The sequence below is a fragment of the Halobaculum roseum genome, from assembly GCF_019880245.1.
Taxonomy (GTDB): Archaea; Halobacteriota; Halobacteria; order Halobacteriales; family Haloferacaceae; genus Halobaculum; species Halobaculum roseum.
The window spans coordinates 1,287,233-1,505,452 of sequence record NZ_CP082286.1 but is presented as its reverse complement, the minus strand read 5'-3'; the positions used below and the strand labels follow the sequence as shown (position 1 = coordinate 1,505,452).

The 218,220-nt window shown below is 70.0% G+C and carries 230 protein-coding genes, 4 tRNA genes and 2 pseudogenes (2 of these 236 only partly in view); 137 read left to right on the top strand and 99 right to left on the bottom strand.

Annotated features, from left to right (window positions below; translation table 11 throughout):
* Both K6T36_RS07645 and K6T36_RS07640 read left to right on the top strand, forming a co-directional pair.
* Positions 1-40: the 3' end of a non-canonical purine NTP pyrophosphatase gene (locus tag K6T36_RS07645; protein WP_222920749.1), read on the top strand. It extends 590 nt beyond the left edge of the window; only the last 40 of its 630 coding nucleotides appear in the window; its start codon lies off the left edge, out of view; its stop codon occupies positions 38-40.
* A 96-nt stretch (positions 41-136) separates the two neighbouring features.
* Positions 137-895, top strand: a complete 759-nt coding sequence (locus tag K6T36_RS07640) for an Nmad3 family putative nucleotide modification protein (RefSeq protein WP_222920748.1) — start codon at positions 137-139, stop codon at positions 893-895.
* On the opposite strand, the gene K6T36_RS07635 is transcribed toward K6T36_RS07640, so the two are convergent.
* Positions 896-1,156, bottom strand: coding sequence for a hypothetical protein (locus tag K6T36_RS07635; RefSeq protein ID WP_222920747.1), 261 nt, complete (start codon positions 1,154-1,156; stop codon positions 896-898).
* Between the two features lie 57 nt (positions 1,157-1,213).
* Positions 1,214-1,582 carry a DsrE family protein gene (locus K6T36_RS07630; RefSeq protein ID WP_222920746.1) on the bottom strand — a complete coding sequence of 123 codons (369 nt, stop codon included), beginning with the start codon at positions 1,580-1,582 and terminating at the stop codon, positions 1,214-1,216.
* A gap of 258 nt (positions 1,583-1,840) precedes the next feature.
* Here K6T36_RS07630 and K6T36_RS07625 point away from each other — a divergent pair, with 258 nt between their 5' ends.
* Positions 1,841-3,151, top strand: coding sequence for a tyrosine-type recombinase/integrase (locus tag K6T36_RS07625; protein ID WP_222920745.1), 1,311 nt, complete (start codon positions 1,841-1,843; stop codon positions 3,149-3,151).
* A gap of 1,466 nt (positions 3,152-4,617) precedes the next feature.
* Here K6T36_RS07625 and K6T36_RS19170 read toward each other — a convergent pair.
* A complete protein-coding gene (locus K6T36_RS19170) occupies positions 4,618-4,917 on the bottom strand; it encodes a DUF7692 domain-containing protein (RefSeq protein ID WP_425601459.1) in 300 nt (99 codons plus the stop codon).
* Positions 4,918-5,143: 226 nt separating this feature from the next.
* A tRNA-Gly gene (locus K6T36_RS07620) sits at positions 5,144-5,214 on the bottom strand.
* 292 nt (positions 5,215-5,506) lie between these two features.
* On the opposite strand from K6T36_RS07620, the gene K6T36_RS07615 reads away from it, so the two are divergent.
* Positions 5,507-6,340 (top strand): NAD+ synthase, encoded by an 834-nt coding sequence (locus tag K6T36_RS07615; protein ID WP_222920744.1) that lies wholly within the window; start codon positions 5,507-5,509, stop codon positions 6,338-6,340.
* A gap of 63 nt (positions 6,341-6,403) precedes the next feature.
* Here K6T36_RS07615 and K6T36_RS07610 read toward each other — a convergent pair whose 3' ends face one another.
* Positions 6,404-6,985 carry a thioredoxin-like domain-containing protein gene (locus K6T36_RS07610; protein ID WP_222920743.1) on the bottom strand — a complete coding sequence of 194 codons (582 nt, stop codon included), beginning with the start codon at positions 6,983-6,985 and terminating at the stop codon, positions 6,404-6,406.
* Between the two features lie 87 nt (positions 6,986-7,072).
* The gene (locus K6T36_RS07605; RefSeq protein ID WP_225935073.1) at positions 7,073-7,753 is read right to left on the bottom strand and encodes an enoyl-CoA hydratase/isomerase family protein; all 681 of its coding nucleotides are present in this window, start codon (positions 7,751-7,753) and stop codon (positions 7,073-7,075) included.
* Positions 7,754-7,813: 60 nt separating this feature from the next.
* Here K6T36_RS07605 and K6T36_RS07600 point away from each other — a divergent pair, with 60 nt between their 5' ends.
* Together K6T36_RS07600 and K6T36_RS07595 are read left to right on the top strand one after the other, a co-directional pair.
* Positions 7,814-8,479, top strand: coding sequence for a DUF7114 family protein (locus K6T36_RS07600; RefSeq protein ID WP_222920742.1), 666 nt, complete (start codon positions 7,814-7,816; stop codon positions 8,477-8,479).
* A 127-nt stretch (positions 8,480-8,606) separates the two neighbouring features.
* Positions 8,607-8,678 (top strand) — tRNA-Thr (locus K6T36_RS07595).
* A gap of 56 nt (positions 8,679-8,734) precedes the next feature.
* Here K6T36_RS07595 and K6T36_RS07590 read toward each other — a convergent pair.
* From K6T36_RS07590 to K6T36_RS07570, 5 genes and pseudogenes are all read right to left on the bottom strand, one after another.
* Positions 8,735-10,429 carry a histidine kinase N-terminal 7TM domain-containing protein gene (locus tag K6T36_RS07590; RefSeq protein WP_222920741.1) on the bottom strand — a complete coding sequence of 565 codons (1,695 nt, stop codon included), beginning with the start codon at positions 10,427-10,429 and terminating at the stop codon, positions 8,735-8,737.
* Positions 10,430-10,513: 84 nt separating this feature from the next.
* Positions 10,514-11,449: a UbiA family prenyltransferase gene (locus K6T36_RS07585; protein ID WP_222920740.1), complete on the bottom strand. Its 936-nt coding sequence runs from the start codon at positions 11,447-11,449 to the stop codon at positions 10,514-10,516.
* A gap of 256 nt (positions 11,450-11,705) precedes the next feature.
* Positions 11,706-12,359, bottom strand: coding sequence for a VOC family protein (locus K6T36_RS07580; protein ID WP_222920739.1), 654 nt, complete (start codon positions 12,357-12,359; stop codon positions 11,706-11,708).
* 189 nt (positions 12,360-12,548) lie between these two features.
* A pseudogene (locus tag K6T36_RS18885) lies at positions 12,549-12,920 on the bottom strand (cupin domain-containing protein); the annotation flags it as partial.
* Between the two features lie 95 nt (positions 12,921-13,015).
* On the bottom strand, positions 13,016-13,624 hold the full coding sequence (locus K6T36_RS07570; RefSeq protein ID WP_222920737.1) for a metal-dependent hydrolase: 609 nt from the start codon (positions 13,622-13,624) through the stop codon (positions 13,016-13,018).
* Positions 13,625-13,747: 123 nt separating this feature from the next.
* On the opposite strand from K6T36_RS07570, the gene K6T36_RS07565 reads away from it, so the two are divergent.
* Together K6T36_RS07565 and K6T36_RS07560 are read left to right on the top strand one after the other, a co-directional pair.
* Positions 13,748-14,404 (top strand): potassium channel family protein, encoded by a 657-nt coding sequence (locus K6T36_RS07565; RefSeq protein WP_222920736.1) that lies wholly within the window; start codon positions 13,748-13,750, stop codon positions 14,402-14,404.
* A gap of 325 nt (positions 14,405-14,729) precedes the next feature.
* Complete coding sequence (locus tag K6T36_RS07560; RefSeq protein ID WP_222923309.1) at positions 14,730-15,611, top strand: dihydrodipicolinate synthase family protein; 882 nt, start codon at positions 14,730-14,732, stop codon at positions 15,609-15,611.
* Between the two features lie 50 nt (positions 15,612-15,661).
* On the opposite strand, the gene K6T36_RS07555 is transcribed toward K6T36_RS07560, so the two are convergent.
* Positions 15,662-16,447, bottom strand: coding sequence for a TOBE domain-containing protein (locus K6T36_RS07555; RefSeq protein WP_222923308.1), 786 nt, complete (start codon positions 16,445-16,447; stop codon positions 15,662-15,664).
* A gap of 169 nt (positions 16,448-16,616) precedes the next feature.
* On the opposite strand from K6T36_RS07555, the gene K6T36_RS07550 reads away from it, so the two are divergent.
* From K6T36_RS07550 to K6T36_RS07530, 5 genes are all read left to right on the top strand, one after another.
* Entirely contained in the window at positions 16,617-17,573 is a 957-nt protein-coding gene (locus K6T36_RS07550) for an ABC transporter substrate-binding protein (protein ID WP_222923307.1), read from the top strand.
* A gap of 2 nt (positions 17,574-17,575) precedes the next feature.
* The gene (locus K6T36_RS07545; protein ID WP_222923306.1) at positions 17,576-18,295 is read left to right on the top strand and encodes an ABC transporter permease; all 720 of its coding nucleotides are present in this window, start codon (positions 17,576-17,578) and stop codon (positions 18,293-18,295) included.
* A complete protein-coding gene (locus K6T36_RS07540) occupies positions 18,292-19,056 on the top strand; it encodes an amino acid ABC transporter ATP-binding protein (RefSeq protein ID WP_222923305.1) in 765 nt (254 codons plus the stop codon). The genes K6T36_RS07545 and K6T36_RS07540 overlap by 4 nt, the downstream gene beginning before the upstream one ends.
* A gap of 108 nt (positions 19,057-19,164) precedes the next feature.
* Positions 19,165-20,265: a putative sulfate/molybdate transporter gene (locus K6T36_RS07535; RefSeq protein ID WP_225935203.1), complete on the top strand. Its 1,101-nt coding sequence runs from the start codon at positions 19,165-19,167 to the stop codon at positions 20,263-20,265.
* Between the two features lie 55 nt (positions 20,266-20,320).
* The gene (locus K6T36_RS07530; protein WP_222923304.1) at positions 20,321-20,959 is read left to right on the top strand and encodes a DUF7384 family protein; all 639 of its coding nucleotides are present in this window, start codon (positions 20,321-20,323) and stop codon (positions 20,957-20,959) included.
* A gap of 47 nt (positions 20,960-21,006) precedes the next feature.
* On the opposite strand, the gene K6T36_RS07525 is transcribed toward K6T36_RS07530, so the two are convergent.
* Positions 21,007-21,930 carry an acyltransferase gene (locus K6T36_RS07525; RefSeq protein ID WP_222923303.1) on the bottom strand — a complete coding sequence of 308 codons (924 nt, stop codon included), beginning with the start codon at positions 21,928-21,930 and terminating at the stop codon, positions 21,007-21,009.
* Between the two features lie 135 nt (positions 21,931-22,065).
* Here K6T36_RS07525 and K6T36_RS07520 point away from each other — a divergent pair, with 135 nt between their 5' ends.
* Positions 22,066-23,454: a glycoside hydrolase family 68 protein gene (locus tag K6T36_RS07520; protein ID WP_222923302.1), complete on the top strand. Its 1,389-nt coding sequence runs from the start codon at positions 22,066-22,068 to the stop codon at positions 23,452-23,454.
* A 43-nt stretch (positions 23,455-23,497) separates the two neighbouring features.
* Here K6T36_RS07520 and K6T36_RS07515 read toward each other — a convergent pair whose 3' ends face one another.
* Positions 23,498-25,936 carry a GH32 C-terminal domain-containing protein gene (locus K6T36_RS07515; RefSeq protein ID WP_222923301.1) on the bottom strand — a complete coding sequence of 813 codons (2,439 nt, stop codon included), beginning with the start codon at positions 25,934-25,936 and terminating at the stop codon, positions 23,498-23,500.
* Positions 25,937-26,063: 127 nt separating this feature from the next.
* Between K6T36_RS07515 and K6T36_RS07510 the strand changes: the two genes are divergently transcribed.
* Positions 26,064-27,128 carry an aldo/keto reductase gene (locus K6T36_RS07510; RefSeq protein ID WP_222923300.1) on the top strand — a complete coding sequence of 355 codons (1,065 nt, stop codon included), beginning with the start codon at positions 26,064-26,066 and terminating at the stop codon, positions 27,126-27,128.
* A gap of 10 nt (positions 27,129-27,138) precedes the next feature.
* Positions 27,139-27,333, top strand: coding sequence for a hypothetical protein (locus K6T36_RS07505; RefSeq protein ID WP_222923299.1), 195 nt, complete (start codon positions 27,139-27,141; stop codon positions 27,331-27,333).
* A 173-nt stretch (positions 27,334-27,506) separates the two neighbouring features.
* Here K6T36_RS07505 and K6T36_RS07500 read toward each other — a convergent pair whose 3' ends face one another.
* Both K6T36_RS07500 and K6T36_RS07495 read right to left on the bottom strand, forming a co-directional pair.
* Positions 27,507-29,108 carry an ATP-binding protein gene (locus K6T36_RS07500; RefSeq protein WP_222923298.1) on the bottom strand — a complete coding sequence of 534 codons (1,602 nt, stop codon included), beginning with the start codon at positions 29,106-29,108 and terminating at the stop codon, positions 27,507-27,509.
* A 120-nt stretch (positions 29,109-29,228) separates the two neighbouring features.
* Positions 29,229-30,785: a heme-binding protein gene (locus K6T36_RS07495; RefSeq protein WP_222923297.1), complete on the bottom strand. Its 1,557-nt coding sequence runs from the start codon at positions 30,783-30,785 to the stop codon at positions 29,229-29,231.
* A 183-nt stretch (positions 30,786-30,968) separates the two neighbouring features.
* Between K6T36_RS07495 and K6T36_RS07490 the strand changes: the two genes are divergently transcribed.
* Positions 30,969-32,759 (top strand): site-2 protease family protein, encoded by a 1,791-nt coding sequence (locus K6T36_RS07490; RefSeq protein WP_222923296.1) that lies wholly within the window; start codon positions 30,969-30,971, stop codon positions 32,757-32,759.
* 28 nt (positions 32,760-32,787) lie between these two features.
* On the opposite strand, the gene K6T36_RS07485 is transcribed toward K6T36_RS07490, so the two are convergent.
* The 3 genes from K6T36_RS07485 to pyrH form a co-directional block, all read right to left on the bottom strand.
* Positions 32,788-33,399 (bottom strand): PadR family transcriptional regulator, encoded by a 612-nt coding sequence (locus tag K6T36_RS07485; protein WP_222923295.1) that lies wholly within the window; start codon positions 33,397-33,399, stop codon positions 32,788-32,790.
* Between the two features lie 164 nt (positions 33,400-33,563).
* Positions 33,564-35,291, bottom strand: coding sequence for a lysine--tRNA ligase (gene lysS / locus K6T36_RS07480; protein WP_222923294.1), 1,728 nt, complete (start codon positions 35,289-35,291; stop codon positions 33,564-33,566).
* The gene (gene pyrH, locus K6T36_RS07475; RefSeq protein WP_222923293.1) at positions 35,288-36,004 is read right to left on the bottom strand and encodes a UMP kinase; all 717 of its coding nucleotides are present in this window, start codon (positions 36,002-36,004) and stop codon (positions 35,288-35,290) included. The genes lysS and pyrH overlap by 4 nt, the downstream gene beginning before the upstream one ends.
* A 135-nt stretch (positions 36,005-36,139) precedes the next feature.
* Here pyrH and K6T36_RS07470 point away from each other — a divergent pair, with 135 nt between their 5' ends.
* Positions 36,140-37,012 carry a molybdopterin synthase gene (locus K6T36_RS07470; protein WP_222923292.1) on the top strand — a complete coding sequence of 291 codons (873 nt, stop codon included), beginning with the start codon at positions 36,140-36,142 and terminating at the stop codon, positions 37,010-37,012.
* 26 nt (positions 37,013-37,038) lie between these two features.
* Here K6T36_RS07470 and K6T36_RS07465 read toward each other — a convergent pair whose 3' ends face one another.
* Positions 37,039-37,242, bottom strand: coding sequence for a hypothetical protein (locus K6T36_RS07465; RefSeq protein WP_222923291.1), 204 nt, complete (start codon positions 37,240-37,242; stop codon positions 37,039-37,041).
* A 174-nt stretch (positions 37,243-37,416) separates the two neighbouring features.
* On the opposite strand from K6T36_RS07465, the gene K6T36_RS07460 reads away from it, so the two are divergent.
* Both K6T36_RS07460 and K6T36_RS07455 read left to right on the top strand, forming a co-directional pair.
* Positions 37,417-37,683: a DUF7123 family protein gene (locus K6T36_RS07460; protein ID WP_222606048.1), complete on the top strand. Its 267-nt coding sequence runs from the start codon at positions 37,417-37,419 to the stop codon at positions 37,681-37,683.
* 211 nt (positions 37,684-37,894) lie between these two features.
* Positions 37,895-39,031 carry a site-2 protease family protein gene (locus K6T36_RS07455; RefSeq protein WP_222923290.1) on the top strand — a complete coding sequence of 379 codons (1,137 nt, stop codon included), beginning with the start codon at positions 37,895-37,897 and terminating at the stop codon, positions 39,029-39,031.
* A gap of 58 nt (positions 39,032-39,089) precedes the next feature.
* On the opposite strand, the gene thiL is transcribed toward K6T36_RS07455, so the two are convergent.
* Positions 39,090-39,977: a thiamine-phosphate kinase gene (gene thiL, locus K6T36_RS07450; protein ID WP_222923289.1), complete on the bottom strand. Its 888-nt coding sequence runs from the start codon at positions 39,975-39,977 to the stop codon at positions 39,090-39,092.
* A gap of 155 nt (positions 39,978-40,132) precedes the next feature.
* Here thiL and K6T36_RS07445 point away from each other — a divergent pair, with 155 nt between their 5' ends.
* The 7 genes from K6T36_RS07445 to truA all read left to right on the top strand — a co-directional run bounded on the left by K6T36_RS07445 (position 40,133) and on the right by truA (position 46,123).
* A complete protein-coding gene (locus K6T36_RS07445; protein ID WP_222923288.1) occupies positions 40,133-41,161 on the top strand; it encodes a lysylphosphatidylglycerol synthase transmembrane domain-containing protein in 1,029 nt (342 codons plus the stop codon).
* Positions 41,162-41,267: 106 nt separating this feature from the next.
* Positions 41,268-41,723, top strand: a complete 456-nt coding sequence (locus K6T36_RS07440) for a 30S ribosomal protein S19e (RefSeq protein WP_222923287.1) — start codon at positions 41,268-41,270, stop codon at positions 41,721-41,723.
* A gap of 195 nt (positions 41,724-41,918) precedes the next feature.
* The gene (locus tag K6T36_RS07435) at positions 41,919-42,275 is read left to right on the top strand and encodes a DNA-binding protein (RefSeq protein ID WP_222606042.1); all 357 of its coding nucleotides are present in this window, start codon (positions 41,919-41,921) and stop codon (positions 42,273-42,275) included.
* Positions 42,276-42,282: 7 nt separating this feature from the next.
* The gene (locus tag K6T36_RS07430; RefSeq protein ID WP_222923286.1) at positions 42,283-42,873 is read left to right on the top strand and encodes a DUF7411 family protein; all 591 of its coding nucleotides are present in this window, start codon (positions 42,283-42,285) and stop codon (positions 42,871-42,873) included.
* A 135-nt stretch (positions 42,874-43,008) separates the two neighbouring features.
* Positions 43,009-43,902, top strand: coding sequence for an EamA family transporter (locus tag K6T36_RS07425; protein ID WP_222923285.1), 894 nt, complete (start codon positions 43,009-43,011; stop codon positions 43,900-43,902).
* A gap of 80 nt (positions 43,903-43,982) precedes the next feature.
* A complete protein-coding gene (gene hisS, locus K6T36_RS07420; protein ID WP_222923284.1) occupies positions 43,983-45,299 on the top strand; it encodes a histidine--tRNA ligase in 1,317 nt (438 codons plus the stop codon).
* Positions 45,299-46,123, top strand: a complete 825-nt coding sequence (gene truA / locus K6T36_RS07415; protein WP_222923283.1) for a tRNA pseudouridine(38-40) synthase TruA — start codon at positions 45,299-45,301, stop codon at positions 46,121-46,123. The genes hisS and truA overlap by 1 nt, the downstream gene beginning before the upstream one ends.
* A gap of 7 nt (positions 46,124-46,130) precedes the next feature.
* Here truA and K6T36_RS07410 read toward each other — a convergent pair whose 3' ends face one another.
* Positions 46,131-47,459, bottom strand: a complete 1,329-nt coding sequence (locus K6T36_RS07410; RefSeq protein WP_222923282.1) for a M28 family metallopeptidase — start codon at positions 47,457-47,459, stop codon at positions 46,131-46,133.
* 200 nt (positions 47,460-47,659) lie between these two features.
* Here K6T36_RS07410 and K6T36_RS07405 point away from each other — a divergent pair, with 200 nt between their 5' ends.
* From K6T36_RS07405 to K6T36_RS07385, 5 genes are all read left to right on the top strand, one after another.
* Positions 47,660-48,778, top strand: a complete 1,119-nt coding sequence (locus tag K6T36_RS07405; protein WP_222923281.1) for a methyltransferase — start codon at positions 47,660-47,662, stop codon at positions 48,776-48,778.
* Positions 48,779-49,013: 235 nt separating this feature from the next.
* The gene (gene pepF, locus K6T36_RS07400) at positions 49,014-50,816 is read left to right on the top strand and encodes an oligoendopeptidase F (protein ID WP_222923280.1); all 1,803 of its coding nucleotides are present in this window, start codon (positions 49,014-49,016) and stop codon (positions 50,814-50,816) included.
* A gap of 142 nt (positions 50,817-50,958) precedes the next feature.
* Positions 50,959-52,194, top strand: a complete 1,236-nt coding sequence (gene pan2 / locus K6T36_RS07395) for a proteasome-activating nucleotidase Pan2 (RefSeq protein ID WP_222923279.1) — start codon at positions 50,959-50,961, stop codon at positions 52,192-52,194.
* 271 nt (positions 52,195-52,465) lie between these two features.
* Positions 52,466-52,948 carry a pyruvoyl-dependent arginine decarboxylase gene (locus K6T36_RS07390; protein WP_222923278.1) on the top strand — a complete coding sequence of 161 codons (483 nt, stop codon included), beginning with the start codon at positions 52,466-52,468 and terminating at the stop codon, positions 52,946-52,948.
* Positions 52,949-53,066: 118 nt separating this feature from the next.
* Complete coding sequence (locus tag K6T36_RS07385) at positions 53,067-53,447, top strand: DUF5811 family protein (RefSeq protein WP_222606032.1); 381 nt, start codon at positions 53,067-53,069, stop codon at positions 53,445-53,447.
* Positions 53,448-53,663: 216 nt separating this feature from the next.
* Here the strand turns inward: K6T36_RS07385 and K6T36_RS07380 are convergent, their stop codons facing one another.
* On the bottom strand, positions 53,664-53,909 hold the full coding sequence (locus K6T36_RS07380) for a DUF8015 family protein (RefSeq protein WP_222923277.1): 246 nt from the start codon (positions 53,907-53,909) through the stop codon (positions 53,664-53,666).
* Positions 53,910-54,096: 187 nt separating this feature from the next.
* A complete protein-coding gene (gene infB / locus K6T36_RS07375; protein ID WP_222923276.1) occupies positions 54,097-55,926 on the bottom strand; it encodes a translation initiation factor IF-2 in 1,830 nt (609 codons plus the stop codon).
* A gap of 231 nt (positions 55,927-56,157) precedes the next feature.
* On the opposite strand from infB, the gene K6T36_RS07370 reads away from it, so the two are divergent.
* Positions 56,158-56,403, top strand: coding sequence for a PRC-barrel domain-containing protein (locus K6T36_RS07370; RefSeq protein ID WP_073307159.1), 246 nt, complete (start codon positions 56,158-56,160; stop codon positions 56,401-56,403).
* A complete protein-coding gene (locus tag K6T36_RS07365) occupies positions 56,403-56,861 on the top strand; it encodes an NOB1 family endonuclease (protein WP_222923275.1) in 459 nt (152 codons plus the stop codon). The genes K6T36_RS07370 and K6T36_RS07365 overlap by 1 nt, the downstream gene beginning before the upstream one ends.
* A gap of 30 nt (positions 56,862-56,891) precedes the next feature.
* On the opposite strand, the gene K6T36_RS07360 is transcribed toward K6T36_RS07365, so the two are convergent.
* Both K6T36_RS07360 and K6T36_RS07355 read right to left on the bottom strand, forming a co-directional pair.
* Entirely contained in the window at positions 56,892-57,632 is a 741-nt protein-coding gene (locus K6T36_RS07360; protein WP_222923274.1) for a CPBP family intramembrane glutamic endopeptidase, read from the bottom strand.
* A 1-nt stretch (position 57,633) separates the two neighbouring features.
* Positions 57,634-58,917, bottom strand: coding sequence for a glucose-6-phosphate isomerase (locus K6T36_RS07355; protein ID WP_222923273.1), 1,284 nt, complete (start codon positions 58,915-58,917; stop codon positions 57,634-57,636).
* A 165-nt stretch (positions 58,918-59,082) separates the two neighbouring features.
* Here K6T36_RS07355 and K6T36_RS07350 point away from each other — a divergent pair, with 165 nt between their 5' ends.
* Positions 59,083-59,541 (top strand): DUF8056 family protein, encoded by a 459-nt coding sequence (locus K6T36_RS07350; protein ID WP_222606026.1) that lies wholly within the window; start codon positions 59,083-59,085, stop codon positions 59,539-59,541.
* A gap of 82 nt (positions 59,542-59,623) precedes the next feature.
* A complete protein-coding gene (locus tag K6T36_RS07345) occupies positions 59,624-60,190 on the top strand; it encodes a DUF5812 family protein (RefSeq protein WP_222923272.1) in 567 nt (188 codons plus the stop codon).
* Positions 60,191-60,411: 221 nt separating this feature from the next.
* Here K6T36_RS07345 and K6T36_RS07340 read toward each other — a convergent pair whose 3' ends face one another.
* Entirely contained in the window at positions 60,412-60,723 is a 312-nt protein-coding gene (locus K6T36_RS07340) for a DUF7968 family protein (protein ID WP_222923271.1), read from the bottom strand.
* A gap of 308 nt (positions 60,724-61,031) precedes the next feature.
* On the opposite strand from K6T36_RS07340, the gene secF reads away from it, so the two are divergent.
* From secF to K6T36_RS07315, 5 genes are all read left to right on the top strand, one after another.
* Positions 61,032-61,928, top strand: coding sequence for a protein translocase subunit SecF (gene secF, locus K6T36_RS07335; RefSeq protein WP_222923270.1), 897 nt, complete (start codon positions 61,032-61,034; stop codon positions 61,926-61,928).
* Complete coding sequence (locus K6T36_RS07330; RefSeq protein WP_222923269.1) at positions 61,925-63,490, top strand: preprotein translocase subunit SecD; 1,566 nt, start codon at positions 61,925-61,927, stop codon at positions 63,488-63,490. Before secF ends, K6T36_RS07330 begins: the two co-directional genes overlap by 4 nt.
* A gap of 77 nt (positions 63,491-63,567) precedes the next feature.
* On the top strand, positions 63,568-63,906 hold the full coding sequence (locus K6T36_RS07325; protein WP_222923268.1) for a hypothetical protein: 339 nt from the start codon (positions 63,568-63,570) through the stop codon (positions 63,904-63,906).
* A gap of 75 nt (positions 63,907-63,981) precedes the next feature.
* The gene (locus K6T36_RS07320) at positions 63,982-64,215 is read left to right on the top strand and encodes an antitoxin VapB family protein (RefSeq protein WP_222923267.1); all 234 of its coding nucleotides are present in this window, start codon (positions 63,982-63,984) and stop codon (positions 64,213-64,215) included.
* The gene (locus tag K6T36_RS07315) at positions 64,212-64,604 is read left to right on the top strand and encodes a type II toxin-antitoxin system VapC family toxin (RefSeq protein WP_222923266.1); all 393 of its coding nucleotides are present in this window, start codon (positions 64,212-64,214) and stop codon (positions 64,602-64,604) included. Before K6T36_RS07320 ends, K6T36_RS07315 begins: the two co-directional genes overlap by 4 nt.
* A gap of 30 nt (positions 64,605-64,634) precedes the next feature.
* Here the strand turns inward: K6T36_RS07315 and rnhB are convergent, their stop codons facing one another.
* The 4 genes from rnhB to K6T36_RS07295 form a co-directional block, all read right to left on the bottom strand.
* On the bottom strand, positions 64,635-65,330 hold the full coding sequence (rnhB, locus tag K6T36_RS07310; RefSeq protein ID WP_222923265.1) for a ribonuclease HII: 696 nt from the start codon (positions 65,328-65,330) through the stop codon (positions 64,635-64,637).
* 60 nt (positions 65,331-65,390) lie between these two features.
* Positions 65,391-66,878 carry a tRNA pseudouridine(54/55) synthase Pus10 gene (locus K6T36_RS07305; protein WP_222923264.1) on the bottom strand — a complete coding sequence of 496 codons (1,488 nt, stop codon included), beginning with the start codon at positions 66,876-66,878 and terminating at the stop codon, positions 65,391-65,393.
* A gap of 68 nt (positions 66,879-66,946) precedes the next feature.
* Entirely contained in the window at positions 66,947-67,249 is a 303-nt protein-coding gene (locus K6T36_RS07300; RefSeq protein ID WP_225935202.1) for a hypothetical protein, read from the bottom strand.
* Positions 67,250-67,435: 186 nt separating this feature from the next.
* Complete coding sequence (locus tag K6T36_RS07295) at positions 67,436-67,639, bottom strand: hypothetical protein (protein ID WP_222923263.1); 204 nt, start codon at positions 67,637-67,639, stop codon at positions 67,436-67,438.
* Positions 67,640-67,914: 275 nt separating this feature from the next.
* Here K6T36_RS07295 and K6T36_RS07290 point away from each other — a divergent pair, with 275 nt between their 5' ends.
* From K6T36_RS07290 to K6T36_RS07270, 5 genes are all read left to right on the top strand, one after another.
* Positions 67,915-68,868, top strand: coding sequence for a transcription initiation factor IIB (locus K6T36_RS07290; protein WP_225935201.1), 954 nt, complete (start codon positions 67,915-67,917; stop codon positions 68,866-68,868).
* A gap of 73 nt (positions 68,869-68,941) precedes the next feature.
* Positions 68,942-69,733, top strand: a complete 792-nt coding sequence (locus K6T36_RS07285; protein WP_222923262.1) for a histidine kinase — start codon at positions 68,942-68,944, stop codon at positions 69,731-69,733.
* A gap of 65 nt (positions 69,734-69,798) precedes the next feature.
* The gene (locus K6T36_RS07280; protein ID WP_222923261.1) at positions 69,799-71,010 is read left to right on the top strand and encodes an amidohydrolase family protein; all 1,212 of its coding nucleotides are present in this window, start codon (positions 69,799-69,801) and stop codon (positions 71,008-71,010) included.
* 193 nt (positions 71,011-71,203) lie between these two features.
* Positions 71,204-72,487, top strand: a complete 1,284-nt coding sequence (locus K6T36_RS07275) for an MFS transporter (RefSeq protein ID WP_225935200.1) — start codon at positions 71,204-71,206, stop codon at positions 72,485-72,487.
* Between the two features lie 146 nt (positions 72,488-72,633).
* Positions 72,634-73,284, top strand: coding sequence for a pyroglutamyl-peptidase I (locus tag K6T36_RS07270; protein ID WP_222923260.1), 651 nt, complete (start codon positions 72,634-72,636; stop codon positions 73,282-73,284).
* A 101-nt stretch (positions 73,285-73,385) separates the two neighbouring features.
* Here the strand turns inward: K6T36_RS07270 and K6T36_RS07265 are convergent, their stop codons facing one another.
* Complete coding sequence (locus tag K6T36_RS07265) at positions 73,386-73,694, bottom strand: hypothetical protein (RefSeq protein ID WP_222923259.1); 309 nt, start codon at positions 73,692-73,694, stop codon at positions 73,386-73,388.
* A 122-nt stretch (positions 73,695-73,816) separates the two neighbouring features.
* On the opposite strand from K6T36_RS07265, the gene K6T36_RS07260 reads away from it, so the two are divergent.
* Positions 73,817-75,166 (top strand): M28 family peptidase, encoded by a 1,350-nt coding sequence (locus K6T36_RS07260; protein ID WP_222923258.1) that lies wholly within the window; start codon positions 73,817-73,819, stop codon positions 75,164-75,166.
* Positions 75,167-75,176: 10 nt separating this feature from the next.
* Here the strand turns inward: K6T36_RS07260 and K6T36_RS07255 are convergent, their stop codons facing one another.
* A complete protein-coding gene (locus tag K6T36_RS07255) occupies positions 75,177-75,941 on the bottom strand; it encodes a helix-turn-helix domain-containing protein (protein ID WP_225935199.1) in 765 nt (254 codons plus the stop codon).
* A gap of 253 nt (positions 75,942-76,194) precedes the next feature.
* On the opposite strand from K6T36_RS07255, the gene K6T36_RS07250 reads away from it, so the two are divergent.
* Complete coding sequence (locus K6T36_RS07250; protein WP_222923257.1) at positions 76,195-77,832, top strand: gamma-glutamyltransferase family protein; 1,638 nt, start codon at positions 76,195-76,197, stop codon at positions 77,830-77,832.
* Positions 77,833-77,905: 73 nt separating this feature from the next.
* Positions 77,906-78,397: a DUF7974 family protein gene (locus K6T36_RS07245; protein WP_222923256.1), complete on the top strand. Its 492-nt coding sequence runs from the start codon at positions 77,906-77,908 to the stop codon at positions 78,395-78,397.
* A gap of 111 nt (positions 78,398-78,508) precedes the next feature.
* Here the strand turns inward: K6T36_RS07245 and K6T36_RS07240 are convergent, their stop codons facing one another.
* The 5 genes from K6T36_RS07240 to K6T36_RS07220 form a co-directional block, all read right to left on the bottom strand.
* Positions 78,509-79,804, bottom strand: coding sequence for an ABC transporter ATP-binding protein (locus K6T36_RS07240; protein WP_222923255.1), 1,296 nt, complete (start codon positions 79,802-79,804; stop codon positions 78,509-78,511).
* Positions 79,791-80,945 carry an ABC transporter ATP-binding protein gene (locus tag K6T36_RS07235; protein WP_222923254.1) on the bottom strand — a complete coding sequence of 385 codons (1,155 nt, stop codon included), beginning with the start codon at positions 80,943-80,945 and terminating at the stop codon, positions 79,791-79,793. Before K6T36_RS07235 ends, K6T36_RS07240 begins: the two co-directional genes overlap by 14 nt.
* On the bottom strand, positions 80,945-81,985 hold the full coding sequence (locus tag K6T36_RS07230; protein WP_222923253.1) for an ABC transporter permease: 1,041 nt from the start codon (positions 81,983-81,985) through the stop codon (positions 80,945-80,947). The genes K6T36_RS07235 and K6T36_RS07230 overlap by 1 nt, the downstream gene beginning before the upstream one ends.
* Positions 81,986-81,991: 6 nt before the next feature.
* The gene (locus K6T36_RS07225) at positions 81,992-82,990 is read right to left on the bottom strand and encodes an ABC transporter permease (RefSeq protein ID WP_222923252.1); all 999 of its coding nucleotides are present in this window, start codon (positions 82,988-82,990) and stop codon (positions 81,992-81,994) included.
* A gap of 82 nt (positions 82,991-83,072) precedes the next feature.
* Positions 83,073-84,773, bottom strand: a complete 1,701-nt coding sequence (locus K6T36_RS07220; protein ID WP_222923251.1) for an ABC transporter substrate-binding protein — start codon at positions 84,771-84,773, stop codon at positions 83,073-83,075.
* 235 nt (positions 84,774-85,008) lie between these two features.
* Between K6T36_RS07220 and trmY the strand changes: the two genes are divergently transcribed.
* From trmY to K6T36_RS07180, 8 genes are all read left to right on the top strand, one after another.
* Positions 85,009-85,599 carry a tRNA (pseudouridine(54)-N(1))-methyltransferase TrmY gene (gene trmY, locus K6T36_RS07215; RefSeq protein WP_222923250.1) on the top strand — a complete coding sequence of 197 codons (591 nt, stop codon included), beginning with the start codon at positions 85,009-85,011 and terminating at the stop codon, positions 85,597-85,599.
* Positions 85,600-85,688: 89 nt separating this feature from the next.
* Positions 85,689-85,761, top strand: a tRNA-Pro gene (locus K6T36_RS07210).
* A gap of 223 nt (positions 85,762-85,984) precedes the next feature.
* Complete coding sequence (locus K6T36_RS07205) at positions 85,985-86,218, top strand: antitoxin VapB family protein (RefSeq protein ID WP_222923249.1); 234 nt, start codon at positions 85,985-85,987, stop codon at positions 86,216-86,218.
* Complete coding sequence (locus K6T36_RS07200; protein ID WP_222923248.1) at positions 86,215-86,601, top strand: PIN domain-containing protein; 387 nt, start codon at positions 86,215-86,217, stop codon at positions 86,599-86,601. Before K6T36_RS07205 ends, K6T36_RS07200 begins: the two co-directional genes overlap by 4 nt.
* Positions 86,598-87,053: a site-specific integrase gene (locus tag K6T36_RS07195; protein ID WP_225935218.1), complete on the top strand. Its 456-nt coding sequence runs from the start codon at positions 86,598-86,600 to the stop codon at positions 87,051-87,053. The genes K6T36_RS07200 and K6T36_RS07195 overlap by 4 nt, the downstream gene beginning before the upstream one ends.
* Positions 87,054-87,244: 191 nt before the next feature.
* Complete coding sequence (locus K6T36_RS07190; protein ID WP_222923247.1) at positions 87,245-87,955, top strand: hypothetical protein; 711 nt, start codon at positions 87,245-87,247, stop codon at positions 87,953-87,955.
* Positions 87,948-88,844, top strand: a complete 897-nt coding sequence (locus K6T36_RS07185; RefSeq protein WP_222923246.1) for a PD-(D/E)XK nuclease domain-containing protein — start codon at positions 87,948-87,950, stop codon at positions 88,842-88,844. Before K6T36_RS07190 ends, K6T36_RS07185 begins: the two co-directional genes overlap by 8 nt.
* Positions 88,844-89,992: a hypothetical protein gene (locus K6T36_RS07180; protein ID WP_222923245.1), complete on the top strand. Its 1,149-nt coding sequence runs from the start codon at positions 88,844-88,846 to the stop codon at positions 89,990-89,992. Before K6T36_RS07185 ends, K6T36_RS07180 begins: the two co-directional genes overlap by 1 nt.
* 1 nt (position 89,993) lies before the next feature.
* Here K6T36_RS07180 and K6T36_RS07175 read toward each other — a convergent pair whose 3' ends face one another.
* From K6T36_RS07175 to K6T36_RS07160, 4 genes are all read right to left on the bottom strand, one after another.
* Positions 89,994-90,314, bottom strand: coding sequence for a repressor phrH2 (locus K6T36_RS07175; RefSeq protein WP_222923244.1), 321 nt, complete (start codon positions 90,312-90,314; stop codon positions 89,994-89,996).
* Between the two features lie 98 nt (positions 90,315-90,412).
* On the bottom strand, positions 90,413-90,607 hold the full coding sequence (locus K6T36_RS07170; RefSeq protein ID WP_222923243.1) for a hypothetical protein: 195 nt from the start codon (positions 90,605-90,607) through the stop codon (positions 90,413-90,415).
* A gap of 26 nt (positions 90,608-90,633) precedes the next feature.
* The gene (locus K6T36_RS07165; RefSeq protein WP_222923242.1) at positions 90,634-91,857 is read right to left on the bottom strand and encodes a hypothetical protein; all 1,224 of its coding nucleotides are present in this window, start codon (positions 91,855-91,857) and stop codon (positions 90,634-90,636) included.
* A 177-nt stretch (positions 91,858-92,034) separates the two neighbouring features.
* Positions 92,035-92,640, bottom strand: a complete 606-nt coding sequence (locus K6T36_RS07160; RefSeq protein WP_222923241.1) for an archaellin/type IV pilin N-terminal domain-containing protein — start codon at positions 92,638-92,640, stop codon at positions 92,035-92,037.
* Between the two features lie 182 nt (positions 92,641-92,822).
* Here K6T36_RS07160 and K6T36_RS07155 point away from each other — a divergent pair, with 182 nt between their 5' ends.
* From K6T36_RS07155 to yqeC, 12 genes are all read left to right on the top strand, one after another.
* A complete protein-coding gene (locus K6T36_RS07155; RefSeq protein ID WP_222923240.1) occupies positions 92,823-93,320 on the top strand; it encodes a P-loop nucleotide/nucleoside kinase family protein in 498 nt (165 codons plus the stop codon).
* Positions 93,321-93,437: 117 nt separating this feature from the next.
* Positions 93,438-94,823: an aryl-sulfate sulfotransferase gene (locus K6T36_RS07150; RefSeq protein ID WP_222923239.1), complete on the top strand. Its 1,386-nt coding sequence runs from the start codon at positions 93,438-93,440 to the stop codon at positions 94,821-94,823.
* A 55-nt stretch (positions 94,824-94,878) separates the two neighbouring features.
* Positions 94,879-95,535, top strand: coding sequence for an NUDIX hydrolase (locus tag K6T36_RS07145; protein ID WP_222923238.1), 657 nt, complete (start codon positions 94,879-94,881; stop codon positions 95,533-95,535).
* Between the two features lie 86 nt (positions 95,536-95,621).
* Positions 95,622-96,455: a CPBP family intramembrane glutamic endopeptidase gene (locus tag K6T36_RS07140; protein WP_222923237.1), complete on the top strand. Its 834-nt coding sequence runs from the start codon at positions 95,622-95,624 to the stop codon at positions 96,453-96,455.
* A gap of 292 nt (positions 96,456-96,747) precedes the next feature.
* On the top strand, positions 96,748-98,283 hold the full coding sequence (tgtA, locus tag K6T36_RS07135; protein WP_222923236.1) for a tRNA guanosine(15) transglycosylase TgtA: 1,536 nt from the start codon (positions 96,748-96,750) through the stop codon (positions 98,281-98,283).
* Positions 98,284-98,307: 24 nt separating this feature from the next.
* Complete coding sequence (gene arcS / locus K6T36_RS07130; protein WP_222923235.1) at positions 98,308-100,086, top strand: archaeosine synthase subunit alpha; 1,779 nt, start codon at positions 98,308-98,310, stop codon at positions 100,084-100,086.
* A gap of 48 nt (positions 100,087-100,134) precedes the next feature.
* Positions 100,135-100,626 (top strand): SHOCT domain-containing protein, encoded by a 492-nt coding sequence (locus tag K6T36_RS07125; protein ID WP_225935198.1) that lies wholly within the window; start codon positions 100,135-100,137, stop codon positions 100,624-100,626.
* A gap of 88 nt (positions 100,627-100,714) precedes the next feature.
* Positions 100,715-102,778 carry a hydantoinase/oxoprolinase family protein gene (locus K6T36_RS07120; RefSeq protein WP_222923234.1) on the top strand — a complete coding sequence of 688 codons (2,064 nt, stop codon included), beginning with the start codon at positions 100,715-100,717 and terminating at the stop codon, positions 102,776-102,778.
* Positions 102,775-104,586 (top strand): hydantoinase B/oxoprolinase family protein, encoded by a 1,812-nt coding sequence (locus tag K6T36_RS07115; protein WP_222923233.1) that lies wholly within the window; start codon positions 102,775-102,777, stop codon positions 104,584-104,586. The genes K6T36_RS07120 and K6T36_RS07115 overlap by 4 nt, the downstream gene beginning before the upstream one ends.
* Before the next feature lie 200 nt (positions 104,587-104,786).
* Positions 104,787-105,359 (top strand): redoxin domain-containing protein, encoded by a 573-nt coding sequence (locus K6T36_RS07110; RefSeq protein WP_222923232.1) that lies wholly within the window; start codon positions 104,787-104,789, stop codon positions 105,357-105,359.
* 134 nt (positions 105,360-105,493) lie between these two features.
* Positions 105,494-105,985, top strand: coding sequence for a hypothetical protein (locus K6T36_RS07105; protein WP_222923231.1), 492 nt, complete (start codon positions 105,494-105,496; stop codon positions 105,983-105,985).
* On the top strand, positions 105,982-106,740 hold the full coding sequence (gene yqeC / locus K6T36_RS07100; RefSeq protein ID WP_222923230.1) for a selenium cofactor biosynthesis protein YqeC: 759 nt from the start codon (positions 105,982-105,984) through the stop codon (positions 106,738-106,740). The genes K6T36_RS07105 and yqeC overlap by 4 nt, the downstream gene beginning before the upstream one ends.
* A gap of 24 nt (positions 106,741-106,764) precedes the next feature.
* Here the strand turns inward: yqeC and mobA are convergent, their stop codons facing one another.
* A complete protein-coding gene (gene mobA, locus K6T36_RS07095; protein ID WP_222923229.1) occupies positions 106,765-107,397 on the bottom strand; it encodes a molybdenum cofactor guanylyltransferase in 633 nt (210 codons plus the stop codon).
* A gap of 128 nt (positions 107,398-107,525) precedes the next feature.
* On the opposite strand from mobA, the gene K6T36_RS07090 reads away from it, so the two are divergent.
* The 6 genes from K6T36_RS07090 to K6T36_RS07065 all read left to right on the top strand — a co-directional run bounded on the left by K6T36_RS07090 (position 107,526) and on the right by K6T36_RS07065 (position 111,425).
* Entirely contained in the window at positions 107,526-109,289 is a 1,764-nt protein-coding gene (locus K6T36_RS07090) for an aldehyde ferredoxin oxidoreductase family protein (protein ID WP_222923228.1), read from the top strand.
* Positions 109,290-109,300: 11 nt separating this feature from the next.
* Positions 109,301-110,245: a DUF7124 domain-containing protein gene (locus K6T36_RS07085; RefSeq protein WP_222923227.1), complete on the top strand. Its 945-nt coding sequence runs from the start codon at positions 109,301-109,303 to the stop codon at positions 110,243-110,245.
* Positions 110,246-110,318: 73 nt separating this feature from the next.
* The gene (locus K6T36_RS07080; RefSeq protein ID WP_222608733.1) at positions 110,319-110,585 is read left to right on the top strand and encodes a hypothetical protein; all 267 of its coding nucleotides are present in this window, start codon (positions 110,319-110,321) and stop codon (positions 110,583-110,585) included.
* Between the two features lie 99 nt (positions 110,586-110,684).
* Positions 110,685-110,822, top strand: coding sequence for a hypothetical protein (locus tag K6T36_RS07075; protein ID WP_222608732.1), 138 nt, complete (start codon positions 110,685-110,687; stop codon positions 110,820-110,822).
* Positions 110,822-111,169, top strand: coding sequence for a hypothetical protein (locus K6T36_RS07070; RefSeq protein ID WP_222608731.1), 348 nt, complete (start codon positions 110,822-110,824; stop codon positions 111,167-111,169). Before K6T36_RS07075 ends, K6T36_RS07070 begins: the two co-directional genes overlap by 1 nt.
* A gap of 97 nt (positions 111,170-111,266) precedes the next feature.
* A complete protein-coding gene (locus K6T36_RS07065) occupies positions 111,267-111,425 on the top strand; it encodes a hypothetical protein (protein ID WP_222923226.1) in 159 nt (52 codons plus the stop codon).
* A 23-nt stretch (positions 111,426-111,448) separates the two neighbouring features.
* Here the strand turns inward: K6T36_RS07065 and K6T36_RS07060 are convergent, their stop codons facing one another.
* Positions 111,449-112,642 (bottom strand): DUF7405 family protein, encoded by a 1,194-nt coding sequence (locus tag K6T36_RS07060; RefSeq protein WP_222923225.1) that lies wholly within the window; start codon positions 112,640-112,642, stop codon positions 111,449-111,451.
* Between the two features lie 181 nt (positions 112,643-112,823).
* Here K6T36_RS07060 and K6T36_RS07055 point away from each other — a divergent pair, with 181 nt between their 5' ends.
* The 3 genes from K6T36_RS07055 to K6T36_RS07045 are packed head-to-tail and all read left to right on the top strand — an operon-like array spanning position 112,824 to position 113,635.
* Positions 112,824-113,027: a hypothetical protein gene (locus tag K6T36_RS07055; RefSeq protein WP_222608728.1), complete on the top strand. Its 204-nt coding sequence runs from the start codon at positions 112,824-112,826 to the stop codon at positions 113,025-113,027.
* Positions 113,020-113,340 carry a hypothetical protein gene (locus K6T36_RS07050; RefSeq protein ID WP_222923224.1) on the top strand — a complete coding sequence of 107 codons (321 nt, stop codon included), beginning with the start codon at positions 113,020-113,022 and terminating at the stop codon, positions 113,338-113,340. Before K6T36_RS07055 ends, K6T36_RS07050 begins: the two co-directional genes overlap by 8 nt.
* The gene (locus K6T36_RS07045; RefSeq protein ID WP_222923223.1) at positions 113,333-113,635 is read left to right on the top strand and encodes a hypothetical protein; all 303 of its coding nucleotides are present in this window, start codon (positions 113,333-113,335) and stop codon (positions 113,633-113,635) included. The genes K6T36_RS07050 and K6T36_RS07045 overlap by 8 nt, the downstream gene beginning before the upstream one ends.
* 64 nt (positions 113,636-113,699) lie before the next feature.
* Here the strand turns inward: K6T36_RS07045 and K6T36_RS07040 are convergent, their stop codons facing one another.
* Entirely contained in the window at positions 113,700-114,332 is a 633-nt protein-coding gene (locus K6T36_RS07040) for a TorD/DmsD family molecular chaperone (protein ID WP_222923222.1), read from the bottom strand.
* Between the two features lie 32 nt (positions 114,333-114,364).
* On the bottom strand, positions 114,365-116,533 hold the full coding sequence (locus K6T36_RS07035; RefSeq protein WP_222923221.1) for a hydrogenase iron-sulfur subunit: 2,169 nt from the start codon (positions 116,531-116,533) through the stop codon (positions 114,365-114,367).
* A 195-nt stretch (positions 116,534-116,728) separates the two neighbouring features.
* Here K6T36_RS07035 and K6T36_RS07030 point away from each other — a divergent pair, with 195 nt between their 5' ends.
* The 5 genes from K6T36_RS07030 to K6T36_RS07010 all read left to right on the top strand — a co-directional run bounded on the left by K6T36_RS07030 (position 116,729) and on the right by K6T36_RS07010 (position 122,943).
* Complete coding sequence (locus K6T36_RS07030; RefSeq protein WP_222923220.1) at positions 116,729-119,998, top strand: molybdopterin-dependent oxidoreductase; 3,270 nt, start codon at positions 116,729-116,731, stop codon at positions 119,996-119,998.
* Between the two features lie 6 nt (positions 119,999-120,004).
* The gene (locus tag K6T36_RS07025) at positions 120,005-120,697 is read left to right on the top strand and encodes a 4Fe-4S dicluster domain-containing protein (protein WP_222923219.1); all 693 of its coding nucleotides are present in this window, start codon (positions 120,005-120,007) and stop codon (positions 120,695-120,697) included.
* The gene (locus K6T36_RS07020; RefSeq protein ID WP_222923218.1) at positions 120,694-121,161 is read left to right on the top strand and encodes a hypothetical protein; all 468 of its coding nucleotides are present in this window, start codon (positions 120,694-120,696) and stop codon (positions 121,159-121,161) included. Before K6T36_RS07025 ends, K6T36_RS07020 begins: the two co-directional genes overlap by 4 nt.
* The gene (locus tag K6T36_RS07015) at positions 121,158-122,165 is read left to right on the top strand and encodes a cytochrome b/b6 domain-containing protein (RefSeq protein ID WP_222923217.1); all 1,008 of its coding nucleotides are present in this window, start codon (positions 121,158-121,160) and stop codon (positions 122,163-122,165) included. The genes K6T36_RS07020 and K6T36_RS07015 overlap by 4 nt, the downstream gene beginning before the upstream one ends.
* A 349-nt stretch (positions 122,166-122,514) precedes the next feature.
* On the top strand, positions 122,515-122,943 hold the full coding sequence (locus K6T36_RS07010; protein WP_222923216.1) for a hypothetical protein: 429 nt from the start codon (positions 122,515-122,517) through the stop codon (positions 122,941-122,943).
* 57 nt (positions 122,944-123,000) lie between these two features.
* Here K6T36_RS07010 and K6T36_RS07005 read toward each other — a convergent pair whose 3' ends face one another.
* Positions 123,001-123,405 (bottom strand): hypothetical protein, encoded by a 405-nt coding sequence (locus K6T36_RS07005; protein ID WP_222608718.1) that lies wholly within the window; start codon positions 123,403-123,405, stop codon positions 123,001-123,003.
* A 167-nt stretch (positions 123,406-123,572) separates the two neighbouring features.
* Between K6T36_RS07005 and K6T36_RS07000 the strand changes: the two genes are divergently transcribed.
* From K6T36_RS07000 to K6T36_RS06990, 3 genes are all read left to right on the top strand, one after another.
* Complete coding sequence (locus tag K6T36_RS07000) at positions 123,573-123,758, top strand: hypothetical protein (RefSeq protein ID WP_222923215.1); 186 nt, start codon at positions 123,573-123,575, stop codon at positions 123,756-123,758.
* 53 nt (positions 123,759-123,811) lie between these two features.
* Positions 123,812-123,970 (top strand): hypothetical protein, encoded by a 159-nt coding sequence (locus K6T36_RS06995; protein ID WP_222608716.1) that lies wholly within the window; start codon positions 123,812-123,814, stop codon positions 123,968-123,970.
* Between the two features lie 76 nt (positions 123,971-124,046).
* Complete coding sequence (locus K6T36_RS06990) at positions 124,047-124,436, top strand: DUF7971 family protein (protein WP_222923214.1); 390 nt, start codon at positions 124,047-124,049, stop codon at positions 124,434-124,436.
* A 370-nt stretch (positions 124,437-124,806) separates the two neighbouring features.
* Here the strand turns inward: K6T36_RS06990 and cofH are convergent, their stop codons facing one another.
* Together cofH and K6T36_RS19065 are read right to left on the bottom strand one after the other, a co-directional pair.
* Entirely contained in the window at positions 124,807-126,213 is a 1,407-nt protein-coding gene (cofH, locus tag K6T36_RS06985; protein ID WP_222923213.1) for a 7,8-didemethyl-8-hydroxy-5-deazariboflavin synthase subunit CofH, read from the bottom strand.
* 56 nt (positions 126,214-126,269) lie between these two features.
* Positions 126,270-126,398 carry a hypothetical protein gene (locus K6T36_RS19065; protein WP_264084014.1) on the bottom strand — a complete coding sequence of 43 codons (129 nt, stop codon included), beginning with the start codon at positions 126,396-126,398 and terminating at the stop codon, positions 126,270-126,272.
* On the opposite strand from K6T36_RS19065, the gene K6T36_RS06980 reads away from it, so the two are divergent.
* Entirely contained in the window at positions 126,392-127,813 is a 1,422-nt protein-coding gene (locus K6T36_RS06980) for an FAD-binding oxidoreductase (protein ID WP_222923212.1), read from the top strand. The genes K6T36_RS19065 and K6T36_RS06980 overlap by 7 nt on opposite strands.
* A gap of 115 nt (positions 127,814-127,928) precedes the next feature.
* Positions 127,929-128,948, top strand: a complete 1,020-nt coding sequence (locus K6T36_RS06975; RefSeq protein ID WP_222923211.1) for a phosphoribosylaminoimidazolesuccinocarboxamide synthase — start codon at positions 127,929-127,931, stop codon at positions 128,946-128,948.
* A gap of 181 nt (positions 128,949-129,129) precedes the next feature.
* Here the strand turns inward: K6T36_RS06975 and K6T36_RS06970 are convergent, their stop codons facing one another.
* Complete coding sequence (locus K6T36_RS06970; RefSeq protein ID WP_222923210.1) at positions 129,130-130,056, bottom strand: formyltetrahydrofolate deformylase; 927 nt, start codon at positions 130,054-130,056, stop codon at positions 129,130-129,132.
* Positions 130,057-130,177: 121 nt separating this feature from the next.
* Between K6T36_RS06970 and purS the strand changes: the two genes are divergently transcribed.
* From purS to K6T36_RS06955, 3 genes are all read left to right on the top strand, one after another.
* Positions 130,178-130,432 carry a phosphoribosylformylglycinamidine synthase subunit PurS gene (gene purS, locus K6T36_RS06965; protein ID WP_159662529.1) on the top strand — a complete coding sequence of 85 codons (255 nt, stop codon included), beginning with the start codon at positions 130,178-130,180 and terminating at the stop codon, positions 130,430-130,432.
* Positions 130,429-131,106 (top strand): phosphoribosylformylglycinamidine synthase I, encoded by a 678-nt coding sequence (gene purQ, locus K6T36_RS06960; protein ID WP_222923209.1) that lies wholly within the window; start codon positions 130,429-130,431, stop codon positions 131,104-131,106. Before purS ends, purQ begins: the two co-directional genes overlap by 4 nt.
* A 67-nt stretch (positions 131,107-131,173) precedes the next feature.
* Positions 131,174-131,395, top strand: coding sequence for a hypothetical protein (locus K6T36_RS06955; protein WP_222923208.1), 222 nt, complete (start codon positions 131,174-131,176; stop codon positions 131,393-131,395).
* 125 nt (positions 131,396-131,520) lie between these two features.
* Here the strand turns inward: K6T36_RS06955 and K6T36_RS06950 are convergent, their stop codons facing one another.
* From K6T36_RS06950 to K6T36_RS06940, 3 genes are all read right to left on the bottom strand, one after another.
* Positions 131,521-131,700, bottom strand: coding sequence for a hypothetical protein (locus tag K6T36_RS06950; RefSeq protein ID WP_222923207.1), 180 nt, complete (start codon positions 131,698-131,700; stop codon positions 131,521-131,523).
* Between the two features lie 159 nt (positions 131,701-131,859).
* Complete coding sequence (locus tag K6T36_RS06945) at positions 131,860-132,936, bottom strand: archaeosine biosynthesis radical SAM protein RaSEA (RefSeq protein WP_222923206.1); 1,077 nt, start codon at positions 132,934-132,936, stop codon at positions 131,860-131,862.
* A 103-nt stretch (positions 132,937-133,039) separates the two neighbouring features.
* Positions 133,040-133,447, bottom strand: coding sequence for a VanZ family protein (locus K6T36_RS06940; protein WP_222923205.1), 408 nt, complete (start codon positions 133,445-133,447; stop codon positions 133,040-133,042).
* Between the two features lie 140 nt (positions 133,448-133,587).
* On the opposite strand from K6T36_RS06940, the gene K6T36_RS06935 reads away from it, so the two are divergent.
* Positions 133,588-135,516, top strand: coding sequence for an aldehyde ferredoxin oxidoreductase family protein (locus K6T36_RS06935; RefSeq protein ID WP_222923204.1), 1,929 nt, complete (start codon positions 133,588-133,590; stop codon positions 135,514-135,516).
* A gap of 233 nt (positions 135,517-135,749) precedes the next feature.
* On the top strand, positions 135,750-136,097 hold the full coding sequence (locus K6T36_RS06930) for a DUF8066 domain-containing protein (RefSeq protein ID WP_222923203.1): 348 nt from the start codon (positions 135,750-135,752) through the stop codon (positions 136,095-136,097).
* Here K6T36_RS06930 and K6T36_RS06925 read toward each other — a convergent pair.
* The 6 genes and pseudogenes from K6T36_RS06925 to K6T36_RS19055 form a co-directional block, all read right to left on the bottom strand.
* Entirely contained in the window at positions 136,041-137,336 is a 1,296-nt protein-coding gene (locus K6T36_RS06925; RefSeq protein ID WP_222923202.1) for an MFS transporter, read from the bottom strand. The genes K6T36_RS06930 and K6T36_RS06925 overlap by 57 nt on opposite strands.
* Before the next feature lie 127 nt (positions 137,337-137,463).
* Positions 137,464-137,799, bottom strand: coding sequence for an AzlD domain-containing protein (locus K6T36_RS06920; protein WP_222923201.1), 336 nt, complete (start codon positions 137,797-137,799; stop codon positions 137,464-137,466).
* Entirely contained in the window at positions 137,799-138,575 is a 777-nt protein-coding gene (locus tag K6T36_RS06915; protein ID WP_222923200.1) for an AzlC family ABC transporter permease, read from the bottom strand. The genes K6T36_RS06920 and K6T36_RS06915 overlap by 1 nt, the downstream gene beginning before the upstream one ends.
* Positions 138,576-138,649: 74 nt before the next feature.
* The gene (locus K6T36_RS06910) at positions 138,650-139,153 is read right to left on the bottom strand and encodes a DUF8048 family protein (RefSeq protein ID WP_225935197.1); all 504 of its coding nucleotides are present in this window, start codon (positions 139,151-139,153) and stop codon (positions 138,650-138,652) included.
* Positions 139,153-139,437, bottom strand: a complete 285-nt coding sequence (locus K6T36_RS19245) for a MoaD-like domain-containing protein (RefSeq protein WP_264084015.1) — start codon at positions 139,435-139,437, stop codon at positions 139,153-139,155. The genes K6T36_RS06910 and K6T36_RS19245 overlap by 1 nt, the downstream gene beginning before the upstream one ends.
* Positions 139,438-139,512: 75 nt before the next feature.
* A pseudogene (locus K6T36_RS19055) lies at positions 139,513-139,788 on the bottom strand (ubiquitin-like small modifier protein 1); the annotation flags it as partial.
* Between the two features lie 255 nt (positions 139,789-140,043).
* Between K6T36_RS19055 and K6T36_RS06900 the strand changes: the two are divergent.
* Positions 140,044-140,442 (top strand): DUF5778 family protein, encoded by a 399-nt coding sequence (locus tag K6T36_RS06900; protein WP_222923198.1) that lies wholly within the window; start codon positions 140,044-140,046, stop codon positions 140,440-140,442.
* A gap of 37 nt (positions 140,443-140,479) precedes the next feature.
* On the opposite strand, the gene K6T36_RS06895 is transcribed toward K6T36_RS06900, so the two are convergent.
* A complete protein-coding gene (locus K6T36_RS06895; RefSeq protein WP_222923197.1) occupies positions 140,480-141,826 on the bottom strand; it encodes a right-handed parallel beta-helix repeat-containing protein in 1,347 nt (448 codons plus the stop codon).
* Between the two features lie 201 nt (positions 141,827-142,027).
* On the opposite strand from K6T36_RS06895, the gene ahbB (K6T36_RS06890) reads away from it, so the two are divergent.
* The 7 genes from ahbB (K6T36_RS06890) (at position 142,028) to K6T36_RS06860 (ending at position 148,166) form a co-directional block, all read left to right on the top strand.
* Positions 142,028-143,122, top strand: a complete 1,095-nt coding sequence (gene ahbB, locus K6T36_RS06890) for a siroheme decarboxylase subunit beta (RefSeq protein WP_222923196.1) — start codon at positions 142,028-142,030, stop codon at positions 143,120-143,122.
* Positions 143,123-143,372: 250 nt separating this feature from the next.
* A complete protein-coding gene (locus K6T36_RS06885; protein WP_222923195.1) occupies positions 143,373-144,011 on the top strand; it encodes a precorrin-2 dehydrogenase/sirohydrochlorin ferrochelatase family protein in 639 nt (212 codons plus the stop codon).
* Positions 144,004-145,335: a glutamyl-tRNA reductase gene (gene hemA / locus K6T36_RS06880; protein WP_222923194.1), complete on the top strand. Its 1,332-nt coding sequence runs from the start codon at positions 144,004-144,006 to the stop codon at positions 145,333-145,335. The genes K6T36_RS06885 and hemA overlap by 8 nt, the downstream gene beginning before the upstream one ends.
* A 99-nt stretch (positions 145,336-145,434) precedes the next feature.
* Positions 145,435-146,355 (top strand): DUF7260 family protein, encoded by a 921-nt coding sequence (locus K6T36_RS06875; protein ID WP_222923193.1) that lies wholly within the window; start codon positions 145,435-145,437, stop codon positions 146,353-146,355.
* Between the two features lie 155 nt (positions 146,356-146,510).
* A complete protein-coding gene (locus tag K6T36_RS06870; protein ID WP_222923192.1) occupies positions 146,511-146,795 on the top strand; it encodes a 4a-hydroxytetrahydrobiopterin dehydratase in 285 nt (94 codons plus the stop codon).
* 14 nt (positions 146,796-146,809) lie between these two features.
* Complete coding sequence (lwrS, locus tag K6T36_RS06865; RefSeq protein WP_222923191.1) at positions 146,810-147,280, top strand: LWR-salt protein; 471 nt, start codon at positions 146,810-146,812, stop codon at positions 147,278-147,280.
* Positions 147,281-147,410: 130 nt separating this feature from the next.
* Positions 147,411-148,166 (top strand): HAD family hydrolase, encoded by a 756-nt coding sequence (locus K6T36_RS06860; protein WP_222923190.1) that lies wholly within the window; start codon positions 147,411-147,413, stop codon positions 148,164-148,166.
* Positions 148,167-148,254: 88 nt separating this feature from the next.
* Here K6T36_RS06860 and K6T36_RS06855 read toward each other — a convergent pair whose 3' ends face one another.
* Positions 148,255-150,066 carry a Rieske (2Fe-2S) protein gene (locus K6T36_RS06855; RefSeq protein WP_222923189.1) on the bottom strand — a complete coding sequence of 604 codons (1,812 nt, stop codon included), beginning with the start codon at positions 150,064-150,066 and terminating at the stop codon, positions 148,255-148,257.
* A gap of 78 nt (positions 150,067-150,144) precedes the next feature.
* Positions 150,145-151,212, bottom strand: coding sequence for a glutamine-hydrolyzing carbamoyl-phosphate synthase small subunit (gene carA, locus K6T36_RS06850; RefSeq protein ID WP_222608685.1), 1,068 nt, complete (start codon positions 151,210-151,212; stop codon positions 150,145-150,147).
* A 97-nt stretch (positions 151,213-151,309) separates the two neighbouring features.
* Between carA and K6T36_RS06845 the strand changes: the two genes are divergently transcribed.
* From K6T36_RS06845 to K6T36_RS06830, 4 genes are all read left to right on the top strand, one after another.
* Positions 151,310-151,723: an Lrp/AsnC family transcriptional regulator gene (locus tag K6T36_RS06845; RefSeq protein WP_222923188.1), complete on the top strand. Its 414-nt coding sequence runs from the start codon at positions 151,310-151,312 to the stop codon at positions 151,721-151,723.
* 190 nt (positions 151,724-151,913) lie between these two features.
* Positions 151,914-152,507 carry an NUDIX hydrolase gene (locus tag K6T36_RS06840; RefSeq protein ID WP_222923187.1) on the top strand — a complete coding sequence of 198 codons (594 nt, stop codon included), beginning with the start codon at positions 151,914-151,916 and terminating at the stop codon, positions 152,505-152,507.
* Positions 152,508-152,526: 19 nt separating this feature from the next.
* The gene (locus K6T36_RS06835; protein ID WP_222923186.1) at positions 152,527-152,973 is read left to right on the top strand and encodes a desampylase; all 447 of its coding nucleotides are present in this window, start codon (positions 152,527-152,529) and stop codon (positions 152,971-152,973) included.
* 23 nt (positions 152,974-152,996) lie between these two features.
* Positions 152,997-153,728, top strand: coding sequence for an SDR family NAD(P)-dependent oxidoreductase (locus K6T36_RS06830; protein ID WP_222923185.1), 732 nt, complete (start codon positions 152,997-152,999; stop codon positions 153,726-153,728).
* A gap of 97 nt (positions 153,729-153,825) precedes the next feature.
* Here K6T36_RS06830 and K6T36_RS06825 read toward each other — a convergent pair whose 3' ends face one another.
* The gene (locus tag K6T36_RS06825) at positions 153,826-154,233 is read right to left on the bottom strand and encodes a hypothetical protein (RefSeq protein WP_222923184.1); all 408 of its coding nucleotides are present in this window, start codon (positions 154,231-154,233) and stop codon (positions 153,826-153,828) included.
* Positions 154,234-154,362: 129 nt separating this feature from the next.
* Here K6T36_RS06825 and K6T36_RS06820 point away from each other — a divergent pair, with 129 nt between their 5' ends.
* The 4 genes from K6T36_RS06820 to K6T36_RS06805 all read left to right on the top strand — a co-directional run bounded on the left by K6T36_RS06820 (position 154,363) and on the right by K6T36_RS06805 (position 157,554).
* Positions 154,363-154,740, top strand: coding sequence for a translation initiation factor IF-5A (locus K6T36_RS06820; RefSeq protein ID WP_222608679.1), 378 nt, complete (start codon positions 154,363-154,365; stop codon positions 154,738-154,740).
* Between the two features lie 3 nt (positions 154,741-154,743).
* Positions 154,744-155,598 carry an agmatinase gene (gene speB / locus K6T36_RS06815; RefSeq protein WP_222923183.1) on the top strand — a complete coding sequence of 285 codons (855 nt, stop codon included), beginning with the start codon at positions 154,744-154,746 and terminating at the stop codon, positions 155,596-155,598.
* A 76-nt stretch (positions 155,599-155,674) separates the two neighbouring features.
* Positions 155,675-156,442 carry a Nif3-like dinuclear metal center hexameric protein gene (locus K6T36_RS06810; RefSeq protein ID WP_222923182.1) on the top strand — a complete coding sequence of 256 codons (768 nt, stop codon included), beginning with the start codon at positions 155,675-155,677 and terminating at the stop codon, positions 156,440-156,442.
* A 62-nt stretch (positions 156,443-156,504) separates the two neighbouring features.
* On the top strand, positions 156,505-157,554 hold the full coding sequence (locus tag K6T36_RS06805) for a deoxyhypusine synthase (RefSeq protein ID WP_222923181.1): 1,050 nt from the start codon (positions 156,505-156,507) through the stop codon (positions 157,552-157,554).
* Positions 157,555-157,864: 310 nt separating this feature from the next.
* Here K6T36_RS06805 and K6T36_RS06800 read toward each other — a convergent pair whose 3' ends face one another.
* The 3 genes from K6T36_RS06800 to K6T36_RS06790 all read right to left on the bottom strand — a co-directional run bounded on the left by K6T36_RS06800 (position 157,865) and on the right by K6T36_RS06790 (position 162,357).
* The gene (locus K6T36_RS06800; RefSeq protein WP_222923180.1) at positions 157,865-159,124 is read right to left on the bottom strand and encodes a carboxylate--amine ligase; all 1,260 of its coding nucleotides are present in this window, start codon (positions 159,122-159,124) and stop codon (positions 157,865-157,867) included.
* A gap of 148 nt (positions 159,125-159,272) precedes the next feature.
* The gene (locus K6T36_RS06795) at positions 159,273-160,979 is read right to left on the bottom strand and encodes a spermidine synthase (protein ID WP_222923179.1); all 1,707 of its coding nucleotides are present in this window, start codon (positions 160,977-160,979) and stop codon (positions 159,273-159,275) included.
* A gap of 376 nt (positions 160,980-161,355) precedes the next feature.
* A complete protein-coding gene (locus K6T36_RS06790) occupies positions 161,356-162,357 on the bottom strand; it encodes a DUF7972 family membrane protein (protein ID WP_222923178.1) in 1,002 nt (333 codons plus the stop codon).
* 417 nt (positions 162,358-162,774) lie between these two features.
* Between K6T36_RS06790 and K6T36_RS06785 the strand changes: the two genes are divergently transcribed.
* Positions 162,775-162,969, top strand: coding sequence for a cold-shock protein (locus K6T36_RS06785; protein ID WP_222923177.1), 195 nt, complete (start codon positions 162,775-162,777; stop codon positions 162,967-162,969).
* A 210-nt stretch (positions 162,970-163,179) separates the two neighbouring features.
* Here K6T36_RS06785 and K6T36_RS06780 read toward each other — a convergent pair whose 3' ends face one another.
* From K6T36_RS06780 to K6T36_RS06770, 3 genes are all read right to left on the bottom strand, one after another.
* Positions 163,180-164,103, bottom strand: coding sequence for a DUF4397 domain-containing protein (locus K6T36_RS06780; protein WP_222923176.1), 924 nt, complete (start codon positions 164,101-164,103; stop codon positions 163,180-163,182).
* A 226-nt stretch (positions 164,104-164,329) separates the two neighbouring features.
* The gene (locus K6T36_RS06775; RefSeq protein ID WP_222923175.1) at positions 164,330-165,496 is read right to left on the bottom strand and encodes a DUF4397 domain-containing protein; all 1,167 of its coding nucleotides are present in this window, start codon (positions 165,494-165,496) and stop codon (positions 164,330-164,332) included.
* 255 nt (positions 165,497-165,751) lie between these two features.
* Positions 165,752-166,951 carry a redox-regulated ATPase YchF gene (locus tag K6T36_RS06770; RefSeq protein ID WP_222923174.1) on the bottom strand — a complete coding sequence of 400 codons (1,200 nt, stop codon included), beginning with the start codon at positions 166,949-166,951 and terminating at the stop codon, positions 165,752-165,754.
* Between the two features lie 227 nt (positions 166,952-167,178).
* On the opposite strand from K6T36_RS06770, the gene K6T36_RS06765 reads away from it, so the two are divergent.
* Entirely contained in the window at positions 167,179-167,790 is a 612-nt protein-coding gene (locus K6T36_RS06765) for a translation initiation factor IF-2 subunit beta (RefSeq protein WP_222923173.1), read from the top strand.
* A 90-nt stretch (positions 167,791-167,880) separates the two neighbouring features.
* Positions 167,881-168,126, top strand: a complete 246-nt coding sequence (locus tag K6T36_RS06760; RefSeq protein ID WP_222923172.1) for a DUF7385 family protein — start codon at positions 167,881-167,883, stop codon at positions 168,124-168,126.
* A gap of 39 nt (positions 168,127-168,165) precedes the next feature.
* Here the strand turns inward: K6T36_RS06760 and K6T36_RS06755 are convergent, their stop codons facing one another.
* From K6T36_RS06755 to K6T36_RS06740, 4 genes are all read right to left on the bottom strand, one after another.
* The gene (locus K6T36_RS06755; RefSeq protein ID WP_222923171.1) at positions 168,166-169,137 is read right to left on the bottom strand and encodes a D-2-hydroxyacid dehydrogenase; all 972 of its coding nucleotides are present in this window, start codon (positions 169,135-169,137) and stop codon (positions 168,166-168,168) included.
* Positions 169,138-169,202: 65 nt separating this feature from the next.
* Positions 169,203-169,622 (bottom strand): peptide-methionine (R)-S-oxide reductase MsrB, encoded by a 420-nt coding sequence (gene msrB, locus K6T36_RS06750; RefSeq protein ID WP_222923170.1) that lies wholly within the window; start codon positions 169,620-169,622, stop codon positions 169,203-169,205.
* Between the two features lie 86 nt (positions 169,623-169,708).
* Positions 169,709-170,506, bottom strand: coding sequence for an aldo/keto reductase (locus K6T36_RS06745; RefSeq protein WP_222923169.1), 798 nt, complete (start codon positions 170,504-170,506; stop codon positions 169,709-169,711).
* Between the two features lie 111 nt (positions 170,507-170,617).
* On the bottom strand, positions 170,618-171,271 hold the full coding sequence (locus K6T36_RS06740) for an HAD family hydrolase (protein ID WP_222923168.1): 654 nt from the start codon (positions 171,269-171,271) through the stop codon (positions 170,618-170,620).
* A gap of 107 nt (positions 171,272-171,378) precedes the next feature.
* Here K6T36_RS06740 and K6T36_RS06735 point away from each other — a divergent pair, with 107 nt between their 5' ends.
* The 7 genes from K6T36_RS06735 to K6T36_RS06705 all read left to right on the top strand — a co-directional run bounded on the left by K6T36_RS06735 (position 171,379) and on the right by K6T36_RS06705 (position 177,335).
* Positions 171,379-172,494, top strand: coding sequence for an NAD(P)/FAD-dependent oxidoreductase (locus tag K6T36_RS06735; RefSeq protein ID WP_390182319.1), 1,116 nt, complete (start codon positions 171,379-171,381; stop codon positions 172,492-172,494).
* A 162-nt stretch (positions 172,495-172,656) separates the two neighbouring features.
* Positions 172,657-173,685, top strand: coding sequence for a beta-ribofuranosylaminobenzene 5'-phosphate synthase family protein (locus K6T36_RS06730; RefSeq protein ID WP_222923166.1), 1,029 nt, complete (start codon positions 172,657-172,659; stop codon positions 173,683-173,685).
* A gap of 262 nt (positions 173,686-173,947) precedes the next feature.
* Positions 173,948-174,784 (top strand): RAD55 family ATPase, encoded by an 837-nt coding sequence (locus K6T36_RS06725; protein ID WP_222923165.1) that lies wholly within the window; start codon positions 173,948-173,950, stop codon positions 174,782-174,784.
* A 188-nt stretch (positions 174,785-174,972) separates the two neighbouring features.
* Positions 174,973-175,785, top strand: coding sequence for a CopG family transcriptional regulator (locus tag K6T36_RS06720; protein ID WP_222923164.1), 813 nt, complete (start codon positions 174,973-174,975; stop codon positions 175,783-175,785).
* Entirely contained in the window at positions 175,786-176,523 is a 738-nt protein-coding gene (locus K6T36_RS06715) for a DUF8135 domain-containing protein (RefSeq protein ID WP_222923163.1), read from the top strand.
* Positions 176,524-176,555: 32 nt separating this feature from the next.
* Positions 176,556-176,879 (top strand): transcription factor S, encoded by a 324-nt coding sequence (locus K6T36_RS06710; protein WP_222608659.1) that lies wholly within the window; start codon positions 176,556-176,558, stop codon positions 176,877-176,879.
* Positions 176,880-176,915: 36 nt separating this feature from the next.
* Positions 176,916-177,335 (top strand): hypothetical protein, encoded by a 420-nt coding sequence (locus K6T36_RS06705; RefSeq protein WP_222923162.1) that lies wholly within the window; start codon positions 176,916-176,918, stop codon positions 177,333-177,335.
* On the opposite strand, the gene K6T36_RS06700 is transcribed toward K6T36_RS06705, so the two are convergent.
* Positions 177,318-177,944, bottom strand: coding sequence for a dienelactone hydrolase family protein (locus K6T36_RS06700; RefSeq protein ID WP_222923161.1), 627 nt, complete (start codon positions 177,942-177,944; stop codon positions 177,318-177,320). The two genes, K6T36_RS06705 and K6T36_RS06700, sit on opposite strands and share 18 nt — an antisense overlap.
* Positions 177,945-178,037: 93 nt before the next feature.
* Between K6T36_RS06700 and K6T36_RS06695 the strand changes: the two genes are divergently transcribed.
* Positions 178,038-178,889 carry a PspA/IM30 family protein gene (locus K6T36_RS06695; RefSeq protein ID WP_222923160.1) on the top strand — a complete coding sequence of 284 codons (852 nt, stop codon included), beginning with the start codon at positions 178,038-178,040 and terminating at the stop codon, positions 178,887-178,889.
* A gap of 97 nt (positions 178,890-178,986) precedes the next feature.
* On the opposite strand, the gene K6T36_RS06690 is transcribed toward K6T36_RS06695, so the two are convergent.
* Positions 178,987-179,991 carry a DUF7972 family membrane protein gene (locus K6T36_RS06690; RefSeq protein WP_390182320.1) on the bottom strand — a complete coding sequence of 335 codons (1,005 nt, stop codon included), beginning with the start codon at positions 179,989-179,991 and terminating at the stop codon, positions 178,987-178,989.
* 190 nt (positions 179,992-180,181) lie between these two features.
* On the opposite strand from K6T36_RS06690, the gene K6T36_RS06685 reads away from it, so the two are divergent.
* Complete coding sequence (locus K6T36_RS06685; protein WP_222608655.1) at positions 180,182-180,523, top strand: ferredoxin; 342 nt, start codon at positions 180,182-180,184, stop codon at positions 180,521-180,523.
* A 6-nt stretch (positions 180,524-180,529) separates the two neighbouring features.
* Here the strand turns inward: K6T36_RS06685 and K6T36_RS06680 are convergent, their stop codons facing one another.
* Positions 180,530-182,185, bottom strand: coding sequence for an ABC transporter substrate-binding protein (locus K6T36_RS06680; protein ID WP_222923159.1), 1,656 nt, complete (start codon positions 182,183-182,185; stop codon positions 180,530-180,532).
* 134 nt (positions 182,186-182,319) lie between these two features.
* Here K6T36_RS06680 and K6T36_RS06675 point away from each other — a divergent pair.
* Positions 182,320-182,404, top strand: a tRNA-Leu gene (locus K6T36_RS06675).
* Between the two features lie 323 nt (positions 182,405-182,727).
* Here K6T36_RS06675 and K6T36_RS06670 read toward each other — a convergent pair.
* Positions 182,728-183,240 carry a cytochrome b N-terminal domain-containing protein gene (locus K6T36_RS06670; protein ID WP_222923158.1) on the bottom strand — a complete coding sequence of 171 codons (513 nt, stop codon included), beginning with the start codon at positions 183,238-183,240 and terminating at the stop codon, positions 182,728-182,730.
* 65 nt (positions 183,241-183,305) lie between these two features.
* Positions 183,306-183,677, bottom strand: a complete 372-nt coding sequence (locus tag K6T36_RS06665) for a tautomerase family protein (protein WP_222923157.1) — start codon at positions 183,675-183,677, stop codon at positions 183,306-183,308.
* Between the two features lie 89 nt (positions 183,678-183,766).
* Here K6T36_RS06665 and K6T36_RS06660 point away from each other — a divergent pair, with 89 nt between their 5' ends.
* The gene (locus tag K6T36_RS06660) at positions 183,767-183,955 is read left to right on the top strand and encodes a DUF8015 family protein (RefSeq protein WP_222608651.1); all 189 of its coding nucleotides are present in this window, start codon (positions 183,767-183,769) and stop codon (positions 183,953-183,955) included.
* Positions 183,956-184,269: 314 nt separating this feature from the next.
* On the opposite strand, the gene K6T36_RS06655 is transcribed toward K6T36_RS06660, so the two are convergent.
* A complete protein-coding gene (locus K6T36_RS06655; RefSeq protein ID WP_222923156.1) occupies positions 184,270-185,622 on the bottom strand; it encodes an LLM class flavin-dependent oxidoreductase in 1,353 nt (450 codons plus the stop codon).
* A 697-nt stretch (positions 185,623-186,319) separates the two neighbouring features.
* Here K6T36_RS06655 and K6T36_RS06650 point away from each other — a divergent pair.
* From K6T36_RS06650 to K6T36_RS06640, 3 genes are all read left to right on the top strand, one after another.
* Complete coding sequence (locus tag K6T36_RS06650; RefSeq protein WP_222923155.1) at positions 186,320-187,342, top strand: N-acetyltransferase DgcN family protein; 1,023 nt, start codon at positions 186,320-186,322, stop codon at positions 187,340-187,342.
* Entirely contained in the window at positions 187,342-188,418 is a 1,077-nt protein-coding gene (locus tag K6T36_RS06645) for a dipeptide epimerase (protein ID WP_222923154.1), read from the top strand. The genes K6T36_RS06650 and K6T36_RS06645 overlap by 1 nt, the downstream gene beginning before the upstream one ends.
* Before the next feature lie 123 nt (positions 188,419-188,541).
* Positions 188,542-189,312: a class I SAM-dependent methyltransferase gene (locus K6T36_RS06640; RefSeq protein WP_222923153.1), complete on the top strand. Its 771-nt coding sequence runs from the start codon at positions 188,542-188,544 to the stop codon at positions 189,310-189,312.
* A 31-nt stretch (positions 189,313-189,343) separates the two neighbouring features.
* Here the strand turns inward: K6T36_RS06640 and ahbB (K6T36_RS06635) are convergent, their stop codons facing one another.
* Positions 189,344-190,414 carry a siroheme decarboxylase subunit beta gene (gene ahbB, locus K6T36_RS06635; protein WP_222923152.1) on the bottom strand — a complete coding sequence of 357 codons (1,071 nt, stop codon included), beginning with the start codon at positions 190,412-190,414 and terminating at the stop codon, positions 189,344-189,346.
* Positions 190,415-190,518: 104 nt separating this feature from the next.
* On the opposite strand from ahbB (K6T36_RS06635), the gene K6T36_RS06630 reads away from it, so the two are divergent.
* Together K6T36_RS06630 and K6T36_RS06625 are read left to right on the top strand one after the other, a co-directional pair.
* Entirely contained in the window at positions 190,519-191,628 is a 1,110-nt protein-coding gene (locus K6T36_RS06630; protein WP_222923151.1) for an anthranilate phosphoribosyltransferase, read from the top strand.
* Between the two features lie 155 nt (positions 191,629-191,783).
* Positions 191,784-192,308, top strand: coding sequence for a hypothetical protein (locus K6T36_RS06625; protein WP_222923150.1), 525 nt, complete (start codon positions 191,784-191,786; stop codon positions 192,306-192,308).
* On the opposite strand, the gene K6T36_RS06620 is transcribed toward K6T36_RS06625, so the two are convergent.
* Positions 192,309-192,974, bottom strand: a complete 666-nt coding sequence (locus K6T36_RS06620) for a fimbrial biogenesis chaperone (protein WP_222923149.1) — start codon at positions 192,972-192,974, stop codon at positions 192,309-192,311.
* Between the two features lie 76 nt (positions 192,975-193,050).
* On the bottom strand, positions 193,051-194,127 hold the full coding sequence (locus K6T36_RS06615) for a succinylglutamate desuccinylase/aspartoacylase family protein (RefSeq protein WP_222923148.1): 1,077 nt from the start codon (positions 194,125-194,127) through the stop codon (positions 193,051-193,053).
* Positions 194,128-194,271: 144 nt separating this feature from the next.
* Between K6T36_RS06615 and K6T36_RS06610 the strand changes: the two genes are divergently transcribed.
* Positions 194,272-194,823, top strand: a complete 552-nt coding sequence (locus K6T36_RS06610) for a peptidylprolyl isomerase (protein WP_222923147.1) — start codon at positions 194,272-194,274, stop codon at positions 194,821-194,823.
* A gap of 12 nt (positions 194,824-194,835) precedes the next feature.
* Here the strand turns inward: K6T36_RS06610 and K6T36_RS06605 are convergent, their stop codons facing one another.
* The 8 genes from K6T36_RS06605 to K6T36_RS06570 form a co-directional block, all read right to left on the bottom strand.
* The gene (locus tag K6T36_RS06605; RefSeq protein ID WP_222923146.1) at positions 194,836-196,233 is read right to left on the bottom strand and encodes an ATP-binding protein; all 1,398 of its coding nucleotides are present in this window, start codon (positions 196,231-196,233) and stop codon (positions 194,836-194,838) included.
* Positions 196,234-196,467: 234 nt separating this feature from the next.
* On the bottom strand, positions 196,468-197,760 hold the full coding sequence (locus K6T36_RS06600; protein ID WP_222923145.1) for a hypothetical protein: 1,293 nt from the start codon (positions 197,758-197,760) through the stop codon (positions 196,468-196,470).
* Between the two features lie 56 nt (positions 197,761-197,816).
* Positions 197,817-198,410: an anthranilate synthase component II gene (gene trpG / locus K6T36_RS06595; RefSeq protein ID WP_222923144.1), complete on the bottom strand. Its 594-nt coding sequence runs from the start codon at positions 198,408-198,410 to the stop codon at positions 197,817-197,819.
* Entirely contained in the window at positions 198,407-200,293 is a 1,887-nt protein-coding gene (gene trpE / locus K6T36_RS06590; protein ID WP_222923143.1) for an anthranilate synthase component I, read from the bottom strand. Before trpE ends, trpG begins: the two co-directional genes overlap by 4 nt.
* Complete coding sequence (locus K6T36_RS06585) at positions 200,290-200,949, bottom strand: phosphoribosylanthranilate isomerase (protein ID WP_222923142.1); 660 nt, start codon at positions 200,947-200,949, stop codon at positions 200,290-200,292. The genes trpE and K6T36_RS06585 overlap by 4 nt, the downstream gene beginning before the upstream one ends.
* Positions 200,949-201,947: an anthranilate phosphoribosyltransferase gene (trpD, locus tag K6T36_RS06580; protein WP_222923141.1), complete on the bottom strand. Its 999-nt coding sequence runs from the start codon at positions 201,945-201,947 to the stop codon at positions 200,949-200,951. Before trpD ends, K6T36_RS06585 begins: the two co-directional genes overlap by 1 nt.
* Positions 201,948-202,096: 149 nt before the next feature.
* Positions 202,097-202,516 (bottom strand): DUF8113 family protein, encoded by a 420-nt coding sequence (locus K6T36_RS06575; RefSeq protein WP_390182321.1) that lies wholly within the window; start codon positions 202,514-202,516, stop codon positions 202,097-202,099.
* 55 nt (positions 202,517-202,571) lie between these two features.
* Positions 202,572-203,462, bottom strand: a complete 891-nt coding sequence (locus K6T36_RS06570) for a Rieske (2Fe-2S) protein (protein WP_222923140.1) — start codon at positions 203,460-203,462, stop codon at positions 202,572-202,574.
* 427 nt (positions 203,463-203,889) lie between these two features.
* Between K6T36_RS06570 and ppc the strand changes: the two genes are divergently transcribed.
* Entirely contained in the window at positions 203,890-206,592 is a 2,703-nt protein-coding gene (gene ppc / locus K6T36_RS06565; protein WP_222923139.1) for a phosphoenolpyruvate carboxylase, read from the top strand.
* 41 nt (positions 206,593-206,633) lie between these two features.
* Here the strand turns inward: ppc and K6T36_RS06560 are convergent, their stop codons facing one another.
* Together K6T36_RS06560 and K6T36_RS06555 are read right to left on the bottom strand one after the other, a co-directional pair.
* Entirely contained in the window at positions 206,634-206,873 is a 240-nt protein-coding gene (locus tag K6T36_RS06560) for a hypothetical protein (protein WP_222923138.1), read from the bottom strand.
* A gap of 135 nt (positions 206,874-207,008) precedes the next feature.
* On the bottom strand, positions 207,009-207,815 hold the full coding sequence (locus K6T36_RS06555) for an aldo/keto reductase (protein ID WP_222923137.1): 807 nt from the start codon (positions 207,813-207,815) through the stop codon (positions 207,009-207,011).
* Positions 207,816-208,012: 197 nt separating this feature from the next.
* Between K6T36_RS06555 and K6T36_RS06550 the strand changes: the two genes are divergently transcribed.
* From K6T36_RS06550 to K6T36_RS06540, 3 genes are all read left to right on the top strand, one after another.
* Positions 208,013-208,387 carry a DUF5802 family protein gene (locus K6T36_RS06550; RefSeq protein WP_222923136.1) on the top strand — a complete coding sequence of 125 codons (375 nt, stop codon included), beginning with the start codon at positions 208,013-208,015 and terminating at the stop codon, positions 208,385-208,387.
* Positions 208,388-208,510: 123 nt separating this feature from the next.
* Positions 208,511-209,422, top strand: a complete 912-nt coding sequence (locus K6T36_RS06545) for a Vms1/Ankzf1 family peptidyl-tRNA hydrolase (protein ID WP_222923135.1) — start codon at positions 208,511-208,513, stop codon at positions 209,420-209,422.
* A 194-nt stretch (positions 209,423-209,616) separates the two neighbouring features.
* On the top strand, positions 209,617-209,889 hold the full coding sequence (locus K6T36_RS06540) for a HalOD1 output domain-containing protein (protein WP_225935196.1): 273 nt from the start codon (positions 209,617-209,619) through the stop codon (positions 209,887-209,889).
* Positions 209,890-210,098: 209 nt separating this feature from the next.
* On the opposite strand, the gene K6T36_RS06535 is transcribed toward K6T36_RS06540, so the two are convergent.
* On the bottom strand, positions 210,099-211,352 hold the full coding sequence (locus K6T36_RS06535; RefSeq protein ID WP_222923133.1) for a carboxylate--amine ligase: 1,254 nt from the start codon (positions 211,350-211,352) through the stop codon (positions 210,099-210,101).
* A gap of 192 nt (positions 211,353-211,544) precedes the next feature.
* On the opposite strand from K6T36_RS06535, the gene K6T36_RS06530 reads away from it, so the two are divergent.
* The gene (locus K6T36_RS06530) at positions 211,545-212,129 is read left to right on the top strand and encodes a DUF5813 family protein (protein ID WP_222608630.1); all 585 of its coding nucleotides are present in this window, start codon (positions 211,545-211,547) and stop codon (positions 212,127-212,129) included.
* Between the two features lie 78 nt (positions 212,130-212,207).
* Here K6T36_RS06530 and K6T36_RS06525 read toward each other — a convergent pair whose 3' ends face one another.
* Positions 212,208-212,438, bottom strand: coding sequence for an Lrp/AsnC family transcriptional regulator (locus K6T36_RS06525; RefSeq protein ID WP_222923132.1), 231 nt, complete (start codon positions 212,436-212,438; stop codon positions 212,208-212,210).
* Entirely contained in the window at positions 212,439-213,143 is a 705-nt protein-coding gene (locus tag K6T36_RS06520; RefSeq protein WP_222923131.1) for a potassium channel family protein, read from the bottom strand.
* Between the two features lie 82 nt (positions 213,144-213,225).
* Here K6T36_RS06520 and K6T36_RS06515 point away from each other — a divergent pair, with 82 nt between their 5' ends.
* On the top strand, positions 213,226-213,462 hold the full coding sequence (locus K6T36_RS06515) for an Lrp/AsnC family transcriptional regulator (protein ID WP_222608627.1): 237 nt from the start codon (positions 213,226-213,228) through the stop codon (positions 213,460-213,462).
* Positions 213,463-213,502: 40 nt separating this feature from the next.
* Here K6T36_RS06515 and K6T36_RS06510 read toward each other — a convergent pair whose 3' ends face one another.
* Complete coding sequence (locus tag K6T36_RS06510; protein ID WP_390182322.1) at positions 213,503-214,564, bottom strand: thiamine pyrophosphate-dependent enzyme; 1,062 nt, start codon at positions 214,562-214,564, stop codon at positions 213,503-213,505.
* Between the two features lie 116 nt (positions 214,565-214,680).
* Here K6T36_RS06510 and K6T36_RS06505 point away from each other — a divergent pair, with 116 nt between their 5' ends.
* Positions 214,681-214,995, top strand: coding sequence for a DUF7991 family protein (locus K6T36_RS06505; RefSeq protein WP_222923130.1), 315 nt, complete (start codon positions 214,681-214,683; stop codon positions 214,993-214,995).
* 3 nt (positions 214,996-214,998) lie between these two features.
* Here the strand turns inward: K6T36_RS06505 and K6T36_RS06500 are convergent, their stop codons facing one another.
* From K6T36_RS06500 to K6T36_RS06490, 3 genes are all read right to left on the bottom strand, one after another.
* Positions 214,999-215,898 (bottom strand): hypothetical protein, encoded by a 900-nt coding sequence (locus tag K6T36_RS06500; RefSeq protein ID WP_222923129.1) that lies wholly within the window; start codon positions 215,896-215,898, stop codon positions 214,999-215,001.
* Positions 215,899-216,010: 112 nt separating this feature from the next.
* Positions 216,011-216,610, bottom strand: coding sequence for a dTMP kinase (tmk, locus tag K6T36_RS06495; RefSeq protein ID WP_222923128.1), 600 nt, complete (start codon positions 216,608-216,610; stop codon positions 216,011-216,013).
* 128 nt (positions 216,611-216,738) lie between these two features.
* The gene (locus K6T36_RS06490; RefSeq protein WP_222923127.1) at positions 216,739-216,957 is read right to left on the bottom strand and encodes a DUF8029 family protein; all 219 of its coding nucleotides are present in this window, start codon (positions 216,955-216,957) and stop codon (positions 216,739-216,741) included.
* Between the two features lie 437 nt (positions 216,958-217,394).
* Here K6T36_RS06490 and K6T36_RS06485 point away from each other — a divergent pair, with 437 nt between their 5' ends.
* A protein-coding gene (locus tag K6T36_RS06485) for an adenosylcobalamin-dependent ribonucleoside-diphosphate reductase (protein WP_222923126.1) crosses the window boundary here: on the top strand, positions 217,395-218,220 show its start. Its footprint extends 2,318 nt past the window's final position; the window shows 826 of its 3,144 coding nt (coding positions 1-826); its start codon is at positions 217,395-217,397; the stop codon falls past the right edge of the window.

The following is a 218,220-nucleotide window of genomic DNA, read 5'->3' as shown; positions in this document are numbered from 1 at the left end:
GGCGTTGGAGAAGTTCGGGGTGTGGTTCGCTGAGCGATAGCGAAGCGAACCACGGCTGACGGTCGTGCGAGGCGAACGGCGGCCGACACGCGCCGCGGTCGCCGACGCTAAGCCGTGGCCGCCGCAACGCGATCGCATGCCCCGCGCGGTCGCCATCAACGTCGCCGCCAACACGAACCTCCCGGGTCGCCGCGGGCCGGTGTACCCGGACGGCTCGTTCGTCTACGTCCCGATCCCCGAGCGCGAGCCGACCGCCGAGCCGGTCCCCACCTACGCCGACCTCGACCTCGCCGCGTACGTCCCCGACGACGCGGTCGACCGCCCGGTCCACCTCGATCCGGAGTTCGCTGACGCGCTCGGTCGCGAGGCGTACACCTACGGCGATCCCCACGGCGTCAAGGCCCGACCGATCTCCGCGCTGGAGCCCGGCGACTCCCTCCTGTTTTACGCGACGTTGACCGTCCGCGAGGGGGACGCCGACCGCTCCAACCGTGCAGACCACCCCGCCCGAGCTGATCGCGTCGACTGGCTGCCGCAGGAGTGGGGCTGTTTCCTGATCGGCGAGTTCCGCGTCGCGGAGGTGCTCGCCGGCGACGGGTACCGCGAGGCCGACGCGGCGACCCGGGCGCGGTTCGCCTCGAACGCCCACGCCCGCCGCGAGTCGTTCGACGCCGCGGTGCTCGTCCGCGGCGACCCCGACGGCTCGCGGCTGTTCGACCGCGCGGTCCCCCTGTCGACGCCCGCCGGCGGCGCCGACGCGAACCGGCTGGTCACCGATCTCTCGGCCGATTCGGGGAAGGGCCCGTGGTGGCGGCGCGTCCTCCGGTACGACGCCGACGCGACCGCGACGTTGCGCGAGCGGATCGACGCGGACCCGGCCGACTGGCCGGCGTGATCACCCGATAACGCGGTGGTGGTACGCCCACCCCCACACGAACGTGAGGACGACGAGGAGCCCGGCGGCGGCCACGCCCGCCACCGTGTCGGTCGCGGCCGCCGCGCCGACACGGTCGACCAGATGGACGCCCGCCGCGTTGGCGTACGCGACGAGTTCGGGCGCGCTCACGAGGTGTTTCAGGACGTCCTTCAGATACGAGGCCGACACCATCGCCGCCAACGCGGCGACGGCGTGCGAGATACCGGTTCGGTGGGGCATACGTCGCTGTCGTCGCGTCGGGGTGATATATGTTGGCGCCGGTGAACGTACGCGAGCCTACGGGCGGATGTACGCCCAGCCGTCGCCCTGGAGCCGGGTGAGTTCGCCGACGCCGGAGGACGCCGACTCGACGCCCGCGGGGAGGTCGTCGAGCGTCGCCGTCGCGCCCCGCAGGGCGTTCGAGCAGACGCGGAACGCGGTGTCCGCGTCCTCGCCGGCGGCGCCGTCCTCGCTCTCGCCCGCGGCGAGGACGGCCTCGACGCGCTCGCGACCCTCATCCTCGGCGGCCGCGTCGATGACCGCGGGGCTGTCGACGACGACCGCGACGGACGTGACCGACACCGTGTCGTCGCCGAGAAGGTTCCGGACCTTCGCGTCGACGTACGAGAGTTGATCGACGGTGGAGACGTGGAAGACGGTGCGCATACCCGACGACGCGGTCGGCGGCGCCGTGGCTGTTTCGTTCGAGTTCGCCGGAAGTGCGCCGTCCGGGAATTGAACCACGCTCGGACGTGCTCGCGCCGCTGCGCGCGTCCGATCTACTTCAATTCCCGTCGGCGATGTCTCTCACCGGCGTTCGAGACATGCGCCGTCCGGGAATTGAACCCGGGCTATTAGCTTGGGAAGCTAGCGGGTGAGTAGAACAGTTAGCTTGATGCTAGCACCACGCGGCTACTCAACCGGATGGCCGAAGCAACCGACCCCTCGGGCTCCGTCAAGAAGAAGAACCGCGCCGAGAAAAACCTACGTGAGTCCGACGGGGTGGACGAACGGGACCGCAAAGCGATCCTCGCACTATACGGCATGAGGGAAGCGTCGGGGGATTTTGAGCCTTCGACGCAGGCGAATCTACTAACCAACCTTCGTCGTGCTTGTGAGCTAGCCGAGAAACCGGTCGTTGACTGGGAACACTCCGAATATGGTTCCGACCATACTGATTTCGTCCTTGGGTTGCAGAACGGGACACTCGACGGTGCGCCCGCGGGCGGATATTCCGAAAGCTACGTCGGTAATATCAAACGGTGTCTTTCGATCTACCTCAACCACTTAGGCAAAGAATGGAATGAGGATATTAGGGTCGGTCAACCCTCGGACGGCAAAATCACCGAAGCGGATTGTTTCACGGCTTCGGAAACCTCCCGGCTGATTGGCGTCTCAAATACCCGCGATTCCGCCATGTGGGCTATGTGGCTCGCCACCGGACAGAGGCGATCCGCTATGGGTTCCGTCTTATGTAAAGACGTGAAAATCGAGGGAAACAGCGGCGGATTCCACTTAAATCCCGAAGCTATCGGACTAAAAGGCGCGGAGGGCTACCGTCCGCTTCTATGGGCGACGCCCTACGTCGCTCGGTGGATTAACGAACATCCCACATGGCCCGAGGATCCAGAGGCGGCGCTATTTGTCTGTCAACGGTCCGGAAACGGCTACGACCTTGGTGATGCTCTTGGCGTATCTGGTATCACTAAGGCGCTAAAGCGGGCGGGCGACCGTGCCGGGATTGACAAACACAAACAAAAGACGCACCGGCTACGACACACCGCGATTCGCCGGATGATTCGGGATGGACTTTCCGATCAGTGGATTAAATACATGGTCGGGTGGGGAGAGGATTCGCCACAGCTAGCGCGCTACGGGAGTCTTTCGGACGAATCGAAAGCTAGGGACATTGAGCTACACTATGGTATAGAAGAAGAAGCGGATGAGGAGAAACACCTATTCGAGAATTGCCCGGCCTGTGATACTCCGATCTCCGATCTAACCGGGGCGTCTTTCTGTCCGTCGTGTGGCCTCGCATTGAAACACGATTCGGACCAAATGGAGCGGGTCGCGGAGTCGCGGTTATGGGATAGTCGCGGGGAAGGTTCTCCGTCTGAGGACAAAGGGGTGAATGTCGCTAAGGAAGTTCTCGAAAACCCCGGTGCGAAGGAGGCGGTCCTTAGCGAATTAAAAGATGAGTTGATGGCCGACGTTAAGGAGGAATTGGATCTATGACTGGCAAAGATCGATTCGGGTGAAAACTGAACTGATTCCGACCACAGCAACTAACGGACAGTCGCCTGGAATCAGTCCGTTAGATACAGGGCACGTAATTAACACTACTCTCGATTGACCGATACGGAGAAAGCATTTACCTAAGACGGCATCTGCGTAATTTATGAATCGCCGACAGTTCTGTCTTGGAGTAACTGCTGTTCTTACAGCTGTTTCGGGCTGCTCAGGCAGAGATACAGGTTCGACTCCGAGAGCAGTGGCTGAATCTGGCCCTGAGTCCTACCTGCCAGATTCAACCGATTCGTGGGAGTTTCACGGCACTCAGGAACACGAACCGGCTTGGTCACCATTGGGAGCGACTGACGGTGCTATCGGTCAGTACCAAGGGCCAGACGGGTATTCCTACGAGTTCGTGGTGATGGATTCGGAGGAAGGATTCTCAGAAGGTAACGCGCGGAGTTTGGCTTGTGCGGGTTGGCAGATAGCGATCGCCATTGATAGGTACGCAATTGCGGCAAGTACAGGCACAGAACAGCGAACATTCACACCAGAAGCACCACCCACGATGACTCAGTCAGCAGCTCCCGAGACGGAGGACAGTGTGAGAGAATTATTGTCGCTCTCTCCTCGCCTTAGCGAAGCAGACCTTGACGAACACAGAATTAACTGTTGACTACAGAGAAAGCACTTACCAATTAGATAGCTATCAGACATATGGTCCAATCTCGACGTTCGGCTCTCCGATTGGTTGGGGGAGCAGTGGTCTGTACACTTGCCGGGTGCGCTACTACGCCGACAGAGAACGGTTCATCTGATGAATTGACCGATACTCAAAGTCCGACTACTAGCGAACAGAAGACCGGTGGGACGGTTCAATCGCCTCACTCCAGAGTGACGGATGCAACTAGAAAGGAGGGCGGTTCTCGCGAGTGGGAAGTACCATTAGAGGTAAAGTCAACAAAAGGACCCTTCGTCACGTTTCGCGTTGGAGATCGGGAGGACCTCCCAAGCGAGATTCGCCCGCACTACGTTGTGGTCGAGAATCAGCAAAATAGTGGGCGACAGATTGCACTCCGAGTCCAAGACGAGAAAGCTTCCCAACCTGCTATCGACACTGAACTACAGTTCCCATCTCAGGGGATCGCCCAAATCGGGATTATGGCACCTTCAGCGTATGAGACCTCTATTACTGTCTCAGATGAAACAACTGGACTCACCGTACCGCAATCGGCATTCGATTGTAACGATTCTGCAACCGGTGTGTATGTACAGCCCGATGAAGGAGTTGAACATTCGTTCGTTTCAACAGCGATGGGATGTAGTACCGAAACTGAATACTGAAGGGTCTCGTCACACTACCGCTGTGAAATACGCAGTCCCTTTCTATCGGCCATTTCACCTCAATACTGTTGAAAATAGGGTTGCAACATAGCCGTCTATCTTTATGCTGATAGTGTAGCATTCAGTCACTTGTTTGGTTGGATATCTGCTTGTTCCCGTGTGATCTCTTTCCCGTTGGGGAGAATCACCGAATATTCAGACCGGGTCGTTCTGGTCAATTCGATGATCGGGTTAGATAACACTTCACGCAAGTCGTCGGTCATGTCCGGGTGACTATTCGCTTCCGCCAGCGCCGGGATTAGTTGACTAGAAAACCGACATGACTTGTCAATCGCATCCGCTCGGGTCGCTACTCCCCACGATCTAGCCGCTCGGTCGTATAGCCGGGTTCGATACGATTTGTTACCGTCGGTGCGGATTCGCACGACTAGGAATTGCACACACTGGCCAAATCCATATCGTAGCCGACTATCTCAAACGGCGGATTCCTGCTTCTCTTTATATATGAGGGCTAGTTAATTACAAAACGGTAACAGTAATTGCGAGTTAGATTTACGCGGCGGGTGAGAAATTGCACACATCAATTCCCGTTTACCTGCCGCTCCATTGGCTCGGGAGATTCTGGTATGGGCCGACCGAGTGAAAGAGTAGTGCGCCGTCCGGGAATTGAACCCGGGCTAAAGCCTTGGGAAGGCTTTGTCCTACCACTGGACCAACGGCGCTCACTCGCTTTGCTCGTTCGCCCCGAGCGTTACGTCGCTTCACTCCGTAACGCAACGGCGCGCTCACTCACTTCGTTCGCTCGCGCCCCGAGGCTCGCGATTCCTCCGGAATCGCTCACCAACGGCGCTCGCTCGCCGTCCCACGGGCGACGTGGCGCTCGCGTGTACATCCACGTTCCCCATCGCAACACTTCAACTAATCGGTCGCCGGCGTCGCCACGGAACTGGACGCACGTCCACGATCCGCGGACACGAGGGAGCTATTAGTTCGGCGCCGACCTACCCGTGTCCGATGAGCGAATCCGTCCTGTTGGACGAGGAATCGACCCCGTTGGACCTGCGCCTGTCCGACGCCGAACTCGACCGGGTACACGCGCACCTCACCGACTTCATCGCCGACCAGGTCGACGCCGCCGGCGCCGACGGGGCGGTGCTCGGGCTGTCGGGCGGGATCGACTCGACGACGGTCGCGTACCTCGCGGTCGACGCCCTCGGCGCCGACAGCGTTCGGGGCTTGGTGATGCCCGGGTCGGTGAACACCGCAGAGAACATGAGCGACGCCGAGCGCGTCGCCGAGGACCTCGGGATCGCCTACGACGTGATCGAGATCGAGCCCATCGCCGAGGCGTTCTACGACGCGCTCCCGGAGGCGGCCGACGAGAAAATGGCCGAGAGCAACGTCCGCGTTCGCGTGCGAGCCGTCTGCAACTACTTCGCCGCCAACGCCGACGACCGCCTCGTCCTCGGGACGGGCAACCGCAGCGAGGCGCTCACGGGCTACTTCACGAAGTACGGCGACGGCGCTGTCGACTGCAACCCGCTCGGGAACCTCTACAAACAGCAGGTCCGCCAGCTCGCGGCCCACGCCGGCGTCCCGCACGACCTGGTGATGAAGACGCCCTCGGCGGAGATGTGGACCGGCCAGACCGACGAGGAGGAGATGGGGCTCGACTACGACACCCTCGATGCAGTGCTCGCGCTCCACGTCGACGGCCCGCTGTCGACGGCCGCGACCGTCCGCGCGCTCGACGTGACCGCCGAGGAGATCGCCCGCGTCGAGGAGCTGTACGAGTCCTCGAAACACAAGCGCGCGATGCCGCCGGCGCCCGCCGAGTTGTCGCTGTAGCGCCTGCCTGGACGCGAACCGGATCGGTGACCGGGTCGGCGACCGGCTCGGAGACCCGTTCCGCTATCGGACCGGATTCTCGGGACCGCGGCCGATGTACTCGGCGGCGAACGCCCGCACGACGTCCTCGTCGTACTCGTCCATCCGGAGGAGGTGTCGCCACGCGGTGAGCGTGTACGGCGCCTGCGGGTCGTCGTAGGGGTTCGGGACGGCGACGAAGCTCTGCCACGTGCCGGTGTGGCTGTTCGCCCACGTCTCCAGCGACGACCGCGCCTCGTCAGTCAGGGCGTCGGGAACGTAGTAGGCGACGACTGCGCCGTGTTCGAGCGTGTGGACGAGATCGCCCATCGTCTGCGGTTCCTCGTAGAACCCCGCCTCGACGACGCCCGAGTAGTGGGGCCCCGAGGTGGGCGGTTGCGTGTCGTAGTCGACCTCGGTGCCGCGCTCGACGTGCTCGACGCCCTCGCTGGGGAACGACTCCACGTCATCGAGGAGTTCGGGGTCGCCGTTCTCCGGCAGCGAGGTGTCGCCGCCACCGCCGCCGAGACAGCCGGCGAGCGCGGCGACCGCGCCGGCGCCGACGACACCGAGGGTCCGGCGTCGGGAAAGCGAGGAACGATCCGCGAGGTCGTGTCCGTCGGTCATACCCGAGGTACGCGGCCGCGAGGATTCAACTGTTGTGGTGTCGTGCTCGCTCCTCGGTCGGTCGTTCTCACTCCCGGCCGGCCGTCCTCACTCCCCGAACCGCTCGTCGTGCAGGCGCGCGAACGCCGCCCGCTCGTCGGCCGCGGTCTCCGCGCCGCGGGCGCCGGCGCGAACGAGCCGCTTCACGGCCGAAAGCGCCCCGGGGTCGTTGTCGGCCACCTCCCGCGCGACGGTCGTCGGGTCCGGGACGACGCGGGAGACGAGCCCCATCTCCCGCGCCTCCTCGGCGTCGACGACCCGCGCCGAGCAGGCGATGTCGAGGGCGACGCCCTCGCCGACGATCCGGGGGAGCCGGGCGGTGCCGCCCCACGCGCCGAACAGCCCGAAGGAGACGCCCGTCTCCGCGAACGTCGCCGCCGGCGTCGCGACCCGGATGTCACACGCGAGCGCCAGCTCGACGCCGCCGCCGCGGGCCGCGCCGTCGACGCCGGCGATCACGACCGCGTCGGCCGATTCGATCGCGTCGGCGACCCGCTGGCCGTGTTCCGCGAACGCGGCGGGGTCCGCCAGCGACTCGACCACGTCGAGGTCGGCGCCGGCGCAGAAGGCGGAGCCGGCGCCCCGGAGCAGCACGACCGGCTCGTCGGCCTCGACGACGGCCGCCTCCAGCGCGTCGAGGGCGTCGGGGGTGAGCGCGTTCCGGGCCTCGGGGCGGTCGATCGTCACGGTCCGGTACTCCCCGTCGGCGGCCCGTTCGGCGCGTATCACGGGACGGGATAGCCCCCCGTTTCCAAAGGTCTTTGCGTGTGCCCGGCCTATCGCGTGTCGATGGATGACGCCGCGCGGACTCGGGCCGCCGCGGAGCGGTCGGTCGGCGACGTCGAGCCGGCGGCGCTCCGGAGCGCGCTGACCGACCGCTTCGACGACGCGGAGATGACGCCCGGAGCGCTCACGTTGCTGTCGGCCCGCGCGCTCGACCCCGACGTGGACCTGGCGGGCGTCGAGGACCACGCCGCCGGCGTCCAGCTCATTTACGAGGGCCTGCGGCTCACCCGGGAACTCTCCCAGACGGAGCCGTGGGCGGCCGCGGACCTCGACGTCGACGGCGACATCGACGCCGACCTCGACGTGCTCGCGGCGGACGTGTCCGTCTCGCGCGGCTTCTACCTGCTCGCCCGGACGGCGGCCGCCGGGAAGGCCGTCGAGACGGTCCGGGCGTTCGGCCGGGATCAGACGCTCCGGCGCGACACGGGCCCCGAGGAGGCGGCGGCGCTGGACCGAAACCTGGAGGCCGACGTGTTCGAGCTCGCGGTCGTCGCCGGCACCGCCGCCGTCGGCGCCAGCGCGCCCGCCGACCTGCTGTCGTACGCCGCCGAGCTGGCCGCCGGCGACGACGACCGCATGCCCGCCGTGGGCGCGCTTCCCGACTCGACGGGGGACCGCATCGCCTCCCTCGCCGACGAGGACCGCGTGGCCTCGTCCGCCGACTCTTGACTCGGTCGCGGGCAGCGGCCGACGTGCCGGCTGCCGCTTCGACCCGGTCGTCGTCCCGTGATACTGCGTGTCCCTCGTGGCGTCTGATCGTAACGCCTAAAGACGACTCCCGGCTATCCCTATTCGCGCCTGGGTAGCTTAGCGGTAAAGCGCGTCCTTGGTAAGGACGAGAGCGCGGGTTCAAATCCCGCCCTAGGCTTTTCCCGTTCTCACACCGCCAGCGGCGGTTCCGTCCTCACACCGCCGGCGACGCCGTCACTCCTCCGCCGCCGCGAGCCGGGGAACACGCACCGTCACCACGGTGCCGCCGTCCTCCCGGTCGTCGATCTCGAGGTCGCCGTCGGCCATCTCGGTGCCCCAGGCGATGAGCCACAGGCCGAGGCCGCTGCCGTGGTCCAGCGGCGTCTCGTTGCCCCGTTCGAGGGCGGTCCGTTCGTGGTCGTTGATCCCGGGGCCGTTGTCCGCGACGCGGATCTCGACCGTGTCGTCGGCGCAGGTCGCCCGCACGCGAACCCACGGGTCGTCGTCGTTGTGTTCGGCGGCGTTCTCGACGACGTTGCGCACGACCGACGTGAGCACCGGCGACACCGCGACGTCCGAGCCGTCACCGCAGCCGCCGTCCGGGGCCACCTCGAGGTCGACCGCGACCGACGGATACTCCTCGCGGACCTCCTCGACGCACTCGTCGAGTACGGTCGACAGCGTCAGCGCCCGGCCGGGCTGGCGGCCCCGCTCGAAGATGTCGATCACGTCGCGCGCCTTGTCGCTGATCGCCTCGATGCGCATCGCGCCCTCCTTCACCGCCTCCACGTGGGCGCCCTCGGCGTCCATGAGGTCCGCGTTGCCGTAGATGAGGTTCGTCTCCGTGCGGATGTTGTGCCGGAGCACGCGGTTGAGCACCTCCAGTCGCTGTTGGCGCCGGAGGTGGTCGCTCACGTCGTGAAAGGAGATGACGCCGCCCAGCGAGCGGCCGTGGAAGTCCGCGACCGCGGTCACCGTCGCGTCGTACTGGCGGCTCTGGAGCCCCTCGCCGAGCGTGAGGTGTCGGGAGGCGCGCCCCTCCTCGGGCAGGTGCTCGTATCGGGGGATCACCTCGGCGGCCGGGTCGCCCAGCACGTCCCGCGGGTCGACGTCGAGGATCTCGGCCGCCTGCTCGTTCATGTCGACGACGTAGTCGTGTCTGTCGACGACGACCGCGCCCTCGCGCATGCGCTCGAACACCAGCCGCCGCGCGCGGTGGTTCGCCGACGGGCTCGTCCCGAGCAGCCGAAAGCGGGTGATAGCGCCGAGGTACGCGACGCCCGACACCGCGAAGAACACCGGCGTCGGGTCGAGGCTCGGGACCGGGACCGCGCCGGCCAGGAACAACACGTTGCTCGCCCACGGCGCGAGCGTCCCGACGAGCAGCCCGAGGCTCTGGCCGCGGAACGGGAGCGAGTCGCTGCGGACCAGCCCCAGCAGGGGGATCGATCCGAGCAACCCGAGCAGGTATGTGTAGCCCGTGACGACCCAGTACCAGGGGCCGCCCGTTCGGTGGAGCACCTGCCTCCCGGCCTCGGTGACGAGGTCCGTGTCGAGATACAGCAGGTCGTGATACGCGTTCGTCGCCGCGAGCACGACCGTGACGACCGGAACGACCGACAGAAGCGCCACGTACCGCGGCCGGACGTAGCGATCGCGGCCCGTGTACTCCAGCGCGAACAGGAGCCACGCGACCGGGATCACCACCACTCCCACCCACTGGACGTCCGAGTAGAACACCTTCCCCGCGAGGGTCCCGGCGCGGTACTCGAAGACGAAGAACACCGACCACCACACCTGTCCGGCCAGCATAGCCGTCAGCGGAACCGCGCCGGGTTCCTGTCGCTCGCGCCACGCGAGGAGCGCGGCGGTCGTCCCCACGACGACGGTGAGCAACATCACCGCCGTCAGCGTTCCGGGCGGGAGCACGTACCCTCCTGCTCGGGGGAGCACCGTAATAAATTCCGCCGTCGCGCGCGGCGCGACGATCTGACAGATCGACCGACGGCCCGCCTACGCGAGAAGCAGCGGCCCGATCAGCGCGGCCGCGACGACGAGGTAGCCGGACTCCGCAGCCAGCGCCAGCGTGTCGCTGTCGACGCGCCCGAGCAGCCCCGTGACGACCAGCGAGTACGCCAGGCCCGCGCCGAGCGCGAGCGCGGGGCCCGCCCCGAGAACTCCGACCGTCGCCGCGGCGGCCACGATCCCGGCCGTGAGCAGATCGACGCCGTAGAGGATCCGACGCGTCGTCGGCACGCCGAACGCGACCGGCAGCGTCGACACGTCGATCGCGCGGTCGGCCTCGACGTCGCCGACGTTCGGGATCTCGGTGTCGACGAACGACCGGAGCAGGAAGTACGCGAACACGACCGCGGTCGCCGGGGTGACCGCCGCGTCGGTGAACGCGACCGGGAGCGCGGTCAGCGTCGTCGCCCACGCGAGCGCGACGACGAGGGAGTTGACGACGAGCACCTCCTTCAGGCGGCGGAGCCTCGGAGCGAGGCTCGGCACCCAGTCGGCGGCGTACGCCACCCAGAACACGCCGGGGAGCAGCGTCACGGCCAACGCGACGGGACCGCCGAGCACGGCGACCGCGACCGCGAGCCCGTACGACATCGACGCCAACACGTACAGGCTGTCGCGGTGGCGCCGGACGAACGCCGCACGGTCGGGGTCGGAGACGGCGTCGGTGTCCACGTCGGCGACCCGGTCGTTCGTGTACACCGCGAACGTCACCAGCCCGACGACCACCGGCGCCGGGTTCGGGGGCAACGACAGCAGCACCATCGCGATCGCCACCTCGGCCATCGCGATCGCCGCCAGATACGCGGAACTGTACACGAGCGCGTTGCCGGCGCGCTCGCCGTACGTGGTCAGCAGCTCGACGATCCGACCCGATCTCCCGGTCGCGTCGTGTCCGTCCGACGCGTAGTTTGATTCGTGGGACATGTGTGTTCGACGGAGCGGCCGGCGGATGGACGCCGGCGGACCCTTGGGGGTACCACCACCTCACTATCATAAAAATTCTGGTGTATATGACACTGAATTGAGTCCGGGTACGACCGTATAGAAATCGCTGGCGATAGCTGAGGTATTTAAGCGTTCGCCGGGGCGGCGAACCGGGGACGACTCGGAGCAGCAGAGCGGTCAGTCGCTCGGGCAGAAGTCGGGAACGGGGTCGACGGGCGGCGGGTCGGCGTCGACCTCAGTCGTCGAATCCGGTGCCCGTCGCGGCGTCGGGAACCTCGTTTCGCACCACGTCGAGGCCGAGTTCCTCGATGGCGGCTTCCATGTGCTCGTCGTCGACGTAGTTGGCGCCGGCGGCGACCCGCTTCGACTGCGCGAGCGCCATCACCTCGCCGCGGCGGTCGTCGGGGAGCTCGTACTTGTCGACGACGAGCTCGATGGTGAGCCCGTTGTGATCGCGGGTGTACAGCGAGTGGAACGCGCCGCGGTCGAACTCGCTGTACCGGTGGCCGTGCTCGGAGAGCGCCTCCTTGATCTCGGGCAGCTCCTCGGCCTCGATGGAGAACGCGAGGTGGTGGACGGCGCCGACGCCGGGGCGCTGGCCGGGGGCGTTATCCCGGCTCTCCTCGACGAAGAACGTGATGATGCGGCCGTCGCCGCTGTCGAAGAACAGGTGCGTCACCTCCGGCGCGTCGAGGTTCGGCTGGCGCATCACCAGCGGCATCCCGAGCACGTCGCGGTAGAACGCCACCGTCGCCTCCTCGTTGCTCCCGATGAGCGTGATGTGGTCGGTGCCGGTCGTCCGCAGCACGCTGTCCTCGGGGCGCTCGGCGGTCACGGGGACGTCCGACTGGTCGGCGGGAACCTCGCCGTCGATGTCGTCTCTGGCCATACTCCCGGTACGTCCTCGGGCCACTTAGCCGCTCGCTGACATCGGTGTCACCCGCTACTCCCGACGCCCCTCGCCGCCGGTCCCGCGCTCGTCGTCGCGGTCGTCGCCGTCCGTCGACTCGTCCGCGCCACCGCCGTCAGTGGTCCCGCCCGCGTCGTCGACGCCGACGCGGCCGCGGCTCACGCCCGTCTCCAGCTCCCGCACGGCGTTCGTCCGCTCGTCGCCCGTGTCGCCGGCGTCGCCGGTGTTCTCGGTGCCCGCGGGCTCGAACAGCGCGACCTTCGTCTCCTCGTGTGCGACCGGGCGGTGCTCGACGCCCGCAGGGACCACCAGTAGTTCGCCGGCCGACAGGGTCGCCGTCGGCTCCTCGCGGAACTCGATGTCCAGCGGGCCGCCCTCGATCACCCAGAACAGCTCGTCCGCGTCGGGGTGGCTGTGCCAGACGAACTCGCCGTCGAGGCGGGCGAGCTTCACCGCCTGTCCGTTCAACTCCGCCGCCAGCCGCGGCGACCACGGCTCCTCGACGGAGTCGAAGCCGTCCGCGAGCGATACCTTCTCCATGCCGGACCCTGAGTACCGCCCGGAGAAAAGCCGTCGCCCTGTCGTCGGTTCGTCACCCCGCCGTCGGTTCGTCGGCCCGTCGGCGATCCATTGGCCTACCGCAGGTCCTCGATCAGCGTCTCCGGAACCGCCGCGAGCACGGGATCGGGCGCGGCAGCGACGATGCGCTCCCCCGCGTCCACGAGCGTCCGGCGAGTGAGGGCGTAACCCGCGGAGACGACGACGAGCCCCGCGACTGCCCAGCGCGCCGGCCCGTCGAGCGCCGCCAGCGCCGGGAGCGCGAGCGCGACCCCGATCAGGAAGTCCTCCGGGGCGCCGTCGTACCGCACCCACCGGCGGGGGGCGTGCCACCGGCCGCGCATGTGCTCGTACACCGCCCGGTCGCCGGTCGCCTCCCACGGTCGGAGGGTGAGGTCGCCGCCGCCGATGTCCGAGACGGCGTGCAGCGCCGCCGCGACGAGGAAGGTCGCGAGCGACAGCGTCGCCGGCGACGGGGCGACCGCCGCCGCCGCGACCGCGACCGCGGCCGCGACGGTGCCGTACGCGGGGAAGTGGAGGTCCTTCCGGTGGTCGCCGAGCAGGTCGAGGTCGGGCGCCAGTCCGCCCACTGCCCCCGCGAGGACGGCCGGTCCGGCCTCCGGCGCGAGCGCGAGCGTCCCGAGCCCGACGGCCACGCCCGCGAGGACGTGGGTCGTCGCCATCATGGCCGATCCGAGGCGACGGGGCCGGAAAAGCCGGCCGTGATCCGTGCTACCGTCCCGCCTCCGCGACCGCGGCGGCGCCGAATCGGCGATAGCGCTTTGTGGTATGCCGTGGCATACCACTGTATGAAGATCGTCATCGTGGGGTACGGTCGGGTCGGGTCCCGGACCGCCCGGGTCCTCGACGAGGAGGGACACGACGTGGTCGTCGTCGACAACGACCACACGAAAGTCGAGCGCGCGCGAGAGCGCGGCTTCCGGGTCATCGAGGGCGACGGGTCGAACCCGTCGGTGCTCGCCGACGCGGGCGTCGCCCACAGCGACGCCGTCGGCGCGATCACGGGCGACCCGAAGCTGAACTTCGACATCTGCATGGAGGCGAAGGAGCTGGGCGACTGCCGAACGGTGATGCGCGTCTCCGAGGACTTCCACGAGGAGATCTACGACGAGTTCGAGCGCGCCGTCGACGAGATCATCTACCCCGAGCGGCTCGGCGCCGCGGGCGCGAAGACCGCCATGCTCGGCGGGGATTTCAACGCGATCGGCGACCTCACCGAGCGGCTCCAGCTCGTGACGGTCGCGGTCGACGACGACGCCCCCGTGATCGGCGGCCACGTCAACGAGCTCTCGGTCGACGGCGCCCGGGTGTACGCCCACGGCCGCGCCAGGGAGCCGCTGACGATCCCGTTGCCCGGCACCACCGTCCGGTCCGGCGACCGGATCGCCGTGCTCGCGGAGACCGACCGCGTCGGCGACGTGCGCGCGGCGCTCCTGGGCGACTGACGAGCGCGTGGGGAAAGAGGCAGGGCGATGCCCTGGCAGGCGTGGTCGGGGGGCCGCGAGCCTGCGACGCGGATACCGGGCCGAGCGTGTGCGGCGCGCGAGGCCGGCCCGCCGCCGTCGGCGTCCCGCGGTCGACGGTCGCAGCGGTGTACGGTCCCGCGCCCGTTCGACGGGTCCGACCGCCCCAGTATAAAGCCGCGTCAGACGTGAGCGGTCCGTCAGACGCCCGTACGACCCGATTTCGACGGATGCACCTCGTTCGCGCCCCGCGCCGCCTCGCCGATCGACGGGAACGCTCTTGACGCGGGCTGTCGACCCATCCGCCATGCACGGAACCGGACCGCCGCTCGTCACGCCGTTCGACGCCGACGGAGATCTGGACGAGGCCGCCCTGCGCGACCTCGTCGGCTGGGTCGAAGATCGCGGGGTCGACTTCCTCGTCCCCTGCGGGTCGAACAGCGAGGCAGAGCTCATGACCGCCGAGGAGCGCGCCCGGACGATCGAGGTCGTCGCCGAGGAGGCCTCGGTGCCGGTGCTCGCGGGCACGGGCAGCCCCGGGAAACGCGAGACGCTGGCGGCGACCGACGCAGCCGCCGACGCGGGCGCCGACGCGGCGCTCGTGGTCACGCCGTTCTACTACGGCCACGACCAGGCGACGCTTTCGGCGTACTACCGCGAGGTCGCCGACGAGTCGCCGATCCCGGTGTACCTCTACTCGGTGCCGGTGTTCACCGACGTGACGCTGGAGCCGGAGACGGTCGGCCGCCTCGCCGACCACCCGAACGTCGCGGGCATGAAGGACTCCTCGGGGGACATCGGGGCGTTCCAGCGCACGCTCGACCGGACCGCCGACGCCGACTTCGATCTCGTGGTCGGCGCGGGCGGCGTCCTCGGGCAGGCGCTCGCGGCCGGCGGAACCGGCGGCGTGCTCGCGCTCGCCAACCTCGCGCCGGAGGCGACGACCGCGATCTACGAGGCACACGCGGCCGGCGACGACGACTGCGCCCGCGAACTCACCGCCGCCTGCGTCGAGTTGAACCACGCGATCACCGCCGAGTACGGCATCCCCGGGCTGAAGTACGCGATGCGCCGGCGCGGGGCGCCCGCGGGACACGCTCGCTCGCCCCACCGCCCGGTCGACGCGGAGGCGAAGGCGGCGCTCGACGACCTCCTCGACGACTTCGAGGACCTGCGCGGCGGCCTCTGAGGCGGCGCCGGTCGAACCTCCCTGCCTACTCCTCCCCGCTACACCTCCCGCTACTCCTTCCGGTCGTCCCCGTCGCCGGCGGCGTTCGTGCGGGTCGCCCGCGTCGCCGTCGCCTTGAACGAGGCGACCACCTCGCTCCCCTCGTGCAGGCCCAGCCGGTCCGCGCTGTCGACCGTGATCAGCGCCGAAAGCGGTTCGCCGGCCCCCACGTCGATCCGCACCTCGACGACCGCGTCGCCGCGGTCGACCGCCGCGGCGACGCCCGGGAACCGGTTCCTGGCGCTCGTCGCGTCGGGCGAGGGCGTCCCGCTCGGCTCGTGCAGCGTCACGGCGTCGGCCCGGACGCTCACCTGCACCGCGTCGCCGTCGGCCGGCTCCGGGTCGCCCACGGCGAGCGCCCGCAGCGGCCCGGCGTCGGTGTCGACGACCGCGAGCTCGCCCTCGCGCCCCGTCACGCCCCCGTCGAACACCGACTCCGCGGCGCCGGCGGTGCCCGCCAGCGCGGCCGTCAGCCGCTCGAAGCGCGCCAGCAGCGACTCGGCGTTCGCGGTCAGGCTGCTCCCGCCGCCGTCGGCGCCGCCGCGGCGCCGGTCGACCAGGTCGCCGAAGGCCGACTCCAGCGCCTCCAATCGCGAGAGCGCCCGCGCCCGCGACCGGCCCAGGTCGCTCGCGGCGCCGCTGACCGACCCCGCGGCCGCGATGGCGCGCAACAACGCGGCGTCATGTCCCTCGAACGTCGCCTCGCCGGCGGTGAGACTCGCCTCGAACCCCGCGGTCCCCTCGTCGCCGTTCGGCCCCGCCGCCCCGTTCGACCCCGTCGCGCCGTTCGATCCCATCGGCCTCGGGTTCGGCGACCCGCCGGAAAACCGTTGCGCGCGCCGTCCGGTAGCCGTTCGCGGGTGCGCGCTCCGACACGAAACGGTTCCCCGTTTCGAATCAGCGGTATCTGCCTTCGAGGTAACTGGTTCCCATAGCTATATGTGTCCGTGACCGATCGTTGTTCCTATGTCGAAACAACGGAACGACGGGCACGACGGAACGGCCAGCAGGCGGGCGTTCCTGGCGGCGGCGGCGACGGGCGTCACCGGCGCGCTCGCGGGCTGTGCGGGCATCGGCGGGGGACAGGAGGAGTCGGCCGGCGTTTCCGGCGAGACGCTGACGCTCACGACGACGACGAGCACGTACGACACGGGGCTGCTCGACGCGATCCACCCGGACTTCGAGGAGATGTACGGCGTGTCCGTCGACGCGGTCGCGCAGGGGACGGGCGCGGCCCTCGAGTCGGCGCGCAACGGCGACTCGGACGTGGTGATGGTCCACGCCCGCGGGCTCGAGGACGAGTTCCTGCGCAACGGCTACGGGGTCAACCGCCGCGACCTCATGTTCAACGACTTCGTGATCGTCGGCCCCGAGAGCGACCCCGCCGGGATCCGGGGCATGGACTCGGCGACCGAGGCGCTGACCGCCATCGCCGATGCGGAGGCGACGTTCGTCTCCCGCGGGGACAACTCCGGGACCCACACGAAGGAGCTCAACCTCTGGGAGGCCGCCGGCACCGAGCCGGGCGGCGACTGGTACCAGGAGACCGGCACGGGGATGGGCGAGGCGCTGAACGTCGCCAACCAGCAGGACGGGTACACGCTCTCGGACCGCGGGACGTTCATCTCTCAGCGCTCGGAGCTCGACCTCGTGATCCTGGTGCAGGGTCCCATCGAGGACGGCCCGGAGATCCTCGCGAACCCGTACGGGATCATGGCGGTCAACCCCGGCGTCCACGACAACGCCAACTACGACCTCTCGATGGCGTACATCGGCTGGATCACCAGCCCCGAGACGCAGCAGGCCATCTCGGAGTATCAGGTCAACGGGGAGCAGCTGTTCTTCCCCAGGGCGGTCTCCGAGGACCCCGACTTCCAGCAGTACGTTCCGGAAGGCTGGAGTAGCAACTCGACCGACGGGTGAGCATGCCGCTCGATCCGGTCGTACAGCTGCTTCCGGCGGTCGCCGGGCTCCCGTTCGAGGAGGGATACGTCTCGAGCGTCATCTTCGTCTCGCTGTACGTGAGTCTCATCGCGGTGACGCTGAGCACGCTGTTCAGCATCCCGGTCGCGCTGGTGATGGGGTTCACCGACTTCCCCGGCCAGCAGTTCGTGAAGTCTGTGATCAACACGGGGATGGGGTTCCCCAGCGTCGTCGTCGGCCTGCTGGTGCTGTTCGCGGTCTCCAACCAGGGGCCGCTCGGAACGTTCGACCTCATCTTCACCAAGGAGGCGATGATCATGTCGCAGTTCGTGCTCGCGACGCCGCCGATCACGGCGATCAGCCTCGCCGCCATCTCCGGCGTGAGCGACAACGTCCGCGACGCCGCACACGCCCTCGGCGGCACCCGGATCGACGTTGCGCTGGTGGTGATCAAGGAGGCGCGATACGGGATCGCGACGGCGGTCCTCGCCGGCTTCGGCCGCGCGATCAGCGAGGTCGGCTCCGTCCTCATCGTCGGCGGGAACATCACGAGCGCCGACGGGATCTCGAAGACCCGGACGCTGACGACCGCCATCCAACTCGAGGCTCGACAGGGGCAGTACGGTACCGCGATGATCCTCGGGGCGGTCCTGGTGGCGCTCGTGCTGCTGGTCAACGCGGTCGTCGTCCGGCTCGGTTCCGACGGGGTGACGAGGCAGTGATCCGGCTCTCGAACGTCTCGAAGGCCTACGGCGACGAGACCGTCGTCGACGACGCGTCGCTGTCGGTCGAACCGGGGGAGGTCGTCGCGATCATCGGCCCGTCGGGCGTCGGGAAGACGACCCTGTTGCGGGTCCTCGCGCTGTTCCTCCGCCCGGACGAGGGAACCGTCGAGCTCGACGGAACCTCGGTCTGGGAGGCCGACGATGACACCCGCCTGGAGCTCCGTCGACGGGTCGGCATGGTGTTTCAGGAAGCCAGCCTGTTCGACGCCTCCGTCGCCCGGAACGTCGAGTACGGGCTGCGGGTCCGCCGGGGGTGGGACGACCGGCTCCGCGACGGGCTCCGGTCGATCCTGGGGTCGAACGGGACGCCCGAGGCCGTCGAGGGGGCGCTCGACGTGGTCGGGCTCGACGACAAGCTCGGCCAGGAGGCCGACTCGCTGTCGGGCGGCGAGGCCCAGCGGGTCTCGTTCGCGCGGTCGCTCGCGTACGACCCGACGTACCTGCTGCTCGACGAGCCCACCTCCGACCTCGACCCGCGCAACACCGGACTGATCGAGGAGGCGATCCTCGAGGCCCGCGACCGCGGCCTCGGCGTCGTCGTCGCGACCCACGACATGCACCAGGCCGAACGGATCGCAGACCGCGTCGGCGTCCTGCTCGGGGACGGGTTCACCGAGGTCGGCCCCACCGAGACGATCTTCGAGGACCCGAGCGACGAGCGCACCCGCAAGTTCATCTCCGGGGAGCTGGTGTACTGACACCGATCGACTTCGATCGGTGTAATCGAATTCAATTACCGAACACGTTCGGTGTTGATCGATCCGGTTTCCGGACAGCCTCAAGTACGCCGCTAGCAACACTCGATCGTGGCGATCTCGGAGCGATTGGCGACCGACTACGGGGTCCGATTCGACGCCGGCGAGTGGACCGGCGCGTTGGGGGATTCGGTTACGGTTCTCCCGATAGTCGTCGGGCTGGCGGCGCTGACGCCCGTCTCGCTGGCGCACGCCCTGCTGTTCTTCGGCGTCTTCCAGGTCGTGTGGGGGCTCGTCTACGGGCTTCCCCTCTCGGTGGAGCCGATGAAGGCGCTCGCGGGGTTGGCGCTGGCGGGCACGGTCTCCGCCGGCGAGTACGTCGCCGCGGGCCTGCTTGCGGGCGCCGTCCTCCTCCTCGCGGCGGCGACGGGGGCGCTCGGGCGACTCCAGCGGTACGTGAGCGAGCCGGTGATCCGCGGCATCCAGCTTGCGGTCGCGCTGGTGCTCGTCCGCTCGGGGCTCGATCTGGGGCTGGCGAACCCGACGCTCGCGGTCGTCGCCGCCGGCGTCGCGGGCGTCGTCGCGCTGGCGGGGTTCCGCCGGGGCGCGTCGCTGGCGGTACTGGGCGTCGGCCTCGCGCTCGCGGTCGCGGACGCCGGAGTTCCAGCCGCCGACCTACCCGCGCTCGCGGTCTTCCCGGCGGCCGCGCCCGCGGTCACGACGAACGCGCTGTCGGCGACGACGGGGCAACTCGCGATGACCGTCGGCAACGCAGCCGTCGCGACGAGCCTCCTCCTGTCGGATCTGTTCGACGCCGACGTCTCGGCCGACCGGCTCTCGGGAAGCATGGGCGCGATGTGTCTCTCGGCGGTCCCGCTGGGCGGGATCCCGATGTGTCACGGCTCGGGCGGCCTCGCGGGCAAGCACGCCTTCGGCGCCCGCACCGGCGGCGCGAACCTCGTGCTCGGGGGGCTGTACCTCGCGGCCGTCCCGTTCGCGGGCGTCGTCGCCGCGTTCCCGATGGCCGTGCTCGGCGTCCTGCTCGTCGTGGTCGCGGTCCACCTCGGTCGCCGCGCGGTCGACGTGGACGGCCGCCGCGCGCTCGCGCTGGTCGCGCTCGTCGGCTGCGTCGGCCTCCTGTGGAACGTCGGCGCGGCGTTCCTCGTCGGTCTCGTCGCCGACGCGGCCCGCAAGCGGCTCGCGGCGGCGTGAGCGCGACCCGCGCCGAACGACCCGGCTTTTTGCGATGCGGCATCCCGGATAGCGTATGGAGACGTGGACCGCGCTGTTCGAGCGGGCGGAGGCGTTCGTCGTCGACGAGGCGGAGATCCGGTCGGCGCTCGCGGCACGCAGGGAGGGGACCCGCGCCGGCGACGGCACGGGCGACGATGCCGACACCGGCGACCGCGACGACGATCCGTCGCCGGACCCGCCGAGCGACGACCCCTCGCCCGCCCGCGTCGTCGCCGACGCGGACGTGCTCGCGGCGGATCTGCTGGTCGGCGGCGACGCTCGCGACGCACTCGACGGGCTCCGAAGCCACTCGTGGACGACGCTCGTCGCCAGCGACGATCTCGTCGCCGACGCGGAGGCGGTGATCGCCGATCTCGCGGACCCCGATATCGCGGCCGACTGGCGCGAGCGAGTGGAGGCGTGGCGCGATCCCGTGACTCAGCCGCCGGGCGATCACCCGGCGCTGGCGTCGGCCTACCGCGGCGGCGCGATGCACGTGCTGTCGTTCGACGAGCGGCTCACCGCCCCCGGCGCGGGCGCGGGACTCACCGATCGGTTCCCGGTGAGCGTGCGCGAGCCGCGGGCGTTCGCGACGCTGTTCGACGCGGAGAAGCTGTATCCGGCGGTCGCGGCGGGGGAGTATCCGGGACCGGACCGCGATCCGCGGGCGTGATCGTCGTCCGTGAGTGAGAAGGCGACCGAGGACGGAGCGAGCGCGGACTACTCGGCTCCGGGCGCGTCGACGCCGTCCGGCGGCGTGAGGTCGCGCTGGAACTCGTCGAAGACGTCGAGGTCGTCGGGCAGGTCGAACTCGATCGCGCGCTCGTCGGCGCGGTTCGTCAGCTTGTCCTCGACGGGGTCGGCGACGGACTCCCAGCCGGGCTTCACGCGGATGCTGCGGGCGGGCGACCCGACCGCGATGTGGTGGTCCGGTACGTCGCCCTGGACGGTGGCTTTCGCGCCGACGACGGCGTTCTTCCCGACGCGACAGCCGGCGGAGACCATCGAGTCGTAGGTGACGCGCGCGTCGTCGTCGACGATGGTGTGGTAGTTGTCGACGTGCGTCTGGTCGACGATGTCGTGGTCGTGGCTGTACAGGTGCGCAGAATCCGAGATGGAGACGCGGTCGCCGATCGTGAGCTTCCCGCGGTCGTCGAGGTGCACGTCGTCGTGGACGACGGTGTTGTCGCCGATCTCGATGTTGTGGCCGTAGGTGAACGTGATCCCCTTGAACAGCCGGAGGTCGTCCCCGGCGTCGGCGAACAGGTGGTTCGCGAGCATCTGCCGGAAACGCAGCGCGAACGCGATGTTGTCGGCCATCGGCGTCGCGTCGAACTGGCGCCACAGCCACTGGAGGTGCTTCGAGCGGGTGTACGTCTCCTCGTCCTTCTCGGCGTAGTACTCCGACTCCAGCGTCGCGTTACACGGATCGTACCCCTGGAGTCGGACGCGCTCGGCGGGCGTCACGTCGCCGCCGGCCTGCCACCGCTCGTAGGCGTCGCGGTCGCCGAACAGGTCCACGAGCGTGTCGCGGACGACCTCGCAGGTGTCCTCGTCCGACGATAGCCGGTCGTCCACCTGCTCGATGAAGGCCGTGACCCCCTCGTCCGCCTCCGCCGGGAGGGACACGTGGCGCTTGGTCATACCGCCTCGATTCGCCGTGACGAGTCATAGGAGTTCGGATATGCGAAGTCGGCGCCAACCCGCCGAGAACGAACACCCTGCCGCCGCGCACGCGGAAGCGACAGCGGTTAGGCCCCGCCTTCCCTGCGACCGACAATGACCGACCCCGAGGGCACGTCCAACGCCGGCGCGGACGCCGACGCGGAGTCGATCCGGTCGCGAACGCCCGCGTGGACCCGCGAGCAGGCGGGCGGACTCGCCCGCGTCGACGACGCCGTGAAGCCGGTGATCTACCCCCCGAGCGACCCCGTCAGCGACGAGGTGTACCTGTGGGACACCTGGCTGTTGCGCGAGCGCGACGGCGCCATCGCCGACGTGGGCGGCTACCGCGTCGCCTTCGCGCTCACCGCGCCGCGGGACCTCCTCCCCGGCAAGCGCCACGACGTGGCGACCATCCGCTGTTTCTACTCCGCCGACGGCGAGTCGTGGGCGTCGGCCGGGCCCGTCTTCGAGGGAAGCGAGCCGCTCGGCTCGCGCCAGTGGGCCGGCTGCGCGCTGTGGGACCCCGACGGCGAGGGGCCCTCTGACCTGTACTGCTACTACACCGCCGCCGGCGAGGCAGACGAGGAGGACCTGAGCTACAGCCAGCACCTCGCGCTCGCCACCGGCGGCACCCTCGTCGCCGACGGCGAGTCGCGGAGCGACTCGAACGGAGGCGGTGAAACCGCCGGAGACGGCCTCCGCGTCGAGGGCACCTTCACCCACGAGTCCCTGCTGCACCCGGACGGCGTCCGCTACGAGACCGAGGAGCAGTCCCGGGGGATGATCTACACCTTCCGCGACCCGTGGTTCTTCGAGGACCCCGCGACCGGCGACACCCATCTCCTCTTCGAGGCGAACGTCCCCGTCCCCGAGGACAGCGACGCCTGCGACGGCGACGCCGTCGGCCAGGAGTTCAACGGCGCCGTCGGGATCGCCGACTCGCCGACCGGCGACCCGACCGAGTGGGAGCTTCGCGACCCCCTCCTGCACTCCACGTGCGTCAACCAGGAGCTCGAACGCCCGCACGTCGTCGTCCGCGACGGTCGCTACTACCTGTTCGTTTCCAGCCACGAGCACACCTTCGCGCCGGGGATCGACGGGTTCGACGCGCTGTACGGCTTCGTCGCCGACGAACTGCACGGCGAGTACCGCCCGCTCAACGACACCGGACTCGTGCTCACGAACCCCGGGAACGCGCCGTTCCAGACGTACTCCTGGCTCGCGTTCCCTCACGAGGAGGAGCTGCTCGTCACCTCCTTCTTCAACTACTACGACCTTGAGGGCCGGACGCTGGATCAGGTCGCAGAGTTGCCGCCCGAGGAGCAGTTCCGCCGCTTCGGCGGCACGCTCTCGCCGACGATCCGGATCGACCTCGACGGCGACCGAACCCGGGTGCTCGGGAAGCTCGCACACGGGCACATCCCGCTCCCCTCCGAGGAGCTGCCCGAACTCGTCACCCGCGACGTGGACGCCGGCCGCGGCGGCTACGGCGGCTCGCAGTAACGGCGGTCGGACCGAATCCGTCCCCCACGCACCCTCGCCCCGCCTACCGCCCGGTCGACGTGGGCCACGTGCCGGCCATCGTCCACGCGTCGATCTCGACCTCCGCGTCGCCGCCGACCGCGAACGCCGACACGCGGTCGGCGTCCGCCCGCGTCGGGTACACCCGGGTCGTGAGACAGCGGCGTTCGTTCGCGAACAGCTCTAGCGTCGACCCGTCGACGAAGACGCGAAGCGAGACGGACCGCTCGGAATCGTCCCCGCCGTCGACTGGCATCCCGCGGGGCGCGCGGTTCACGCGCTCGTCGCCGCCGCTCTCGCTTCGATCGACGGTCACGGTCTCGCCGTCGTAGCGGATCACGGTGCGCTCGGTCGCCGCGGGCGACTCGAGCACCGAGAGGCCGACCGCCTCGGCGTCGCCGAGGCGGAGCGTGCAGTCGAGTTCGAGCGCGGCGCCGCGGGCGTCGAGCGGCCGTTCCTCCCCGTCGAGCGCGAGCGCCGCCGACAGCGCGTGGTCCTCGCGGGCCTCAGTCACCTCCGGCGCCGGGCGCTGTCGCAGGCGACCGTCCCCGTCGGTGTCGATCACCCGCGGGAGCGACATCGTTCCGGACCAACCGGCGTCCCACTGGGCGCTCCCGTCGCGCGTCTCGGGGAGCCATCCCCACGTGAGGTAGCGGTCGTGTTCCTCGTCCCACAGCGACTGCGGCGCGTAGAAGTCGCCGTGGTCGAGCAGGCCGGCCTCGCGCACGTGGAACTCCGGCGCTGCGGCGTCGCTCCCGGCGGGCGCCGACTGCTCACGGGTCGCTACGCTCCCCGTTCGCTCCGAGGGCTCACTCCGCTCGCCCTCGCTCCCGAGGTCCGCGTCGCCGAGGTAGTACGCCACCCGGTCGTCGTCGGAGACGTGTAGCAGCCGTGCGTCCTCGAACGTCAGGAGTTCGGGGCACTCCCAGACGGGGGCGCCGCGGGGCCCCTCGCCCGCGTGGAACACGCCGACGTACTCCCACTCGTCGAGCGTCTCGCCGCGGTACAACAGCGCCGCCCCGTCGCCCTCGTGGGCGTCGTCGATCCCGACCGGCCCGTCCGGCCCCCCCGAACCGGCGTCGTCCGAGCCGTCGACCACGGCTTCGCCGTCGCCGCCGTCGCCGCCGTCGGCGGCGGCGCGTCGGTCCGCCGTCTCGGTGACGCCGGAGCCGATCAGGTGGTACCAGACGCCGTTCTCGCGCCAGACGTTGTGGTCGCGGAACTCGGCGGCCCAGTCGGCCGTCTCGTACACGTTCAGCCCCTCGGGCGCCGACTCGATCACGGGGTTGCCGGCGTGTTTCTCCCACGAGTCGAGGCCGGGGTCGTCGGTCGTCGCGAGACACGGGAGCTGGTCGCGGCCGCGGCCGCCGGTGTACAGCAGCGTAGGGGTCCCGTCCGTGTCGATCACGGTGCAGCCGGACCAGCAGCCGTCGCGGTCGGGGCCGTCGGGGTCGGGCGCCAGCGCGACGGGTCGATCCTCCCAGTGAACGAGGTCGTCGCTGACGGCGTGGCCCCAGTGGATCGCGTTGTGGAACGGCCCGCCCGGGTTGTACTGGTAGAAGACGTGGTACTCGCCCTCGTACTCGATCAGCCCGTTCGGGTCGTTGAGCCAGTTCGCCGGCGGCGAGAGGTGGTAGGCGGGCCGGTGGTGGTCGTCCGCGAGGCGCTCGCGCAGCGCGACGAACCCCTCGGGCGTCGTCGGGCGTCCGGTGAACGCCGGCAGCGTCCCGCGCCCGAGCGTCGCGAACGCGTTCCGCAGCAGGCGCTCGCGCTCGTACCCGTGTCCGTCGTCCGGGCCGTCGAACCGGAGCGTGCCGCCGAGACCGAGGACGGCGCCGCCGGCGGCGCCAGGTCTGTCACCGTCCCCGCCGTCCGCGTCGCCGCCGACGCGCCACTCGATCACGGCCTTCTCAGGGTGGATGTCGTGGCCGCCGTGGGTCGCACACGCGAGCACGTCGCCGTTCGCCGGCAGGAGGTCGTCGTACCGTGCGTACGCCGCCTCGCCGCCGGGGCCGACGACGGAGATCCGCGGCGGCCCGCCGGCGTCCGGGTCGCCGAACCCCTCGAACAGCGGGTGGTCGCGGTGGATCTCGCGGACGCGGTAGCCGGCAACGTCGTCCGAGTGGGTCGCGCCGGTCGCGTCCGGCGCGACCGAGTCGATCCCGAGGGGCACGACCGCCGGGAGCGCCCGCGCGCTGAGGACGAGTCCGCCGCCCGCGTCGAGATACGCGCGGATCGCGGGGCCGGCGTCGGCGACGGGCGCGTCGCAGTCGTCGAACGGGGCGTCGCGGTGCCACCAGAGCGCGTCGAACGCGTCGAGGTCGACCTCGCCGGCGGCGACGGCCGACAGCGACACCGACTCGACCGACGCGGCGACCCGCTCGGCGACCGACCGCGCGGAGCGTCGTTCCGCGCTGTGCTCGTCGGCCGCGAGCACCCCAACGTGAACCGGGGCCGTGTGCATGGTTCGACGAAATAACTCGCGAGCGAAAAAGCGTTCGCGTCGCGGGCGCCGGGTGCCGGCGACGCGGCAACCGGTCTGCCACGCGACAACCGGGCCCGATAAGTGGCGTCCGCACCAACGCGAGCGCATGCAGTACCGAGAACTCGGCAACTCGGGCGTCGAAGTGAGCGAGGTCGCCTTCGGTGCGTGGGTCGTCGGCACCGATTGGTGGGGCGACCGCTCCGACGAGGACGCCGTCGACATGGTTCAGCACGCGCTGGACGAGGGCGTCACGTTCTTCGACACCGGCGACGTGTACGGCCACGGGCGCTCCGAGGAGCTCATCGGGGAGGCGCTCGGCGAGTACCGCGACGAGGTAACCGTCGGCACGAAGGTCGGCTACGACTTCTACAACAACGCGCAGGCCGGCCACGGCGAGATCCCGAAGGACATCTCGCCGGAGTACCTCCGGAACGCCGTCGAGCAGAGCCTCGACCGACTCGACATGGAATACCTCGACGTGCTGTTCCTCCACAACGCGAACGTCGACGAGGTGACCGACGAGGCGCTGGAGGAGCTGTACACGATGCGCGAGGAGGGACTGTACGACGCGCTCGGGTGGGCGCTGGGCCCCTCGATCGGCTGGCTCGCGGAGGGCGACCGCGCGATCGAACTCGACTTCGACGCGGTCCAGACCGTCTACAACCTCTTCGAGCAGACGCCCGGCCGCCACTTCCTCGACACGATCCGCGAGGAGGGCGCCGACACGAGCCTCATCGCGCGCGTTCCCCACTCCTCGGGCCTGCTCAACAAGCAGGTCACCCCGGACACCGAGTTGGGGAAGGGCGACCACCGTGCCCACCGCCCGGACGCGTGGTTCGAGACGGGCTGGGAGAAGATCGAGACCATCGAGTTCCTCGAACGGGACGGCGAGCGCACGATGGGCCAGGCGTCGATCCAGTACCTCCTCGACGACGAGGAGGTCGCCAGCGTCGTCCCCACGTTCCGTTCGCTCGACGACATCGACGAGTGGGCCGCCGCGCCCGACACGCCCCGCCTCAGCGACGAGGAGCGCCGCCGCGTCGACGAGCTGTACGCCGAGAACTTCGGGATCGACCGCGACGACGGCATGAGCCCGGAGAACTTCCGGACGTCCGTCGGCGGCGAGGACCTCCGCAGCGCCGGCGTGCTCCCGCCGGAGCCCGCCGACTGAGGGGGCTCCCGTGACCGACGACCGAACCCGGAGGTACGCCCGCCGGCTCGCCCGCCTCGCCGGCGCCACCGCCGCCGTCCACGTCGCGCTCGCGTGGTTCGTCTACCGCGACGCCGCCGACCGCGACGTGTCCGGGGCGCTGTGGGCCGCGATCACCCTTGTCGGCGGGCTCTTCGGCCTCGCCGGGTACCTCCGTCGCCGGTGACGATCCCACCATCGCAGTCCGTCGGCAACTGCCGGTCGTCGCCGGCGCACCGCTGACCGCTCGGTTGTCGTCGGACAGCCCGTTCGACGCCACGAGCGCGCTCGATTCTCGACCCCCTCGCTTCAGCTCGAAACCCGGGTACGGTGCGGGGGTCCCCCGTGAACTGTTCACATTCACTCCGCGGTATCGGCGACGACGACCTCGAACCGCGCGCCGCCGGCGTCCGCGTCGGTCGCGCGGACCGACCAGCCGTGGGCGCCGGCGATCTCCGCGACGATCGCGAGGCCGAAGCCGGTGCCGTCGTCGGCGGTCGTGTGTCCCCGTTCGAACACGGTCTCGCGGCGGTCCGGGGGGATCCCCGGCCCGTCGTCGGCGACGTAGAAGCCCGAACGGCCGACCCCGTCGATCCGGCCGACCGTCACGGTCACGTCGTCGCCGGCGTGGTCGACGGCGTTGCGGACGAGGTTCTCCAACAGCTCCCGCAGCCGGGAGGCGTCGGCGTCGACGTACCCCACGTCGTCGGCGACCGACAGCGACCCGCCGCCGTCGACCGTGTTCCACACGTCGAGGACGGTCCGCTCCAGCGACACCGGCTCGGTGTCGCCGACGGATCGCCCGGTGCGCGCGAGCGCCAGCAGGTCGTCGATGAGCGCGCCCATCCGCTCGTGGGCGGTCTCCATCCGGGCGATGTGCGGGCTGTCGCAGTCGTCGGCGAGCAGTTCGAGGCGGCCCTGGGCGACGTTGAGCGGGTTGCGGAGGTCGTGTGAGACGACGCTCGCGAACTCGTCGAGCCGTTCGTTCTGTCGGGTGAGTTCGCCCTCGCGCCGTCTGACGAGCGCCTCTCGTTCGGCCCGATCGAGGGCGGCCTCGACCGTGTCGGCGAACAGCTGCGTCAGCGCCACGTCGCCGTCGTCGAACCGTCCGGGGCGCTCGCTTCCCGCGAGAAAGACGCCGTGGTCGCCCAGCGGCATCACGAGCAGGCTGCGGATCGCCGACGCCGGATCGTCGACGTCCGGCGACCGCCGGACGTCCGGAAGCACTCGCTGCTCGCCGGCGTCGTACACCGTCCAGCCGACGCTCCCGGGCGTGATGTCGGGCACGTCGCCGTACAGTTCCCGCGTCTCGCTCGTCACGCTCACCGGGACGAGCCGCTCGCCGTCGCTCGCCCTGAGGTACACGGCGTTCAGCCGGAGATCGAGCACCTCGTGGGCGGTGTTCGTCGCCGACGCGGCGACGGCGGCGCTGTCGCGCGCTTCCATCAGCTCCCGCGTCGTCTCGTGGAGGCCGTTCAGCCGCGACTCACGCTCGAGGCCGTCGAGCGCGACGGCGGCGTGTTCGCCCAACGTCTCGACGAAGTCGAGACGGGCGTCGTCCGGCTCCTCCGGCGGCTCGGTCCCCGCGATCAACACGCCGTGATCCGGGATGGGAACCACGATCCCGCGGTGGGCCGCCGACCGTCGGTCGGCCACGGCGCCCAGGCGAAGCGGCTCCTCGCGTTCGTACACCTCGTACACGTCGTCGCCGGGGGCGTACGTCGGCGGCTCCCCCTCAAAGCGCTCGCGGACCGGCGCCGGGTACGCCATCGGGACGAGCCCGTGTCCGTCGTCCCCCTGGAGGTGAACGCCGGTCAGCGGGTAGCCGAGCACGCGCTCGCTCACGTCCACGACGACGCGACACAGCTCCGCACGGGTCGTCGCGCTCATGAGTTCCCGCGTCGCCGCGTACAGCGACCGGAGCCGGTCGTCGGCGGGGCCCGCGGCCTCGTCGGCCGTCATTACCGATCCGTCTCACAACCGCCGACATAAACCCCTGTCCGCAAGCATCAACTCGGATATTCGGAGGGGGCGATCGAGGCTACGCAGTCGTGCGGTTCCCGGCGGGAACCGGCGCCAGTATCACGCCAGGAACACGTGGCGCGGCCGGTCGGCGAGCACGTCACGGCCCCACGAGACGGTGTCGCGGAAGGCGTCCGAGCGGAAGAAGTCCATCGCGTCCTCGCGGGAGGCCCACTGGCTGGCGATGAACATGTCGTTCTCGTCCTCGCGGTTCACCATCAGGTCCGTCTCGTAGTGGCCGTCCAGGTCCTCGAGGGTGTCGCCGACGACGCCGAACTTCTCGACGAAGTCTCCCCGGTGCTCAGGCTTGACCGTGTAGAACATCCCCATCGTCCCGAAGCCGGACTCCTCGCCGGCGCGCTCGACGATCCCCGGCAGCTCCGAGAGGAACCCGGCGGCCGTTTCGGCCGCGCTGGCGGTCTCCCAGATGCTCACGACCGCCGCGCGGTCGGTCTCGTTGCCCTCGTACACCGCCGTCTTCACGTGGGTGCCGTAGTGGTCGAAGTTCTTCCGCAGCCCGTCGACCTCCTCGAAGAGTTCGTCGGCGTCCGCCTCGGAGTAGAGGACCGTCGCGAACACGTCCTCGCCGTGGGGCTTGCCGGCGTAGATGTCGAGGTCCTCCAGCTCCGCCCGGATGCTCTCCTCTTCGGCGGCGTCGCCGCTCCCGTCGTCCGCGTCGCCGCCGTGATGGCCGCCGTCGCCGTCGCCGCTGTGGTGCCCACCCTCGCCGCCGCCGTGATGGCTGCCGTCGCCGTCGCCGTGACCGCCGTGGTGGTGTCCGCCCTCGCCGTGGGCGTCCGCGTCGCCGTGGCGGTGGCCGCCGGACTCGTGCTCGCCCGTCGGCACCTGCTCGCCGTCGAGATACGCGCTCAGGTCCGTCGGCGGGAAGCGCCGGCCGACGTAGAACGGGCCGAACTCGCCGTACTCGGCGGAGGCCTCGTCGAAGCGCATCTCGTAGACGATGTCCTTGATGTCGGCGGGGTCGCCGCCGAACAGGGTGACGCCCCACTCGTAGTCGTCGAGGCCGACCGACGAGGCGATCACCTGCTTGATCTTGCCGGCGTACTCGCGGCCGATCTCGCCGTGGGCCGACAGGAGGTCCGAGCGCTCCTCGTACTCGAGGGTGTACCAGTTCTGCTCGGCCTCCCGCTTGCGGCTCATCGGGTAGAAGGAGACGTACTCCGTGTCCGGGATGTCCGGCTTCAGCTTCCCCTCGATGTACCGACGGATGCCCTCGTCGGTCTCCTCCTCGCCGTCGTCGAAGTAGCTGTCCGAGACGTAGTCGGAGACCTCCGTCACCGAGACGTACGAGGTCGGCTGGTCGGTGAACTCCGCCAGCGCCGTCGACTCGAAGCGGCGCTCGGCCGCCGACAGCGCGTCCAGCGTCGGCCGGAAGTGGACGATCATGAGGTCGGCCTTGTGGCCGAGCACCGAGAACACGGCCGAGGCGCCCTCCTCGGCGTCGACGACGCGTTCGTGTTCCTCGAGATATGCGACCCCCTCCTCGACGGCCGCCTCGCGCTCGCGCTCCGGGGCCGCACGCCACGCGTCCCAGTCGACGGTTCGGAAGTCGTGCAGCGCGTACCAACCCTCTTCGGTGCGTGGGGGCTTCGCCATGCGCGCAGTTCGAACGGAAGGGGCTTGTGGCTTGCGTCACCGAGCCGCGGCCCGCGGTCGCCGCCGGCGGCGGCGCCGCCGTCGTCGCCGTCGACCCGACTGCGCGTGCCGTCGTGTCCCCGCGCCGCCGCCGCCCGTTGCGAGACCCGAACCCCTTTGGCCGCTCGCCGACTTCCACCGGTAATGAACACGCTCCTGTGGGTCCTCGTGGGAGCCCTCGCGTACTCCGTCGTCCTCATGGCGCTGTACACGCGCGGGTATCTCCCGGACGCCGTTCGCGTCCAGGGACCGCTGACGACGATCCACACCAAGCGCGGTCGCGCGTTCCTCAACTGGCTCGCGGGCCCCCGGCGGTTCTGGCGGGCCTGGAGCAACCTCGGCGTCGGCATCGCCGTCGTCGTCATGGTCGCGATGTTCGCGTTCCTCGTGTGGTCGGCGCTCGCAACCCTCCAACGCCCCGTCCAGACGCAGGCGAACCAGCCCTCGAACTTCCTCATCATCCCCGGCGTCAACGACTTCCTCCCGCTGGCGGTCGCGCCGGAGATCGTCCTCGGGCTGCTGATCGCCCTCGTCGTCCACGAGGGCGGTCACGGCCTGCTGTGTCGCGTCGAGGACATCGACATCGACTCGCTCGGACTCGTCCTCCTCACGGTCATCCCCGTCGGCGCGTTCGTCGAACCCGACGAGGAGAGCCAGTCGAACGCCGACCGCGGCGCGCGCAGCCGGATGTTCGCCGCCGGCGTCACGAACAACTTCGCCGTCACCGCCGTCGCGTTCGCGCTGCTGTTCGGCCCGGTCATCGCCTCGATCACCCCCGCCGCGGGGCTCGCGGTCGGCGGCGCGTACGCGGGCGCGCCGGCGTCCGACGCCGGCATCGAGGGCGGGGACCGGATCACCGCCGTCGGCGGGACGGAGGTCGCGGACCCCGCGGCCTTCGAGTCGGCGCTGTCGGCGACCGAGGACCCGTCCGTCGAGATGACCGTCAACGGCGAGGAGACGGTCACCGTCGACAGGCGCGTCACCGTCGTCGGCGCCGTCGAGGGGAACCCACTCGGACTCTCGGTCGATCCAGAGGGCGACGCCCCGCAGATCACTGCCGTCAACGGGACCGAAGTCCGCACCGCCGCGGCGTTCCGTGAGGTCGCCAGCGAACACGAGCTCGCGCGCGTGTCCACCTCCGAGGGCGAGGTCACCGCGCCGCTTGGCGCGTACGTCACGAACGTCTCCGCCGACGGGCCCCTCGGCTCCCAGACCGACCTCTCGGGCACGCTCACCGTCACTCGGATCGACGGGGAACGGATCCTCGCGTACGACGACCTCGACCGCACCCTCTCGGGCGACGAGTACGACCCCGGCGACACGGTGACGCTGCGGGTGTACGCCGACGGGCAGTTCCGCGAGGTCGACGTCGAGCTCGGCGGCACGGACGACGATCCGCGGGTGGGCGTCGTCGTGACGCAAGGGGTCTCCGGCGTCGTCGTCGACGACCTCGGGATCCAGCGGTACCCCGCCGAGGCGTACCTCGCGCTGCTCGGCGGCGATTCCGGCGGCGCGCCGCCCGGACTGGGCGGGCTCGCGGGGACGCCGCTCGGGCTCGTGTACGCCGCGCTGTTGCTCCCGCTCGCCAGCGCCGTCTCCGCGGCGCTGCCGTACAACTTCGCGGGCTTCTACGGCGAGTTCGCGGGCTTTTACGACGTGACCGGCCCGCTCGCCGCGTTCGGGGAGTGGCCGGTGTTCCTGCTCGCGAACGTGCTGTTCTGGACCGGCTGGATCAACATCCAGCTGGGGATCTTCAACTGCATCCCCGGCTACCCGCTCGACGGCGGCCGCATCCTCCGCATGGGCGCCGAGGGGCTCGTCTCCCGGCTCCCGGTGTCGAACCGCGACCGGCTGGTCACGACGCTCACCACCTCCGTCGGGCTCACGATGCTGACGGCGCTGCTGGTCGTCGTGTTCGCGCCGCAGTTCCTCTGAGCCGGGTACTGTGACCGGTCCGGACCGGTCAGGCGTTCGTCCCGCCGTCGGCGGCCGCCTCCTCCGAGCGATTGCCGTCGCCGTCCCCGCTCGCGTCCGCGTTCTCGCCAGTGTCGCCCTCGGGCGCGTCGGCGTCGCCCTGCCGGGCGTGGAACTCCTCGGGCGTGTCCCCGATGCGCTCGAACTCGCCGAAGTCCCGCTCGTGGTGGCGGATCACCTGCTCGGCGATCCACCCGGAGTACTCGCCGTCGAAGTGCCAGTCGTCGTCCGACGGGTCCACGTCGAAGCGTTCGTCGGTCGCGAACGCGACGTACATGTGATAGAAGCCTAAGATTACGTCCGCGAAGTCGCGCGCCTTCCCGCCGACCTCGCGACGTTTCTCGGTCAGGTGGTCGCGGCCCTCGTCGGTCAGCGCGAAGTACTTCCGGTCGGGCTCGTCCTCGCGCTCGATCCGCTCGGCGTAGCCCTCGTCCTCGAACTTGTAGAGGATGGGGTAGACGGAGCCGTAGGACGGTTCCCAGTGGCCGCCGCTGATGTCGGTTATCTCCTTGAGGATCTCGTAGCCGTACCGCGGTTTCTCCTCGAGAAGCTCCAGCACGATGTACGAGATGAGGCCACGCGGCGGGCCGCTCTTCCGCATTACCCGAGGGTTTCGCCGTCGCTCACTAAGGGTTTCGGTCGCCGAAACCGTCACTGACTGTCCAGTCAGTTCGTCTCGCGGCCGATCCGGATCACGGGATTTCGAACGGGCGTACCCGTCGCCCGCGGCTGACGCCGGGAGCCGGCGTCCCGCGTCGCTTCCGGTTACGATTCCCGGCGCAACCGCGAAACGACGAACTCGCGCTCCAGCTCGCCGAGGAACTCGCCCAGCCGCGGCCCCTGCGTCTCGTCGAAGAACAGCCGGTAGCCGGCGGCGAAGAAGTCGCCGACCTCCACGTCGTGGCGCCGGGCGGTCTCGTAGATCTCGCCCTGGATCGCCTCGCCGTCGTTGCCCGCGGCGACGAAGTCGGCCAGGTCGTCGAGGGCGGCCTCGACGGCGGGTTCGAAGTCGTGTTCCGGCAGTTCGGACTGGAGGCGGTAGTTGTACTCGTTGTCGCAGCGCTCGGCCCACCGGCGGGCGCGCTCGACGCGTTCCAGGGCGTCCTCGATGGCCCACTCGGGCGTGTCGTCGGCGAAGTGTCCCTCGTCGCGCGCGAGTTGGATCCGGAACTCGCGGTCGTCGACCATGCCCAGCACCGCCGCGAAGGTGTACGGGAGCCGAACGCGCCCCTCCCGCACCTCGTCGACGACGAACGGGTACGCCCGCTCGGCGAACGCCGCGAAGCGCTCGTCGGGGTCCGCATCGCCGAAGTACGCGCGCTCGAAGCGGTCGAACTCGTTGACCAACTGGTCCAGGCGCTCGACGTCGAAGTCCTTCGCCTTCTTCGGGTTCCGGACGAAGAAGTAGCGAAGCACCTCCGGCTCGATGAGGTCGAGCACCTCCTGGACGGTGACGACGTGTCCCTCCGAGGAGGACAGCGACTCGCCGTTGAGCGTGAACCACTCGTACACCATCGGGACGGGCGGCTCGATGCCGAGGACGTTCCGGGCGATGTCGACGCCGCTGGGCCAGGAGCCCTCCGCGTGGTCCTTGCCGAACGGCTCGAAGTCGACCCCGAGCACCTCCCACTGGGCGGGCCACTCGAAGCGCCACGGGAGCTTCCCCTCGCGGAAGGTGGCGACGCCCTCGTGGCCGCATCCCTCCATGAACCGCTCGCCCGCCTCGATCCCCGAACAGCGGTAGTGGACCTCGCGGGCGTCGAGATCCACCTCGGTCACGTCCTGCGTCAGCATGCCGCACTCCGAGCACTGCGGCATGAACGGGACGTAGTCCTCGTCGACCTTGTCCTGGTACTTCCCCAGCGTCTCGCGGGCCGCGTCGGCGTTGCGCAGCACGCGTTCGACCACGTCGTCGAAGGCGCCGTCGGCGTACAGCTCCGTGTTCGACACCATCTCGACCGGGATGTCGAGGGCCTCGGCGTCGGCCGACAACAGCGCCGCGAAGTGGGCGGCGTAGGAATCGTGGCCGTCCTCGAACGGGTCCGGGATGTCCGTGTACGGCTTCCCGAGGTTCTGGCCGAGCGCGCCGGCGTTCACGTCGCCCAGCTCGACGATGTCGCCGTCGGTGTCCGCCAGCTTCCGGGGGAGCTTCCGGAGGGCGTCCTTGTCGTCGCTGGTGAACACCTGCCGGACCTCGTGGCCCCGCTCGCGAAGCACCGCCGCGACGAAGTAGCCCCGGATGATCTCGTTGAAGTTGCCGATGTGGGCGATGCCCGAGGGCGAGACGCCGCCCTTGATCACGATCGGCTCGTCGGGGTCGCGCGCCTCGATCTCGTCGGCGACCTCGTCGGCCCAGAAGGCGTGGTGTGCGTCGCCGTCCCCGTCGCCGCGGCCGCCGACCGCGTGCGGGTCGACGGCGGGATCGTCGTCCTCACGGGTCGCTGCGCTCCCCGTTCGGTCCGAGGACTCACTGCGTTCGTCCTCGCTACTCATCGTTGCGCCCAGTACGTCGGCTCGTCGCCGCCGGCGGGAACCACGTCGGTCCCGGTGTGTTCGCCGTACAGTACCGCGTTCTCGACGGCCTCGGGGTCGTGGCCGTCGAGGACGACCGTCCGCATCCCGGCGCGCTGGATGAGCTTCGCCGCCAGCAGGTCGACCGGCGCGGAGGCGCCGGCGTCGCGGCTCATCGGCACGATGACCTCGACCAGTTCCTCGGGCGTCATCTCCGCGAACTGCGTGGCCGACTCGTCGACGTTCGGGTCGGCGTCGTAGATGCCGTCCGCGCCCGTGGCGTACACGAGGAGGTCGGCGTCGACGTACTCCCCGAGGGCGGCCGCGACGGCGTCGGTGGTCTGTCCCGGCGTGACGCCGCCCATCACCGACACGTCGCCGCGGCGGATGGCGTCGGCCGCCTCGTCGTAGTCATGCGCGGGGGAGGGGTCGACCGACGGGCCCAGCGCGGTGATGAGCAGCCGGGCGTTCACCCGCGTCACGTCGATGCCCAGCTGGTCGAGCTGGACCTCGTTGGCGTCCAGATCTCGGGCCGCGCTGATGTAGTCGCGCGCGACGCCGCCGCCGCCGACGACGACCCCCAGCTCACAGCCCTCGTCGACCAACCGCTCGATGGCGTTCGCGTACGCCGCCACGCGTCCGGAGTCGAGTTCCGGCGCGAGGACGCTCCCGCCGAGCGACAGGACTACTCTCATTGCACTCGCCTACCCCCGTTTCGCTCTTAAGGCTCCCGGAGCGATCCCGGCTCGGTACCGACTGTCAGGCGCCGAGCCGCCCGAACCGTCCCCGCGGGCCGAAGGCCTAAGCCGGTCGCTCGCCCTCTCCCTGACATGCGCACGCTCTCGCTTGTCGGCCCCGGCGCGGCCGACCTCCTGGCCCCCCTGTCGGCGCGGCTCGACGGCCGCGTGGCGACCATCCGCCGCGACGACGGTGACGGCGGGACCGCCGCCGGATCGGCCGGTCGACCGGCCGACGCGGACGAACCGGCGGACGAATCGGCGGCCGGCTCGGCTGGCGGGCCCGGAGACACGGATCGCGGCCCCGGCGCCGCCTACCGCCTCGGCGACGACGGCGGGTGGACCGGCGCCGGCGCCGGCGAGACGTTCCCCGATCTGCTCGACCGGCTGGCCCCCGACTTCGACTACGCCCTCGTCGCGGGGTTCTCCCGGCTCCGCCTGCCGACGGTCGTCGTCGGCGACGAGGCCGTCCCGGGCGACGTTGTCGCTCGCGTCGGCGACGCGGACGAGCTGTCGGTCGAGGATCTCGTCGACCACATCGAGGACGCGGAGCCGCACGTCACCCTGGAGGCGCTCATCGACGAAGCGAAAGCCAGCGAGGGCGCCGACCGGTCGGGCGCCATCGCGACGTTCACCGGCCGCGTCCGCGCGAAGGACGCCCCGGACGACGACCGGACCGAGGCGCTGGAGTTCGAGAAGTACGAGGGCGTCGCCGCCGATCGGATGGCCCGCATCGAGCGCGAGCTCGAGGCGCGGGAGGGGGTCTTCGACGTGCGGATGCACCACCGCGTCGGCGTCGTCGCAGACGGCGAGGACATCGTCTTCGTCGTCGTGCTCGCGGGCCACCGGACCGAGGCGTTCCGGACCGTCGAGGACGGCATCAACCGGCTCAAGGACGAGGTCCCGATATTCAAGAAGGAGACGACCGAGAACGACGAGTTCTGGGTACACGAGCGGTCTCAGTAGCTCCGCGACCTACTTGCCGTGGGGACTCACTCCCTCGGCGACCGCGCGACGCCCACGGATCCGACGGCGTTGACGGCAATCTTCACCCCGTCGACCGACCTGTCGCGACCCACAACCGCGATCCCGCGTCGTCCGACGACGGCGCGCGCGACCGCGGCGGACGATATATTCCGCCTCTCGAAACCGGAATCAATCGCCGATGGACCTATCTGGACAGTACCCTGAAGCATCTATCAAACGACCTCAGAATCGGCGATAAACATTCTAAACGAATTCAAAAGAGTCGTGAACGGTCGGCGACACCACGTTTCACGGCAGAAATCCCCTGAACGGAGCCGAATCGCACTCAACGGACTCGACTTTATATCCCCCCGGCTGTCCGTAGGGTGAATCGAGGTGACACAATGAGCGCAACCGTGCAACCCTCCGACACCGACCGCGCCTCGACCGACACCCCCTCCAAGGAGGAGCGTCTCGCGACGTTCCTGCGTGAGAAGGCCGAGGACGGCGAGCTCTACTTCAAGAGCAAGTTCATCGCCGAGGAAGTCGGCCTCTCGCCGAAGGAGATCGGCGCCCTGATGGTGAAGCTCAAGGACTCCGCCTGCGGGCTCTCCATCGAGAAGTGGTCGTACACGTCCGCGACCACCTGGCGCATCGAGCCGGCGAACTGACGACGCAGACCCGACGGCCCCGAACCGGTCCCCGCGCACGGGTGGTCCCCGCGCCGATCCGGCGTCTCTCCCGTCGACTCGATTCTCCCGCCCCGATCCGTTCCAGTCCGAACCCGGAGCGCCGACGCCGGCTCCCGCCCGTCGGTCATGCCGTCGGCGACGACGCTCCCGTCGCCGAGGACTTATGCCCGTTCGCGGCGAACTGCCGTCGATGAGTGAGACGGCCGAAGCCGACTATCCCCGTCCCCCCGAACTGGACGCCGTCTTCCATTGTTCGGAGATCCGACGGGACGACGATCGGATCCTCTACTACGGGATCAGCGACGTGGGCGAGCGCGAGCTCGTCCGTCGCGTCTGGCCGGCGTTCCGGGAGGCCGGCTACGAGGTGCAGGTCGTCACCACCGACTCCGGGCTGGACGTGATCGTCGCCCGCCCGTACGCCGACGGCCTCGACGGCGTTCCCTGGCTCAACGTCGGGCTGTTCGTCGCCACGGTGGTGACGACGCTGCTCGTCGGTGCCACGGCGTGGTACTACGTCCCCTTCTCGACGATCCAGGAGAACCCCCTCTCCGTGTTACAGGCGTGGCCCTTCACCGCGGCCGTCCTCGGCGTGCTGTTGACGCACGAACTCGGCCACTACGCGCTCGGTCGTTACCACGGCGTCGACGTGTCGCTCCCGTACGTGATCCCCTTCATCCTCCCGTTCGGGACGATGGGCGCGATCATCCGAATGCGCGGGCAGATGCCCGACCGGGAGGCGCTGTTCGACATCGGCGTCGCCGGCCCGCTCGCGGGCCTGGCCGCCACGATCGTCGTCACGGTGGTCGGCCTCCTCCTCGGGCCGTTCACGGTCCCGCAGTCGGTGCTGGGCGGGGGCGGCCAGGTCATCGTGTTCAACAACCCGCCGCTGTTGGACCTGATCGCCGCCGCGTTGAACCAGCCGACCGGCTACACCGACCCGACGAAAACCGCTCACCCGGTGGTCATGGGCGCGTGGGTCGGGATGTTCTTCACGGTGCTCAACCTCCTCCCGGTCGGCCAGCTCGACGGCGGCCACATCGTCCGCGCGATGGTCGGCCGGCGTCAGGAGACGGTCGCGGCGTTCGTGCCCACCGCGCTGTTCGGCATCGCCGCGTACCTCTATTTCGTTCGCGGCCTCGGGCTCAACGAGTCCGTCGGGCTGTGGGCCTTCTGGGGGCTGTTCTCGGCGTTCATCGCCTACCGCGGCCCCGCGGAGCCGATCGACGACACCGCGCTCGGCCCGAAACGCATCGCCGTCGGCGTGTTCACGTTCGCCCTCGGCCTCCTGTGTTTCATGCTCGTGCCGATCCAGGTGACGACGATCTGATCGACCGGCCTGGGACGCGCGACCGCGGCGTCGTCAGCGACCGCCGCCGCCGTCGCGGTCACTCGCCCGCGTGCTCGTAGCCGCGGTCCGGGAGCGGCTCGCCGTCCATCCTGACGCCGTCCCAGGTCACGTTTCCGATCACCGAGATCGGCGTCGGCGAGGCCTCGCGGGCGTCGTCGACGGCGTCGCTCGGGAGCGTGAACACCAGCTCGAAGTCCTCGCCGAAGAACAGCGCCGCCTCCCGGCGCGCCTCGGCGTCGTCGAACACCTCCCGAACCGCGTCGTCGACGGGGACGTACGACTCGGTGATGTCCATCCCGAGGTCGCTCACGTCGCTCGCCTCGACGAGCTGGTGCAGCGAGCGCGCGAGCCCGTCGCTGGAGTCCATCATCGCCGTCGCGTACGGTCGGAGCGCGACGCCGGCGGCGACGCGCGGGGTGAAGCGGAACAGCTCGTTCCCGCGCTCGGCGTCGCCGTCCTCGAACGCGCGGACGGCGGCGGCGCTGCGGCCGAGCGCGCCCGTCACGCACACCGCGTCGCCGCGGTCGGCGCCGCCGCGACGGATCGGGTCGTCGGTCTCGCCGAGCGCGGTCGTCGCGACGGTGAACTCGTCGTGACGGTCGAGGTCGCCGCCCACGTACTCGGCGTCGACCGCCGCACAGACCTCGCGTGCGCCGCGCACGAAGTCGTCGACCTCGCCGGGGTCGAACTCCGGCGCCCCGTAGGCCGCGACGGCCGCCTCCGCGTCGGCGCCCATCGCGGCCACGTCCGACAGCGACGCGCCGACGGCCCGCCAGCCCGCGGTGTAGCGGTCGACGCCGGCGGGGAAGTCCGTCGTCTCGTGGAGCATGTCGGTCGTGAGCACCCGGTCGCCGACGACCGCGCAGTCGTCGCCCGCGCCCGGCAGGGTGTCGGCCAGTCGCGCGAGCGCCTCGCGTTCGTCCATCGCCGTCCGGTTTCGCCCCCGACACCTACGGTGTTTCCCTTCGCGGCGACGCGTCGAGCCGGGCCGGGCCGGGGCGGCCGCGGACGCGACGGCCGCCGCTCGTCAGTGCCCGCGGTTTCGGAGGCTTGAAGCGGACGCCCGGCGACCGTCCGGGCATGGATTCGGACCAGCTACGCGCCACCGTCGTCGGGTTTCTCGGCGCGTTCGCGGTCCTCGGCGCGTTGCTGTATCTCGTCGGCGTCGGCGACCTCCTCGACGTGCTCCGGGGAGCCTCGGCCGGGACGGTCGGGCTCGTCGTGCTCGTCACCCTCGGCTGGCTCGTCGCCTGGGCGGTCGCGCTCAGAACCGTGCTCGGGGTGCTGGGCATCCGACTCTCGGTCTTTCGGTCGTTTCTCGTGTTCAACGGCGCGATGTTCTCCAACAACGTCACGCCGTTCGGCCAGGCCGGGGGCGAACCCGTCACCGCCCTGCTCATCGCGACGGTCGCCGACACGGAGTACGAGCGCGGCCTCGCAGCCATCGCCAGCGTGGACACGCTCAACTTCGTCCCCTCGATCACGCTCGCGCTCGTCGGCGCGGCGTACTTCGCCACCGAGACGACGTTCGGAACCCGGCTCCAGCTTGCGACCGGCGTCGTCGTCGCGCTCGCGCTCGTCGTCCCCGGACTCGTCTACCTCGGGTGGCAGAACCGGTACGCGCTCGAAACGCGGGTCGTCGGGGCGTTCGTCCCGCTGATCCGCCGGGTCGCCGGGATCCTGCCGGTGTTCTCCGCGCCGACCGAGCAGTCGGTGGAGTCGCGGATCGGCCACTTCTTCGGCGCCATCGAGCGCGTCGCCACCGACCGAACCGGGATCGCCGTCTCGCTTGCGGCCTCGACGCTCGGCTGGATCCTCCAGATGGTCGCCCTCTATCTCGCGTTCCTTGCGATCGACCAGCCGGTCCCGTTCTCGGCGATGCTGTTCGTCGTTCCGATGGGCGCGATCGCGGGGGTCACGCCGTTGCCGGGCGGCGCGGGCGGCATCGAGGCGGTGCTCGTCGCCGTGCTCGCGGCGCTCCCGTCGGTCTCCGTCTCCGCGACGGCGGCGCTGGGCGCCGTCGTCATCTACCGCGGCGCGGTCTTCTGGGTGCCGGTGATCATCGGCGGGGTCGTCGTGAGCGTGATCGGCGCCGACAGCGTCGGGTGACGCCGGTCGCGGCTCCGAGGCGGAGCCGAGGAACCGACCGCGGGGACGCCTCACACGCGAGGGGTGATACGACGGCTTTAAACGGAACGACGGTGAAATCGCCCGTATGGTTACCCTCTACGACGTCCCGGCGGCGGACCTCAACGACGAGGTCGCCGCTCGACTGGAGGATCGCATCGAACAGCCGGAGTGGGTGCAGTTCGCCAAGTCCGGTCAGGACCGGGAGCTCCCGCCCCAGCAGGAGGACTTCTGGTTCCGCCGTGCGGCCTCGCTGCTGCGCAAGGTCGCCGACCGCGGCCCCGTCGGCGTCGAGCGCCTCGCCACCGAGTACGGCGGCGCCAAGAACGGCTCGAACCGCTACGTCGTCAGCCCGCCCGAGCACGAGGGCGGCTCGCGCAAGATCATTCGCGTCGCGCTCCAGCAGCTCGAGGAGGAGGGCTTCGTCGAGACGGCCCAGGGCGAGGGCCGCCGCGTCACCGACGAGGGTCGCTCGTTCCTGGACGAGGTCGCCGGCGACGTACTCGAGGAGCTCGACCGCCCCGAGCTCGAGCGCTACGCGTAAGCAGCCGTTCGCGCCGACGAGTTCTTCGATGTTCGCGTCGCCAGCGGCGGCGCCGTCGATGTCGGTTCGTTCGGGTAGTACCGGCGGCGGCGCCGTCGCTATCGCCGTCGTCGCCGCGGTTCCCGCCGGCCGGGCGCCGGCGTCGCTCGCGCACCCACAATCGTTTTGACCGCTCGCCGGCAACTTCGATCCGACATGAGCGAGACCCCCGACGACGAGCGATTGGAGGAGCTGCGCGAGCAGAAGATGCAGGAGCTCCAGGAGCAGGCACAGGGCCAGGGACAGGGCGACGCGGAGGCACAGCAGGCGGCCCAGGAGCAGGCCGAGCGTCAGCAGGAGGCGCTGCTCAAGCAGTACCTCACCGACGGCGCGCGCCAGCGGCTCAACGCCGTCGAGATGAGCAAACCCGACTTCGCCGCCCAGGTGAAACAGCAGGTCACGGCGCTGGCGAAGAGCGGCCGGGTGAACGGCCGCATCGACGAGGACCAGATGAAGGAGCTGCTGCGCGAGCTGCAGCCGGACCAGAAGAGCTTCGACATCCGCCGCCGCTGACGGACGCGTGGAGCTCGCACTGTGCTACAGCGGCGGGAAGGACTCATCGCTCGCCGCGCTCGTCCTCGACCGCTTCTACGACGTGACGCTCGTCACCGCCCACTTCGGCGTGACCGACGACCACGAGCACGCGCGCCGGGCCGCCGAGGCGCTCGGCTTCCCGTTCGAGACCCACGACCTCGACCCCGAGGTCGCCCGCGAGGCCGTCGAGGCGATGCGCGCCGACGGCTTCCCCCGCAACGGGATCCAGCGCGTCCACGAGCACGCCCTGGAGTCGGTCGCCGAACGCGACGTGGACGCCGTCGCCGACGGCACCCGCCGCGACGACCGCGTCCCATCCATCTCCCGGGCGTTCGCCCAGTCGCTGGAGGACCGCCACGGCGTCGACTACATCTCTCCCCTCTCGGGGTTCGGCCGCGGCGCCGTCGACCGCCTCGTCGACGAGACGCTCGACGTGGAGTCGGGCCCCTCCGAGGAGGTGCCGAAGGCCGACTACGAGGGCGAACTCCGCGCCCTCCTCCGCGAGGAGGCCGGCGACGACGCCGTCCGCGAGGTGTTCCCCGAGCACGAACAGACGTACGTGCGCGGGACACGCTGAGTCGCGGTCGGGTCCCTGAGTCGCGGGCGGCTCGCACCGCCGCGACCACCTCGCTATCGCTACCGTCGGCGACAACCGCCCGCCGCGTTCGCCGTCATCCACGCCGTTTTCACCCCCGACCGTCGACCCCGAAGCGTGTCCGCACTCGTCTCTCCCGGCATCGCCGTCGCCGTCGCCGCGGCGGTGCTGTGGGGCGTCTACCTCTTCGCGTTGAAGCGCTACGTCTCCGGCGTCCCCGCCACGGTGCTCACGGTCCTCGTCAACGTCTGCGCGCTGGCGTGGTACGCCCCCGTCGCCGTCACCCGGCTGTCGCCGTCGGCGCTCCCCGATCCCGCGACGCTCGGCGCGCCCGCCGTGCTCGCGCTCGTCGGGGCCGTCCTCGGCGTCGGCGTCGGCTTCGTCCTGTTCGTGAACGCGCTCGCGCTCGGCGAGGTGTCGTACGTCACGCCGATCAACAAGGTCGTCCCCGTGTTCGTCCTCCCGCTGGAGCTGCTCCTGCTGGGCGCCGACCTCCCGGCGCTGGCGTTCGTCGGCATCGCCGTCGTCACCGCCGCGGTGTACGTCGCGAACTACCGCGGCGGCGACCCGGTCGAACCCCTCCGCCGGGCCGTCACGGCCCGCCCCGCACAGCTCGCGCTGCTGTCGGCGGTCGCGTACGCCGTCGGCGACGTGGCGAAGCGCGCGGTGCTCGACCGCGTCGGCCTCCCGCCGGAGGCGCTCGTGATCGTCGTGCTCGGCGGCGTGTTGCTCGTGCTCCTCCCGCTCGCCGTTCGCGATTGGGAAGTCGACAGGTCGTGGGAGACGCCGGTTCCGACGTTCCTCGCGCTCGGGCTGGTCGTCGCGGTAGCCGAACACCTCACGAGCGTCGCGTTCGCCGCGCTCCCCGCGAGCATCGCCTCGCCGGTCGTCAACACGCAGGCGGTCGTCGCGGTGGTGCTCGGGGGCGTGATCCTCAAGGAGCGACGCCTGGGCGCCCGGCTCGTCGCCGCCGCGCTCGCGGTCGTCGGCGTCGGGTTCCTCGCGGTGTGAGCGCGAAGCGGCCGGGAGACCGCTCCGCCGGCGGCGACGAACCACGGGGTTAAACTCCCGGACGCGAGACCTAGCCGGTAATGCCCACCTACGACCGCCTGAAGGGGTTCCGCGACTTCTACCCCCCCGAGATGGCCGTCCGCCGGGAGGTGACCGACACGCTGGAGTCGGTCGCCCGGCGCTACGGCTTCCGCGAGATCGACACGCCCCGGCTGGAGCCGGCGGAGATGTGGACCGACAAGTCCGGCGACGACATCGTCGACGAGCTGTACGCCTTCGAGGACCACGGCGGCCGCCACGTCACGCTCTCGCCGGAGCTGACGCCGACCGTCGCGCGGATGTACGCCGCGAAGGCCCAGGAGCTGTCCAAGCCCGTCAAGTGGTTCTCGACGCGCCCCTTCTGGCGCTACGAGGCCGTCCAGCAGGGTCGCTTCCGCGAGTTCTACCAGACGAACATCGACGTCTTCGGTTCGGCCGAACCCGAGGCCGACGCCGAGGTGCTCGCGACCGCCGCCGACGCGCTGACCGACCTGGGGCTGTCGGCCGACGACTTCGAGTTCCGCGTCAGCCACCGCGACATCCTCGGGTCGCTGCTGCGCTCGTTCGACGCCGACGTGGACGTGCGCGCGGCGATCCGCGCGGTCGACAAATCGGAGAAGGTCGACGAGGCCGAGTACCTCGATCTGCTCCACGACGCCGGCCTCGAATTCGACCGGGCCCGCGAGTTCGACGACCTGCTGGGCGTCGACGACCCCGCCGACCTGGACGAACTCACCGACTTCGCGCCCAACAGCGAGGGGCTCGCTGACGCGGTCGGGAACCTCCGTGAGGTCCTCGCGGCGGCGGACGACTTCGGCGTCGGCGAGCACTGCGACCTCTCGCTTCGCACCGCCCGCGGGCTGGACTACTACACCGGCGCCGTCTTCGAGTGCTTCGACGCGACCGGCGAGATCGGTCGCTCCGTCTTCGGCGGCGGCCGCTACGACGACCTCATCGAGGAGTTCGGCGGCCAGCCCACCCCCGCCGTCGGCGTCGCCCCGGGGCACGCGCCCCTCGGCCTCCTGCTCGAACGCGCGGGCGTCGCCCCCGACGCGACGATCGAGACGGACTACTACGTGCTGCAGGTGGGCGACACCCGGCCGACGGCCGCCCGGATCGCCCGCGACCTCCGGGCGCGGGGACACGTCGTCGAGTCCGACGTCTCCGACCGCAGCTTCGGCGCGCAGCTCAACTACGCCGACTCGATCAACGCCGAGACGGTCGTCATCGTCGGCGAGCAGGACCTCGCGAACGACGAGGTGACGCTGAAGGACATGGCCTCCGGCGACCAGACGACCGCGCCCGTCGACGAGTTCCCGGGCGGGCTCGACCGGCCGACGTTCGACGACTTCGCGTAATGGCGACCCGCCGGGCGTACCGCGTCGCCTACGACGGCCGCCCCTTCTTCGGCTTCCAGCGCCAGCCGGACGTGCCGACCGTCGAGGACGCCCTGCTCGACGCGCTCCGGGCGCTCGACGTGTTCGGGCACGACGCGGACACTCCGCCCGGCTACGCCGCCGCCGGCCGCACCGACCGCGGCGTCTCGGCGGTCCGCCAGACCGTCGCCCTCGACGCGCCCGAGTGGCTCACGCCGCGGGCGTTCTCCAGCGAACTCCCGGCCGGCGTCCGCGTGTGGGCCGCCGCCGACGTGCCAGCCGACTTCCACGCGACCCACGACGCCGCCCGGCGGACGTACCGCTACCACCTCCACGCGCCCGGGGCCGACCGTGACCGCGCCCGCGACGCCGCCGCGGCGCTGTCCGGCGAGCACGACGTCCACAACCTCACCAGCGAGCCGCGCGGGCGGAAAACCCGACGCGACCTCTCGGTCTCGGTCGCCGCCGCCGGCGACGACTTCCTGACCCTCACCGTCGCCGCCGGCGGCTTCCCTCGCGAGTTCGTCCGGCGGGTCGCGACGGTCGTCCGCGGCGTCGCCGTCGGCGACACCGGCCTCGACCGGGTCGACGAGGTTCTCGGCGAGGAGCCGCTGTCGGGCGCCCGCGGCGTCGCGCCCGCCGCGCCCGACCCCCTCGTGCTCGCGGACGTGTCCTATCCGGGCGTCGTGTTCGAGCCCGATCCGGCGGCGGTCGAGTCGCTCCGGGACGTGTTCGCCGAGCGCCGCGTCGACGCGCTCGCCCGGGGCCGGGTGTTCGGCGACGTGCTCGACTCGATACCGGAGTGACCTCTCCTTACTCCCACTCCTCGGGCCACAGCCCGGCGGCCTTCATCCCCGGCTCGAAGTCGGCCTCGCGGAACGCCGCCTCCAGCTCGTAGGGGTCGAGCACCGGGACCTCGGTCCCCTCGTTCGCGAGTTCGCGGACCATGAGCGCCGCGAGGACGCCGTGCTCGCGGACGCAGCGGTCGTCGACCTTGTCGCGCGTGTCGGCGTGGGTGTGGCCCCACCCCCGCCCGCGCTCGCCGGAGTCCGAGTGCAGTTGGAGCGCCGCCGTCCCGCGCCGGACGAACGGCCACTGGTCGGAGAAGGGATGCGGCTCCTCGCGCACCTCGATCGGCTGGCGCGTCCGCTCGCCCACGCGCCGCGCGACCCGGGCGGTCGACTCGGAGGTGTGGGTCATCGCGACGAGGTCCCGGAACCGACCGGCTCCGTCGAGGTTCACGACGGCCTTCACCCCGTCCAGGTCCGTCGTCGCCGCGAGGTGCTCGGAACCGAGCAGCCCCGTCTCCTCGCAGCCGACGGCGGCGAACCGGACCCCGATGTCGAGGTCGGCGGCCGCGAGCACCCGCGCGGCCGCGAGCAGCGTCGCGACGCCGCAGCCGTTGTCCAGCGCGCCCTCCGCGATGTCGTGGCCGTCGTAGTGGGCGAGCACGAGCACCTCCTCGTCGGTCGCCGGGCCGGTGCGCGCGAGCACGTTCTGTGACTCGCTCGGAACCGTCTCGGCGTCGACCGACAGGTCGGCCTCCCCGCCCCCGCTCGCGTACTCGGTGAGCCACGCGCCCGTCTCCTTGCTCACGCCGACCGCCGGGATCGCGGCCTCCTCGCCGAAGGTGAGCGACCCCGTCGGCGGCAGCTGCCCGGGGACGTGGTTGACGAAGACGAACGCCTCCGCGCCCGCCTCCGCGGCGGCGCCGAACTTCTCCATCCGGTGGATGAACCGCGAGTCCCCGGGAGTCGTCGTCGAGGCGACGGCGATCCGTCCCTCCACGTCGACCTCGGCGATCTCCGCGGGCGTGCCGTACCCCACGTCGACGAGCTCGCCCGACGCCTCGCCCGCGGGGCTGTACGGCAGCGCGATGGCGTCGAACGCGCGATCGGCGGGCGCGGTGAGCCGCAACGTCGTGTCGCCGCGGCGCCACTCGGGCGCGTCGAACGGCTGTCTCCGGACGCGGTCGAGTCCGATCTCCTCGAACGCGTCGGCGACGACCTCCGCCGCGCGCGCCTCGCCCTCGCTCGCGCCCATTCGACCCCCCAGCGCCGTCAGCTCGGTGATGAACTCCCACGGCGCGGTGTCGGTCCAGGCGCGACCGACCGCCGCGGCGAGGGTGTCGTCGAGATCCATGCCGACGGGATCGGTCAGCGGCGGCAAAAACCCGCGGGTGCGCGTCCTCCGTGTCCGTCTGTCGAATCGCGCGAACTCCCGACCGCGTGCGAGATCGGCCATTTCATATCGCGTTATTTGATTCATGGAGCGTTCCCGGGTGGTTATCCCCGTCGGCGCCGACCCTCCGGTATGAACGTGCTGTCACCGGTGATCGGCTGATGCCGGTCGTTCCGGGGTTCCTCGAACGCCTCGCCTTCCGCGCGAACCTCGCGCCGTCGGCTATCCTCGACGTGCACGGCGCGGCCTCGCTGCACGCCGTCGCCCTCGCCGACGAGCTCGGCGTGCTCGCCGCCCTCGACGGGCCGCAGTCGGTGTCGAGCCTCGCGGCCGCGCTCGCGTGTGAGGAGGACGCGCTGCGCCGGTTGCTCGACGCGCTCGTCGCGGTCGGGTACGCCGACCGTTCGGGCGACGAGTACTGGCGGACGCGGACGACCGAGCGGTGGCTCACCGAGGGCGGCGACGCGAACCTCGCGCCGTTCGCGCGCTTCTGGGTCGAGGTCGTCCTCCCGTACTGGCGCGAGCACGCCGCACGCGCCGTCCGCGAGGGCGACCCCGGCGGGTCGCTGTACGAGTGGCTCGGCGACGACGAGGCGGCGTGGGCGACGACGCAGGCCGGCTTCCGCGCGGCGGCGTCGCTGCTGGTCGACCCGGTCGCCGACGCCCTCGGCGACGTGTCCGGCGCTCGCGTCCTCGACCTCGGCGGCGGCCACGGCGCCTACGCGGTCGAACTCGCGCGCCGCGGGGCGTCGGTGACGCTGGTCGACCGCCCGCCCGCGCTGGAGCCGGCGCGCGAGGCCGCCGCCGAGGCGGGCGTCGACGTGCGGTTCGTCGGCGGCGACTACCTCACCGACGACCTGTGGCGTCGACTCGTCGATCCGGATCTCGACTCGGACTTCGATCCCGACACCGGTCCCGACGGCGCCGACGACGCGGACGCGGGCTACGATCTCGTCCTCCTGTTCAACGTCCTCCACGGTCACTCCCCGGCGGAGGCGGCGACGCTGCTCGACCGCGCCGCGGCCGCCCTCGCGCACGGCGGGAAGCTCGCGATCCTCGACCAGTTCGGGCGCGGCGGGAGATCGTCGCTCGCCGATGTCGGCGTCGCGCTGATCGATCTCACGTACCTGATCACCCTCGGCGGCGGCACACTCGACGCCGACGCGGTGAACCGCCGGCTCGGCGACGCGGGGCTGTCCGCCGTCGAGACGAGGACCTTCCGACGGGCGCCCGGCGTCAAGTTACTCCGCGTCGAGGCACCGTATCCCGACCGGAACTGAGCCGCGAGAACCGGCCGACTCGTCGGCCGCGGCCGTCGGCTCTCTCGGTTCCGATCCGGTTTCGGTTCCAGTTCCGATCCGGTTGCGGTTCCGGTTCCGGTTCCGGCTCCCGAGTCCCGGCGGTACGCTCGTCGCGCCCGATGCCACGGCTAGTGCCGAGGACGTGGCCGTAGGCGGGCGATTCTGCCGGATCTGCTTGGCAAGACTTACCACCGCCCACGGGCGAGAACCGTGCATGAGTTCGGTTCCCGAGCGCTCGGAGATCGACGAGGAGTACAAGTGGAGCATCGACTCCATCTACGCGGACGACGAGGCGTGGGAGGAGGCGTACGCGGACGTCGAGGAGCGCCTCGACGACCTCCGCGCGTACGAGGGCCGCGCGACCGAGAGCGCGGCGACGCTTCGCGAACTGCTCGACACCTACGAGGCGGTGTTCCGCGAGGTGTCGAAGGTCACCTCCTACGCGCAGCTTCGCTCGAACGAGGACACCCGCGACCAGGGGTATCAGGCGATGTCCTCGAAGGCGCAGGCGCTGTCGGCGGAGGCGTCGAGCGCGTCCAGCTACCTCGAACCCGAGCTCCAGGAGCTCGACCGGAGCGACATCCGGGACATGATCGACGAGGAGCCCGCGCTCGCGGAGTACGAGCACTTCTTCGACGACGTGCTCCGGATGAAGCCGCACACGCGCTCGGCGGAGGTCGAGGAGCTGCTCGCGGACCTGAGCGAGGTCACCGGCGCCGCGAGCGAGGCGTACTCGATGCTGTCGAACGCGGACATGACGTTCCCGACCGTCGAGGACCCCGACGGCGACGAGGTCGAGATCTCCCAGGGCAACTTCACCACCCTCCTCCAGAAGCCGGACCGCGAGTTCCGACGACGCGTCCACGAGGAGTTCTACTCGGAGTGGGAGACCGTCCGCAACACCGTCGGCACGACGCTCGCCAAGAGCGTGAAGAAGGACGTGAAGATGGCCGAGGCCCGAAACTACGACACCGCCCGCGAGGCGGCGCTCGACGGGCCGAACGTCCCGGTCGAGGTGTACGACACGCTCGTCGACACCGTCCGCGACAACCTCGACTCGCTGGGTCGCCACGCCGACCTGAAGCGGCGCGCGCTCGACGTTGACACGCTGGAGATGTGGGACCTCTACATGTCGCTGACGGGCGACGAGGGCCCCGAGATCAGCTACGAGGAGGCGAAGGAACACGTGATCGAGGCGGTCGCGCCGCTCGGCGAGGAGTACCAACAGCGCATGGCCGAGGGGCTGGAGTCGCGCTGGGTCGACGTGTACGAGAACCGCGGGAAGCGCTCGGGCGCCTACTCGGCGGGCACGTACGACACCCAGCCGTTCATCATGATGAACTACCAGGACGACGTGTCCTCGATGTACACGCTGGCCCACGAACTGGGCCACTCCATGCACTCGGAGCTGGCGAAGGAGGCCCAGCCGTGGCAGTACGCCGACTACGAGATCTTCGTCGCCGAGGTCGCCTCCACCGTCAACGAGACGCTGCTGACGAGGCACCTGCTGGAGAACGCCGAGTCCGACGAGCTTCGGGTCCACGCGCTCGACCAGTACCTCGAACGCTTCCGCTCGACCCTCTTCCGTCAGACGATGTTCGCGGCGTTCGAGCAGGCGATCCACGAGCACGACGAGGCGGGCAAGCCGCTCACGCCCGACGTGTTCGACGAACTGTACGGCGACCTGAAGGCGGAGTTCTACGGTCACGTCGACGCGACCGTCGACGAGCACATCCGCCGCGAGTGGATGCGTATTCCTCATTTCTACTACAATTTCTACGTCTACCAGTACTCGACGGGCATCTCGGCGGCCGCGGCCATCGTCGACCGGATCGAGGACGAGGGCGAGGTCGCCGCCGAGGAGTACCGCGCGGCCCTGCGCGCCGGCGGCGCCGAGTACCCGATCGACGTGCTGGAGATCGCCGGCATCGACATGACCGAGTCCGACCCCATCGAGTCGGCCATCGGCGTGTACGACGACTACCTCGACGAGGCCGAGACGCTGCTGGACCTGTAAGGCGGCGCCGAAGTCGAGCCGCTGCCGGTGCCGTACCGCGATCGCGCCGCGATTCGGTCGCCGCGGCGCCGATCCCCGGCGGAGGCGAACGCTCCCGCCACCCAAAGCCCCTTTACGGGCGGTACCTAAGCACGGGCGAGAAATGTCTCGGAGTCCGTCCCTCCCCGACCGGCCCCGGCTCGATCTGGATCCCGACATGAACGAGGCCGAGCGGCTGGAGGCGCTTCGCAAACACTTCGAGCGGATCGTCCAGGTCAACGACGAGTTGGACGACCGCCTCGACGAGGCCCAGAGCCGCCGCGCGGACCTCCGCGAGGAGGTCGACGAGCTCAAGCGCCGCAACGAGGCGCTGAAGACCGCGTCGCTGTACATCGCGACCGTCGAGGAGCTCACCGAGGACGGCGCGGTGATCAAACAGCACGGCAACAACCAGGAGGTGCTCACCGACCTCTCGCCCCAGCTGGAGGACGAGTTGGAGGCGGGCGACCGCGTCGCCATCAACGACTCCTTCAGCGTCCAGACGGTGCTCGACGACGAGACCGACGCCCGCGCGCAGGCGATGGAGGTCGACGCCGACCCGGAGGTCACCTACGACGACATCGGCGGCATCGACGAGCAGGTCCGCGAGGTACGCGAGGCCGTCGAGGACCCCCTCATCAACGCCGACGCGTTCCGCGAGGTCGGCATCACGCCGCCCAGCGGCGTCCTCCTGCACGGCCCGCCCGGCACCGGGAAGACGATGCTCGCGAAGGCCGTCGCCAACGAGACCGACGCGACGTTCATCAAGATGGCCGGCTCGGAACTGGTTCGGAAGTTCATCGGCGAGGGCGCCCGCCTCGTGCGCGACCTGTTCGATCTGGCTGGCGAGCGCGAACCCGCCGTCATCTTCATCGACGAGATCGACGCCGTCGCCGCCAAGCGCACCGACTCGAAGACCTCCGGCGACGCCGAGGTCCAGCGCACGATGATGCAGCTCCTGAGCGAGATGGACGGCTTCGACGACCGCGGCGAGGTGCGGATCATCGCGGCGACGAACCGCTTCGACATGCTCGACGACGCGATCCTCCGCCCGGGCCGGTTCGACCGCCTCATCGAGGTCCCCAAGCCCGGCCCCGAGGGCCGCGAGCGCATCCTCGAGATCCACACGGCGGACATGGCCGTCGCCGACGACGTGGACTTCGCCGACCTCGCCGCGGACCTCGACGACTACTCCGGCGCCGACATCGCCGCGCTCACCACCGAGGCGGGGATGTTCGCCATCCGCGACGAGCGGACGACCGTCCGCCGCGCCGACTTCGAGGACGCCCGCGAGAAGATCGAGACGAGCAACGAGGGCCCGGTGTTCAACGACGGCGAGTTCGGTCGCTACCAGTACTGAATCGGGCTCCGATCCGCGGTTGCGTCTGGCGGTTTTCCTTCGTCACTCCGTGTTCGGTAGTGTCGCCGGTAGCGGGCTGAAGCGTTCGGTCGCTCGGGCCGCCGAGGCGTTCGGTCGTTCGCTTCGCTCACTCCCTCACGCCTCGCTATTTTCCGGGCGGTTCGCCCGCAAGCTCACCGCCGATTGCCGAAGGCGTTCGGTCGTTCGCTTCGCTCACTCCCTCACGCCTCGCTATCGACACCCACTTTTCCGAGCGTCCGCCACCCTCGACATGGACATCCACGTCGCCGACGGCGTCGGCCGGGGACCGACCGAGCTGGCCGCCTACGACGCCGCCCTCGCCGACGCCGGCGTCGGCGACTTCAACCTCGTCACCGTCTCGTCGGTCGTCCCCGCCGACGCCGAGGTGCGCGCCGTCGACACCGCGCCGGATCTCGGTCCCGCCGGCGACCGCCTCACCGTCGTGCAGGCGCACGCGGCCGCCTCCCCCGAGGACGCCCACGAGACCGAGACCGTCACCGCCTGCCTCGGGTGGGCGACCGGCCCCGGCCCGGGGCTGTTCTACGAGGCCGACGGCAGCGACGCCGACGCGGTCCGCGAGACGGTGGCGACCGGCCTCGACGCGGGTCGCGACCTGCGCGACTGGACGTTCGAGCGCGAGGAGACGCGTTGTGCGACCGTCGAGACCGACGACTCGGCGTACGTCGCCGCGGTCGTCGTCGCCGCCTACGGCGAGAGCGAGCCGATCGCCTGATCCCCTCGGCGTCGTTCCGTCACCGCCCGTGGGACGGTCGTAGCGCCGTGGGAGTGTATTCGTCCGACAGGTCGCCGACGCCTTTTTACGCGGACCGCGCATACCATCGCCGACCCTAATGAACGGCAACAACCCCTATGCGGGGGCCCCTGGCGTCGTCGAGGCGGGCCGTCCCGAGGAGGTCGACCTGACGGCCGACCAGAAGGACGCGCTCCGGCAGGCGGTCGCCACCATCGTCACGCGAACCGAATCGTATCTCCCCGACGGCTACGCCGTCGGCTCGGAACTCTCCTACGGCGCGAACGGGCCGCAGGCCACCGTCGCGGTCCAGCCGCCGATCGGTCACGCGGTCAGCGCGGGCTTCTCGCCGGACCTGGAGGACATCGAGGCCGGCCTCGACGACGAGGACCGCGAGGAGGTCGCCCGCGGGCTCGCCGCCAGCGCGGCCGTCCAGGTCATGTCCGCCGTCGGCGACGACCTCGAACCGACCGCGCGATAGTCGCACGCGCCGCCTCCGTTCTCCGGACCGCCAGCGGGAGTACCCGCCGGTCCGTGCGTTCATCGACCGGTCGAAAGTGGACCACCCGTATCTTCCGATCCAGTCTCCTGTCTAGCGATTTCTCTGTAGGATACGATATTTTCAAAACCACCCGACGAAACGGCGAACCGGAGGATCACCGCCCGCGGCGCCGCGCTCGGCGCGTCGCCCGCGCGGTCAGGCGTCGCGGCCGCCGACGGGCGGCTCGACGAACAGGCCGTAGCCGACGAGCAGCGCCGCGAACAGCGAGCCGAGTCCCGTCCCGACCGACACGGGCAGCGCCAACCGCGCGGCCGCGACCGTGCCGCCCAGCAGGAGGGCCGGCACGGCCGCGAGCAACAGGTCGTACTTCGACGGCGATACGAGGCCGGCGGGGCCGGCCCCGGAGGGAAGATCGTCGCTGGAAGGGTCTCGGACACTCATCGACTCTCACCGTCTTAGGGGTTCTCTATCGTCCGTAAAATCTGTTACGGATGAAATAATACGAGAATTATTTTCGTAGGTGACACGTGCGGTCCTTCGGGGTGTCAAGTGACCACGAAATCACGTCGATCGAGGGAATCGACGGCGTCGCGGACGACGAACGCTCGACGGGGACGGCGAGCGCGCGCTACTTCCCCCAGAACGGGTCCGTCTTCCGGCGCTTCTCCAGGTACGCCTTCAGCGCCTCGATCTCGTCGGCGCGGATCTCCGAGGCGAGCTCCTGTTCGAGGATCTTCGCGTGCTTCTCGGGCAGCTCGATCCACAGTTCGTCGCCCTCCTCGATCTGGCGGCCGACCGTCGGGCCGTCGATGGCGACGGAGACGCGCTCGCCCGCCTGCGCGGAGTCCACGTCGTCGCCCTGGTGTTGGATGCCCGAGAGGGTGCCGACGCGGTTCGGCTCGCTGCCCTCGAACTTCGCGACCGCCCGGTTGTTCTGGACCGTTCCCGAGAGGATCTCGACGCCGACGACGGCGGGGTCGTTCTGGCGGAAGGTGTGGTCCTGGAGGATGCGGAAGCGCGCGGGCTTGGTGATCTTGTCGAGCACCGTCTCCTGTTGGGCGCGCTCCAGCTCCTCGACGTACGCCTCGTACTCCTCGACGAGCTGGTAGATCACGTCGTCGTCGAACAGGCGCACGTCGGCGTGTTCGAGCGCCTCCTCGGCGTCCGGCAGCACGTCGACGTTGAACCCGAGGATCACCTTGTGGGTGTCCTCCTTGGCGGTCTGGGCGACGGTCACGTCCCGCGGGGCGATGTCGCCGACCTCCGCGCGGAGGATCGGGATCTCGGCCTCCTCCAGGGCGTTCGCCATCGCCTCCAGGCTCCCGAGCGTGTCGGCCTTGACGACGACGCCGTCCTCGGCGGTGTCGACCTCGATCCTCGCGAGCTCCTCGCGGACCTCCCGCTTGACCGCCTCCAGCGCCGCCTCGTCGTCGCCGCGGACGACGCGGACGGGCGCGCCCGACATCGCCTCGTCCAGGTCGGGCGCGGCGATCTTGACACCCGCGGCCGCGCGGACCTCCTCGACGCGCTCGAACTGCTTCTCGGCGCGGATCTCGGCGTTGGGACGCGGCTGCAACAGCGCGCGCACCTCCGTCACGATCGGCTCGTCGCGGCCGCCGACGACGACCGTGTCGCCCTCGCGGACGACGCCGTCGTACAGGACCACGTCCAGCGTCGCGCCGAACCCCTGCTCGTCTTTCACCTCCAGCACCGTCCCGACGCCGGGGCCGGCGACGTCGACGGACATCTCCTCCTTCATGTACCGCTGGGACAGGCCCATGAGGACGGTGAGCAGGTCGGGGATCCCCTCGCCGGTCATCGCCGAGAGGGGGACGACCCCGATGTTGGACTGGAAGTCCTGTACGCGCCAGTAGAAGTCCGCCGAGAAGCCCTTGCCCGAGAGGTCGCCGATGAGCTCGTAGAGGTTCTCGTTCAGGCGGGAGCTCGCGCGATCGGACTGCGTCTCCAGCGACTGCTGGATGGGCTGGCCCTCCTGCGGGTTCCAGCCGGGCGTCGTGTCGACCTTGTTGGCGGCGACGACGAACGGCGTGCCGGTGCGTTTGAGGATGTCGATCGCCTCCTCGGTCTGCGGCTGGAAGCCGTCGTTCACGTCGACGACCAGCACCGCGATGTCGGCTAGGGCGCCGCCGCGCGAGCGCAGCGTCGAGAAGGAGTGGTGGCCGGGCGTGTCGATGAACAGCAGGCCGGGCAGGTCGAAGTCGGTCGGGTCGACGAGCGCGCCGGCCATCTCCGAGATGGTCGACAGCGGAACGGCGGTCGCGCCGATGTGCTGGGTGATCGCGCCCGCCTCGCCCTCCTGGACGGCGGAGCCGCGGATGCGGTCGAGCAGCGTCGTCTTCCCGTGGTCGACGTGGCCGAGCACCGCGACGATGGGGGTGCGCAGCGAGCCGGCGTCGAACGTCTCCTCGGTGTCGGGGTCGGAATTCGTGTCTGACATGGGTGAGATCCTCCCTGCGGCGAAGAACGGGTCTTGTCTGTACTGGACGGTCGCGTGAAGTAAGGGCTTCGACTCCGTCTACGGCGCGCCCGCGACGGCGACATCGAGTGCTCCGATTCCCGCCGCAGTCTGCGGGTTTCTCTCGGCGGACGCCGTCCGTCGGTGCGGCGTGTCCGCCCCGCGTCCGACGCCAGCGTGGCGTTTATGCCCGTCGCGTCAGTGAGCGCAGGTATGGCAGATATCCTCGCCGAGAACCTCTCGGGGAAGGCCGTCATGGGCTCGGACGGCACCGAGCTGGGCATGCTGTACAACATCACGATGGACCTGAAGACGGGGTCGCTGTCGGACCTCCTCGTCACGCCGAACGAGGAGCTCTCGCCGGCGCAGGTGCCGTTCGACCGCGACGAGTCCGGGCGCTTCCACGTCCCGGTCGCGGACGTGCAGGCCGTGAAGGACTACATCGTCGTCCGCACGTAATGGAAGTCCTCGATTCGTCCGCGTTCATCCACGGCTACGACGGCGACGACGAGACCGCCTCGATCCCCGCGGTGCAGGCCGAGCTCACCGGCGAGACCGCTCTCCGGTTCGACGCCGAGGAGGGCGCCGGGATGCACATCCACGTCCCCGGCGAGGGGGCCATCGGGCGCGTCCGCAGCGCCGCCGAGGAGACCGGCGACCTCACGGAGCTGTCAGACACGGACCTGCGCCTGCTGGCGGCGGCGTTCGAGCTCGACGCGACGCTCGTCACCGACGACTACGCCATGCAGAACGTCGCCGAGCGCATGGACGTTCGCGTCCGCGTCATCGCCCGCGAGGGCATCTCGGAGGAGCGCGACTGGCAGTTCCAGTGTACCGGCTGCGGGCGCACGTTCGACGAGAACCGCGATCGCTGTCCGATCTGCGGGAGCGACCTCTCCCGGAAGAACCCGGCGTAGCCTCGGCTCCCGGTCGCTTCCGGATCGACCTCAGATCCCGATCGCCTCCACGTACTGGATCGCGAACTGCACGGCGTTGTACGCGCCGTGTACGAAGATCGGGACGACGATGGTGTCGGTGTACTCGTACAGCGCGCCCAACCCGATCGCGAGGGTCGCCGCGACGGCGACGTAGACGAGCTTCTCGGCCGGCGTCCCCGCCCCGGCGACGTAGTGGAGCAGCCCGAACAGCAGCGACGCGCCCGCGATGGCGCCCGCCGGGCCGAGCGCGCGCCGCAGCTCCCCCTGCACGACGCCCCGAAAGAGCAGTTCCTCGCCGACGGCGACCGTGAGAAACGACAGGGGGATCATCGCGAGGAAGTACGCCGGCGGGTTGGTGAGCGCCTCGTTCGTGCTCGGGGACAGTCCCGCGGCGGCGAACGCCAGGAGGATCCCGTAGCCGGCGACGATGAGCCCGACCGCGCCGGCGACGGCGACGGCGGCGTCGCGGGGCGTCGGCCGCCGGACGCGAAGCACGTCGAGGTCGCCGGCGTACAGCAGGAACAACAGCGCCGCGGCCGCGAAGCCGGCGGCGTTGCCGACGGTGGTGAACACGGCCGTCGCCGCCGAGTCGGCGCCGAACCCGAGCGTCAGGGCCGCCCACTCGAACGCCGGCACCACGGCGCCGGCGGCGATGACGCCCGCGAACACCGCGAGCAACGCCTGACCGCCCCGGATCGCGACCGCACGGGCCTCGATCGTCCCCCCGGGCGGGCCGAGGTCGACGTTCACGTCACTCCACCTCCAGGCGCCGCTTCTCCGTGACGGCGTCGGCCTCGGGGAACTCCCCGCCGCCGAGCAGCCCCCGCGCGGCGTTCTTCCCCCACTCGACGGCGGGCTGGGTGAACGTCGAGACGCCCGCGAGTTCGCCGTACAGCACGCACGCGGCCTCCATCGCGTACAGGAGTTCGCCGAGCCCGCGTGCGTCGACGCGGTCGATCTCGATACGGACGTTCTCGCGGCCGGCGGCCGCGAGGCTCGCCTCGGTCGCGCGGAACTCCGCGTCCAGCAGCTCCCCGAGGGACGACCCGCCGAGGTACGACAGCCCCTCCAGATCGGTCTCGGGGATGTCCACGTCGTCCGCCTCGCGCGGTCGCACGAGCGTGATGAGCTTGTCCGCCGGACCCGCACGGTACAACTGGAGCTGGCTGTGCTGGTCGGTCGCGCCGAGCGCCCGCGCGGGCGTCTGTCCGCGCCCGTCCTTCCCGAGCGACTCGGCCCACAGCTGGGCGAACCACTCGGCGAACCGCTCCAGCGACTCGGCGTACGGCATCACGGCGTTCGTCGCCGCGCCGCGCTCGGCCAGCGCGTACGTCGTCGCGCCGTAGGCGTACGCGGGCGACTCGAACAGCGACCCGGCGAGGCGCTCGGCCTCGTCGGCGGCGCCCGCGAGCAGGGCGTCGAGGTCGACGCCGGCGATCTCGGCGGCGAACAGCCCGACCGTCGACAGCGCCGAGAACCGCCCCGGGACGCCCTCGGGAACCTTCAGGGCGGGGAGGTCGTGCCGGTCGGCCATCGACCGGAGGTTGCCCGCCTCGCCGGTGGTGACGACCGTCCGATCGGTCCAGTCGACGCCGGCCGACTCCATCGCCTCGCGGACGACGAGGAAGTTCGAGAGCGTCTCGGCGGTCGTCCCCGACCGGGAGACGACGTTGACGACGGTCCCGGAGAGGTCCACGTCGTCGAGGATCGCCCGAACCCACGCGGGGTCGACGTTGTCGAGGTAGCGGCAGTCGACGCCCGACCCCAGCGCGTCGGTGAGCGTCGCCGCCCCGAGCGCGCTCCCGCCGATGCCGACGGTGAGGAGGTGGTCCGGGTCGAAGCCGTCGGCGGCCCGCCGGACCGCGTCGGGGTCGCACGTCTCGGGGAGGTTCAACGCGGCGTAGCCGTGCTCGGCCTCGGCGCGTCCGCGCTCGATCCGGTCGTGGGCGTCGGCGACGCGCTCGTCGAGCGCGTCGAGGTCGCCGCGCGTGAGCCCGAGATCGCCGTCGAGGGCGTTGCCGATGTCGACGTTCATGCGGGAACCGCCGTGCGCCGCCGGCAAAACCCTGCCGTCCACGTGCGAGCGCTCGCCGGGCCCGCCCGTCGGCGGCGGTCGACGGACAGCGAACGTCGAACGGCGATCCGTGAACGACGGACGGCGGACGGGGGGCTTAACCCCGGCGCGGTCCAACGACGGGCGATGACCGACGCCGACGCCGGCTATCGGGGGGTGTTCGGGGCGTTCCCGTACGCGTTCCGCGCGACCGACTCGCTGATCTGCAAGTCGTACGTCGCCCTCGGCGGACTCGCCGCCCTGTTGCTCACGGTCCTGTTCGGGCTGGCGCTCGTGGTGCTGTTCGGCGTGACCGCCGAGGCGCGGTTCTCCGTCGTCCGCGCGTTCTACGTGCTGGTCGGGCTCGGCGCCGTCGGCCCGACCATCGCGCCCGTGCTCCTCGTCGCCCGCTCGCGGCGCCGCGGGGAGGGACGTGCGGCCGGCTACGACGCCGGTCTCGCGCTCGCGGGCTACGCCTTCCTCGCCTCGCTGTACGCGGGCGCGGCCGTCGGCGCCGAAATCACGCCCCTCCCGCCGTCGCTGGGGCTGGCGTTTCCCGCCGTCGGCTGTCTGTTGATCGCCGCCGCGCACTACCTCCGACGATAGCCGGTTCGACCGGTTCTACTCCCCGTCGCCGCCGTATCCGCGGAGCGACACGGGCAAAAGTCTCGGCCGCCTACCCCGCTTCATGACCGATCGCGACCCCGAATCCGACGGATCCGAGTTGGACGCCGTCCGCGACGCGCTGGCGGCCGCCGCCGGCGACGCCGGCCCCGCCGACACCGACGACGGCGAGAAGGACGGCACGTTCCTCGTCACCCACGCCGACGACGGCTCGGCCGTGCTCCGCGACGTCGCCTCCGGCCAGGTACACACGCTCTCGTCGAATCCCGGCGTCGCCGAGGGCGAGGCCGTCGAGGGCGTCGTCGCCCCCGACCCGCCGATGAACGTCTCCTGGCAGCTCGTCGAGGTCGAGGAGCGCCGCCACATCCCTGTCGAGGAGAGCGAGGAGCCGCCGACCCAGCACTCGCTCGATCTCGCGGCCGACCAGCCCGTCGGCGACCTCACGCGAACCGAGCGCGCGGGCACCGGCGAGATCCACGTCATCTCCGTCCCCGAGGACGACACCGACCGGGCCGTCGCCGACGTGCGCGACGACGCCGACGCCAGCCGAACCCGCGCGGCCCGCCTCGGCGTGAACCGCGTGGAGATCCGGTCGGCCCCCGGCGTCGTCGTCGTGCGCTACATGCCCTAACGCCTCGAGATCGACACTTCTCGGCCCGTTCGGATCGATATCCTCCCCGGACCGTTCCCTCGCCGCATCAGCCGATAAATCTCATACCGCGATATTCAATGTCGGCTCGGGCGGATCAGCCGTCCGGCCGTATCCGCCGGTGCGGGCGTCGCTGGCGGGATAAATCGGTAGTTTGGCTCCGGATCCGCTCCCGGCTCGCTCTCAGGCTCTGCGCGCGCCGCTCACTCGGTCGGCCCGGCGGCCGACTGCACGCGCCAGCCGCCCTCCACGTCGCCGGCGCGCTCGACCAACTCGACGACCGTCCCGTCGCCGACGCGGGTCCCGTCCTCGACGGCCTCCACGCGGAAGGTGAGATCCAGCGAGTCGCCGCAGCAGCCGATATCGACGAACTCCTCGCGCTCGTCGCCGACGCGCGGCTCGTCGAGCATCCGCCGGAGGTAGTTGCGGTAGCGGTCCGTCCGGATCTGGTCGCGGCCCCACTCGCTCAGGCCGTCCGGGAACGAGAGCACCACGCGCGCCGCGTCGTCGCTCATACCCGCGGATACGGGCCGTCGGTACATCGACCTGTCGCCGGCGTGCCCGCGCGGCGTCGGACCGGAGCCCCCGCAGCCGAACTCCGGGGTCGTCCGGCGAACGCCGGATTCGATATCGCGTAATTCACTGTATGGCGTGGGTTCGCTGTCCGGCGTGTTCACCGCCGAGGGGAATCCGACCGGCGAGGATCGCGGGGGAGGCACACCCCCGGATCGCGCGGGTTCGGCACCGTGAACGGCGGATCCCGCTGAAACGGCGGTAGCCGTGAAGAAGAAGGCTTATTCGGGGCGCGGGGGGACCGGAACCCATGGCTCGATTCGAGGTACCGGAGGTCGATTACACCCGGTACTCCAACCGGCAACTCGCCGCGATCCCGCTCGTGGTGTTGACCGTGGCCCTCCTCGTCATCGGCGGCGCGTACGCGACGACGGGCGCGCCGGTCGACCCCGGGCTCGACTTCACCGGCGGGACGGAACTCCGGGTCGCCGTCGACGCTCCGAGCGACGCACAGGCACGCGAGGACATCCGTGCGGCGTTCACCGCGACGCCCGACAGCATCCAGCGGGTCGGAACCAGCGACGTGTACATCGTCACCTTCCAGACCGAGGGAACTGAGACCGCACAGAACGAGTTCACTCGACAGCTCGAATCCGAGGCCGGCGAGGCCGGCTTCGACGTGCGCTCGATCGAGGGTGTCGGGGCAGCGTTCGGGTCGGAGACCCAACAGCGCGCGCTGATCGGCGTCGTCGCCGCGTTCGCCGGGATGGCCGCGCTCGTGTTCGCGCTGTTCCGGACGTTCGTCCCCAGCATCGCCGTCGTGATCTCGGCGTTCTCGGACATCGTCATCCCGGTCGCGCTGATGAACGCCCTCGGGATCGAACTCACCCTCGGGACGGTCGCGGCGCTGTTGATGCTCATCGGGTACTCCGTCGACTCCGACATCCTGTTGAACAACAGCGTGCTCCGGCGCTCGGGCGACTTCTACGAGTCGACCTACCGGGCGATGCGCACCGGCGTCACGATGACGCTCACCTCGATCGCGGCGATGGCCGTGATGGCGATCGTCGCGTCGTTCTTCGGCATCGGGCTGCTCGCGAGCATCGGGACTATCCTCGTGTTCGGGCTCGTCGCCGACCTGATGAACACGTACCTGCTGAACGTGTCGCTGCTTCGCTGGTACAAGTACGAGGGGGTGGCACGATGAGCGCCTGGGAGACGGCCAAGGACAACTGGCGGGTCGTCCTGCTGGTGTTCATGCTCGTGCTCTCGTCGCTGTTCCTGTTCGCGCCGGCGTTCGAGCCGTCCGGGAACCAGGGGCCGGCCGCTCAAGAGAGCGCAACGAACCTCCAGTACGGGCTTGAGCTGTCGGGCGGGTCGCGGATCCGCGCGCCCCTCGTCGGCGTCACCGCCGAGGAGGTGCAGTTCGGAGGCGACGACACCGCCGAGGTCGAACGCGAGGTCGCCGCGGAGCTGGAAACCGGCGACAGCTCCGACGTGATCGCGCGGTTCTCGACGAACACCAGCGGCACCGTCGAGCTCGTCAGCGAGAACGCGACGCAGGCGGACCTCCGGAGCGCGCTCGATGCGGCCGGCTACGAGTACGAGACCGTCCGCGACGGCGTCACCGACGAGACCCGCCAGCAGACGATCGAGGTCCTCGAATCGAAGATCAACGCCGCCGGCCTCTCCGGGGGGACGGTCCGGACGATCGGCGACGGCGACTTCGTGCTCATCGAGGTCCCCAACGACGACCTGAGCGAGGTTCGCGACCTGGTGAACTCCCGCGGGACGGTCCAGATCGCGGCGTACCATGAGGTCGAACGGAACAACACGACCGAGTACGTGAACACGACCGTCATCCGGCAGGAGGACTTCCAGACGGTCGGCACCGCTCAACAGGGCGAGCAGGGTCCCGGGCCGCACGTCCCCGTGTCGGTTCAGCAAAGCGAGGCCGAGCGCGTCCAGGATCAGTTCGTCGAGACGGGCGTCGCCGGACAGGGCGGCACCGAGTGCACCTACAGCGACGACCCACAGTCGACCGAGCCGTGTATCCTGATCATCCGCGACGGGAGCGTCGTCTCCTCGTTCGGGATGGACCCCTCGCTCGCGCAGTCGATGCGCAACGGCGAGTGGGCTCAGGACCCGCAGTTCATCCTCGTCACCGGCTCGTTCGAGCGCGCCCAGCAGGTCTCGGTCGACCTCCGCGCCGGCGCGCTCCCGGCCGGACTCGCGCTCGACGAGGGGACCGCGACCGCCATCAGCGCCGCACAGGGTGAGGACTTCAAGCGCGACTCGCTGATAATCGGGCTGCTCGCGGTGTTCACGGTCGCCGGCGTGGTGTTCTTCCGCTACGGCGACCCGAAGGTCGCCGCGCCGATGGTCGTCACCGCGTTCTCCGAGGTGGTCGTCCTCCTCGGGTTCGCGGCGTTCATCCAGTACCCGCTCGATCTGTCGGTCATCGCCGGGTTCATCGCCGTCATCGGAACGGGGGTGGACGACCTCGTGATCATCGCCGACGAGGTGATGGCCGAGGGCGACGTGAACTCCCGGCGCGTGTTCCGGTCGCGCTTCCGGAAGGCGTTCTGGGTGGTCGGCGCCGCCGCGGCGACGACGATCGTCGCGATGTCGCCGCTGGCCTCGCCGTGGCTCTCGCTTGGCGACCTCCAGGGCTTCGCCATCTTCACGATCCTCGGCGTGCTCGTCGGCGTACTCATCACCCGTCCGGCGTACGGGGACATCCTCCGCGCGCTGCTGACCGACCGCTGAACCCGTCCCGGGCCGCCCCGACCTGACCAGCCCCGACGCGGCGAACGTTTTTCTCCCGTTCGTGTGACTCGGCGCGTATGCCCTCCGAGTCAGCCGACCGGCCTGAGTCCGCGGACCCTCCCGAGGACGGCGAGCGTTTCGAGGACGACGGGGAACCGCTCACCGAGGCCGACGTCGAGCGGATCGTCCGCCGCGTCGTCCGCGAGGAACTCGACGATCGCGACGACCGCTCCGGGTCCGTGTGGACGGTCCTCGCGGGAGTGATCGCCGGCCTGTTCGTGCTGATCCCGCTGTCGGGGGTCGTCCTCGGGACGCTGGCCGACGTGGGGGTTCCGATCCCGTTGCTCGCGATCGCGGCGCTGCTCGCCGCGGCCGCGCTCGTCGCCTACGGCTGGCGACTGCCGCCGTTTCGGTGACTCCGCTCCCTGCTCTCCGAACGACGGTCCAGCCCCGGCGAGAGTTTATAAATATACACAGTGTACTGTGTGCGCATGGGGACGAAAACGATCTCCCTCGACGACGAGGCGTACGAGCGGCTGAGAGCCCACAAGCGAGAGGGCGAGAGCTTCAGCACCGTCGTCAAGCGACTCGCCGGCGAACGATCGTGGCGAGAGGTCGCCGGGATCTGGGAGGGCGAGGCGGACGAACTCGAAGCGGCGATCGAGGAAGGGCGTGAACGATCCCGCGAGCGACGTGATCGGATCGCCGACGACCTGACGGAATGATTCAGGACACGAGCTTTCTGATCGACGTACTGAACGGGGATACTGACGCGCTGGATGCCCTCGATCTCCTCGAACGGGAGAACCGCCCCGAGAAGATCGCCTCGATCACTTCGCTGGAACTGTACGAAGGGATCCACCGTTCCGACAGACCCGAGGACGAAAAACGGGAGGTGCTTCGCGTGCTCGATTCCAAACACGTGATCCCGGCCGACCACGGCGTGATGAAGCGGGCTGGGGAACTGGGCGGTACGCTCATCGCTAACGGCGACCAGATAGATCGGGAGGACTGCATCATCGCGGCGACCGCGATCCGAGAGAACGAGCCGGTTCTGACCCGAAACGTATCCCATTTCGAGCGAATTCCGAATCTCGATGCAGAAACGTACTGAGGCGACAGTACTTCCGGTGATGGGTCTAGGTTAGAACTCACCGAGCGCCGACTGCTCGTTCGCCGCGAGCACGTCGTCGCAGGTGCTCCACGACGTGCGGGCGCACTCCGGCAGGTCGCCCTCGCGGGCGACGAACTCCCGCAGGAACTCGCGGGTGTTCGGGTCCGAGGGGTAGCCGCTGCCGATCCCGTCGTAGCCGCGGTCGCGGTAGGCGGCGTCCAACTCGGCGACGACCCGGTCGCGCTCCACCTTCGCGACGACGCTCGCGGCGGCGACGACGGGGTACGACTCGTCGGCGCCGTGTTCGGCCGTCACGTCGACGGCGAGGCCCGTGGCCCCGCCGGCGGTCGTGCCCGTGCCGCCTCCGCCGGCGGCGACCGCCTCGGCGACGCGGTCGGCGAACCGCGACTCGCTCACGTCGCCGGCGTCGACGACCGCGCGGTCGCCGTCGCGTGCGACCGCGGCGAGCGCCTCCGCCTGTCCGGCGACGGTGAGCGTGTTCATGTCCGTCTCGGGGTCGTCGATGCGGTCGACCGTGACGCGGGCGACCCCGACGGCGACGCGGTCGTCGTCGCGGAGGGCGGCGTCCAGTTCCTCGCGTCGCGCCGGGGGGAGGCGCTTGGAGTCGTCCACGTCGTCGGGGATCGCCGCGGGGTCGGCGCGAACCGCCGCGGCGACCATCGGCCCCAGGACGGGCCCTTTCCCCGCCTCGTCTGCGCCGAGCATGGCTCACGGTCCGCGAGCGACGGCAAAAGCGTGCGGTTCGCGGTCGGGGCGGTCGGCAGGCTACTGCTCGTCTCCGTTCCCGTCGTCGCTGTCGTCGTCGCCGCCGGTTTCGCCGCCGTCGCCGTCGGCGCGACCGTCCTTCAGGAAGAACCCGGAGTGCTCGAACGGCTCGTCGCGCCCCTCGACCGCGAGCACGTCCAGCGCCGTCACCTCGCTGTCGACCCCGAGCAGCCCCGCGAGGCTCGGTTCGGTCCGCCCCTCGTCGCCGCTGATCAGCTCCTTGATGTAGAGGCCCCCGGCGCCGTGGACCTCGACCGTCGCGTGGCGCGGGTCCTCCAGCTCGCCCGTGACCTCGTGGGCGACGCGGGTCCGCGTCTTCGCGGCGCGCCGGTGGTCGACCCGGTTCGGCGTGTACTGCTCGATTGTCGCGCCGTCGAGGTCCGCGAGCGCGTCCGCGAGGTCGTCGGCGCTCAGGTCGGCGCCGAACTCCACCTGCGCGCGGTAGCGCTTGGTGGCGTTCAGCTCCTTCACGCGCTCGACCATCGTGTGCTCACACAGGCGCAGGCCCTCGACCTCGACTTTCCCCTCGGCGAAGGCGTTGATGTCCGCCTCCAGTCGCTCGGCGTCGACGGCGCGGCGGCGGGGCTCGTCGACCTCGATCACGAACGGGCGGCCGGTGCCGAGCATCAGCGCGTCCACGTCCTCGCGGCCCGCGCCGTGGAAGGTGGAGTCGACGCCCTCCATCACGTCCTCGACGACGGGCGCGGTGAGCTGCTCGACGCTCTCGGGGTACAGGTAGCCCGAGCCGTCGCAGGTGTCGCACGGCTCGCGTCCCTGCCGGCCGGAGCCGCGGCAGTCCGAGCAGGGCCACTCCGTCTGGGGGATGTCGCGCTCCAGCTTCCGGTAGCGGCCGTACACGTGCGCGGAGTTGACCGTCGCCTCGACGCGGTCGGCGTCCACGTCGAGCAGGAACTGGACGTGCGGGCGCTCGAAGTCGACCTCGGCCCCGGTGACCTGCCCGACGCGCTTGCCGACCTCGCGGTTGAGCTCCTTGCGGAGCGGCTCGCCCGCGTCGGGGTCCATCCCGGCGTCCTCCCGGAGCAGGCGGTCGTTCTCCTCCGCGAGCGGCGGGACGCGCGTGCCGACCTGGTAGGTGGAGAACTCGTAGTCGGCGACCGCGTCGGCGGCGCGCTCGGCGAGCTCGTCGACGCGCTCGAAGACGCCCTCGCACACCCAGCAGTCGCCCGCGGCGCCGGGTTGGAAATCGTCGTCGTCCGCGAGCGCCACGGCGACACGGAGCCCGCGGCCGCGCTCGTGGTTGCCGAGCCCGAACGAGTGCTCGGCGAAGGGGCGGCCGAGGCAGTGGTCACAGAGCGGTCCCGTCGCCAGGAGGGCGCGGGCGGTGTCGAGCACGTCGGGGGCGGGGGTCGCGTCCGTCCCATCCGTGTCGCCGCCGGCGGGTTCGTCCGTGTCGGCGTCGGCGTCGACGGCTTCGTCCGCGTCCGCGTCGGCGACGGACGCGTCCGCGGGAGCGTCGGAGTCGGTCATACCGGCCTTCGTCGCGGCGGGCGGTAGGCCCTTTCGGTCGCAGGCGACGACCCCGCCGCTACTCGCCGCTACTCGCCGGCGACGGCGGCGCCGTCGGCGCTATCGGGCGGGACCGACCGGACGGCCGTCACCGACACGTCGTTCACGCCGAACGTCTCGGCGAGCGCGTCGGCGACGGCCTCGCGGTCCTCGCCCGCGTCGCTCGCGAGCGCGACCGTGGCGTCGGCCTCGACCGTGAGGTCGTTGAGGCCGGGCTGGAGGCCGCGGATGTCGAGCGACTCGACGGCGCCGACGGCGTCGGCGCGGGCGAGCTTCGTTTCGGCACCCTCGGCGAGGTCGCCGGGTGCGGCTCTGGACACTGCGATGGTCATGCTGGCGTCGGCCAGTCGATGTCGGTGGACCGACATAGACTCCCTGCGCGGCTCGAACGCGACTGCGGGCCTTCCCGGGGAGCGGGTCGGCCGCGCGAGCCGGCTGACGGAGTCACGGGATCGTGAACGGTAGGTGGAAAACGGCGTCCGCCTCCGCTCGGGTCGACCCCGAGACACGTCGCCGGATCACGCGGCGATGGAGACGGACGGTCCGTACGCGGAGGCGATATTCCCCGCGGCCGCACCCACGCCGGTCCCGGTCGCGTTCGCCTTCGGCGCGGCGAACGCGGCACGGACGGCGGCGGGAGCGGCGGGGGCGCCGGCGACCGACCACCCGTCCCCGTCGCTACCGAGCGGCGAGCGGGGTGTGAGGGCGGTGTGGTCGGTCATCGGGAGCCTCCGTGGTTCGTCGTATCTTCGCCGATGTGGGCGCAATTCTTAATTCTTCCTGATCAATGACACGCGTTGGCAAGGTCCGTCGGGGACCGCGATTCCGGCGGAACGTTTATGATTAACACTCCGTTGAAGGTAATCGGAATGCCGGCACGTACGCAGCGAGGGTTCGAGCGTTTTCGAACCCGGTCGCCCACCCCAACCCTCGGGGGTACAACACGGTCGAACACGGCTGCTTTGATCCCGGAGACGGGTGTGACGCGAGCGATTCAGTGACGACTACGAAGCGGGAACGCGAACGCGAGCGCTCGGCGGAACGCGACCTCGACACGATCGATCCCGACGAGGTGGACGAGGAGGAGCTCGTTCGCACGGACGACGGCGAGCTGATGCACGAGCCGACGGGACTGATCGTCGAGGAGGACACCGTCGACCGCGGCCCCGAGTGGCGGGCGTTCAACGCCGCCGAGCGCGACCGCAAGAGCCGCGTCGGCTCGCCGATGACCCGGACGATACACGACAAGGGCCTCACCACCAGCATCGACTGGCGCAACCGCGACGCGAGCGGTCGCCAGCTGTCGGCGGAGAAGCGCTCGCGGATGGAGCGACTCCGCACGTGGCAGGAGCGTATCCGCACGCAGGACGCCGGCGAGCGCAACCTCCAGTTCGCGCTCTCGGAGGTCGAGCGGATGTCCTCCGCGCAGGGCGTCCCGAAGTCGGTCCGGGAGATCGCCTCGATGATCTACCGCCGCGCGCTGCAGGAGGACCTCATCCGCGGGCGGTCGATCGAGGCGATGGCGACGGCGAGCCTCTATGCCGCCTGTCGCCAGGAGGGGATCCCCCGCTCGCTCGACAACTTCGTCGGCGTCGCGCGCGTCGAACGGCGCGAGATCGCGAGGGCCTACCGGTACATCTCCGGGGAACTCCGCCTCGCGCTGAAGCCGGTGGACCCCGCCGAGCACGTCCCGCGGTTCTGCTCGGAGCTGGGGCTGCCGGAGGAGGTGAAGCGCCGCGCCACGCGCATCGTCGACGAGACGACCGTGCAGGGACTGCACGCCGGGAAGTCGCCGACGGGCTTCGCCGCGGCGGCGATCTACCTCGCGTCGATGCTGTCGGACGAGAAGCGAACCCAGTCGGAGGTCGCGGACGTGGCCGACGTGACCGTCGTCACGGTCAGAAACCGGTACAAGGAGCAGATGAACGCCGTCGACCTCGGCGCGCTCTGACCTCGGGGTTTCAACCCTGATTCCCGGGCGGATCCGCTTTTCACACCGTGGCGTGTCGACTCGGGAGACACGAATGGTACTCGACGCGCAGTACGAAACGCTCGCGTCCGGCGGCTCGACGGACAGGCGACTCGCGGTGATCCGTCGCGACGGCGGGACGCCGCTCGATTCGATGCTCGGACGACTGTTCGAGGACCAGCCGGTATCGATCGCCACGAGCGACGGGAGCGGGCCGGCGGGAGCGACCGGCGAGGACGACGTGGCGGTGCTGGTCGAGGACGGCGAGGTGGTGGCGACCTCGCCGCTCGCGGCGCTGGAGCGGGCGATCCTCTTGGTGAACTCCGACCTCTACACGACGGGGACCATCGGTCTGGCCGACGCCGACCTCCCCGCGGTGTTGACCGGCCTGGCGGACGTGCCGTTTCGCCTCCGCGGCTACCCGCTGGCGCACAAGGAGAAGCTCCTGCTCATCGCCATCAGCAGACAGATCGAGCTACGGGCTCGTCGCGCCGACGGCGGGGAACTCCACTCGTCGTTCCAGCGGCTCTCCCGCATCGACGACGAGGTGGGAACCCGGCGCACCTACGAGCGGCTCGCAGACTCGGGCGTGGACGTGCACGTCTACGGCGAACCGGACTGGGATCCCGAGACCGAACTCGACGTGACGGCCCACGGCGGCTACGGCGACGGCTACAGCGACTCGTGGTTCGTGGTGTTCGACCCGCCCGCCGAGGCGACGGGGGCGCACTCGTCGCCGGCCGGCCTGCTCGCGCTGGAGGACGACCCCCGGATCTGGCGCGGGATCTGGACGTATCGGCCCGACGCCGTCGCCGAGCTCGCGGCCACCATCCGCCGGGAGCTGTAGCCGCCCGGCCGAACCCACCGTTTCGAACCGAAACGCTTTCCGAGCGGTTCGCCAACCGCGTGCCAATGACCGACGCAGACGCGGACGGGCTCGTCGTCCGGGGCGGGACCGTGCACACGCAGACCGACCGGGGAACGATCGAGGGCGATGTCCTCGTCGTCGACGGCGAGATCGCGGCCGTCGGCGACGTGGAGGCGCCGGCCGGGGCGACCGAGATCGACGCGACGGGGCTGGAGGTCACGCCCGGACTGATCGACGCCCACAGCCACGCGGGAATGGCCGAGTGGGGCGAACCGGAGGACGGCGACTTCAACGAGGGGACGAGCGCGACGACGCCGCACGTCAACGCGCTCGACGGCTTCCACCCGCGCGACGAGGAGCTGAAGGGGGCGTTCCAGAACGGCGTCACGACCGTCTCCGCCCGGATGGGCTCGGGCAACGTCATCGGCGGGATCATCTGCTCGATGAAGACGTACGGCACGGTCGCCGACCGGATGTTCATCAGGGAGGACGGCATGAAGGCCGCGATGGGCGAGAACCCCAAGCGCTTCCACGGAGAGCGCGAGGGCCGCCAGCCGTCGACGCGCCCGGGCGTCGCCGCCACCCTCCGCGAGGAGCTCATGGCGACCGAGGACTACGTCGAGGCCCGCGAGCACGCCCGCGAGAACGGCGAGCCGTTCGAACGCGACCTCGGCCGCGAGAACCTCGCTCGCGTGCTGGAGGGCGACCTGCCGCTGCGCGTCCACGCGCACCGCTCGGACGACATCATGACGGTGTTCCGCATCGCCGAGGAGTTCGGCATCGACGCGCTCTCGATCGAACACGCCACCGAGGGCCACGTCGTCGCCGAGGAGTTCGCCGAGCGCGACGTGCCCGCGATCGTCGGCCCGTCGCTGTATTCGGGCGCGAAGTACGAGCTCCGCAACATCACCTTCGAGACGCCCGGGATCCTCCACGAGGCGGGCGTCACCGTCGCGATCCAGACCGACGCGCCGGTGCTCCCCCAGCAGCACCTCGACGTGTGCGTCGGCCTCGCGGTCCGCGAGGGGTTCCCGGAGGAGGCGGCGCTGGACGCCGTGACGACGAACCCCGCCGACATCCTCGGGATCGGCGACCGCGTCGGCGACCTCGCCGAGGGAACCGACGCCGACTTGGTCGTGTGGGACGGCCCGTTCCACGAGATGGACACCCGCAGCCGGTACGTCGTCGTCGACGGCGAGGTCGTGTTCGACCGCGAGCGCGACGACGTGGACCCGCGCGAGGAGTACGCGTGGTGAGCGCGGTCGACCGACGGGAGCCCTCGTCACGCGACCACGTCGGCGCCGACAGCCGACCGCGGTAGCGACGGACGACCGACGCGAGCGCCCGGGGCCGTCCCGGTCCCGCTCGCTCCGTTCGTTCAGGATTGCGACCACGTACCGATCACCGACTGCCACGTTCACCCCCGAGTTCGACTGGAACCCGCCAGACGTGACCGACACGCAAGACACGACCGACGGCCCGGACGACGCGCCAGCATACTCCGAGCAGCAGGTGCGGACGGTCGTGCTCAGCCTCGTCGCCGGCGTCTTCTTCGGCGGGATGGGCGGCGGCGTCGCGTTCCCGACCATTCCGGCGCTGGGGTCGGTCCTCGGTATCACGCCGCTGCTCGTCGGCTTGATCCTCTCGATCAACCGGTTCACGCGGCTGGTGATGTCGACGCCGGCGGGGAGCATCCTCGACCGCATGGGAACGCGCCGGCCGATGATCGCGGGCTTTCTCGTGCAGGGGCTCGTCCCGTTCGGCTACCTCGTCGGGCTGAACCCGCCGTTCGGGCTGCCGTCGTCGGCCGTCTTCCTGGCGTCGCGTGCGGCGTGGGGGATCGGCTCGGCGTTCGTGTTCGTCGGCGCGTTCTCCACGGTGACGCACGTGACGACCTCGGCGAACCGGGGCCGCTGGGTCGGCTACATGCGCGGCGGGCAGAGCCTCGGCTTCCCGACGGGGCTAATCCTCGGCGGCGTCGTCACGGAGCTGTACGGCTACGGCGAGGCGTTCGCCGTCGCCGGCGTCGCGGGGCTGTTCGCGGCGGCGGTCGCCTACCGCGTGCTCCCGGACGTCTCGCCGGAGGTCGGCGAGAAGAGCCGCCTGCGCGACGTGCCGGCGCTCGTGCGCGCGGACCCGAGGATCGGCGCCGTCGGCGCGGTCAACTTCACGATCCGGTTCCTCTATGCGGGCGTCCTGCTCTCGACGGTCGTGTTGTACACCGAGGCCAACGACATCTCGCTGGGCGGGTTCGCCGGCGCCGGCACGAGCGGCCTCGTGATGGCGGTGTCGGTCGTCGCGCTGGCGGGGGCGAACCTCGCGGTCGGCCGCCTCTCCGACAGCATGGGCCGGCTCACGACCGTCGTCCCCGGGCTCGCCCTGTTCGGCTCGGGCTTCGCGCTCACGGCGCTGGTGCCGACCGCGCCGGGCGTGCTTGCGGGCGTCGGCCTCGTCGGCGCGGGCGCCGGGCTGACCGGCCCGCCGCTGCTCGCGTACCTCGGCGACATCGCCCCCGGAGGCGACGTGGGCAAGCTCGGCGGCGTCTACAACGTCTTCGGCGACCTGGGCTCGACGCTCGGCCCGCTGGTGGCGCTCCCGCTGGCGGCCGAGATCGGCCTCTCCGGCGAGTATCTCGCGTGCGTCGGGCTCGTCGTCGTCGCGGGGGTCATCGCCGCGACGACGCTGCGGGACGACTCGGCGACCGACGCGGCGGCGGTGCCGGGGGACGACTGAGGCGAGGTCGAGCGAGCGCGTCGCGCGAACGAGCCGCTTCGTCCGGCGTCCCATGACCCCGTCGGTCGGGGGCCGCACCGGCGATACCGTCGGGGACCCGCGCGGCCGACGCGAAGTCTTAGGCGCTGGCGACGCTGTGGACGAATATGACCGTACTCTGTACCGGCTACGAGCCGTTCGGCGACCACGAGGCGAACCCCTCCGGCGAGGTCGCCGAGGCGCTCGACGGCCGAACCGTCGCGGGCCACGAGGTCGTCGGCCGGGTGCTCCCGGTCGCGTTCGGTCCCGCCGAGGAGCGCATGGCCGACCTGATCGACGAGCACGACCCGGCCGCGGTCGTCGCCACCGGGCTGGCGGCGGGGCGGGAGGCGGTCGGGGTCGAGCGCGTCGCGATCAATGTCGCCGACACCGTCGGCGTCCCGGACAACGCGGGCAACGACCCGGTCGACGACCGGGTCGACCCGGACGGACCGGACGCCCGCCTCTCGACGCTGCCCGTCCGGGAGACGGTCGAGGCCTGTCTGGAGGCGGGCGTCCCGGCACGCGTCTCGAACACCGCGGGCACGCACCTCTGCAACGGCATCCTCTACCGGACGCTCGGGCTGCTCTCGGGGACGGACGTGCCGGCCGGCTTCCTCCACTTCCCGGCGACGCCCGAACAGGCCGCCACGGCCGCAAGGGCCGCGAACGACGGCGACGCGGCTCGCGGGGGAAGCGTCACCCCGAGCCTCCCGCGGGCGCTGGACGAGCGCGCGGTCGAGATCGCGTTCGAGGCGGCGCTCAGCGGCGACGAGTAGCGGGGGACGAATGCCGGGGAGGACGTACGTAGCGAGGGTCACGAGAACGACGATGGTGGCGAGAACGGCGACGACGAGAACGAGAGCGACCCCCGAGCGGCTCAGTCGGTGTCGACCGGCGACCCGCCGTCGGGGGCGGCGGCCTCACGTGTCGGGGTCGCGTCCGCGGCCGCCGCCGCGCCCGGTTTTCCCGCCAGCGCCCGTCGACCCCGCTCGGTGATCCGGAAGATCTGCTCGTCGGTCACCGCCTCCACGAACCCACGCTCCGAGAGCGTCGCCAACCGGCGCTCCACGAGCGGGATGTGGAGCCCCGTGTTGGCAGCGACGAGCGCGGGATAGTCCGCGCTCGACCCGTCAAGGTGGCGCAGCACTCGCTCGTCGGCGTCGGAGAGATCGCTGGGTTCGGGCATCTTTTGCGTCATTCGGTACCAATGCTCATGAATCTGTCGCCGGGGTCGAGCCGTCCGGGGGTCGATGGCGGCGGGTGGCCGGGATCCGGGAACTCAAGGCGGTCGCGTCGAACCCGGGTCGTATGCGACTGCCGAACGCGGCCGTGGGCGACGCACAGACGAGCGGCTTCGGATGGGACGTGCTGACCGACCTGGTCGACGTGGGGAGCCGGATGGCCGGCCAGGAGGGCGAACGACGGGGCGCCGAGGTCGTGTGCGACGCCTTCGAACGCGCGGGCGTTCGCGACGCGCGGATCGAGGAGTTCGAGATCCCCGGCTGGTGGCGCGGCGAGTCCTCGCTGTCGATCCGCGAGCCACACGAGCGCGTCCACGACGGCCGGCAGGACGTGCTCGCGCTCCCCGGCTGTCCGGCGGGGGAGGCGACCGGCCGCGTCGTCGACGTGGGCGACGGCACCTACGACGAGTTCGAGGAGAAGGCCGACGAGCTGGAGGGGGCCATCGCCATGGCGTCGTCGGCGACGCCGGAGGACGTGGACCGGTGGATCCACCGGATGGAGAAGTACGTCAACGCCGCGGACCACGGCGCCGTCGCGTTCGTCTTCCGCAACCACCTCGACGGCTCACTGCCGCCGACCGGCGAGGTCGGCTACCACGAGCGCCCGGGGCCGATCCCAGCCGTCGGCGTCTCCTGTGAGGTCGGCAAGCGCCTGGCGCGCTACGCCGAGGAGGGCTGTGAGGCGACCGTCTCCGTCGACTGCCGCAACGAGCCGACGACCTCCGTGAATGTCGAGGCCGAGGTCGGCCCCGACACCGACGAGCACGTGCTCGTCACCGCCCACGTCGACGCCCACGACATCGCCGACGGCGCCAACGACAACGGCGCCGGTTCGGCGCTCGTCGCCGAGGTCGGCCGGATCCTCGCCCGCGACGACGTGGAGCTGGACACCCGCGTGCGCCTCGTCACCTTCGGCTCCGAGGAGATCGGGCTGTGGGGCGCGTACCGCTGCGCGGAGACGACGGACCTGGACGACACGAAGTGCGTCGTCAACCTCGACGGCGCCTGTTCCTCGCGGAACCTCCGCGTGGGGACGAACGGCTTCGAGGAGATGGGGTCGGTGTTCGAGTCGGTGACCGACGACCTCGATGCGAGCCTCTCGACGGACGACACCATCTCCCCGCACGGCGACCAGTGGGCGTTCGTCCAGGAGGGCGTCCCGGCGGTGATGACCTCGACCACCTCCGATCAGTCCGGCCGCGGCTGGGGCCACACCCACGCCGACACGCTGGACAAGCTCGACTCGCGGGACCTGCGCGACGTGGCCGTGCAGGTCGCCGAGGCGGTCGCGCGCTTCGCGTCCGCGGACGTGGAGACGCCGGGGCTGACCCGCGCGGAGATGCGCGACGCCATCGACGAGGGGTACGAACAGGAGCTGCGGATGGGCGGGCGCTGGCCGTACGCGGACCTGGAGTGACGCCGTCGGCTCAGGCCGACCGTTCCTCGTCGGCGTCGCGGCCGTCCCCGTCGCGACCGAGGAACTCGCCGAGGTCGCTCATCACCTTGCCCTCGGCGCGGGCGAGGTGTTCCCAGGCGGTCGTCGTGCTGACGCCGAGTTCCGCGGCGACGTCCTCGACGCCGGCGTCCTTCTGGTGGCCGTAGTAGCCGGCGCCGATCGCGGCCGCGAGCGCCTCGCGTTGGCGCGGCGTCAGGTCGTGGAGGACGCCCGCGGTCTCGAAGCGCGGCGCGTGGTCCACCTCGTGCATCTCCAGTTGGCGAACCAGCTCGACCTCGTTGCCGCGGGCCTCGATCGCGTCGATCACCGCGCCGAGGTCGTCGTCGTGATCGAGATACAGCGTCCACCGCTCGTAGCCGCCGGTGATCACCGTTCCCATCCGGTAGTGAAGCCCCAGCTCCGCGAACAGCTCGGTGATACTGTCCCACGCCGGCACCTCGATCGTGACCGCGACGAAGACGGTCGGCTCCCCGATGGGAGTGATCGGCTCGGCCGTGATGACGGGGTCGCCGGCGGCGTACTCCGCGATGAATCCGGTCACGTCCTCGGGGTCGCCGGTCACCTCGACGATCCGCTTGCGCTCGCGCTCGCGTCCCGTCATCGACGACACCGACCGCATCGTCACGTCGGGATACCGCTCGGAGGCGGCCGTCTCGGGCTGTCCGACGTGTTTGATCTTGAGCGCCACCTCGCGCATCGGCCTGACGCCCGTGTCGTCGCGGGACTCCTCGTCCATACCGATCATGGTGGGTGCCGCACTATCAACCTTCCTCAGGTGGTACCACCGGCCGGACTCACGCGACGGCGCCGGCCGTCTACCGGGCGATCGGGTACTTGGTCGTTGGTCGGTCGGACAGCTGGCCGTTGATCGGTCGGACAGTTGGCCGTTCTCCGCGGGCGGGTGGACCGACCTCCGTCGAGGTGGTCGCGCAAGCAACCCGAAACTATTTGGGTTGGAGCTTTCGCCGCTTCGTCCGCCAAAATCCACCATGGACGACCCAGATGTCGATCGGTTCGCGTCGCGACGGTCGACGGTGTACGGCCAGCGCGGCGTCGTGGCGACCAGCCAGCCGCTCGCGTCGCAGGCCGGGATCTCCGTGCTCGAGGACGGCGGCAACGCGTTCGACGCCGCGGTCGCGACCGCCGCCGCGTTGAACGTCGTCGAGCCGACCTCGACGGGGCTGGGCGGCGACGTGTTCGCGCTGTACCGCACCGCCGACGGCGAGGTCGGCGCGATGCGCTCGTGCGGCCCGGCGCCCGCCGAGGCGACGATCGAGACCGTGCGCGAGGCCGTCGCCGACGAGGAGGGGATCGACCCGGCCGACGCCGAGATGCCCGACACCGGCGCCCACGCGGTGACGGTCCCCGGCACCGCACGCGGCTGGGAGGCCACCGCCGAGCGCTTCGGCAGCAAATCCCTCGACGAGCTGCTTCGCCCGGCGATCCGCTACGCGATCGACGGCTACCCAGTCTCGGAGGTCGTCTCCGCCCAGTGGCAGCACGGCGAGGAGCTGTTCGAGACCGACCACGCCCGCGAGGCGTACCTCTTCGACGGCGAGGCTCCCGACGTGGGCCAGCACGTCACCCTCCCGGAACTGGGCGAGTCGCTGCGGCGGATCGCCGAGGAGGGCGCCGACGTGGTGTACGAGGGCGAGATCGGCGAACAGATCGCCGCCGAGGTGCAAGAGCAGGGCGGCTTCCTCACCGTCGAGGACCTGGCCGAGTTCGAGCCGGAGTTCCCCGATCCCGTCTCGACCACCTACAACGGGACCGAGGTGTACGAGCTGCCGCCGAACAACCAGGGGCTCATCGCGCTGGAGGCGCTGAACATCGCGGAGGAACTCGGCGCCGGCGAGCACGACTACGACTCCCCCGAGCGTGTCCACTACTTCGCGGAGGCGCTGAAGCTGGCGTTCCACGACGGCCACCGCTACATCACCGACCCCGAGTTCGAGGAGCACCCGCCCCTGGCGAGCAAGGACTGGGCCGCGACGCGTGCACGGGAGGTCGGCGAGGAGTGCAACGACGACGTGACCTTCGGCGTTCCGGACGCGAACGCGGAGGACGCGGACACCGTGCTCCTGTGTGTCGCCGACGACGAGGGCAACGTCGTCTCGTTCATCAACTCCCGGTTCGCCGGCTTCGGCTCCGGGCTGGTCGCCGGCGACACCGGGATCGCGCTCCAGAACCGCGGGTCGTCGTTCTCGCTGGACCCGGACCACCCGAACGCGCTCGCGCCCGGCAAGCGACCGTTCCACACCCTGATCCCGGCGCTGGCGGACTTCGCCCCCGAGGACGACGGGACCGACGACTGGGCCGCCTTCGGCGTCATGGGCGGGTACATGCAGCCGCAGGGACACGTGCAACTGATCTCGAACATCGTCGACTACGACCAGCCGCTCCAGACGGCCCTCGACAGCGTCCGCTGGCGCTACCGGGAGGAGGGAAGCCTCGCGCTGGAGCCGCAGTTCGACGGCACCGTCGCCGCGAAACTCGTCCGCAAGGGACACGACGTGAGGACGCTCCCGCCGGCGCTGTTCGGCGGCGCCCAGATCGTCAGGAACGCCGACGGCGTGCTCTCGGCGGCGACCGAGCCGCGCAAAGACGGCAACGCACAGGGGTACTGAGTCCGCGGGGGAGCTCACGCGCCCCGCCAGGGGCACCGACAGACCGAAGCCCGTCGGTTTCCTTCCGTCATCCATGCCACAGCCGCGCAACCGGTCGGGGGAGACGGACCGGTACGGCTTCGACGACACGCGCGACCACCTCGGCGCGGCCGTCTCCCGGCTGCTGCCGGGTCGGCTGCTGCGCCGCGGGCTGTCCGTCTCGGTCGAGACCGACGGCGACGTGTACGCCCCGGGCGACCCGATCGGCGTCCGCGTCGAGCTCCGGAACGCGTACCCCGTGCCGGTCGAGGTGGCGACCGCGTCGCGTCGACGCTGGGGCTGGGAGATCGACGGGTTGCTGGAGGGAAGCGACGAGCCTCGGCGCGACCCGGGAGGCCGCGGCGCGCTCGCGTTCAGGGCCCGCGAGCGGAAGTCCTTCGCGTGGACGTGGGACGGCCGGGTGAAACAGGTCACCGACGATCGGGAGCGGTCGGTCCCGCTCGACCCCGGCGAACACGAGCTCCGCGCGTTCCTCGCCACGGCGAGCGAGCGGCCCGCCGCCACGACGACGTTTCGGATCGAGTGACTGGGCCGGTGGCGTCGCCAGATCGGCGCGCCGCTCGCGGGCGTCGGCGTCGGTAGCCCCGAAGGGATTAGGGAACGCGACGTTCGACGGGAACGACGCGCGTTCGACCGGTCAGTCGTCGGCGGACGCGGCGCCCGGTGCGCCCTCGGTTCCGTCCCGGGTCGCCGCCGCGTCGTCGCGATGGAGGTGGCAGGCGGCGAGGTGCTCGCCGGTGCCGTACTCCGACTCGACGGTGTAGCTCGGCTCCTCGCGGGCGCAGATACTCGGCTCCTCGAACGTCTCCGAGAGCCGCTCGGCGGCGGCGTCCCACTCGTCCGCGAGCACCTCGTCGAGGGCGCGGTCGACGACCTCGCCGACCTCGCCGTCGGGGGTGTCGCCCTCGAAGAACTCGCGGTTGACCGTCGTCCTATCGGGCGCCTCGAAGCTGCGGCGCTTCACCGCCCTGGTGAACGCCAGCACCTCGTCCCACGTGTCGCCGTCCATCGCGTACTCGTCCGGCTGGATGAGCTCCGGACAGCGCGTCCGGAACCGACACCCGGACGGCGGTTCGATCGGCGAGGGAACGTCGCCCTCGAGCACGCCGCGCTTGCCGCTCGCGCGCGGGTCGGGGACCGGGATCGAGTCGAGCAGCGCCTCGGTGTAGGGGTGTTGCGGGTTCTCGAACAGCTCCTCGGTCTCGGCGAGTTCGACGAGGTTGCCGAGGTACATCACGGCGACGCGGTCGGAGATGTGGCGGATGACCGAGAGGTCGTGCGCGATGAACAGATAGGTGAGCCCGAACTCGTCCTGCAGCTCCTGCATCGTGTTGAGCACCTGCGCCTGGATCGAGACGTCCAGCGCGGAGACGGGCTCGTCACAGACGATGAAGTCCGGGTTCACCGCCAGCGCGCGCGCCAGGTTGATGCGCTGGCGCTGCCCGCCGGAGAACTGGTGCGGGTAGCGGTTGTAGTGCTGGGGGTCGAGCCCCACCTTCTCGAGCAGCTCCCGGACGCGCTCCTCCCGTTCGCCCTTGTAGAGCCCGTGGGCCTTCATCGGCTCCTCGACGATCGGGCCGACCTTCATCCGCGGGTCGAGGCTCGACTGGGGGTCCTGGAAGATCATCTGCATGTCGCGGCGCTGCTCCCGGAGGTCGCTGCCGGAGAGTTCCGCCAGGTTGGCCCCGTTGAAGTACACCGCGCCGTCGGTCGGGTCGACCAGTCGCAACACGGTGCGCGCGAGCGTCGACTTGCCGCAGCCGGACTCGCCGACGAGCCCGAGCGTCTCCCCCTCGCGGATGTCGAAGGAGACGCCGTCGACCGCCCGTACCGGCGGGTTCGAGAGGAAGGTGTCGAGGATACCGCTCGACTGGCTGAAGTGTTTGGTGAGGTTCTCCACGCGCAACAGCGTGTCCGCGTCACTCACCGTCATCACCCCCTGCACGGAGCTCGCTGAGCCCGCCCGCGAACGCCTCGGTGGACTCGTTGTCCAGCGGCTCGCTGTGTTCGTAGTCGACGTTCTCGTACTTCACGCACGAGACGAGGTGCTCGGTCGCGCCCTCCGCTGCCTCCCGGTCGGTGACGCCCTCCTCGGGCGGCCCGTGCTTCGGATGCGCCTCCCGGCACACCTCCCGCGCCTCGGGACAGCGCGTGTGGAACCGGCAGCCGGACGGCGGGTTGATCGCCTCCGGCATCACCCCGCTGATGGGGTCGAGCGACTCCACCGTCCGGTCGGGTCGGGGGATCGACCGGAGCAGCGCCTCGGTGTACGGGTGCTTGGTGTCGTAGAACAGGTCCTCGACCTCGGCCTGCTCGATGACTTCGCCGAGGTACATCACGTTCACGCTGTCGCAGATCTCCGCGACGACGCCCATGTCGTGGGTGACCCAGACGAAGGCGGTGTTGTACTTCTCGCGGAGGTCCTCGACGAGGTCGAGGATCTGCCCCTCGACCGTGACGTCGAGGGCGGTCGTCGGCTCGTCGGCGATGATGAGGCTCGGCTCGCACGCCAGCGCCATGGCGATGAGCACGCGCTGGCGCATCCCGCCGGAGAACTGGTGCGGGTACTCGTCGTACCGCTTCTCCGGCTCGGGGATGCCCACCTCGCGGAGCATGTCCACGGCGATCTCCTCGGCCTCGGCGGAGCTCACGTCGCGGTTCAGCTCGATGAACTCCCGAAGCTGGCCGCCCACCTTGAAGACGGGGTTGAGCGACTCCATCGGGTCCTGGAAGATGATGGCGATCTCCTTCCCGCGGATGTCGCGGCGCATCTCCTGTTGGGTGAGCATCTCCTCCGACTCCTCGAGGGTGCCGTCGGACCGCTCCTCGATGTCGACGAGCTTGCGGCCCTTGTAGGTCACCGTCCCGTCGACGATGCGGCCCGGCTCCTCGACGAGCCGCATGATCGACTGTGCGGCGACCGACTTCCCGGCGCCGGACTCGCCGACGAGTCCGACGAGTTCGCCGTGCTGTACCTCGAAACTCACGCCGTCCACGGCACGGACGGTTCCCTCCTCGGTGAAGAACTGGGTCTTCAGGTTCTCGACTTTCAGTAGTGGCTCTTCGTGACTCATTAGTTGTTGATACGGGGGTCGAGTGCGTCGCGCAGGCCGTCGCCGACCAGGTTGAACCCGACCACGGTGATCAGGATGGCGAGGCCGGGCCAGACGCTGAACCACGGGTTCGGCAGCATGTAGTCCCTGGAGTTGTTGAGCATCTGCCCCCACGACGGCGTCGGGGGCTGGGCGCCGTAGCCGAGGAACGACAGGCCGGCGACGATGAGGATCGCGACGCCCACCTGGAGCGTGGCCTGGACGAGCACGGGCGCGAAGCTGTTCGGGATGACGTGGCGGAAGATGATGTTCCGGTCGCGGACGCCGGCCGCGCGTGCGGCCTCGACGTAGTCCTCCTCGCGGACCGACAGTACCCGCGAGCGGATGAGCCGGGCGAACGTGGGGATGGTCGCGATCCCGACGCCGATCATCGCGTAGGTGAGGCTCCGGTCGAACGCCACCATGAACACGATGACGAGCACCAGGAACGGGATGGCGTACAGCGTCTCGGCACCGCGCATGAGCGCGTCGTCGATCAGGCCGCCGTAGTAGCCGGCGACCGAGCCGACGATCATCCCGACGATCATCGCCACGCCGGTCGAGACGACGCCGACGGTGATGGCGATGCGCGTCCCGTAGAACAGCCGGACGAGCACGTCCCGCCCGCGGTGATCGGTCCCCAGCGGGTGTGCCAGCGTCCCCGGGTCGTTCGGGTACAGCTGGTTGACGATGTACATCGGCGGGCGGAGGATGGGCGCACCCGTCTCGGCGATGGGGCTCACCCACACCGCCTGAGCGATGGCGTACTGCTCGATGCCCATGCTCGCGAACAGCTGGTACTGGTTCAGGTACTCGAAGACGACGTCGTCGACGAAGGCGACGACGGCGACGGCCGTGGCGACGCTGATGATGGTCAGGCCGGCGAGCGCGGTCGGGTCGCGGCGCACCTGTGTGAGGGTGTACCGCCACCCGACGCGGGCTTCGGGCTGCTCGGCAGCGCCCGCCTCCTCGGGGTCGTGGCTGCGGGTCTGGTCCGTGTCTGTATCGGTGGTCGTAGCCATTGTCAGTCAGTCATTCTCGTCGAAGGTGACGCGCGGGTCGATATACGCGTACGAGAGGTCGGTGATGATCACGCCGACCACGAACACGAAGCCGAACACGAGCGTGGTGCCGGTGACCAGCGCGAAGTCCTGATTGTTGATCGCGGTAATGATGAGTCGCCCCATCCCGTTGATCGAGAACACGGTCTCGGTCAGCACGGCGCCGCCGATGGCGCTGGTGAGCTGAAGCCCGAGCAGCGTGATGAGCGGGAGCTGTGCGTTGCGGAAGGCGTGTTTCCTGAGGATGGTGAACTCGCTCACGCCGTAGGCGCGTGCGAGCTTCACGTAGTCCTCGCCGAGCACCTCGAGCATCGAGGAGCGCTCGATGCGGGTGAGCGCCGCCATCTGGAGCGTCCCGAGCGACAGCGTCGGCAACAGGAGGTGCTCGCCGGTCTCCACGAGCACGCCCAGTCGGCTGTTCGCGCCGTCGACTGCCGCGACGGGCGCCCACGGCAGGACGAGGTTCGTCGCCGGCAACACGTCGAGCCGGTAGGCGAAGACGATGATGAGCATCAGGCCGATCCAGAACGACGGGGTCGACACGCCGATCAGCGCGACGATCCGCGAGACGTGGTCGGTCGGCTTGTTGCGCCGCTTGGCAGAGATGATGCCGAGCGGGACGGCCGTGACGACGGCGAACGTGAAGCTCGAGAGCAGCAACAGCAGCGTCACGGGCAGTCGTTCCGCGATCTTCTGTGTAACCGGGACCTTGTAGTAGAGGCTCTGGCCGAGATCGAGTTGGATCGCGTCCCAGAGGTAGTTCAGGAACCGGAGCCATACGGGCTGGTCCAGCCCGTACTTCGCCCGGATGGCGGCGGCCTGCTGGGCGCTGGGTGACGGGCCGAGCATGATGCTCACGGGGTCGCCCGGCATCGCCTCCATCAGGAAATAGGTGATGGCGGCGACGCCCACGAGGACCGGAATCGCCTGAAGTATGCGTCGAATGGTGTACTGTGCGCGTCCCATTGTCTGAGTTGGTGTCGTTAGCGTGCGTTTGCCGGCTTCCGGTATAAACGAAACGGGAACGGCCGGAAGCGGCCGTCAGACGTTACTTGTCGACCGACACGTTGTTGCTCTCGGAGGCGAGGTGGAACGAGTCGACCGGGTGTGCCGCGAAGTTGTTGACGTACTCCTTCACGCCGAAGCTGTTCTTGAGGTTGTACGCGGGCAGGTGCGCGCGGTCCTCGAGGATCGTCGTGACCGCCTCGGTGTAGAGCTGCTTGCGCTCCTCACGGTCGGCGGACTCGCGGGCCGTGACGAGCTTCTCGGCGGCCTCCTTGCCGCGCTCGCTGTTGGCGCCGTAGTACGTGCCGTTCGTGACGCCGAGCGTGTCGTCGGTCCGGCCGAACATGTAGTAGGTGAACGCGTCGGGGTCGGGCGAGCCGGACCAGCCGAGCGTGTACATGTTGTAGTCGTCCTCGCTCCCCGTGACGTACTGCTCCAGGAACGCGCCCCAGTCGAGCCGCTGGACCGAGACGTTGCTGAAGCCGGCCTCCTTCAGGCCGTTCGAGACGGAGATGCCGATCTGTTCGCGCTTGTCGTCCGGCGGGACGATGATCCGCCACGAGTAGTCCATGTCGACGCCGGCCTCCTCGAACAGCGCCGTCGCCTCGTCGATGTTCTTGCCGTGGGGGATCTCCGACCACTGGTCGACCGGGAAGTCCCACTCGTCCGCGATGGACGCCGGGAACGGGCTGTACTGGCGGACGCCGGTCGGCTCGACGTAGTTCGCCACCGCGTCGTCCATCGAGAAGCAGTAGTCGATCGCCTCGCGGACCCGGGGGTCGGCCGTCGGCCCCTCGTTGCAGTTGAACGCGAGGTAGAAGTACCCGATGCCGGGCACCTCGTCGATGCTGGCGTCTTCGATGCTGCGGACCGTGGAGTAGAGCTTCGGCGGGATCTCCTCGATGACGTCGTTCTCGCCGTTGCGGAGCGTGGTGACGCGAGTCGTCGCCTCCTCGACGGGCGTGAAGTGGATCTCCGCGAGGTTCGGCACCGGCTCGCCCCAGTAGTCGTCGTTGCGGACGAGGTCGACGTAGTCGCCCTCCTGCCAGCTGTCGAACTCGAAGGGCCCGGAGCCGACCGGGTTCGACGTGTTGAACGCGTCCTTGTCCTCCTCGCGCACGGACATCGGTACGATGTCGCGGCCCGCGAGCACGGTCATGAACGCGCCGTAGGGGTACAGGAGGTCGAACTGGACCGTCTTCTCGTCGACGGCCGTGATCGAGTCGATCATGTTGACCTCGGAGGCGTTCTCCGTCTCCTCGTCGACGGGTGCCTCGAAGCTGTACTTCACGTCCTCGGCGGTCACCGGGTCGCCGTTCTGGAACGCGGCGTCCTCGTTGATCTCGACGACGTACCGCTGGCCGTCGTTGGTTATCTCCGGCTCGCCGGTCGCCATGCTCGGGCCGATGCCGGTGCCCTCGCCGTAGGCGTACAGTGAGTCGAAGATCAGCTGGGAGACCTGGTCGGACGGAACGTCGTTCAGGACGACCGGGTCGAACTCGATCGGGCTCTTCACCTGTGCGAGGTTGAGCGTCCCGCCGGTCGACTCCTCCGGCGTCGGCGTGCTGTCGTCGGTGTCGCCGCCGCCGTTGCCGCCGTCGTCTTCGGTAGTGTCATCGCCGCCGTCGTCGCCGCCGCCGCCGGCACAGCCGGCCAGCGCCGTGACGCCGGCCGCGCCGGTACCCGCGATGAACGACCGCCGGTTGATACGATCGAGGACGTACTGCTTTCCTTCGTTTGTCATGGTTGTGTCCCTCAACGATGGGATACTCTGTCATGGAAAATTGAGACATAAAAGCGTGCCGTTCGCTGTCGTCACGATATCACTCATCAACGCACGGTTCGTCACGATTTCACCCATCATCGCACGGTTGTGCATACGCATGTGGGGATCTGCGCGTGTGTTCCCACCGTACGTCTGCCGTCCCTTTTCGCCGTCGGACCAGAACGTACAGGTCGTCGCCGCCGGGACGAACGGTATGCGCCAGTTCGTCGTCTGCGGCCACGACGCCCCCACGACGCCCGACTTCAGCCTCGACGACCTCGCGGGCGGGGCCGGGCGCCTGGATCTGCTGTGTCGCTGTGTCAACGCCGGCCTGTTTCTCTCGCACGGCATCCGCGAGGACAGCCGCGTCCACCTCGTCCTCGGCGACGAGTACACCGTCCGGTTCTCGGGCGCCACCGCCCGCGGACTCCACCCCGACGAGCGCACGACCGCCGCTCGCGTCCGCGACGCGCTCGACTCCCGCGAGGACGCCATCGGCCACATGCCCGCGGAGGTGTCGCCCGGCGTCGAACTGTACCGGATGGGTCTGGAAACGACCCTCGACACGCTCGACGGCACCCTCGTCCAACTGCACGAGGACGGCGACCCAGTCGCCGAGATCGACCCGCCCGATGACCCGGTGTTCGTCCTCTCGGACCACTCGGACTTCACCGACGAGGAGGCGGCCCTCCTCGCCGACCGGGCGGACCGGCGGGTCAGGCTCGGGCCCGAGGCGATCCACGCGGACCACGCGATCGCGGTGGCGAACAACTACCTCGACACCGACGGTTACGCGCGCTACTGAGCCGCTGGTGTGTGCGGGACCGGGCCGCGAGCCGGCGATTGCCCGGGGTTCGGAAGCCTTAACAGAGCGGCTCGCCTCCCTCCGTGTGCGGGCCGGTGGGGTAGCTTGGTATCCTTCGGCCTTCGGGTGGCCGTAACCGCGATTCAAATTCGCGCCGGCCCACTTCTCCCGCATTTCGCGTTTCAGGAGCGTACCTGGTAGGTTCTCCAGCGTCGTATGGTTCAGGTACCGGCTGGTGTCTCGTCGGACGAGTTCGTCGTGAGTGGTAGACAAAGCGAACTGTAGCAGTCCGCCGGCTGAGTAGACGAACGGCCGGAGAGCTCCTCGAGCCGGGTCCCTCCGATCCGGCAGAAGATTCAAACGCGCTGTATACGAACGTATACGCATGAGTACGAAACCAGTTCGGCTGGATGAGGACGTGTACAACCGGATCAAGGCCCACAAACGGGACGACGAAACCTTTTCGGAGGCTATCGAGCGCCTGATCGGCGGGCCGTCGCTGCGGGACCTCGGGGGAATCCTCGATAGCGAGACGGTCGAGACGATGCGCGAGACCATCGAGGCGGCCGAGGACGACGACGCCGAGGAGGTCGAAGAAATCGCCGAGCGCTTCGAATGATCCTCGATACCGCGTTCGTGCTCGACCTGATGGCCGATCTCCCGGCGGCACACGAGAAACTGGACGAGTTGGAGGCGAACGGTGCCGTGTTGAAGCTCTCCACGATGACGGTGCTGGAGCTGTACATCGGCATCGAAGCGTACACCGGAGAAGAGGAAGCGCGCGAGATACGTCGAATTCTGGACGGCGTCCCACGGGTAGCGATGGACCCGCAGATCGCCGAGGAAGCGGGGCGGATGATCGGCCGCCTGGACCCCTCGACGTACAAGCGCAAGAAGGGTGACGCGGTGATCGCGGCAACCGCCGACGTGGAAGGCGAGGCGGTCGTTACGCGGAACGTCGACGACTTCGAACGCCACGGCGTGCCCGTCGAACCCTACTGAACTACCTCTACACGCTCGCACACAGCGGGATCGGTGCCGACGAGCTAGCGTACATGACCGACGACTGGATGGACTGGCAGAACGAGCTGCTGCGCGTGCCGGCCGTCGAGGGAGACTGGACGTCGAAGACCGAGCACGCCGCGCGGACGATCCCGGTGAAGCACCCCGGAACACTGCGGCGGCTCCGGGATTACTTCGGGTATCACGCCGAGTATGGGGCGACAAGGCAGACAGTGACGAATCGAGTGAAGCGCGTGGCGGCCGAGACGGACCTCCGGAAGAAGATCACGCCACACGTGCTCCGTCACACCTACGGGACGCTCATTGCCGCACGGGGTGCGACGCCGCAGTATATCCGGCAGACGATGGGGCACGCGGACCTGTCGAGTGCGAATGACTACTTGCAGTACGCCGGGACGCAGTTAGATGCGGAAGCAGAGGAATTGTGGTGACAGCTAGGCCTCCGTGAGGGCCTGGAACATCGAATACCGAGGTTAAATAAAAGCGAGACTACGGAAATAGACAATACATTCACTTGATGGCGTCACTAACCTGACCGATCTATTGTTCGACCATCGTCTGTATGTCAGATAATTAATTATTACTCGACAGATACTTGTATTGTAGCTCTATTTTCTATCCAATGCCTGACGGAGAAATAGCTGAAACACCTGCCACGATAAACGTGAGTAGGATTGAATGCCCCCCACAGGAAGCCTTAGTATCCAAACTTCGGAGTAATAGCTACTCTGAGAATTCGACGTTTGGATTCAGGCAAGTTCGGCGTAATGAGGGATCTGTCGAGGGAGTCCTCATATCGAATTCATATACCTCAATAACCAGAATAGACCCTGAGACTGGAGAGCCAACAGAGGATAACGTAACCACCGCGGATCGAGTTCCGTTTCGAATTGACTTACAGAATGGATTTCTTGAGGGTTACACAGACCGAGACGGGAATAGCGAGCTGCTAAACCGACTTGGCCAAGTTGTTCCTCAATTTGTTAGCCAAAGCCTCAATCTCGATATTGATCAAATACTTGAGGTATCACGGCGCTCCCCCCACGAGATCGATGTGAGTGCCCTCAGAATAAACAACATCTCACCCGAGCCCCAAACGAGTGGCAACTGCTATTTGGAAACTTATACCAATCAAGTTGCATCGGAACTGGTCTCAAGATACGAAGGAGACGTGTCATATATCTGTTTGAATATTAATTTGGCACCTGACGAAGAGGTTACAGTAGGAATTTACAGAAGTGGCTCAGTTAGACTGTTTTCCAACAGCTCTCGTGACTCTGAACTTCTACCGCTGATTCGTGATCTTCTTTCTGAGGTGGTTGCCGATGCCTGAAGATGCTAACCGAAAGGGTGACCGAGCCACTGAGAGAATAGTCAAACTATTCCAAGGACTTGGATGGACACTAAAAAGCAAGACTGACGTGGATGCTCAGGTCGATGACGAAGACCGGAAGCACGGGTATGGCCTGGACGCATATCTAACATATAAACATCCTTACACTCCACATATCCACGGAAACATAATCGAGTCCAAGTCGTGGAAATGGGATAGTGTGAGTAGATCGAAGGTGGAAGGTTTCTTTGAAACTCTGTTAGAAAAAGTCGATAAAGCTCCCAAATCAGAGTATTTCGAAGAAACACACAATATCTCTAATGAAGCAGATATAACTAATACAGGTATTGTTGCTCTCTGGGCGACTGATGGATTTGAACCTGATGAGTTCCACCAGTATGTTCAATCACTTGATGTGAAGAAAAATTGGGATCTGTCAAAGATCGTTATTTGGGGGAATGACCAATTACAACGAATTGCTGGTATAGAAGATCAATACCACAGACTGAGTAAGGATTACGACAATATACAATTCTATTACCCGGATTTGACTGACACAGATGGAGGTATGTATGATCTTGCGACAATGGACTATTTGCTATCTGATTTCATATTCCTCACAAGTGGTGAACGCTCGGATGTTGGCTTTGTATTCTACTTTGGTGAGATGGATTTTGACTCCTTACTCTTCATGTACAAATCATTAAGACATTATCAGCTACTGTCGAACCACGAGAGGATCGAGATCTTCGTCCCCGACCGTGGACATCACACAGAACCTGTCGAAGAAGAATTTGTTCGGACGTTCTCTGATGAAGACGCAAATACGGATATTGAATTCAAGACGCTCCAGACAATGGCAGACTTGAACCACCTTGACAACCGATAATGAGTCAGAATTCACAGTCAACAGTCGACAGTGATGCTATCGTGGACAAAAAAGACAAAATGGAGAAATTGCAGTATCCAGCCGATAGAGAATTTGAGAAAATAATTGATGATTATCTCTCACGAGAAGCAATCATCGAGCATCACAAGCGTAGAGCAGGTTTGTTGATGTGCAATCATAGCACATCTACAATCGCTGACGCATCACGGAGAATATTCTATGGATATGATAGCTTCAAATTCTTCCAGAGAGAGGCACTGGAATCGGATACAACCACTAAGTCGTCCGCATTCAGATGGCATTCTGAGTCATCTCAGCGGGAAGTGTTGTCAGACCTCAGAGAACAGAAGCGCAAAGCAACAGCTCATGGTGAAAAGAAGGTACACGTCAGAGATGTTTCTGAGGATGGAGACGATCTAGAGGTCAACTTGGAATTCACAGTTGAAAAAAGAGGCAAACTCCAGGGACTGGCACGTAGAAGAAAATCTACAAAATTCACGGTGAAAAATTTCGACTCGGATGGAACATCTACGGTTCTTCATGAATATGATAAAGTGAATCAGCAAACTGCAATTACTGAGTTTCTTGATGGTTGGAATGAACAACGCGAAGCCGCTGGTAAAGAGCCAGTGAGCACTGATCCTGTCTCGCTCACGGAGCTTGGTATCCGTAACAGAGTAGCATACGTCCGCGACTTGATGACGATGGAGACAGAAAATTGGACCCGTAAGAACGTGGAAGGGGTCCAGGTACAGAGAGATGAAACTGTTGGCGAAGATGAAGAGGATGAAGATCTAGATGCGGAGTTGGACGGTATCCGTAACGCTGCGCTGTCAGGGAATAATTTGGATAATAATGAATTTGTTCAAAAATGCGAGAAGAACGGTTTCTATCTGAGTCAGGTAGAGGTTCGGTACGAACACAAGGACGTTGCTAGACGAGTCGTGGTCGAGATTGACTTCAAGACCTCACGTAGAGTCACATTTGAGGTGAGTATTACTGAGACAAAGCTACAATCAGAATCAGGTTGGATCAAGAGTGATTTCAGCGCCACTAGGCGTCGTGACATCAGAGAAGAATTCCGTGAACAGGTCCTAAATCGGTATGATGAGTACCTCTCTGGGGAAACAACATTAGCGCTAGAATAGTTTAGCTGAAGCCCGTGTACCACCCGGGCCGAATCCGACCGCCCGGCCGCATCCCAGGCTCGGGGCGACGCAGCTCTGCATTCAACTCGCCTGCCAGATACAGCAGCCCCCAACTCGTGATATACCGCTCGTCGGCGAAGCCCTCACGCTCCTCACGTTCGATGAATTCAGCCTCCGCGAGCACCTTACACAGCCGCGCGACGCGAAGCCGCGGCTCGTCGATATCCGAGGCGATCATCCTCGCGGGAGCGTTTCCCTGCTCGGCGAGTCGCTCCAGCACGCGCTCATCGAGTCCCTGCATCCAGTCGCCGTGCCATCGCATGGACTACGCGGCGGCCTCCCCGTTGCTCTCCTCGCTCTCATCTACGAGGTCGCCGGCGTCGAGTTCGCCCGCGAGATACTGTTTCCCCTCCTCTGTGATCACGTAGGCGCCCCCAACACTCCGGGAAGTCCGTGACCACCAAGCTTCTTGAGCTTATAAGGAATCTGCGAGTTGCCGACTCTGAATAGCTCGTGGTCACCGACCTCACTGACTCTCTCGCCATCATTTCCGCCGATATATTCGAGGATTCTGTCACCCCAGATAGCTATCGCGCCGGCCCACTTCTCCCGCATTTCCAGTTTCGGAGAGGGTTCAGTGTTCAGTCGTCCTCCTCGTCATCGTCGTCACCGGGGGGACCGGCGTCATCCGGCGGTCCCCCGCCGTTGGGTGGACCTGCGTCGTCGGGTGGTCCAGCATCCTCGGGCGGTCCGGCATCCTCGGGTGGTCCTGCTCCGTCGGGCGGTCCGGCATCCTCGGGTGGTCCTGCTCCGTCGGGCGGCCCCGCGTCATCCGGTGGACCGGCGTCGTCGGGTGGTCCCGCATCGTCCGGCGGTCCAACGTCGTCTGCCTCTTCGTCCTCGTCATCGTCCTCATCCTCATCGTCGTCATCGCTGTCCTCATTGTCGCGTTCGCGGTCTTCGTCGTCGTCCGCTTCCTCTTCGTCGCCCTCGTCGTCATCGCCGTCATCGTCTCCGTCCTCACGTTCGCGATCTTCGTCATCGTCGGAGTCGTCGTCCGGCGTGTCCTCATCGCCGTCGGAATCATCGTCGTCCCCGTCGCCGCCCGTCCCGTCGGAGCCGCACGTGCCGACCCTCACACGGATCGGCTCGTCGAGGGCCAGCGACACGCGTTCGACGCCGTCGTCGGTCGCCGAGAGGAGTTGCCAGTCGGTCACGCGCCCTTCGTAGTAGACGCCGAACAGTTCCGCGGCCTCGTTGAACGCGGGGTCGATCGTCGCGTCGAGGTCGTCCCCGAGGGGGCGAAAGACGCCGCCGTCGGTGCGGCCGTCGGCCCAGGTCCAGTCGATACGCTGGGGCTCGCCGTCGACGTTCCACCGGTCGTAGTTCGAGTCGGCGTCGTACAGGTCGTCGGCGACGACCCACTCGCCGCCGGTCGGGAGCCCGTCGAAAGTGAACGTCGCCGACCCGCCGTCGGGGCTGTCCGGGCCGCCGTGGACGACGACCAGGCTCACGCCCTCCGGGCCGTCGTACAGCAAGAGGATGCTGGTGTCGGCGCGCTGGAGGTCGCGCGTTCCCGCCGAGTTGTATCGGTCCTCGTCGCCGACGACCGCGCCGTTCTCCTCGGAGACGTATCGCGACGGCAGCTGGTACTCGTAGAACTGCTCGGCGGTTTCCGACCCTTGAACGGGACGAACCGGGACGCAGGTCGACCCCTGCTCGACGACGTACGATGGCTCGGGATCGGACGCCGCGGCCGCCGTCGGTTCGCCCAGTGCCGCCGCGATGGCACCGGTCCCCAGCGCCGTCAGGACGCCTCGTCTACTCCACGATCCGTCGCCACCCCCGCCGTCGTCCTCGTTCATCTCCCGTTCACAGACGCCGGCGGGGAACTTGGTTATCCGGCGCTTGCGGCGCCCGCGGCGCCGTGCCCCCGGATGCGACCGCTTCGCCGTCGTCGGCCGCGAACGCCCTCCGGCCGGCCGCCCGGCGATCGTTGTGACTGCTCGTCGAAGCGAACCGAGAGAAGGGGGAGAGCCGACTTACAGCTCGACGGCTTCCTTGTTCCCGAGCGACTCGGGCACGGTGAAGCGGATCTCGGTGGTCGCGCCGGCCATCGTGTTGACCTTGATCGTCACCTCGTCGCCCTCGCCGAGGTTACTCCCGGCGAACTGGTCGACGTCGAAGATGTACTGCAGTCGGTCGTCGTTGTCGTTGAGGACGGGCGCGCTGCCGTCGCCGTCCTTGACGACGTCGTAGGTGAACGTCTCGCCGGTGGCTGCCGACGTGTTGTCGAAGTCGGCGGCGGCGATCAGCTGGTAGGTCCCGCTCGGACCGATCCAGGTCACCGTGGTGTTCTGCAGGTCGATCTCGCCGGCGCCGGCGGCCTGCGTCACCGTCACGTTGACGTAGTCGACCGCGTCGCCGGCACTGTTAACGTTCCCGACGGTGGCGACCTCCTGCACGCGGTCGCTGACCTGCTTACTGCTCTGTTGTCCCGTTTCCTGCGACTTGCTCTGGAGGAAGCCCGCGGTGTTGATCAGGACACCCGCGGCGATCGCCGCCACGAGTACCATCGCGATGAACACGATGAGCGTCCCGATACCAACTTGCCCGCGCTCTTCCTCGTCCGTGATGAATTCGAACATTCTGTGGTTGTCCACTCCCTGTTCTGGAGTGTTTCTCCGTTCCGGGATCTCCGTTTAATGCTTATCGCTGAATTTATCGAGTCTGATTTTCGCCGGACGAGGCGACGGGCACCCGTCGGGTCCCGGCGCGGGCGAACCGACGGATACTCGTTCCCGAGCGGAGACCGGACGAACGGAATCGGATGTCCGACACCACGCGCCTCGTCGTCGTCTGCGGGCTCCCCGGGGCGGGGAAGTCGACCGTCGCGTCGGCGGTCGCCGACCGCCTCGACGCCACGGTCCTCCGTACCGATGTGGTCCGCAAGGAGCTCTTCCCGGATCCGTCCTACACCGAGGAGGAGTCGCGGCGGACGTACGAGGCGCTGTTCGAGCGCGCGGACGACCGCCTCGCCGCCGGCGACCCGGTCGTCCTCGACGGGACGTTCCGTCGGGCGAACCGACGGCGGGAGGCGCGCTCGCTCGCCGAGCGTCGCGGCGTCGCGGCCCGGTTGGTCCGCGTCCGATGTGACGAGCGGACCGCGAAGGCCCGCATCCGGTCGCGGGAGGACGACCCCTCGGACGCCGACACCGATGTCTACGACCTGCTCCGCGAGGAGTTCGAGCCGGTCGAGGACCCGGTCGTCGTCGACAACTCCGGCGACCTCGACGCGACGCTCGCGCGGGTGCGGTCGCTGTTTTGATCGGGGGACCCCGTGCCGATTACCGGGGAGACCCCGTGCCGATTACCGGGGAGACCCCGTGTCCCGAGGGACCGCGAGACCGAAGGCTTTTGCTCGGCGCATGGCTCGCGTTCACCGATGAGCACACGTGCGGTCGAGTTGGTCCTCGCGGGCGTCCTCCTGTTCGGATTGACCGTCGCCGGGAGCGCGCTGGTCGCGCCGGACCGCTCGACGGCCGCCGTCGACGACGGCGCCGAGCGAGCGACGCTCGTCGGCTCGCAGGGCGGCGGTCCCGGCTGGCACGAACACGGAAGCGCCTACCTGCTCAACGGCACCGATGTCGAGTGGCGAGAGGACTCCGCGGACAGCTACTTCGACGTGCAGCGGCTCTCCGACGGGCGCGTGCTCGCGGGGTTCATGGACAGCGGCTACGAGGAGTGCGGCCCGTACGAGTCGCCGTGCGCCCACACCGGGATCCGACTGATCGACCCCGACGCCGACGGCGGCGCGACGGTCGTCGAGGAGTACAGCTTCCCGGTCCGCTCGCAGTCGAACAGCGAGATCCACGACGCCGAGCCGCTCCCGGACGGCGGCTTCGCCATGACGGACATGGACAACGAGCGGATCATGATCGTGGAGGACGGCGAGGTGACGTGGACGTGGAACGCCTCGGAGCTGTACGACGAGCCCGAGGACCCCACCCGCACCGACTGGCTCCACATCAACGACATCGACCGGATCGAGGAGGACGTGTTCCTCGTCTCCGTCCGCAACGCGAACCAACTCGTGATCGTCGAGCGCACCGACGACGGCGGGAGCGAGGTCGTGGAGGTGATCAACGCCGACGAGGAGGGCTCCTCCGACGACTCCTGCACCGGCAGCGGCCAACTGGCGGACACCGACGGCGACGGCGACGTGCGCTGCGGGAACCCCGAGGTGCTCGATCACCAGCACAACCCGCAGTGGGTCGCGGGGAGCATCGAGGGCGAGCCGGGCGACCGGACCGTCTCCGAGGACGCCGCGGTGCTCGTGGCCGACTCGGACAACGACCGCGTCGTCGAACTCCACCGGAACGACGACGGCGAGTGGGAGGCCGCCTGGACCGTGACGAGCGTCGACGGCCGCTCGCTACATTGGCCGCGTGACGCCGACCGCCTGGAGAACGGCCACACGCTGATCACGGACACCCTGAACAAGCGGGTCGTCGAGATCGACGAGAACGGAACCGCCGTCTGGGCGTACCCGACCGAGCGCATCCCCTACGAGGCCGACCGCGTCCCGCGGGAGTTCCAGGGGACCGAGCGCGACCTCCCGGTGGCGACGAGCGACGGCGTGAACCTCGACGACGGTGCGGCGAGCGGATCCGGGATCCCGGTGCTCTCGACGCTCGTCGTCGGCGTCCGCGCGGCCGCGCCGTGGGCGCCGGTGTGGTTCGGCGAGACGCAGGTCGGGCTCACCCTCGTGTCGCTGGCGCTCGTGCTCGCGGGCGGCGCCACCGCGGTTCGGACGCGATTGGGGAGCTGAGGCACGCAACCGACTTCTGTCACGCTTTTCCCGGCGGCCCACCGACCCGAACCCGATGAGCGACGACGACATCGACGACGGCGGCGGTGACATGGGCGACGGCGGTGACATCGACGGCAACGTCGCCGCCGCCGACCGCGGCGACAGCACCGACGCGGACGACCTCGCGTGGGAGACGCTCGACAGCGACATCGACTACTCGTGTCCCGGCTTCGACGTGCGCCGCGACGACGTTCGCCTGCCCGACGGCACCGAGACTGATTTCCACTACGTCGACGAGCCACGGACGGTCGTGATCCTGCCGTTGACCCCCGACGGCGACGTGGTGCTCGTCGAGGAGTGGCGCCAGGCCGTCGGGCGGGTGAACCGCGGGCTCCCCGCCGGCGGCGTCGAGGACGACGACGCGGATCTGGCCGCCGCCGCGCGGCGGGAACTCCGCGAGGAGACCGGATACGAGGCCGAGTCGATCGACCGGCTCCGGGCGATCGAACCCGCGAACGGCTTCGCGAACTCCGTGCATCACTACTTCCTCGCACGCGGGTGCACCCCGTCGGCGGACCTCGAACTCGATTTCAACGAGAGCATCCGTCCGGCGACCGCCGACTACGACCGCTTCCGCGATGCGGTGTTCGCGGGCGAGGTCCGCGACGGTCGCGCCGTCCTCGGCGTCTCGCTGTACGAAGGGGCCCACGACGGAAGCGACGCGGAGTAAGCGCCCCGGCTCCCGAAGGGCTCCCGGCGCTAGACTGGATGTCGTCGCTGGGTCAGGTCTTTCACGGAGGCACCCGGAGGTCGGGTATGGTCTCGTTCGCCCCGCTCCAGTCGCTGATCGCGTGGTTCCGGTCGCTGGACCCGCGGATACAGGCTCTCGTCGTCGCGCCCGCGATCGGCTTCTCGGGCATCCTGGCGGCGGGGATCATCGTCCTCGTCGTGTTGATCGCGCTCGGCATCGTCGGCTATCAGCCGTCACCGCTGGTGCTCATCGGCCTGTCGCTCGTGCTCGTGCAGGGGATCTCCTTCGGCGGCGTCGCCTCGATCTACCTGATCCGGACCGGTCGGTCGCCGCTGTCGCTGTTTCGGGTCCCGACGCTCCGGGATATCGCCGTCGCCGTCGGCGGCTTCTTCGGGTCGCTGGCGATCCTGATCGCGGCGAGCGCGGCGGTCCAGCAGGCCGGCGCGCCGACCGCCGAGAACGAGGTCGCACAGATCGGCGCGGAGAACCCGGAGGTGTTGCTGTTGCTCATCCCCGCGGCGTTCGTCTTCATCGGCCCGGGCGAGGAGATCCTGTTCCGCGGCGTCGTCCAGGACCGACTCCGCGAGGCGTTCTCGCCGTGGGTCGCGATCCCCCTCGCGAGCGTCATCTTCGGGGCGGTCCACTACGTCGCGCTCACCGGCGCCGCGCCCGGCCGGATCGTCACGATCGGCATCCTCTCGACGCTGACGCTCGTGTTCGGCGCGACCTACGAGTACACCGACAACCTCGTCGTCCCCTCGTTCATCCACGGCGCCTACGACGCCGTGCTGTTCGCGGGGCTGTACATCGTCGTCGTATACGGCCCCGAGGCGGGGTCGACGGAGCAGGCCGCGACCATGGCGTTCGCCGACCTGCTCGGGGCCGTCCCGCTCGTCTGATCCTACATCCGGTCGCCGGCAATCCGCCCATCGAACGTCCGAGGGTTCTTCACCGATGACGGGACCACCCCGTCGCACCCGTGCACTGACCCGCCGCGGGGCGTGCCGCGACGCGACGACACGCCCGCCCCGCGCGAGTCGGTCGGTGACCGCGTTCGGTTCTCGACCGGACACATCCCGTCGTCGGCGACGGTCCCGACCGATGCCGCCCCGCGTGTCGTCCGTTCGCCCCCACCCACAGCGACGGCGTCGGAGCGACACCCTTACTCGCGTTCCCGGGAACCTCGCCACAATGCGCGAGCACTTCGAGATCCGGGACCACGACGCCGCCGGTCGCATCGGGGAGTTGACCGTCCCCCGCGCCGGCGTCACCGTCGAGACGCCCGCGCTCCTCCCGGTGATCAACCCAAACATCGAGACGATCGATCCGGGCCGGCTCCGCTCGGAGTTCGGCGCGGACATGCTGATCACCAACTCCTACATCATCCGCACGACCGAGGACGTGCGCGAGCGGGCCTTGGAGGAGGGGCTCCACGACATGCTCGGCTTCGACGGCGCGATCATGACCGACTCGGGGAGCTTCCAGCTCGCGGAGTACGGCGAGATCGACACGACGACGACGGAGATTCTGGAGTTCCAGCACGACATCGGCAGCGACATCGGAACCCCGGTCGACATTCCCACCCCGCCGGACGCGAGCCGCGAGCGGGCCGAATCGGACCTGGAGGTCACCCGACAGGCGCTCGCCGACGCCGAGGCGGTCGACGTCGGCGACATGCTGGTCAACGCGCCCGTGCAGGGGAGCACCTACCCGGACCTACGCGAGCAGGCCGGCCGCGAGGCTGCCGCGACGGATCTCGACGTGTTCCCGGTCGGCGCGGTCGTCCCGATGATGAACAGCTACCGCTACGACGACATGGTCGACGCCGTCGCCGCCGCGAAACGCGGACTGAGCGAGGACTGTCCCGTTCACCTGTTCGGTGCGGGTCACCCCATGATGTTCGCGCTGGCGGTCGCGCTCGGCTGCGACCTGTTCGACTCGGCCGCCTACGCGCTGATGGCGCGCGACGGCCGCTACCTCACCGTCTCCGGCACCGAGCAACTGGACGATCTGGAGTACCTACCGTGCTCGTGTCCCATCTGCCACGAGCACACGCCCGAGGAGCTCCGGGCCGCACAGGGCGACGAGCGCGAGGCACTCCTCGCGGAGCACAACCTCCACGTCACCTTCGAGGAACTACGCCGGGTGAAGCAGGCCATCCGCGACGGCGACCTGCTCGAACTCGTCGAGCGGCGCGCCCGCGGCCACCCCGCGATGGCCGACGGCTACCGCGCCCTCCTCGATCACGCCGACCAACTGGAGCGCATCGACAGCGCCTCCAAGGGTACGTTCTTCGGGCTCTCCCACGAGTCGGCCGACCGCCCCGAGGTTCGGCGCCACCACGACCGCCTCGCGCGCTTGTCCGTTCCCGACTCCCTGCTGTGTTCGGAGTACGGCGAGCCTTCGGACCACGACTACGACGAGGTGTGGCGCGTCGTGCCGCCGTTCGGTCCGTTCCCCCGCGCCCTCTCGGAGACGTACCCGCTCACCGCGGAGGTGCCCGACCGCACCGACGCCGCCGCCGAGCGCGCCGCCGCCGAGGGGGTCCGGGCGCTCGTCGAGGCGAACCCCGACACGGACGTGACGCTCGCACACGAGGGGTGGAGCGCGGGCGCGCTCGGGGTCGTCCCCGAGTCGGTGACGCTGGAGGATCTGCACGCCGACGCACACGCTGACGCGGTCGACGACGCGGACGGATCCGCCGAATCCCGAAGCGAAAGCGAATAACGCCCGGGCCGCACACCTCGGGGCATGACCGACTACTTCGAGGTCCACGAGCGGGACGGGGCCGCCCGCCTCGGGGAGCTTCGCCTCGATTCGCCCCTCACGACCCCGGCGCTCGCCGACGACGTGGTCCGCGACGCCGGGTCGCTGTGGAACGCCGAGCGAGACGTGCCCGAGGGCGACGAGTCCGCCCTCACGGTCCTGCCCCACCGCGCGTACCCCGCGGGCACCCGCGAGGAGGTCGTCGACGCCTTCGCCCCCGACTACCCCGACTCGGCGGCCGCCGTCGACGGGCCGACCGCCGCGGTGATCACGAGCGACGCGCCGAACTCGGGCGGGGCCGCCGCCGCGCCCGTCGACGCGTACGTCCTCTCGAACGCGCAGGGCGTCGTCGGCCACGCCTCGGCGTTCGCGGAGGCCGTGATCGACGTGCGCGAGGCGGTTCCCGCCGACACCGCGCTCTATCTGTCGGGGGTCGCCACGCCGCTGAACGCCGCCACGCTCGTGTACGCCGGCGTCGACCTCGTCGACGCGAAACGCGCGCGGGTGAAGGGAAGCCAGGGGAAGTACCTCACCGACGAGGGCGAGCGCTTCCTGGAGGACCTCGAGGAACTGCCGTGCTCGTGCCCGGCGTGTCAGGTGCCCCGCGAGGAGTTCGACCGCGCCGCCTGCGAGGAGCACAACGTCAACGCGCTGGAAGCCGAACTGCGTCGCGTCCGTCGGCGGACCCGGGAGGGGCGTCTCCGCGACTACGTCGAGGGACAGGCCCGCCACGAGCAGTGGCTCACCGCCGCGTTCCGCGAGTTGGACCAGCAGTACGGCTACGTCGAGGAGCGCGCGCCCGTCGCCCGCAACAACGAACTCGCGGCCGCGACGAGCGACACGATCCGTCGCCCGGAGATCCAGCGCTTCGCCCAGCGCGTGTCCGAGCGCTACGTCAACCGCTTCCGCAACCCCCTCGTGCTGGTTCCCTGCTCGGCGAAGAAGCCGTACTCCGAGAGCCAGAGCCACGGGCAGTTCCACGACGCGATCCAGTTCCGCGCGCACCTCGCGTCGATGACCTCGCCCATCGGCGTCGTCCCGCAGGAACTCGAACTCACCTACCCCGCACAGCACTACGACACCGTGGTTACGGGGCGGTGGTCCGAGGACGAGAAGGGGTTCGTCGCCGAGGTCCTCCGGCGCTATCTGGAGCGCAACGAGTACCCCCGAGTCATCGCGCACGTCCCCGAGGACGGCTACCGCGACATCTGCGAACGCGTCGCGGAGCAGGTCGACGTGCCGTTCGAGTACACCGTCGAGGACCACCCGACGACGACCGAGTCCATCGGGAACCTCATGTCCACGCTCGACGGCGAACTGAAGTACACGAAGCGGGAGCGCGAGCACAACACCGTCCGCGCCATCGCCGACTACATGCTCGGCGACGGCGCCGGCGACGGCCTGTTCGACGAGCTGAACACGCGCTCGCGGTACCCGAAGCTCCAGGTCCGCGACGACGACGAGGAGCTGCTGGCGACGATGGTGCCGACCTACGGCGCCCTCGCCTTCACCCTCGCGGGCGCCCGACAGTGGGTCGACAGCGACGCGCCGACGAAGACCGTCGAGATCGACGCGTTCGTCCCGCAGGGGAGCGTCCTCGCCCCCGGCGTCGTCGACGCGGACGACGACATCCGCGTCGGCGACGAGGTCGTCGTCGAGGGACCGAAGGCGTTCGCGGTCGGTCGCGCGGAGATGCACGGCGCGGAGATGCGCTCGTCGACCCGCGGGATCGCGGTGGACGTGCGCCACTCCGAGGAGCTGTAGCCGGCCGCGTGGGCAACGGTTTTGCCTTCCGTCGTGGATCCCTCTGCCGTGACCAGCCCTCGCCATCGACTCGTCCGGGCGGCCCCGGCGCTGTTCGCCGTGACGACGCTCCCGGCGGTCGCGCTCGCGGCGATCCTCGTCGGCGGGCAGGCGGCCGCGGTCGTCGCGATCCTCGGCTGGTTCCTCCTCACGCCGCTGTCGGCGGTCCTCCTGAATGAGGTGTTCGAGGTCGACGACGGCGACGAAGACCTCGAACGCGCCCTCGACGCGTTGCGCGAGTGGCGGGCCGACGACGCCGGGAGCCGACCCGACGGCCCGAGCGACGCCACGACCGACGGCCCGACAGACGAGCGCGACCCGGTCGACAGGCTCCGCGAGCGGTACGCCGAGGGAGACATCGACGAGGTCGAGTTCGAGCGCCGCCTCGACCTCCTGCTCGAGACGGAGGACGCCGACGCCGAGACAGCCCGCGAGCGCGTCCGGAACCGCGGCGGCGACGCGACCGCCGATCGCGAGGTCGAGCGCGAACGCGAACGCTGATGCCCGCGTCGCCGCCGGCGCCCCGCCGTTCGGCAGCGACCTGCGCCGCGAAGCGAACGCATACAACCCAGCCCCCGTACCCTCGGGTATGACCGACGACCACGCGCCGGCGGGCACGCGCGTCGGCGTCGACGTGGGCGGCACGTTCACGGACCTCGTGACGGTCCGGGACGGCCGGATCCGCGTCGACAAGACGCCCTCGACCCCGGACGCGCCCGACGAGGGCGTCGTGACGGGCCTCCGGGAACTGGACGCGCCGCTCGCCGAGGTGGACTTTCTCGGCCACGGGACGACCGTCGCGACCAACGCCGTACTGGAGGGCGAGTGGGCCGACACCGCCCTCCTGACGACCGAGGGCTTTCGCGACGCCGTCGAGATCGGCCGCCAGACCCGCCCGGACATCTACGACTTCGACGCGACCAAGCCCGACCCGGTGGTCCCGCGCGACCGCCGGTTCGAGGTGCCCGAGCGCGTCGACGAGCGCGGCGCCGTCCTCCGCGACCTCGACGAGGCGACCGTCCGCGCCCGCGCCCGCGACCTCCGGGAGTCGGGGGTCGAGAGCGTCGCCGTCTCGCTGCTGTTCTCCTTCGAGCATCCGGCCCACGAGCGTCGCGTCCGCGAGATCCTCCGCGAGGAGGGCGTCGACGCCAGCGTCTCGCTCTCCTCGGATGTCCTCCCGGAGATCCGCGAGTACGAGCGCACCCTGACGACCGCGATGAACGCCGCGCTCAAGCCAGTGATGGACGCCTACCTCGGGTCGCTGGCCGCCGCCGCCGGCGACCTCGGCGTCGACGCCCCGCTTCGCGTGATGGGGTCGAACGGCGGGCTGATGGCGGCCGACGCCGCCCGCGAGCGCCCCGTCAACACCCTCCTCTCGGGCCCCGCGGCGGGCGTCCGCGGCGCCACCCACGTCGCGGGCCGCCGCGGCGTCGACGACCTGATCACGATGGACATGGGCGGCACCTCCTGCGACGTGAGCCTCGTGCGCGACGGCGACCCGCTCGTGACGACGGACACCGAGGTCGGCGAGTACCCCGTCTCCGTGCCCACGGTCGACATCCACACCGTCGGCGCCGGCGGCGGCTCGATCGGCTACGTGGACACGGGCGGCGCCCTGCGCGTCGGCCCGCGCTCGGCCGGCGCTCAGCCCGGGCCGGTCTGCTACAACCGCGGCGGGAGCGAGCCGACCGTCACCGACGCCCACCTCGTGCTCGGCCGCATCGACCCCTCGGGGTTCCTCCCGGACGCGCTCGGTCGCGACGCCGCGGCGGTGCGGGAGGCGTTCGTGCCCCTCGCCGAGACCGTCGCCGGCGACCCCGAGGCGACGGAGGCCGCCGCCCGGGGGCTGCTCGACGTGGCGAACGCGAACATGCGCCGCGCGCTGCGGGTCGTCAGCGTCGAGCGCGGCTACGACCCCCGCGAGTTCGCGCTCGTCGCCTTCGGCGGCGCCGGGCCCCTCCACGCGACCGCGCTCGCGGACGCCCTCGACATCCCCGAGGTGGTCGTCCCGCGGGCCGCCGGCGTGCTCTCGGCGCTCGGGCTGCTCATCAGCGACGTGGTGTACGACTACTCCACCTCGATGGTGCGCCGCCTGGACGACGTGGACCCGGCCGCCGTCCGCGACGCGTTCGCCGAGTTCGAGGCCGAGGGCCGGGCGGAACTGCGCGACGCCGGCCGCGCGGACGACGCGATGGCGTTCGAGCGCACGCTCGATCTCCGGTACGCTGGCCAGTCGTTCGACCTGTCGGTGTCCGTCGAGGGCGACCTCGACGGCGACGAACTCGACCGCGTCGAGGAGCGCTTCCACGCGGCCCACGAGCGCCGGTACGGGCACGCCTCGCCCGAGGAACCCGTGGAGCTGGTGACGGTCCGCCTGCGCGCCCGCGGGCTCGTCGAGCCGCCCGAACTCGCGGTCGAGGAGCGCGCCGGCGACCCCGACGACGCGATCACGGAGACCCGTCGGGTCGGCTTCGGCGACGGCGACCGCGACACGCCGGTGTACGACCGCGAGCGCCTGCCGACGGACGCGGCGTTCGACGGTCCCGCGGTCGTCGAGGGGAGCGAGAGCACCGTCGTCGTCCACCCCGGCCAGCGAGCGCGCGTCGACGGCGACGCGAACCTGGTCGTCGACACCGGGGGTGACGGCGAATGAGCGACGACGGAGCCGTCGGCGGCGCCGGCGGCGGGGACGCCCGCGGCGACGACACCGTCGACGGCGGCGTCGACTCGGTTACCCTCGAGGTGATCCGCAACGGCTGTGAGGCGGTCGCCGAGGAAATGAACGCGACGCTCGTGCGGACGGGTTACTCGCCGAACATCAAGGAGCGCCGCGACTGCTCGACGGCGCTGTTCGACGCCGCCGGCGAGATGATCGCGCAGGCGGAGACGATGCCGGTCCACCTCGGCGCGATGCCGTACTCCGTCGCCGCGGCGGTCGAGGCGTTCCCGCCGGAGACGTTGGATCCCGGCGACTCGGTCCTCCTGAACGACCCGTTCCGGGGCGGTGCACACCTCCCGGATCTCACGCTCGTGACGCCGATCCACGACGCCGACGGCGAGGACGTGATCGCGTTCGCCGCCAACCGCGCGCACCACGCCGACATCGGCGGATCCACGGCCGGCTCCGTGGCGGCCGACTCCACCGAGATCTACCAGGAGGGCCTGCGCATCCCGCCGGTGAAGTTCGAGGCGGGGACGGGCGCCGTCGCCGAGGACGGCGCGCCCGAGGGCGAGGTCCGCGAGGACGTGCTGTCGATGATCCTCGCGAACGTCAGGACCCCCGAGGAACGCCGCGGCGACCTCCGCGCACAGGTGGCTGCGAACGCGACCGGGCGACGTCGCTTCCGGGACCTCGCCGCCGAGCATGGCTCGGATCTCGCCCCCGCGCTGGAGGAGATCAAGGACTACTCCGAGCGCCGGATGCGCGCCGAACTCGCGGCGCTGCCGGACGGCACCTACGAGTTCGCGGACGCCCTCGACGACGACGGCCGGGGCAACGCAAACCTCGCGATCGAGGTGGCGCTCACCGTCGACGGCGACGAGGTGACCGTCGACTTCACCGGCACGGCAGACCAGACCGACGGGCCGATCAACGCGGTCCTCGCGGTGACCGCGTCGGCGACGTACTACGCCGTCCGCTGTGTGACGGACCCGGACATCCCGCCGAACCACGGCTGCTACCGCCCGATCGAGGTCGTCGCGCCGGAGGGGACCATCGTGAACCCGCGGCCGCCCGCAGCCGTGGTCGGCGGCAACCTGGAGACGAGCCAGCGCGTCACGGACGCGGTGCTGGGCGCGCTCGCGGAGGCGGCGCCCGAGGCCGTCGCCGCCGCGGGCCAGGGGACGATGAACAACGTCACGCTCGGGGGCAGGGACCCGCGGGGCGACGACCCGACGCCGTACGCCTTCTACGAGACGCAGGGCGGCGGCTTCGGCGGCCGCGCGAGCGGCGACGGCATGGACGGCGTCCACGTCCACATGAGCAACACGCTGAACACGCCCGCGGAGGTGCTGGAGACCGCCTACCCGCTCCGGATCGAGCGCTACGAACTCCGCCCCGACTCCGGCGGCGCGGGCGAACACCGCGGGGGACTCGGCCTCCGGCGCGATATCCGCGTCCGCGACCACACCGCGCGATTCAGCCTGCTCGCCGAGCGCCACGAGTCACACCCGTACGGCCTCGCCGGCGGCGTCGAGGGCGCCAACGGCGCCGCCTATCTGGTCGACGACGACGGCGACGAACTGGAGAAACTGCCCGCGAAGCACACCCGCGACCTCCCCGCCGGCTCCGTCGTCAGCGTCCGCACGCCGGGCGGCGGCGGCTACGGCGACCCCGCCGACCGCGACGTCGACGCCATCGAGCGCGACCTGCGACTCGGCAAGCTGACCCCCGAGGCGGCGCGCGAGGCGTACGGGTACGAGGCCGACGACGAAGGCGAGACCGCCGACGGCGACGACTGACCCACCGCCGCGGGTCGTGTTCGGGCGGGTCCGCCTGCGACGACACCCGTCCGACTGCGGGGCGGGAATGGAAGGGGCCGCGGGGGCTTCCGCGGTCGGCTACTCAACACAGTCAACAGCGACGATCACAACCACCTCGACCACGAATCGAACTACCGCGGCACGAAGGGTTTAGCCGCCGCCGCCATACCACGCCGACAATGCTCGACGCAGGCGACGACGCCCCCGAGGTAACCGCACCGATGGCGACTCCCGAGGCAGCGCGGGAAACCGACCGCGGAAGCTACACGAGCGGCGACGTGAGCGAGTTCTCGCTCGCGGACGCGCTCGACGAGGGCCCGGTCGTCCTCGCCTTCTACCCCGGCGTCTACTCCCGGACCTGCACGCAGGAGCTGTGTGAGCTTCGCGACTGGAAGGCCGACCTCGCGGAGGCGGACGCGCCGCTGTACGGCGTCAGCGCCGACACCCCGTGGTCGCTGTTGGCGTTCATCGACGAGTACGACCTGCAGTACCCGCTCGTGTCGGGGTTCAACAACTCGATCATCGCGGACTTCGGGGTTCGCCGCGGGGCGCGAAGCGCCCAGGAGGACGCGAGCGGGGAGGGAACCGACCCGCGAGAGCGCGAGGAGTCGATCGTGGCGGGCATCGCGAACCGCGCGGTGTTCGTGGTCGCCCCTGACGGCACCGTCTCCTACACGTGGCTGGCGACCGAGCCGCTGACGTTCCCCGACACCGACGAGGTGGAGGCGGCGGTCGCCGAGGCGACACGGTAGCGTCGGCGACGACACGGTAGCGTCGGCGGCGACGCCCAGGCGACGCCCAAGCGACGCCCCGGCACTCCCCGGCGCCGATCTGTCGATGTCGCACCGGCGGAAGTTTTGTCACCCGCGGCCGAGAGCCCCGGACGATGCCCTCCGCCACGAATGACGCCGGGAGCCTCGGCCGACAGATCGCGTTCGCGTTGGCTGCCGCGATCGTCGCCGCGGTCGCCGGCACCGCGCAGGGACTCGTCCCGACTCTGATCGACCTCTCGACCGAGACCGTCTGGCTGATCTCCGCCGCCGGCGCGCTGTCGTCGCTCGTCGCCGCGCTGGTCGCGGGTGCGGCCGGCTACGCCGCCGGACTGCGCGACGCCGAGGCGGGGACCGTCCTTCGGACCGTGATCGTGTTCGCGGGCGCCGCGGTCCTCGCGTACGCGGCGGCGGCGGTCGTGTTCGGGTTGCTCGCGCCGAACGCGGGCGTGACCCCGCCGCTCGCCGCGGCCGCGGGCGTCGCCGGGCGGACGGTCCCGTTCGTCGCCGGCGGCGTCGCCGGGGCGGCGCTCTCGCGTGCCCGGAACGCGACCGACGGGTCCCGCGACGCAAGCTACTCGGCGGCGCACACGAACAGCGAGGTATGACCAACGCGCCCGAGGAGGCCCTCCCGACCGAGGGTCTCGTCTGCGTCGTCGGCGCCGGCGGCAAGAAGACGACCCTCTACACGCTCGCGAACCGCCTCGACCGCGCGGTCGTCTCCGCGACGGTTCGCATCCCCATCTTCGACGACCACGTCGCGCGCGTCGTCGTCGACCGCGACGCGGTCGCCGCGCTGGAGCGCCACGCCGCGGACGCCGACATCGGCGTCGACTGGCCGCTCGGGCTCGTCCCGGAACAAGAACGGGACGACCGCTACCTCGGCTACGACCCGTCGGTCGTCGACGACCTCGCGGGCGCCCACGACGGCCCGGTGCTCGTGAAGGCCGACGGCGCGCGGATGCGCGAGTTCAAGGCGCCCGACGACCGGGAGCCGCAGATCCCCGACGGCGCCGACACGGTCGTACCGATCGCCTCCGCACACGTCGTCGGCGAACCCCTGACGGACGCGGTGGTCCACCGCCCCGAGCGCGTCGCCGCGATCGCGGGCATCGACGAGGGCGACGAGGTGACCGCCGAGGCGGTCGGTCGGGTGCTCGCGTCGCCCGACGGCGGGCTAAAGGACGTCCCCGCCGACGCCGAGGCGGTCGCGCTCGTGAACAAGGTCGACGACGCCGACGACGAGGCCGTCGCCCGCGAGATCGCTCGGGCGGCGCTCGACGCGGACGGGGCGGGACGGATCGACCGGGTGGTTCTGGCGGCGCTCGGGGAGGGTCGGGTCGTGGACGTGATCGACGCCTGACGCGACCGCGTCGTCCCCGTCCCCTCACTCGAACGCCTCCGCGGCCGCCTCGAACTCCTCGCGCGTGTTGAGGTTCTCGAAGGTCCGGTCGTCGACCCCGAGGGCGGTCAGTTCGTCGGCGCCGACGACCACGTGGTCCAGATCGAGCAGGGGCGCGACGATCTTTCGGTCGCCCCGTTCCAGGGCGGCCTCGCAGGCCTCCGCCATCGGGCCGGCACGGTACACCGCGTGGGTCGTCTGGAACCACTCGTCGTTGACGCGCGGGACGACCGCGTCGTGGCCGTCGAGCCGGTCGAACAGCGCCGCCACGAACCGCGGGTCGACGAACGGCATGTCGCAGGCGACGACGAACGCCGCCGCGTCGGCGTCGCCCCACCCCTCGACGCCGCGGAGGGCCGTGCGGATGCCCGCCATCGGCCCTTGGTCGGGCGTGGGGTCCTCGGCGTAGCGGACGGGGAGCGGGTAGCCGTCCAGCGCCGCCCCGATGGCCTCGCGCTGGTCGGGGCGACAGTTGACGACGAGGCGGTCGGCGATGTCCGAGAGCCGGTCGGCCACCCGCCGGACCATCGGGACGCCCGCGAGGTCGGCGACGGCCTTGTCGCGGTCTCCGAACCGTGTCGAGCGTCCGCCGGCGACGATCGCCGCGTACCGGGTCATGACCGGCGATCCGTCGCCCCGGGTAAAAACTCCCGCGCCCGGATCGGGTGCGGCGGCCGGGTCCCCGCGCGGAATGCGACTCGCCTCCTGGCAAACGCTTAACGGCGTCGACCGACTCGTCCGTACCGATGGAACGGACCCGGGTTCTCCGCGTCGACCTCTCGGCGGGGACCGTCGCGTTCGAGACGGTCCCCGAGCAGCGGCGCCGCCGCTACCTCGGCGGGAAGGGCCTCGGCGCCCGGTATCTGTACGACGAACTGGACGCGGGCGCGGACCCCCGCGGCCCCGAGAACCGCCTCGGGTTCATGCTCGGGCCGCTGTCGGGGGCGCTCCCGGGCGAGTCGCGCTACGCCGCGGTGACGAAGTCGCCGCTGACGGGCGCGTTCCTCGACTCCTACTCCGGCGGGACCTTTCCCGACCGGCTCGCGGGGTCGCTGCCCGACTGCCTCGGCGTGCTCGTGACGGGCGCGGCCGACGAGCCGACGGCGCTGGTCGTCGGCGACGGCGACCCGCGGCTGGAGCCCGCGGGCGACCTCTCGGGCGCGGACACGGTCGCCACCGCGGAGGCGTACCCGGACGCGGCGGTCGCGTGCGTCGGCCCCGCCGGCGAGCGCGAGGTCGCGTACGCGACGATCGCCTCCGACGCCGGCGACCACCACGCGGGCCGCGGCGGCGCCGGCGCGGTGATGGGATCGAAGAACCTGAAGGCGGTCGTCGCCCGCGGCGACCCGCCGGCGGTGCCCGACGATCTCGCCGACCTCCACGCGGAGTACGCCGACGCCTTCGCCGACGCCGACGCCGGCAAGTGGCAGACGGCGGGGGAGACGCTGGAGTCGATCGACTTCGCCGCCGAGGTGGGCGTGTTGCCCGCGAACGGCTGGCGCGACACCGCAAACGAGGTCGACGGCATCGGGATCGAGGCGGCCGAGGCCGCAGCGGCCGAGCGTGAGTACCCCGAGGACGACGTGCCCGGCGGCTTCCGGGTCGAGACCGACGACGGCGAGACGGTTCCCCGCGGCGCGGCGCCGATGACGCTCGGTGCCGGGCTGGGGATGGACGACTTCGACGCGGTCGCGGCGCTCGGGGAGGCCTGTGACCGCCTCGGCGTCGACGTGATCACCGCCGGCAACGCCGTCGCGTGGGCGGTCAGAGCCGACCAGGTCGACTTCGGTTTCGGCGACGAGGACGGCGCCCGGCGCCTGATCGAGCGGATCGCTCGACGAAGCGACGGCGACGACCTCGCGGACGCGCTCGCGGAGGGCGTCGACGCCGCCGCCGACCGCTACGGCGGCGACGACTACGTGCCGACGGTGAAGTCGATGGAGCTGCCCGCCTACGACCCCCGCGGCGCGCTCGGGATGGCGCTGGCGTACGCGACCGCCGACCGCGGCGGCTGCCACCGCCGCGCGCGCCCCATCGAGGAGGAGGTGTTCCGCGAGGACTGGGACACCGCCCGGCGCGTCGAGGCGGTCGTGGGCGCGCAGAACGCCCGCGCGACGCTGTGGAGCCTCGTCGTCGACGACTTCGCCGGCGAGACGCTGTGGGACGATCTGGGCGCCGAGTGGCTCGACGCGCTCGGCGTCCCGCACGACGACCTCCGGCGCGTCGGCGACCGGGTGTGGACGCTCGTGCGGCTGTTCAACGCCCGCGAGGGGTTCGACCGCGAGGCCGACACGCTCCCCCCGCAGTTCGGCGACCCGCTCCCGGAGGGCGACGCGCCCGCCGCCGGCCGCGCCGTCGACGGCGAGGCGTTCGAGCGCCTGCTCGACGCCTACTACGCCGCCCGCGGGTGGGACGACCGGGGGATCCCGACGGCCGAACGCTGTCGCGCGCTGGACCTCCCGACCGACGCCCCCGTCCGATCCGCCGACCGCACGCGAGCCGACGACTGACACCACCAGCGATGCCCGACAAGATTGATCTCGACGAACTCGACGTACAGCCCGACGACGACGAGCGACCCAACCGCGGCGACTGGTTCTGGGGGAACGACGCCGAGGACGCCGAGCCGACCGACGGCGACGAGGAGGCGGGCGACGGAGACGACGGGTCGGCCGGCGCGGACGACGGAGCCGGCAGCGACGACGACGCGTCGGCGCCAGCGACCGGTTCGGACGCCGACGGCACGGACGCGAGCGACGCCGACGGCGCCGACGGCTGGCGCTCGGGTGCCGCCCGGGCGGAGGAATTGGGCGCCGACGAGCCCGACCCCGTCGAGTACGACGACGACCTCGGCGCGGACTCGTCGTCGACGCCGCGGGTGCCGTACGCGGACGACGACAAGCCCGTCGGCATCCCCCGCGAGGGCGGGGGCGGGGGCGGCGTCTCGGCGGACGCGCGCGACGAGGAGACCCAGGAACAGCCCGAGGCGACGGGTCCCCACGGCGAGACGAAAAGCGAGATGACGATGGCGCTGTCGTACCGGGCGATGCGCTCGCTGTCGAACCTCCACGCCGCGCTCGCGGACGCCGAGACGTGGACCGACTACGTCGGGATCGTCGGCGACGTGGACGCCCACGTGATCAACAAGTTCCAGCGCGACAACCGGCTGGACCTCGACTTCTTCAACGGCACCGGGACCGGCCCGGGCGAGCGGCTGGAGGAGGTCGGCCCGAACTCGATGTTCTACGCCGACCGGATGGTGCTCGTCGGCGTCGAGTCGGCGGGCGAGCGCGCGTGGGCCGAGCGCGCCGGCTGGGAGTTCGTCCCGCTCTCGGAGGCCGCCGAGGCGTCGGGGTGGGAGGTCGATAGCGAGGAGGGAGAAGACGAGGACACCCAGAGCGATGCTGGTGACGACGGCGATGACGCCGAGGACGACGCCTCCGGCGACGCTGACGACGAGAACTGAGCGCGAGGTGCGGGCGTCGGACCGCCCGCGACCGGAGGTACACTTTTTGTGATTCCCGTGTCACTGTCTCCCTATGGGACTTCGAAACGCCGTCTCGCAAAGCTGGGTGCTGACCGCGATGGCGACTGGGATCGGGCTGTGGTGCGCCTACATCGCGGTACAGACGTTCGCCGCGAGCGAGAACCTCTGGGCGTTCTCCGGCTCGTACGTCGGAACGAACGCCGTCGGCGGGCTCGCCGGCGTCGCGGTGCTCGCGGGCATCGTCGCGCTGCTGTTCGTCTACATGGCCGAGCTCGGCGAGTCCGACCCCGCGCCGCGGGCGTGGCCGCCCGAGGAGTGAGGTCGCCCGAGGCGTACGCCGCGCCGGGACCGTCGCCGGCGTCGCCCGCGTCCCCCGACCGGGGACAAGGCTAACACGCCGGATCCCGTTCGTCCGTCCATGCAGTACGAGTGCGTCGACTGCGGCACGATGACGCGCGTCGGCTCGCCCGAGGGGGAGGTCCGCCGGGAGTGTCCGGTGTGTGAGACGGTGACCCTGTGGGAGCCGGCGTTCGAGGGCCAGGGGGTGTCGTTCTGATGGCGATCTCCTTCGAGCCGAGCGACCGCCTCCGCGAGGCCGCCGACGAGTGGGCCGACCAGCGCATGATGGAGGAGGAGCGCGCGCTGGAGGTGAAGCTCGAACAGGCGTTGCTGGAGATCGAACACCTCGTCTCCGGCGGCACGGAGGTCACCTTCGAGGTCGAGGACGGGGGCGAGCGGGTACGGTTCTCCCCCAGCGACGACCTCGCGACGTTCCTCGACCGGCAGGCGGAGGAGTCGGGGCTGTCGGCCGAGCGCCTGCTGCGCCTGCACGTCGACCTGTTCGCGAACGTGTTCCTCGAGGACGACGCCGAGCGCCCGCCGAACGCGCCGCCGACGGAGTAGCGCGGTCGCCGAACACGGCCGTCCCGAGACGCCGCTCGGCGCCGAGGCGAGCCGTCCCGGGACAACAGCTAAGTTCTCGGATCCTGATCACTGCCACATGGCAACGGAGGACACCGGCTGGCGACCGAAGGGCGGACTGGAGGAGTACAAGGGCCACGAGGTGTGGGAGTACGAGAGCGGTCCGCACGAGGAGAACCGTCGCGAGAGCGAGGGCGAGGTCGACCTCGGCGGCGTCACGGCCGAGGACGACGAGTAAGCGACGGGTCCGCCCGGCCGCGCTCAGGTGATCGTCAGGGGGAACGCACGCTTTTCTCGGGGCGGCACGACGAAGTTCGCCCGCGACTGCGTGGTGATGAACTCGAGGATGCCGTTGTTCTCGCGGTCGGTGATGTCCGGGTGGTCGTCGCGGAGGTACCAGCCGTTCATCGACTTGCGCGTCCGCCGGAAGTGCGCGAGCTCGCGCTGGTAGCTGAGGAAGTGAACCCCGGTCCGGCCGTCGTCGACGGTGTTGAAGTCCCGCCGGAGCACGATCGGCTCGCCGTCCCGGCGGACCCGCGCGACCTTCTCGTGGTGGCCGACGCTGCCGTGTTCCCGTGCGTGCTCGCGCACCGCGTCGGCGAACGGCACGTCCGTCCCGAGGTCGGCCACGTCCTCGGTCGAGAACCCCGGCGAGAACATCTTCTCGACCCGGCTCGCCTCGTCGAGGGAGAACCACTGCGGGAGGTCGAAGGTGATGTGCGAGAGGTGCGCGGTGGTGCCGCCGGCCAGCGGGCCGTCGTCGATGGCGACGCGGTCCTCGCTCGCCTGGCTCCCCTCGCGTCCGGAGAAGAACCCCGAGAACATCGGCGCGTCCGCCTCCAGCCCCTCCACGTCGACGTGCTCGGCGGGCAGCCCCTCGCCGAGGAAGCCCGTCCGGCGGTCGCGACGGCGGAACACGTCCGCCAGCGTGTGGTCGACCGGCTCCCCGTTCACCTCCTCGCGCGAGCCGAACAGCGCGCTCTCGGCGGCCGGGAGATGTGAGGGCACGTCCGACTCCAGCACGAGCATCGCGTCGAAACGCTGGAGTTCCTCGTCGTCGGTCCGGGTGAGAACCTCCGGGTGCTCGATGGGGACGCGTCCGAGCGCGCCGTTGTCGTCGAAGTACGTCGACCCCCACGCGAGGGCGTGAAACAGCCCGTCCGGCGCCCAGTCGTACGCGGCCTCCACCGTCCGGAGGGCGCGCTCGACGGTCTCGGCGGCCTCACGTGAGGGTTCGCGCTTCAGGTCCAACAGGAGGACGCGTCGGTGGCGCGCCTGCAGCGGGTTGCCGTCGGCGTCGCGCCGGAGCACGTCGCGCTGGGCGAACTGTCTGCTCGGCACCGAGTGCGGGTTGGAGTCGAGCGGGAGCCCGGGCGGCGCGCCGGTGGTGCAGCCGGCGACGCCGATCCCGGCCGCGACCGCGAGCCTCCCCAGCATGCTCCGGCGAGACGGCATTCTATGACGTTTCACGGTGTACGCGAGCAAAAGCGTTCGGTCGGGGTACCTCGGGCCGGAGCGGACAGGACCGGATCGGACCGGACCGGACCGGGCCGGACCGGTGCGGCCGAGGCGACGCGTCGGCGGTCGCTACCCCGACACAAACGCTTTGAGTCCACGGACCGAGTCATCCCGTATCATGGGCGGAACACACGCGAACCTCCCGCTCGCGCTCGGTCCCGCGTTCGTCGTGCTCGGCGTCGGGGTGCTCGTCCTCGCGCTGGCGACGTACGACGCGTACCGGTCGTACGACGCGACGGGGGGTGTCGACGGTTCGGCGGGGGGAGTCGCCGACGCGTCCGGTACCGGCGGCGACGCCTCGGGGGGTGGCGCCGATGAGTAGCCCGACCGCGCCCGCAGAGGACGGCGGACGCCGGGGGGAGGTCGCCGACTCTTCCGGCGGCGACCGCGGCCGGATCGCCGACGCGCTGTACTGGGTGCGGGTCGGCGCCTACTCGCTCGCGTCGCTGCTCGCGCTCTCGCTGCTCACCGTTGGAACCGTGGCGATCATCGCGGAGATCAAGGGGACCTGGCACTGGGCGATCCACCTCGAATCGACGATCAGCTACATGGGGATCCTCATGGGCGGCCTGCTCACGCTGTTGGTCCCCTTGCTCGCCGTCTCGCTGACCGCGCGGGTGGTGTTCGATGTCTGATCGGCGCGTCGGGGTCTCCGACCGACTCTCCGGCGCGTGGCTCGCGCGGGCGTTCGCGGCGCTGTCGGTGCTCGGACTGCTCGTGACGGTCGCGGGCGTCGCCGCGATGGCGATCGCCGCCGAGTCGATCGGCCGGAAGACGTGGGGCGCGTACTTCGCGATGGAGCAGGCGATGGCGATCGGCACGCCGGTCGCCGTCACCTTCGCGGGGCTGTCCGTGCTCGGCGGCTTCGCGGTCGTCTACACGGCGGCCGGGCCGGATCCGGAGTCGACGCGGCGGCCCGCCGACGACTGAGAAACGCGCGGTTCGGCCGGGTCGCGGCCGCGGCAGGGGACCGCCGCGGCGACGCCGACCGCGTTCACACCATCTGCGCGACGATCTCGTCCTCGAACTCGACGAGGCCCGCCAGGATCTCCGCGGCCGCCAGGAACAGGGGCTCGTCCGTCTCCTCGCGGATGTCGTCGGCGGCGTCGTCGACCCACGTCATGAGGTGGTTGTCGAGGAACACGCGCTCGTAGCCGAACGTCTCGTCCCTCCCCTCGCGCTGCTTGGTCACGAGCCACCGGAGGAACGCCAGCTCGACGGCGACGAAGTCGTTCTCCTCGGGATACTCCTCGGGGGGCGTCCAGCCGGCCGCGCCGTAGCTGGCCTCCACCTCCGCGAGCCCCTCGCCGATGAACTCCGTGTCGTCGCGGTAGTTCGTCTCGTGCAGCAGGACCGGCGGGCGCGGGCCGACGAACACCTCCGTGTACGTCCGCCGCAGGTCGCTGTGCAGCTCGGACACGTCGTCGCCCTCGTGGGCGTCGACGAACGCCCGGACGTGCTCGAACCCGGCGTCGAGGTGCTCGTTGACGCTGTCCTCCGGGGTGCGCATGTCGCCCGAGAGGAGATGCGAGAGGAACTCCTCGGTCGGGGCGTCGTGGAACACCTCGATGCAGAAGTCGATCAGCTCGATCCGGGCGTCGTAGACGGCGAGTTCGTCGGTGCTCATGGTGTCAGTGGGTGTGGCGGTCGTCCTGTCGCTTACCGGTTGTCGAACAGCAACTGCGCGCGGCAGTCGCCGCAGTACTCGAAGACGCTGTGGTCGGAATCGGGCGCGATCCCCTCGACGAGGTCGCCGACCTCCGACTGGATGTGCTCGGCGGAGGCCGCCGAGGTGAACGGGTCGCCACAGCGGACGCACTCCAGCATCTCGCCGTCGTGGACGGTCTCCCAGCGCGGGTCGTCGTCGGCGACGGCGCCCTCGCCGGCCGTTCGGTTCTCGGGCAGGCGCCCGAGGTCGAGCCCTTGTTCCATCGTGATCGCCGTCTCGGGGCAGCCCTCCTCACAGAGCCCGCAGTTGACGCAGTCCTCGTGGTTGAACTGGAGGTTGCCGTCCTCCGTCCGGCGGATCGCGTCGGTCGGACACAGCGTCGAACACGTCGGCGTGAGGTTGCAGGCGTCGTTCACGGACATCACGCCGAAGTCCTTCAGCCCGCGAACCGTCTCGCGCTCGGGCTCGGCGAACTCGAGGATACGGCGGACCGATTCGAGCGTCCAGTCGTGGCTATTGAACGCGGGATTGGGCTTGTCCTCGCGGACGACGCCCGTCGAGCGGTGCTCGCCCTCCGGCACGGGCGTCGGGTCCAGCGTCAGTTCCGTGAAGCTGCTCAGTTCCTCGACGAACTCGTCGGGCTCGCGGGGGTCGGGCGCGAAGAACGCGACGCGTTCGCCCAGGCCCAGATCCCGCGTCGCTCGGTTGAGCCGCTCGACGAGTTCCGCCTTCGGGTCCGGACCGGAGTGGAGGCAGTCGCCGCCGCAGCCCACGACCGCGACGCCGGCGGCGCCGGCCGCCAGCGCGTGCATGACGTGCCCCTCGCCGACGGTGTCGGTGCAGTTCACCTCGACGGGGAGCACCGGCGGGTAGGTGATGTCCTCGCCGGCGGCCGCGCGGCGGCCGTACTCGTCGAGCGCCGCGGCGGCGCGCTCGTCGCAGGTGAACGCGACGACGGGCGCCTCGATGCCGTCGTCGCCGCCGGTGAACGGCCAGATGCCGCCCTCGTCGGTCTCGCGGCTGAGCAGCGCCTCGACCTCGCGGGCGATCCGCTCGTTCGACGGCTCCCGCAGCGATGTCGCGCCCGTCGGGCACGACGAGGTGCACGCGCCGCAGTTCTCGCAGGCGGTCAGGTCGAACTCCACCTCGTCGACGGCGGGCCGATCGACGGCGTCGTGCGGGCAGGCGTCGACGCAGGCGGTACACCCCTGCTGGCCGGAGTCGCCCGCGGCGCACACGTCCATGTCGAGGTCCAGATATTTCGGTTTCGAGACGCCTCCCAGCAGCGACTCGACGGAGGCGATCGTGGCGGCGTCGACGGGGCCAGTGTAGTAGCCGATCCGGCCGCCGCGGGCGGTCGACGTGCCCGCGGGGTCGACGACCTGGTCGGCCTCGACGGTGCGCGTGACGCCCGACAGGTCGATCGCGTCGGTGGGGCAGCAGTCGGCCCACTCGCCGTCGGGCGCGTCCGGGTGAATGTCGACGGGGCGGCGCGTCACCATCCCGTCGGGGCCCTCCTTCACGCACTTCATACAGGAGATGCAGTCCTCGGTGACGCGGGCCTCGACCCGTACCTCGAACTCGCCGAACCCGCCCTCGACGCCGACGATCCGGCCGCGCTCGATGTCCACGTCCGAGAGATCCGCGTCGGAGTCGTCGTCGCGACGACCGTCGGCGTACTCCGCGCCGTCCGCCAGAAGTGTCACCTCGGCGGAATCGGCGAGCGCGGCCGCGGTCTCGGCGTCGCCGACCACGACGACGCGCTCGCCGGCCTCCCGGGAGACGGTGCGCGTGGCGGCCTCGTACTCCAGGCCGGTGCGGCGCGCGTTGAACAGCCGCGCGGTCTTGTCGGTGGCGTCGTCGCGCTCGTGGACCCAGCCGGCCCGCTCGCGGTGGTCGACGTAGGCTGCCGCGTCCGGGTGGAGCCCGTTGCGCTCGACGAGGTCGTCGAACGTCGCCTTACAGCCGTCGTCGCAGGCGCCGACGATCAGCTGGTCGAGGTCGTACTCGTCGATCAGCCCGTCGACGGCGGGCAGCGCGTCCCGGCACAGCTGCTCGGAGGACGCGACCACGTCGACGTCGCGGACCCCGTCGCGGACCGACTCCAGGTCCACGTCGCAGGTCCCCCCGCACGAACAGACGAATGCCCCGACGTTCATCGTCGGAGTCAACGGGGTGGCGCGTATATACCTTGCGCCGGGAGATCGCCGGACGGCATTATCTCGGATGATCTTTCCGGTTGTTTTAGGCACACCAAAAAAATTCAGGTACGTTCGGTGCGAAGATTAATGAAGGTCGATTACGTGTCATGTCACGATAGCCCATCAACCAGTGGTGAATGTCAACATGAAACAATGAGCACGGAACCGGTCTCACTGGACCTAGACAGACGGTCGTTCATGAAGGCGAGCGCGTTGGCCGGCGCGGTCGCCCTCGGTGGCGGCGGCGCGGGGCAAGCGCTGGCGCAGAGCGACGGCGAGGAAGAGGACGGAACGGACACGGATCACACGGAGCTGACGAAGACGATCTGCAACTACTGCTCGGTCGGGTGCGGCTTCCACGGCGAGCGGAAGGGCAACGCGTTCGTCGGCCAGGAGCCCTGGGAGGACCACCCGGTGAACAACGGGTCGCTCTGCTCGAAGGGCGCGGGCATCTACGAGACGGAGCACTCCGAGAAGCGGCTGAAGTCGCCGATGCGGCGGGTCGACGGCGGCTGGGAGAAGCTCTCGTGGGACGAGGCGTACACCACGGTCGCCGACGAGCTGACCCGGATCAAAGACGAGTACGGCGCCGACAGCACGATGTGGCTCGGGAGCGCGCACCACTCCAACGAGGAGTCGTACGCGTTCCGGAAGCTGGCGTCGCTGTTCGGGACGAACAACTGCGACCACCAGGCGCGCATCTGCCACTCGACGACGGTCGCCGGCCTCGCGAACACGTGGGGCTACGGGGCGATGACCAACTCGATCAACGACTATCGAAACTTCGATATGAACTTGATCATCGGTCAGAACCCGGCCGAGGCCCACCCGATCGCGATGCAGCACATCCTCGAGGGGCAGAAGCGCGGCGGGAAGATCGTCGTCGTCGAGCCGCGGTTCACGAAGACCGCGGCCCACGCCGACTACTTCTACCGCCTGCGCCCCGGCACCGACGTGGCCCTCATGATGGGGGTCGTCAAGCAGCTCCGCGACCGCGGGGAGCTGGACGACGAGATGATCGACGAGCGCGTGCAGGCGTGGCCCGACGTCGAGGACGACCTCGACGACTACGACATCGAGACGGTGTCGGACATCACGTGGCTCTCGACCGACGAGATCGAGGAGCTGACCGACCTGGTCGCCGAGCACAGCCCCAAGATGCAGATCGAGTGGGCGATGGGCGGGACCCAGCACAACAACGGGACCCAGAACATCCGCTCGTACGCGATGCTCTCGCTCGGCTCGGGCTCCGCGGCCCAGTCGGGCGGCGGCCTGCAGGTCATGCGCGGTCACGCGAACGTGCAGGGGGCGACCGACCTCGCGGTCGCGAGCCACATCCTGCCGGGCTACTACTCGGTCGGCTCGCCCGGCTCGTGGCAGTGGTGGTGCGACGTGTGGTCGCGCACGCCACAGACCTCGGGGACGATCACCTTCGACGAGCTGTATCAGGAGTACGACGAGATGCCGCCGGAGAAGTACGTCCGGCAGTCGACGAACACCGAGAACGCCGACGAGATCGACGAGTCGTTCCCGGCGGAGAACTCGATGATGTTCCAGAAGGGCCTGACGGTGGCCCGCTGGTTCGACGCCGCGCTCCCGCAGGAGGACCGGCTCAACGAGACGCCGATCTACCAGCCGAACGAGCTGAAGGCGGCGATCGTGTGGGGCCACTCGCTGAACTCCATCTCCGAGATGGAGAAACAGCGCAAGGCGATCGAGAACCTCGACCTGCTGGTCGTCGTGGACGTGTTCCCGTCGGTGGCGTCGGTGCTGGCCGACGTGGACGAGTCCGACACGGAGGTCGTGCTGCTCGCGGCCTCCAGCCAGTACGAGCACTACCGCTCGCTGACGAACTCCCACCGCGCGACCCAGTGGTCGGAGCCGGTTCGCCCGCCGGGACACAACTCCCGTCCCGACCTACAGATCATGCAGGAACTGGCGGGACACCTCGGCATGGGCGAGCACTTCGACTGGGGGTCGGGTCCGGCGCTGTACAACGGCAAGTCGACGTACGAGTCCGTCATCCGGGAGTTCAACCTCGGGATGCGGACCATCGGTTACTGCCAGGACCCGGCGCGCCTCCAGCAACACCTGGAGTACGACTACGCCTTCTCCACCGAGGACACGAAGGCGCACGCGCCCGGCACGCCCGTCGACGGGGAGTACTGGATGCTCCCGTGGCCGTGCTGGGGCGAGGGACACCCGGGGACGCCGATCCTCTGGAACGACGACATGGACCCCCGCGACGGGGGCCAGGACTTCCGCACCCGGTGGGGCACGCAGGCGCCCACGCCCGAGGAGTGGGACGGGATGGCGACCGACGAGCCGTACCCGATGCAGACGACGTACGACCAACAGGGCGAGGAGGGGCTCAGCCTGCTGCGTGACTCCTACGATCCCGACTGGTGGAACGGCACGATCGAGGGCGTCCCGCAGTACCCCGGCTTCGCGACGACGATGCCGGACGACGCGTCCAACGCGGACGCGCTGACGGTCCCCTACGAGTACGCGCTCCGGGAGGACACCTCCGTCGCCGACGCCGCCGAGGCGATGAACCAGAAGTACGACTGGGCCGACTACGACATGGACTTCTACGGCCAGTTCGACAACCCGCAGCCGGACGCGCCGACCGGGCGTGGCCGCGCCCGGGGGGTCGTCTGGAGCTTCCTGGACACGACGCCCGTCCACCGCGAGCCCATCGAGAGCCCGCGGCCGGACCTGGTCGAGCAGTGGCCCGCCAACGGCCAGCAGCGGAACTTCTACCGCCTCGACCAGAACAACAGCACGACACAGCAGGAGTCCATGCAGCGGCTCACGGACGCCGGCGCGTTCGAGGAGCAGTCGGGCAACGGCGAGTGGACGATCCTCACGAGCGGCCGCCAGGTCGAACACCAGGGCGGCGGCTCCGAGACGCGCTCGAACAAGCACACCGCCGACCTCCAGCCGCACATGTACGTGGAGATCAACCCGGACATGGCCGAGCGGCTGGACATCGACGGCGGCGAGCTCGTCGTCGCCTCGACGACCGACCGCGGCTCGATCCTGCTGAAGGCGCGCGTCACGCACCGTCCGAACGACAGCGAGACGTTCTTCCCGTTCCACTGGGGCGGGATGTTCAAGGGCGAGTCGCTGGAGGAGCGCTACCCCGAGGGCACGGTGCCGTACGCCATCGGGGAGTCGGTGAACGCGATCACCTCCCGCGGCTACGACGTGGAGACGCAGATGCAGGAGACGAAGGCGTCGATGGTACGGATCCAGAAGGCGACGCCGGAGGTCGTCGAGGAGCTGTCGATGCGGCCCGTCGAGGAGGACGGCCTCTCGGAGAACGTCGTCGACATCGAGTCGTACGAGTTCCCGCAGGACCGCGACGGCTTCGGCCGGCAGAAGGACTTCGACGTCCGCGACAACAGCACGGTTCAGTGATTCCCAATGGCAACTAACGAAACCAGCGAGCAGGTGATGAGTCAGGGGGTGATGAGCACCGGCGACGATGCTCGGATCTTCCCTGATGTCGAAGCCTGCATCGACTGCGGCGGGTGCGTCGTCGCGTGCAAGCGGACGTGGGACGTGCCCAGGGACGAACAGCGAATCAGCATCTCGACGATGCTGGAGGGTCAGCCGGCGGAGCCGATGGAGCGGTACAACACCAACAGCGGCGGCGCGCTCGGACAGGAGGGCGCCTCGCCCGGCGAGACGGCGATCCCGATGCAGTGTTATCACTGCGAGGAGGCGCCGTGCGTGTCGGTGTGCCCGACGGACTCGCTGATCAAGAAGGACAACGGGTTCGTCGACGTTCGCGACAACCTCTGTGTCGGCTGCCAGTACTGCCTGTCGGCGTGCCCGTTCGGCGCGCCGCAGTTCCCCGGCTCCGACGAGGGCGCCGCGCGGCTGTTCGGCGGCGGCGGCACGATGGACAAGTGTACGATGTGCGAGGAGCGCCAGGACGTCGGCAAGGGACCCGCCTGCGCCGAGGAGTGCGCGACCGACGCGCTGCTCGTGGGCGACGCCGAGGAGATCTCGAACGAGCTCGACCGGCGCGGCTCCGACTCGTTCTTCAACGGCGTCGCCATGGAGATCATCTTCGGCGAGGACGCCGACGAATTCGAGGGGAGTAACGCATGAGCTACAGAGAGCACCTCCCGGAGACCGAGGGCTACCCGCGTGCGGCGATCGCGATCAACGCGCTCGTCGCGATCGCGGTGACCGCGCTGGTCCTGTGGTGGGCCGCGGACTTCGCGGTGTTCTACGAGGAGCTGTTCCGCATTCAGCCGGTCGCCGAGGGCGCCAACGCCGGCGTCGGGTCCGACTGGACCTCCGGGAACCAGATCGCCTGGCTCGACTTCCTGATCGCGATCACCCACGCGGCCGACGTGATCATGGGCGTGTTCATCCTGTTCATGGTGTTCCTCCACTGGGGCGCGTTCCGCCGGCTCGCGAGCCGGATGCGCCAGCCCGGCGACTCGGGCTCCAGCGCCGTCGCCGCCGACGGCGGGCAGGTCGAGGGCGGAACGACGGCAGGGGACGCGACGACGGCCGAAAACGCCGGCGGCGACACCGCCGGCGACGACGGGGGTGAGACCGCATGACGCAGCTCGATCACGGGAAGTTCAGCAAGATGACGACCACGTTCCACACGCTGTTGGCGCTGGACGTGTTCGTGCTGTTCTTCTCGGGCTACAGCCTCATGTTCAACGACGAGCTGTGGTGGATGGTGAACCTCATGGGCGGCGCAACCGGCGTCTCGGCGGTCCACCGGATCGCCGGCGCCGGGCTGCTCGCGCTCATCGTCTTCTGGATGCTGATGATGGTCACGACCGACACCGGCCGCGGGAACTTCCGGGAGATCCTCCCGTCGAAGGGCGACTTCGACGCGTTCATCCAGGACGTGCGGTTCCTCCTGGGCAGCGCCGACGAGCGCCACCCGAACGCCCGCCAGTTCGCGGGCGGCACGGCCGACGAGATCCCGCTGCTCACCTACATCGGCAAGGGCGTCGTGTTCATCTTCGCGGCCGAGCTGACGCTGTTGACGATCTCCGGGCTCCTCATCTGGTCGAAGACCGGCGTGATGGAGCTCATGGCGACGAAGACCGCCGCCGCGGCGTTCGTCACGTTCCACGGGCTGCTCGGCGTCATCATGCTGATGGGCGTGATGTTCCACATCTTCGAGCACGGCTTCCACCCGGCGCTGTACCCGGTGGAGGTGAAGGCGTTCATCCCGCGCTCGATGATCCCCGAGGAGCACGACGACGACATCGAGGGAACCGGCATCGAGCGGCTCGAGCTGGCGCCCTCGTGGAACATGGCGTCGACGGTCGTCGGCGCGATGACGGTGATCGGCATCGTGTCGGTGTTGCTCGGGAGCCTCTTCGACGAGGGGTATCCCGTGCCACGGGAGATCGCGATCGGCGGCGGGCCGACCGACATCCTGCTGACCGTCGGCATCAACATGGGCGTGTTCGTGCTGCTGCTCGGGCTCGTCCTGCAGATGTACGGGAACCTGCTGCGCGTTCGCTGGCAGAAGCAGCTGGAGCAGGAGGCGTCGGAGCCGACGACCGCCACCGACGGCGGGCGCGTCGAGTCCGAGGAGTAAGGCGAGACGCGAGCGAAGCGAGCGTCTCGGAGTAACGGCGGCGGACTCTTCGGGGTCCGCCGCCCACGAACACAGTGAGCCGGCGAAGCCGGCTCGGATGAACGGCGGAGCGGTCCTGTGCCGCTCCGCCCATGAAGGAGGCGAGGCCGACCGAAGGGAGGCCTCGAAGGAAGGGCGGCGCGCTTGTGGGCGCGCCGCCCACGACCACGGCGAGCCGGCGAAGCGAGCGTCTCGGCCCGACGGCGCGTCCGTGCTCGCGCCGTAGCTTCTCTCCGTTCGATACACACGAGCGACGCGTCCCGATCGCGTCGGCAACAAGGCTCATATCGTCGCCGTCGAGTCACGGCCCATGGGCGCCCTCCACCGACGGTTGCCGCTCGGCGACCGCACGACGACCGCCGTCCTCGTCGCCGCCGCGGTCAGCGTCGCCTACTCGCTCATCGTGCTCGGCTACAGCCTGCTCCCGTCGTCGGGCGTCTCGATCTCCGGGACGCTGTGGCACGCGGTCGCGATACAGTCGGCGTTCGCCCTCGGGACGGTCGGGGTCCCCGTCTTCCTGTGGCTTCGGGCTGACCTCAAGAGCCCGGCCGTGCTGTTGGCCGCGATCCTCCTGTTCTGGCACGTGTTGGTGGAGTTCCCGCCGATCGGGTCGGGACAGGGTGACTCGCCGGGGTTCCTCTTCGTGTTCGTGTTCGCTCCCTTCTACGTCCTCGCGTATGCGCTGCTCGCGGCCGGGGAGTACTGGATAGGGAAGCGGGACGTGTCGATACCGGTCTGAACGCCCGTTCGAGCGGTCGGAGCGTGCTGCGTCCGGGGCGTGCTGGGCCGGAGCCGATTACGCCTCGACGCCGAGGCTGAGCGCCTCCTCGCTGAGGTCGACGGTCACGTCGTTGCTCGTGTGGGTGTTGATCTGCTGGATGTTGCGGGTGAGCACCTCGAGGATGTCCTTCGGCTCGGGGTACACCAGCATGTTGCCGTCGTCGTCCTCCATGACGAGTTGGGTGTCGGACAGCTGGATCTGGTTGCCCTCGATGCTGGCGACGACCGCCGGCAGCGCCTGTGCGGCGCCGCTGTCGCCCTCGCTGACCTTCGTGATGTAGATCGAGTCCAGTCCGATGAGGTCCTTGTACTCGCGAACCGTCTCGGCGCACTCGACCATGTCCTTGGACACCTCCGTCTTCGAGGGGTTCCCGTGCTCGCCCGCGAGACAGTGCTTGCAGACGCGCAGCTCCATTCGCATACCCCGCCGTCGGCGGCCCGGTCGGATATAGATTCGCCCCGCGGCACCGCCGTCGCCCTCGCGGTTCCGATGACGCCCCAGCGCCGTCTCCGTGGATCGGCCGCAGTCGCCGACGAGCACCCGCCTCGGCACGGGCTTTTATTAGCTGCCGGAGTGTTCCGCGAAATATGGTCTCGGCACTCCTGAACACGGTGTACAGCGTCGTCGTGCTCGTCGTGGCGCTCGTCGGGCTGGCGATCGTCCTGCGCATCGGCGGCACCGGCGGGGAGGGGTCGACGCGCATGGAACTGACCGCGGTGGCGGTCGCGCTGTTCGTCATCGGGCTCGTCGCCAGCACGCTGGGGTATCTCTGAGCCGGAGCCTCACGCGGCACACTCGGCGCCGGCGCCATCGGAGGTGGTGACCGGTGCTGCGAGACGAGCACGCGTGTGACCGCTGCGGCGACCCGATCCGGCCGGGCGAGGAGTACGCCGCCGTCGACGGGGTCACCCCCGACGGGGACCTCCGGGTGCTGCTGTGTGTCCCCTGCGCCGATGCGCTGTCGCGATTTCTCGACGGGGAGTGACCGAGGGATCGGGTGAGTCGCCCGCCCCGGGGCCACTTGACGGAAGCCTTTACTCGCGCCCGCCGAAGGCCGGGGCATGGACGTGGATCTGGATCTCGCCATCCCGCGCGGCGTGCTCGAATCGCTCCCCGACGACGACGGCGCCGCCGAGCAGGACATCCGGCGCGCGGTCGCGGGCTACCGACAGGCGCTGGCGGACGGCTTCGGCGACGCCGACACCGAGTCGGAGGCCGCCTCGGTCGCGGTCGACTTCCTGGAGTACGCCGAGGACCGCGCGGAGATCTACGACGAGTTCGTCCCGGAACTGCGCGCGTGGGGACAGTCGCCCATCTACGCGATCGCGTGGCGCGACCTGTACATCGAGTTGGCCGCGCAGGTGTACGAGGTCGACTGGCTGGCCGAGCGGATCGACCGCGAGCGCAACTATCGGCTCGTGGACGACGGGATCCGGTTCGGGAAGGACTAGTTCGGTCGGTCGTCGTTCGTATCGGGAACCTCAGGGGCTCGCCCTCGACACCGACGCTCTCGACGACCGTAACGCGGACCGCGAAAGCTCCCGGGCGGCTCGGGTCGGTGCGGCCGCTGTCGTTCGAGAGAGCGAAGCTCTCTCGTGATGACGAAAGGCCGGCAGAGCCGGCCTTTCGAACCACGCTCCTCGCTCACTTCGTTCGCTGCGGTGCTAGCCGGTCCGCGCCTTCCCCGAGCCGCCCGGCCCCCTTCAGTCCCACCCGTTGCTCGGACGGGCGATCCTCGCGGCCGGACTGACCCGTGTGCGGCAGTGGTCAGTCGGTGAGCAATCGCACCGTCCGGGTCGCCGAGGGGCCGGAGCGCTCGCCTCAGTCGTCGGCCGTCGCCGCCTCGCCGCCACGTTCGGCGCGCTCGCGCTCGCTGAGGAGCGGCGTTCCGTCGGACTTCGGGCCGAGCGTCGGCCCGAACGGCGGGCCGTCGTCGGGGTCGATCCGACGCCGTTCGCGGTAGTCCGTCGAGCGCTCGACTGGGATCCGCCCGACGGAGGTGACCAACTCGACGTAGTCGTCGAAGCTGCGGAACTCGCCGAACGAGCCCCCGGCGCGCTTGGTGATCTCCTCCGAGAGGATGGTGCCCATGAAGTCGTTGGCGCCACACGAGAGCGTCTTCAGCGCCTTCTCGTCGCCGTACTTCACCCACGAGGTCTGAACGTTCTCGACGTTGTCGAGGAAGAGCCGGGAGACGGCGATCAGCAGCTCGTCCTCGGCGTCGCTCGCGCCGCCGGAGACGACGCCGTGCTCGTACAGCGGCGTGCGCTCGTGGACGAACGAGAGGGGGACGAACTCCGTGATGCCGCCGGTGCGGTCCTGGAGGTCGCGCACCCGCTTCAGGTGCATCGCGCGGTGCATCTCGTTGTCGACGTGGCCGTACATGATCGTCGCCGTGGTGTCGAGGCCGGCGGCCATCGCGCCCTCCATCGCGTCGATCCACCCCCGCGTGTCGATCTTCCCGGGACAGATCACCTCGCGCACCTCGTCGACGAGGATCTCGGCGGCCGTCCCGGGCGCCGAATCGAGCCCGGCGTCGGCGAGCGTTCGGTACACCGCCTCGTAGTCCCAGTCGGTGCCGCGGCGGGCGTGATACGCCTCCTCGGGCGTCATCGAGTGGAGGTGGACGCCGTCGACGCTCATCGCGGCCATCTGCTCGACGTAGGTACCCGGGTCGGTCGCGTACGTCTCCGGCGGCTTGTAGTTTACCGCGCTGGCGGCGTCGTCGTACCCGCGGAGGATCTCATGGTGCTCCTCGTTCAGCGCGAACGCCGGGTGTAGCCCCGAGACGGAGGTGACCTCGTAGACGCCGCGCTCGACGGCCTCGCGGACCGCCGCGCGCGACTCAGCCGGCGTCTTCGTGAAACCGGCGTGCTCGCCGTCGTAGTCGGCCTCGAACTGATGGGCGGTGTCCTTGAAGTTGCAGAACAGACAGCCCGTGTTGCAGGCGGTGGTGACGTTGTTGTTGAGGTTCGCGACGAACGTCACCTCGTCGCCGACGACCTCGGCGCGCCGGCGGTCGGCCGCCTCCAGCACCGCCTCCTTGCGCTCGCGGTCGATGCCGGGCGCGTCGCTGCCGGTGGTGAGCAGCTCGACCGCGTCGTCGACCGTCAGCCGCGTCCCGTCGCGCGCCTTCGCCAGCGCGTTCTCGAACGACTGGTCGGTTTCCGGGACGTGCTCGAACCCGAGGTCGTCGGGATCGAGCTCGGCGGCTGACGGTCGCGTCATCGTCGGAGGGTAGCGGTGCGACGTGAAAAACGGGGCGGTCGCGGCCACCCGGGCGGTCAGTCCCGGACGTGCTCCAGTATCTGGAGGAACCGGAACGCGAGTTCGTTCCGCTGGGCGTACGTCGAGGCCGCCGCCCGCACCGACGCGTTGATGTCCGCCCGGGTACGCGGGTGTGACAATGACACGCGAGAGGACGGCGGACGGACCGCCGGACCCGCCGCGACACGACGTGGGCTTCCTCGCGGATCTGGACCTCGACGGCGAGGTGAGCCGCGGCGACTCCGACCGCGACGAGCACGCGACCGACTACGCCACCGACGACGCCGACGCGGTGCGTCCGGACGCGGTCGTGTACCCCGAGTCGACCGCGGACGTGTCGGTCGTCATCGCCGCCGCCGACGAGCGCGGCGTTCCCGTGACCGCCTACGCCGCCGGAACCGGGCTGGAGGACGCCGCGGTCCCGGCACACGCGGGGATCAGCCTCGACACGACCCGCATGGACGCGATCCGCGAGATCCGGCCCGACGACCTCCAGGTCGACGTGGGGCCGGGCGCCGTCGGCGCCGACGTGGACGAGGCGGTCGCGAGACACGGCCTCTTCTTCCCGCCGCTGCCCTCCTCGGGCGACATCTCCACCGTCGGCGGGATGATCGCGACCGACGCCTCCGGCATGCGGACGGTGAAGTACGGCGAGGTGGCCGACTGGGTGCTCGAACTGGAGGTCGTGCTGGCGGACGGCTCCGTCACGACAGTGGGCTCGAAGGCCGCGAAATCGTCCTCCGGCTACAACCTGAAGGAGCTGATCGTCGGCAGCGAGGGGACCCTCGGGATCGTGACGCGCGCCACCCTGGAGCTGGCGGGTCGCCCCGAGCAAGTCCGCGGCGGCCGCGCCACCTTCCCGACGCTCGACGACGCGGCCGCCGCGATCTCCGACGCCGTCACCGCAGGCGTCGACGTGGCGAAGATCGAGCTGTTCGACGCCGAGACGGCGATGCTCGCCAACGACTACAGCGACGCCGACCTCCCCGAGCGCCCGATGGTGTTCGTGGAGTTCCACGCGAACCACGGGATCGACGAGGAGATCGACTTCTGCCGGGCCGTCTTCGAGGCGCACGACGTGGCGGCGTTCGAGATGGCCGGCGGCGAGCGCATGGAGGAGCTGTGGCGGGCGCGCAAGGACATCACCTACGCCGCGGAGGCGTACGACCCCGACCGAGAGATGGGCCAGCCGGGCGACGTGACCGTCCCCATCGGCTCGTACCCGGAGATGATCCGCGAGGTGAAGGACGTGGCCGACGAGTACGACCTGTTCGTCCCCTGCTTCGGCCACGCGGGCGACGGCAACCTCCACTACTTCGTCCTCCGCGACCCCGACGACCCCGACGAACTCGCCCGCGCGGAGGCCGCCTACGGTGAGTTGGTCGAGCGCGCCCTGGAACTCGGCGGCACCGCCACCGGCGAGCACGGCATCGGCGCGGGCAAGCGGACGTACCTCGAACGGGAGCACGGCGCCGACGCGGTCGGGGCGATGCTGGCGATCAAGGAGGCGCTGGATCCGAACGGGACGCTGAACCCCGGGAAGATCGTGCCCGAGGAGTAGCGCCGGCGCCGTCCCCGAGGAACAACCCACGTCTGTGCATATCGTGTCGTGTGATACGGCGGAGATACGCACGAGAGTGGAAGGATTCTTGCCCCCCGCGCCCGCCCCTCCCACCATGACGAGCGTCAAGGAGTTCGTCGTCGAGCGCGAGCCGACCGCCGACAGCCTCGGGGCCGGCCGGTTCGCCTTCACCGACGACTACTCCGTCTTCGACTGGGGGAAGATGCCCGATCCCATCCCCGGCAAGGGGGCGAGCCTCTGCACGATGGGCGCGTACAACTTCGAGCTGCTGGAGGACGCCGGCGTCCCCACGCACTACCGCGGCGTCGGTCCGGACGCCGAGCCGCTGTCGGCGCTCGACGAGCCGCCGCGCGAACTCGCCATCGACCTGGCGACCGTGCCGAGGCTCCCCTTCGTCGACGGCGCGTACGACTACGATGCTTTCCACGCCGAGGCCCGGGACGCCGCCGGCTACGTCGTCCCCCTGGAGATCGTCTTCCGCAACACGGTCCCCGTCGGGTCCAGCCTGCGCTCGCGCGCCGAGCCCCGCGACGTTGGCCTCGACCGCGACGAGTGGCCCGCCGAGGTCGTGGATCTCCCCGAGCCGGTCGTGGAGTTCTCGACGAAGTACGAGGAGCAGGACCGCTACCTCGACGCCGAGGAGGCCGACCGCATCGCCGGGACGGCGCCGCTGTCGGAGCTGGAGTCGGTCGCCCGCGAGGTGAACGCCCTGATCACCGAGCGCGCCGCCGACGCGGGGTTCGTCCACGAGGACGGCAAGATCGAGTGCGTATACGCCGACGGCGAGGTCCGCGTCGCCGACGTGGTCGGCACCTTCGACGAGAACCGCTTCGCCTACGACGGCCAGGAGGTGTCGAAGGAGGTCGTCCGCCAGCACTACAAGGGGATCGCGCCCGAGTGGGTCGAGGCCGTGAGCGAGGCGAAGGCGCGCGCCGACGCCGAGGGCGTCGCCGACTGGCGGCCGCTGTGTGAGGTGTCGCCGCCGCCGCTCGATCCCGCCGTCGTCGAGACGATAGCCGACATGTACGCCGCGGGGACGAACGCCTACACCGGAACCGACTGGTTCGACGCGCCGCCCGTCGCGGACGCGGTCGACGCCGTCCGCGACCTGTAGTTCGTCGCCGACTGGATCGACGTGTCGCCCGTCGCCAGACAGCGTTGCCGACGTGGTCCGACACGTCGCCCGTCGCCAGACGGCGTTGCTGACGCGGTCGTCACTGTCGCCGACGCTGTTGCCGACGCGGTCGACATCGTTGCCGTCGACGACGTTCGAACGTCCTTGAGAATCCAGAGCGTCAGTCAGCTCCCGCCGCGACCCCGCCCAGCTCGTACGCGTCCGGGTCGACGCCCTCGCGGAAGTGCGTGCGCCCGCGGCGCACGACGATCGCGTCGTCGAGGTGCGCCTGCAGACCGGCGACGAGCGCCTCCGCCTCCAGGGGTTGCCCCTGTTCCTTCAGGTCCTCGGGGCGGTCGTCGGGGGTGACCGGGAACGCCCGCTGGGCGATGATCGGCCCCTGGTCGAGATCGGTCGTCACGTAGTGGGCGGTGGCGCCGTGGACGCGCGCGCCGCCCTCGACCGCCTGGCGGTACGCCTCGGCGCCGGGGTACGCCGGCAGCAACGAGGGGTGGACGTTGATGATGCGCCCCTCGTAGCGGAAGACGATCTCCGGCGAGAGGATGCGCATGAACCGCGCGAGCACCAGACAGTCCACGTCGTACTCGTCGAGCACGCGCAGCAGCTCGCGCTCGTCGTGGGAGCCGCCGGCGTCGCCCACGTCGACGAACGGCACCTCGTACTCGTCGGCCAGCGGCGAGAGGGTGCTGTGGTTGCCGATCATCACCGGCACCTCCGCGTCGAGGGTGCCGTCGGCACACGCCTCCAGCACGGCGCGCGGGGCGTGCTCCTCTTTCGTGACCAGCAGCGCCGCCTTCCGGGCCGCGCCGTCGTCGGCGCGGCGCACCCGGATGTCGACGCCGAGTTCGTCGCCCAGGTCGGTGAGGTCCTCCTCCAGCGTCGCCGGCTTGCACACCATCCCGTCGGTGTCGGCGTGCAGGCGCATCCGGAACACGCCGTCGCGCACGTCCTGGTCGAGGTCCTCGATGTTGCATCCCCGCTCGAACAACAGCGAGGTGACACGGGCGACCAGTCCGGTCGCGTCGTCCCCGACGACGACGATTTCGGTGTCCCAGCGCCTCGGATTCGGACGGTCGGCCGCGGCCATACCCACGTTTTCTCTCCCGCGAGTAAACCGGTGTCGCTCCGCGCGACGACTGCCATCCACGAACGTGGATATCGAATCGGTCCCGAAACGGATTTTGCGCATGAACTCGCAGAGTCGATCGATGACCGGCTACACCGCCACGGTGACGGTCCGCCTGAAGCACGGCGTGCTCGACCCGGAGGCCGAGACGACACAGCGTGCGCTCGAACGCCTCGGCTTCGAGCTGGAGGACCTGCGCTCGGCCGACCGCTTCGAGATCGACCTGGAGGCCGCCGACGCCGACGAGGCCGACGAGCGCGCCGGCGAGATGGCCGACCGGCTGCTCGCGAACCCGACCATCCACGACTACGAGGTGGCGGTCGAGGAGCGCGAATGACGGTCGCGGTTGTCCAGTTCGGCGGTTCGAACTGCGACCGCGACGCCGTCCGCGCGCTCGCGCACCTCGGCGTCGACGCCGAACGCGTCTGGCACGAGGACGGCCTCCCCGCCGACGCCGACGGCGTCGTGATCCCGGGCGGCTTCTCCTACGGCGACTACCTCCGCGCCGGGGCGATGGCCGCGCGCCAGCCGATCATGGCCGACGTGCGCGAGGCCGCCGAGGAGGGCGTTCCGGTGCTCGGCGTCTGCAACGGGGCTCAGATCGGCTGTGAGGCCGGCCTCACCGACGGCGCGTTCACGACGAACAGGTCGGCCCGCTTCCAGTGTGAGCACGTCCACCTGCGCGTCGAGCGTGCGGACACGCCGTGGACGGCCGCCTACGACGAGGGCGACGTGATCGAGGTGCCGATCGCCCACGGCGAGGGGCGCTTCGAGATCCACGAGGACCGGTTGACGGCGCTGGAAAACGAGGACCGCGTGCTCTTCCGCTACTGCGACGCCGACGGGGTCGCCACCGACGCGGCGAACCCGAACGGCTCGGCGGCCAACGTCGCTGGGGTGCTCGGCGCTCGCGAGACGGTCGCGGTGATGATGCCACATCCCGAGCGCGCGACGCTCCCCGACGTGGGCGGGACCGACGGGCAGGGCGTGCTCCGCGCGTTTTCGGGGTAGCCACCGCCACCGCCTCCGCCGACTCGCCGCCGTCTCGGCCGGCGTCGGTCTCGCCGGCTGCGGATCGGTGACCGACCCCGGGCCGCGCGACGACGGGCTGCGTGCGGACTACGTCGACGGCGAGTTCGTCGACTCGCGACTGTCCGTGACCGGCGACCCGTTCGTCCTCACCGAGTCGCGGCTCGACCGTCGGAACGTGACGGTGACCGACGGGACGGCCGACGCCGACGGGAGCGGCTCCCCCTGTGAAGCCGGTGACGTGGGAAGCGACGTGTCTATGGACACCTGAACGCCTGAGTCGTTTCTCGCAGCTAACCCGCGTTCTCGCAGCCAACCCACGGTCCATTCCCGGACGCCGCCCATCGCCGACCCATTCCGTCGCGGGCGCCGTCCCGCCGCGGTGAGCCGCTCCGGCTACTGCGCGGGCTCCGTGGCGGCCGAGTTGCCGCCGACACGGCGACGCTCCAGCGGTCCCGCCGCCGTCTCACAGCCCGGACACACGGGGTAGCCGAGGCTGTCGTACTCGATCCCGAACGACGGTGCCGACGCGCCGCAGTCGTCACAGGTGAAGATCGCTCGGTCGACTCTCTCCATATTCATGTCATACGTTGTCAAGATACATAATTGTATGCCGGGCGTCTGACGAACGTGATTCGGTCGAGAACGGCTGTGTGAGGGGGTTTTGGCCCAGAACTGGTCTCTATCGGATCGGTCCTTCTTCCCTCGTCGGTCCCGCCCGGTCGGCGGGGACCCTCACCGCGCCAGCGGCTGGGCGTAGCTCGCCTCCTCTTCCAGAACCAGGTCCCAGGTCCGCTCGCACTCGCAGGACACCTGATCGAACACCGACGGGTCCTGTCGGAGGTCGAAGTCCTTGATCGCGGTCTGGACGCGGTCGTCGCACTCGCCGCAGTTGTGCGGGCCGCGGTCGGAGCCGGCGCCGACCGGGTCCGAGACGACGATGGCGTCGGCGTCGACGGTGCGATCCAGCACCGCCGCGACCGACCAGAGCCACGGCGGGCGGTAGCCCCCGCGGAAGTGGAGCTCGTCGACCATCGTGTACCGCTGCACGTTACAGGGGTTCATCGAGACGGTGTGGCAGTTGTCGACCGCCGCACAGCGCTCGACCGACGAGACCATATCTTCGAGCGCCTCCGACTCCGCGAGGAACGGCGGCTTCATGAGGAGGTACGCCTTCACGCCCGCGTCGGCCTCGGCGGCCTCCGCGCAGGCGTCCTCGAAGTCGGCGAAGGCGAAGTACTTGTTCACGCAGTCGTGGCGGACGCGGTCGGTGGCGGTTTCGAGCCCGACCGCCACGTCGGTTTCGAGGCCGCGGTCGGTGAACTCCGAGAGCTTCTCCGCGGAGACGAAGTCGGGCAGCGACTCGACGACCATGCGCTCGCGGTCGGCGAACGTCTCGGCGACGGCCCGGCGGCTCTCGGCGGGCACCTCGCGCTCGTCGAGGAAGGAGCCGGAGGTGTAGATCTTGATCAGGTCGGCGGGCTCGTCGGCGTTCTCGGCCTCGTGGTCGAGACACACGTCGATCTGGTCCATGAGCGCCTCGTGGGGGACGCTGCCGCCCTCGACGGACTCGGCGACGTAGCCGCACATCGTGCAGCCGCCCGCGCGGGCCCACCGACAGCCGCCGGTGTTGAGGATGATCGTGAGGCTCGTCTTCACGCCGTCGGGGGTGTTGTCCTCGTCGAGCCACACGCGGGTGGGCTCGTGGGGATCGTACGTCTCGTCGCGCTCGGACCGGATGTCGCGCATGACCGCGTTGTGGGCGTCCATCCCGCGGTCGCGTTCGTAGACCTCGGGGCTCGGCTGGCTCATTACCGGGAGTGGGCGACTCCCGCGGAAAACCGCTTCGCTCACGCGACGGGGCCGCGCGGTTGTCTCCTCGGGGTCGCCGCCGCGGTCCCCGCGGTCGTCGTCGCTACGCGTCGCTGTCGCGGTCGCGTCGACGCCACCACGCCGCCCCGACGAGGGCGCCGACGGCGTTGGCGACGCCGTCGAGGAGGGACGGGTCGCGCCCGGGGACGCCGCCCTGGGCGACCTCGACGCCCGCGCCGATCGCCGTCGCGACGGCGACGACGCCGACGAGCGCGACGGTCGACGGACCGTTCGCGCCGCGCCGGCGTCCCGACGGAAGCGACCGTCCCAGCGTGTACGCGACGGCGGCGTAGCCGACCCCGTGCAGCAGTTTGTCGGTCCCGGAGGGCAGCGGGACCGCCCCGCCCGGGGACGCTCGGTCGGGAGTCGCCGGGGCGGGCACGAGCGACGAGGTAACGACGAGGACCGTCACCGCGGCAAATGTGGCGAGGCGTCGCGTGTCGGCGTCCATCGATCCGATCCGGGGACTGCGTCGGAAAAGTCTTGATCGTCGCGTCGCGGACCGCCGCCGGATGGAGAAACCGGATGTGGTTACATTCCCGTGGCAACTGCTAACAGAATTCGGGCCTAAACAACTAATGTAGATTAACCATGACAGACCTCGGCGGATTCAGGGACCACGTTGCCCACGTGGATCTCACGGACGGTGACGTATCGTATGCGGGCGTCGACGACGAGGACGCGAGGAAGTACATCGGCGCGCGCGGCCTCGGCGTGAAGTACGTCTTCGAGGCGGGCCCGGACGTGGACCCGATGGGGCCGGAGAACCGGCTGTGCTTCATGAACGGACCGCTCACGGGCACGCAGACCGTGATGAGCGGTCGGATCGCGGTGACGACGAAGTCCCCGCTGACGGGAACCGTCACCGACAGCCACCACGGCGGCTGGTCGGGCGCCCGGCTCAAGTGGGCGGGCTTCGACGGCCTCGTCTTCGACGGCGCGAGCGACCACCCGGTGTACGCGGTCGTCGAGGACGGCGAGGTGGAGTTGCGCGACGCGCGACACATCTCGGGGTACGGCGTCCACGACACGATCGACACGCTCGACGACGAGGTCGACGGCTCCGTCGGCCGCAACGTCTCGGTGATGGCGATCGGCCCCGCCGGCGAGAACGGCGTCAAGTACGCCTGCATCGTCAACGAGGACGACCGCGCCTCCGGCCGGGGCGGCACCGGCGCGGTGATGGGCTCGAAGAACCTCAAGGCGGTCGTCGTCAAGTCGGGCACGAAGATGCCCAAGCCGGCCGAGCCCGAGACGTTCCAGGAGGGGTACCAGCAGGCGATGCAGGTCATCCAGGAGTCGGACGTGACCGCGCCGAACGAGGGCGGGCTCTCGCTGTACGGCACGAACGTCCTGATGAACGCCGGGGAGGAGATGGACGGCCTCCCGACGAAGAACGGGAAGTACACCTCGACGGCGGCGTTCTCGGAGGCGGAGGGCGTCGACGTCGACGCCGAGCGCGTCTCCGGCGAGAACGTCCGCGAGAACATCCTCGTCGACGAGCCGACGTGTCACTCCTGCCCGGTCGCCTGTAAGAAGGAGGTCGAGGTGTCGGTGACCCACAAGGGCGAGGAGCTGAACGTCCGCACCGAGTCCTACGAGTACGAGTCGGCGTACGCGCTGGGACCGAACTCGGCGCACACCGAGCGCGACGAGATCGCCGTCATGATCGAGCGCTGCAACGACACGGGCGTCGACACCATCGAGATGGGCAACATGATGGCCATGGCGATGGAGATGTCCGAGGAGGGCAAGCTCGACGACCTCGACGAGCAGCTCGACTGGGGCGACACCGAGCGCATGATCGACCTCATCGACGAGGTCGCCCATCGCGACGGCGAGCTGGCGGACGCGCTCGCGGAGGGCGCGAACGGCCTCGCCGAGCGCTTCGACGCCCACGACAACTCCCTGGCGGTCAAGGGCCAGACGATCCCGGCGTACGACCCGCGCTGCATGAAGGGCATGGGCATCGCGTACGCGACCTCCAACCGCGGCGCGTGTCACCTGCGCGCGTACACGCCGGCCGCCGAGATCCTCGGCATCCCGCAGAAGGTCGACCCCTACGAGCACGAGGGGAAGGGCGAGCTGACGGTCACCTTCCAGGACCTGCACGCCATCTCCGACTCGTTCGACATCTGCAAGTTCAACGCCTTCGCCGAGGGGATCGAGGAGTACGTCATGCAGTACAACGGCATGACCGGCCGCGACGTGACCGAGGACGACCTCTTCGAGGCGGGCGAGCGGATCTACACGCTCGAGCGCTACTACAACAACCTCAACGGCTTCGACGCCGCGGACGACTCGCTGCCCGCGCGGTTCCTCGAGGACGGCATCCCCGGCCAGGGCGCCTCCGAGGGCGAGTACTGCGAGCTGCCGGAGATGAAGGAGGAGTACTACGAGGTTCGCGGCTGGGTCGACGGCGTCGTCCCCGACGAGAAGCTCGCCGAGCTCGACATCGAGATCGGGCCGGGAACGGGCGTCTCCTCGGGCGACTCGGGCGTCGCTCCCGCTGACGACTAGGAACCGGAACCTCTTTTCGCCTCGGGTTTCCTCGCTCGCTCACTTCGTTCGCTCGCTGCGGGAACCGCTCGGCGAAAACCCGTTCATGCCAAAATGCCGCTCGCTCGCCAGCCTGACGGCTGGCTCGCTCGCGGTACAACCCGCTGGTGATCAGTGGACCCGCGGCTTCATCGTTCTGCGTCTTCACGCTCCTACCGCCCCGATTTATGACCCCTCCGGGCGGATCGCGGTCCGTGTCCAGCGAGTCCCCGCCCACCCTCCGAGAGTCGCTCAGTTCCCGAACCGGGATCGCGGTCGTCGTGCTGTTCGTCCTCGTCAGCCTCTACGCGATCCTGTTCATGGCGCAGTTCCTCGCGGTCGTCTACTTCGCCTCGGTCGCGCTGCTGCTGTGGCTGCTGTACCGCTTCGTCCGCGCCCACGAGCGCATCGCGGTCGCGCAGGAGCGCCGCGCCGCCGTCGCCGCCGGCGAGGCGAGCGAGCGGCCGCGGGACCGGGCCGACGCCGACGGCGTCGACCGCCCCGCCTCAGGCGTCGCCGAACCGGGCGATGAGGCCGACGGTGAGGACGACCGCGAGGAGTGAGACGCCGGCGACCGCGAGAAAGGCCGCCCGGCGCCCGGCCGTCTCGATGAGGTAGCCGAACGCCGGCGGCGCGACGGCGTTGCCGAGCATGACGCCGATCGTGGTGATCGCGAAGCTGGTGCCGGTCGTCCCGTCGGGGGCGAACGCGTCGGTGAGCTTCGAGCGCGCCGGCCCCGCGATCGAACGCGCGCCGCCGACGAGCAACACGAGCCCGACGGCCGCCAGCGGACCGACGACACCGAGCGCGAGCACGGCGACGAGTCCCGCGACGGCGGCGAAGCTGGCGATCATCACCGGCCCCGCGCTCACCCGGTCGGAGAGGTCGCCGCCGACGAACACCGCGACGGCGCCGACGAGGTACGATCCGGTGAGCGCGAGGTTCGCACGCGACAGCGACAGCTCGTAGCCGTCCTGCAGGAACACGACGATATAGCTGGTGAACCCCCACCCCGAGGTGGAGGTGACGAGCGCCAACAGCGCCAGCGCGAGCACGCCCGGCGCGGCCGCGAGCTCGCGGAGGTACGCTCGCGTCCGTGCGACCCACGCGTCGACGCGGCCGACGCCCGAGGCGCCGCCGTCCGCGGCCGTGCCCGCGTCCGTATCCCCGCCGCCCGTGTCGCGGTTCGGCGCCGTGATCGCGTCGTCGACGCGGACGGCGAACAGCCAGGTGAGCGCGACGGCGGCGACGAGGCCGACGGCGCCGATGAGGCCGACGCCGAGGCGCCAGGAGTAGCCCGCCGAGACGATCCCCGCGATGAGCACCGGCGGGGTGGCGAACCCGACCGACCCGCCGAAGCCGTAGAGGCTGTACGCCCGGCCCATCAGGTCGTCGGGCGTCGAATCGGAGATGAGCGGGTAGTGTGCCGGGTGGTGGCCCGCGACGCCGACGCCGATGACCGCCTGCGCGACGAGCAGCCACTCGTAGGTGGGCGCCGCGGCGGCCGCGAGCACGCCGACGGCGCCGAGGACCGACGAGAGCCCGAACGCGAGGGTACGGTCGTGGCGGTCCGCCAGTCGGCCGAACGGGAGCTGGAACGCCGTGTTCGTCGCGCCCTGAACGCCGAGCGCGACGCCCAGTGCCGCGAGCCCGACGGCGAACTCGCCCGACAGCACCGCCAGGATCGGCGGGAACAACACGAGATACGCGTGGTTGAGGTACTGCGAGGCGGAGACCGCGCCGACGACCACCCACGTCTCGCGGGGCGCCCGTCGGGCGGCCGACAGCAGCGACTCGGTCATCGCCGGGCGTTCCGCGGCGAGGGAGGTGTACGCGCGCCCTCCGGCAAGCGCCGCCGTCTCCGCCCTCGTCGCCGTCCCCGATCGGCTCGACAGGTCGGGTCGGCTCGACGGGTCGCCGTCGGGCGACTCACAGGAGGAACCGCGCGAGGTGGAGCCCCGCCATCCCGGCGGCGACCGTCCACAGCACGTCCTCGGTCCGCCACGCCGCCGCGACCGCGGCGACGCCGCCGACGATCTCCGGGGAGACGAGCGCCGCGAGGGTGGCGCTCTCGGGCGCGAAATCGGGCGCGACCAGCGCCGCGAGCACCGCCGCGGGGACGTACACGAGCGCCCGCTCCAGCCACGGGGGCACCTTGTCGACGCGGCCGAACAGGTGGATGAACGACAGTCGAATGGCGAACGTCGCCAACCCGCCGGCGACGATGACCGCCCAGACCGACAGCGGGCCGTAGCTGGTCGCCATCAGTGTCCCCCCGTCCGGTCGGTCTCGGCGCTCCCATCGCTGCTGCCACCGCCACCGCTACCGCTGGCGCCTCTGATCCCCCACTCATCGACGGCGATCCCGGTGACGACGCCGACAACGGCGCCGACGATCAGCCCGGCGTTGAACGGGAGGCCGGCGCCCGCGACCGCGACCGCGGCGGCGACGAGGGCGGCCGCGAGGCTCGGCGCATCCGAGACCGCCGGAACCAGCAACGCGAGGAACACGAGCGGGACCGCGAAGCCCAGGCGCCAGCCGTCGGGGACGGCGGCGCCGAAGACGACGCCGACGATCGTCCCGGCCTGCCAGACGATCCACAGGGTGAGCGCGACGCCGAGGTAGTAGTAGGGACGGCGGGTGGTCGACCCGCGGTCGCTGTCCCGCTCGCCGGCGTAGCGCGCCAGCGCCAGCGCGTACGCCTGGTCGGTGAGCACGTACGCACAGCCGGCGCGCACGCGCGCCGACAGGTCGCGGAAGTACGGCGCGATCGACGCCGAGTACATCAGCATTCGGAGGTTGATCACGACGACCGTGAGCACGACGACGCCGAGGGCGGCGTCCTGTCCCAGCAGCTCGATCGCCGCGAGCTGGGAGGCGCCGGCGAAGACGACGACGGAGAGGCCGACCGTCTGCAGCGGCGAGAGGCCCGCCTCGACGCCGGCGACGCCGGCGACGAGCGCGAACGGCACGATCCCGAGCAACAGCGGGAGCGTGTCGCGGACCCCCTCGCGTAGGTCCGGTGGAAGGCGGCTGTCCATGTGTGTGCGGCGGCGCGCGCACTCAAGGGGTCACCGGTCTCGGCAGCGGGGTCGGCGACCGCCGCAACCAGGGGTCACTCGCCGATGACTACTGCCTCCCGGAGTTCCAAGGCCGACTCGAACTCCCGCCGTCGGCGTCGTTTCGTCCCGACCCGGAGGAGGTGCTGCTCGTGGGCGCGCCGGAGCGCGTCGGCCTCGCGGCGGTTCACGCCGAGTTCGTCGCCGATCTCGCTCCAGTGGCCTTCAGGAACCAGAAACGTCGTGGTGCCGGCGTCGTCGTCCTCGTCGACGCATTCGTAGGTGCGCTCGTACTCGTCGAGTCGCTCGCGGAGGTGTTCCTCGGCCGTCCGGAGGAGCTCCGGGAGCTGTCCGGCGCCGACGCTCGCGGTCGCCGCCGCGATCATGAGCGCGTTGGGGTCGATCGGGTGGCCCATCGCCCGCGTGTCGGGATCGTACGACGGATCGGCCGCGTCGTCGATGGTGTCGGCGTCCTCGCTTTCGTCGCCCTCGCCGACCTCATCGCTTCCGGCGAGCCCCTCGTCGTCGTCGTCACCGTCGCCGTCGTCGTGACCGGGCATCACCCGCCGGCGCGCATCGCCTTTCGTCCGAACCGCTCGATCAGGTCGTCGAGGACGGCGGGGTCGCCCTCGAAGGTAACCGTCACCTCGGTGAGCGTGATGGCGCCCGCGGCGGCGACCTTCTCGGCGGCGACGGACGCACGCCAGCCGTCGCCGGCGATCTCGGTTGCCTCCTCGTCGGGGCCGTCGGTGTCGCCGCCGAGGTTCCGGAGGTAGCGGACGGCGAGCCGCCGGGAGATCCCGCGGTACGCCTCGACCCGGGTTTCGGTCTCGCCGGAATCCACGGGGGCACCGTCGCCGCCGTCGGCTCGCACGTCGGATGCGCCGTCGTCGTCGCCGGCGCGGTCGCAGTCGACAGTGCCGCCGGCGACCGGCGGGAACACCGCGATCGTATCGCCGTCGGAGACCGCGGTGTCGATCCCGTCCATGTGGAGGACCTCGCGCCCGTTGAGCAGGACGTTGATCTGGGGCTTGAGGTCCCCGTCCTCCAGCAGGTTGCCGGCGAGCCCGTCGTACTCGGACTCCAGCGCCGCGAGCACGTCCCCCACGGTGCTCGCGTCGGGGAACGACCGGTCGACGATCTTCGAGCCGACCGCCTCCCGGAACGTGGCGAAGAACTTCAGCGTGAGCTCCATGCGGACACGTGGGGGGAGGCGAGTAAAAAGATGCGCGGGGAGTGCGAGGCCGAGCGATAGCGAGGCCTCGGAGACGCGAACGGGGAGGGACGACCCGTGAGCGAGACGCGAGCAACGCGAGCGCCTCGGAAAATAAGCGAGGCCGAGCGATAGCGAGGCCTCGGAGACGCGAACGGGGAGGCACGACCCGTGAGCAAGTGCGGGGCAGACGCGAAAACCGTCATCGGTATCCCTCCGGTGAACCGACAACGCGGTATGACCGACGCTATCGACCGGGACCTCTACGAGCGGACGAAGGCGCTGCTGGAGCCCGGAGAGATCGAGCTCCTCGGGATGGTCGTCCACACCGACCTGGGCGGACAGGAGGACCTGGAGATGCACGAGCTCACCGTCGACCTCAACGAGGCCATCGCCGAGCACGCGGGCAAGGGTGAGTCGTACATCTACGCCGGCAACGACGACACGGACTTCTCCTCGAACCAGTTCCAGGGGCTCACCCTCGAGGACGAGGAGTTCGTCTGGGAGTGCCAACAGCTCCTTCGCGATGGCACGTTCGACCTCGTGTTCTACTACGAGGCGGGCGTCGACCAGGAGACGCTCGGCGAGGACGTCCGCGCGCTCGACGGCGTCACCGACGTGACGCTCGTTCCCTGAGAGCGCCGCGGCGCCGAGCGGTGACAGTAGGAGTATCCTACGGGGAGGTATTCACCTCCTGAGGGTGCGAATCGAACACCTCGACAGTCGCCCGGTCGGCGGACACGACCGGACGGCCAGTCACGTCGATGCGCGAGTCCCGGATGACCCCGCTCGAAACGTAGTCGAACAGAAACCCGTCGCGGGACGCACCCGATTGGACGACAGTGGCCCGATCGAACGTACAGTCTTCTCGATTCAGCATCTCGATCGCCGCCCCGTTCGCGGCGGTCCCTCGCACCGTGATGTCCTCGAACACCAGTTCCCCGTCGGCCAAGGCGTCGTCGGGCGACTTCGCCCTGATCGCGCTGACCCCGTCGGCGTCGACCTCGATCCGAGTGTTCCGGACCGTTCCGGCGGTCAGTTGGCTGCTCATCACGATTCCGCCCTCGCTCGCGGAAACCCTCTCGAGCTCGACGGTGCAGTCCTCGACCAGGACGCCGTCGCCGTGTGTGGCTCGGATGCCGCGCATGTTCTCGTACCCCGACGGCGCGGTGTCGTTCCTGACGTGAACGCCGCGGACGACGCTGTCGTTGCCGACGCGGACGTTCGAGATGTCGCAGTTCGCGTAGTAGCCGCCGACGACTTCGACGCGTCCGTGGTCGGGATCGGCGTACAGCCCGTTGTCGGGAAAGCCGACGATCCGACAGTCATCGAAGCGAAGTTCGCCGCGGTGACGGTCGCCGACGAGAAAGGCGGTCGACTGCGTCTCGTACGCGGCGCCGTCCGGGAGTCGGAGCCGTTCGACGAGGCCGGTTCCGTCCGGGTCGGTGACGTCGGCTCGAAGCATCGCTCTGCCGGCGTCCTGCTTGCCGACCACCGCGAGGTCGCGGATGACGAGGCCGTCGTCGACGAGCGCGGAGACGGGGCGAGACCCGGTATCCGGCGCCCGGAAGTCGAACGTGATTCCCTCGATCAACAGGTTCGACGCCCGGCCGGGTCGACCGAGATCGAAGAGCGTGGAGTCGAACCCGTCAGGCGGAACGATGACGGCGCCGTCGCCGACGATACCGACGTTGTCGAACGACAGGAGGCGAACGGTGTCGTCCATGCGGTACCGGCCGGCGGGGAGGTAGACCATCGTGTCGTCGGCCAGGTGTCGTTCGAGGTACGGCACGAGCGACCGGTCCGCGTCGGCGCCGGCCTCGGCGAGGTCGACGACCGAGTCGAATCGATCCGTGTCGGTCGCCCGTCCGGGGGTCGACGTGGAGACGGTGTCTGACGGGGTCGCGGCGGTATCAGCGGGCGGTGGCTGGTCTGAGTCCCCCCCGATCCCTCCGCATCCGGCGGTGACCGCAGCAATTCCCGCCGCCGCAGTCGCTCGTAGGAACCGTCGTCGATCCATTGATATCGTGGATGATACGTTCTCGAGGGGCATTAGTAGCGACTGCCAAACGCGACGGGTCGCGAGGTGATCGAGGTCGGCCGACCCGTCGCTCCCGTTTCGTGTACCCGTTCGTCGCGCGCTGTGTGGCGCTCGTCGCGTAGTCGGATCTGTGACGCCCGCGAACGCGACGCTTATCCTCGCGGCGTCCCGAGCACGGGTATGGATCACGTCGGGACGGACACGGACCTCTCGACGCTCGAACGCGCCGTCGTCAACGCGTTTCAGGGCGGGTTCCCGGTCGTCGAACGACCGTGGAAGCCGGCCGCGGCGGCGCTGTCCGAGCGTGGCGTCGAGGTCGACGCCGACGAACTGCTCGCGACGGTGCGCGACCTCGACGACCGCGGCGTGCTCTCGCGGTTCGGCGCGCTCGTCAACGCCGAGGAGATCGGCGGCACCGCGACGCTCGTGGCGATGCACGCGCCCGAGGAACGCTACGAGGAGGTGGCCGAGACGGTCAACGACTTTCGCGAGGTGGCGCACAACTACGAGCGCGAGCATCCCCACCTCAACATGTGGTTCGTCGTCTCGGTCGCGAGCGAGGCCGAGGTCGACCGCGTCCTCGCCGACATCGAGGAGGCGACTGGGCAGGAGACGTACAACCTCCCGAAGCGCGAGGAGTTTCACGTCGGCGCGAAGTTCCTGCTGGAGGGCCCCGTGAGCGACGGCGACCTCGACCTGTCGCAGCTGGGCCCCGAGGTCGAGCCCTCCGAGGAGCGCGGCATCACCGCCCGCGAGCGCGACCTCGTGGTCGAGATACAGGGCGGCCTGCCGGTGACGGAGACGCCATACGCGGACGTGGCCGACGCGGTCGGCCAGCCCGTCGAGTGGGTCGTCGAGACGATCAAGCGGTTCAACGAGGAGGGGAAGGTGCGCCGCGTCGGCGTCATCCCGAACCACTACGCGCTCGGCTACACCGAGAACGGCATGACCGTCTGGGACGTGCCCGACGAGCTGCTCTCGGAGGTGGGCCCGGCGGTCGCGTCGCTGGGGTTCGTCACCCACTGTTACCACCGGCCGCGCCACGAGGGCGTGTGGCCGTACAACTTCTTCGCGATGACCCACGGCCGCGACGAGGCGGAGTCCGACCGCCGCATCGAGCAGGTTCGCGAGGTGATGGCGGAGTTCTGGGACGTGGGCGAGGACGAGTGGGACTCGCTGTTCTCGACGCGCATCCTGAAGAAGACGGGAATCCGTTTGGACGAGCGCGCCGACGCACAGGTCCGAAGCGACGACCCGGAGCCCACGGACGCGTGATAGACGCCGGGCCGCGGGCGACGCCGACGACACGAGAGACACCGAGGAGACGAGGGATGCTGAGGACACGGGCGACGCCGACGACACGAGCGACGCAGAGGACGCCGCCGGCGCGGCGATCGACCGGATCCGTGCGAGCACGGCGGCCGCTCCGAACCGAACGCGTTCGCCCGGGATTCACGGCTCTCGGTCCCGAGGCTGAGAACTATATGCGGCGAGCGAAATCGACGGGCAACGACGTGGTGATACTGTGATCCCGCTGCTGCACGACTTCACGGACGAGACGGTGCTCGTCGTCGGCGGCGGGCCGGTCGGCGCGCGCAAGGCCCGCACGTTCGCGCGGGAGGCGCGCACGGTCGTCGTCAGCCCCGCGTTCGCCGAGCGCGACTTCGGCGACGCGGAGCTGGTGCGCGCGGCGCCCGCGCCCGAGGAGGTGGCCGACTGGGTCGAGCGGTTCGACCCGGCGCTGGTCGTCGCCGCGACGGACGACGACGCGGTGAACGAGGCGGTCGAGCGCGCCGCCCGCGCGGCGGGCGCGCTGGTGAACCGGGCGGACCGGTCGGGCGGGCGCGAGGCGGGCAGCGTCGTCGTGCCGGCGACCGTTCGCGACGACCCCGTCGTCGCCGCCGTCGCGACGGGCGGGGCCGCGCCCGCGCTCTCGACGGAACTCCGCCGGCGCATCGAGTCGGAGATCGAGGGCGCGGGCCCGATGGCCGACCTGGTGGCGGAGATCCGTGCGGATCTCAAGGCGGCGGGGATGCCGCCGACCGACCGACGGGAGGCGGTTCGGGCGGTGGTCGGATCGTCGGCGGTTTGGAAGGCTTTACAAGAGGGACTCTCCAACGCACGACAGGAAGCGAATCGAGTCATGGAGGCGACCGATGATTGACACCGGCGTCGTCGCGGGCGTGAGCGTGAGCCACGCGAACGCGTCCGTCGACGAGATCGAGTCCGCGCACGTCGCGGACCCGACGGCGCTCGTGTCCGAGCTGCTCGCCCGCGAGGGAGTCGAGGAGGCGTTCGCCATCCAGACGTGCAACCGCGCCGAGGCGTACGTCGCGGCCGACGACGCCGCCGTCGCGCGGACGGCCGTCGAGCGGTTCGCCCCCGACGTTCGCGAGGGCGCCGTCGTCCACCTCGATCACGAGGACAGCCTGCGGCACCTCATGCGCGTCGCCGCGGGGCTGGAGTCGCTCGTGCTCGGCGAGGACCAGATCCTCGGGCAACTGCGCGACGCCGCGGAGGCCGCCCGCGGCGTCGGGGGGCTGTCCGGCGGCGTGCTCGACGACGCGCTCTCGAAGGCACGACAGGTGGGCAAGCGAGCACGCGCGGAGACGGCGATCAACGAGGGGTCGCTGTCGCTCGGCTCGGCCGCGGTCGAACTCGCCGCCCGCGAGACCGACCTCGCGGACGCCTCGGCGCTGGTCGTCGGCGCCGGCGAGATGGGGCTGCTCTCGGCGCGGGCGCTGGACGCCTCGCCGGTCTCCCGGATCGTCGTCGCCAACCGGACCCTCCGCACCGCCGAACACGTCGCGTCCGATCTCGATACCGAGTCCGCGGCGGTCGGCATCGAGGCCCTCCCCGCGGAAGCGGCGGCGGCCGACGTCGTCATCGCGGCCACCGGCGCAACCGACCCGACCGTCCGCGACGAGACCGTCGCCGACGCGGGCGAGACGCTGTGTATCGATCTGGGTCAACCCCGCGACGTCGTCCCTGACGCCGGGGACGAGCGCGTCGCCGTCCGCGACATCGACGACCTCGAGACCGTCACCGACGAGGCGCGCGAGCGCCGCGCGAGCGCCGCGGAGGCGGTCGAGGGGATGATCGACGCCGAGTTCGACCGGCTCCTCGAGGAGTTCAAGCGAAAGCGCGCCGACGACGCCGTCTCCGCGATGTACGAGTCGGCCGAGCGGACGAAACAGCGCGAGCTGCGCGAGGCGATGGCGAAGCTGGAGGCGCACGGCGAGCTCACCGACGACCAGCGCGAGACCGTCGCCGCCCTCGCGGACGCGCTCGTCGGGCAGCTCCTCGCGGCGCCGACGAAGAGCCTCCGCGAGGCGGCCGCCGAGGACGACTGGGAGACGATCCACACGGCGATGCAGCTGTTCGACCCCGAGTTCGACGGGCCGCCGTCGACGCCGGGAGGAGCCCGATCGCCCGACGGCAGCGCGGATCTCCCCGACGGCGTGCTCGAACGACTCTCCGAGGAGTAGCGGCCGGTCGCTCAGTTTCCGGGCGACGCCCGGGGGAAAATTTCGACGCGATGGGTTCTAGGGGAAACTGTGATGTGCGATGCCGTCACACGTGTGTGTATGAACGGAGCGAGTCGCGGGGTCGGTCGGCTCTCGACCGAGCCCGTCGAACTGGGGGTGGAGTCGATGTGCCGGGCCGCGGCGTGTGAGCACCCGGACATCGCCGTGGGGCTCGCCGTCCTGGGGATGACGGCCGTGTTCCTCCTGATCGCGGGAGCGGTGCTGTCGCGGCTCGACGGCGCACGCGAGGCGCTCGCGCGGGAGGTGACTCGAACGCGCGCCGAACGGGACGCGTTCGAGCAGTTCCGGCGCCGCGTCGCGAAGCTCGAGTCGAGCGAGCGCGCGCGTCCGACGCCGACCGGCGGGGGAACCAACGTGCTGACGGTGCCGGCCGGGGGGGCGACCGTCGACGAGGACGGGTTGGCCGACGCCCGTCGGGCCTACCGCGAGACGGTGATGGCGACTGCCCACTACGAGGAGGAGTACGACGAGACGCTCGCGACGAACGTCGCCGAGGAGTTCTCCGCGCCGGTCGCGAGCGCGCTCGTCGAGGACGGCGGGGCGTTGACCCCGTCGCTGCGGACGACGCTCGCGAGCGGCGCCCGACACGCCAGCGAGGAGCGCGCGGAGCTGCTCTCGAAGCTGGAGACCGAGCGGTCGTCGATCGAGGCGGCCGAGTCGACGCTCTCGCCCGCGGTCGACACGAGCGAGGGGATCGTCGACCGCGACCTGACGCGCGCGAGCTACACCGACCTCGTCGCGGAGTACGAGCGCCTCGAGTGGCACGAGGGGCGCGTCGAGTCGCTGTTGTCGGACCGACAGGCCCGGATCCACGACGAGGAGGGCGACCGTCGCCACTGGTTCGACTACCTCTATCGCTCGCTGGCGTCGCCGTACCCGGTGCTGTCGGCGGGCGCGGGAACGCTCTCGCTGATCGACGACGCGAAGTCCGCGCTCGCGTCCGCCGCGGGCGACCGCTGAGGCGTCCCCCCGCGGTTCGTTTCGAACGAGTTCCGAATCCGACGAGCGCGTCACGTAGCGACGAGCACATCCCGTAGCCGCCGAACGCGTCCGGACCGTTCCCGCGGGCCACGACTCGAGGTACGCTTTTGCCCCGGGCGACCGTCCCAGTGTACGTGAGCGACGTACTCGACGCCGACGAGATCGCGGCGGCACTGCCCGACGGCTGGCACCACGACGCCGACGCCGACGAGATCGCCCGCACCTTCGAGTTCGACTCGTATCTCGAGGGGGTCGGCTTCGCGGCCGGCGCGGGCGGGCTCGCCGAGGAGGCGTTCCACCACCCGTCGATGACCGTCGAGTGGCGCGAGGTCGAGGTCCGCCTCACCACCCACGACGCCGGCGGCGTCACCGGGAAGGACATCGACCTGGCCGAACGGCTGAACGAACTCGCGGAGTAACCGGGGAGGAGGCCGTGGACGCGTCGTACGTCTTTCGGGTGCGCTTCACGCTGTCGCCGCGGCGCGCGCGCATCGACCCGGACGCCTTCGAGACGGTGCTTCGGATCCCCGCGCCGCCGCCGGGCGAGGAGGGGTGGCTGCTGTTTCGGGACGCGCTGTGGCGCGGCGAGGCGAACGACGCCGAGCACGCGCGACGGCTCTGTGCCGACCGGCTCCCGGAGGGCGTCGAGGTGCTGTCCGCGACGTTCGCGGAGTTCGAGACCGACGAGGCGTACCTCGCGGCGCTGCGCGAGGCCGTCGGCGACGACCTCGCGGCGTTTCGCGCCGACTCGGTGCGCGAGGCGCTACACAAGTACTTCGGCTCCTCGATCCGCGTCGACGCGGACGACGACCCGGCAACCGGGGGATCCGGGGGGAGAGACGACGAGTTCGGGATGGGAGGCGAGGAGTCCAGGAGGGATGACGAGGAGACAGAGGACGGCTAACGCCGTCTCCGGCATCTGTCCGCGATTCCGACCGGAGATCCGCCCGCCCGAAGCTGGGTAAGCTGCGACAAACGCCGTCGGTAGGGTGCGAAGATATAACAGCGGGAACGACCTATCCGAAACTCCGCTGATGGTCCCCGACACGTACGACTTCTGGCTGTTCGACCTCGACGGCACGCTCGTCGACGCCGAGTGGTCGTACACCCGCGAGGTGTTCGACCGGGTCGGATCCCGCATCGACTACGACTTCTCCGACCGGCAGGCCGAGGTACTGTGGCACGGCCTCACCGGTGCGCGCGACCCCCTCCTGCGCGAATGGGGACTCGACCCCGGGGAGTTCTGGCCGGCCTTCCACGCCGTCGAGGACCCGCAGGCGCGCGCCGACGCGACGTACCTCCACGACGACGCCGCACGCCTGCTCGGCGACCTCCACGCACGGGACGTGCCGCTGGGGCTCGTGACACACTGCGCGGAGTTCCTGGCGCGCCCGGTCACCGACCGGCTCGGGCTGACCGACCGCTTCGACACGTTCCTCGCGTGTTCCGACGAGACCGGCTGGAAGCCCGCGCCCGACCCCCTCCACGCCGCGATGAACGACATCGGCGTCGACCCGACGGCCCAGCGGGGCGTCTACCTCGGCGACGGCGCCAGCGACGTGGGCGCCGCCTGGAACGCCGGCCTCGACGCCGTCCACGTCGAGCGCCACGGGCACGAGGAGCGCGGCCGCTGCGTCCGGGCGGACCACCGGGTGTGGAGCTTCGACGACCTGCCGCGAACGGGCGCGGCCGGCGCCGCGGGCACCGCGGGACCCGCCTCGGGCGTCGCGTGGGGGTCGGGGCTCACCCGCGCCGACGGGTCCGGCTTCGACGGCGACCGAACGGACTGATCCGGCGCGCCGCCGAGCATCCGGTCGGTCCACCGGGTCGCCCCCGAGTCTCCGGCCGGTCAAACCGGGTCGAGCCCCGAGGCCGCGGTCAGTCGTCCGCGCTCGCCTCGGGGCTCGACTCGTCCGCGCCGGCGTCGTCGTCCGCGTCGCCGTGGACCCGCTCGCCGCGCAGCAGCCGCGCGGCGATGGAGAACGTCTGCTCGCGCGAGCGGCGCGTCGGGTAGTGGGCGGCCATGTAGCGTGCGGCGGCGACGAGACAGTCCCGGCGCTCCTCCGGGTCCTCCCGTGCGTCGAACTGCCGGCAGGCGGCCTCGTACGCCTGGAAGGTGTGGAAGCCGGTGTCCTCGACGAGCAGGGCGTTCCCCAGCTCGGCCTTCAGCCGGTCGGGGTCGCCGCCGGCGGCGAGGTAGTCGGCGACCGCGTCGCCGGCCTGCTGCACCTTCCCCTGCTGCTCGAACGCCATTCGGAGCGACTCCAGCGCGGCCTCCGGATCGGCGTCGGGGTCGCCCGTCGCCTCCGGCGCCGGCGGCGTGTTGAGGAACCGGTCGAGGTAGACGTTCACCGCGGCGTCGAACACGCCGCGATACAGCGCCGTCGCGTCCGTCCGCTCGGCCGCCCGGTGGACCGCGTTCGCGAAGGTGAACGTGTGATGGACCGTGTTCCAGTCGTTGAACTCGTTGCTCGTGGCGAACAGCGCGACGCGCTTCGCGGCCGCGAACGACACCGCGCTCGCGAGCTGCTCGACGGTCGCCCCGTTCTCGATGGCTTCCTCCAGCACGTCGAACACCGTCTCGGGGTCGGCCGCGTGCAGGCGCTCGGTGAAGTCGTCCGGCTCGGTCCACGTCTCCCCCTCGCCGGCGGCGACGAGGTCGTCGAGGCGGGCGAACGACTCCTCGCACATCGCCGCGAGGTCGTCGGGCTGGCGCCACGAGGAGGTCTCCTCGGCGCGGTCGGCGGTCGCGAGCCCGCGCACGAGCGACGAGAGGACCTCGGCGGTGCGCTCCTCGTCGTCCCAGCCGACCAGGTCCAGCGCCTCGGTCGCCTTGTTCACGAAGTCGAACGTGTGGCCCGTGTCGAGGTAGCGGTGGTCCGTCGCCGCGACGACCAGTAACTCGGTCAACTTCTCGGGGCCGTAGCCGGCGGCGACGGCGGTCCGAAGCACGCGCTCGGCGCCGTCGGCGTCGCGCACCTCGACGTTCTCGCGGAACCACGACCGCAGGCGCTCGAAGGACACGTCCGTCGCCGCGAACGCCTCCTGCTCGAACTTCGGCGCCTCGCCGTCGCAGTCGCCGGCGACCTCCGTGAGCCCCTGATACAGCGCGCGCTTGCGGTCCTGGTCGTCCAGGTCCGGCAGGCGGTTCGCCAGCGCGACGAGGATCGTGAGCCCGGAGCTCCACCCGTCGGCGCGGTTGCGGACACCGAAGGTGACCCCGCGCTCGACGACCTCGGCCGGGTCGACGCCCGCGTCTGTGAGCGCGACCGCAGACTTCCCCAGCACGAGCCGGAGGTTCTGTTCGAGGCCGTCGTCGAGGCGCTCGCGCCAGTGGACCGCCGGCGGGTCCGAGCGCCGCGGCGCCGGCGAGACGTACACCGTCCCCTCCCGGATCTCGGTCGGGTAGGTGTCCACGTCGTCGGCCCACGGGTCGAACGTGTCGCCACAGGAGAGCTCGAACCGGGCGTGGTGCCAGTGACAGGTGAGCACGCCCTCGTCGACGCTGCCCTCCGTCAGGGGAAAGCCCATGTGCGGACAGCGGTTGTTCACCGCCCGCACCTCGCCCTCGTGGTAGAACAACGCGATCGGCGTCCCGTCGACGGCCGTCAGCGCGCGCCCCTCGGCTCGGAGCTCGTCGAGGTCGACCGCCTCGCTGTACTCGTCGCTTCCCGTGTCATCGACTGCCATACTCGCCGAGACGACACGAACGGGGAAGTAGCTTCTCGGAAGCGGAGTTTTGTAAGAACGTGAACGTGTTTTTCGGCCCTAGTCGGCGGTAACCGGCGTCCGCGACCCGCCCTCGGCCATCTCGAGCACCTCGTCGAAGAAGCCCAGCGAGTCGTGCGGGCCGGGGTTCGCCTCGGGATGGTACTGCCGGGTGATGACCGCGCACTCGTCGCTTTTGAGCCCCTCGGCGGTGTCGTCGTTGACGTTCAGCTGCGTCACCTCCAAGTCGCCGGGGTCGGCGACGGAGTAGCCGTGGTTCTGGGTCGTCATGACGACCTGCCCGGTCTCCACGTCGCGCACGGGTTGGTTGACGCCGTGGTGGCCGAAGGCCATCTTCTCGGTGTCGCCGCCGAACGCGCGGGCGACGATCTGCTGGCCGAGACAGATGCCCGCCAGCGGGACCTCGCCGGCGAACTCCTCGACGAGCGCCTGCGCGGACTCGAAGTTCGCGGGGTCGCCGGGGCCGTTCGAGACGAACAGCACGTCCGGGTCCAGCTCCGCGACCGTCTCGGCGTCCACGTCGTACGGCAGCACGTGCACGTCGGCGCCGCGCTCGGTCAGCGAGGAGGGGATGGAGCCCTTCATCCCGCAGTCGACGAGCGCCACGTCGTACTCGCCGTCGCCCTCGACGGTGTACGGCTCGTCAGTCGACACCTGCTTGCCGATGTCGAGGTGGTCGGACATCTCGACGCACTGCTCCAGCTCCTCCTTCGCGGCCTCGGGGGTCGCGTCCGGTCCGGCGGCGATGCCGCAGGCCATCGCGCCCTCCTCGCGCACGCTCGTGACGATGTCGCGGGTGTCGAGGTGGTCGACCGCGGGCACGCCCTCGGACTCGAGCCACTCGGCCACGTCGTCGGTGAACTCGCGGGCGATCGCGGCGTTCGGGTGGACGCGATCGGACTCGAATCGCTCCGCTCGGACGCCGTAGTTTCCGATCAACGGGTAGGAGAACGTGAGGACCTGCTCCTCGTAGGAGGGGTCCGTGAGCGACTCCTCGTACCCGGTGTACGCGGTCGTGAACACCAGTTCACCACGTGTCCGGCCCGGCGCGCGGGCGCGTGCCTCGAAGACACGGCCGTCGGCCAGGGCGACGTAGGCGTCCGCCATTACGAGATACACATCATCGGACGGCACATAAGTGCGTCGTTCGAAGATTCGTTACGAAATTCGTAACCACTATGCGCCACCTCCGGCAAGGGCGTGCATGGACGACCTGGACCGGCGCATCCTCAACCTCCTGCGACGGGACGCGCGGACGCCGTACACGGAGATCGCCGAGGAGGTCGGCACGAGCGAGGGGACGGTGCGAAACCGGGTGGACCGGATGAGCAGCGAGGGCGTCATCGAGCGCTTCACCGTCACCACGCGCACGGGGAACGTGAAGGCGATGGTGGAGATCAGCGTCGACATGAACGTCAACACCAGCGCCGTCTCCGAGCGGCTGGCCGACTGGGAGGAGGTCGACTTCGTCTGGCAGGTTTCGGGCCAGGAGGACATCGTGCTCATCGTCGACTGTGTGGACACCCGCGCGGTGAACGAGCTCATCACGCGCGCTCGCGAGCTCGACGAGATCGAGGGGACGAAGACGCGGCTCATTCTGGACGAGCGGCTCGGGTAGGTCGCCGCCGTCGCGGTGTGGTCCGTCGTCGCCGTCGCGGTGTGGTCCGTCGTCGCCGTCGCGGTGTGGTCCGTCGTCGCTGTCGCGGTCTCGGTGGTCGCCGCCTCGACCTCGACCGCTCCCGCCGATACGGCTCCCACACCGGATCGACACCGAAGCGGTCATGGTCCGCCCTCACGACCCACGCCGTATGAGCACAGAGGACGCCGGCGCGAGCGACGCCGCGGCGACCGCGAACGAGGAGCCGGAACACGAGAACGCCCTCCAGGACGTGATCGCCGTCGACGGCGACGACACCCCGCAGGGGACCGTGAACCGGCTGGACGCCCACACCGGGGACGGCATCCGCCACCGGGCGTTCACCTGCCTCGTCTTCGACTCGAACGGCCGCCTTCTCCTGGGCCAACGCGCGCCCGGCAAGCGCCTGTGGGGCACCTTCTGGGACGGCACGGTCGCCTCCCACCCCGTCGAGGGCCAGACGCAGAAGGAGGCCACACGCCAGCGGCTGGAGGAGGAGCTCGGCATCACCCCCGACCAGTACGACGAGGTGACACTCACCGACCGCTTCGAGTACAAGCGCTACTTCGAGAACGCGGGGCTGGAGTGGGAGGTGTGTGCCGTCCTGAAGGTCACGCTGGAGGACGACGGGCTCGACCCCGACGAGGAGGAGATCGCGGGCCTGCTGTGGGTCGACTACGAACACCTCCACGAGCACCCCGAGTGGTACCGCCAACTGCGGCTGTGCCCGTGGTTCGAGATCGCCATGCGGCGCGACTTCGAGTAACCCGGCGACGCCCGCTCCCGTGACCGCCGACCGCCTCCTGCTCCCGGCCGACGTGCGCGACACCCTGCACGAGCGCCGCGTCGCCGGCGCGCCCGCGGAGGTGTGCGGGATCCTCCTCGGCGACCGCGCGGGCGACGCTGACGCGGAACGCGAGGAGCAAGACGCGGGCACGGCCGATCGCGTCGACGAGGCGGTCCCCGTCGACAACGTCGCCGACGAGCCCGATCGCTTCTACGAGCTCGACCCCGCGGAGACGGTCGCCGCGATCGAGGACGCCGAGGCCCGCGGCAGCGACGTGGTCGGCTTCTACCACAGCCACCCCCGCGGCCCGGCCGCGCCCTCCGAGACAGACCGAGATCGCGCGACGTGGACGGGATACGTCTACGCGATCGTCGCGCCCGAGGCGGTGGTCGCGTACCGGTGGACCGGCGAGTCGCTCCGGCGGCTCCGGGTCGAAACGCCGTAATGTCCCGGCTCCCAACGCCGGGTATGACCGACAGCGACGCCGACGCGGGCACGCCCGCCGCCGAGCCGGACCTGTACGACGACCTCACGGGGCAGGCCGCGCTCGTCACGGGCGCCAACCGCGGCATCGGCGCCGAGATCGCGAGCAACCTCGCCGAGCTGGGCGCGACCGTCTACGCGGGCGTGCGCAGCGTCACCTACGACCTCCCCGACGAGTACGAGCGCGTGACCCTCGACGTGAGCCAGGAGGGCGACATCCAGGACGCGCTGAACCGGATCGGCGAGGACGAGGACGGCCTCGATGTCCTCGTCAACAACGCCGGCGTCGGCCACTTCGGCGCGCCGCTGCACGAGGAACAGACCCACCACATCGACCACTCCATCTCGGTGAACCTCCGCGGCCCCATGCTGCTGTGCAAGTACGCGCTCCCGCCGATGTTGAACACCGACAACCCGCGGATCGTCAACGTCTCCTCGGGAATGAGTGCACTCGTCGAGGAGCAGTCCGGCGGATCGCCCGCCTACCGCGTGACGAAGACCGGGCTCAACGGGCTCACGAAGTACCTCCACGGCGAGTACGCCGACGAGGGGCTGATCGCCAACTCGGCGTGTCCCGGTTGGGTCCACACCGAGATGGGCGGCGAGGAGGCCCCGCGGACGCCCGCCGAGGGCGCGGAGACGCCGACGTGGCTCGCGCGCTTTCGCGACGGCCCCGGCGGGCGGTTCTGGCGCGACCGCCAAGTCATCGACTGGTGACGGCGTCGCCGGCAGCGGTGGCATCACTGACAGCGACGATGCCGTCGCCCGCCGCCGCGACCGCTACCGTTGCCGCCGACGGCGACGGCATCGTACCTCACAGCGGGAGCAGATCGCGGAACTCCCGCGTCTCCCCGTCCATGACGCCGTAGGCGGTGACGCGACGGCCGTTGTGCGAGAAGGCGGCGTACCGCGGGCTGCGAACGCCGACGATCCGGTCGATCGGGATCGAGACGTAGTCGTAGCCGTCGGTGCCGGCCTGGTCGAAGCCGACGACCCACGGCCAGTCCTCGATGACGAACGCGGCCGCGAGCACCACCGGCTCGCCGTCCTCGTAGTACACCTTCGCCATCGGCGTTTCGTCGTCGGGCGACGGGTCGGAGGCCGCCGCGCTCGCCTCGCCGATCGTTCCCGGGACGGCCCCGGCGTCGTCCCGGACGGTCTCGTCGCCGGCTTCGGGTCGGGTCCGTCCGTCGCGGGTCGAGCTCTCAGTGTCGTCGGTCATGGTTCCCGTTCGTCGTGACGGGAGATAATCACGTAGTGAGCCGTGCTCGCTCGGCACAGCGCGTGGCGGATCTCCCGCGCCTCCGGCGCTATCAAACCGTTTATACCGGTCCGACGGGAACCGCGTGGTATGCCGAGAGAGCAGAAGCAGGTCCGCGAGCTGCAAGAGGGGAGCTACGTGATGATGGAGGACTCCCCCTGCAAGATCAACGCCTACAGCACCGCGAAGCCCGGCAAGCACGGGAGCGCGAAGGCCCGCATCGAGGGCAAGGGCGTGTTCGACGACAAGAAACGCTCGCTCTCCCAGCCCGTCGACGCGAAGGTGTGGGTGCCGATCATCCAGCGCAAGCAGGGCCAGGTCGTCTCCGTCTCCGGCAACGACGCCCAGGTCATGGACCTCGACACCTACGAGACGTTCACGATGCGCGTGCCCGAGGACGAGGACTTCACGCCCGACCAGAACATCGAGTACCTCGAGTACGAGGGACAGCGGAAGGTCGTCGGGTAATCCATGCGATTCCCCGGCGCGAACGCCGATCGCGACGAGGCGGCGTACGTCCTCACGGGCGCGCCGCTCGACGCGACGACGACGTTCCAGCCGGGGACCCGCTTCGGACCCGAGCGGGTCCGCAAGTTCGCCGCCACCTACGACGACTACGACCGACGGACGGATTCGTTCTTCTCCGATCTCCGCGTCCACGACGCGGGCGACGTGCCCGCGTGGGACGCACTCGACGAGTACCTCGATCACCTGACCGCCGAGCTGCGCGCGGCCGTCATCGACGACGCCGTCCCGCTCCTCTTGGGCGGCGAGCACACCGTCACCTGGGCGGGGGTGCGCGCCAGCGCCCCCGACGTGCTCGTCACGGTCGACGCGCACCTCGATCTCCGCGACGCCTACGACGGCAACCCGCTGAGCCACGCGTGTGTCGTCCGGCGCTGTCTCGACGGATACGAGAGCGACGAGAGCTCGGGAGGCGACCACCCAACCGTCGACGAGGTGGTCGTGCTCGGCGCGCGCACCGGCTCCCCCGAGGAGTGGGAGCGCGCCGACGCCCCCGACGTGACCGTCGTCGCGCCCGAGGACGTGGCCGACTGGGTCGGCGAGTTCGACGGCTTCGACGACCGCGAGGCGTACCTCTCGATCGATATCGACGGCGCCGACCCGGGGTTCGCGCCGGGCACCGGTACGATGGAGCCGTTCGGCCTCTCGTCCCGCGAGATCCGCGACGCCGTCCGGGGGGTCGCGCCCCACTGCGTCGGGATCGACGCCGTCGAGGTGAACGACCGCGACGACGGGCAGGCGGCGGCGCTGGCCGGGAAGCTGCTGCGTGAGGCGGTGTACTCGCACGCGGACGCGCGCTGACTTCTTCTCGCCGTTCCGAACCGATCAACGTCGCCGACGCGGTGGCTACAAGCGGCCCCCGCCCGTCCGCCCGGGCATGGAGCGTTCGGAGTTCGTCGACCGACTCGACGCTGAACTGGACACCGACGCGTACGCCGACCTCGACGCCTCCCCTAACGGCCTCCAGGTCGGCTCGCGCGAGGGCGAGGTGGAGACGGTCGCGTTCGCCGTCGACGCCGTCGAGGCGACCGCCGAGGCCGCCGTCGATATCGGCGCCGACGCGCTCGTGACTCACCACGGGACGATCTGGGGCGGCCTCGACCGGGTGACCGGCCGCGAGTACGACCGCATCGAGCCGCTCGTCGCGAACGACGTGGCGCTGTACGTCTCGCATCTCCCGCTCGACGGCCACCGGGAGCTGGGGAACGCCGCCGGCGTCGCCGACGTGCTCGACCTCGTCGACCGCGAACCGTTCGGCGAGATTGGCCCCGAATACGTCGGCCAGCGCGGCGTCGCCCCCGACGGCTACGCGGCCGACGAACTCGCGAGGACGCTGGAGGCGGCGCTGGACCACGCCGGCGAGGGCGTCCAGGTGCTCGATTTCGGCCCCGACGAGATCGAGGACGTGGGGATCGTCACGGGCAGCGGGAGCGACTGGCTGCGCGAGGCCGAGCAGTCGGGGCTCGACGCGCTCGTCACCGGCGAGGGGAAGGGGAAGGCGTACCACGAGGCGCGCGAAGCCGGCGTCTCCGTGTTCCTCGCGGGCCACTACGCGACCGAGACGTTCGGGGTGCGCGCGCTGCAGTCGCTCGCCGAGGAGTGGGGGCTGGAGACGCACTACATCGACCACCCGACCGGGCTGTAAGTACGGGACGCCCGGCGCCGTGAACCACGCGCTTCAAGCGTCCCCCGGACGCACGCCCGACAATGAGCGACGAGGACACCGGCGGCGACGACGGCGGGGAGTGGGAGCCGCCCCACCGAGAGGCGTTCGACCACGACCCGCTCGGACACGCGCGGGTCCGCGGCGGCATGACCGTCGCCGAGCTGGTCGAGCAGTACGGCCACGCGGGCATCGGCGCGGAGTCGGTCCACGGCGCCGCGGACGTGCTCTCGGAGATGTGGGCCGACGACGACTGCACCGTCTTCGTCTCGCTCGCGGGCGCGATGGTCCCGACCGGCATGCGGCGGATCGTCGCGGACCTCATCCGCGACGGCTACGTCGACGCGCTCGTGACGACGGGAGCGAACCTCACCCACGACGCGATCGAGGCGATCGGCGGGAAACACCACCACGGCGAGGAGCGCCAGGCGGGCAAGAGCCTCCGCGAACACGACGAGCAGCTGCGCGACGAGGAGGTCGACCGCATCTACAACGTCTACCTCCCGCAGGAGCACTTCGCGGAGTTCGAGGCGCACCTCCGCGATGAGGTTTTCCCGCCGTTGGCCGAGCGCGACGGCGCCGTCTCGATCGCCGAGTTGACCGCGGAGTTGGGCCGCGCGAACGCCGAGGTCAACGAGCGCGAGGGCGTCTCGGAGGGCCCCGGCGTCGCCGCCGCCGCCTATGAACACGACGTGCCGATCTACTGCCCGGCCGTGCAGGACTCCGTGCTCGGACTCCAGGCGTGGATGTACGGCCAGACATCGGACCTGACGCTCGACGCGCTGGCGGACATGACGCCGCTGACGGATCTGGCGTTCGAGGCAGACACCGCGGGCTGTCTGCTGATCGGCGGCGGCGTCCCCAAGAACTTCACCCTCCAGACGATGCTCGTTACGCCGCGCGCGTACGACTACGCCGTCCAGATCACGATGGACCCCGAGGCGACCGGCGGGCTCTCGGGGGCGACGCTGGAGGAGGCCCGATCGTGGGGGAAACTGGAGACGGACGCCGAGAACGCCTCCGTCTACGGGGACGCGACGGTGTTCCTCCCGCTGCTCGTCGCGGCGGCGCGCGAACGCGTCGAGGCCGAGTAGGACTGGTAGCCGCTACTCGTCGACCTGCTCCCCGCGTACGTGTCGTTCGAGTTCCGCTTCGGAGTCGAATCCCCTGCCACAGTCGTGACAGAAGACGCGGTCGGATCCGGTGAGGCTCATGTGTGGCAGTCACATACTCGCGTACCCCTGTTGAAAGCGGCGGCTCTCGTCAATGGTTGCCATATTGTATTAGTCATCTGATGTGTGCGCAGATGTCGCCCGTCGGCGCGGTCGATCGGCGCGCGGTCGGTCGACGCCGACGGTATCACGACGCCGACGTGATCGTCGTTCCGTCGGAGGACGCCGTCGTTCAGGAGTGCCGTGGCGCGCGGTCGTCGGTGTGGCGCAGCCACGACACCCACCGCCCGTCGGCGACGCGGTCGGGGAGGACCCTGCGGGCGCCGGCGACGAACGGGCCGGGGTCGTCGAGTTTGAGGTAGTCGAACCGGGGTTCGCGGACGATCGAGGCGCCGATCTCTCGGAGCGTGCCGAGGATCGCTGGCCGATCGACGTGCGGGGAATCCTCGGTCAGGACGCTCAGGAGGTAGCCGAGCTCGCCGTAGAGCATGTGCGTCCCGACTCCCACGTCGTAGCCGTCGTCGATCGCGTCCGCCCGTCCGGTCGCGGCCAGCCAGTAGTACCAGGGGAAGTCGGCGCCCGCGTGGACCGTCGACGGGAGCGACTGCCACATCCGCGGGTTGATCTCGGTCAGGACGTACTCGCCGGTCGCGGCGTCGCGCATGTACTCGATGCACGCGAGCCCGTGCCAGTCGAGTTCGTCTAGGAGCGCCCGCCCGACCTCCTCCAGCTCGGGATCGGCGATCGACCGGCGGTAGACGCCGCCGCCGCCGGTGTAGGAGTTCCCCCGGATCTGCCGGTGTTGGAAGGTCGCGAGCGGTTCGCCGTGGTCGTACAGCCCGGTGAACATGAACTCGCCGTCCGTCCGGACGAACTCCTGAACGATGGGGTCGTGGCACATCTCGGCGCGGATCCCCTCGATATCTGGCGTTTCGCCGCGGCCGACGTGGTGGATCCCCTTCACGACGTTCGCGTCGTCCGGCCCCAGATCGTCGAGGTTCGCGTCCGTGAGGACGTTATACCGTGATTTGATCAGGAGCTCCGGCGTCCAGTCGTCGACATCGGAGAGAAGCCGGGTCTCCGGAACCGGGACCCCGGCCGCCTCCGCGGCCGCCACGAGCTGGATGCGGTCGAACACCCGCTCCAGTTGCGCCATCGGCGGAACGACGAGCGAGACGTGCTCGGCGAACGACGACTCGTAGCGCGACAACAGGTAGGTGTCCTCCGGTCGGACCGGGATGATCGTCCGCACGTCCTCACGTTCGGCAAGCGCCAGGAGGGCGTCGCGATACGGCACCAACCCCTGTCGCGGCCGCGGCAGCGTGACCGCCTCGTCACAGTAGCGCGACGCCGCCGCGGGGACGTTCGGCTTCTCCGAGGCGACCACCGTCCCGATGCCCTGTCGGGCGAGCGACCGGACGCACGTACACGTCGCCCCGTCGTACCCCGTCGGGATCAACGCCCGCTCGCGCTCGTCGTTCACGGTGTCCATTCGTACTCCTCGCGTTAGCAGGCGTCCACGATTAGTATGCGGCGTGGATCCGCGAGTACGACGCGAATAACCGGATTCCCAGCCGCTCGGACGACCGCCTCGCCCGCCCCGTTGCTCATCAGACGCCCCGCGCCCGATCCGGTGTCGACTACGGTACGGTTACCCGGTCGAGTTCGGCCGCGCGAGCGCCCGGTCCGCGGGGCGGCGGCCCCACCCCCGCCACGGGGCGTGCGCTCACGTCTCGAACGGTTGCCGGGTCGGCCGTCACCCGCTCGGATTCCCGGCCGCGATCCTCGGCCGACTCGCTCGCGTTCGATTCCTGGATGACGTAGCGTTGGCCGACCATCGGGTCCAGCAGGCTGTCGACGGGCGCCCGGTCGTCGCGCAGGACCGGCACGTCGTCCGTCGGCGGCGCGTCGGCGTACGTCCGGATCTCCGCCTCGAGGTCGATCCCGATGTCGCGACGCTCGTTGCGCGCGAGCAGCCGCTCCTCCGAGAGCCGGGTGTCGTTCTTCGTCGCGACCAGCTCGATGTTCTGGACCACGCCGCCGCCGGCGGTCGGGAAGCTGTACACCTGCGGGAACTCACGCGAGACGGTTCGATACTCCGCGCGGTAGAACTTCGAGGCCGGCCCTCTGGGGGCGGAGATGACGTTCGCGAAGAGGATCCCGTCGTCGTCGAGGCGATTGTTCGCCAGCGACATGAACTCCCGCGTCGTCAGCTCGAAGGGAACCTTGTCCTTCTGGTAGGCGTCCAGGACGATCAGGTCGTACGTGCGGTTCGTCTCCCGGAGGAACTGCCGGCCGCCCTCGTTGTAGATGTTGAGCCGCTCGGACTCCTCGACGCGGAAGTACTCCGTCGCCGCGTCGATCACCGCGGGGTCGATCTCGGCCACGTCGACGGTGACGTTCTCGTACTCGTGGACGAACCGCTTGGGGCCGGTGAAGCCGCCGCCGCCGATGAACAACACCCGATCGATCTCGTCGGGGTCGTCCGCGAAGAGATACGGGAGATGGAAGTAGCGCGTGTACTCGAACACGTGTCGGTTCGGCTCCTCGATATCCATCGCGCTGTGGCGCTGCCCGCCGAGATACAGCGTCCGTGTCTCGCCGAGATCGACGACCCGCAGGCTCTGGTACGGCGTCTGCGTCTCGTACACCACCTCGCCCTGGACGCTGTAGCCGGCGGCGCCGGTCGCGGCCGACACGACGAGCAACAGCGCGACGAAGCCGGTGACGGTCGCGCGCTCGCGGCCGAACGGCCGCCCGACCGCCACCGCCGCCGCGATCGAGATCGCGCCGAACACTAACGCGATCTGGTCGATGCCGAGCGAGGGGATCAGGAGGTAGGTGGTCGCGAACGCGCCGACGATGCTGCCGACGGTGCCGAGCATGTACACGTGGCCCGACGCCTCGCCGAGCCCCTCCTTCGCCGACAGCTCGGCGGCGTACGGGCTGACGTAGCCCAGCAGGTACGTCGGCGGCCCGAACAGCAGCGTCACCGCCGGCAGCGACGCGATCCGGCTCGGCAGCGGGAAGCCGGCGGTGGCGCGCAAGAACACGTCGCCGACGAGGATCAGCCCCGCGACGTACACCGCCGTCAGGAGGAACACCCGCGCCATCCGGCCGTTCGTCGCGCGCTCGGCGGCCAGCTTTCCCCCGCGGTGGTAGCCGTAGCTCAGCGCCGCGAGGAACACCCCGATGATGGTGCCCCAGGTGTAGATGCTGCTGCCGAACTGCGGGGCGATCATCCGCCCGGCGAGGATCTCCAGGCCCATGCTCGCGACCCCCGAGACGAACACGGCGATCTCCGGCCGGTTCAACCGGAGGGCGTCGACGGGGCGGGACGAACTCATCATCGGTGCCACGGGTTCGAGGGGGATAACTGTTCGACGGCCGCGGCGTCGTCGCGGGAGCGGCTCGTCGGCCGGCAGGAGAAACGCACTTGCGTCGCGACGGGGTAGTGGCGGGTGGCCGATGACGAGGCGACCGCTCCGAGCCCGGGTGGCTCCGGCGCGACGACGAGCCCTATGAGTGCCGAGGCCGTCGTCTTTGACGGTAGAGATATTCTCGGAGAAAGCGGGGGTGCAACAGTAGGCAGGGACCCACCAGGGTGTTCTATCCGTCCGAACCGGTCATCGACGCGCGAGTGTGCCGAACGGCTTCCCCGTCGACCCGCCTTTCGAGAGGGAACTGCGATCACCGAACCTAGTCCCGCAACGACGGACTGCCTCACCCGGTGTCGGATCGTTCCTCGGGCGGGACGAAGGGCCCGACCGACACGGTATGGCGAGCGATAGTGGCCGCCCGGAACACGTATGCGATGAACACGGCGAGCGGCGTGACGATGACCCCGATACCGAGACTGAACGCGAGCGGCAGATACTGGGTCGGAACAGTGACGGAGTCGGGGAGGTAAATGAGCGCCATCGCGATGCTGGCAGCGAGGGCTACGAGACCGCTGTAGGCGACCACGCGGGAGAGTCGAGCGAAGTCCTGCTGGAGCGAGAGCGTCTTGAAGAACTGGCGCGTGATCGCGATGGCACCCAGCAGATCGTCGATCGCGTCGAGTTCCGCTCCGGCCTCCTCGGAGAGACGGTCGCCGTGCTCGTTCCGGAGATGTTCAGTCGCGGTCATGTTCTGGGCGTATTCGGTCCCCAGAACGACCTCCAGTACGTTCACGATGGCCGTCTGGCTCTCGATCTTCGTAGTGATGCTTTCTCCGTAGGCGGCGATCCCCTCGGCGTACGTTTCGACCTCGTGCGTCCCGTCGCCGCCGGCGTGTTCGAACGCCGAACCGAGACGGTTCGCGCGCTCGGTTAGCGTCTCGGCCACCAGGTCGAGGAACTCCGCCGGGTCGTTCGGAGCGGACGATTCGCCGGCGTGGTCACGGACGCGACGGCGGAGGTCGCGCGTGCCGCTCAACTGGTCGGACAGTTCGTTCGGGGAACCGAACACGCGCGAGAGGACGAGCTGATTGATGGACAACGCGATCGTCACGAGCGTCACCGTTCCGGAGATGAGTCCGCTCGCGAAGGCCGACGCCGCGGCGCTACCCGGCCCGATGGCCAGGAGCCCGAACTGGGTCAACGGGAAAAAGAAGGCCACGATAGCCGCGACGAGAACGCCCGACACCGCGATGCGATTCCCTCCGAGAACGAGCCAGTGCATCGCCCGTTCCACGGGCCCGTCGATGCTCCGAACCGAACTCGCCGTACTCACGTCGTCACTCATGGCCGACGGGAATGGCCGCTATCGGAGATATCGTTGGTCGAAGCACGCGTTCGTTCCCACTTCGAGATGTGGCGTCAAAGACATGTCCCCATCCACGGACTCGCAAGTCGAGACGACAGATCCGAACTACGGGCTGCCCGCCCACACCCCACAGCTCGACCGTGGATCCGACGACGAAACCTGTGTGACAGAAGGACACGGATCGGGCGGTAACGACTCACACGACTCCGATACCTCCGGATCGCGGGGATCGCCGCCTCGTTATGACGGATCGGGCACCGTACTCCCGTACAACCGACCTCGCATGGCCGAATGACCATACAAATCAGTTGTCACAGAATATTTGTCCGGAAAGAAATCCGTTCGGGGAACAAATGCGGAACCCTTATCCGGTCGACGGCCATTCGTTTGGTTGCAATGGCAAACGGTAAGGTTGATTTCTTCAACGACACTGGCGGCTACGGTTTCATCGAGACTGAGGACTCCGACGACGACGTGTTCTTCCACATGGAGGATGTCGGCGGCGAGGATCTGACGGAAGGGACCGAGATCGAGTTCGACATCGAACAGGCCCCCAAGGGCCCGCGCGCGACGAACGTCGTCCGCGCATAACTAGGCTCACACCGTCGCCTGACGGCGACATCACTGTGATTCCGATTCTTCACCGACGCAACTGACTCCACAGCGACGCCTCCGCTCCGGTCGACTACCGGAGGACGGGAGGGTCGAGAGCGACCGGTGTGCGGCGTTCGACACCTGCCGCCGTCGCTCTCGTTCTCGGTCGTCTCGCTTCGGTACTGAGCGCCGCGAACGGTCCGTGCGTTACTCGGGCGCCTCCGTCGGGGTTGCCTCCGGCGTCTCGGTTTCGTCGTCGGCCTCGTCGTCGGCCGGCGTCTCAGTCTCGTCCGTCGGCGTCTCCGTCTCGTTGGTCTCCTCGTCGTCCTCGTCGGCGGCGCTCGGGAGCGTCACGGACTTGGTCGCGTCGTCCACGAGCGAGACCTGGAACTCCGGCTCGCTGTCGTTCTCCGCGTCGAGGTACCCGACCGCGTAGCCGGTGTACGCCGAGCCGCTCTCCAGCGACACGTCGACGGTCGTGACGACCTCCCCGTCGTTGTCCTCGGTCGCCTCGCGGATCTCGAGGGTGTACTCGCCCGCGGGGACGCTCACGTAGTCCGAGACGCCCGCGTAGGAGACGTTGTCGGCGACGACGGTGTCGCTCCCCTCGACGGTGATGTCGACGGCCGGCGCGTCGGGCGAGAGGTGTGCCACTGCGACGGCCGCCTCACCCTCCGCGGGCTGGAGCGCGTCGTCGCGGATGAACAGCGGCGCGAACGGCTGGCTCGCGTTCTCGCCGATCTCGCCGCTGGCGGCGATCGTCGTCACCGACCGCGCCTCGACGCTGACGTTCGCGTCGTACACCACGTCGCCGGTTTCGGCGGCGGTGATCGTCAGCCGGTGGTCGCCGGCGGCGATCGCGAGGTAGTCACTTGCTTCGCCGAGTTCGATTCCGCTGACGACCGTCTCGTTGTCGAGCGCCACGTCGACGGCGGGCGCGTCGGCCGAGGCGTGGACGACGCGGAGGTAGGAGGTCTCCTGTGTCGACGGCCCGTCGGCCTGTAGTTGCTGTTGTTGCAACGCCGGTGCCGCGGCGGCCGGTCCGCCGAAGGTCGCCCCGCTGACGACGACGCTCCCGGCGAGGAGTATCACGAACGCTACCGCGAGTGTTTTGGTTGGTGGGTCGCGCATCGCGTTCGGATGACACGTCCGTATGGTGGTTTGTTATGGACCGACGCGGACGACCCGCTCGATCCGCCGGCGTTCGCCGTCGCCGTGTAACGTCGTCGTACTCTCGACGGCCGAATCGACGGTCGCTCGCGATGTCCGTATCGACGGCTACGGGTACGCTCGACGTTCGAGAAGAAACGAGTCGTTTCGAGGATCGAGGGCGTCAGCCGGCGTTCCGTTTCCGGGGTCAGGCGGGTTCCTCGGTACCGGTTTCGGTGCCGGCCTCCGTTTCGGTGCCGGTTTCCGTTCCGGCCTCGGTACCGGTTTCCGTTCCGGCTTCGGTACCGGTCTCAGTTCCGTTCTCGGTACCATCGGGCGTTCCCGTTTCCGCCTCGGCGGCGCCGGCGTCGACCGTGAGCAGCACCTCGAACGGGGCGTCGGCCGCCTCGCCGTCCGGGGTCAGATACCCGGTCGCGAACGCCGAGGACACCGTTCCGCCCGTGAGCGACACGTCGACGGTCGCGACCGGCCCGTCGCCGGTCGCCGTTCCGGTGGCCGCGGATTCCGTTTCGGTTTCCGCGGATTCCGTCTCCGTGTCGGCGGGCGTGCCGGTCGCGGTTTCGTTCTCCGTCTCGGTGTCGTTCTCGGTTCCCGTCTCGGTGCCGTTCTCGGTTCCCGTCTCGGTGCCGTTCTCGGTCCCGTTCTCCGTTTCGGTCCCGGCGCCCTCCGCGGCGGCGACCTCGAGGGTGTACGACCCCTCGGGAACCTCCGCGTAGTCGCTGGCCTCGCCGAACGCGACGCTCTCGACGAGCATGTCCCCGTCGGCGACGCCGACGCTGACCGGCGGCGCGTCGGGGGAGGCGTGCACCACGCGCACCGCGGCGGTGTCGTCCTCGGGCGCCTCGACGCGGTCCTCCAGCGGCGTCACGGCGAACTCCTGGTTCTGTCCGGAGACCTCGCCGAAGGCGGCGACGGTGAACGCGCCGTTGTCGAACTCGACGTCCTGTTCGAACACCGCCTCATCCTCGCCGGCGGCCGTCACCGACATCGGATACGTCCCCGGTTCGAGCGCGTAGTAGCCGCTCACGGAGCCGTACGCCACGTCGGCGAGGATCTCCGACCCCGCGACCGATACGTCGACGTTCGGCGCGTCCGGCGAGAGGTGTGCGATGCGGACGACCGCCATCCCCTCCTCGACCGCGCCGGCCGGGTCGTCGACTTCCTCCGGCGGCTCGCCCGTCTCCGTTTCCTCGGCCTCGGTTTCCTCCGCCGGCGTCTCCTCGTCGGTCCCCTCCTCGACCGTGCCGACCGTCCCGTCGGTCGCGTTCGTCGTGTTGTTCGTCCCCGCGCCGCAGCCGGCGAGTCCGACGCCGACCGCCGCGCCGAGCGCCGCTGTGAGCTGTCGTCGTGACACCGTTCGTCGAGTCATGCAGGCCGACACGTCCGGCGGCTGTCGCTTTGTTATGGAGCGGAGCAGAACACACACGCCGCGATTACGTGGGCGGCGTCCCCGATACCGAGACGGACGGTCGGCGGTCGCCCATTCGCACGCGTCCGCACGAGTGCGCCCGGTAGGTTCGGTCGATCGCGGCGGACGCCGAGTAAGCCGGTCGTACGAACCTCGTCCTCGCGGAGTTCGCCGCGACCGTCGGCTGTGGGGAGCCCGGCCTCACCCGGTCGTGACGATCTCGACCACGTCGCGGTGTTCGAGCACCGAGTCGGCGCCGACCTGGCGGCCGCTCCGGCAGTCGATCCCGTGGAGGAAGCCGTCGCCGATGTCCGAGTGAAGCGTGTACGCGAAATCCTCTGCGGTCGCGTGGTCCGGCAGGACGAAGCAGTCGCGGAACGGGCCCTTGCTCCAGGAGCCGCTGGCGCTGCCGGGGAAGACGGCCTTCGCGTCGAGTTCCTCGAACAGCGCCGCCTCGATCACCGACTGGACGCCGGTGCCGCCGTAGTCGGCGACGAACTCGCGGATGGTCTCCAACCCTTGCGCCTGCTCGTCGCTCACGTCGCCGACGATCTCGAAGTCGTCGTCCCCGGGCGTGTAGTCGACGACGCCGGCCTCGTCGGCCTTCTTCAGCGACCCCTCCGCGTGCGCGCTGGCGGGGACGACCGTGAGGTGCTCGTACTCGGGGTCGCTCGTGATGGCCTCGTAGTTCTCGCGGGCGGCGGGCGTGTCCATCTTGTTGGCCGCGATCACCATCGGCTTCGTGCGCTTGCGGATCTCGCGGGCCAGATCGAAGCGGTCCCCGTCGTCCCACGTCTCGGGGTCGAGTTCCAGATCGAGCGACAGGACCACCTGCTTGATCTCGTCCTTGTTCGTGCGGAACGCGCTCATCTGCTCGGCGAGCACTTCCTCGACGCCGACCTCGTCGCCGGGATTGGGCCCCTGGTACATCGACTCGAACTTCTCGATGCCCTTCTCGAGGATGTCGAGGTACCACTGGTCGAGTTCGTTCTCCAGGAAGTCGATGTCCTCGCGGGGGTCGTGCCCCTCGGTCGGCTCGCCCTCGATGTCCGTCTCCCCGGAGAAGTCGACGACGTGGACGAGCACGTCCGCCTCGTTGAGGTCCGAGAGGAACTGGTTTCCGAGGCCCTTCCCCTCGTGGGCGCCGGGAATGAGGCCGGCCACGTCGACCAGCTTGACGGGGACGAACCGGGTGTCGTCGCGGCAGAAGCCGTGGTTCGGCTCGCACGTTTCCTCGAACTCCGGGGCTGGGCAGTCGACGCCGACGTACGCCTCGCCGATGCTGGGATCGATGGTGGTGAAGGGGTAGGCGCCCTCCGGCACGTCGTTCATCGTCGCCGCGTTGAAGAAGCTCGATTTCCCGACGGACGGCTTGCCGACGAGACCGATCGTGTAGCTCATTACGAGCGCTGGGCCGCCGCGACTGAAACGCGTTTCTACCGGAGGGCCTCTGTGTCGCCCGTTCACATGGGATCCGGACGGCACCGCTTCGACTGGAACCCGAGATCCGGCCGCGCGTCCGATCCGGCGGAGAACCGGCGCCGGACCGTCGCAGTCTCCCGATTCCGCGGGAACCACGGCACGGACTCTCTCGGAAGCCCTATACGTGAAACTGCCCTCCAACGCCTATGAACTACGCCGACGCGCTCGACCGCGCCTACGACGAGTTGCCCGACACGCCAGCCGACGCCGGCGAGCGACTGCAGGTCCCCGACCCCGAGGGACAGACCGACGGGGCGTTCACGCGCCTGACGAACCTCTCGGACATCGCGGACGCGCTCTCGCGAGACGCCGAGCACCTCCACAGCGCCATCCAGCGCCAGCTCGGGACGAACGGCCAGTTCGAGGACGGCGTCGCCCGATACAACGGCTCGTTCTCCATCGCGGACTTCGACGGCGCCATCGACGAGTACGTCGCCGAGTTCGTCACCTGCTCGGAGTGTGGCCTCCCCGACACCGTCCTCAAGACCGAGGACGGCGTCCGGATGCTCCGCTGTCAGGCGTGCGGTGCGTTCCGCCCGGTCCAGAAGCGGTCGGCGGCGACGAGCCACGACTCCGGTCCCGACATCGAGGAGGGCAAGACGTACGAGCTGGAGATCACCGGCACCGGCCGCAAGGGCGACGGCGTCGCCGAGAAGGGGAAGTTCACGGTCTTCGTCTCCGGCGCCCAGGAGGGTCAGACCGTCCAGGCGTACGTCCACAACGTCTCGGGCAACCTCGCGTTCGCCCGCCCGACGTAACCGCGCCCCAACCGACGCGTCGGCGACCCCCAGTTTCAGCGCTGACAGCCGGGACGCAATCTACTTTCCTCGCGGCGGCGGTCCCGCGGTATGGCGCGCCTCGACATCGCCGACGGCTTCGACGTGCACGACTACCGGAGCAAGCTGAAGCTCCTCGAACAGGACGCCGGGTCGATGACGCTCGCGAACCGCGAGGGGCTGGGCTGCCCCGCCTGCGGCGACGCCTTCGAGCGCCTGTTCGTGGGCGACGACGAGACGGTGACGTTCGCGTCCGCGCCGAACGGGCCGATCTGTCTGGCGCGCACCGACGACCGGCTGCTCGTTATGACGCACTGAACCGGCCTCCGCGGGAACGCCCCCATCGTCTCGCTCGCCTCACACCACGCGGTTCCGCATGTCGTCCGGGTCGCCCTCCGCGAGGCGGCGGTAGTTCTCCGCGAGGATCTCGGTCCACCGCTCGGCCTTGTGCGGGGTGCTCCCGGCCATGTGGGGCGTCACGAACACGTTCGAGAGGTCCCACAGCGGCGAGTCGCCCGGCAGCGGCTCCTCCTCAAACACGTCGAGCGCGGCGCCGCCGATCAGGTTCGAGCGCAGCGCCCCGACGAGCGCGTCCTGGTCGCAGACCTCGCCGCGGGCGACGTTGACGAGCACGCCGTCGCCGCCGAGGAGGCGTAACTCGTCGCCGCCGATCAGCCCCTCCGTCTCGTCGGTGAGGGGACACGCGAGCACGAGGTAGTCGGCGGCGAGACACACCTCGTGGAGGTCGTCGGGTGTGCGTGCCTCGTCGACCACGTCGGGCATCGCGTCGAGGTCGCGCCGGACTCCCCACACCTCCATCCCGAACGCGCTCGCGAGTTCCGCGACGCGGGTCCCGATGGCGCCGACGCCGACGATCCCGACGGTCTTGCCGCGCAACTCGCCGCCCTCGCGGCGCTCCCAGCGCGCCTCGGCCTGTTGGCGTGCGAGCGCGTGGAGGTCGCGCTCGAAGCTCAGCATATAGCCGAGCACCTGCTCGGCGATGGGCTCGGCGTGGACGCCCGCCGCGTTCGTGAGCGCGACTCCCCGGTCAGCGAGGTCGTCGGTCGGGAGGTGATCGGTTCCGGAGGAGAGCGCCTGCACCCACCGCAGGGAGTCGGCACGTTTGAGCAGTCCCTCGGGAAATCGACCGACGACGAGCCCGTCGGCGTCGGCGGCGTGTTCGTCGGTCTCGGCGGGCGTCGCCGCGGCGACGACGCGGTCGGCGGGGAGGCCGTCGTCGACGAGACGGTCGCGGAGGTCGGAGCCACGGTCTGGCCCGACGGTGTGGGCGAGCAGGAGCGTCGGCCGGTCGGTTGATTCGGCGGTCACATCGACCGCGTCGGTCGGTCGCGAGAAAAACTCGCCGGTGGCCGGTGCGTTCGCGTCCAGCCCGCCTACTCGTCGGCCTCGAAGTCGAGCGCGACCGAGTTGATGCAGAAGCGCTCGCCGGTCGGCTCGGGGCCGTCCTGGAACACGTGTCCGAGGTGGCCGTCGCAGACGGCGCACTTCACCTCGACGCGGGACATCCCGTGGCGGTCGTCGTCCTCCAGCGTCACCTTGGACTCGTCGGCGGCGTAGAAGCTGGGCCAGCCACACCCGGAGTCGTACTTCGTCTCCGACTCGAAGACGACGGTGCCACAGCCCGCGCACTTGTAGACGCCGTCCTCGTCGCGGTCGACGTGCTCGCCGGAGAAGCGCGCCTCCGTCCCGCGCTCGCGGAGGATCTCGTACTCCTCCTCGGTCAGTCGCTCGCGCCACTCCTCGTCGGTCTCGGGGATGTCCTCCTCGGGCGCCCGCTCGGCTGAATCGCTCATACCCGATCTGGGGGCCACAGCGGCATGAACCCACGGTCGACGGCGGGCGACGGTGCCGGCGGCGGGGGGCGCCGACGTGTGTCGACTCACTCCGGGAACAGTTCCTCCTCGCGTTCGATCCCGTCGATCCGGTCGTGGTCCTCGGGATCGAGGTCGAGGTCGGCCGCCGCGAGGTTCGCGCGCAGGTGGCGCTCGCTCGTCGCCTTCGGGATCGTGGCGACGCCCTCCTTGTCCGTGAGCCACGCGATGCTCGCCGCCTCCGGCGTCGCGTCGTGCTTCTCGGCGACCGCGCGTACCGCCTCGACCTCCCGGACGCGACCGCCGGCCAGCGGCGAGTACGCGACCAGCGCGTAGCCGTGGTCGACGGCGTGCTCGCGCAGCGCGGGCCGCCGGAACAGGGGATGATACTCCGTCTGGTGGCCCGAAAGCGGGGCGTCGAGCAGGTCGATCGCCTCGTCGAGTTCGTCGAGCTCGAAGTTCGAGACGCCGACGTGGCCGACGAGGCCGTCGTCGACGAGCGCGTCGAACGCCGCCAGCGTACCCGCGGGGTCGTAGCCGCCCTTCGGTCGGTGGACGTACAGCAGGTCGACCGCGTCGAGGCCCAGTCGGTCCAGGCTCGCCTCCGTCGAGGGGCGCACGTCCTCGGGCGCGAGGCGGTCGATCCAGGTCTTCGTCGCGACGGTCACGTCCTCGCGGGCGACGACCCCGTCGTCGAGGGCCGCCGCGAGGCCGGCGCCGACGGTCGCCTCGTTCTCGTACACCTGCGCGGTGTCGAGGTGCCGGTAGCCGACGTCGAGCGCCGTCTCGACCGCGCGGGCGCCCTCGTCGCCGTCGAGGCCCATCGTGCCGAGGCCGACGGGCGGGAGATCGAGATCCGTGTTCATACGTGCCGATCGGGAGGCGGGGAGAAAGCGTCGGCGGTCGTGGGGCAAGCGTGGCGGTCGGCGGTCGCGAGAACGACGACAGTGGTCGGCGGTCGCGGGCAGGTTCGGCGGTCAGTTACAGATCGCCTGGAGATCTGCCAGCCCGTCGATGTCGTACGTCGGCGTGACCGAGAGGGTCCAGTCCTCGCGGTGGGGGCGGCGGATGAACGCCGAGTCGATGCCGGCGTTGTCGGCGGCCTCGATGTCGGACTCGTTGTCGCCGACGAACAGCGCCGTCTCGGCCTCCAGATCCGCGAGCGCGCGGTCGATGTAGTGGCTGTTGGGCTTCTTTCGGCGGAGGCTCTCGACGGTCGGCTCGCGGCCGTAGGCGGTGTCGAAGAGGTCGGCGACGCCGAAGTGATCGAGGAGGAACTCCACCGTCTCGTGCTGGTTCGAGGAGACGATGCCGAGCGGCGCCGAGAGGTCCCGGAGCACGTCGACGTCGTCGTACAGGCGCTTGTTTCCCGCATGGACCTCGCGGCGCTGGGCCTCGAAGGCCGTGCGGTCGCGCATCGCCCAGAACTCCCGGGGCGTGAGGTCGTAGGTGTCGCACACCTCCTCGACCTGTTCGGGGGAGACGCCGACGACCATCGACTCGACGTGTTCGGGGTCGGGATCGGCCACCGAGAGCGCCTCGAAGGCGTCCCAGGCGGCCTCGTGGAGCACGTCGTAGTGGGTGCGCCCCACGAGCACCCCGTCGTTGTCGAAGACGATCGCGTCGTACATGGCGGTACTGGCGTGTCGTCCGCCATAAGGCTTTCACACACGGTCTCGGCCGTGAGAACGGTGTCCGAGCGCCCGCAAGCGATACGGAGCCGGCGCCCCTGCATGCGGTGATGGCACACATCGGCATCGTCGGCGCCGGGCTCGCGGGCGCCGGCGCGGCGTACGCCCTCCGCGACACCGACCACGACGTGACGATCCTCGAGAAGTCCCGCGGCGTCGGCGGACGGGCGGCGACGCGGCGGAAGGACGGTTGTCGCTACGACCACGGCGCCAACTACGTGAAGCTCCCCGACGACCGGACCGGCGATCTGGTCCGCGATCTCGGCGAGGACGGCCTCGTCGACATCGCCGAGCCGGTGTGGACGTTCGGCGCCGACGGCGAGATCGCCCCCGGCGACGGCGCCGACGAGCACAAGTACACCTGGGAGGCGGGGATCACCCAGTTCGCCAAACGGCTGCTCGCCGAGACCGACGCCGAGGTCCGAAAGACGACGCGCGCGGAGTCGATCGCCCGCGGCAAGGCCGCCGGTCGCGACGGCGGCGCCGACACGTGGACGGTCACCGACACCGACGGCGCCGAACACGGCCCCTTCGACGCGTTGTTGCTCACGCCGCCGGCGCCCCAGACGGCCGACCTGCTCGCGGCGACAGAGTGGTCCGGGGAGGAGGGGGAAGACGCACTCGCGGCCCTGCGGACGGCCGTCGACGGGGTCGAGTTCCGCACGGTGCGGACGCTCGTGTTGCACTACCCCTTCGAGCTCGACGTGCCGTGGTACGGGCTCGTCGACGTGGACAAGGCCCACGAGATCGGCTGGCTCTCCCGGGAGGAGTGCAAGCGCGGGCACGTCCCCGACGGCGAGAGCCTGCTGATCGTCCAGATGAGCCCCGAGTGGTCGACCGAACACTACGACGATCCCCTCGACGAGGCGGCGGACGCGGCGGCGACGCGGGCGGCCGACCTCGTCGGCGACGACCGCCTGACCGACCCCGACTGGGTCGACGACCAGGGCTGGCGCTACGCGCTCCCGAACGAGGGGCTCGTCGGCGACACTGACGACGGCAGCACCGCCGGCGCCGATGGCGACGGAGTCGCCGATGCGGTCGCGACCGCCCGCGAGGCGGGGCTGTTCCCCGCCGGCGACTGGGTCGCCGGACGCGGTCGCGTCGCCGCGGCGCTGTGGAACGGGATCGACGCCGGCGAGTCGATCGCCGAACGGCTGTAGCGCGGCCGTCCGCGACATTCTCGCACCGCCGCCGTTCCGGGTGCCACCGTTGTCGTCGCCGTCACCGTCGTTTCCGTCGTTGCCGCCGCCCCAGACACCGTCCGTATTGTCCGCTGTCGAAACCGACACCCCCATGTCGACCGGATCCCGACCAGAGACGCCATGCCGGACGACACGCACGACCGCCGCTCGGACGCCCCCTCCCCGTCCGCCTCCACGGTCACGGTCGAGTCCGGCGCGCGCCTGCACTTCGGCTTCGGCAACCTCTCGCTGGCGCACGAACGGCTGTACGGCGCCGTCGGCGTCGGCCTCGACGCGCCCCGCGTCCGGCTCCGCGTCGCCCCGGCGGACGCGGTCGAGAGCGACCACGACGCCGCCCGCGAGTACGCGGCACGCGCCTGCGACCTGCTCGATGTCGACGGCGCGCGCGTCGCCGTCGAATCGGAGCTCCCGCGCCACATGGGCCTCGGAAGCGGGACGCAGCTGGCGCTCGCGACGCTCGCCGGGGTGGCCCGCGCGCACGGTCGCGACCCGCGGGTTCGCGAGCGCGCGCCGGCGCTGGGCCGGGGCGGCCGCTCGGGAATCGGCGTCGCGACGTTCGAGGCCGGCGGGTTCGTCCTCGACGCGGGCCACCCGACCGGGCGGTTCACCACCGACCGCCCCGCCGACGGCGACTGGACGGTCCCGGCCGTCGCCGCCCGCCACCGCGTGCCCGACGACTGGCGGTTCCTCCTCGTCATCCCGGAGGCGGACCCGGGCCGCGCCGGCGACGCCGAGGACTCCGCCATCCGGCGCGCGGTCGAGGACGCCGACCCCGCCGTGGCCGACCGCGTCGCCGGCGCGATCCAGCGCCGCCTGCTGCCCGCCGTCGCGGAGGGGTCCGCCGAGCGCTTCGGCGCCGCCGTCGAGGAGATCGGCCGGCTCAACGGCGCGTGGTTCGCCGACGAGCAGGGCGGCGTCTACCGCCCGCCGGTGGGCGACATCGTCGCCGAGGTGGGCGACGACCCCGCGGTCTACGGCGCGGGGCAGTCCTCGTGGGGCCCCGTCGTGTACGGCGTCACCGACGCCGACCGGGCCGAGACCGCGCGCGAGGCCGGGGAGGACGCCCTCGCTGCCGCCGGCGTCGCCGGGGACGTGCGGGTCGTGCGGCCGCGGAACAGCGGCGCGGATATCCGGCCGGCGGAGGAATGACTGGCGACGACTGAACGATCTCTGCGGTGGCGCGCGCCGGCGCGGGTCCGTCCGCGCCGGAAGCGCGCGAGGGATGAGCGAGGCCGTGAGCGAAGCGAACGGCCGAGTGAATCGGCTGGGGAGGTCGTGGCTGTCACGTGACGGTGCCTGTGCCCGATCGGCTCATGTGGCCTGTTCTCGACGGTCGTTCCGTTCACACCGGATCGCCCGTTCCGCCCCGGCCGGCACAACGACTAAGCACGCGCCCGGATTGTCTCACTCCATGGACCGGATCCCGTTCGGGGTCGCCCAGCTCGACTCGGTGCTCGGCGGCGGTGCCCCGGAGGGCAGCGTCGTGCTCGTCGCCGGCGAGTCAGGCGCCGGCGCCCGGGAGTTCGCCTACACGAGCGCCGCGATGAACGCGCTCGCCCGCGTCGACGACGAGACGTTCGACCTCTACTACGGTGATCTCGACGACGCGGCGGCGGTTCCGCCGGAGGTTCACTACCTCTCGTTCACCACCGACGCCGACTACATCGAGCGCGAGCTGCGCTACACGATGGCCGACGAGATCGTCGACGCCGCCGTCGAGGGGATCGAGTTCGCCGACCTCTCGCCGGAGTACTTCCAGCTGTCTGCCATCCCGCGCGAGTGGTACATGGGCGCCACCAGCACCATCCACGACCTCGGGAGGGCCGGCAACCGAGACGGCGTCCTCTCCGCGCTCGGCGAGTACCTGACGGACAACGCGGCCGGCAACCTCGTCGTGATCGACGCCGTCACCGACCTCGTCGGCGCCTCCGGCGGCGAGGTCGAGTGGGCCGACGTGGCGATGCTGGTCCGCGGGCTCGCGAAGGCCGTCCACTCGTGGGGCGGGCTGCTGCTCGCGCTCGTCAACACGGACACGATCACCGACCGGCAACTGGGGCAGCTCGTCGACGGCAGCGGCGGAACCCTCCAGTTCAGCTGGGAGTCGGGCGGCTCCAAGCGCGCCCGGACGATGGTCGTCCGCGAGTTCCGCGGCGTGCTCTCGCAGCTCGAGTCGGAGAACATCGTCCGCTTCGAGACGGAGATCCACGACGGCGGCCTCGACATCAGCGACGTGCGGAAGATCCGGTGACGGCCCACACCGGCGCGGTCGCGTCGAGGTCCGGCGCCGATCGCGAGGATAACGGATGTGCCCCCGCCGGAGACACGACCGACGCCGAACTCGACGCCACCGTCCGGCGACGAGGATGTCATCTCTCGATACTATCCCCGATAGCTGGGCCGGTACTATTTACCTGCACACTCCTTACGGACCGGTAGATGGACGGTGAGCAGGTCGAGGGGCTGCCGGGCGTCCTTCGCGAGTGGATCGAGGCCCGCGCAGGGGAGACGGGCCGATCGCGCGAGGAGGTGCTGGCTCGGGCGGTCACGGTCGCCAAACTGCTCGACGAGCACGAGGAGGAGCTTCCGGACCCGTCGACGGTCGGCGACGCCGGGGAGGCCGCCTCGCGGCTCGACGTGATCGAGAGCCGCATCGACGAGCTGGATCGCGAGCTCGACGAGAAGATCGACGACGTCCGCTCGCGGGTGATCCAGGTCAAACGCGAGACCGACGGGAAGGCCGAGGCCGACCACGACCACCCGGGGCTGGCGGGCGTCGAGTCGGTCGAGGACCTGGCCGAGGACGTCGACTCGCTCCGTGGGGACCTGTCGGACCTGGAGGAGACGTTCGAGAGCGGCTTCGCGAACTACGAGGAGGTGCTGGAGTACCTCACGGACGCCGCCGACGAGCACGACGAGAAGCTCTCCAGGCTCGCCGCCGTGCTCTCCGACGTCCGCGCCCGCGTCTCGACGCTGGAGTCCCGCGAGGCGCACCGCCGCGCGGCGGCCGACCTGAAGGACGAGGCAAACCGCCTCGGGATCGCGACGGCCGACTGCGACGGCTGCGGCGGGAGCGTCCGGCTCGGGCTGTTATCGAGCCCGGAGTGTCCCCACTGCGGGAGCACGTTCGAGACGGTCGAACCGGCCGCCGGCTTCTTCGGGTCGCCGTCGCTCGCGGTCGGCGCCCGCCCCGCGCTGGAGGGGGAGACGGTCGACGAACGGGAGACGCGGGACATCTTCGAGGGGGAGTAGATGCCCGACGACCGCGACGCCGACGGCGACGCCGAGGCCGACGGCGACCCTCGCGACGAGTCGGAGTCCGACGGGGAGGGGACGCCGCGGGTGCGGAACCCGTTCGCGTCGGACGATCCGACCCACGGCGATCCGGATCGAAGCGACGACCCGATCGCGGGCGACGCGACCGCCGGCGACGCGACCGCCGGCCCCCGCGACCGCGGCGGGAGCGCCCCGCTGGGGGAGCTCGCCAGGCGGGTCGGCGAGAACCGGAACCGCGACGCACCCGGCGACCGCGACCCGTTCGAGGAGGTCGACGTGGGCGACATCGACACCGAGGCGCTGTGGGAGTCGCTCGACGCCGATGACGCGGCGTCGTCCGACCCGGACGGGCTCGGCGCGTACGACCCGCCCGAGGGGGCCGCCGAGCGCGTCGACGAGTCCCCCACGCGTGACCGCGACACCCGCCCCGAACACGTCCTCGACAAACGGGAGTACTGCCAGCGGTGTCCGTACCTCTCGGCGCCGCCGGACGTCGCCTGCGGCCACGACGACACTGACATCGTCGAGGTCGTCGACGGCGATCGCTTTCGCGTCCGCGGGTGCCCGATGGTGACCGCCGAGGGCAGGCCCGACTTCGCTGCCGTCGCCGCCAGTGCCGACTCCGGCGACGGCGACGCCAGCGTCGACTCCGTCGGCGACGGCGGGGCGTCGACCGGCAGCGACGGCGACACCTCCGCCGCCGACGACGCGTAAGTCATACCGGTGCGGACCGGGTAGGACGCGGTATGCAGTTCTGTGACGACTGCGGCTCGATGATGCGCACCGAGGACGGGGTAATGGTGTGCTCCTCGTGCGGCGCGACCGCCGACCGCGACGAGGACCTGGCCGCGCAGTTCGTCTCCACCGAGGCCCAGACCGACGACGACGTGATCGAAACCGAGGAGGGCGCAAACTTCGAGGGGAAGCCGACCTCCGACGACGTGATCTGCGACGAGTGCGGGCACACCGTCGCGTGGTACACGATCAAACAGACCGGCGCCGCCGACGAGCCGCCGACGCGCTTCTTCAAGTGCAAGGAGTGCGGCTATCGGTGGCGGGAGTACAACTGACGACGGAGTTTTACCGCCGCCGAGAGTGCGATGACCATGGCCCTCCACGACCGCCTCGCCGCCCGGCTTCGGCCCTTGCACGCCCTCATGCTCGCGGTGTTCCTCGCGGGCGCCGGCACCCGACTCATGGACGGTGCTCGCCCGCTCTTCGCCGTCCTCGTCGGCCTGTTCTGGCTCGTGATCTTCCAGTTCACCGTCGGCAACGTCTGGGGCTACGCCGTCGAGTACCGCAACGCCGGCGGCGACTGGGGGGACGCCGCGTTCGTCGCGCCGTTCGCGATCGCCTTCCTCGCGGGCGCCACGCTGTACACCGTCAGCCGGAACCTCGGGGCCGCGGCGAGCGCGGCGTTCTGGGTGTTCGTCGCCGCGACCGCGGTCACCGCCGTCGTGGTGAACCTCCTCGTCGGCTACCGCGAGGGCGACCCGGACGCCGACGGCTCACAACTCGCCGAGTAGCCACTCCCCGACCGCGTCGCCGACCTTGCCCGCCTGCCCGACGAAGAAGTGGTCGGCGGAGAACTCCCGAAGGTCGAACCCGAGTTCCCGCGCGCGTTCGACCACCGGCTCCCAGTCGGCGGTGTCGTCGCGGGTGCCGAACACCACCTGCGCGGGGCAGTCGAGGTCGTCCATCGCCGCGACCGCGTCGAGGTCGTCGGCGAGACGGGCCGTGGGCGCGAGCGCGGAGACGGCGTCGGCGTCGCCCTCCGAGGCCACCTGCAGGGCCAGGCACCCCCCGAAACTGAAGCCGAACAGCCCGACGCGCTCGTAGCGCTCCCCGGCCCACGCGACTGCGTTGCGGGCGTCGGCGCGCTCGCCGTACCCCTCGTCCCAGTCGCCGTAGTCGAACCGGAGGCAGTCGACGCCGCCGGCGGTCAGCACGTCGGAGACCGCACGGAGGCGCTCGTCGCCGCGGTGGCCGCGGTGCTGCGGGTGGGGCGGGCACGCCACGACGCAGGCGTCGGTGTCGGGGTCGGCCTCCGCGTCGGCGTCGCCTCGCTCGGCCTCGCTCGCGCGGTCGAGCGATCCCCGAACGTCGCGGCCCCCGGGAACGAGTACGTCAGTCACGTCGGCGGCTCCGCCCGCGCGAGTCAAAACGGTAGCGGGTGGCGTCCTCTCGTTCGGGTGAGATTTATACGGCCAGTTCACTTACTCCGGGCTATGGGTATCCTCTCGCGCACCTCCTACGTCATCCGCTCGAAGATCAACTCGATCCTCAACCGGGCGGAGGACCCGACGGAGACGCTCGATTACAGCTACGAACAGATGCGCGACGAGCTGCAGGACGTGAAACAGGGCATCGCCGACCTGACGACCCAGAAGAAGCGCCTGGAGATCCAGAAGCGCCGGCTTGAGGAGAACGTCGAGAAGCACAACGAGCAGGCGCGGGAGGCGGTCCAGCAGGACCGCGACGACCTCGCGCGCAAGGCGCTGGAGAAGAAGAAGTCGAAGATGAACCAGATCGAGGACCTGGAGACGCAGATCGCCGAGCTGCAGGACACCCAGGACCAGCTGGTCGACAAGAAGGACGAGCTGCAGGGCCGCATCGACGAGTTCAAGACCAAGAAGGAGACGATGAAGGCGCGCTACGAGGCCGCGGAGGCGTCGACGCGGGTGTCGGAGGCGATGTCGGGCGTCGGCGACGAGATGGCCGACGTGAGCCGGTCGATCGAGCGCGCCGAGGAACGCACCGAGGAGATGGAGGCGCGCTCGCAGGCGATGGACGAGCTGCAGGACACCGGCGCCTTCGACGACGCGCTCTCCGACGAGGACGAGATCGACCGCGAACTGCAGTCCGGGCGCACCGACCGCGAGGTCGACGCCGAGCTTGAAACGCTGCGCGCGGAGATGGGGAAGGAGTCCGCGGAGTCGGACGACGGCGGCGAGGCGGCGGTCGACGCCGACGCCGATGTCGAGGCCGACGCCGCGGTCGATGCCGAGGACGTGCCCGACGAGGAGGTCGAGGCGGAGCTCGAGGAGCTCCAGCAGGAGGAGTCGGACAACTCGAAGTAGCGCGCTCCCGCTCCCCCGATCGCTCCCTCTGCTTCCCCTCTCTGTTTCCCGTTTTCTCCTCCCCGTCTCTCCGTCTCACGTCGGTCGCCGATCCGGTTCAGTCGTCGTTCGGGGTCGTCTCGCGGAGCGTGAACGCGCCGATCGAGAGCGTCCGTTTCGTCACCGTCGCGATGCGGAGCACGTACGACAGCAGGATGGCGAACGGGAGCAGCCCGACCGCGGCGACGAGGCTGACGACGAGCGGTCCCGCGAGGTACACCCCCGTCGCGGGCGCGCCGGGGACGAGCGCGCTGAGGTACAGCACCGACCCGAACGCGATGACGAGCGACGGCACCGCCGCCCACAGCACCGACCGCGAGAGGTCGACCAGCTCCCACTGGAAGTACAGCGTCTTGAAGTGCTCGCGGGCGGGGCCGAACAGCTCCAACACGTCCCCCAGCGCCGACAGCGCCTCGTCCTGCTCGTCGGTGAGGTCGTGGCTGGCGCGCAGGCGCCGTGACTCGTACAGCTTCCACGAGTAGTTGAAGTTCAATGCCGCCGAGACGACGGCGAAGGTGCCGAACTGCGCGTCGTCGAGGTTCTCGCCGACGGTCTCGGCGTTGCCGCGGACGCTGTCGACGAGCCGCGCGGCGTCGTCGGCCAGCTCCTCGTCGTCCGCCAGCGCCTCGTCCACGTCGTCGGCGCGCTGGCCGGCGGCGATCACCAGCTCGCGGAGGAACGCCGCCGGCTCGGGCGGCATCACGTCGCGGCCGAGCGTGTCGGCCACGTCGCGGCGGAACTCCGTCGCGCCCTCCATACGCTCGCGCTGGTCGCCGACGGCGCCCAACTCCTGGGAGAGCACGAGCTGGTTCAGCGTGAGCACGAGCGTCACGACGGTGATCGTCCCCCCGATGAGCGGCTGGAACGCGGTCTCGATGGGGTCGCCGTCGGTGAGCAGCGTCGCCGCGCCGGGGGCGAGGACGCCGGTGGCGAACAGCAGCACGAACACCGCCGCGAGGAAGCCGGCGGCGACGAGCCACCGGTCGGCGTCGACGAGGAGCCACAGTTTCAGCCGGCTCGTCCCGGCCCGCTCGCGCATCGTGTCGTCGGGGGCGTCGCTCACTACCGCGTCGCTTGCGGGCCGAGCGAAAAAACGCGTCGGCCGTTCCCGTGCGGATGTGACTCCCCACCGGAGTCGTCGACGTTCTCGCCCGTGCATCGTCGACGCAACCGGCCGTGCATCGTCGTCGCCGCCGCCGACGCATGGATCCGGGCACCGACAGACGAAAGTCGCCCGGGGCGGAACGTCGGGTATGAGCGACCTCGACGCGGAGGTACAGACCGCCAGCGACGTCGGCGGCGACGGGCCGCCGGTGGAGGAGAAGCCGTACAAGATCATCTTCGAGGCGAACGCCTGCTTCGGCGCGGGCAAGTGCGCGGAGGTCGCGGACAACTGGGAGATGGACATCGCCAGCGGGATGGCGAAGCCGAAGTCGTACTACATCGGCGAGGACGAGTTGGAGGAGAACATCCGCGCGGCGGAGGTGTGCCCCGCGAAGAAGGACGTCGGCTGTATCCACGTCGTCGACCGCCGGACCGACGAGGAGCTGTCGCCGGACCCCCACGGCGACGGCACCCTGAGCGTCGACTGGTGAGGGCCGTCAGTCGTTCAGGCTGACGGTTTCCTCGCCGGCCAGCCGCGGGTTGATGCCGGCGACGGTGTGGGGACGGAACCCCTCGACGGCGTCTCGCACGCCGAAGCTGTTCTTGAGGTTGTACGCGGGCAGGTGCGCCCGGTCCTCCAGGATCGTCGTCGTCGCCTCGGCGTAGAGCCGGTTGCGCTCCTCGCGGTCGGCCGACCGTCGCGCCTGCGTCAGCTTGTCGGCGACCGCCTCGTTGCGGTAGTAACAGCCGTTGGTCTCGCCTTCCACGTCCGGGTGGAACATGTAGTAGAGGTAGCCGTCGGGGTCGAACTCGTCGACCCAGCCGAGCGTGTACATGTTGTAGTCGTCCTCGTTGCCGGTGGAGTACTGGTCGAGGAACGCGCCCCAGTCGAGCCGCTGCACCTCGACGTTGCTCCAGCCGGCCTCCTGAAGCCCGTTGCCGACGGAGATGCCGATCTGTTCGCGCTTGTCGTCCGGCGGGACGATGATCTTCCAGGAGTAGTCCTTGGAAACCCCGGCCTCCTCAAGCAGCTGGGCGGCCATGTCCGTGTCCTTGTCGTGGGGGATGTCCGCCCACTCGTCGGTCGGGAGGTCCCAGGCGTCGGTGACCGTCTCGGGCATCGGCGCGGTCATGCGCGTGCCGGCGGGCTCGATGTAGTTCGCGACGGCGTCGTCCATCGAGACCGCGTAGTCGATGGCCTCGCGGACCTTCGGGTCCGCGGTGGGCCCCTCGTTACAGTTGAACGCCAGGTAGTAGTAGCCCAGCCCCTGGCGTTCCGCGACGGAGGATCCCTCCTGGTTCTCCACGGTCGAGTACAGCTTCGGCGGCACCGTCTGGACGACGTCGAACTCGCCGTTCTTCAGCGTCGTCACCCGCGTCGTCGGCTCCTCGACGACGCCGAAGACGACCTCCTCGACGCTCGGCGCGCTCCCGTGGTACTCATCCCAGCGCTCCATGACGACCTCGTCGCCCTCGGTGGCCGACTCCAGCGTGAACGGCCCGGAGCCGACTGGGTCGCGGTTGAACGACTGCTTGTTCTCCTCGCGGTACGCCTTCGGCACCGGCGACCACGCGAGCTTGTGGCGGAACGGCCCGAAGGGGTACTCCAGGTCGAACCGGACCGTCCGCTCGTCGACGACGGTGATGGAGTCGATCATCGTGAACTCCGAGCCGTTCGAGGTCTCCTCGCGTCCCGGGGCGAGGAAGGAGTACTTCACGTCCTCGGCGGTGATCGGCTCGCCGTTGTGGAAGGTGACACCGTCGCGAAGCTCGACGACGTACTCGGTGGCGTCGTCGTTGACCTCCGGCTCGGCGGCCGCCAGCTTCGGAACGAGCTCGGTTCCCTCGCCGTACGTGTAGAGGCTGTCGAAGAGCCGTTCGACGACCTGCAGCGAGGGAACGTCGTTGGCCTTCAGCGGGTCGAAATCCAGCGGCGACTTCGACTGCGCGAAGTTCAACGTCCCGCCGCCCGCCGTCGCGGTGGTCGTCCCGTCCTCGCTCGTTCCGGTCGTCTCTGTCGCGTCGCTTCCGGAGGCGCCGTCATCCGATCCGCCGGTGCAGCCGGCGAGGCCGAGCGCGCCCGCGGTACCGGCGCCCGCGAGGACTCGCCGCCGCGTGACCGCATCGAGCGTTCCGTCGGTGTTGTCGCTCACGACTCCGACGATATTCGTACGCACGTTTTCATCCGTCGGTCGCCGCAGAGCTGTCCTGCACCTCGGAGCACCAGCAAGCGTCCCCGGCGGGCGACCGAAATCCACTTCCTCCGTCCGGCGAAACGACGACCCGCGCGAGGGTGGCTGAGCCAGGCCAAAAGCGGCGGACTTAAGATCCGCTCCCTTAGGGGTTCGAGGGTTCAAATCCCTTCCCTCGCATGAGTGGGGGCGAAGCCCCCCGAATCGCCACGGAAGGATTTGAATCAGGGAGGTCGCGCACAGGCGAGCGACGCGAGCCGAGCACGTCCGACCGTGGTTCAAATCCCTTCCCTCGCATTCCGGCTCGAACGCACGTGAGAGCCGTGAATGTCGTTCTGAAGGAATTTGAAGTAGACGAGACGCGCGCAGCGGAGCGAGCACGTCTCGACGTGGTTCAAATCCCTTCCCTCGCAGTCACGAGGAGCGTAGTCGTTCGAAAGGCGCTTCGCGCCTTTCGTGATGACGAGGGAGCTTCGCTCCCTCGAACCACGACGACCGACTTCTCACGCCGGGCTCGAATCGATCCGGCCGCGAAGCAGCATCGTCGTCCGTCCGGCGACGACGACCGCGACGGCGACGACGAGCCCGTAGTGGACCCGATACGCGCGCTCCAGCGTCGCCTGCGAGAGGGTGAACCCCCCGAACAGGGCGTCAGCCAGCACACTTCCGAGCACCGGAACCGAGAGCGTCAGTTCGACGCCGATCTGCCCGAGGACGAACGACAGCTGCGTCCACGGGAGCAACAGCCCGGTGTAGGCGTACAGTCCGGCGATCGGAACGGCGGCGACCGCCCCGACGGCGACGAGGGGACGCCCGTCGGCGACGCCGGCGGCGACCGCGAGCGACGCGGCGATCCCAGCGCCGGCGGCCAGCAGGAGCCGGATCGGTTCCGCGAGCGACTGCGGCGTGAGCCGGGCGAACAGGACGAGGTCGGTCGCCACCGCCGCGGCGACGACCGCGAGCAGCGCCGTTTCGAGTGCGACGACTGTACCGTCGCGTGAGACGTTGGAGGGCATCGCGGCTCCGTTCGTTCGCGCTCCCGGTATCGGTTACGGTCGCTCGCAGTTTCCGCCGCCGCGAGCTACCCCTCCCAGTCGCCGCCGACGCGATCGTAGCCCATCATCCCCTCGGCGGCGTGCTCGGTGAACGTCACCTTCAGGTTCTCCTCGGGGACGTTCCACTCGTCGATCAGGTACTCCATCGTCGCGAGCGCGAACGCCCGCTTCAACTCGAACGGGCGCCCCTCGCGGATGTCCGCGTCGAGGAACACGAGCGGACCGTCGACCGCGCGACCGAGCTGGAGGTCCGCCGGCCCGCGGTCGCGGATCGTCACGGCGACGTGGCCGGCGGTCGTCTCCATGTGATCGGTGTACAGGTCCGTGACGGCGGCGGCGAGCGCCTCCTTCTCCTCAGGGGTCGGGTCGGCGTCCGTGTCGAACTGGAGGTGTGGCACGTTCGGGGGTGGCCCCCGACCGACCTACCTGTTCCGGCGAGTCGGAAGCGACCCAAAGCGGTTTCCGTCTCTAATTAGATGTAATTACTATGCTCCCGGTCGACGGGCCGTCGCGTGCGGACGTGCTCCTCGCGCTCATCGGCGTGAGCCTGCTCGCGGCCGTCGTCGCGACGGTCGGCCTCGGCGTGCCGTTCCGGCTGACGGCGCCCGCCGGCTCGGCCGTCGGCGGCCTCGCCATCGCCGACGGCGTGTTCCGCAACCCGCCCACTGACGGGTGACGAGTTCGCGGCTCGACGGTTCACGGATGTAACTCGTTCACGGATACACGACGACGGACGAACCGGCGGCTCGAGCGTGTGAAACGTGGGCCGAACGCGCGCCGGTGAAAAGAGCGGCGCGCGTTCCGCCCTGAATTGGTCCCCGCTGACGCTTCGGCCCTCCAGACGAAGCGTCACCTGTCACAAACGGGTGCGACTACTTAATGATGTTGGCGTCGGCCGTACCGTCCCCGACCGAAACCGACGGCCGTGCGAGCCTCGCGCCCCAGCGAGGCGATCCGCGATCGTTGCGGGAGCGGCGGGGTTCATTTTAGCTACTGCCGCGCGGGGTGTGTCGCCGACAGCCGGGGACCGTCGCCCAGCAGTCGCCCCCGGAGGGTCTCGCCGGGGGTCGGCTCCGCGAGCAGATCTCGCGCGCGTAACTCGGGCACGAGGAGGTCGACCACGTCGTCGAGACTTCCGGTGCGCAGCACCTCCTTCACGTTGAAGCCGGCGACGCCGACCTCCTCGTGCCAGTACTGCAGTTCGTCGGCCACCTGCTCGGGGGTGCCGACGACGACCGGCGAGGTGGTGCCGAGCCCGGAGAACTGCGCAACCTCGCGCACCGTCCACTCGCGGTCGGGGTCGGACTTCGTGAACGCGTTCATCGTCCCCTGGATCGCGTCGGTCTCGATGTGTTCGATCTTCTGATCCGGGTCGAGCTCGGAGAGGTCCATGTCGAGGAAGCCCGACAGCAGCGCGAGCGTCGCCTCCACGTCGACCGTCTCCAGCAGGCGCTCGTACTTCGCCTCTGCCGCCTCCTCGGTCTCGGCGACGACGGGGACGACGCCCGGGAAGAACGCCAGCTCGTCGGGGTCGCGTCCGAGCGCTGCGGCGCGCTCGCGGAGGTCGTCCATGTACTCGCGGACGCCGCGCTCGGTCGGCTGCGAGCAGAACACCGCCTCGGCGTTGGCGGCGGCGAAGTCGCGCCCGCGGTCGGAGGAGCCCGCCTGGAAGATCACGGGCGTGCGCTGGGGCGACGGCTCGCAGCCGTGGGGGCCGGGCACGTCGAAGAACTCGCCCTCGTGGTCGATCTCGTGAACCCCCGCGGGGTCGGTGAAGACGCCCGACTCGCGGTCGCGGACGACGGCTTCGTCGTCCCACGACTCTTCCCACAGCGCGTAGCACACGTCCATGAACTCGTCGGCGCGGTCGTATCTGGTCCCCTTGTCCATGCGCTCGTCGAGCCCGAGGTTCGCCGCCGCCGATTCGAGGTAGGAGGTGACGACGTTGAACGCGACCCGGCCGTCGGTGAGGTGATCGAGCGTGGAGAGTTCCCGCGCGAGCTGGTACGGGTGGGTGTAGGTCGTCGACTTCGTGACCGCGAAGCCCAGCGAGTCGGTCACCTCCGCCATCGCGGGCACGAGGTAGCCGGGGTCGTTCGAGGGGGTCTGGACGGCGCGTTCGATGGCCGTCTCGCGGTCGCCGCCGTACACGTCGTAGATGCCGCGCACGTCGGCGAAGAACACCGCGGCGAAGCCGGCGCGCTCGGCGGTGCGCGCCACGTCGGTCCAGTACTCCCTGTCCGTGTACTCCGCCGAGCGGTCCGCCGGGTGTTGCCAGGAGCCGGGGGAGACGTGCTCCACGGAGTTCATCGTGAAGAGGTTGAGGTGGATGCCGTCGCTCATTACGTGGACTCTGGTTCGCGAGCCGGGTAAGGGGCGGTGAAATCGGCCGGCTGTGCCTGTATTCGGTTCGTTCGGTGATCGTGTTCGTGTGGTTAGTGTGGTTCCTGTGATTTCTGTTGCTTCGGGTATGGACGCTGTCGTTCCGGCGGAGAACACGACCGCGAAAGCCCCCGGACGGCTCGTGGCCTGCGACTCGTTGCGCTCCTCGCTCCGTTCGCTTCGCTCACTCCGCTACGGTGCTTACTTCGTCTCGGCTCACGAGCCGTCCGGCCCCTTTCAGTCCCACCCAGTGGTTGGACGGGCCAGCGACGGGGCCCTACGATTGGTGTGCACGAACCGTGGTGGCGCGCGCCGGCCGGCCTCCGTGCCGGCCGGACGCGCGCGAGGGACGAGCGAGGCGAAGCCGAGCGAGTCGGTTGGGGAGGAAGAGGCTGCGGTGCGGTTGGAGGGACTGAAAGGGGCCGTGACTCTCGACGAAGCACGACGAAGCAAGCACCGCAGCGCGAACGGAGTGAGCGCGAGGAGCACAGCGAGTCGCGCGAGTCGAGAGTCGCGGGGGCTTTCGCGGTCGTCTCCACGGTCGTCGCTGTCGAAACAACCCACCTCCCCACCACACCATCGACTCCATCTCCCGTGATAAGCGGCCGATCCGACCGCGTGAGTCCGATTTATCACCCACGCTCGCACACCTTCTCACATGTCCGATCGCGTCGCCGTCCTCGCGCACGGGAAGTTCCCCGACCGCTCGAAGACCGCCAACGGCATCATCCGCTACGCCGACTACGAGGTCGCCGCCGTCCTCGACCGCGACCGCCCCGGCGAGCGCGTCGCCGACCACCTCCCCGGCGTGGCCGACGCGCCCGTCGTCGCCTCGTTCGCGGACGTGCCCGACGACGTGGACGCGCTCGTCATCGGGATCGCGCCGATCGGCGGCGGCTTCGACGAGTCGTGGCGGCCGGACGTGGAGGCCGCCATCGAGGCCGGCTGCGACGTGGTCTCGGGGCTCCACTATTTCCTGAACGACGACGACGACCTCGCCGCGCTGGCGGCCGAACACGGCGTCGAGCTGTGGGACGTGCGGCGCCCGGACAGCGACATCGGCGTCGCCGAGGGGCGATCGGACGAGGTCGACGCCGACGTGGTGCTCACCGTCGGCACCGACTGCTCGGTCGGCAAGATGACCGCGACGATGGAGATCGTCGACGCGGCGAGGGAGGCCGGCATCGACGCGTGCGCGATCCCTACGGGCCAGACCGGGATCATGATCGAGGGCTGGGGCAACCCCGTCGACCGCGTCGTCTCTGACTTCACCGCCGGCGCCGTCGAGGAGATGATCCTGGAGAAGGGCGACGACCACGACCTGCTCGTCGTCGAGGGTCAGGGGAGCATCGTCCACCCCGCCTACTCGGCGGTCACCTGCGGCATCCTCCACGGCGCGATGGCGGACGAGCTCGTCATGTGTCACGCCGCCGGTCGGGAGGCGATCCACGGCTACGAGTCGTTCGACCTCCCGCCGCTGCCGGAGTACGTCGACCTGTACGAGTCGCTCGCGGCGCCCGTCCACGGGACCGAGGTCGTCGCCGGCGCGCTCAACACCGCCGACCTCGACGACGACGCGGCCGCCGAGGCCGCCGTCGAGGAGTTCGCCGCCGGGATCGACGCGCCCGCGACGGACCTGATCCGCTTCGGCGCCGAGGAGGTCGTGGAGGCGATCCGGTGATGTCGGCCTCCTCGTCGACGCTTACCGCGTCCTTCGAGCGCGTCTCGCTACCGCTGGAACACGACTTCACCATCTCGCGGGGCACCACCACCGCCGCCGAGAACGTGATCGTCCGGATCGAGGACGAGGGCGGAATGGTCGGGGTCGGCGCCGCCGCGCCGTCGAGCCACTACGGCGAGACGGCCGACACCGTCGTGGCCGTGCTCCCGGACCTGCTCGCCGAGGTCGAGACCGTCGGCGACCCCCACGCCATCGCGGAGATCGAGGAGCGCATGGAGGGCGTGGTCGCCGACAACCCCGCCGCCCGCTGTGGCGTCTCCATCGCGCTGCACGATCTGGCCGCGAAACGCCTCGGCGTCCCGCTGTACCGCCTGTGGGGGCTGAACCCCGCGGACGCCCCCACGTCGTCGTACACGATCGGCATCGACGACACCGACGTGATGCGCGAGAAGACCGCCGCCGCCGTCGAGTCGGGCTACTCCACCCTCAAGCTCAAACTGGGCACCGACCGCGACCGCGAGGTCGTCGAGGCGGTGCGCGAGGAGGCGCCCGAGGCGACGCTGCGCGTCGACGCGAACGAGGCGTGGACCCCGCGCGAGACCGCCCGAAAGAGCGAGTGGCTCGCGGATCTGGGCGTCGAGTTCATCGAACAGCCCATCCCCGCGGAGAACCCGGCGGGCCTGAAGGACGCCTCCGAGCGTTCCGTGCTCCCGATCGCCGCCGACGAGTCGTGCGTCACGCTCGCGGACATCCCGCGGATCGCCGATCGCTGCGACATCGCGAACCTGAAGCTGATGAAGTGCGGCGGCCTGCTGGAGGCGAAACGGATGGTTCACGCCGCCCGCGCGCACGGCCTCGACGTCATGCTCGGCTGCATGGTCGAGTCGAACGCCGCCATCGCCGCCGGCTGTCACCTCGGACCGCTGCTCGATTACGCGGATCTGGACGGCAGCCTGCTGCTCGCGGACGGGGCGGACCCGTTCGAGGGCGTTCCGATGCCGGAGGGGAGGATCGATCTGGAGGGGTTCGACCGCGCGGGGACGGGCGCGGTTGAGCGGGGCGAGGGCGGGCGATAGCGAGCCTTCGTTGCGAACGGGGACCGCGGTCGAACGGGACGACGCGGGCCGGACCGACTGGCGACGTGGGCCGGGTTCACACGCCCGGAAAACGCTGATGTGGGGTCGAGCCGAGGCGACGGTATGGCGAACCACCGACGGGAGAACCGTCGGCTCTGGGACGAGTGGAGCGACACCTTCCAGTCGTACTGGAACGCGAACACGGCCGAGGGGGAGTTGCCGCCCGCGCCCTCGCCGTTCGACACCGACCGGGCGGGGGGAACGGACCCCGACCCCCTCGACTCGATCGCGGGCGCCGAGTACGTCGAACTCGGCTGCGGCGGCGGACAGGGGAGCGTCGGCACCGCCCGGCTCGGCGCCGACGCGGTCGTCGGGGTCGACTTCTCCCGCGAGCAGCTCCGGCACGCCCGGCGCCTCCGCGACTTCTACGGCGTCGACGCCCGGTTCGTGCAGGGCGACGTGACCGACCTCCCGCTGCCGGACGACGCGTTCGATCTGGCCTCCTCGGAGGCCGCGTTCCAGATGATACCGGACATCGACCGCGCGCTCGCGGAGGCACGGCGCGTCCTCCGCGACGGCGGCGTGTTCGTGCTCAGCCTCCCGCACCCGCTGTACGAGGCGCTCGACGCCGAGTCGCGGACGCTGGAGGGCGACTACCTCGACACCGGTCCCCGCGAGGTCACGGTCGACGACGGGTACGAGTCGACGCTGGTCCTGTTCGACCGCACTGTCGCACGGGTGTACAACGCCCTCCGCGACGCCGGGTTCGAAGTGAACCGGATGCTCGAACACGTTACCGACCCGGTCGCCGGGAGCGACCCCGACGAGAGCGACCGGCCGGACGTGCTGTGGGAGGTACCCCGAAGCGTCCGGTTCCGGGCGGTCGCGCGGTGACCCGTCGGGACGTTCCGCGAACCTGCGTTCGCTACCCCCCGTCGCCGACCAGCTCCTCGTACTGCGCGCCGGTCTGCTTCAGCGTCGCCGTCGAGTAGAGGCGCTCGTGGTCGAACGGGAGGTAGTCGTCGGCCAACTCGTCGATCTTCGCGTCGACGGCCTCGGCCTCCCGGCCGTGGACCATCGTGAAGAGGTTGTACGGCCAGTCCTGGTCGGGCCGGCGCGGTCGGTGGTAACAGAGGGTGACGTACGGAAGCTCCCCCACCCGCTCCCCGAGTTCGTCCAGCCGGTCGTCGGGCACGTCCCACACGACCATGCAGTTGTTCCGGAAGCCGGTGACGATGTGGTTCACGACGCAGCCGATCCGCTTGATGCAGCCGTCGGCCAGCAGGCGCTCGATCGCCGCGAGCACGTCCTCCACGTCGGCGCCGACGGCGTCTGCTACGTCGCGGTACGCCGTCGCGGTGAGTGGAAAGCCGTCCTGGATCTCGACCAGGAGCGCCCGGTCCAGCGCGGAGAGGTCGCCGGTCGCGCTCTCGGAGATCCGGGTCGCCGCGGCCTCGGTCGACTCTATGGACTCGCGTGCGAACGCGTCGTCGTTCCAGACGGGGAACTCCAGGTCGATGTAGTAGTCGGTCAGCATCGGGAGGTTCAGCACCGAGCAGCCGGTGCGCTCCTCGATCTCGGCGAGGATCCGGTCGCGGGTCTCCCGACTGGCGGCGGTGACGACGAACCACTGGTTCCACTCGTGGTCGCGGCGGTAGTTGTGGTTCACCTGCCGGTAGCCGTTGATCACCTCCGCGATCTCCTCGAAGCGGTCCTCGGGCGCCGAGACGGCCGCCAGCGTCGACGAGCCGATCACCGGGGGGTTGAGCACCGCGCCGAAGCGGCGGAAGACGCCCCGCTCGCGCAGCCGTTTCACCCGGTCGAGCGCCTCCCCCTCGTCGATACCGAGGTCGTCGGCGACGACCCCGAACGGGCGCTCGGCGACGGGGAAGCCGCTCTGGTAGTCGTCGATCAGCCGCGCGTCCACGTCGTCGAGGCCGGCGCGCCAGTCGTCGGTCGCGTCCGCGTCCGCGCCATCGCCCTCGGCGCTACTCATTGCCCGTCGTAGGGACCGGCGGCACCTACCGGTTTCGCTCGCCGCCGAGCCCGCCGGCCCGGGTAACCGGGTGGTTTTTGCGGCGAACGCCCGTTCGATCGGACATGGCGAAGGCGACCACCGAGGCGGACGAGGAATTCGGCGAGTGGCCGCTCAAGCGGCTGATGACCGAGGTCTGCGGCTCCGGCCCGAAGTCGGCCGACGACATGACCCGCGCGCAGGCGAGCGAGGCGATGCGCCGGATCTTCGCGGGCGAGCCGGACCACACCACGCTGGGCGCGTTCTGGCTGGCGAACCGCTGGAAGCGCAACAACCCCGAGGAGCTGGCCGCGTACGTCGACGAGATGTGCGCGCGCGTCGAGTACGCCGAGCCCGAGGTCGACCCCGTCGACTGCGGCGCCAACTACGACGGCAAGGGCGAGACGGCGATCCTCGGCGCCGCCGCGGGCATCGTCGCCGCCGGCGCCGGCACGCCCGTCGTCGTCCACTCCGGCGACCGCGTGCCGACCCAGAAGCAGGACGCGTACAAGCACGTCCTCGACGAACTCGGGGTCGCGACCGAGCTGACGCCGCGCGACTCCGCGGAGATGGTCGACGAGACCGGCTTCGGCTTCTACTACCAGCCGGCGTTCAACCCCGCAGTCGACGACCTGTTCGAGCGCCGCGACATGATGGGCGTGCGCTCGTTCGTCAACACGATCGAGACGCTCGCGAACCCCGCGGGCGCCTCCACCCACCTCGGCTCGTTCTACCACCTCGCGTTCGCGAAGAAGGTGGTCGACACGTTCGTCGAGAGCGAGTTCCACGACCTCGACCGCGTCATCATGTTCCAGGGGATGGAGGGGTACGACGACATCCGGCCGGGCTACACCAAAGTGGCCGAGTGGAACGCGGGGGTCGACGCGGACGGTGAGGAGGGAAGCGAGGGGGACTCGTTCGACGACTACGAGATCGAGACGCCCGCGTACGGCATGGACTTCGAGGAGGCCGATCTGGCGGTCGACGACGTGGCCGCCGACTCTGCGACGCTCACCGAGGACGTCGTCGCCGGCGAGCGCGACGACCACTGGGCCGACGCGGTCGCGCTCAACGCCGCCGTCCGCATCTACGCCGGCGGCGACGCCGCCGACATCGACGAGGGGCTGGAACTGGCCCGCGAGGCCGTCGCCGACGGCTCGGCCGCCGACGTGCTTTCGGACCTGCGCGACTTCTGAGAAGCGCGGTCGGAGGAGCGAAGCGACCTGAGGTCGCGGAGGGGCGGCGAAGCGGTCCCTGTACCGTCCGCCCGCGAACGAGGCGCGTCCCCCGTTCTCACGCCTGAAACCCGGCGCGGCACGTTTATCACCCCGCGCGGTCCCCCTGCACGCAAATGGTCGTCGGACCGGCGAGCCTGTACCAGCTGTTCTTCCTCGCGGCCAGCGCCGTGGTCGTCCTGCTCGCGCTCTCGACGTACGTCCTCGGGCGGCTGATCGGCCACGACCGCGCGCTCGGCGCGATGCTCGCGCTCGTCGCCGTCTTCACCGGCGTCGGCGCGGGCTTCGGCCTGCCGGCCGACGCGGCGCGGCTCCCGCTCGCGCTGGGGTTCGCGTTCCTCTACGTCCCCGTCGGCGTCGGCGGCCTGCTCGCGAAGGGCGTCTCGCCGGCGCCGTGGCGGGAGGTGTGTCGCCTCCTCATCGGCGGCTGGATGGCGGCGCTCGTCGTCGGCCTCGTCACGCAGGCCGCCGGCGCGTCGCTGCCGGCGCTCATCGGCTGGACGCCCGGCCTGTTCGGCGTCGAGTGGTACGTCGGCTTCCTCGCGTACATGACGCTGCTCGGCGTCGTCGCCGGCGGCGTCACGCTCGGCCTGCTCGCCCGCGGCGACGCCGAGGAGTCGGTCGTCGTCGCCGGCGGCTGATCACTCGACCTCGAACAGCGCGCCGACGCGTCCCTGGTCGTCGGAACCGGCCGAGAGCGGCACGTCCGATCGGTGTCCGAAACAGTAGACTCCGGACGCGAACGGGACGTTCGACGCCGCGATATCCACGCCGGTCCCCCCGTCGGTGTCGGCGTCGACCGGGACCCGCCAGTCGTAGGTCCCGCCGGGCGGGACCGCCGCACCGAGGTCGGGGATCACCTCCCGGTCGTCGACGTTCAGCCACCCGCCGGCGTCCCGCTCGCGCCACACCGTCCAGTAGTACGGACCGATGAACACCGCCTCGTCGTGCCGGTTCACGAGCGACATCGTGAGCTCGTCCCCGGGCGCGACGCGCTCGGCGGAGGGACGGACGAACACCGGCGTCTCGGAGTCGGATCGGTGAAAACAGGCGTCGAGCACGGGCGGGCACGGCCGGTCGTCGAACCGCGAGGAGCCGGGCGGCGCGGCCGTCGCCGTGGGGCCCGCCGTCGGGGACTCGGTCGGCGACGGCCGCGACGTTCGCGTCGGCGACGCGGTTGGGCTCCCCTCGAGTGCCGGGTTCACCGTCGGCTGATCGCCGTCGCTTCCGTGGGAACTCGTACACCCGGCGAGCGCGGCGAGACCGGCCAGCAGCGACCGTCGGGTGGGGGAGGGATCGGATGCCACGGGGGCCGGTTCCGGCCGGCCCGGTAAGTGCCTTTCTCGCTGGCGATCGCGCTCGTCTCCGGTGTGGCTCGACCTCCTACTCGTCGTCGAGCCTGATCGCGATACCGACGAGCGTCTGCCCGGCCGTCACGGTCGCCTCCCGGGCGACCGAGTAGACGACGCCGGAGCGGTCGGCGGTCGCCTCCTGCAGTTCCTCGTAGGTCGTCGGGTCGTACACGTCGCCGACGTACTTCCCCTCGACCACGTCGTCGCCGATTGCGAGGTCGGCGGCGGCGCGGAACAGCCCCGAGTCTGTCGCGGTCACCCGGCCGAGGTGGTTGCGGGCGCGGGTGCCGTCCCATGCGGGGACGCTCCCGTCGTCCCGGAGGACGCCGGCGTGGCGGAGGGCGCGCTTCGTCCCGTCGACGCCGACGGCGATGGCGTCCTCGACGAGCTCCTTGTTGTGCGCGAGTTCGGGCGTGACGCTCGGGATGCCCTCCCGGGTCGCCGCGACGCGGAGCTTCCCGCCGAAGTTGCGGCTCGCCCACTCCTCGTCGGCGTCCTCGCCGGCGGACTCGGCCAGCAGGAGGTCGGTGCCGAACGCCTCGGCGAGTCCGCGCGAGGCGTCGTCGCCGCGGAGATACACCGTGTGGGTGAGCATGTCGCGGCTGCCGGTGTGGAGGTCGACGATGAAGTCCGCGTCGCCGGCGTACTCCCACAGGCTCGCGGCCATGCGCTCGTGGAGGCTGCCGTCGGCGTTGCCGGGCCAGCAGCGGTTCATGTTCGGGTTGACCGAGTCGTACGCCTCCGGCGTCGTGTAGGAGACGGTGTCGAAGGTGAGCGGGTCGGCCACCGGGACGACGTGGACGGTGCCCGCGAGGTCGGCGGCGACGAGGTCGTCGTGGAGCCGGCGACACACCGCCGCGCCGTTGATCTCGCGGCCGTGCTGGGCCGCCTGCACGTAGACGGTCGGCGACTCGTCGTCGCCGGTGGCGTCGTCGGCGTCGCTGCCGTCGCCGTCGTAGTCGCCGCCGTCGCCGTCGTTGCCGTCGCCCGCGTCACCCGCGTCGCCGCCGCCTCCGCGCTCGGGCGTGTACGTGTGGACGGTCGTCTCGACGGCGACGCCGGACGGGAGTCGGGCGAGCGTGACGCGCTCGGCCGCGTGGTCGGCCATACCTTGGTCTCCCCCGCCGGCGGCTTGTAGCTATGGCTCGACGGTCGCGGCCGACCCGCCGCCGGTCGGGTTCGCGCCGGCGACGCCCCGCCCCGCTGCGCCGAAGCCGAACGACTTTCCCGCCTGCGCGGCGCAGGGACGGATATGAGCGACGATCTGCCGCACGTCACGTTCCACACGAACCACGGCGACATCGAGATCGAGCTGTACGCCGACCGCGCGCCCCGAACGGTCGAGAACTTCCTCAACCTCGCGGAGCACGATCCCGCCGCCAGCGACGAGCCCGGCGTCGAGACGACGACGTGGGAGGACCCCGAGTCCGGGGAGATCCGCGGCGACTCGCTGTACGAGGGCGTCGTCTTCCACCGGATCATCTCCGACTTCATGATCCAGGGCGGCGACCCCACCGGCACCGGCCGCGGCGGTCCCGGCTACGAGTTCGACGACGAGTTCCACGACGACCTGACCCACAGCGGCGCGGGGATCCTCTCGATGGCGAACTCCGGCCCGAACACCAACGGCTCGCAGTTCTTCATCACGCTCGACGCCCAGCCCCACCTCGACGGCCGCCACGCCGTCTTCGGCGAGGTCGTCGACGGCATGGACGTGGTCGAGGAGATCGGCTCGGTGCCGACCGGCCGCAACGACGAGCCCCGCGATGACGTGAAGATCGAGCGCGTCACCGTCGACCGGTAATCACGAGAGGACTCAACAGAGGTAGAGGAACAGCCACGCGGGGAGGTGGACGATCTCCTCCTCGCTCTCGAACACCCCGCTGTTGTTGACCACTATCGCGAGTTCTACCCCTTCGCTATCGATGAAGCGTTTCAATCCACCCAAACTCGCTTTCGTCGAATCACCGTTCTTCACCTCGATCGGAAGGGTATACTCTCGCCCCGAGAGAACGAAATCGACCTCGCCGGAGCGTTCCCGGTATCCGATATCGACGTTCGACCGTCCCGAGAGATAGAACTGGAGCCGTCGAGCGTGGTCGCAGACAGCGGTCTCGAGGATCGGTCCCATCGCTGTGGTGTCCCCGAGCGTTTCTTCGGCCAGGGTCCCGCGGATCGTATTGTAGATCCCCACGTCCTGTATGTAGACCTTCTGCTGCGCTCGGTCGTTGAATCCTCCCCCGGAGAACTTCCGAACCCGGTTAATTAGGAAGAACTCGTCGAGATACGTGAGGTATTTCTCGACGGTATCCCGGTCGATCGACGCGTCATCCGCGAGTCGCTGTACGCTGGTCTTCCCCGTCGTCGCTTCCGCTAATAGATCGAGGAGACGCAACACCTTCTGCGGCTTCTGGACCTCGAAGACGGTACTCATGTCGCCCAAAACCGTACTTCGGAGATCCGAATCGAGCTTCGAGTATGCCTCTCGATAGTCGTCATCGAGTACCCCCGGGTACCCACCTTTCATCAGGTACTCGTCTTTCCGCTGATTCAGTCGGGGGAACTCCGATTCGTTAGTGCCATAAAACCGAGCGGCCGCGCCGGTGAACTCGACTCTGTCATCGCTATCGAGCGCGTCCATCAGAGCGCCTCTCAGTTTCGTTGTCTCCTCGTAGAAGGCCCGCCGATCGTTCTCGTCGATGTCCCGATACCCGACGTAGTCGACGAATTTCATCGGCACCATCTGTTGTTCATGGCGTCTCCCAACTAGCGTCTCGTCGGCACCCTGCTTGATCAGCGTACTCACGGATCCGGTGACGACGAACCTAATATTCGGATACGTGTCGATGTAGTACTTCAGGGTCGACGCCCAACCGTCGATCTTCTGTACCTCATCGATGAACACGTGCACGTCGCGGTCGACGGCATCTATCGTCTCCCGTAGTACGTACTGCTCGTATGTCTCGAGCGTGTCGCGTATCACCTGATCCGGATCCGACATCACCTGCGTGTTATCGGCAGTCAGGTAGAGAACGTGTTCTGGAGGCACACCCTCCTGTTCGACCAGCCAAGCGATCAGTTGACCGCACAAGGTCGTTTTCCCGACCTGTCGAGGGCCACGGATCGTAACGATCCGACGGTCGTCGTTCAGTTTCCGCCGAACGAAGTAGAAGTCCCGTCGTCTGTACTCCGCTTTCAACAGCGACTCGGGCACATTTTCTCCCCCCCACCAGCTGTTGTATCGGTTGAGGAGAGTGAGTATACGGGACGACTCCATGGGTTTCGCTCATAGCGTTCGGATAAATAGGTTTGGACTCCAAAATTCTGGCTGAAGATTTGGGATCCCATTCCCAAATTCGTATCCAAAGATGCGGTCTAGGGAGGAACAACCCCGGCCTCGACGGACGGAGTAATGGCTACTTCCGTGCCGGATCTCCGCCCGCCCGACTCACTCCCGCGCGAGGAACCGCTCGAATATCTGCGGATACTCCTTCAACTTCATCCGCGCGATCAACGCGTAGCAGTAGGCGTCGACGCGGTCGCGCCACAGCGGCCGTTGGTAGCTCCCGGCGAACCCGACCTCGGCCACGTCGATGTCCTCGCCGGCGCGCGCGGTCAGGATCGACAACAGCGGCGGCGGCGAGTCGCCGACGACCCGCCGGAAGCGCCGCATCGCCGCGCGCTTCTCGCGGATCACGTGCCCCGAGTCGAACGACCGCGGGCCGTCCGGCTCCATCACGAGCGCGTCGACCGCGCGGTCGTGCGCGCGCCGCTGTGCGAGCGCCTGCCCGGCCTCGACGGCGTTCACGAGCCCCAGATACTCGTCCCAGTCGGCGACGAGATAGTCCGTGTCGTAACACCACATCGAGAGCTTCCAGCGGGCAGTGTAGTAGGGTCCGGGGCCGTGGTCGTCCTCGATCGACTCGATCTCCTCGCGGAGTTCGCCCCGGTCCGGGAACTCGTCGATCGCGTCACGGAACCGCGTGTCGAGCCGCTCGATCCGGTCGGCCCACGGCTCGCCGTCGTCGCCGACGAGCTCCTCGATCTGCTCGCGGTAGTGTTCCGCATCGCGGACGCGTAGGGCAGCCTGGCGGTTGCCGGCGTGGATCGACGCGATCTCGTCGGCGTCGTATCCACGGTCGCGGTCCGGGTCGGGCTCGTGGGCGTCGAACCGAACGAGCTGGATCCGTCGTTCGATCTCGTGGTACCAGCCGAGGTCGCGGCCGGGTTCTGCGACCGGATAGTCGTCGATCCCGTCGAGGATGCGATCGGCCCGGTCCCGGATCGCCGTGCCTCGCTCGGCGAGTTGTTCGGGGTCGGCCTCGGGGCGGTCGAGTCGCGCGAGCGCGAACCCCACGTCCTCGGCGGCGAACCCCATCCCGCCGGTGGCGTAGAACGTCGCCTCCCGGTAGCGCCCCTCCTCGAGGTACTCCCGGGCGTCCTCCAGCCAGCCGCCGTCGCCGGTGAACCGTTCGTCGGTGTCGAGTTCCTCCCACAGGTCGCGGCCGCGCTCGACCTCCGCCGCGAGTCGCTCGACGGCGTCGCGCGCGTGCGCCTCGCTCACGGGCGGGTGCCAGCGGTGGTCGGTCGGGTCCGGGAGCCACTTCGAGGCCCGATCGGTAACGGGATCGGGGAGAGCGGTCGGTTCGGTCGCGCCGACGCCGACGGTGGCGCCCGCGAGCGCGAGCCCGGCGCCGGTGAGGAGGCCGCGCCTGCTCGGGGAGGGGAGGTCGGGGACCATACGCGTTCGGTGCTCGTCCCCGGCTGAAATGTCTTGTCGTGCGTCGGGTCCCCGGCTCAGACGCCGCGCAGGAAGTTCTCGATCACGTCGTGACCGACCGCCGTCAGCACCGACTCGGGGTGGAACTGCACCGCCTCGATGGGGTGCTCGCGGTGGCGCACGCCCATCACCAGCTCCTCCCCGTCGTGGTCTGTCGTCGCCGTGACGGCGAAGCAGTCGGGCACCTCGGTGGCGATCAGCGAGTGGTAGCGACCGGCCCGGAAGCCCTGCTCCAGCCCGGCGAACACGCCTGCGCCGTCGTGGTCGACGGGGAACGCCTTCCCGTGGACCGGCTCGGGCGCGTGGCCGACGCTGCCCCCGTACTCGTACACCGCGGCCTCCAGCCCGAGACAGACGCCGAGGGTCGGCACCTCGGGCGACAGCTCGCGGAGGACGGGCGCGGAGACGCCCACGTCCCGGTCGTTCTTCGGGTGGCCCGGGCCGGGCGAGATGAGGAGCGCGTCGGGGTCGGTGTCGCGCACCTCCGCCAGCGTCGCGGCGTTCTTCAACACCGATATCTCGGGCGCCTCGCCGTCGATCCGGAGGTCCGAAACGTACTCCACGAGGTTGTACGTGAACGAGTCGTAGTTGTCGACGACGGTGACGTTCATCGGTCCACCTCCGGGGTGTCCGTCGAGGTCTCCGTCGGCTGCTCACCCTCGTCCTCGGCCCCGTCGCCGTCGTCGTCTCGCGGCTCCGCCGCTCGGCCGTCCGCGGCGTGGTTCGAGACGCTTTGCGTCTCGTCATCACGAGAGCCTTCGGCTCTCGAACGACTTCGCGCCGCGCGCTCGACCCGGATCCGGTCGACGGCGTCGAGCACGCCGGCCATCTTCTGCTCGGTCTCCTCGTACTCGCTGGCCGGGTCCGAGTCGGCGACGACGCCGGCGCCCGCGCGGACGGTCAGGCGGTCGGGGCCGACCCCGCCGTCTCGCGGCTCCGCCGCTCGACTTCCCGTGCCGCTTCGCGGCACGCCGTGTTCCACCGTCGCCGTCCGGATCACGATCGCGAAGTCGGCGTCGCCGGTCCACGAGTAGTAGCCGACGCCGCCGCCGTACACCCCCCGCGGCTCCAGCTCCAGCTCGTCGATCAGCTCCATCGCCCGCACCTTCGGCGCGCCGGTGAGGGTGCCCGCGGGGAACGTCGCCCGCGTCGCGTCGAAGGCGTCCGCGTCGGCCGCGAGCGTCCCCGTCACGGTCGACTCGATGTGCTGGACGTGGCTGTACTTGAGGACGTTCATGAACTCCTCGACGCGGACGCTGCCCGCCTCGCTCACGCGGCGCACGTCGTTGCGCGCGAGATCCACGAGCATGGTGTGTTCGGCGCGCTCCTTCCCGTCCGCGAGCAACTCGCCCGCCAGCTTCCGGTCCTCGACGGGCGAGGTCCCCCGCCGGATCGTCCCCGCGATGGGGTTGGAGACGACGCGGTCGCCGTCGACGGAGACGAGCGTCTCCGGGGACGCGCCGATCACCGAGCGGTCGCCGTGGCGCAGCAGGTACATGTACGGCGAGGGGTTCACCGCCCGAAGCGACTCGTACAGGCCGAGGTCGTCCACCTCGCCCTCCAGCGTCCGCGTGCGGGAGATCACGCCCTGATACACCTCGCCGTCGAGGACGGCCTCCTTCGTCTCGCGGACGGCGTCCTCGTACTCCTCGCGCGGGCCGGCCGTCTCGCGGTCGACGCGGACGCCGCCCGTCGCGGGCGCCTCGGCGTTCCGGAGGGTCGACGCCACGTCGGCCGCCTCGTCGGCCAGACGGTCGTACACCGCCCCGGGGTCCTCGTCGTCGCCGACGATCGGCGTGAACACGAGCGAGACGCTCCCCTCGCGGTCGTCGAACGCGAGCGTTCTGGTGGTGAGCACGAACTCGGCGTCCGGCACGACGGGGTCGGGCCGGTCGACGCCGACCTCCTCGAGCCACAGGTCGTACACCGCGTCGTACGCGAGGAAGCCGACGAGCCCGCCGTCGAGCGTCTGGCGGTCGTTCTCGGGGAAGCCCACGCGGTCGAGGTCGGGCAGGGCGGCGCGAACGCGGTCGACGGTGTCGCCGGCGGCGGGGCCGCGAACGTCGACGTGGTCGGCGGCCGGTCCCAGCCGCTGTAGGTCGGTGCCGTCGGGGCCGACCGCGATCACCGCCTCGGGGTCGTAGCCGACGAACGAGTAGCGCGCGTGGCGCTCGGCGGTGCCGTCGGTGCCGCCGTCGCTCCTCGCGTCGCCGCCGTCGCTTCGGGTGCCGGCGCGGCCGCGCGAACTCGGCGCGAACGCGCCGTCGGGGTCGCTGGAGGCGACCTTCTCGGCGCTCTCCAGCAGGAACGAGTGGTCCGAGCGGTCCGCGAGCGCCGCGTAGGCGGTCAGCGGCTCCACGTCGACGCCCAACTCGGCGGTCGCGTGGACGACGCACGGGCCGTCGCAGTCGGCCGACTCGACCAGGTCGACGAACGCCTCGCGCGAACGCGAGAGGTGGACGCCGGGCTCGCTCTGATCGCCCTCGCGGGTCACTCGTACACCTCCTCGGCCTCGCCGAGCGCGCGCCCGGCGTTGCGGACGAACCGCGAGACGGCCGCGTGGTCCTTCGCGCCGGGCGAGCGCTCGACGCCGCTGGCGACGTCGACGCCGAACGGCTCGACGGTCGCGGCGGCGTCGGCGACGTTCTCGGGGGTTAGCCCCCCGGCGAGGATCACGGGGGAGACGAGCTCTCGGCGCAGGTCGGCCGCGGCCGTCCAGTCACCCGTCTTCCCGGTGCCGCCGCCGCCGTCCTCGTCGGTGGAGTCGACCAGCAGCGCGTCGGCGGCCTCGTCCAGTTTCCGCGCGCGGTCGGGCTCGTCGTAGTCGACGACCGGGACGACCTTCGTCTCGGTCTCCGCGCGGATGTAGCCGATCTCCTCGGGCGAGAACTCGCCGTGGAGCTGGACCACGTCGGGCGTCACGGTCCGGACGGCGTCGACGGCGTCCTCGGGCGTCTCGGGCATCGTGACGAGCACCGTCGTGAGCAACGGCGGCGCCATCGACAGCAGGTCCGCCGCCTGCGCGAGGTCCACCTCGCGGGGGGTGTCGACCGACACCTCGGAGATGACGCCGACGGCGTCGGCGCCGGCGTCGGCGACCGCGCGGAGGTCGGCGCCGTTGGTGACGCCGCAGATCTTCACGCGGACCATCAGCTCCGGAGCGCCTCGAACGTCGCGGCGGCGTCGCCCTCGTCGATGGCGTTCGCCGCCACCTCGGTTCCCTCCTCGATCGAGTCGGCGAGGCCGGCGACGTAGATCGCGGCGCCCGCGTTCGCGAGGATCACGTCACGCTTCGGGCCGGCCACGTCGCCGCGGACGATCCCGGTCAGGTCCTCGGCGTTCTCCTCGGGCGTGCCGCCGGCGATGTCCGCGACGGGTGCGGGCTCCAGCCCGATGTCCTGGGGCGTGAGCGTGAACTCGGTGACCTCGTCGCCGTCGACCTCGGCGACCGTCGTCGGACCGTGGAGGCCGATCTCGTCGGCGCCGTCGCCGTGGACGACGAGCGCGCGCTCGACGGGCATGTGCGTGAGCGACTCGGCGATGACCGGGACGAGATCCGGGTCGTACACGCCGAGCACCTGCGCGTCGGCGCCCGCGGGGTTGGTGAGCGGCCCGAGGACGTTGAAGATCGTCCGCATCCCGAGATCCTGGCGCGGGCCGATGACGGCCTTCATCGCGGGGTGGAACACCGTCGCGAGCATGAAGCCGATGCCGTCGCGCTCGATGGCGTCCTCGACGGCCGGCGGCTCGGCGTCGACCTCGACGCCCGCTACCTCCAGCACGTCCGCCGAGCCCGACGACGAGGAGACGGAGTAGTTGCCGTGCTTGGCGACGGTGACGCCCGCCCCGGCGGCGACGATCGCCGACGTGGTCGAGACGTTGATCGTGTCGTAGTCGTCGCCGCCGGTGCCGCAGGTGTCGACGAGCGGGCCGGCGTCGGGCTCGATCGTCCGCGCGGCCTCGCGCATCCCCTGCGCGAACCCGGCGATCTCGGCCTCCGTCTCGCCTTTCGCGCGCAACCCCGCGAGCAACGCGCCGATCTGCGCCTCGGTCGCCCCCTCGAACACCGCCGTCGACGCCTCGCGCGCCTCCGCGACGCTCAGGTCCTCCCCCTCGGTCACGCGCTCGATGTGATCCTGTATACTCATTGTAAACCACCGTTGTCGGTGTTGGTCGTACAATGTACGAATGTGTGCATCGCAATAAGGCTGTCGCGGGCGGCGGACACGTGGCGTCGCTGGCGTGTGTGGCGGTCGAGCGCGGCTGTCGGTCTCGAACGCGGACCGTCGGTCGCGATCTACTCCGCGTCGTCGCCGTCGCGGTCGCCGTCGCCGTCATCGTCGCGGACCGCGGTCGGGTCCGTCGGGAACTCCTCGACCTCGTTCGCGAGGCTGGCGGCGTCGCCGGCGACGGTCTCGACGTCGACGCCGGCTTCGTTCGCGACCGTGCGGAGGTGGGAGGCAAGCAGCGCCAGCGTCTCCAGTCCCGCCTGCTCGCCCTCGCTGCGGCGGGCGGTCGTGGTGTCCACGCGGTCGCCGCGGACCACGCCGACGTGGAGCGCGGTGAGGTCGTCGGCGTCCTCGAGGAGGGCGCGAGCGGTCGCCAGTTCGCGCTCGAACGTCCGGTCCGCGGGCGCGTCGCTGTCGGACGCGTCCCCGTCGGGGTCGCCGCTGCGGGGGTCGTCGCCGTCGGTCGTGTCGGGGGTGTCGTCGCTCACGGGCGGGTCGTCGCGGGCGGCGAGGAAAAGCGGTCGGGTGCGGGTCGGCGCGCGTCTACTCGTCGGGGCGCGGGCGCGCGGTGAACAGCGTCGGGACGATGCTGAACGGCTCGTACACCGACTGGTGACACGGACAGTACACCTCGTTGGAGGCGTTGAACTTCGTGCCGCCCTCGGCCTTGAAGCCGGGCACGCAACAGAAGTGGGTACACTTGTTGAGCCACGCGATGACGCCCTGGGAGGTCGACGCCTGGAGCCACTGCTGGACGTCCGAGGTGACGGTGTACGGCTCCCTCTGGTCCGGGGCGGGCGCCTGCCCGTTCTCCGCGAGCTGCTCGATGATCGTCGACCGGAGGACGTTCACCGGGATCGTGTCCTCGGTGTCCTGGGAGCGCCAGTTGGCGGTGCCGGGCTTGCCGATGCCGTCGACGCCGACCCCGTTGCCCCACGTCTCGTAGTCGTCGAACATGCTGATGTTGAGGGCGGTGCCGGGTTCGAGCTCGTTCTGCCACTCGAAGCCGGGGGCGCCGCCGACGTAGAAGACGTTGTCCGACTCGTAGGTCGGCTGGATGCCCTGATACGTCTCGACGCCGCAGTACTGGAACCACTCCGAGGAGTACGTCTTGCCGCCCAGATCCATCTCGGCGACGTTGATGGTCTGGCCCTGCACCGTCTCCTGGCTCACCTCCGGCCAGACGCCCTGGATCGTCCCGTCGCTTTGGATCTCGATGGGGACCTGCGGCATGCCGCGCGGCGCCGGCCCCGCGGTGTTCTCGATCGCCATCGCCTCGGTGGCACCCCCGCCGCGTCCCGGGGAGGTGGTGAGGCTGTTGACGGCAGCCGACCCGGTGGCCCCGACGCCCGCGAGGGCCGCTCCGCCCACGACGCCCTTGACGAACCGGCGACGGCCGGACTCGCCGGGGTACTTGTCGTCGTCTGCGCTCATAGCTCCCTCTCGGGAGGCGCCACGCAAAAGCCTGACGAAAGGGTGAACCCGGCCGTCTCCCGTCGATTCTGTCGCGCGCCGACCGGGGGGATGCCCTCCCCGGCGACACGCCGTGGCTTCGCGGCCGCGATTCCGTTCCGGACGGGTGCAGAACGGAGCCGTCCGGAGCGCTCCACATCCCTCATAGCGAGCTTCTTGACGCGTCCACGGAACCGGTCTGTTGGCGACCGCGTCACCCCGACCCGAGTCGCCGGTTCCGTGTCCATCCCCGTCGGGCGGTACAGCCACGCCCGGCGGGATTCGACTCGCGTGCCGTCGAGCGGCGCGCCGGCCGGTCGCCAGTTCGATTTACTCGATCGTGAAGGAATTTCCCGCAATATTGCCCCCTATCGGGAGGGTTGTCCCTCATCCCCGTGCATGCGAGTGTATGTCATTCGATGCGCGGGATGTCGGTCGCGACATCCGCGAGCTGGCCGCGCTGCTGGGCGAGGTACTCGAGCGGCAGACGTCGAGGGAGGCGTTCGACACCGTCGAGGAGGTCCGTCGCGCCTCCATCGACTACCGCCGTGGCGACGCCCCGTCGCGCGACCCGGTTCGCGAGCGGCTGTCGGGGCTGGACTCGGAGACGACCCGGACGGTCGCGCGGGCGTACGCGGCGTACTTCGAACTCGTCAACGTCGCCGAGGAGCGCGAACGCGTCCGGGCGGTCCGCCGCGGCCGCGCGGAGGGCGATCTGGGCGACGGCCTCGACCGCACCGCCGAGGCGCTCGCCGAGGTCGACGCCGACACCGCCCAGCAGGTACTGGAGGACGTCCGCGTCGTCCCGACGTTCACCGCTCACCCGACGGAGGCGCGCCGGAAGACGGTGAAGGCGAAGCTCCGACGGGTCGCGGAGATCCTCCGTGACCTGGACGAACGCCGCCTCACCGACGGCGAGTTCGACGAGTTGGACCGCGACCTGGAGTCGGAGGTCGAGACGCTGTGGTCGACGCGGCAGGTCCGCCCGCGGCGCCCAACCCCGACGGACGAGGCGCGCGACGTGCGCTGGTACCTGGAGAACACGCTGTTCGACGTGGCCGCCGAGGCCGAGGCCGCGCTGACCGACCGCGTGGTCGAGGCGCACCCGGACCTGGACGCCAGCGACGCGGCCGACGCGGCCGGCACGCTCGACTTCCGCTCGTGGGCCGGCTCCGACCGCGACGGCAACCCGTTCGTCACGCCCGAGGTGACGAGCGAGACGCTGGAGTCTCAACGCGAGGCGGTACTCGACCGCTACGTCGACGCCCTGACCGACGTGCTGGGCGCGCTCAGCCAGGAGGGCGAGCGCCTCGACCACACCGACGAGTTCGAGGCGCGCGTCGCCGCCGACCGCGAGGCGGTGCCGGCGGTCGCCGCCGACGCCGACGAGCGCTACCCCGAGGAGCCGTACCGCCGCGCCGTCACCGTCGTCCGCGCCCGCGTCGAGCGCGTCGACGACCTCCGTCCCGGCGGCTACGACGACCCCGACGACCTCGTCGCCTCGTTGCGGGCGCTCGCGGGGGACCTGCGCGCGAACGGCCACGAGACGACCGCCGCAGAGCGCGTCGACCCGCTGGTTCGGCGCGTCGAGACGTTCGGCTTCTCGCTGGCGGCGCTGGACCTGCGCGACCATCAGGAGAACCACACCGAGACGGTCGCGGACGTGCTCGCGCGCGAGGGCCTCGACTACGAGGCGATGGACGAGGACGAGCGCGTCGCCGTCCTCACCGAATCGGTCGTCGACGACGCCGTCGGCAGCCTCGACCCCGGCGAGGAGTTCTCCGAGACCAGCGAGCGCGTCTGCGACCGGTTCCGCGCGCTGGCCGACTGGCACCGGGAGTACGGCGAGGAGGCGATCGACGCCTACTGCATCTCGATGACCGAGGAGCCCTCCCACGTGCTGGAGGTGCTGTACCTCGCGGACCTCGCCGGCGTCGTCGACCTCCCGGACCACTGCGGGCTCGACGTGGTGCCGCTGCTGGAGACGGCGTCGGCGCTCGCGAACGCCCGCGACATCTTCGACACGCTCGTCAACAACGACGCGTACGGCGCCGCGCTGGAGGAGCGAGGGAACCTCCAGGAGGTGATGCTCGGCTACTCCGACTCCAACAAGGAGAACGGGCCGTTGGCGGCGGCGTGGGACCTCCAGCAGAACGCCCGCAGGCTCGCGGAGGTCGCCGACGACCTGGGCGTCGAGCTGCGGCTGTTCCACGGCCGCGGCGGCTCCATCTCCCGCGGCGGCGGCCCGATGAACGAGGCGATGCTCGCGTTGCCGCCGGAGACCGCGACCGGCGAGATCAAGTTCACCGAGCAGGGCGAGGCCATCGCCGAGAAGTTCGCCAACCCCCGGGTCGCCGAGCGCGAGTTGGAACAGATGCTCGACGCGCAGGTTCGCGCCCGCCTGCGCGCGCTGCAGGGCACCGCGCCCGACGTGCGTGAGGAGTGGGAGGCGGCGATGGACGCCGCCGGCGAGGGCGCCCGGGACGCCTACCAGGACCTGCTGGAGACCGACGGCTTCGTCGAGTTCTTCGAGACGGCGACGCCGATCACCGTCATCGAGGACCTCAACATGGGGTCGCGGCCGGCCTCGCGGTCGGGCGAGCGGACGGTCGAGGACCTGCGCGCGATCCCGTGGGTGTTCTCGTGGACTCAGAGCCGCGCCATCCTCCCCGGCTGGTTCTCGACCGCCTCCGGACTGGACACCTACCTGGAGGACGGCGGCGACCTCGATACCCTCCGGGAGATGTACGAGGAGTGGCCGTTCTTCCGGACGACGGTCGACCACGTCGCGCTGTCGCTGGCGCGCACGGAGCTGGAGATCGCCGCCGAGTACGCCGACCTCGCGCCCGAGCACCTCCGCGAGGAGTTCTTCCCGCGGATCGAAGCGGAGTACGAGCGCGCCGTCGAACTGGTCCGGGAGATCACCGGGCGCGAGGAGCTGATCGGTCGCGAGTGGCTCCGCGAGAGCCTCCAGCGCCGCAACCCCTACGTCGACCCGCTGAACCTCCTGCAGGTGGACCTGCTCTCGCGCACCCACCTGACCGAGGCGGAGGAACGCGCGCTCCGCCTGACGGTGAAGGGGATCGCGGCCGGGATGAAGAACACCGGGTAGCCGTCGCCTCGACCTCCGGCAGTCGGTTGGTTCTCCGTCGGTCACCGTCCAAGCACTCGCAGCGCCGTGCGAACCGCGTCGCCGCCGAACAGCGTGACCGCCGCGGCGACGACGACCACCGACAGCGCCGCCCACACGGTTCCCGGCGGCGGCTCGACGGTCGCGAACCGCACGAGCGCGCCGCCGAGCACCGCGAACACCACCGCGACCGCCAACACCTGCCGGGACGCCGGCCCGACGGGATCGTCGCGTTCGTCGTCTCCGTTGGAGGTTTCTCGCATCGTATCCGAACGATGCCGCCGCTCGGGGTTAACTATCTGCCTTGTCCGGAGTGAAAGTAAAACTCGGAGGCGGACGGACTCTGCTGCGTCGACGACAGGGGTCGATGACGGATGTGGAGCGGTCGGGGCGGCGGCTCAGGCGTCGACCCGGTTCCAGGGCGCCTCCTCGAAGTCGACGATGCGGTGTTCCTCGGAGAGGCCGTCGATGGTCGCGACCTCCTCGTCGGTCAGCTCCAGCTCCGTCGCCGCGAGGTTGTCGCGGATGTGCGCCTCGCTCGTCGCCTTCGGGATCGCGGCGAGCTCGTCGTGGGCGAGCAGCCACGCGATCGACACCTGCGCGGGCGTGGCGTCGTGGGCCTCCGCGATCTCGACGATCTCGTCGATGTCGGCGACCTGATTGCGCGCGATGGGACAGTAGGCGACGAGCCAGTGGCCGTCCTCGCGGGCGTACTCCCGAAGCTCCTCCTGTTGGAGCATCGGGTGGCACTCGACCTGGTGGGCGAACAGGTCCACGTCGAGGTGTTCGCGTGCTTCGTCCAGTTGGTCGGGCCGGAAGTTCGAGAGGCCGACGCGGTCGACGGTGCCCTCCGCGACGAGGTCGTTCAGCGCGCGCGCCGTCTCCTCGGCGTCGTAGCTGTTGATCGGCCAGTGGACGTACAGCAGGTCGATGGCGTCGACGCCGAGGCGCGCGGCGGACTCGTGGGCGGTGTCGTAGGCGTCGTCGTAGCTCAGATTCTCCGACTGGAGCTTCGTCGCGACGAAGAGGTCCTCGGGGTCGGCGCCGGCGGCCTCGATCCCCTCGCGGACGAGCGCCTCGTTCCCGTACATCTGTGCGGTGTCGATCGCGTCGTAGCCGGCCTCGACGGCCGTCCGGACGCTCTCGACGCACTGCGGGCCGGTGAGCTGGTACGTACCGAGACCGAACCGCTGGAAGTCGGACATACCCGACGCTTCGGGGCGGCCCCCCTCAAGGCGTCGGTGTCGGCGGGCGCCGCCGACTCGCGAGCGGACCGCCGTGGCAGTCCTCGGAGCCGTCCGATTTTCGCCCGACGGGAATCGGCGTCCTCCGAAATGCGGTCCGACTTAATGGTTCGTGCTAACGTTTATCACTCTGAACGACCGCGTATCGGATGTACCGCATGTTCGAACGGTTCTCACACGGCTACTACCTGGGCGAGCTGTACGTGCAGCCCAGCGACAGCGACGGCGCGGCGGCGATCAAGCGGGCGGATCACGAGCGCGTGAACGAACAGCTGTATGCGGACGAGGAGGGGATCACCCGACTCGACAACCCGCTCGTGATGAAGGTCGGGACGAAGCACTTCCCGGTCGTCGGCGACGAGGACGTTCCCTCCGGGACGCTCGCGCTGCCGGAAGCCGCCGTGCCGGAGGACCTCAAGTTCCGCCTGCCGGGCCGCAGCGAGGTGTTCCTCGCGAACGCCGAGCGCGCCGGCGACCTGCTCCGCTTCACCGGGTGGGAGGGCGACACCGGCGACCCCGCGGAGTACGCCTGAGGCGGGTCGCGGCCGGCGGTGTTCCGCGACGCGTAGCGACGCCGTCCGGGGCTGGACGGCAATCGCCGGCGTCGCCGGCCGATCCCCGTACCGTTTTTGCCCCGGGGGCTCGCCGACTCGCGTATGATCGATCGACTCCTCGGCAGGAGGCGCCTGAAGGAGCGCATCGCCGAGCTGGAGGGGGAACGCGACGACGCCGTCGCGCACATGGAGGCCGAGGAGGAGCGGCGCGCCGAGGCCGCCCGGAAGCGTCAGGAGGCCGAAAAGCGCGTCAACGAGCTGGAAACGCGGATCACGGAGCTTGAGGACCGCCTGGAGCGCGCCGAGCAGCGGGAGGCCGACGCCGACGCGAGCGTCGACTTCCGCGACATCGAGACGCTGCGGCCCGACCGCCGCGACGAGGTGCTCTCGCGCCTGCGGAGCGTGGAGACCGGCCCGGAGGGGGCGCTGTCGGCGTTCGTCGCCGACGACGGCGACGTGCCCGACGCGGTGTCGGCGGCGCTCGGCGATCGCGCGTCCTTGGCGCGCCGGGCGGCCCCGACGCTCGTGTACGTCGACGACGCCGGGCTGGTGTCGTGCGCGCTCGCGCCGGCGCTGGACCCGGAGCCCTTCTGCGAGTGGTCGGCGGGCTTTCGGGTCGAGGAGGGGTGGTTCCGGCCGACGGGGCGGTTCGCGTTCGGGCTGGCGCGCTCGGACACCTTCGCGGTCGGCGTGTACGAGGGCGACGAGCGCGTCGACCTGGAGACGGTCCGGACGGACGTGATGGACGAGCACGACAAGGGCGGCTTCTCGCAGGCGCGCTACGAGCGCCTCCGCGAGGAGCAGATCGACGAGCACCTGGAGGAGTGTGAGGCGGCGCTGTCGGCGTTGCCGGCGGATCTGAACCGCGTGGTGCTGGTCGGCGAGTCGGGGATCGTGAAGCGGCTGGCGGAGCACGCGGATCACACCGCGGGGAGCGACGCGACCGGGAAGCCGGAGGCGGCGCTGGAGGAGGCGTTCTCGGAGTTCTGGACGGCGCGGCTGCGGCTGATCTGACGCGCGTCGGCGCCGGACCGCAGCCGTCGCCGGGATCCGACGGACCGTCCGGCTTCCACGTGCGATCGTGTAGATACCACTTCCGGAGGACTGGCCGTCGCGTGGCTGAATGTGGCGATCGATCCGATGCAGTCCGGCGATCGGTCGACTGTATCGCAGCCATGCCTATTACTCCGGGTACTGAAATCCCTCGCGTGACCGACGACTCCGAGTCTCAGATCATCCATCGCGAACTCGACACGGACGTGGAGAACCCGGGGGCGGAGATCGCCGGGATCGTCCAGGAGATCGAGGGGAAGGAGCCGACCGACCTGTCGACCATCTACGAGTGCGTCGACGGCGTGCTCGATCACGTCTTCTCCACGCCGCCGTCGCCGCGAGCACAGATGCAGGTCGAGTTCACCTACGAGTCGTACCGGATCACCGTCCATCAGGACGGCGAGGCGACGTTCCTGAAGACGGACTGATCCGCGTTGCAGACCCGATCGGCGGAATCGATCCGCGGCCCCTTTTCGGATCTCGCCCGCCGCAACCGCACCGCAGCCACGACCTCCCCAGCCGATTCGCTCACCCGGGCGCGGCGACGCCGCGCCCGGGTCGCTTATCCCTCGCGCGCATCCGGCGGACACTGAGGTCCGCCGGCACGCGCCACCGGGGAGTCACCGCCTTCGCGGCCTCAACAGGAGCAGTAGTACTCCCGGTCGGTGAACTCGCCGGTCAGATATTTCACGGCGGGCGCCGGGTCGCTCGGGCGGTAGACCCCGGTCGTCAGGTCGCCCTCGCGCTCGAAGCCGCCGGAGACGAGGCTCGCCCAGTCGTCCTCGGAGAGCACGTCCCAGAACGCCGCGTCGGTGAGACACCGCTGCACGTAGTCCGGGAGGTACACCCACCGGGCGTCGCGGGGCCCGCCGCCGGCCGCGTCGGCCTCGTACTCGACGCCGTCGACGGCGTCGGCGTAGGCGGCCATCGGGAGGTTCGCGCCGGCGGCGACGGGCATCGAGATCCACTTCCACGGCCGCGTGTTCACGTCGAGCAGCACGTACTCCTCGCGGTCGGCGTCGTACACGAACTCCGACTCGCTGATGCCGTGGTACCCGGTCTCCTCCAGCACCGCGAGCGCGTGCTCGCGGACGGACGGCTCCTCGACGCGCTCGACCAGACAGGAGGTGCCGAACTCTGGGTACCGCACCGCGGCGTTGCCGACGACGGCGAGCGGGTCGCGCTCGGCCGATTCGGGTGGCATGTAGCTCGCGAGCGAGGTGTCACGGCCCGCCTCGGTGTTCACCTTCTCCTGGGCGAGCACGGTCGCGTCGTGCTCGCGGGCCCCCGCGACGACCTCCTCGAACTCCCCGCGGTCGGCGACCTCGATGACGTTCGTCCCGAACGCCTCCTCGAACTTCCGCTTGTGTGCGGGCTTGACGACGAACGGGAACGCCAGCGTCCCGACGATCTCGTCGATCCCGTGCTCGCCGACCTCGTACGTCTCGGGGTACGGCACCCCGAGGGCCTCGCACAGCGCGTAGAGGTTCGCCTTGTCGAGCACGCGCTCGACGCCGGCGAGATCCGAGAACGGCAGGCGGACGCCCGCGGGCTCGGTCTCGGCGAACCCGCGGACCCACTCGTCCATGCAGGCGAACGCGACCGGCTCGAACTCGAGGGCGTCGGCGATGCGCTCCACGTCCGCCCGGAAGCCGTCGGCGTCGTCCAGCGGGTAGGTGACCTGCCCGGCGTAGTCGACGGCGTCGGAGGGCGGCGCGAGCCCCGAGTCGGTGCGATCCACGGCGATCACGGGCACGCCGTGGGCCGAGAGCGCGCGGGCGACGCTCACCCCGGTGATGTGCGCGTTGGCGACGAGCGCGGGCGGGCGGTCGAAGTCGGCGTCCGACAGCGCCGCGACGAGCGCGTCGGTGTCGTGGAAGGTGTCGGCCATGCCTCGGGGTTCGGTTCGGCGGGCTAAAGCCCCCGGTTCGCCGGCGTCGACTGCCGCCGATGGCGACGGCCGTGGTGCAGCCGGCGCGCGCTACGGCCGAGGCGATGATCGGCCGGCGTCGACGCGCTCGCGGGACGCAGACGCGCTCCCGCGAGCGCGCCGTTTATCCGACCGCCGACCCTCTCGACTGGCATGAGCGACACCGACGATACCGCCCGCGCCGACGCCGACAGCGCGGACGCCGACACCGACGCCGACGGCGTCGACGACAACGCCCTCCCCGGACGCGTCCGCCGCGCGGCCCGCGACCACGACGCCGTCGACGCGGACGCCCCCGACGGAACGCTCGCGATCACGTCCACGCCGTTCGACGCCGCGCTCGCGGTCGCGGAGGCCGAGGACGGCCGCGTCGAGTTCGACGTGACGGTGTCCGTGCCGACCCTCTCGGCGGTCGCCGAGGACGACGTGGCGGCCGTCGTCGAGGACGGCTGGCTCGACACCTTCGAACGCCGGATCGCGGCCGTCGGCGACGTGACCGCCGCCGGCCACGACCTCGACCCGACGGTCGAGCGCCGCGGCGACGAGGTCGCCGTCGCCGAGTCGATCAGGGACGTGAACGAGCGCCGCGGACTGAACGACGCGGTCGCGATCGTCGACTTCGTGGAGGGGACGTACGTCCAGGGTGTGATCCCGGGCTACGAGTACGGCGAGCCGGTGACGGGGCTCATCGGACGCGCGCGCGCAGCCGGCGGCGACGAGGGAAGCGGCGCCTTCTGAGACGGAACCGAGGAGGGCGGCGAACCGAGGTCGCCCCGCGTCCGGGTCTCAGTCTCGGTTCCGGTCCCGGTTCGGCGCTCAGCTCATCGCGATGTACGTCCGCGTGTCCTCGACGCCCGAGATCCCCTGGATCCCGTCGGCGGCGACGCGCTTCACCTCGGTCGGGTCCGCCACGTCGACCTTGACGACGAAGTCCATGTCGCCGGCGACGATGTGGGCCTCCGTGACGCCCTCGAGCTCGCGTATCGACTCGCGGATGCGGTCGGCGTCGCCGGAGGCGGCCTTCACCATCACGTACGCGACGACCATTCAGGAACCACCCCCCGTCCTCGCGGCCGAGGCAAGCGTCTCGCCGGCGTCGTCGCCGACGAGCAGCTGGCGCACGTCGTCGAGCACGCCGAAGTCCGCGAGGACGGCGACCCGGTCGCCCTCCTCCAGCGAGTCGTCGGGCAGCGGGATGCCCATCGGCTCGTCGCGCTTGCCGAACGCCAACAGCCGCGCGTTGGCGGGGAGCTCGACCTCAGAGAGCGTGTACCCGCGCATCGGCGACTCCTCGGTGATCGTGACCAACAGCACCTGGAGGTGCTCGGCGATGTCGGCGATCGCGCGGATGTTGCCGCCCAGCAGCGCGTTCTTCGCCCCGATGGCGCCCAGCCGCTCGGGGTAGATGATCTCGTCGACCTCGTCGGCGTACTTCTGGTAGATCTCCTCGCGGTAGTCCTCGTCGATGCGCATCACGGTCCGGCAGCCGTGGTGCTTGGCGATCATGCACGCCGCGAAGTTGACGTTCAGATCGCCGGTCAGCGCGCCGACGGCGTCCGCGCGCTCGACGGCCGCCTTCGCCAACACCTCCTCGCGGGCGCCGTCGCCCTCGACGACGCTGAAGCCGTCGGCCCGGGCTCGGTCCGCCCGATCCGCGTCGCGCTCGACGATGGTCACGTCGTGGCCCTCCTCGCGGAGCACGCGCGCGGTGCGCAGTCCGACGCGACCCGATCCGATGACGATGAAACGCATGTGCCACTGATTGTCATGGGAGACTATAACGCTACCTCCGGCGTGCAGGAAGGTTTTTGACTGTGGTAGATGTTGACACACTATGGTTCACGCGTTCGTGATGGTGAAGGTGAGCGGGGACGCGGACACCGGGGGCGTCGCCGACACGGTCTCGGGGATCGAGACCGTGACGGAGGCGCACGTCGTCGCCGGCGACTTCGACGTGGTCGCGGAGGTCGACGCGCCCGACATGTACACCGTGCTCGACACCGTCGCCGACGCGGTCCGCGGCGTCGACGGCGTCACCGACACGCGGACGTACGTGTCGATGACGGAGTAGCGACGAACTCCGGCGGAGGGAGCGGCCGAACCGCGCGGAGCTACCGGTCCAACTCGTACGTCTCAGGGTGTTCGTCGGCGACGGCGCGTGCGGCCTCGCGCTGTCGTCGCACGTCCGCGGGCAACTCCTCGTACAGCGAGTCGAACAGCTCCTCCGGCTCCGGCCGGGGCACGGACTCGGCGGTCTCGACGGCCTCGGCGAGTTCCTCGTTCGCCTCCTCGGCGACCCCGTCGACGAAGCCGTCGTCGACGATCCCCTGCTCGCGGCACCACTCGGCGAACCGGTCGAGCGGGTCGCGCAGGCGCCACGCCGGCAGGTCCGGGTCGCTGTCGCGGTACTGGCTCGGGTCGTCGGCGGTGGTGTGGGCGCCCCGGCGGTACGTCAGCGCCTCCACCAGCACCGGGTCGCCGTCGCGGGCGCTCGCCAGCGCGTCCTCGACGACCGCGCGCGTGGCGAGGGGGTCGTTGCCGTCGACCTGTACCCCCTCGATGCCGTACGCGTCGGCCTTGACCGCGATCGACTCGCTGGCGGTCTGGCGCGCCTCCGGCAGCGAGATGGCCCAGCCGTTGTTCTCACAGAAGAAGACCGTCGGGGCGTCGAACACGCCCGCGAAGTTCAGCCCCTCGTGGAAGTCGCCCTCGCTGGTGGCGCCGTCGCCGAAACACACGAGCGCGGCCCAGTCCTCGTCGGCGTAGGTCGCGGCCATCCCCGCGCCGGCGGCGTGCGGGATCTGGCTGGCGATGGGGACCGCCTGCGGGAAGACGGGGATCTCGTGGTCGGAGTGGTACTCCGGGAACCCCCGCCTGAACAGGAGGATGTCGCTCATGGGGACGCCGCGGGCGATCTGGAGGGCGTTCGAGCGGTAGGTGGGGAACAGGTGGTCCTCGGCCGCCATCGCGTGGGCGGCGCCGACCTGCGCGGCCTCCTGGCCCTCGAACGGGGGGTAGCCGCTCATCCACCCGCGCCGCTGGAGGGCGAGCGCGCGCTCGTCGAAGCGTCGCGTCCGGACGATGTCGCGCAGGGCCGCGCGGGCGTCCTCGGCGTCGAAGCGGGTGTCGGCGAGGTCGCGCTCGCCGACGATCCGCGTCACGTCGTCGCTCATGGCCGCACCTGCCGCGGCATCCGGCATAAATTGCGGCGGGACGGCGGCGTCCCGTTCGGCCGGCGGCAACTCGCCGCCCCCGACAGGCCAAAGACCGCCCGACCCCAAGGCGGGGTATGGTCTCTGCGCTCGCGCTCGTGCTCACCGTCGTCGCGCTCGCGGTGAACACGCTCGTCGTCGCGGTGCTCTCGCGCTTCTTCCGCATCCGGCTGAAGACGCAGTGGGGGTGGGTGACGTACACGATGCTCGTCTCGCCGGTGGTGCTGTTGATCCTCGGGTTGATCCAGGGGTCGGTGATCCCGCCGCTGTTCGAGGGCGCCGCGGGGCTGTTCCTCGCGGTGTTCGTGGGCGTCCCCCTGACGCTCGGGTTCACGATCGACCTGCTGTACGTTCCCCCGCCCGACGAGTACGACCTCCCGGCGGCGGAGTAGGGCTCAGCCGCCCGACGCCGTCCACGCGGCGTCCGTCGGCTCGCTCTCCCCGTCGGCGGTGTCGGCCCCGCCGGCCGTCGACGCGTTCGAGTCGCGGACCCACGGCGGCGGCGACGCCGCCGACCCGCCGACCGTCGTCCGGAACCGTTCGGTCGTCGTCGCGACGAGCGTTCCGCCGTCCTCGGTCTCGTAGGTCGCGGTGAACGTGAGGTCGTACGCCAACACCACCCCCGCCTCGGTGACGGTCGCGTTCAGCCGGTAGTCCCGCATCGGCGGCCCGCCGCGGCGATCGAGGGCGTCGTGGTCGGCCCGGACGACGTACGCCTCCTCGCCGTCGACGGTCGTCGTGCCGACGAGGCGCGCGTTCGTCCCGACGAACCGGCCGAACACGGAGTCCTCGCCGGTGTCGTCCGCGTCGGCGATCGTCGGCGGCTGCCCGGTGATCCGCCGCAGCGTGACGTTCCCGGACGCGTCGACCGCCCGGGTCACCGTCACGTTCCCGTCGGTCCAGAACTCGAAGGTGGGGAACGGCGAGACGAACTGCGCGGGCAGGCCGCCCGTTTGATTCACGCGGTAGTGGACCCGGGAACCGGCCGACTCGATGCGGATATCCGTCGCCGAGACCGTCGTCCCGTTCGCCCCGACGACGGTTCGGTCGATCAGAACCGTCGAGTTCACCCGATCGAGCGCGCTGTCGTGGTTGCCCGCGAGGACCCGGGCGTCGACGCCGTCGTCGCCGACGCCGGGCGGGTACTCCGGCGCGGGCGTCGGCGTCGGCGACGCGGTCGGCGTGTTCGCGAGCGCGGGGTTCACCGTTCTGGCGCCGCCGTCGCCGGGTCCGGCGCCGCAGCCGGCGAGGAGGACCGCGACGGCGACGACGAACGCGAGGACGGCGCGGCGCATACGCTCCCAACGGGCTCGCGGCGAATAAGTGCGGACGGTGCCGGCGATCGGATCGGTCGGCTGCGACGCCGTCAACGGCCGCGTCGGCGACGGCCGGGAGGGTGGCGTCCGGTCAGCGCTCGCGGTGCGCCTCGACGAGCCGTTCGACGCTGTCCTCGACGGCGTCGAGTACCTCCTCCGGGGAGCGGCCGGCGTCGACGCGAACGAACCGCTCGGGCTCGGCGTCGATCAGGCGCTCGTAGTTCGACTGCACCTCCGAGAGGAACGAGACGCGCTCGTACTTGTCGGTCGCGCCGGCGCGCGCGGCCGCGGTCTCCGGATCCACGTCGAGGTAGATGGTGGCGTCCGGCTCGCGGGTGAACGCGCCGTGGACGCCGCGGATGTACTCGAGCGGCCGCTCGAGGTCTGTGTCGGCCAGGGTGGCGGCCTGGTAGGCGTACCGCGAGTCGGTGTACCGGTCGGAGATCACCAGGTCCCCGTCGGACAGCGCCGGGCGAACGACCCGCGAGAGGTGGTCGGCGTGGTCGGCGACGAAGCAGAACAGGTCCGCCAGGGGGTCGGTGTCGTCGTCGCCGAGCGACCGCCGGACGGCGTCGCCGTACCACGAGTCGGTCGGCTCGCGGGTGAACGTCGCGTCGGGGTACGCCGGCCGGAGGGCCTCCCAGGCGGTGGTCTTCCCGCTCCCGTCGAGGCCTTCGAGCGTGAGGAGCATCTGTCGGTCGTGACTGGTCGCGCCGGGGGCTTACCGCTTGCGTGTCGTCGGCAGCGGTCGTGGCCGGGGTGGTCGAGGCGACCGACGCGAACGCCGTCGGTGACGGCGGGTCGGGGGCGACCGACCGCTCACACCAGGTACGTCGTCACGACGAGGAACACGCCGACGGCGAAGGCCGCGATCAGCGCCAGCCGCCAGGCGATGCTGAGGACGATCCGGCCGACGAACAGGACGACGAGGAAGCCGACCAGCGCGAGGAAGGCGGTTCCGAGCGTCGAGTCGAGCGGTCCGGGGAGCTGAAGGAGCGCGGTCGCGGCGGCGAGCGCGAGGGTCTCGGCGGCGAGCATGGCCCGCCCTTCTCGCCCGACCGTGGTATCCCTTTCCCCCGCATGTCGGCGGAGCGGAACGAACCGTGCCGGCAACGCCGACGCGTCACGAGTCCCCCTCGATGCGCACGTCCGTGCACCGGCACGATCGTGCGACCCGGTTCCGTCCGTTGGTTCCGCGGTCCGCTCCGATCGTTGACCACTTTCACTCCGCTCTGAACATCCTTATACTGCTGCTCGTACAACGCTGATACGGACCCGATCAGACGCGTTCAGGCTCACACCGGTAAGGCACGCCTACGTCAAATAGGATTGAATTAACACAAGCCTACCGGAACCCACGCCGTTTATCAGCGTGGGTCCGGTACCGAACGTCCGTCCGAGAACACAATGGAACGCCACGATATTCACACCGAAGTCTGTCGATCCGCCGGCGCCGACGGGGAGGGACGCGACGCATGAGTCGCGCCGACCTCGACGCCGACGAGCTCGAACTGCCGATCAAACGAACCGAGGGTGAGACGCTGGAGGAGCGGCTCACGTCCAACGCCTACGACAACATCCTCCCGGCCCGCTACCTCCGCAAGAACGCGGACGGCGAGCCCACCGAGACGCAGGAGGAGCTGTTCGAGCGCGTCGGCCGCAACGTCGCGCTCGCGGAGGCGGTGTACGAGGCCGACGAGCCCGTCACCGTCACGCCCGACCAGCTCAAGCCCGACCACCCCCGGCGCGACGAACTCGCCGATGAGGTCTTCGGCAAGGGCGTCACCGCCGACGACGAGGACGCCGAGACCGAGCTGACCGTCTACAACGTCAACAAGTTCGCCTACGAGACGGTCGTCCCCGAGCTTCCCGACGACGTACGCACGCACGTCGAGGAGACGGCCGACGAGTTCCAGGAGCTGATGGAGCGGCTCTCGTTCATGCCGAACTCGCCGACGCTGATGAACGCCGGCGACGAGCTCCAGCAGCTCTCCGCCTGCTTCGTCGATTCCCCCGCCGACGACATCGACGACATCCACCAGACCGCCAAGGAGGCCGCGCAGGTGTTCCAGTCCGGCGGCGGGATGGGGTACGCGTTCTGGAAGCTCCGCCCGTACGGCGACGCGGTCGGCTCCACCGGCGGCATCGCCTCCGGGCCGATCACGTTCATGCGCACGTTCGACCAGATGTGCGAGACGATCGCACAGGGCGGCGCCCGCCGCGGCGCCCAGATGGGCGTCATGCGCGTCTCGCACCCGGACGTGATCCAGTTCATCCACGCGAAGAACAAGGACGTCAGCC

What these genes read in the sequence shown, in the direction of transcription:
- K6T36_RS07630 (WP_222920746.1), bottom strand. Translation starts at nt 1,582, where the DNA reads ATGCGCACCGTCTTCCACGTCTCCACCGTCGATCAACTCTCGTACGTC.
- hemA (WP_222923194.1), top strand. Translation starts at nt 144,004, where the DNA reads ATGATTGACACCGGCGTCGTCGCGGGCGTGAGCGTGAGCCACGCGAAC.
- K6T36_RS07030 (WP_222923220.1), top strand. Translation starts at nt 116,729, where the DNA reads ATGAGCACGGAACCGGTCTCACTGGACCTAGACAGACGGTCGTTCATG.
- K6T36_RS07585 (WP_222920740.1), bottom strand. Translation starts at nt 11,449, where the DNA reads ATGTCCCACGAATCAAACTACGCGTCGGACGGACACGACGCGACCGGG.
- K6T36_RS07175 (WP_222923244.1), bottom strand. Translation starts at nt 90,314, where the DNA reads ATGCGATGGCACGGCGACTGGATGCAGGGACTCGATGAGCGCGTGCTG.
- K6T36_RS07255 (WP_225935199.1), bottom strand. Translation starts at nt 75,941, where the DNA reads ATGGACGAGGAGTCCCGCGACGACACGGGCGTCAGGCCGATGCGCGAG.
- yqeC (WP_222923230.1), top strand. Translation starts at nt 105,982, where the DNA reads ATGACCAACGCGCCCGAGGAGGCCCTCCCGACCGAGGGTCTCGTCTGC.
- K6T36_RS06740 (WP_222923168.1), bottom strand. Translation starts at nt 171,271, where the DNA reads ATGTACGACGCGATCGTCTTCGACAACGACGGGGTGCTCGTGGGGCGC.
- K6T36_RS06800 (WP_222923180.1), bottom strand. Translation starts at nt 159,124, where the DNA reads ATGGACACCGTGAACGACGAGCGCGAGCGGGCGTTGATCCCGACGGGG.
- K6T36_RS06920 (WP_222923201.1), bottom strand. Translation starts at nt 137,799, where the DNA reads ATGGCGACCAGCTACGGCCCGCTGTCGGTCTGGGCGGTCATCGTCGCC.
- K6T36_RS06765 (WP_222923173.1), top strand. Translation starts at nt 167,179, where the DNA reads ATGAACTACGCCGACGCGCTCGACCGCGCCTACGACGAGTTGCCCGAC.
- K6T36_RS07165 (WP_222923242.1), bottom strand. Translation starts at nt 91,857, where the DNA reads ATGAACGAGGACGACGGCGGGGGTGGCGACGGATCGTGGAGTAGACGA.
- K6T36_RS07515 (WP_222923301.1), bottom strand. Translation starts at nt 25,936, where the DNA reads ATGCACACGGCCCCGGTTCACGTTGGGGTGCTCGCGGCCGACGAGCAC.
- K6T36_RS07225 (WP_222923252.1), bottom strand. Translation starts at nt 82,990, where the DNA reads ATGGGACGCGCACAGTACACCATTCGACGCATACTTCAGGCGATTCCG.
- K6T36_RS07525 (WP_222923303.1), bottom strand. Translation starts at nt 21,930, where the DNA reads ATGACCAAGCGCCACGTGTCCCTCCCGGCGGAGGCGGACGAGGGGGTC.
- K6T36_RS07015 (WP_222923217.1), top strand. Translation starts at nt 121,158, where the DNA reads ATGACGCAGCTCGATCACGGGAAGTTCAGCAAGATGACGACCACGTTC.
- K6T36_RS07305 (WP_222923264.1), bottom strand. Translation starts at nt 66,878, where the DNA reads ATGACCGACTCCGACGCTCCCGCGGACGCGTCCGTCGCCGACGCGGAC.
- K6T36_RS06785 (WP_222923177.1), top strand. Translation starts at nt 162,775, where the DNA reads ATGGCAAACGGTAAGGTTGATTTCTTCAACGACACTGGCGGCTACGGT.
- K6T36_RS07370 (WP_073307159.1), top strand. Translation starts at nt 56,158, where the DNA reads ATGGCAGATATCCTCGCCGAGAACCTCTCGGGGAAGGCCGTCATGGGC.
- K6T36_RS06935 (WP_222923204.1), top strand. Translation starts at nt 133,588, where the DNA reads ATGACAGACCTCGGCGGATTCAGGGACCACGTTGCCCACGTGGATCTC.
- ppc (WP_222923139.1), top strand. Translation starts at nt 203,890, where the DNA reads ATGTCATTCGATGCGCGGGATGTCGGTCGCGACATCCGCGAGCTGGCC.
- K6T36_RS07085 (WP_222923227.1), top strand. Translation starts at nt 109,301, where the DNA reads ATGCCCGACAAGATTGATCTCGACGAACTCGACGTACAGCCCGACGAC.
- trpG (WP_222923144.1), bottom strand. Translation starts at nt 198,410, where the DNA reads ATGAACGTCACCGTCGTCGACAACTACGACTCGTTCACGTACAACCTC.
- K6T36_RS06550 (WP_222923136.1), top strand. Translation starts at nt 208,013, where the DNA reads ATGTTCGAACGGTTCTCACACGGCTACTACCTGGGCGAGCTGTACGTG.
- K6T36_RS07080 (WP_222608733.1), top strand. Translation starts at nt 110,319, where the DNA reads ATGGGACTTCGAAACGCCGTCTCGCAAAGCTGGGTGCTGACCGCGATG.
- K6T36_RS06915 (WP_222923200.1), bottom strand. Translation starts at nt 138,575, where the DNA reads ATGGACAGCCGCCTTCCACCGGACCTACGCGAGGGGGTCCGCGACACG.
- purS (WP_159662529.1), top strand. Translation starts at nt 130,178, where the DNA reads ATGACCGGCTACACCGCCACGGTGACGGTCCGCCTGAAGCACGGCGTG.
- K6T36_RS07285 (WP_222923262.1), top strand. Translation starts at nt 68,942, where the DNA reads ATGGTACTCGACGCGCAGTACGAAACGCTCGCGTCCGGCGGCTCGACG.
- K6T36_RS07520 (WP_222923302.1), top strand. Translation starts at nt 22,066, where the DNA reads ATGACCGACCCCGAGGGCACGTCCAACGCCGGCGCGGACGCCGACGCG.
- truA (WP_222923283.1), top strand. Translation starts at nt 45,299, where the DNA reads ATGGCGACCCGCCGGGCGTACCGCGTCGCCTACGACGGCCGCCCCTTC.
- K6T36_RS07465 (WP_222923291.1), bottom strand. Translation starts at nt 37,242, where the DNA reads ATGCTTCAGGGTACTGTCCAGATAGGTCCATCGGCGATTGATTCCGGT.
- tgtA (WP_222923236.1), top strand. Translation starts at nt 96,748, where the DNA reads ATGCGCGAGCACTTCGAGATCCGGGACCACGACGCCGCCGGTCGCATC.
- K6T36_RS06615 (WP_222923148.1), bottom strand. Translation starts at nt 194,127, where the DNA reads ATGGCCGACCACGCGGCCGAGCGCGTCACGCTCGCCCGACTCCCGTCC.
- K6T36_RS07340 (WP_222923271.1), bottom strand. Translation starts at nt 60,723, where the DNA reads ATGAGCGACGACGCGGCGCGCGTGGTGCTCTCGTTCCCGGACGGCCTG.
- K6T36_RS07240 (WP_222923255.1), bottom strand. Translation starts at nt 79,804, where the DNA reads ATGACGGTGAGTGACGCGGACACGCTGTTGCGCGTGGAGAACCTCACC.
- K6T36_RS06645 (WP_222923154.1), top strand. Translation starts at nt 187,342, where the DNA reads ATGTCGGCCTCCTCGTCGACGCTTACCGCGTCCTTCGAGCGCGTCTCG.
- K6T36_RS07170 (WP_222923243.1), bottom strand. Translation starts at nt 90,607, where the DNA reads ATGCGGGAGAAGTGGGCCGGCGCGATAGCTATCTGGGGTGACAGAATC.
- K6T36_RS06950 (WP_222923207.1), bottom strand. Translation starts at nt 131,700, where the DNA reads ATGGAGAGAGTCGACCGAGCGATCTTCACCTGTGACGACTGCGGCGCG.
- K6T36_RS07145 (WP_222923238.1), top strand. Translation starts at nt 94,879, where the DNA reads ATGAGCGACGACGACATCGACGACGGCGGCGGTGACATGGGCGACGGC.
- K6T36_RS06990 (WP_222923214.1), top strand. Translation starts at nt 124,047, where the DNA reads ATGGACGTGGATCTGGATCTCGCCATCCCGCGCGGCGTGCTCGAATCG.
- K6T36_RS06970 (WP_222923210.1), bottom strand. Translation starts at nt 130,056, where the DNA reads ATGGCCGCGGCCGACCGTCCGAATCCGAGGCGCTGGGACACCGAAATC.
- K6T36_RS06805 (WP_222923181.1), top strand. Translation starts at nt 156,505, where the DNA reads ATGAGCGACGAGGACACCGGCGGCGACGACGGCGGGGAGTGGGAGCCG.
- K6T36_RS06770 (WP_222923174.1), bottom strand. Translation starts at nt 166,951, where the DNA reads ATGAGCTACACGATCGGTCTCGTCGGCAAGCCGTCCGTCGGGAAATCG.
- K6T36_RS06790 (WP_222923178.1), bottom strand. Translation starts at nt 162,357, where the DNA reads ATGAGTGACGACGTGAGTACGGCGAGTTCGGTTCGGAGCATCGACGGG.
- K6T36_RS07565 (WP_222920736.1), top strand. Translation starts at nt 13,748, where the DNA reads ATGAAGATCGTCATCGTGGGGTACGGTCGGGTCGGGTCCCGGACCGCC.
- ahbB (WP_222923152.1), bottom strand. Translation starts at nt 190,414, where the DNA reads ATGAGTAGCGCCGAGGGCGATGGCGCGGACGCGGACGCGACCGACGAC.
- K6T36_RS07280 (WP_222923261.1), top strand. Translation starts at nt 69,799, where the DNA reads ATGACCGACGCAGACGCGGACGGGCTCGTCGTCCGGGGCGGGACCGTG.
- hisS (WP_222923284.1), top strand. Translation starts at nt 43,983, where the DNA reads ATGCCCACCTACGACCGCCTGAAGGGGTTCCGCGACTTCTACCCCCCC.
- K6T36_RS06525 (WP_222923132.1), bottom strand. Translation starts at nt 212,438, where the DNA reads ATGGTCGTCGCGTACGTGATGGTGAAGGCCGCCTCCGGCGACGCCGAC.
- K6T36_RS06650 (WP_222923155.1), top strand. Translation starts at nt 186,320, where the DNA reads ATGTCCGATCGCGTCGCCGTCCTCGCGCACGGGAAGTTCCCCGACCGC.
- K6T36_RS06510 (WP_390182322.1), bottom strand. Translation starts at nt 214,564, where the DNA reads ATGAGCGACGACGTGACGCGGATCGTCGGCGAGCGCGACCTCGCCGAC.
- K6T36_RS06820 (WP_222608679.1), top strand. Translation starts at nt 154,363, where the DNA reads ATGCCGAGAGAGCAGAAGCAGGTCCGCGAGCTGCAAGAGGGGAGCTAC.
- K6T36_RS07250 (WP_222923257.1), top strand. Translation starts at nt 76,195, where the DNA reads ATGGACGACCCAGATGTCGATCGGTTCGCGTCGCGACGGTCGACGGTG.
- K6T36_RS07000 (WP_222923215.1), top strand. Translation starts at nt 123,573, where the DNA reads ATGGTCTCGGCACTCCTGAACACGGTGTACAGCGTCGTCGTGCTCGTC.
- K6T36_RS06530 (WP_222608630.1), top strand. Translation starts at nt 211,545, where the DNA reads ATGAGCGACACCGACGATACCGCCCGCGCCGACGCCGACAGCGCGGAC.
- K6T36_RS06520 (WP_222923131.1), bottom strand. Translation starts at nt 213,143, where the DNA reads ATGCGTTTCATCGTCATCGGATCGGGTCGCGTCGGACTGCGCACCGCG.
- K6T36_RS07320 (WP_222923267.1), top strand. Translation starts at nt 63,982, where the DNA reads ATGGGGACGAAAACGATCTCCCTCGACGACGAGGCGTACGAGCGGCTG.
- K6T36_RS07560 (WP_222923309.1), top strand. Translation starts at nt 14,730, where the DNA reads ATGCACGGAACCGGACCGCCGCTCGTCACGCCGTTCGACGCCGACGGA.
- K6T36_RS07185 (WP_222923246.1), top strand. Translation starts at nt 87,948, where the DNA reads ATGCCTGAAGATGCTAACCGAAAGGGTGACCGAGCCACTGAGAGAATA.
- K6T36_RS07385 (WP_222606032.1), top strand. Translation starts at nt 53,067, where the DNA reads ATGAACGGCAACAACCCCTATGCGGGGGCCCCTGGCGTCGTCGAGGCG.
- K6T36_RS06725 (WP_222923165.1), top strand. Translation starts at nt 173,948, where the DNA reads ATGGACCGGATCCCGTTCGGGGTCGCCCAGCTCGACTCGGTGCTCGGC.
- K6T36_RS07220 (WP_222923251.1), bottom strand. Translation starts at nt 84,773, where the DNA reads ATGACAAACGAAGGAAAGCAGTACGTCCTCGATCGTATCAACCGGCGG.
- K6T36_RS06505 (WP_222923130.1), top strand. Translation starts at nt 214,681, where the DNA reads ATGGTCTCTGCGCTCGCGCTCGTGCTCACCGTCGTCGCGCTCGCGGTG.
- rnhB (WP_222923265.1), bottom strand. Translation starts at nt 65,330, where the DNA reads ATGCTCGGCGCAGACGAGGCGGGGAAAGGGCCCGTCCTGGGGCCGATG.
- K6T36_RS06600 (WP_222923145.1), bottom strand. Translation starts at nt 197,760, where the DNA reads ATGGTCCCCGACCTCCCCTCCCCGAGCAGGCGCGGCCTCCTCACCGGC.
- K6T36_RS07105 (WP_222923231.1), top strand. Translation starts at nt 105,494, where the DNA reads ATGCCCTCCGCCACGAATGACGCCGGGAGCCTCGGCCGACAGATCGCG.
- K6T36_RS07380 (WP_222923277.1), bottom strand. Translation starts at nt 53,909, where the DNA reads ATGAGTGTCCGAGACCCTTCCAGCGACGATCTTCCCTCCGGGGCCGGC.
- K6T36_RS06705 (WP_222923162.1), top strand. Translation starts at nt 176,916, where the DNA reads ATGGCCCTCCACGACCGCCTCGCCGCCCGGCTTCGGCCCTTGCACGCC.
- K6T36_RS06845 (WP_222923188.1), top strand. Translation starts at nt 151,310, where the DNA reads ATGGACGACCTGGACCGGCGCATCCTCAACCTCCTGCGACGGGACGCG.
- K6T36_RS07490 (WP_222923296.1), top strand. Translation starts at nt 30,969, where the DNA reads ATGAACACGCTCCTGTGGGTCCTCGTGGGAGCCCTCGCGTACTCCGTC.
- K6T36_RS06940 (WP_222923205.1), bottom strand. Translation starts at nt 133,447, where the DNA reads ATGGACGCCGACACGCGACGCCTCGCCACATTTGCCGCGGTGACGGTC.
- K6T36_RS06715 (WP_222923163.1), top strand. Translation starts at nt 175,786, where the DNA reads ATGCCCGACGACCGCGACGCCGACGGCGACGCCGAGGCCGACGGCGAC.
- K6T36_RS07365 (WP_222923275.1), top strand. Translation starts at nt 56,403, where the DNA reads ATGGAAGTCCTCGATTCGTCCGCGTTCATCCACGGCTACGACGGCGAC.
- K6T36_RS07435 (WP_222606042.1), top strand. Translation starts at nt 41,919, where the DNA reads ATGAGCGAGACCCCCGACGACGAGCGATTGGAGGAGCTGCGCGAGCAG.
- K6T36_RS06610 (WP_222923147.1), top strand. Translation starts at nt 194,272, where the DNA reads ATGAGCGACGATCTGCCGCACGTCACGTTCCACACGAACCACGGCGAC.
- K6T36_RS07440 (WP_222923287.1), top strand. Translation starts at nt 41,268, where the DNA reads ATGGTTACCCTCTACGACGTCCCGGCGGCGGACCTCAACGACGAGGTC.
- K6T36_RS07610 (WP_222920743.1), bottom strand. Translation starts at nt 6,985, where the DNA reads ATGACCGACGGACACGACCTCGCGGATCGTTCCTCGCTTTCCCGACGC.
- K6T36_RS07555 (WP_222923308.1), bottom strand. Translation starts at nt 16,447, where the DNA reads ATGGGATCGAACGGCGCGACGGGGTCGAACGGGGCGGCGGGGCCGAAC.
- K6T36_RS07460 (WP_222606048.1), top strand. Translation starts at nt 37,417, where the DNA reads ATGAGCGCAACCGTGCAACCCTCCGACACCGACCGCGCCTCGACCGAC.
- K6T36_RS06545 (WP_222923135.1), top strand. Translation starts at nt 208,511, where the DNA reads ATGATCGATCGACTCCTCGGCAGGAGGCGCCTGAAGGAGCGCATCGCC.
- K6T36_RS07510 (WP_222923300.1), top strand. Translation starts at nt 26,064, where the DNA reads ATGCAGTACCGAGAACTCGGCAACTCGGGCGTCGAAGTGAGCGAGGTC.
- K6T36_RS06840 (WP_222923187.1), top strand. Translation starts at nt 151,914, where the DNA reads ATGAGCACAGAGGACGCCGGCGCGAGCGACGCCGCGGCGACCGCGAAC.
- K6T36_RS07055 (WP_222608728.1), top strand. Translation starts at nt 112,824, where the DNA reads ATGGGCGGAACACACGCGAACCTCCCGCTCGCGCTCGGTCCCGCGTTC.
- K6T36_RS07530 (WP_222923304.1), top strand. Translation starts at nt 20,321, where the DNA reads ATGGAGACGTGGACCGCGCTGTTCGAGCGGGCGGAGGCGTTCGTCGTC.
- K6T36_RS06810 (WP_222923182.1), top strand. Translation starts at nt 155,675, where the DNA reads ATGGAGCGTTCGGAGTTCGTCGACCGACTCGACGCTGAACTGGACACC.
- infB (WP_222923276.1), bottom strand. Translation starts at nt 55,926, where the DNA reads ATGTCAGACACGAATTCCGACCCCGACACCGAGGAGACGTTCGACGCC.
- K6T36_RS07155 (WP_222923240.1), top strand. Translation starts at nt 92,823, where the DNA reads ATGTCCGACACCACGCGCCTCGTCGTCGTCTGCGGGCTCCCCGGGGCG.
- cofH (WP_222923213.1), bottom strand. Translation starts at nt 126,213, where the DNA reads ATGACGCGACCGTCAGCCGCCGAGCTCGATCCCGACGACCTCGGGTTC.
- K6T36_RS07075 (WP_222608732.1), top strand. Translation starts at nt 110,685, where the DNA reads ATGCAGTACGAGTGCGTCGACTGCGGCACGATGACGCGCGTCGGCTCG.
- K6T36_RS07110 (WP_222923232.1), top strand. Translation starts at nt 104,787, where the DNA reads ATGCTCGACGCAGGCGACGACGCCCCCGAGGTAACCGCACCGATGGCG.
- K6T36_RS07495 (WP_222923297.1), bottom strand. Translation starts at nt 30,785, where the DNA reads ATGGCGAAGCCCCCACGCACCGAAGAGGGTTGGTACGCGCTGCACGAC.
- K6T36_RS06830 (WP_222923185.1), top strand. Translation starts at nt 152,997, where the DNA reads ATGACCGACAGCGACGCCGACGCGGGCACGCCCGCCGCCGAGCCGGAC.
- K6T36_RS07120 (WP_222923234.1), top strand. Translation starts at nt 100,715, where the DNA reads ATGACCGACGACCACGCGCCGGCGGGCACGCGCGTCGGCGTCGACGTG.
- K6T36_RS06825 (WP_222923184.1), bottom strand. Translation starts at nt 154,233, where the DNA reads ATGACCGACGACACTGAGAGCTCGACCCGCGACGGACGGACCCGACCC.
- K6T36_RS06515 (WP_222608627.1), top strand. Translation starts at nt 213,226, where the DNA reads ATGGTTCACGCGTTCGTGATGGTGAAGGTGAGCGGGGACGCGGACACC.
- K6T36_RS06570 (WP_222923140.1), bottom strand. Translation starts at nt 203,462, where the DNA reads ATGAGCGCAGACGACGACAAGTACCCCGGCGAGTCCGGCCGTCGCCGG.
- K6T36_RS06780 (WP_222923176.1), bottom strand. Translation starts at nt 164,103, where the DNA reads ATGCGCGACCCACCAACCAAAACACTCGCGGTAGCGTTCGTGATACTC.
- K6T36_RS06760 (WP_222923172.1), top strand. Translation starts at nt 167,881, where the DNA reads ATGGCGCGCCTCGACATCGCCGACGGCTTCGACGTGCACGACTACCGG.
- pepF (WP_222923280.1), top strand. Translation starts at nt 49,014, where the DNA reads ATGAGTTCGGTTCCCGAGCGCTCGGAGATCGACGAGGAGTACAAGTGG.
- K6T36_RS07230 (WP_222923253.1), bottom strand. Translation starts at nt 81,985, where the DNA reads ATGGCTACGACCACCGATACAGACACGGACCAGACCCGCAGCCACGAC.
- carA (WP_222608685.1), bottom strand. Translation starts at nt 151,212, where the DNA reads ATGGCGGACGCCTACGTCGCCCTGGCCGACGGCCGTGTCTTCGAGGCA.
- K6T36_RS07235 (WP_222923254.1), bottom strand. Translation starts at nt 80,945, where the DNA reads ATGAGTCACGAAGAGCCACTACTGAAAGTCGAGAACCTGAAGACCCAG.
- K6T36_RS06945 (WP_222923206.1), bottom strand. Translation starts at nt 132,936, where the DNA reads ATGAGCCAGCCGAGCCCCGAGGTCTACGAACGCGACCGCGGGATGGAC.
- K6T36_RS07265 (WP_222923259.1), bottom strand. Translation starts at nt 73,694, where the DNA reads ATGCCCGAACCCAGCGATCTCTCCGACGCCGACGAGCGAGTGCTGCGC.
- K6T36_RS06730 (WP_222923166.1), top strand. Translation starts at nt 172,657, where the DNA reads ATGCCGGACGACACGCACGACCGCCGCTCGGACGCCCCCTCCCCGTCC.
- K6T36_RS07180 (WP_222923245.1), top strand. Translation starts at nt 88,844, where the DNA reads ATGAGTCAGAATTCACAGTCAACAGTCGACAGTGATGCTATCGTGGAC.
- ahbB (WP_222923196.1), top strand. Translation starts at nt 142,028, where the DNA reads ATGGATCACGTCGGGACGGACACGGACCTCTCGACGCTCGAACGCGCC.
- K6T36_RS07445 (WP_222923288.1), top strand. Translation starts at nt 40,133, where the DNA reads ATGGATTCGGACCAGCTACGCGCCACCGTCGTCGGGTTTCTCGGCGCG.
- K6T36_RS06745 (WP_222923169.1), bottom strand. Translation starts at nt 170,506, where the DNA reads ATGAACACGGATCTCGATCTCCCGCCCGTCGGCCTCGGCACGATGGGC.
- msrB (WP_222923170.1), bottom strand. Translation starts at nt 169,622, where the DNA reads ATGAGCGATTCAGCCGAGCGGGCGCCCGAGGAGGACATCCCCGAGACC.
- K6T36_RS06975 (WP_222923211.1), top strand. Translation starts at nt 127,929, where the DNA reads ATGACGAGCGTCAAGGAGTTCGTCGTCGAGCGCGAGCCGACCGCCGAC.
- K6T36_RS06855 (WP_222923189.1), bottom strand. Translation starts at nt 150,066, where the DNA reads ATGGCAGTCGATGACACGGGAAGCGACGAGTACAGCGAGGCGGTCGAC.
- K6T36_RS07405 (WP_222923281.1), top strand. Translation starts at nt 47,660, where the DNA reads ATGCCGGTCGTTCCGGGGTTCCTCGAACGCCTCGCCTTCCGCGCGAAC.
- K6T36_RS07345 (WP_222923272.1), top strand. Translation starts at nt 59,624, where the DNA reads ATGACCGATCGCGACCCCGAATCCGACGGATCCGAGTTGGACGCCGTC.
- K6T36_RS07065 (WP_222923226.1), top strand. Translation starts at nt 111,267, where the DNA reads ATGGCAACGGAGGACACCGGCTGGCGACCGAAGGGCGGACTGGAGGAG.
- K6T36_RS06585 (WP_222923142.1), bottom strand. Translation starts at nt 200,949, where the DNA reads ATGGTCCGCGTGAAGATCTGCGGCGTCACCAACGGCGCCGACCTCCGC.
- K6T36_RS07205 (WP_222923249.1), top strand. Translation starts at nt 85,985, where the DNA reads ATGAGTACGAAACCAGTTCGGCTGGATGAGGACGTGTACAACCGGATC.
- K6T36_RS06910 (WP_225935197.1), bottom strand. Translation starts at nt 139,153, where the DNA reads ATGCCCGGTCACGACGACGGCGACGGTGACGACGACGACGAGGGGCTC.
- K6T36_RS06980 (WP_222923212.1), top strand. Translation starts at nt 126,392, where the DNA reads ATGACACGCGAGAGGACGGCGGACGGACCGCCGGACCCGCCGCGACAC.
- K6T36_RS07070 (WP_222608731.1), top strand. Translation starts at nt 110,822, where the DNA reads ATGGCGATCTCCTTCGAGCCGAGCGACCGCCTCCGCGAGGCCGCCGAC.
- thiL (WP_222923289.1), bottom strand. Translation starts at nt 39,977, where the DNA reads ATGGACGAACGCGAGGCGCTCGCGCGACTGGCCGACACCCTGCCGGGC.
- K6T36_RS07115 (WP_222923233.1), top strand. Translation starts at nt 102,775, where the DNA reads ATGAGCGACGACGGAGCCGTCGGCGGCGCCGGCGGCGGGGACGCCCGC.
- K6T36_RS07010 (WP_222923216.1), top strand. Translation starts at nt 122,515, where the DNA reads ATGGGCGCCCTCCACCGACGGTTGCCGCTCGGCGACCGCACGACGACC.
- purQ (WP_222923209.1), top strand. Translation starts at nt 130,429, where the DNA reads ATGACGGTCGCGGTTGTCCAGTTCGGCGGTTCGAACTGCGACCGCGAC.
- K6T36_RS07005 (WP_222608718.1), bottom strand. Translation starts at nt 123,405, where the DNA reads ATGCGAATGGAGCTGCGCGTCTGCAAGCACTGTCTCGCGGGCGAGCAC.
- K6T36_RS07580 (WP_222920739.1), bottom strand. Translation starts at nt 12,359, where the DNA reads ATGGCCAGAGACGACATCGACGGCGAGGTTCCCGCCGACCAGTCGGAC.
- K6T36_RS06925 (WP_222923202.1), bottom strand. Translation starts at nt 137,336, where the DNA reads ATGACCGAGTCGCTGCTGTCGGCCGCCCGACGGGCGCCCCGCGAGACG.
- K6T36_RS06630 (WP_222923151.1), top strand. Translation starts at nt 190,519, where the DNA reads ATGGCGAAGGCGACCACCGAGGCGGACGAGGAATTCGGCGAGTGGCCG.
- secF (WP_222923270.1), top strand. Translation starts at nt 61,032, where the DNA reads ATGGCTCGATTCGAGGTACCGGAGGTCGATTACACCCGGTACTCCAAC.
- K6T36_RS06555 (WP_222923137.1), bottom strand. Translation starts at nt 207,815, where the DNA reads ATGTCCGACTTCCAGCGGTTCGGTCTCGGTACGTACCAGCTCACCGGC.
- K6T36_RS06795 (WP_222923179.1), bottom strand. Translation starts at nt 160,979, where the DNA reads ATGAGTTCGTCCCGCCCCGTCGACGCCCTCCGGTTGAACCGGCCGGAG.
- K6T36_RS07045 (WP_222923223.1), top strand. Translation starts at nt 113,333, where the DNA reads ATGTCTGATCGGCGCGTCGGGGTCTCCGACCGACTCTCCGGCGCGTGG.
- arcS (WP_222923235.1), top strand. Translation starts at nt 98,308, where the DNA reads ATGACCGACTACTTCGAGGTCCACGAGCGGGACGGGGCCGCCCGCCTC.
- K6T36_RS07640 (WP_222920748.1), top strand. Translation starts at nt 137, where the DNA reads ATGCCCCGCGCGGTCGCCATCAACGTCGCCGCCAACACGAACCTCCCG.
- K6T36_RS07615 (WP_222920744.1), top strand. Translation starts at nt 5,507, where the DNA reads ATGAGCGAATCCGTCCTGTTGGACGAGGAATCGACCCCGTTGGACCTG.
- K6T36_RS07410 (WP_222923282.1), bottom strand. Translation starts at nt 47,459, where the DNA reads ATGGATCTCGACGACACCCTCGCCGCGGCGGTCGGTCGCGCCTGGACC.
- mobA (WP_222923229.1), bottom strand. Translation starts at nt 107,397, where the DNA reads ATGACCCGGTACGCGGCGATCGTCGCCGGCGGACGCTCGACACGGTTC.
- K6T36_RS06670 (WP_222923158.1), bottom strand. Translation starts at nt 183,240, where the DNA reads ATGCCCTCCAACGTCTCACGCGACGGTACAGTCGTCGCACTCGAAACG.
- K6T36_RS07260 (WP_222923258.1), top strand. Translation starts at nt 73,817, where the DNA reads ATGCGACTGCCGAACGCGGCCGTGGGCGACGCACAGACGAGCGGCTTC.
- trmY (WP_222923250.1), top strand. Translation starts at nt 85,009, where the DNA reads ATGCGCCAGTTCGTCGTCTGCGGCCACGACGCCCCCACGACGCCCGAC.
- K6T36_RS06500 (WP_222923129.1), bottom strand. Translation starts at nt 215,898, where the DNA reads ATGCGCCGCGCCGTCCTCGCGTTCGTCGTCGCCGTCGCGGTCCTCCTC.
- K6T36_RS07390 (WP_222923278.1), top strand. Translation starts at nt 52,466, where the DNA reads ATGGACATCCACGTCGCCGACGGCGTCGGCCGGGGACCGACCGAGCTG.
- K6T36_RS07090 (WP_222923228.1), top strand. Translation starts at nt 107,526, where the DNA reads ATGGAACGGACCCGGGTTCTCCGCGTCGACCTCTCGGCGGGGACCGTC.
- K6T36_RS06640 (WP_222923153.1), top strand. Translation starts at nt 188,542, where the DNA reads ATGGCGAACCACCGACGGGAGAACCGTCGGCTCTGGGACGAGTGGAGC.
- K6T36_RS07550 (WP_222923307.1), top strand. Translation starts at nt 16,617, where the DNA reads ATGTCGAAACAACGGAACGACGGGCACGACGGAACGGCCAGCAGGCGG.
- K6T36_RS06875 (WP_222923193.1), top strand. Translation starts at nt 145,435, where the DNA reads ATGAACGGAGCGAGTCGCGGGGTCGGTCGGCTCTCGACCGAGCCCGTC.
- K6T36_RS06860 (WP_222923190.1), top strand. Translation starts at nt 147,411, where the DNA reads ATGGTCCCCGACACGTACGACTTCTGGCTGTTCGACCTCGACGGCACG.
- lysS (WP_222923294.1), bottom strand. Translation starts at nt 35,291, where the DNA reads ATGAGTAGCGAGGACGAACGCAGTGAGTCCTCGGACCGAACGGGGAGC.
- K6T36_RS06900 (WP_222923198.1), top strand. Translation starts at nt 140,044, where the DNA reads ATGACCGACGCTATCGACCGGGACCTCTACGAGCGGACGAAGGCGCTG.
- K6T36_RS07470 (WP_222923292.1), top strand. Translation starts at nt 36,140, where the DNA reads ATGCGCACGCTCTCGCTTGTCGGCCCCGGCGCGGCCGACCTCCTGGCC.
- K6T36_RS07570 (WP_222920737.1), bottom strand. Translation starts at nt 13,624, where the DNA reads ATGATGGCGACGACCCACGTCCTCGCGGGCGTGGCCGTCGGGCTCGGG.
- K6T36_RS07600 (WP_222920742.1), top strand. Translation starts at nt 7,814, where the DNA reads ATGGATGACGCCGCGCGGACTCGGGCCGCCGCGGAGCGGTCGGTCGGC.
- K6T36_RS07245 (WP_222923256.1), top strand. Translation starts at nt 77,906, where the DNA reads ATGCCACAGCCGCGCAACCGGTCGGGGGAGACGGACCGGTACGGCTTC.
- K6T36_RS07355 (WP_222923273.1), bottom strand. Translation starts at nt 58,917, where the DNA reads ATGAACGTCGACATCGGCAACGCCCTCGACGGCGATCTCGGGCTCACG.
- K6T36_RS07060 (WP_222923225.1), bottom strand. Translation starts at nt 112,642, where the DNA reads ATGCCGTCTCGCCGGAGCATGCTGGGGAGGCTCGCGGTCGCGGCCGGG.
- K6T36_RS07270 (WP_222923260.1), top strand. Translation starts at nt 72,634, where the DNA reads ATGACCGTACTCTGTACCGGCTACGAGCCGTTCGGCGACCACGAGGCG.
- pyrH (WP_222923293.1), bottom strand. Translation starts at nt 36,004, where the DNA reads ATGAGAGTAGTCCTGTCGCTCGGCGGGAGCGTCCTCGCGCCGGAACTC.
- K6T36_RS07035 (WP_222923221.1), bottom strand. Translation starts at nt 116,533, where the DNA reads ATGAACGTCGGGGCATTCGTCTGTTCGTGCGGGGGGACCTGCGACGTG.
- K6T36_RS07040 (WP_222923222.1), bottom strand. Translation starts at nt 114,332, where the DNA reads ATGAGCACCGACGAACTCGCCGTCTACGACGCCCGGATCGAGCTGATC.
- K6T36_RS07025 (WP_222923219.1), top strand. Translation starts at nt 120,005, where the DNA reads ATGGCAACTAACGAAACCAGCGAGCAGGTGATGAGTCAGGGGGTGATG.
- K6T36_RS07330 (WP_222923269.1), top strand. Translation starts at nt 61,925, where the DNA reads ATGAGCGCCTGGGAGACGGCCAAGGACAACTGGCGGGTCGTCCTGCTG.
- K6T36_RS07625 (WP_222920745.1), top strand. Translation starts at nt 1,841, where the DNA reads ATGGCCGAAGCAACCGACCCCTCGGGCTCCGTCAAGAAGAAGAACCGC.
- K6T36_RS07140 (WP_222923237.1), top strand. Translation starts at nt 95,622, where the DNA reads ATGGTCTCGTTCGCCCCGCTCCAGTCGCTGATCGCGTGGTTCCGGTCG.
- K6T36_RS07545 (WP_222923306.1), top strand. Translation starts at nt 17,576, where the DNA reads ATGCCGCTCGATCCGGTCGTACAGCTGCTTCCGGCGGTCGCCGGGCTC.
- tmk (WP_222923128.1), bottom strand. Translation starts at nt 216,610, where the DNA reads ATGCTCCTCACGCTCGAAGGCCTCGACGGGAGCGGGAAGACCACCGCC.
- pan2 (WP_222923279.1), top strand. Translation starts at nt 50,959, where the DNA reads ATGTCTCGGAGTCCGTCCCTCCCCGACCGGCCCCGGCTCGATCTGGAT.
- K6T36_RS06695 (WP_222923160.1), top strand. Translation starts at nt 178,038, where the DNA reads ATGGGTATCCTCTCGCGCACCTCCTACGTCATCCGCTCGAAGATCAAC.
- K6T36_RS07200 (WP_222923248.1), top strand. Translation starts at nt 86,215, where the DNA reads ATGATCCTCGATACCGCGTTCGTGCTCGACCTGATGGCCGATCTCCCG.
- K6T36_RS06720 (WP_222923164.1), top strand. Translation starts at nt 174,973, where the DNA reads ATGGACGGTGAGCAGGTCGAGGGGCTGCCGGGCGTCCTTCGCGAGTGG.
- K6T36_RS07020 (WP_222923218.1), top strand. Translation starts at nt 120,694, where the DNA reads ATGAGCTACAGAGAGCACCTCCCGGAGACCGAGGGCTACCCGCGTGCG.
- K6T36_RS06710 (WP_222608659.1), top strand. Translation starts at nt 176,556, where the DNA reads ATGCAGTTCTGTGACGACTGCGGCTCGATGATGCGCACCGAGGACGGG.
- K6T36_RS07500 (WP_222923298.1), bottom strand. Translation starts at nt 29,108, where the DNA reads ATGACGGCCGACGAGGCCGCGGGCCCCGCCGACGACCGGCTCCGGTCG.
- speB (WP_222923183.1), top strand. Translation starts at nt 154,744, where the DNA reads ATGCGATTCCCCGGCGCGAACGCCGATCGCGACGAGGCGGCGTACGTC.
- K6T36_RS07295 (WP_222923263.1), bottom strand. Translation starts at nt 67,639, where the DNA reads ATGACCGACCACACCGCCCTCACACCCCGCTCGCCGCTCGGTAGCGAC.
- K6T36_RS06895 (WP_222923197.1), bottom strand. Translation starts at nt 141,826, where the DNA reads ATGGATCGACGACGGTTCCTACGAGCGACTGCGGCGGCGGGAATTGCT.
- K6T36_RS07190 (WP_222923247.1), top strand. Translation starts at nt 87,245, where the DNA reads ATGCCTGACGGAGAAATAGCTGAAACACCTGCCACGATAAACGTGAGT.
- K6T36_RS07325 (WP_222923268.1), top strand. Translation starts at nt 63,568, where the DNA reads ATGCCCTCCGAGTCAGCCGACCGGCCTGAGTCCGCGGACCCTCCCGAG.
- K6T36_RS07150 (WP_222923239.1), top strand. Translation starts at nt 93,438, where the DNA reads ATGAGCACACGTGCGGTCGAGTTGGTCCTCGCGGGCGTCCTCCTGTTC.
- K6T36_RS07350 (WP_222606026.1), top strand. Translation starts at nt 59,083, where the DNA reads ATGACCGACGCCGACGCCGGCTATCGGGGGGTGTTCGGGGCGTTCCCG.
- K6T36_RS06625 (WP_222923150.1), top strand. Translation starts at nt 191,784, where the DNA reads ATGGTCGTCGGACCGGCGAGCCTGTACCAGCTGTTCTTCCTCGCGGCC.
- K6T36_RS06685 (WP_222608655.1), top strand. Translation starts at nt 180,182, where the DNA reads ATGAGCGACCTCGACGCGGAGGTACAGACCGCCAGCGACGTCGGCGGC.
- K6T36_RS06490 (WP_222923127.1), bottom strand. Translation starts at nt 216,957, where the DNA reads ATGCTCGCCGCCGAGACCCTCGCGCTCGCCGCCGCGACCGCGCTCCTT.
- K6T36_RS07485 (WP_222923295.1), bottom strand. Translation starts at nt 33,399, where the DNA reads ATGCGGAAGAGCGGCCCGCCGCGTGGCCTCATCTCGTACATCGTGCTG.
- K6T36_RS07315 (WP_222923266.1), top strand. Translation starts at nt 64,212, where the DNA reads ATGATTCAGGACACGAGCTTTCTGATCGACGTACTGAACGGGGATACT.
- K6T36_RS06660 (WP_222608651.1), top strand. Translation starts at nt 183,767, where the DNA reads ATGCTCCCGGTCGACGGGCCGTCGCGTGCGGACGTGCTCCTCGCGCTC.
- K6T36_RS07300 (WP_225935202.1), bottom strand. Translation starts at nt 67,249, where the DNA reads ATGACCATCGCAGTGTCCAGAGCCGCACCCGGCGACCTCGCCGAGGGT.
- K6T36_RS07050 (WP_222923224.1), top strand. Translation starts at nt 113,020, where the DNA reads ATGAGTAGCCCGACCGCGCCCGCAGAGGACGGCGGACGCCGGGGGGAG.
- K6T36_RS06560 (WP_222923138.1), bottom strand. Translation starts at nt 206,873, where the DNA reads ATGCGAGAAACCTCCAACGGAGACGACGAACGCGACGATCCCGTCGGG.
- K6T36_RS07455 (WP_222923290.1), top strand. Translation starts at nt 37,895, where the DNA reads ATGAGTGAGACGGCCGAAGCCGACTATCCCCGTCCCCCCGAACTGGAC.
- trpD (WP_222923141.1), bottom strand. Translation starts at nt 201,947, where the DNA reads ATGAGTATACAGGATCACATCGAGCGCGTGACCGAGGGGGAGGACCTG.
- K6T36_RS07635 (WP_222920747.1), bottom strand. Translation starts at nt 1,156, where the DNA reads ATGCCCCACCGAACCGGTATCTCGCACGCCGTCGCCGCGTTGGCGGCG.
- K6T36_RS06535 (WP_222923133.1), bottom strand. Translation starts at nt 211,352, where the DNA reads ATGGCCGACACCTTCCACGACACCGACGCGCTCGTCGCGGCGCTGTCG.
- K6T36_RS06655 (WP_222923156.1), bottom strand. Translation starts at nt 185,622, where the DNA reads ATGAGCGACGGCATCCACCTCAACCTCTTCACGATGAACTCCGTGGAG.
- K6T36_RS07160 (WP_222923241.1), bottom strand. Translation starts at nt 92,640, where the DNA reads ATGTTCGAATTCATCACGGACGAGGAAGAGCGCGGGCAAGTTGGTATC.